Here is a 229861-nt window from a genome sequence, read left to right as displayed (position 1 = left end):
TATTGCCGCCGTTGCATCACGTGCAAGCAAGCACTATCCGCATCCCGACTCACCGCTTACCGACATACTCCCGCAGCGCCACCCGCAACCGCTTCAACCCCTCCGCCAACTCCTGATCCGTGATATTCAAAGAAGGCACGAACCGCAACACATCCGGCCCAGCCTGCAACGTCAGCAACCCCTGCGCGGCAGCGTGATCGAGAATCGCCCCGGCCTGCCCCGCATGCGCCTGGTTCAGCACCGCACCCAGCATCAAGCCCCGCCCGCGCACCTGCGAAAACAGCTTGAATTCCTCGTTGAGCGCGGCCAGCCCCTGCCGCAGCGCCGCCGCCTGCCGCGACACGTTCGCCGCGATCGGCGCCGAGGCCAGCTTGCGCAGCGCCACCCGCGCCACCGCCGCGGCCAGCGGATTGCCGCCGAAGGTACTGCCGTGCGCGCCGAACTGCATGGTCTCGGCGACCTTCGGCCCGGCCAGCAGCGCGCCGATCGGGAAGCCGCCGCCGAGCGCCTTGGCCAGGGTCACGATGTCCGGCGTCACGCCGTCCTGCCAGTGCGCGAACAGGGTGCCGGTGCGGCCCATGCCGCACTGGATCTCGTCCAGCAGCAGCAGCGCGCCGTGGTGGTCGCACAGCGCGCGCACCTGCGCCAGGAAGCCCGGCGCGGCCGGCATCACCCCGCCCTCGCCCTGCACCGGCTCGAGCATCACCGCGGCCACGTCGCCGGCGGCCATCGCCGTCTCCAACTGCACGATGTCGTTGAAATCCACGTAGCGGAAGCCGCCGGGCAGCGGCTCGTAGCCTTCCTGGTACTTCGGCTGCGCGGTGGCGGTGACCGCGGCCAGGGTGCGGCCGTGGAAGCTGCCGCGGAAGGTGACGATGACCCGCCGGTCCGGCGCGCGGCCCTGGCTGCCGGCCCACTTGCGTACCAGCTTGATCGCCGCCTCGTTGGCCTCGCTGCCAGAGTTGCACAGGAACACCTTGCGCGCGAAGCGCGAGGCGGCGACCAGTTCCTCGGCCAGGCGCAGCGGCGGCTCGCTGTAGAACACGTTGCTGGTGTGCCACAGCTTGCCGGCCTGCTCGAGCAGCGCCGCGGTCAGGTCCGGATCGTTGTGGCCGAGTCCGCACACCGCGATGCCGGCGGACAGGTCGATGTAGTCGCGGCCTTCGCTGTCCCACACCTTGGCGCCCTGGCCGCGCTCCAGCACCAGTTGGCGCGGGCGGTAGATCGGCAGGTAGTAGTGCTGGCCGAGGGCGATCAGGTCCGCGGCGGAGGAAGCGGTCATCGAAGGGATTCCTGGGGAAGACAGCGCACGAGTATAAGACCGCGGTGCGGCGCGCCGCGCGCGGCGCGGCAACCGCCGCGAACCGCCCACGCCTGCAGACGCGGCCACGACCCGTCGCCGCGGTGCGGCCAGGCAGCGCGGTACGGCGTGCACAGCGCCACGAAGGATTCGCGCGGCGCGCCGCCGGCGGCCGGCAGTGCCGCAGCGCGTGGCCATCCGGCGCAGGCATCGACCGCAGCCCACCCGGATGGCGCGGCAACCAGCGCCACCTGGCGCTCGCCCAGCGCCGCTCGCCACACGGCGGCTGGCGCTAGGCGCTAGCCCGGGTCGGCCGGCGCCTGCCCGGCGCGCAGCGGCGGTGCGGCCAGGAACACGAATCCGTCGGCCACCTGATGCCAGCCCAGCCCGCGGCGCCGCCAGCGCAGCACCGGCTGCAGCACGACCCGGTTCGGGGCCACCCCCGGCAGCCGCGCCAGGTCCTGCGCCAGTTGCAGCGCCGTGGTCGGGTTGAGGTCGTGCACGCCCCAGGCCAGCAGCGCGCAGCCGCCGCCCGCGGCCGCCTGTGCGCGCGTCGCCAGCCGCGCGGCGAGCCCGTCCGCGGCAGCGCGCCCGGCGAGTTCGTCGGGCGTGTAGGCGCGCAGGCGATGGGCGCGCAGGTAGTGGCCGAAGAAGTCCTGCTCGGCCAGCGTCCGGTACGGCGCGGTGGAAGGGCCGAACTTGTACGGCAGCACCACCGGCAGCTCGACCTCGCCGCAGCCGGGCAAGCGCTGCACGACCTGCGCCGACCCGCGCCAGGCCTCGTTGCGCTGCAGCGGCCGGCCGCGCAGCAGCCACAGCTGCGCGCCCACCAGCACGATCAGCAAGGCCGCGGCGGCGCGTCCGCCCGCGCTGCGCGCGCCCGGCCCCGCCGCGTCGTACAGGCGCGCCAGCAAGGCCCAGGCGAACGGCGCGGCGGTGAGCAGGTTGCGCGCGGAGAACGACGGCGCGATGGCCAGGCTCACCGCGATTCCGCTCAGCACCATGCCGACCAGCACGCAGCCGCACAGCGCCGCGACCCAGTCGGCCTGCGCCCGCGTGCGCGCCGGGTCGTGCGGGAACCCGCGCAGGCGCCGCCACAGCCAGGCGCCCAGCAGCGCGAGGACCGCCAGCACGGTGCCGCCGGACAACAGGTCGCGGCTGGCGCTGCGCAACTGGCTGTAGAAGAACCCGGCGTCGTTGCGGAACCACAGCTGGTGCACGTCCTGCTGAGTGGAGTGCAGCAACAGCAGCACGAAGGCGACGTTGACTGCCAGGATCGCCACTCCGGATGCGACCAGCGCCGCGCGCAAGCGCATGTCGCGCAACGTTGCGAGCAGGAACAGCAGCAGCATGCCCACGCACAGCAGCAGGTAGGAATGGGTGAGGCTGGCGCACAGCCCCAGCCCGCTGAGCGCGGCCCAGTGCGCGAACGGGAACGCGGCGCCGGCCTGCGCGCGCCGCCGCAACGCGACCGCGATGGCGAGCAGCCCGGCCGACAGCAGCAGGCACAGCGCGTAGCTGCGCGCGTTCTGGCTCTGCTCGAACCAGAACACCGACACCGCGCCGGCGGCCATGGCGAAGGCCAGCGCCGTCGGCGAGAACACCCGCCGCAGGCCGACCCCGAACACGCCCAGCGCCAGCACCGCGGCCACCGCGCTGGGCAGGCGCAACGCCGCCTCGCCGGTGCCGGCCAGTTGGCTCCACGCATACAGCAGCACGTAGTACAGCGGCGGGTGGGTGTCGGTGAGCGCGCGCCGCCACAGTTCGTCCAGGCCCTGGCCGTGGCCCATCACGTGCACGGTGTACAGCTCGTCGATCCAGTAGTCGCTGGCATCCAGGCCGACGAAGGCGAAGCCGCAGGCGCAGGCCGCGATCGCGGCGAAGGCCAGGGCCGGCCAGCGCGGTGCGGCCATGGCGGCGTCGCGCACCTCGCTCATTCCTTCATCGCCAGCGGCGCCGGCGCAGCGGTCTCGTGGCCCGCCGCGGCATCCGCCGCCGCGGGCTCGGGGCGCCACGCGGTCCGCTTGGCGGCGTGGTAGTTCCAACCGCCCGCGGCCAGCGCACCGGCGGCGCCGGCCAGCCACCATGGCAGTTGCAGCGCGTGCAGGCCGCTGCCGATCAGCTCGCTGAGGATCGCGCCGCCGAAACAGGCCGCATAGAACATCGCCATGCCGCGCAGCAGGCGCATGCCGCTCAGGCGCCGGTCGCGGAAGGTCAACAGGTTGTTGCACAGGAAATTCCAGCCCATCGCCGCGCAGATCGCCAGCAACTGCGCCAGCCAGAACGCCACGCCGGACAGCAGCAGCGCGCCCAGCGACAGCAGATGCACGGCCATGCCGCTGAAGCCGACCGCGAAGAACAGGCTCATCCGCGCCGGCAGCCAGCCGCGCGTGCGCTTCTCCAGCAGCAGCGCGGCCAGTTCGGCGACCACCCGCGCGTCGAGCTTGGAGGCGCCGCCGCGGCGGCTGCGCAACCGCGTCGGCACCTGCACCGTGTACGGGCGCCGCCGTGCCGAGGCCAGCACGTCGACCAGGATCTTGAAGCCGACGCCCGACAGCTGCGGCCGCACCTGCCGATACCAGGCACGCCGCATCAGGAAACAGCCGCTCATCGGATCGGCCACGCCCAGCCCCAGCAGCGTCTGGCTCAGGCGCACGCCGACGCGGCTCAGCGCATGCCGGCAGCGGCCCAGCCCGGAATCGCCTGCGTCCAGGTAGCGGCTGGCGACCACCACCTCGGCTTCGCTCTCCTGCATGCGCCGCAACATGCGCGCGATCAGCGCCGGATCGTGCTGGCCGTCGCCGTCCATGAGCGCCAGGCAGCGGCCGCGGGCGCTGTCCCAGCCGGCGATCGCCGCCGAGGCCAGGCCGCGGCCGCCGCGCCGGCGCAGCAGGCGCACCGCCGGATTGCCGGCCGCATACGCGTCCACCACCTCCGCGGTGCGCTCGTCGTCGGAGTCGTCGACCACGATCGCTTCGTAATCGATGTGTTGCAGGTGCGCAGCGAGTTCGCGCAGCACCGGGCCGATGGCCTCGTGTTCGTTCAAGGTGCAGATGACGACGGAGACGGTCGGCGCGGCCTGCAGCGCGGTGGGCGAAGACGAGGACATGGGCAGTTCCAGGGGCGCAAGAGGCGAGCGCCGAAGGGTCTGCAGCGAATGTGGCGGCGGCTTGCCGCGGCATGGCGGTGGTGTGCACGCAAACGCACACGCCGCAACGCCGCGTCATGCACGGGCGCGGGCGCTGTCGAATGCCCGGAAAAACGGCGCATCGCACATCGCCGACCGGCTTGATCGATGATGAACGCAGGCCGCTCGGCGCCGTGGCGAGGGCGGTATTGCGGCCGGTCTGCGCCATGCCGGCAGCGCAACTGCGCGAGCGGCGCAGGTCGGCGGCTTGCTTCTGTGAGAGGTCGCCGGCAACCATGCGATGCGCAAGCGAGCGCACGTCCGCTCCGCAATCCGGGCGCGGCCAAGGCGCGTGCCGCACGTGTGCGGCGCGCGCCGCCGGATTCAGCGGGAAACAGGCCGCCGCGCGCAGCGCATCCCGCGCGCGCGGCGGCGGCGGCTCACCACACGCCGGTGTTGGGCATCGATGCCCACGGCTCGGCCGGGGCCAGCGCCTCGCCCTTCTGCAGCAGTTCGACCGAGATCAGGTCCGGGCTGCGCACGAAGGCCATGCGCCCGTCGCGCGGCGGACGGTTGATGACCACGCCCTGCGCCTGCAGGTGCGCGCAGATCGCATAGATGTCGTCGACCTCGAACGCCAGGTGGCCGAAATTGCGCGCGCTGCCGTAGTCCTCGTCCGAGCCCCAGTTGTAGGTCAGCTCGACTTCGGCCTCCGGGTTCTGCGGCGCGCCGAAGTACACCAGGGTGAACTTGCCGGCTTCGTTCTCGATGCGCCGGGTCTCGCTCAGGCCCAGGCCCTCGGTGAAGAACTTGCTGGTCTTCTCCAGGTCGTGGACGCGGATCATGGTGTGCAGGTATTTCATCGCAACGGCTCCAGTGATGGGGGAAACGGGCAGGACCGCCACGCGCCGCCAGCGGTGGCGCCGCCGCGCGCGGCAGTTGGGTCCTGGCACAGGCGCATAGGGTAGCGCCCGTGGCGTGCAGGCGCGGGCAAGCCGCAGCCCCGCTCAGCGGAAGTAGCAGGCCTTCAACGGCAGCGTGGCCGCGCCGACCGCGCTGGCGTCGGCCATCGCCGCCGCCGGCAGCAGCACCGGCAGCGGCCGCGCCTGGCCGCGGCGCGGCTGGTTGTCGATGCGCAACTGCGGGATCAGCCGCAGCGCCAGGTCGCGCGGCAGGCGCCCGCCGAACACCACCGCCTGCGGGTCGAAGACCGCGGTGATCGCCGACACGATCAGCGACAGGCCCGGCACCGCGCGCGCGATCCAGCGCTCGATGGTCGGCCAGGCCGGATCGTAGGCGGCCACCAGCGCGCTGACGTCGGCCAGCATCACCCCGTCCTCGATCAGCATCTGCCGCAGCAGCTCCAGCGTGCCGCGCTCCAGGCCCTGCCCCGGCAGCATGCCGGCGAACTCGCCGGCATTGCCGTGCGCGCCGCGCAGGCAGGCGCCGTCGATCACCACGCCGCCGCCGAGGCCGTAGCTGAAATACAGATAGGCGAAATCGCGGTACTGGCGGCCGACCCCGAGCAGGCTTTCGCCGACCGCGGCCACGCTGCCGTCGTTGTCCACCCACACCGGCAGGCCCAGCGCCTCGGCCAGCCAGTCGCCGATCGACAGCTCGCCCAGCGCGCGCAGCGGATCGGGCGGATTCATGCGCTCGGCGCCATCGACGAAGAAACCGGTCATCGCCACGCCGGCGCCCAGCCGCGGCCCGAGCCCGCGTCCGGCCGCGGCCAGCAGCGCCGCATCGGCCTCGCGCAACTGCGCCAGCAAGGCCGCCGGCTCGGTCGAGCGCAGCGGATGCTCGGCGGTGGCGCGGACCTGGCCGCCGAAGTCCAGCAGCGCCAGCGACAGCGCGTCGGTGGCGATCGAGTAGCCGACGGTATGGCCGTGCGCGGGATTGAGCGCGATCGCCGCGCCCGGCTTGCCGCGGCCGCCGTGCGCCAGCGAGGCGCCGATCTGCACCAGCCCGCGTTCGGCCAGGCCATCGATCAGGCGCACCGCCGATTGCACGGTCAGGCCGGTGATGCGGCTGAGGTCGGCACGGGTGACGGTGCCGAACAGCCGCAGGCTGTCGAGCATGCGCCGCTCGTTGTCGCTGAGATCGGCATGCGTGGCGTGGACGGGGCGGGAAGCGCGCGGCAGCGAGACGGCGACGGGAGCGGGCATGAGCGAGAACTGGCGGAAGGTCGGACAAGCATACCGGGCAATGGTGAAATATTTAATTCACGTTGAGTTAGTAAATTGCCAGCCTCACGCACCCCAGGGGGATTTCCGTATGCACCGCACTTCCAACCGCCGCCGCAGCGGCAGGCCGCTCCGCCTCTCCATGCTGGCGCTTGCGCTGGCCGCCGCGACCGGCGCCCATGCCGCGACCGCTCCTGCAGCCGCTACAGCACCGTCCAGCGAGCCGACCCAACTGGACACCATCACCGTCAGCGGCCAGCAGCTGTCGATCCGCCAGGCGATCGGCGCCAAGCGCGAAGCGGAGGTGATCTCCGACGGCGTCTCCGCCGACGACGTCGGCTCGATCCCCGACTTCGGCCTGGGCGAAGCGCTGCAGCGCGTGCCCGGCGTGTCGATGGTGATCAACAACGGCCGCGGCGAAGCGCAGTTCATGAGCCTGCGCGGACTCAACCCCGACTACAACGCGGTGCTGATCGACGGCGTCGCCCTGCCCTCGACCGAGACCAGCCGCCGCATCCAGTCGCTGGACGTGATCCCGGCCTCGCTGGCGCAGCAGGTCGACATCGCCAAGTCGTTCCGCGCCGACATGGACGCCAACGCGATCGGCGGCGTGGCGTCGCTGCATACGCGCAGCGCCTTCGACACGCCCGGCCCGTTCGCCGCGGTGCGCGCCAACCTGGCCGACTGGGAAAACCAGCGCTACCTGCACGACTCCGGCCCGTCCGGGCAGGTGCAGGGCACGCTGAGCAACACCTTCGGCGCCGATGGCCACTTCGGCGTCGTGCTGTCGGCCGACTATTTCCGCCGCGACTCCTCGTCGCTGGACACCGCGATCGACAGCTACAGCTACTACCGCAACGGCGTGCGCCAGACCCTGACCCCGGCCCTGGACACCACCGGCATGGCGCTGGCGCCGGACCGCTTCCGTCCGCTGACCTACGACAACATCCGCCAGCGCCGCAGCGTGTTCGGCAAACTGCAGTACGACGACGCCGACGCGCTGTCGCTGAACCTCAGCGCCGGGCGCTTCGAGCACAGCAACGACGAGCAGCGCCGCGCGCAGTTCATCAACCGCAGCGGCAACGCGACCGTCACCTCGGCCGACACCGGCAGCTATGCGCAGGGCAACGCGCAAGTGGATGCCGACAGGTACGAGCAGACCCGCGAATTGCGCTATGCGCAGTTCGACGGCCGCTACATCAGCAACCCCACCGGGCACCTGGACTTCCTGGTCAACCGCGCGCGCGGCAGCTACCGCCAGGACACGCGCGAGGACGTGTTCACCAGCGCCGCCTCGTCGCAGCTGGGCTTCGGCTACACGGTCCGCGCCGAGGCGCGCCCGTTGCTGACGCTGAACAATCCCGCTTACTACGGCAACGCCGCCAACTACCTGCAATCGTATTTCTTCACCCGCGTGGAGAACAGCAGCACCGACACCACCACGCTGAAGCTGGACTACAGCCAGAACGCCGACGCCGGCTCGCTCGGCTGGGGCCTGCGCACCGGCCTGCAGTACCGCAACCTGGACCAGCGCTACAACCTGGACGAACTGCGCTACAACCCGATCGGCAGGGTCAGCCTGGCGGAAGTCGGCAGCGATGCCACGCGCGTGTGCCCGTATGCCGACTTCAGCTGCATGCTGCTGATCGACCCGGCCAAGGTCGCCGCCTATTTCGCCGCCAATCCGAACCGTTATGCGCTTGCCTCCAGCAACCTGCGCAACAGCACGCTCAGCGACTTCTCCATCGCCGAGCGCGGCGGCGCCGCCTACCTGATGGGCACCTGGCACGGCAGCGCCACCCAGGCCGCGTTCGGCCTGCGCAACGAGACCCTGCAGCGCTCGGTGGTCAGCCCCGTGCCGCAGCCGCTGAACAGCACCAGCAACTATGTCGGCCAGCAGACCGACAGCAGCGAGCACTACCTGCTGCCATCGGCGGACGTCGGCTGGGACATCGCGCCGACGCTGAAACTGCGCCTGGCCGGCAGCCGCACGCTCGGCCAGCCGACCTATGCCGACCTGGGCCAGAACAGCACGCCCACGGTCAGCACCACCGCGTTCACCATCTCGCGCAGCATCGGCAATCCGCAGCTGCGCCCGCGCCGCGCCGACAATCTCGACCTGTCGCTGGAGTGGTATCCGGACCGCGACGCGCAGCTGTCGCTGGGCCTGTTCCAGAAGCGCATCCGCGACGAGATCGTGCGCCTGACCGCGACCGACACCCAGACCGATCCGGGCGGACTGACCGGCACCTACCAGGTCACCACCACCGAGGCGGTCAACGCCAGCGACGCGCGCGTGCGCGGCGTGGAGTTCACCGCGATCGACACCCACTTCGACTTCCTGCCCCAGGCGCTGGCGCACTTCGGCGGCATGTTCAACGTCACCGTGCTCGACGCGCGCACCGGCGACCTGCAGATGGCCGACGGCAGCCTGCGCTCGCTGCCGGCGCTGATGGAATCGCCCAAGCGCACCGCCAACGCCTCGCTGCTGTACGACCTGGGACCGTTCAGCGCGCGCCTGAGCGGCAACTACACCGACAGGCAGCTGATCGCCTTCGCCACCGACAATCCGGTGAACGACCGCTACTACGACGCGATCACCACCTACGACCTGCAGTTGGCCTACCGCATCGGCGAGCACCTGCGCGTCACCGTGCAGGGCAAGAACCTCAGCGACGCCAAGCTCTCGCGCATGATCGGCGTGGACCAGGCGCTGTTGCGCGAGCAACTGGACAACGGCCGCGCCTATTACGTCGGGGTGGACTATGCGTTCTGAACTGCGCTGGCTGCTGGCCCTCGGCGGCGTACTGCTCGCCGCGTCCGCCTGCGCTGCTGGACCGGTGCCTGCAGCACCGGCCTTCGTGCCGATCGAAACCGTGCTCGGCGCCGATTGCTGGGGCGAATTCGGCGACGATGTGCTGCAGGCGGTGCGCGACTGCCGCGCGGCCGATGGCGGGCGCATCGCCCTGCAGGTCGCCGATGCCGAGACCGGGCCGGCGCGCGCCGGCTTCGATGCGCGCTGCGACGGCGCGCGCTGCGCGGACCTGGCGCAGGTGCTGCAGGCTGCCCCGCAACGGCGCCTGCTGCTGCGCACGCCGCCGCGGCGCCTCGATGCGGTCCTGGCCGCGGTGCAGGCCGCCGACGCCGGTACGCGCGTGGCGATCGAACCGCAGCTGCAGCGTCCGCAAGGCGACAGCGCCCCGATCGCGCTGGCCCGGGGCGTGCGCTACTGGCGCAGCGCGCGCAGCACGCCGGCGCCGGCCATGCTGCATATCGCGCAGATCGACCTGCGCACGCCCGGGCTGGAACTGGTCGCCACGCCCGGCGACCGCAGCGGCGGCAAGGAATTCCTCGCCACGCCGACCAGCGCCTTCGTGCGCGAGCACGCGCTGGCGTTGGCGATCAACGCCGACTACTTCCTGCCGTTCGACGGCGGCCACCTGCTCGACAAGGCCTTCGTGCCGCTGGCCGGCAGCGGCGTCACCGCCGAAGGCCTGGCGATCGGCGACGGCCGTCTTGCCTCGGACGGCGCGACCGCGGATGCGCGCGTGGACGGCGCCTTCTGCGCCGGCCCGCGCGGCGCGCAGATTCTCCGCGGCCGCGGCGGCTGTCCACGCGGCAGCCGCGTCGGCATCGGCGCCGGCCCGGTGCTGCTGCTCGACGGCAAGCGCCAGCCGCGCGAGACCAGCCGCGCCGCGTACTACGACGGACGCGAGCCGCGCACCGCACTCGGCCTGGACGCCAAGCGGCAGACCCTGTGGCTGGTGGTGGTGGACGGCCGCCAGCCGCACTACAGCGAAGGCATGACCCTGGACGAACTGAGCGCGGTGTTCGAAGCGCTCGGCGCCAGCAGCGCGATCAATCTCGACGGCGGCGGCTCCAGCACCATGGCCGCGCGCGTGGACGGCCAGGCGCGCGTGCTCAACAGCAGCATCCACACCGGCATCCCCGGCCGCGAACGCCCGGTCGCCAATCATCTGGGCATCCGCGTGCAGCCGTGAAACGAAGCGGCGAGATGTCAGACTTCGGATTGCGTCGATGACTGATGACCAAAGCCACCCGCAACCCTATCCCAGTGCACCATCACATCGATCGCAAGCCCCTGTAGGAGCGGCTTCAGCCGCGACGAATGAAGCGGGAAGCTTCCAGGCCGCGGACAGCATCTGTCGGGGCTGAAGCCCCTCCTACAGGGCACCCGGCACGCTGCACCCGGCACGCTGCACACAAGCCCTTGCAGCAGCGGCTTCAGCCGCGACGAACGCAGCGGCGGATGTGCCGCGACCGGACAGCGTCGGGACTGAAGTCCCTCCCGCAGCGCACCCAGCGCAAGGCCACGAGTCCTTTCCGGAAACCCCTTGTGGGAGCGGCTTCAGTCGCGACGAACGCAGCGGGAAGCTTCCAGGTTGCGGACAGCATCTGTCGGGGCTGAAGCCCCTCCTACAGGGCATGCGGCAAGCTGCACCCAGCGCCGCTGCACGCAGCGCCATCGCACGGCCTCCATCAAGCCCATGTCGCCGCTCCGATGCGCCAGCGTGTCCGCCAGCGCAGCGCCGCTCAATCCAGGAACAGATCCGGCAGCAACGGCTGCGCCGGGTCCAGCGCATAGCCGGACAGGTCGATCACCCCGGCCGCGGCCAGCACCTCGTCGTCGATCAGGAACTGCCCGTGGAACCCGGCCGCGCTGCGCGTCAGCACCGCGTGCGCCGCGTCGGCCATGATCTCCGGTCGCCGGCCGTTGCCGGCGCTGACGCCCGGGATCATGTTCAGCGCCTCGGTGGCGATCAGCGTGCGCGGCCACAGCGCGTTGACCGCCACGCCCTGTGGACCGAATTCGCCGGCCAGGCCCAGGGTCACGAAGCTCATGCCCATCTTCGCCAGCGTGTAGCCGGTATGCGGCGCCCACCATTTCGGATCCAGCGACGGCGGCGGCGCCAGGGTCAGGATGTGCGGATTGGGCGACTGCAGCAGATGCGGCAAACAGGCCTGCGCGCACAGGAAGCTGCCGCGCGCATTGACCTGCTGCATCAGGTCGAAGCGCTTCATCGGCGTGTCCAGCGCGCCGCGCAGCCAGATCGCGCTGGCGTTGTTGACCAGGATGTCGATGCCGCCGAACGCATCCACCGTCGCCGCGACCGCGGCACGCACCTGCTCCTCCTCGCGGATGTCGCACTTCAGCGCCAGGCCGCGGCCGCCGGCCGCCTCGACCGCCGCCGCCGCGCTGTGGATGGTGCCGGGCAGCTTCGGATTGGGCACCGCCGACTTGGCCGCGATCGCCACGTTGGCGCCATCGCGCGCCGCCCGCAATGCGATCGCCAGGCCGATCCCGCGCGAAGCGCCGGTGATGAACAGGGTTTTGCCTTGCAACGTCATGGGATTGGGGATTCGGGATTGGGGATTCGCTCCAGCTTAGCGCCTTTGTTGTCCTCGCCAGGACAGCTCGCGACGCAGCCATGCGCTTCTACCAATCCCCAATCCCCAATCCCGGCCCCTCAGGGCTTCGGCCCCTGCCCCTCGTTGTCTTCCCACTTCAGGATGCGCCGGGTCACCAAGCGGTAGACCGGCTTGCCGGTGGCGAACCACAGTTCGCGCACCCAGGAGTGGCGCTTGAGCAGGCGCAGTTCGACCGGGGTCAGCGCCTGCCGGCAGTACATGCGCTTGTGCTTGAGCAGGTGGCGCAGGTCCTCGCGCGCCAATAGCCGCATCCAGCGCGAACGCGGCGCGCCGCGCACCGCCAGCTGGAAATCGATCAGCGCCGGACTGCCGTCCTCCAGCACCAGCCAGTTGGCTTCCTTGGCCAGGTCGTTGTGCGCCACGCCGCGCCGGTGCACCTGCTGCAGCAGGCGCCGGGCGGCGCGGAAGTAGGCCAGGTCGCCGCGCGGCGGGCGCTGGTACATCGCGTCCCCGGCCAGGTAGCTGCGGTCCAGGAAGGTGCCGTCCCAGCCGCGCAGCTGCGGGGTCGCCGCCATGCCGGCCAGCTGCCGCAACGCCCGCGCCTCGCGCCGCGCCAGCCACCAGGCCGGCAGGCGCAGCCACCACGGCGCGGCGGTCAGGTCGCGACGCACGAACACGCGCTCGCCGTGGCCGTCGGCCTCGCGTACCAGCAGGATGCGGCCGAAGCTGTCGGACTTGAGGATCTGGGTGGAAGCGGCCGGCGCGCGGGTCATCGCACCAGTTTAAGCGGAACGCCATCCTCGCCCACTTATAATGCCCCCATGAATGCATCATGGATCGACGCCACGCTGGAGTGGGTCGCAGCGCATCCCATCCTGGCCGGCGCGGTCATCTTCGCGATCGCGTTCTGCGATGCGGTCATCGTGCTGGGCACCATCGTGCCGGCGCTGCCGCTGCTGTTCGCGATCGGCGTGCTGATCGGCCTGGGCCAGATCTCCGGGCCGTATGCGGTGGTCAGCGCCGCGCTCGGCGCGCTGGCCGGCGATGCGCTCAGCTACTGGGTCGGCCACCGCTGGGGCCACCAACTGCGCAACTACTGGCCGTTCCGGCGCTATCCGCAGCTGCTGGACCGCGGCGAGGCGATGTTCCGCCGCAACGCCTTCAAGAGCATCCTGGTGGCGCGCTACGTCGGCGCGATCCGCCCGTTCGTGCCGGCCGTGGCCGGGATGATGAAGATGCCGCTGCGCCGCTATTTCATCGCCAGCAGCGTGGCGGCGGTGAGCTGGGCGCTGCTGTTCCTGGGCCCGGGCTGGCTGCTCGGCCAGGCCTACGACGCGGTCGCCGCGGTCGCCGGGCGCCTGTTCCTGGTGCTGGGCCTGCTGGTGCTGGCGCTGGGCCTGGTCTGGGCGATCGTGCTGTACGGCTACCGCTGGTCGGCCGGGCACATGGACGCGCTGCTGGCGCGCGGCCTGGACTGGTCGCGCCGGCATCCGGTACTGGGCCGCTATTCGATCGCGGTGTTCGACCCGCAGCGGCGCGAGTCGGTGCCGCTGGCGATGCTGGCGGTGATGCTGCTGACGCTGGGCTGGTGCTGGTTCGCGCTGCTGATGGTGGTGGTGGGCCATGGCGAACCGCTGCGGCTGGACCTGGCGGTGCACGACCTGATGCTGGCGTTGCGCAACCCGCTGGCCGACTACCCGATGACCGCGCTGGCCTCGCTCGGCGACTGGCAGGTGCTGGTGCCGGCCACCACGCTCGGCCTGGGCTACCTGATCTGGCGCCGGCGCTGGATGGCCGCGGCGCACTGGCTGGCCGCGCTGGCCTTCGGCCTGGCCCTGACCAAGCTGCTCGGCACCACCGTGCACGTGGTGCGCCCGCCGGCCGCCAGCAGCGGCTTCGGCTTCCCGTCGGTGGCGGTGACCATGGCCACGATCAGCTTCGGCTTCTTCGCCGTGCTGATCGCGCGCGAACTGCCCGGGCGCTCGCGGGTGTGGCCATACCTGCTGTCCGGCGTGGTGGTGACCCTGATCGGCTTCGCCCGCCTGTACCTGGGCGCGCATTGGCTCAGCGACGTGGTCGGCGGCATGCTGTTCGGCATCTTCTGGCTGCTGGTGCTGGGCATCGCCTACCGCCGCCGCTTCAACCGCGCGTTCTGGATGAAACCGCTGGCCTGGCTGTTCTATGGCGGCTTCGCCGCCGCGGCGCTGTGGTACGCGCCGCGCAACCTGGAGCAGAAGCTGGCCAAGTTCGAACCGCCGCCGCCGGTGCTGATGGATCTGGCGGCCACCACGTGGTGGCAGGACGAATGGCGGCTGCTGCCGTCGCGGCGCAACGAGTTCGACGACGACCAGCGCTGGCCGCTGGACCTGCAGGTGGCCGGGCCGCTGGCGCCGCTGCAGCGCCAGCTCGAAGCCGCCGGCTGGCGCGTGCAGACGCAGGCCGGCTGGCAGCAGGCGCTGCAACTGCTCGACTACAAGGCGCAGGCCGAACAGGTGCCGGTGCTGCCGGCGACGCTGGACACGCAGGTGGAATCGCTGCTGATGCTGCGCCCCGGCCCGCGCCCCGGCGAACTGTACGCACTGCGCCTGTGGCCGGCGCCGGCGCGGCTGCAGCCGGGCAACGTCCCGCTATGGCTGGGCAGCGCGCAGAGCCTGCGCTACGAACGCCACTTCAACCTGATCGGCCTGTGGCGCCCGCTGCGCGGCGCCGATCCCGCGCTCAACGCGGTCACCGACGCCTTGCACGCGCTGCCCACGCGCAAGGACATGCATCGCCCGTCGGATGTGCCGGTGCTGCTGGTGCGCAGCGAGGGCGAGGCCGTCGCCGAGGCTCGGTAGCGCATCCGATTCAGCGGTCTACCACGGCAGAATTGTGTGGCGAAGCGATGTAGGAGCGGCTTCAGCCGCGACAGGCTTTATCGGTCAAGCCTGTCGCGGCTGAAGCCGCTTCTGCAGGCGATGGATCGTGCAGTGAGGCATCCGAAATAGCAGCGTTGTCACGGACGCGCGGCCGTTAGCGACGGCCCCTGCGAATCCCGATCCTCAGGGGATCCAGCCCAGCAACTGCTCCAGCCGCTCGTGCGGATCGTCTTCCTGCAGCAGCGACAGGCGCTGGCGTTCGTCCAGCGGCAGCAGTTCGGCCAGGCGCCAGCCGACCCAGGCGGCCTGGTCGAGCAGGCGCGGGCCGGCCACCGGATACACGTCGGCGGCCTGGTCGAGGATGCTGTCGAGCACGGTCGACAGCAGCGCGTGCTGCGGCAGCAGTTCGTCGTCCTCGTCCGGCTCGCGCCAGTGCACGTCGCCGACCACCAGGCCGTTGTCGCGGACGCGGCTGCGCAGCACGTGGAAACGGCGCTCGCCGCGCAGACTCAGCACCAGCACGCCGTCGGCGCCGACGTCGAAGTCGACGATGCGCGCCTCGGTGCCGTAGGCGGCCGGCACCGCCGGCGCACCGGTCTCGGTGCCGTCCAGGATCAGGCACACGCCGAAACCGCCGCCGCTGCGACCGCAGTCGCGCACCATGTCCAGGTAGCGGCGTTCGAACACACGCAGCTTGATCGAGGCGCCCGGCAGCAGCACCGCGTGCAGCGGGAACAGCGGCAGGGTGCTGTGCGCTTCGCTCATGCGCTCGCTCCGCGGCGCGGCATGGCGCTCACTGCAGCGCCGCCAGGAAGCGCCGCGGCGCGCCGTCGAAGCCGCCGTTGGACATGAACACCACATGGTCGCCGGCACGCGCCTGCGCCTGCAGCGCCGCCAGCAGCGCGTCCACGTCCGCAGCGGCACAGGCCTGGCCGCGCACTGCGTCGATCACCTTGGCGGCGTCCCAGGCCAGTTCCGGGCGTTGCAGGAACACCACCGCATCGGCCGCCTCCAGCGCCGGCGCCAGCGCATCGGCGTGCGCGCCCAGGCGCATCGAATTGCTGCGCGGCTCCATCGCCACCACGATGCGCGCCGCGCCGACCTTGGCGCGCAGGCCTTCCAGGGTGGTGCGGATCGCGGTGGGATGGTGCGCGAAATCGTCGTACACGGTGATGCCCTGCGCCTGCCCGAGCACTTCCAGGCGCCGCTTGACGCTGCGGAACTGCGCCAGCGCCGGCATCACCTGCGCCGGCGCCACGCCGACCGCGTGCGCCGCGGCCAGCGCCGCCAGCGCATTCATCACGTTGTGCCGGCCAAGCAGCGGCCAGCGCACTTCGCCCAGTTCCCGGCCGTGGTGCAGCACCGCGAAATGGCTGCCGTCGGCGGCGAGCGGGCGCGCGCTCCATTCGAACGCCGGATCGAAGCCGAAGCGCTCCACCGGGGTCCAGCAGCCCATCGCCAGCACCTCGCGCAGGTGCGCGTCCTCGCCATTGACGATCAGCCGCCCACGCCGCGGCACGGTGCGCACCAGGTGATGGAACTGGCGCTGGATCGCGGCCACGTCGGGAAAGATGTCGGCGTGGTCGTACTCGAGGTTGTTGAGGATCGCCACCAGCGGCCGGTAGTGCACGAACTTGCTGCGCTTGTCGAAGAACGCGGTGTCGTACTCGTCGGCCTCGACCACGAACAGCGGCCGCTCCGCCACGACGGCGGCTTCGCCGTCGACTGCAGCAGAGCCGGTGGCGGCTGCCGCATGCCCGCTCGCGGCGGCGGCATCCGGCGCCGGAGCGCGATGCGCGCCGCCGGCCGAAACCGCCTTGCCGCCCAGCCGCGCGGACACGCCGAAATCCTCGGCCACGCCGCCGATCAGGAAGCCCGGCTCGCGGCCGGCCGCCTGCAGCAGCCAGGTGAGGATGCTGGTGGTGGTGGTCTTGCCGTGGGTGCCGGCCACCGCCAGCGTGTCGCGCCCGGGCAGCACCTGCTCGCTCAGCCACTGCGCGCCGGAGGTGTAGGCACGCCCGGCATCCAGCACCGCCTCGACCGCGGCATTGCCGCGCGACAGCGCGTTGCCGACGATCACCTGCTCGCAGTCGCTGCCGATGTGCTCGGGCAGGTAGCCCTGCTTCAGCGCGATGCCAAGGTGCTCCAGTTGCGTGGACATCGGCGGGTAGATCGCCTGGTCGCTGCCTTCGACCGCATGGCCGAGTTCGCGCGCCAGCGCGGCGACACCGCCCATGAACGTACCGGCGATGCCGAGAATATGGATCTTGCTCATGGGCCGATTGTCGCCGATCCCCCGACGCGCGCAAACCGGCACGATGGCCGCCCGGCGCCGCCCCGCGGCGCCATCGGACGGCGCCGGCGGCTTCGCGCTTGCCCGAAACGGCGGCCGCGTCAAGTAGGGAATCCCCCACACCCCCTGAAGAAAGTTCCCGATAGGCAAGTCGGGAGCCAACGTCGAAAATGAACGGGCCAGCCTCGACACCCTACGGTCCTACTCCCCAAGAGGCCATCCCCAAGGGAGCTCATGTTGTGGGGCCCTGAGCAAGCCCGTTCGCTGGCACCTAACCGTTTCCGGCCTCCCGCCCGCCTCCGCGCGCGGCGGGAGGCAGGGTTTCGCCCGCCCTGTCGCCGCGCGGCGAAGACGGCGGGTTCATGGTAGTTCATGGTAAGAGCGGCGCTCGACGCGCCCGCCACACCGAACGCACGGCAGTTGGAGTCCTCCGCCAGCGCCACTGCGGAGGCCGATGACGCATGGCCACCCAGAGCTTCACCCACAGTGCACCATCCAGCGCAGCGCGCGGCTCTTGCGGCGCGGCGGTTTCAACCAGGACGAACGCAGCGGCGAGACTTCCGGCTGCGGAAACGGTCGGGGCCGAAGCCCCTCCTACAGTGCACCCAGCCAGAGCGAAACGCGCGGCTCTTGCAGGAGCGGTTTCAACCGCGACGGGCGCAGCGGCGAGACTTCCGGCTGCGGACATGGTCGGGGCCGAAGCCCCTCCCAGTGCGCCCAACCAAGTTGCCGCGAGCCTGCGCAGAAACCGCAGCGTCGAACGGCTCGGGCAATCAATCGCGCCGAGCGCCGCATCGCCGCGGCCGCTCGGCACAGGGCCGGCTCAGCGGCCGATCGCCGCCAGGATGCGGGCCAGCACGTCTTCCAGCGAACCGACGCCGTCCACGCGCGCCAGGGTGCCGCGCTTGTCGTAGAAGCCGATCACCGGCGCGGTCGAATCGTTGTACACCTGCAGGCGCTTGCGCACCGACTCGGGGTTGTCGTCTTCGCGGCCTTCGGCCTTGGCGCGGCCGGCGATGCGCTCGACCAGCAGCTCGGTGGCCACGTCCAGCTGCACCACCGCGTCCAGCGGCTGGCCGATCTTGGCCAGCAGTTCGTCCAGCGCCGAAGCCTGGGCCAGGTTGCGCGGATAGCCGTCGAGGATGAAGCCATTGGCGACGTCGTCGCGGCCGAGCCGCGATTCGAGCATGCCGAGCAGGATGTCGTCGGAAACCAGGTCGCCGCGCGCCATCACTTCCTTGGCCTGCACGCCCAGCGGAGTGCCGGCGGCGACTTCGGCGCGCAGCAGATCGCCGGTGGAAATGTGCGGGATCTGCAGCTTGTCCTTCAGGCGGGCCGCCTGCGTGCCCTTGCCCGATCCGGGCGGTCCCAACAGAACCAATCGCATCAACCTGACTCCTCGAGGAAATTACCGTGCGCGGCCGGCGGCGTTAGACTCGGGGGCCACGCCTGCGCTGTACCGCAAGGTCCCCAGCTTACCGCATCCGGGCAATGTCCCGGCAATGTCCCCACCCCAGGAGCGAGCCCCGACCATGGCCCAAGGCACCCTGCTCTACGCCCAATCCGGCGGCGTCACCGCCGTCATCAACGCCAGCGCCGCCGCCGTGATCGGCGAGGCGCGCGCGCGCAAGGTCAAGGTCCTGGCCGCACGCAACGGCATCCTCGGCGCGCTGCGCGAAGAGCTGATCGACACCTCCAAGGAATCGGCCGCGGCGATCCGCGCGCTGGCGCACACGCCCGGCGGCGCGTTCGGCTCGTGCCGCTACAAGCTCAAGTCGCTGGAGGCCGATCGCGCCAAGTACGAGCGCCTGCTGCAGGTGTTGCAGGCGCACGACGTGCGCTACTTCCTCTACAACGGCGGCAACGACTCGGCCGATACCGCCTGGAAGGTGTCGCAGCTGGCCGACGCGTTCGGCTACCCGCTGCACTGCATCGGCGTGCCCAAGACCATCGACAACGACCTGGCGGTCACCGACACCTGTCCCGGCTTCGGCTCGGCGGCCAAGTACACCGCGGTGTCGGTGCGCGAGGCGGCGCTGGACGTGGCGGCGATGGCCGAGACCTCGACCAAGGTATTTGTCTACGAGGCGATGGGCCGCCACGCCGGCTGGCTGGCCGCCGCGGCCGGGCTGGCCGCGCAGTCGCCGGACGACGCGCCGCAGATCATCCTGTTCCCCGAGCGCGCCTACGACGAAGCCGCGTTCCTGGCGCAGGTGCGCAAGGTGGTGGACAAGGTCGGCTGGTGCGTGGTGGTGGCCAGCGAAGGCATCCAGACCGCCGACGGGCGCTTCGTCGCCGATGCCGGCGGCGGCACCGACGCGTTCGGCCACAGCCAGCTCGGTGGCGTGGCGTCTTACCTGGCCGGCAAGGTCAAGGCCGAACTCGGCTACAAGGTGCACTGGACCCTGCCCGACTACCTGCAGCGCTCGGCCCGCCACATCGCCTCAAAGACCGACTGGGAACAGGCGCAGGCGGCCGGCAAGGCCGCGGTGCAGTTCGCGCTGAAGGGCATGAACGCGGTGATGCCGGTGATCGTGCGCAGCAGCGATGCGCCATACCGCTGGAAGATCGAGGCCGCACCGCTGAGCAGGATCGCCAACCACGAGAAGAAGATGCCGCCGGCGTTCCTGCGCAAGGACGGCTTCGGCATCACCGAGAAGGCGCGCCGCTACCTGCAGCCGCTGATCCGCGGCGAGGCCTACCCGCCCTACGACCGCAGCGACGGCCTGCCCAGGTACGTGGCGCTGAAGAACGTGGCGGTGAAGAAGAAACTGCCGGCCTGGGAAGGGTGAGGCATGGCGCTGGTGTCGGGACTCGGGCCCCGGCGTCCAGCGCGCTTCGGTCATGGCTGCCGGGACAGCGCCGCTTTCGTCGCAGCCTGGTCCCCGACGCCACACATCCTGCGCCCGACGCGCTGTGCCGGTGAGCGCCGGGCGGATCACCCTGGCGGGCGCAGAAGCTTCTTCAGCCCGCTCTGGACGATCTCCGCGAACACCTTCGGTTCGCCATAGGCGCGCGCGGTGAGCATCGCGCCGTACACGATCGACATGAACGCTTCCGCCTCAAGACGGGCGGAGCCTTGCAGCTGGAACCGGCCCAGTTGCGCGCCCTTGGTCAGTACGATTTCCAGCCAGTTCGACAGGTCGCGGAAGTGCGCGCGCACATGCTCGGCCAGATCGTCGGGCAAGGTGGGCAATTCGCTGGCAAGCATGCCGGCGACGCAAAAAGGGGCGGACGCGTCGGCGATGCACCGCTCCCAGTAGCCGGTATAGAAGCCGAGTTGCTGCTCGGGATCGAAGGCGCCGCTCTCCAGCATCCGTGTCTGCGCAACGATCAGGGCGCGGGATTCCTCCACGACCGCACGCGCCAGATCGGCCTTGGCAGGAAAGTGGTGGTGGATGCTCGCCTTGCGCACCTGTACCTGTTCGGCGACGTCGGCGTAGCTGAAGCCGTTGTAGCCCCGGGTCTGGATCAGGTAACGGGCCGAATCGATGAGTTTCTGCTGGGTCGTCATGACTGGATTCTACCACTCGGTAGGTAGTCACTCGACCCATCGAGTCCTGTATGGCCTTGGATCAAGCCACTTCAGGAACGCATTGACTATTTATCTACCAACTAGTAGGTTGACACAACTTCCAAGGATGTCCCCATGAACGCACTTCGCAATTTCTACTTCCTGCGTGCCGGCGCCGCCTTTGCCTGGGTTGCCGCGGTCCTTCTTTCCTCGCCCGGACCCGCGGCGCTCGCCGGAACACTCATGGTGCTCTACCCGGCCTGGGACGCGATCGCGAACGTTCTGGATGCGCGGCGCAGCGGCGGACTCCATGCCAACCCGGGGCAGACGTTCAACGCGCTGGTCAGTGCCGTCATCGCCGTCGCCATGGCCATCGCGTTCGCGATGCACGGCAACGCGGGCGGTGTCCTGGTGTTCGGCGCATGGGCGCTGCTCGCCGGACTGTTCCAGCTCGCCGTCGGCATCCGTCGCCGCAAGCTCGGCGGCCAGGTCTTCATGATGCTCAGTGGCGCCCAATCGGCGCTCGCCGGCGTGTTCTTTGTCGTCCAGTCGTTCGGCGCCGCGCCGACCCTCGCCCAGCTCGCGCCCTACGCTGGATTCGGCGGCCTCTACTTCCTGCTTTCCGCCCTGTGGCTGAGCTTCCGGAAGCCGCGTCCGGCGCCCTCGATTTCCTGAGGCGCCTGGCGAGAACACGCTCCCCGCCTTGGGGAATTCCTGTCCAGGCGCAAAGGTGCGGCGGATTCACGGCGAAGGATGCGGTTACGCTATCGCATGCCAACCGGCATCCGCCCTGCAAACCGGCGACAAGGAACCAGAATGGACGTCGATTGGCACAACGGTCCGATCACGCGCGCAACGCCGGTGGACGAGACCTACCGCAATACCCAGGCCGTGCGCCGGTTCCTGACCGGCGCGTGCGGGGCCGGGTTCAAGTTCGATCGCGCCTTCATGGCATGGATCAGGGACGGGGCGCCCAAGAACATGGGCGACGTTGCCGACGCCTGGCTGCGCCGGCGGCGGGCAGGACTGTCGCCAGCTCGATAGCTGCGTGGGTTCGCCTGGCCTATATGTTCGACTACGCGTGCGTGGCCTGTGCGTTCGATTAAGAACTGGCGACAAAGAACGCAGTGGCATCAGTTCTCCAACCTGCTGCCAAGTGCGGCTGCGCAGCGCAGCCTCGCGACTGCCCAGGACCTGGCGACGCGATTGGGCCAGGCTGTGCCGATCGCGTTGCAGGCCTTAGCGCGCGTCGCGTTCCTGCACGGCATAGCGAACCGGCAGCGACGGCAGCATCAACGCGGGAGCTGCGGTTCCCGGCGCGACCAGCACCTGGTCCAGCGCGATCGCGTCGTCGCCCTCGCGCGCGACGAAGGCCTGGACCAGGCGGGTGCCGGCGGTCGGCAACAGCGCCTGCGGGATCGGACTCGGCGTGCGGCCCATGCCCGCCAGCCATTGCGGACGTCCGGCGACGAGCGTCGTGCGCGGGTGCACGACCTGCAGATCCACCGAACCGGCGAGCAGGCCCACCGTCAGCGGCTTGCCGTGCCGCATCAGGACCACGGACCGGCCGTGCGTCTTGGGTTCGGCGATGGCGTACAGGTCGGCGTCGGGCCGATTCATCGGGATCGGCGACAGGCCCGCCTGGTCGATCGTCAGCGGATCGATGCCCGTGGCGCGCTTGAGCCGCTGCGCCATCATCTCGACCTTTCCGCCCTCTGCGGCGATCGGCCGTTCGGCGGCATGGTGTTCGCCGGCATAGATCAGGATCTTGCTGGCGGGAGCGTGCTCGAGCGCGCGCCGGATGAGGTTGTCGGCCTGGTCCTGCTCCCGCTGCGCCTGGGCCTCCCCGGGATCGGCGGCGTAGTCCGTACGCGTGGTTTCGTACGACACCAGACGGTAGCCCAGCGCGAGAGACTGGCGCAGGAAATCGGCGAAGACCGGATCGTGCAGGTAGTAGCCGCTCGTCTGCCGTGGGTAGCCGTCCTTCGAGAGCGCCGCCATCTTGTCGCGCGAGACCGCATCGTCGGCATCGCGCTTCAACGCCTCGGCCGCCAGCACGGTGTAGCCGAGCGGGCGCAAGGAGCGCGCGACCTCCAGCCCGAACGCGCGGCCGCGCGGATCGAGATGGTTCTCGTCGAGGATCACGATGCTGGTGCGGCGCGCGCGGCGCACGATCTCCGCAAGCGCGGAAACGCCGTGCGCGGCGCGCAGGTCGGCGATCTGTTCCTCGGGCACGTGGAAATCCGCCGCCTTCGCCGGATTGAACGTCGGCATGCCGGTCATGCACGACATCACCTGCGCCCATTGGTCGAACACGTCCGCATCCTGGATATCGCCCGCCGAGGCGACGCCGAGATGCGCCAGCAGGCCGAACGAAGCATCCAGATAGCGGCCATGCATGGCGTCCTGGACGGACTGGTCGTTGGCGGCCTGGACGCGCGCCGCCGCATCCGGCGCGGGCGCATCCGGCACGGCCGGCAAGGCCGTGGCGGAAGGCATCGCGGCCGTACTCGCAACCGTCGCCGCCATCAGCCACAACAAGCCGCCGACAATCGATTGAAACCGCATGGATGCTCGGACCTTTTAGCGGGTGCAGGAGTATTGCCAGGAGCGCGACGAAAGACAAGACCGCGACCGGCGCGCACGATCGGCAAGGAACGAGATGAGCTTCGACTGGCAAAACGGCCCGATCACGCGCGCGACGCCGGTCGACAGGACCTATCGGAATACGCAGGCAGTGCGCCGCTTCCTCAACGGCGCATGCGGCGCCGAGTTCAAGTTCGATCGCGGCTTCATGGCGTGGATCAAGGACGGCGTGCCCAGGAGCATGGGCGAGGTTGCCGACGAATGGTTGCGGCGGCGGCGACAAGGGCCGGAAGCGGCGCGCTAGGCCTGCACCGGCTTGAATGCGCCCACGCGCCGAACTGCACACCTGAAACAACGACAGTGCGCATCGGCGGCGGGGCGCGACAGTCCGAGATAGCCGCCAGCGGCGCTGGACGCGATGGAGCTTGCGAGCATGCGATCGCACCAGGCGAGGACGCGCCGCACCCGCCGATGTCCATGCATGGCATCGGCGGCGACGCTTAAGCAGGCACGCAGCGGGCGACGTCCCGCAAATCTCGCCGGAACCAATTGGGGATGCCGCGCGCGGCGAAATGCCGCTACGCGCCCCGGCTCAGCGGCAGGCCTTGCCTTCCAGCGTCATCTGCGCGGCGAACTGCGGCACCTGCGCGATCGCGCCGGCCGCCGCCTGCTTCTTCGCCTCTTCCAGGTAGATCCGCGACTGGCCCTGGCCGTCGAGATCCGCCTTGGTCGCCACCGGCTTGCGCCACACCCGCACCACCGCCTGCTGCGACGGACAGGCCGCGCTGGGCACGCGGATCACGTCGTTGAACTTCCAGCCGGTGGCCTCGCTGGGCTTGGCCTGGTCGAACTCCACCAGCTTGGCGCGCGGTTGGCAGGTGGGGCTGCTGCGCACCGCGGAAAACTTGTAGGGCTGCGCCGCATCGCCGGTGTAGACGCCTTCGAAGCGCACGCAGGCCTCGGGGATCTGCCGGATCGTGTGCACCACGCCCACCGCCTGCGCCGCGCCGGGCTGGCGCTGCAGTTCCGGCACCGGGTCGGCGGCCAGCGCCGCCAGCGGCAAGCAGGCGCACACGCCCAGGGCCAGGGTCGAAGCGAGTGCGCGCACCCGCGACGGGATCGTCGATTGCATCGGCTTGCTCCTTGAAAGCGATGCGCAACGCTGCCACGCGCACACTGAACGCCGCGCCAAGACAGGGCCGGCGCGCGCTGCTGGCGATGCACAGGGCCGGGGCGCATACTCGGCGCGTTCAGGCCAGGTCGCACATGGCGATACGCACCACCGGCGCAGTGCGGCCGTGGAGTCGTTGCATGCCTCAGGCTCCTTCGGTGTGGTCCCGCCGTACGTCCCCGACGCTTGGGCGACATCCACATCCTTGGGAGGGGTCATGCTGGAACGATATGCGGTCACCGTGGCACTGGCGTGCGCGGCCTTGGCAATTCTCTACGGCGTCGTGTCCACGCGCTGGATCCTGGCGCAACCCGCCGGCAACGAACGCATGCGGCAGATCGCCGATGCGATCCAGGAAGGCGCCCGCGCCTACCTCAACCGCCAATACCAGACCATCGCCATCGCCGGCGTGGCGCTGTTGCTGCTGGTCGGCTTCTTCCTGAGCTGGTACACCGCCGGCGGCTTCGCGATCGGCGCGGTGCTGTCGGGCGCGGCCGGCTACATCGGCATGAACCTGTCGGTGCGCGCCAACGTGCGTACCGCCGAGGCGGCGCGGCGCGGGCTGGGTCCGGCGATGGACGTGGCGTTCCGCGGCGGCGCGATCACCGGCATGCTGGTGGTCGGGCTCGGCCTGATCGGCGTGGCCGGCTACTACGGCGTGCTGCAATGGCTGGGGCGCAGCGTCGAGGAAAGCCTGCACGCGCTGGTCGGCCTGGCCTTCGGCAGTTCGCTGATCTCGATCTTCGCGCGGCTGGGCGGCGGCATCTTCACCAAGGGCGCCGACGTCGGCGCGGACCTGGTCGGCAAGGTCGAGGCCGGCATTCCCGAGGACGACCCGCGCAACCCGGCGGTGATCGCCGACAACGTCGGCGACAACGTCGGCGACTGCGCGGGCATGGCCGCGGACCTGTTCGAGACCTACGCGGTCACCGTCATCGCCACCATGCTGCTCGGCGGGCTGATGGCGGCCGAGGCCGGGCGCAACGCGGTGCTGTATCCGCTGGTGCTCGGCGGGGTGTCGATCGTCGCCTCGATCGTCGGCACCCTGTTCGTGCGGGTGCGGCCCGGCGGCTCGATCATGGGCGCGCTGTACAAGGGCGTGATCGTGTCCGCGCTGCTCGCCGCGGCGGCGTTCTGGCCGGTGACCCAGCAGCTGATGGGCGACACCGCCGCCGGCGCGACCAAGCTCTACGGCTGCGCGCTGATCGGCCTGGTGCTGACCGGCCTGATCGTGTGGATCACCGAGTACTACACCGGCACCCAGTACAAGCCGGTGCAGCACGTGGCGCAGGCCTCGACCACCGGGCACGGCACCAACATCATCGCCGGGCTCGGCATCTCGATGAAATCGACCGCACTGCCGGTGATCGCGGTGTGCGCGGCGATCTGGGGCGCGTTCGCGCTGTCGGGCCTGTACGGCATCGCCATCGCCGCCACCGCGATGCTGTCGATGGCCGGCATGATCGTCGCGCTCGACGCCTACGGGCCGATCACCGACAACGCGGGCGGCATCGCCGAGATGGCCGAGCTGCCGCCGGACGTGCGCGCGGTGACCGACCCGCTGGACGCGGTCGGCAACACCACCAAGGCGGTGACCAAGGGCTATGCGATCGGTTCGGCCGCGCTGGCGGCGCTGGTGCTGTTCGCCGACTACACGCACAACCTGCGCGCCGCGCATCCGGGCGAAACCTTCGCCTTCGACCTGTCCGACCACACGGTGATCATCGGCCTGCTGCTCGGCGGCCTGATCCCCTACCTGTTCGGGGCGATGGCGATGGAAGCGGTGGGCCGCGCCGCCGGCGCGGTGGTCGAGGAGGTGCGCCGCCAATTCCGCGAGATCCCCGGGATCATGCAAGGCACCGGCAAGCCGCAGTACGACCGCGCGGTGGACATGCTGACCCGCTCGGCGATCCGCGAAATGATCGTGCCATCGCTGCTGCCGGTGGCGGTGCCGGTGGTGGTCGGGCTGCTGCTCGGCCCGCGCGCGCTCGGCGGCCTGCTGATCGGCACCATCGTCACCGGGCTGTTCGTGGCGATCTCGATGACCACCGGCGGCGGCGCCTGGGACAACGCCAAGAAGTACATCGAGGACGGCCACTTCGGCGGCAAGGGCAGCGAGGCGCACAAGGCCGCGGTCACCGGCGACACGGTCGGCGATCCGTACAAGGACACCGCCGGCCCGGCGATCAATCCGCTGATCAAGATCATCAACATCGTCGCGCTGCTGATGGTGCCGCTGCTGTAGCCATGCGAGACCGGTACCGGCGCCGGCACTGCCCGGCGCCGGTCCGCAGTGGCCTAGAGGCAATCGATCAGGCCGTCGTTGACGCTGCGCTGGCTGTGCGGCAACGGCGCGAACAGCGGATGCTCTCCCGCCAGCGCCTGGTACAGCGCCACCAGCCGGGTCTGCGGCAGCAACGGCGTGGGGCATTGCCACAGCTTGGCATCGACCTGCACCTGGCCGGTGGCCGGATCGATGCTGGCCTCGCTGGCGCCGAAGGTCCATACGCACTGGCCGATCGCCCCGTCGCGCTGGCGCACCGAGCAGCGGTAGCGCAGCGGCTGGTAGTCGCTGTACTCGCCCTCGCAGAAGGTGTCGCCGCAGCTCTGGTCGAAGTCCTCGGCCAGCCGCCGCTCCAAATCGTCGAACGCCTCCCAGCCCGCGCCGGCGCTGGGATAGTCGACCGCATCCACGTACACCTGCTGCTCCTGCGCCTGCGCCCGCGGCGCGCCGAGGACCAGCAACGCGCTCGCCAACAGCGTACCGACCGAGAACGGGATTCCTTTCATCGCCTTGCTCCTTGGGGTGGACAGTGCGCACAGCGTCGCGCGCCGCCGCGCCGGGCACCATCGGAAGCCTTCCCATGCGCAGCGGTATGGAGTCCGAAAGCCTTGTAGGAATAGGCTTAGCCGCCCGCGCTGCATTGCAGCAGCCAACCGACTAGAATGCAGACCTCTTTGAAGCCACTCCACTGGAGCTAGCGCATGGGTCTGGAACTGGTCACCTCCGGCAAGAACCTGCCGGACGAAATCAACGTCGTCATCGAAATCCCCAAGGATTCGGAGCCGGTCAAGTACGAAGTGGACAAGGCCAGCGGCGCGATCTTCGTCGACCGCATCCTGTCCACGCCGATGCGCTATCCCTGCAACTACGGCTACGTGCCCAACACCCTGTGCGGCGACGGCGACCCGGCCGACGTGCTGGTGGTGCTGCCGTTGCCGCTGGTGCCCGGCTGCGTGGTGCGTTGCCGCCCGGTCGGCGTGCTGAAGATGAGCGACGAAGCCGGCAGCGACGAGAAGATCCTGGCGGTGCCGGTGGCCAAGGTGTTCGAAGGCTACGGCCACATCGAGGACATCGCCCAGGTCTCCGGCCACTGGATGGAGCGCATCGGCCACTTCTTCGAGCACTACAAGGACCTGGAGAAGGGCAAGTGGGTCAAGCTGGACGGCTGGGGCAACGCCGCCGAAGCCAAGCAGATCCTGCTGGACGCGGTCGAGCGCTACAAGGCCGGCGCCTGACGATCGGCGCCGCGGCGGGGGGGAGAGACCCGCCGCGGGCTGACTCGCTTCACGTTTCGCGCACGCGAACGCTGCCGCATTGCGGGGTTTGGGGTACATTGCTGAACGAATATCCGGACCGGTCGAGCATGAACCGGTCCCTCTTGGGGGGTAGTCTCTTGCGTATCCTGTTCGTCGGCGACGAAGCGAGCCTGCCGGCCGAAGTCACCGAATACATCCGCGAATTGGGCGAGGACTGGCAGGTCCAGACCGTGGCCGACGGCAATGCCGCCATCGCCGCCGCCGCGACCGTGCACCTGGATGCGGTGATCGCGGCGCCGGCACTGCCGGACCTGACCACGGCCACCCTGCTCGGCCAGATCCGCACGCTGAGCCCGGAAACCATCCGCATCGCGCTGATCGACGCCGAGCAGAGCAACCGCGCCCCGCCGGCGCGGATCATCGGCGTGGCGCACCGCTTCCTGCCGCTGCCGCTGTCGCCGGAAATGCTGCTCGAGGCGGTCACCAGCATCGAGGAACTGCAGGAGCTGCTCGGCGATCCCCGGCTGCGCACCAGCATCGGCCGCATCGAGAAGCTGCCGTCGCCGCCGCATCTGTACCTGAGCCTGATGCATGCGCTGGAGCAGGACGACGGCAGCAACGCCGCCGACCTGGCCAAGCTGGTCTCGGCCGATCCGGCCATCGCGGCCAAGGTGCTGCAGCTGTGCAACTCGGCCTACTTCTCCAACGGCCGCACGATTTCCGACCTGCGCACCGCGGTGACCCGGCTGGGCATCGCCACCTTGCGCGACCTGGTCCTGGCCAGCGAAGTGTTCTCGGTGCAGGCCTTGTCCAACGCCGAACGCAACGCGCTGCAGCAGCGCTCGCTGCTGGCCTCGAAGCTGGCCTCGAAGATGCTGCCGTCCTCCAGCGCCGAACTGGGCGCGACCGCGGCGCTGCTGGCCGACATCGGCCTGCTGCTGCCGGGCATCCGCAACGAACGCGAGCCGGCCGCCGAGGGCGACGAGGAGCGTCCCGGCCACGCCGAGGCGGGCGCCTACCTGCTCGGCCTGTGGGGCCTGCCGATGCCGATCATCGAGGCGGTGGCGTTCCACCGCCAGCCGCAGCGTTCCAGCACCCGCAGCTTCTGGGTCACCGGCGCGGTGCACGTGGCGATGGCGCTGGCCAGCGGCTCGGAGATCGACGAGGACTACCTGGCCAAGACCGGCGTGTTGAACAAGCTGCCGAGCTGGCGCGAACAGGCGGAAAACCTGATGGGGCTGACCTCGGCCTAGCCGGGGCTGCGCTGCCGCGGCAGCGCAGCGGCCTTTCCAGGGAAACGGGTTTGCTTGACGGGCATGCCCATCGCGATCGCATCGAAAGCATGGGCGGCGTCCTGCGCGGCGCTACCGATGGCGGCGTGCTGGCGATTCCAGCGATTCCGGCGATGCGCGTCGTGCGCCAGCGTCGAAAGCGCACCGAGCGCCCAAAAGCAGGAATAAGCGACTGGGTTTCGCTGTTGTCCCCGGCCATGCCGTGCGCGAGACCCTCGCCCGCTCACCCGCTCACCCTCTCGCCGCAGCGGCGTTCGCCGCGAGCCGCAAACAAAAAAAGACGGGCCTTGCGGCCCGTCTTCTTCTGGCTCAGACGCCGGTGGATCAGAAGCGCTGGGTGTACTTCATGTAGAGCATGCGGCCGATATCGAAGCTTCCGTTGTAGGAGAAGTTCGAGTTGGGCTGGCTGTACATGATCGGGCCCTGGTGGTTGAACACGTTGTTGGCGCCCAGCGACACGGTGGCATCCCACGGTGCGTTGTAGCGGATCTGCACGTCGTGGAAGGTGTTGGAACCGACCGTGCGCGACGGCTGCTCCAGCGTGTACGCGGAGGTGAAGCCCGGCTCGTTGCACTCCGAACCGCCGCCCAGGTCGTACGCACATGCCTCGCGCAGACCGGAGTAGTAACGCACGCCCCAGTTGACGCCGAAGTCGCCGTAGCTCCAATCCACGTTCAGGTTGGAACGCAGGCGGAAGTTGGAACCCCAGTCGCTGCTGCCCCAGCCGTTGCGCTGCTCGACCGGCGTTTCCGATTCGTTGTCGCGCTTGTATTCCTGGTAGTCCACGTAGGTGGTCTTCCAGTCGAACACGAAGTTGCCGAAGCCGGTGTCGTTCAGGCGATAACGCACGCCCAGATCGTAGCCGGCGGTTTCCTGGTAGCCGCCGTTGATCAGGGTCCGGGTCACGTCGATGACCTGGCCGCTGGTGGCGTCACGCACGAAACGGTCGCAGGCCGCGCCGATGTTCTGCACGTAGCACTGGTTGAGGATGGAGGTGACCGACTCGGCTGCGATGACGTCGTCGATGCGGATCTTCCACCAGTCCAGGCTGATGTCCAGGCCGTTCACGTAGCTCGGGCTGTAGACCAGGCCCAGCGTGTAGGTCTTGGAGGTTTCCGGCAGCAGCTCCGGGTTGGAGCCGGACAGGTACGCGTAGTTCGACTGCGACCCGGGGCCGCTGGCGTCCACGCCGCCGGAGGCTTCCTGGCGGAAGTTCGCCGGCACCGCGGCGCCGCAGCGCCCGGCCACGCCCGCGTTGCGGGTGGCGGCACCGAACAGGGTGTCGCACGGATCGGTGTAGGAGTCGAAGGTCTGCGAGGTGCCGCCGTACAGGTCGGACACGGTCGGCGCACGGAAGCCGGTGGCGTAGGTGCCGCGCACCAGCAGGTCGTCGATCGGCTTCCACTTCAGGCCGAACTTGCTGTTGGTGGTGTCGCCGAAGGTGTCGTAGTCGGAATAGCGGCCGGCCACGTCGAACGACAGTTCCTTGGCGAACGGCAGGTCGGCCAGCACCGGGATGTTGAACTCCAGGTACACCTCGTCCAGCGAATAGCCGCCCTTGGTCGGCGCGCCGGCCAGGTCGGTGCTCAGGCCCGACTGCAGCAGCGCGTCGGGATCGTAGCGCGCGTCTTCGCTGCGGTGCTCGATACCGGCGGCCATCGCCAGGTCGCCGGCCGGCAGCGCCATGATGGTGCCGCTGAGGTTGGCGCTGTAGACCTTGGTGGTGGTCTCGGAGGTGTCGTGCGACGGCAGGAACAGGTAGGCCTGCAGGGCCGGATCGGCCAGCGAGCCGGCACCGGCGGCGCCGTACGGCAGCAGCGGGTTCCACGGCGTGCAACCGGCGATCACGTTGCCGGCCGAGCCGCACTTGACCACGCCGTCGCTGTCCAGGAACGACGGGCCGACCGCGTTCTTGACGTTCGGGATGAACAGGTTGCCGGTGCCGGTCTTGGTGCCCTTGTTGCGGTTGTAGACGTAGCCGACGTCCCAATCCCAGTAGTTGTCGCCCAGCTGGAACGAACCTTCGAGCCCGCCGCTGAAGCGGAAGGTGTTGAGTTCGGAACGGGTCTGGCGCGGCACTTCCCAGGTACGGCGCATGAAGTCGACGTCCTGGCCCGGCAGCGGGTTGAAGTAGCTCTGGCCCGACAGCGGGGTGTCGTAGGCGACCGAACGGTACGGATAGCCGGCGATCTGCTGCAGCGTCTCGCGCTCGGTGTACAGCACGCTGGCGGTACCGCGGACGTTGTCGGTGAAGTCGAAGTTGCCGTTGGCGAACACCGAGCGGCGCTCGATCCCGGTCTGCAGGAACATCTGCTGGCTCGGGTTGGACAGGTCGGCGTTGCTGAAATCGTGGTAGTCGGCGAAGTTGCGCGGGTTGCCGCCCGGATTCAGCGAATACATGTTGCCGGCGCCGTCGATCAGCACGCCCTTCTCGCTGATCGCGCTCCAGCCGTTGGAGGCGTCGGCGGTCGGGACCGGGTGGAAGGAGCCGTTCGGCGAGGCGCTGTAATCGCGGTCCTTGGCGTAGACCGGATCTTCCTTGCTGTACTCGGCGCCCAGGGTCAGCGAACCGCGGTCGTTGCTGGTGCCGTAGACGAAGTTGTAGGTTTCCTTGTGGCCGTCGCCCTGGCCGTACTGGCCGACGTAGGCGCTGGCTTCCAGGCCGTCGAAGTTCTTGCGGGTGATCACGTTGATCACGCCGGCGATGGCGTCGGAGCCGTACAGCGCCGAGGCGCCGTCGGTCAGCACTTCCACGCGCTCGACCATCGAGGTCGGGATCGAGGCCAGGTCGGTGTAGCCGCCGGAGCTGACGCCCATGCGCTTGCCGTCCAGCAGCACCAGGGTGCGCTGCGGGCCCAGGTTGCGCAGATCGACGTACTGGCCGCCGACTTCTTCGCCCGAGGACAGCGCATCGGCGCGGCTGATCGCCGGCGAACCGGTCGCCGACAGGTTCTGCACGATATCGGCGACGCTGGTGTAGCCCTGCTTCTCGATATCGGCGCGCTGCAGCGCGATCACCGGCTGCGCGGTCTCGGAACTGGCCTGACGGATGCGCGAACCGGTGACCTCGATGCGGTCGAGGTTGGTCGGGTTGCCGTCGGTGGCGGTGGACTCTTGCGCGCCGGCAAGGGCCGGCGTCAACGCGATCGCGATGCTGGCGGGCAACAGGCCCAGCCGCACTGCGGAAGTGCGAAGGTTCATCAATCTCTCCAGGGTAACGTTAGGGGCGTGTTAAGCGCCCTGGGCACGTTACGTTCCGGTGAGCACCGGCGCTTTGCTGCGGCCGTTCGCAGACTTTGCCGAATCTGGCGGGACCATCGCCGCCTGCCGATATTGCGAAGCCGACACGCCGAAGCGCGCGCGGAAGGCGCGGGCGAAGCTGCAGCAATTGTCGAAGCCGCTGGCCGCGGCGACCTCGCCGATCATCATCGCCGTGTCGCGCAGCAGGTCCGCGGCGCGCTCCAGGCGCAGCCGCGCCGACAGCGCCTGCGGGCTCTCCTCGTACAGGCTCTGGAAGGTCTTGGACAGATACCAGCTGGAGAAGTTGGTCAGCTCGGCCAGTTCGCTGATCCGCACCACGCGGTCGCGGTGCCCTTCCAGGTACAGATGCGCGCGCTGCATGCGTCCGAACACCTGGCGCTTGCGCACCCGCGAACGCCCCGGGCAGCGCTGCACGCGGCGCGACAGTTCGCCCTGCATCGAGGCCAGGTGCAGCAGCACCGGCCGCATCGCCAGCACGTCGCCCGGGCGCGCCGCCGCCTGCCGCCACAGGCGCAATGCGATGCGCGCCTCGCGCGGCGGCAATGCGCCGCGGCCGGCGTACAGCGTGGCATCGGCCATGCGCCCCAGCGCCTTCAACGCATCGGCATCCAGGCTCAGGCCGATGCACAGGCCGTCGCGATCGGCCTGCACCAGCGGCCGCGAATCGCGCTCGAACGCCAGCCACTGGCCGCGCTGCAGTTCGAAGCGGCCTTCCTTGGCGTCGATCCAGGCGCTGCCGCGCAGCTGGATCCAGACCGTGAACGCGGCGGCCGAGGCCTGCAGGCTGCCCAGGCGCGCGGCGCCCAGGCAGGCCGAGCCGACCGGCGCCTCCTCGTTGTCCAGCATCCGTTGTTGCCCACGATCGGCCACGAAGACTTGTCGCATCCGCTGCACCCGCTTTGCTCGAACCGGCGCGCAGTCTTGCCGGATGTGGCGGCAGGGTCAGGACGATGTGGCGATATTTGTCCGAAATCGGCACGACGCCGTCACGAACAACTTACGAAGCTCATTTTCCCTTGTGCAGCAGCCACTTGGAGGTGATCACCGAGAACCAGCCGGCGCTCTCGGGCATGCGCATGAAGCCGATGTCGCTGCCGTCCTCCACCGCCAGCGACGCATACACGTCGCCGCTGCGCCGGTCGATGCTGAAGCCGTTGACCGAACTGAGCCGGTCGCGGTCCAGGCACACGCTGTCGCCGAGCCCGCCGCCGATCCGCGCCAGCCGGCTGGCGCACTCGCCGGTCGGGAACAGGTAGCGCACCTCCCCGCCCGCGCCGAGCGCCCAGGTGCGGTAGCGCCACAGCGACGGCACCGCGTTGTCGACCACCGCCACGCTGGCCGGGTCCAGCGTCGCGTCGGCGCGCCACAGGCCGCTGCGCGCCAGGCGGGTGAACAGCACCTGGCCGCTGTCCGGATCCACGCGCAACTGCGACACGTCGTCCAGCGACGCCAGCCGCCGCCACGGCAGGCTGCGCCGGTCGTACAACTGCAGGCGGGTGTGCCCGTCCTCGCCGAGCAGCACCAGCAGCTGCGCCGGATCGGCGGTGTACAGCGCCTGCAGCGGCTCGCCGGACGGCACCGGCAAGGGCACGACGCTGCCCGACTGCGGCCGCACCTCGTAGATCATCGAGCGTCCCTGCGCATCGCGGCCGCTGACCAGCAGCGACTGGCTGTCGGCCGACCAGGCCGGCGGCTGCCGGGTTTCCGGGCGCAGGCCCTCGATCTGGCGCAGCGACTGCGGCCGGGTCACATCGCCCCACCACAAGGCATAGCTGCCGGAACGGTCGGAGGTGAAGGCCAACTGCTGGCCGTCGGGCGCGATCACCGGCTGGTTGTCGCGCCCGGTGGAGGCGAACAGGCGCTGGCTCTCGCGCTTGCCCTGGCGGTCCGCGGCGGCGATGCGATACAGCGCGAACTGCGGGCGCCGGTGCACGAAGGCGAGCCGCTCGCCGTCGCGCGACAGGGTCGGCGACTGCGCATCGCCCAGGTCCAGGTCGCGCAGGCGCTGCGAGGCGGTGTCCAGCCGGTACAGCCGGGTCTCGCTGTCGACCCGGCGCCCGAACACCAGGCCGCGCCCGTCCTGGGTCCAGTCCCAGCCGCGGATCTCGGCGAACTCGCGGGTCAGCGGCTCGGCGCGGCCGCCCGCGGCCGGCATCCGCCACAGGCCGCCCATCTGCGGATTGCGCACGAACGCGATCCACTGCCCGTCGGGCGAATAGCGCGGCGCGTAGTCGAAGTCGCCCGCGGCGACCGTGTAGGACAGCGCGCGCCAGTGACCGCTGGCCAGGTCGAGCACGCGGATGCCGCGGCTGGGCTGGCGCCCGGTCATGCTGCCGAACAGCAGCCCGCGCCCGTCCGGGGTCCAGTCGAAACTGAGCAATTCGGTGCCGTCGCAGCGCGTGGCCTCGCGCGCGGCGCCGCGCCCGTCCGCGGCCACCACCATCACCTGGCAGCGCCCGTCCGGCCCGAGCCGGGCGAAGGCGATGCGGCGGCCGTCCGGCGACCAGGCCGGCAGGCGATCGGAATCGCCCTTGCCCGGCACGCCGAGCGGCCGCGGCGGCGCGCTGCCGGCGGCACGGCCGGTCGCCTGCACCAGCAGCTGCGTGCCCTCGCGGCCCTCGATCCCCGCGGCATACGCCACCTGCGCGCCATCCGGCGACAAGGCCGGCTCCAGTTCGAAGCCCGGCATCGTGGTGATCAGCCGGTACGGCCGCTCCGGGCTGCCGACCACCCGCTCCTGCTCGCTGCCGAGCGTGTCCTGGTCGCCGCGCGGCAGCCACCAGACCAGCACCGCCAGCATCATCAGGCCGGCGCCGGCCACCGCGGCCAGCAACGCCTGCCAGCGGCGCGGCGGCGGCGCAGCTACAGCGGCGGCGGCGGACGGCGGCACTGCCCCGGCCGCCGACGACACGGCCGCGGCGGCATCGGCCTGCCTCTCCTGGGCCTCGGCCACCGCCGCGACCGCCGGTGCGCTCGCCTCCGCGTCCACTTCCGCCAGCGCCTGCACCGGCGCGACCAGGCGGTAGCCGGTCTTGGCCAGGGTTTCGATATAGGCCGGCGCATCGCCCTTCGCACCGGCGGCGAAGGCCTTGCGCAATTGGGTGATGGCCTGGGTCACCACATCGTTGGTCGGCTGCGTGTCCGGCCACACCTGGGCCAGCAGCGTCTCGCGCTCCACCACCTGCCCCGGCTGCGCCAGCAGCACGCGCAGCACGCCCATCGCCTTGGGCGTGAGCCGCTGCGGCCGCCGCGCGCGCGGCGCATGCACTTCGCGCAACGACAGCAGCACCAGGCAATCGCCGACCTGCAACCGTTCCGGAAGCAGCGGGGTGGCAGGAGATGGCGAGGACATGCGCGACTAAGGCAACGACGATCTGCGTTTGGGTGGGAGCCACGTCACGGCGCAAGTGGCACCGTGTGGCGTCAACGGGCAGATTCGGCAAACCAATGCGACGAATGCAGCCAGGCGTGGCGACGCCGACAAATTCTACCCTAGTCGTTGCCGCCGCCAACCGCGGCGAAGCAATGACAGGCTCTCTCTCCGCCGACGCAATTCACATAAACGTTGCAAGATTACGCGCCACTTGGCGCGTTTTTTTTGGCCGCAGTTCAGGCTTTGGATTTGCGTGTGACGCTGAGCCCAATCAGCCGCGACACCACCAGGGCGATGTACATCACCCCGGCGAACTGCTCGAGCATCACCAGCGAACGCGCCAGCGGCAGCACCGGCAGCACGTCGCTGAGGCCGACCCCGGACAGCACGCTGAAACTCAGGTACAGCAGTTCCATCCAGGTGCGCGGCGATTGCGTCATCTGCGCGGCGGTGAAGCTGCCGGGCAGCCATTGCTGGCACACCGAGAACGCGAAGGCGAACGCCCACGCCAGCAAGGTGAAGGTCGCGCCGGCCGCATACAGTTCGTCGCGGGTGACCTCGTGGTCCTGCAGCATGTAGGCGATCAGGCTGGCCGCGGTATAGAAATACAGCAGGCTTTCCAGCAGTTGCGCGAACGCGCCGAGCCCGGGGCTGTGGCGCAGCGCCGCGGCGATCGACAGCACCACCGACGGCACCGCCAGGCACCAGGCGATCCACAGCACCGACGGGCTGCGGTTGACCACCCACAGCGCCAGGCCCAGCACCACGATGCCGAACGCGCCGAACAGCGCGCGCCCGGCCGCGGTGTCCTCCATCAGCGGATACAGCAGCAGGCCCAGCAACTGCACGCCCAGCAGCAACGCGGACGGGTGGCGGCGCAGGGCGAGCGCGTAGCGGAGCATGCGGGATTCCGGAAGTGGCGTGCGCGCATCATAGACAAGCGCACGCCACGGCGGCGGCATGGCCCGGCTATTGCGCCCGGTAGACCTCGGCGCCGGCGTCCAGGAACTGCGCCGACTTCTCGGCCATGCCGGCCTGCAGCGCCGCGCCGGCGTCCACGCCGTGCTCGGCGGCGTAGTCGCGCACGTCCTGGGTGATCTTCATGGAACAGAAGTGCGGCCCGCACATCGAGCAGAAGTGCGCCAGCTTGTGCGCGTCCTTGGGCAGGGTCTCGTCGTGGAAGTCCTTGGCCTTCTCCGGATCCAGGCCGAGATGGAACTGGTCGTCCCAGCGGAATTCGAAGCGCGCCTTGGACAGCGCGTTGTCGCGCACCTGCGCGCCGGGATGGCCCTTGGCCAGGTCGGCCGCATGCGCGGCGATCTTGTAGGCCATGATGCCGTCGCGCACGTCCTGCCGGTTGGGCAGGCCCAGGTGTTCCTTGGGCGTCACGTAGCACAGCATCGCGGTGCCGAACCAGCCGATCATCGCCGCGCCGATCGCCGAGGTGATGTGGTCGTAGCCGGGCGCGATGTCGGTGGTCAGCGGGCCCAGCGTGTAGAACGGCGCCTCGCCGCATTCGCGCAGCTGCTTGTCCATGTTCTCCTTGATCAGCTGCATCGGCACGTGGCCGGGGCCTTCGATCATGGTCTGCACGTCGTGCTTCCACGCGATCCTGGTCAGCTCGCCGAGCGTCTCCAGTTCGCCGAACTGCGCCGCGTCGTTGGCATCGGCGATGCAGCCCGGGCGCAGCCCGTCGCCCAGCGAGAAGGCGACGTCGTAGGCCTTCATGATCTCGCAGATGTCCTCGAAGTGGGTGTAGAGGAAGTTCTCGCGGTGGTGCGCCAGGCACCACTTGGCCAGGATCGAGCCGCCGCGCGAGACGATGCCGGTGACGCGCCTGGCGGTCAGCGGCACGTAGCGCAACAGCACCCCGGCGTGGATGGTGAAGTAGTCCACGCCCTGCTCGGCCTGCTCGATCAGCGTGTCGCGGAAGATCTCCCAGGTCAGTTCCTCGGCACGCCCGTCGACCTTCTCCAGCGCCTGGTAGATCGGCACCGTGCCGATCGGCACCGGCGAATTGCGGATGATCCACTCGCGGGTCTCGTGGATGTGCTTGCCGGTGGACAGGTCCATCACCGTGTCGCCGCCCCAGCGGATCGACCACACCAGCTTCTCCACTTCCTCGGCGATGCCCGAGCTGAGCGCGCTGTTGCCGATGTTGGCGTTGATCTTGGTCAGGAAGTTGCGGCCGATGATCATCGGCTCGCTTTCCGGATGGTTGATGTTGTTGGGCAGGATGGCGCGGCCGCGGGCGATCTCGTCGCGCACGAACTCCGGCGTGATCACGTGCTGGATGCTGGCGCCGAACGCCTCGCCGGGATGCTGCTTGCGCAGCATCGCATCGCGCACCGCCTCCAGCCGCTGGTTCTCGCGGATCGCGACGAACTCCATCTCCGGAGTGACGATGCCGCGGCGCGCATAGTGCATCTGGGTGACGTTGGCGCCGGCCAGCGCGCGCCGCGGCAGGTGCCGGGCCGGGAAGCGCACCGCATCCAGCCGCGCGTTGCGCTCGCGGCCGCGGCCGAACTCGGAACTGGGCTGGTCCAGCGCCGCGGTGTCGCCACGCTCCTCGATCCAGCGCGCGCGCAACGGCGCCAGGCCGGCGCGCAGGTCGATGGCCGCATCCGGGTCGGTGTACGGGCCGGAGGTGTCGTAGACGGTGACCGGCGGATTGTCTTCGCCGCCGAACAGGGTCGGGGTGCGGGTCAGCCCGATCTCGCGCATCGGCACGCGCAGGTCGGGACGCGAGCCTGGCACGAAGATCTTGCGCGAACCGGGAATCGGCCGGGTCACCGACTCGGACAGGGTATCGGCTTGCTGCAGCAACGGGCTGGGTACGGCATTCATCGGCATTCGTCCTGGTTCTGGAAGCCCACAACGGGTGCGGGCGGTTGCGAGCGAACTCGCAGCACGGACGAAGCGGCGGCGCGGGCACGGCCCCGGCGCGAAGGGCGCACGGACCGGGCTTGCGAAGCTTCCCTACGCCGGTATCAACCGGATCAGGTTCGAAGGGACTGTCTCAACCGCGGCCTGCGCCGGCGGTACCCCCGCTTCTGCGCCCATTAGACCCGTTTCTGCGGCGGCAGCCAACCGCGCGCAGCTGAATCGGCGCACAACCGGGGCCGCTTCTTGTCAGCGCCGCCACGCGCGCACGGCCTTGCGGCAAACCCCGGCCACATGCCGCGCCTAGCCTGGGTCCCACAAGAACGACGTCTCTCTCTCCCTGCCGCCGGCTCAACACCGGTGGCGTTTTTTTGTGCGGCGTTCGCCGCGGCGCTCATTCCAGCACGTAGGCCACGCGCAACCCGCCCCAGTGGCGGCCGCGCACATGCACCGGCACCGACAGGTCGAACAGGATCTGCCCGGTATCGCGCCGATACACCTGCAACAGATAGGGCTGGGTGTGGCGGCCGACGCTGCGCCCGACCCGATCGGTGAACATGCGCTTGGTGCGGTTGCCGACCAGGTCGCGGGCGCGGTCGCCGCTCAGCGGCTGGCTGAAGCGCAGGTTGTGGGTCGGCACGTAACCGTCCGGGTTGGCGCAGATCGCGAACACGATCCACGGATGCGCGGCCAGCAGCGGTTCCTGCAAGGGCGGCAGCAGTTCGTCGCACAGCGCATCGAAGGCGGTGCGGTACTTGGGCGGATCGATGCCGGCGATCGGCGTGTAGTCGGTGGAGAACAGCGCATCCTCGCCGATGCGCCCGCGCGCGATCGCATCGGCCAAGGCACGCCCGATCCTGGCCGCGGTCGCCGTCGCCAGTTCGCGGACGCGCGCGTGGCGCGGCTGCTGCATCGGATCGGCCGGCAAGCGGAACAGGCCCACGCAGTCGTGCAGGGTGGCGCTGCCGGCGGCCAGCGCCGCGCTGCGTTCCACCACCCGCTCGACATGCTCCAGGTTGCTGCGGCTGAGCCCCACCGCGTGCTCGACCGCGCGATCGATGCCGCCGATCTCCTCGCCCTGCGCGGCGACGCGGGTGGCCACGGTCTCCATCGCCGCGCTGGCGCGGCCGAGCAGTTGGCCGATGCCGCCGAGCACCTGCTCGGTGCGCTGCGCCGAGGCGGCGCTGTCGTTCAGGGCGCTGCCGGTCTCGCCGAGGATGCCGCGCACGTCGCGCGCGGCGGCAGCGGCGCGCTCGGCCAGGCGCCGGATCTCGCTGGCGACCACGGCGAAGCCGCGCCCGGCCGCGCCGGCATGCACCGCCTCGATGCTGGCGTTGATCGACAGGATGTTGGTCTGGAAGGCGACCGCGTCGATCACCTCGATGACCTCGGTGGCGCGCGCCGAGCGTCGCTCCACCTCGCGCATCGCCTGGCCCAGCGCGCGCGCCGCCTCCACGCCCTGGCGCGCGCTGTCGTCGGCGCTGGCCGCCACCGCGATCACCGCGCGCAATTCCTGGTCCATCGCCTGCAAGCCCTGCAGCAACCGCCGGGTGGTGGCCACCACCGTCTGCAGCGCGTCCATCTGGGCCTGCGATTGCTGCGCCAGTTCGTCGTTCTCGGCGACCACCTGCGGCACGTCGGCGGCGATCTGCAGCGACAGCGCCACCGCCTGGCGGATCGCCTCGGCCAGGTTGCCGAACCCGGCCGACAGGCGCCGCCCGGCCATCGCCTCGGTCTCCTGCGCGGACAGCGGCGTGCTCAGGCCCAGGTCCAGGTCGCAGCCGGTCAGGCGCTCGCCGACCCGTTCCAGCAGCGCCTGCGCCGCCGCGCCGGCCTGCAGCTGCTGCGCCAGCGCCTGCAGCGCCGGGCTGGTGGCGCCCTGCGCCTGTCCGGCGCCGAGCAGGGCGACGTCGCGCAGCAGCGCGGCGGTTTCCGGATGCGGCAGCGACAGCAGCCAGCCCTCGCCATCGCGATCGCGCTGGTAGCGCACGCGCCGCGCCGGATCGTCCGGCGATGCCTGCCAGCTGCCCTCGACGCCGGCCAGCGCCGCCAGCGGCAGGCCCCACACCGCCTCGCTGGGCTCGCCGAGCAAGGCCTCCGCTTGCACCCCGAGCAGATCCAGCGCGGCACGGTTGACGGCGCGGATCCGGCCCTGCGGATCCAGCCGCAGCAGCGCCACCGGCGCGTCCGGCAAGGCCGCGGCGGGTCCGGCGTCGGCATCCGGATTGCGTGTGAACAACGACATGGCCTTCCCCTCCAGGACTCCTTCCGCCATGGTATCGGCCGCCACCGTGCAACCTGAGCGAATACGCGCGCAACCGGGACCGGCGTCATGCCCGCTGCCTGGCGGATTCAGGTGCGGGCCGCCTGGCCATCCATGCCATCGGGGCCGGCCACCGCGTCCGCGGCGACCGCCACGTGCGGCGAAGGTGGACGCTGCCGTAGACGCAGCCTCGCAATGCAGCGGCGCGGGCCGCACGGGCCAATGGCATGGCCGCCTGCGCTGGCGCATCGCGAGGCGTGCACGCCGCAAGCACCGGAACGCGCCATAACGGCGCCATGACGATCCGCTCGCTATCCTCGCCCGCTTCGTTCGCGCGTTGCCCCGCGCTGCCGCCGCAGCGCGTGCAGACCGGCAACCGCTGCGTGCCGCTCGCCTGCGCATGCCGCAGGGCCGGCGCGCTCCCTCTCGATTCCCTGATCGGAGACGCTCCTTCCATGGTGTTCCGTATTTCCATCGCGCTGGTGGCCTTGCTGGTGCTGATCGCGGGCGTCGCGCCCGGCCCGTTCGACGACGTGGTGCAGGCGGCGCTGGCCCAGGTCGTCCGCGGCGCCGGCTGGATGTACCTGCTGGTGGTGTTCCTGACCCTGGCCTTCATGCTGTATCTGGCGTTCGGCCGCTTCGGCCATCTGCGCATCGGCGGCGAGGACGCCGAGCCGGACTTCTCGCGCGCCAGCTGGCTGTCGATGCTGTTCGCCGCCGGCATGGGCATCGGCCTGGTGTTCTGGGGCGCGGCCGAGCCGGTCTCGCACTTCCTCAAGCCGCCGGAAGGCCTGCCGCCCGAAAGCATGGACGCCGCGCGCGCGGCGATGCGCTACGCGTTCTTCCACTGGGGCCTGCATCCGTGGGCGATCTATGCGCTGATCGGCCTGGCGATGGCCTGGTTCCAGTACAACCGCAACGGCCGCGGGCTGGTCAGCGACATGCTGCAGCCGGTGATCGGCCGCCACCACCGCGGCTGGATCGGTCGGGCGGTGAACATCGCCGCGGTGGTGGCCACCGCGATCGGCGTGGCCACCACGCTGGGCTTCGGCACCATCCAGATCGCCGCCGGCCTGCAGCGCGTGTTCGGCGTGCAGGCGAGCGTTCCGGTGCAGATGGCCATCATCGCGGTGGCGTTCGTGCTGTACATGGCCTCCACCGCCAGCGGCGTGGAACGCGGCATCAAGTGGCTGTCCAACTTCAACCTGGCGCTGGCCGCGCTGCTGCTGGCCGCGGTGCTGGTACTGGGCCCGACCGGCTTCATCTTCGACACCTTCACCACCACGCTGGGCTCCTATCTCAACCAGCTGGTGACGATGAGCCTGCGCATGTCGCCGTTCTCCGGCAGCAAGTGGGTGGCGGAGTGGACCATCTTCTACTGGGCGTGGTGGATCGCCTGGGCGCCGTTCGTCGGCGCGTTCATCGCCCGCGTCTCGCGCGGACGCAGCATCCGCGAGTTCGTGGTGGGGGTGGTGCTGGCCCCCACCTTGCTCGGCTTCGTGTGGTTCTCGGTGTTCGGCGGTACCGCGCTATGGTCGCAGCTGTTCGGCCACGTCGACATGTTGCAGGCGCTGGGCAACGGCTACGAAACGGTGCTGTTCACCCTGTTCGACAGCCTGCCCGGCTCGCTGCTGCTGTCGAGCGTGGCCTTGCTGTTGCTGATGATCTTCTTCGTCAGCTCGGCCGACTCGGCGGTGCTGGTACTGGCCAGCATGTCCACCGACGAGGCCGGCGATCCGCCGCTGGCGCGCAAGCTGCTATGGGGCGTGGCGGTGGCGCTGATCGCGGCGGTGCTGTTGCTGGCCGGCGGCCTGGACGCGCTGCAGGGCATGATCACCATCGCCGCCCTGCCGTTCGCGCTGCTGATGGTGCTGGTGATCGTCTCGCTGTACCGCGTGCTCGACGCCGAGCACACCCGCGAACGCCGCCGCGCACAACGCGCCCGGCACATGATCGAGGCGTGGATCGCGCGCGAGCAGGCGGCGCAGCAGCAGGCGCGTGGCACGGCGGAGCGCGCGCCAGCGCAGGAGTGAGCGCGCGGGCGGCGCCGGCGCGCGCAGCGGCGGCGCCGGCTCAGTAGCCGGCGGCCTGGCCGTCCTTGCGGCTTTCCGAGGCGCCGTAGTACACGCCGCTGGCCGGGTCGCGGGCGATCGCCTGGTAGCCGCCGTAGGGCCCGTCGGCGAAGATCACCCGGTGGCCCTTGCGCATGAGGTCGCGGATCGCATCGTAGGAGAAACCGGTCTCCAGGTTCAGTTCGCCGCCGTCGCGCATCGCCGTGGCCTGCCCGGTCGGCTCGGTGGAGCCTTCGTGCTGGATCCGCGGCGCGTCGCCGGCCTCCTGCAGGTTCATGTGGAAATCGACCAGGTTCATCACGATCTGCACGTGGCCCTGCGGCTGCATCGCCCCGCCCATCACGCCGAAGCTCAGCCACGGCTTGCCGTCCTTGGTCACGAACGCGGGGATGATGGTCTGGAACGGACGCTTGCCCGGCGCGTAGCCGTTGGGGTGGTCCTTGTTCAGCACGAACATCTCGCCGCGGTCCTGCAGGATGAAACCCAGGCCCGGCGGCGCCATGCCGCTGCCCATGCCGCGGTAGTTGGACTGGATCAGCGACACCATCATGCCGTCGGCATCGGCCACGGTCAGGTAGATGGTGTCGCCTTCCTCCAACTGCTTCGGCGTGCCCGGCTGCACTTCCTTCAGCGCCTTGTCCATCGAGATCAGCGCGCGGCGCTGCGCGGCGTAGTCCTTGGAGATCAGCTTGGCCAGCGGCGCCGGCTGGAACGCCGGGTCGGCATAGAAGCGCGCGCGGTCGGCGAAGGCCAGTTTCTTGGCCTCGGCGAACAGATGGATGTGCTCGGCCGAGCCGAACGGGATCTTCGAGAAGTCGTAGCCCTCCAGGATGTTGAGCATCTGCAGCGCGGCGATGCCCTGGCTGTTGGGCGGCAGCTCCCACACGTCGTAGCCGCGGTAATTGGTGCTGACCGGCTCGACCCATTCGCCGTGGTGGCTGGCCAGGTCGTCGTAGCTGAGGAAGCCTCCGTTGGCCTTGAAATAGGCGTCGATGGTGCGCGCGATCGGCCCCTTGTAGAACGCGTCGCGGCCGCCGTCGGCGATCTGCTGCAGGGTGTTGGCCAGGTTCGGGTTCTTCCACAGTTCGCCCTTGCGCGGCGCATGGCCGTCGATGGTGAACTGCTCCTTGAAGCCGGGGTACTGCGACAGCCGCGGCACCGAGCGGTCCCAGTAGTAGGCGATCGTCTCGGCCACCGGGTGGCCCTCGCGCGCGTAGCGGATCGCCGGGGCCAGGTTCTGCGCCATCGTGGTGCGCCCGAAGCGCTCATGCAGCGCGAACCAGCCATCCACCGCGCCCGGCACCGACACCGGCAACGGCCCGGTCGGCGGAATGTCCTTGAGCCCGCGGCGCTGGAACTCGGCCAGGGTCAGCGATCTGGGCGAACGGCCCGAGCCGTTGTAGCCGTAGAGCTTGTGCGTCTTCGGATCCCACACGATCGCGAACAGGTCGCCGCCGACGCCGTTGCCGGTCGGCTCCATCAAGCCGAGCGCGGCGTTGGCGGCGATCGCCGCGTCCACCGCCGAACCGCCCGCCTTCATCGTGTCCAGCGCGATCTGCGTGGCCAGCGGTTGCGAGGTGGCGGCCATCGCGTGCGGCGCGATCACTTCCGAACGCGTGGCGAACGGCTGGCCGGTGACGCGGTCGGCGGCGCCGGCCAGCGACGGCAGACCCAGCGCAAGCGCCAGGCAGGCGACGGAAAACTTCGAAACGGACATGCGCATTCCCCATATCGGATACCGCGCCACCCTACCCGAGCGCGGCCGCTGGCGCAGCTGCGGCGGCACCGGCGAGGCCTGTGCACTCGCTGTGGAGTGCTTGCGATAAGGCCTGTGTCGGTGCTGCGTGCGCTGCGCACCCGCTCAACGCAGCGCCAGCGTCTGTTGACCGGCATCCAGCCGCCGCAGCAGTTCGGCCTGCGGCGCCAGTTGCGCGACCAGCACCGGCCGCGCCTGTTGCAGTTGCGCACGCGCCTCGTCGCGCCGCTCCACGGCGAGCAGGGCTTCGGCCAGCGACACCCGCGCCATCGCCGTCGGCACCGCCGCGCTGCCCAGTTCGGCCTGGTTCGCCTGCACCACCCGTTCCCAGCCGCGCAGCGCGGCGGCGCTGTCGCCGGCGCGCTGCGCCAGTTCCGCGGCCAGCATGTCGCGGCGCCGCTGCAGCTGCGTCGATGGCCAGCCCGGCGCGGGCCGGATCGCGTCCAGCTCGCGTTGCGCGCGCGCCAGTTCGCCGCGGCGCATGCGCAGCTCCACCTGGCTCAGGCGCTGCACCAGTTGCCGCGGATGGTCGAGCGGATACAGCCGCGCCATGCCGTCGTAGGCATGCCGCAGCAGCGGCTCGGCCTCGCCCAGCCGGCCCTGGCGCATCAGCATGCGGCCAAGGTTGCCTTCGGCGTTGAGCGTCATCGGATTGTCCGCCTCCAGCCGCTGGCGGCGGATCTGCCAGGATTGCCGGTACAGGTCTTCGGCGGCCTGCAGGTCGCCACGCGATTCCTCCAGCGTGGCCAGGTTGTTGAGATAGCGCGCATGGTCGACGCTTTGCGACAGCCCCAGCGCCGGCAGCATCGCCAGCGCCTGCAGATAGTGCGCGCGTGCCGCGGCGAAATCGCCGGCATCCTGGTACACCGACGCCAGTTCGTTTTCCGCATCGGCCAGCAACGGGCTCTGCGCGCCGTACAGCGCGCGCGCCAGCTCCAGGTTGCGCTGCATCAGCGCGCTCGCCTCGGGCAAGGCGCCACGCGCGGCCAGCGCCTTCGCCAGGCCTTCGGCGCTGTGCAAGTAGTCGACGCTGCGCACGCCGAATTCGCGTTCCTTCAGCGCCAGCGCGCGCCGGTACCACTGCTCGGCCTGCGCCTGGTCGCCCTTGGCCTTGAACACCTGGCCCAGGTTGTGCATTGCCGTCGACGGGCCGCCGTCGGTCTTCACCCCCGGCTGCATGCGCAGCGCCAGCGAACGCTGCAGCATCGCCACCGCCTCGTCGGCGCGGCCGACACGGCTCAAGGCCAGGCCCAACGCATTGGTCGCCTTGGCCAGGGGGTCGCGCGCTTCGCTGCGTTCGGCCAGGCGCAGCGCCTCGGTCGCCGCCGCCAGCGCCGCATCGCCATGATCCTGGTTGTACAGCAGCACCGCCAGGTCGCTGAGCGCCTGCGAGGCCGACGCCGGTTCGTCCACCTGCGCGCTCTGCAGCTCGCGCGCGGCCTGGCGCAGCATCGCCTCGGCGCGCGCTTCCTGGCCCAGGTTCAGATAGGCGCGGCCGAGCGTGGCCCGCAGCCGCGCGCGCACCGCCGGCGATTGCGCCAGGCCCTGGTCGAGCTGCGCGGCGGAACGGTCCAGCACCTGCTGCGCGCTGATCGTCGCGGTGCCCTGGGCGCCGCGGCTGCGCGGGTCGGCGGCATCGAACGCATCGGTCATGAACTGGCTCACCTGCTGCGCGATCGCCGCCTCGCGCTGCGCCTGCGCGCGGGTCTCCAGCAGGCGCCACATGAAGCCGGCGCTGAGCAGCAGCACCGCGGCGGCCACCGCGCTCTCGCGCCAGCGCCGGCGCAGCAGGCGGGCCAGCGCATAGCGGCGGCCGCCGCGGCGCGCCTGCACCGGGCGGTGGCCGAGATGGCGCTGCAGATCGGCGGCGAGGTCGGCGACGTTGGCATAGCGCTGCGCCGGATCCGCGGCGCAGGCCTTGGCCGCGATCGCGTCGAGGTCGCCGCGCAGGCGCCGGCGCAGCGCCGCGCTCGGCGCCAGCGCGCTGGGGAGCGGACAGGCCGCGCCGGCCCCGGCATGCGCCGGCAGGCGCTGCTCGGCCAGCACTTCGACCAGCATCACGCCCAGGCTGTAGACATCGCCGGCCACCCCCACCGGCTGCCCGGCCAGCAGCTCCGGGCTGGCGTAGGGCGGCGTGCAGAAGCGGCCGCGCTCGGCGCCCTCGGCCGCGTCCTGCAGCCGCGCGATGCCGAAGTCCAGCAGCACCGGCTCGCCGTCGGCGCGCACCAGCACGTTGCCCGGCTTCAGGTCGCAGTGCAGCACCAGGCGCTGGTGCGCCGCCTGCACCGCGCGGCAGATGCGCAGGAACAGCTGCAGCCGCGCCGGCAGGTCCGGCGCCTGCGCCTGCAGGTAGTGGTCCAGGGCCACGCCATCGACGTACTCCATCACCAGGTACGGCTGCCCGCCCGGGGTCGCGCCGCCGTCGTACAGGCGCGCGATGTTGGGATGCTGCAGGCTGGCCAGGATCTGCCGTTCGGCGGCCAGCCGCTGCGCGGTCAGCGCATCGGGCAGCCCGCGCAACAGTTTCACCGCCACCTGCTGCCGGTACTGCTCGTCCGCGCGCTCGGCGACGAACACGCTGCCCATGCCGCCGCTGGCCAGGTAGCGGGTCAGCCGCCACGGGCCGAGCCGGTCGCCCACGCCCAGTTCCGGCGCGGCCATGCGCCCGGCCAGCGCCCGCAACGGCTCGGCCAGCTGCTGCAGCTGCACGGTCTGCGCGGCCAGCAGGGCCAGCGCCTCCTGGACCAGCGCCGGATCGTGGCTGAGCCGCTCCAGGGTGGGCTGCCACTGCGCCGGCGGCAGGTCGCAGACCGATTCGAACAGCTGGCGGACCTGTTGCCAGCGTTCCTCGCTCATGGCCGGCCCGGATCGGCGCTGAGCTCGCGCTTGAGCCAGGCGCGGGCGATGCGCAGGTCGCGCTCGACGGTCGGCACCGACACCTCGAGCAGGCAGGCGATCTCCTCGTGGGTCATGCCGCCGAAATAGGCCAGCTCCACCGCATGCGCCGCGCGCGGGTCGACACCGGCGAAGCGCTGCAGCGACTGGTGCAGCGACAGCACCTGGTATTCCTCGCTGGGCGCGGCGCCGTCGCGGTCGGCGTGCGACAGGGTCATCATCATCGCCCCGCCGCCGCGCTTGGCGGCCAGGCTGGCGCGCGCGTAGTCGACCAGCACCGCGCGCATCTTCAGCGAGGCCAGGGCGAAGAAATGCACCCGGTCGCGGTACTCCACGTCGGCGTCGAGCATGCGCAGCAAGGCCTCGTGGACCAGCGCGGTCGGCTGCAGCAAGGCGTCGCCATGGCGCGCCAGCATGCGCGCGGCGGCCATCTCGCGCAGCGCGGCATAGACCAGTTCCAGCAATTGCGCCTCGGCCTGCGCGTCGCCGCCGCGCCAGCGGCGGAGCAGGTGGGTGACCTGCTCGCTCTCGGCCACGGCCGCGGCGGAGGCCTTGCGCGGAGCGGCAGCCACGGGAAGGGGTTCGGAATGCATGCGCCGGGATTCGTCGAACGGGAGTGGAGGTGGCCGGCCAACCAACGGCCGGGCCGTGGCAGCCGCGCCAGATTACCGCAGGATCGCAGCCGCCTGTTGACGCCATGTGGCAGCCGCGCGGAGCGGCGATTTTCCGCGCAATCGGCCGCGCGCGCGCCGTGCCGGCGCACCGTTTCAGGCGTAACGATGCTGTGTTGGTGCGGCTTTCGGCACATTCGCGGTGCCGCGCCGGGCGCAGGGTTGACAGCCCCGCAAAGGCCATGTTTATCTCGCCGCATGTTGCATCGCCACACCAGCCCGAAGCCGACCCGCCTGCCCGCCGCGCCGCGCGCGGACGTCGCCGCGTCGCTCCTCGTACTCGTGCTTATTACCTCGCCCACAAGTGCGGGACGAACCGGCGTGTAAGCGACAAGCAGCCTGGATTCGATCAGACCCCGCACCGGCAACGGCGCGGGGTTTTTCATTTTAGTAACCGCGAAACGCAAGCTTCCCTTCCTACCCACACCGTCCCGAGGAAATCCGCACCATGACCAGTTCCGCCCAGCCCACCACCAAGATCGCCATCGTCGGTTACGGCAGCCAGGGCCGCGCCCACGCGCTGAACCTGCGCGAGTCCGGCTTCGACGTCACCGTCGGCCTGCGCGCGGGCGGTCCGACCGAAGCCAAGGCGCAGGCCGACGGCTTCGTGGTGAAGAGCCCCGCCGAGGCGGTCAAGGACGCCGACCTGGTCGCGGTGCTGACCCCGGACATGGTGCAGAAGAAGCTGTACGACGAGGTGCTGGCGCCGAACATGAAGCAGGGCGCCTGCCTGCTGTTCGCGCACGGGCTGAACGTGCATTTCGACATGATCAAGCCGCGCGCCGACCTGGACGTGGTGCTGGTCGCGCCGAAGGGCCCGGGCGCGCTGGTGCGCCGCGAGTACGAGATCGGCCGCGGCGTGCCGTGCATCTGGGCGGTGTACCAGGACAAGAGCGGCAAGGCCGAGCAGTTCGCGCTCGAGTACGCCGCCGGCCTGGGCGGCGCGCGCGCCAACCTGATCAAGACCACCTTCAAGGAAGAGACCGAGACCGACCTGTTCGGCGAGCAGGCGGTGCTGTGCGGCGGCGCCTCGTCGCTGGTCCAGGCCGGCTTCGAGGTGCTGGTGGAAGCCGGTTACCAGCCGGAAATCGCCTACTACGAAGTGCTGCACGAACTGAAGCTGATCGTGGACCTGTTCTACGAAGGCGGCATCACCCGCATGCTCGAGTTCGTCTCCGAGACCGCGCAGTACGGCGACTACGTCAGCGGCCCGCGGGTGATCGACGCGGCCACCAAGGAGCGCATGCGCGACGTGCTGACCGACATCCAGAACGGCACCTTCACCAAGAACTGGGTAGCCGAGTACGAAGCCGGTCTGCCGAACTACAACGCGTTCAAGCAGGCCGACCTGGAGCACCCGATCGAAGTGGTCGGCAAGCAGCTGCGCGCCAAGATGGTCTGGCTGAACGGCGACGCCGCCGCCGCGCCGGCCGCAACCGGCCAGCAAGCCGCGTAACCCGCGGCTCCCCCACCCGCTTCCACCGAAAGGTCGCCACCGTATGAACTCCTCCGCTCACGGCACGCCCCGCAATGGCGCGCGCTGGCTGACGCAGGCCCTGGAAGCCGAAGGCGTGGACACGCTGTTCGGCTATCCGGGCGGCACCATCATGCCGTTCTACGACGCGCTGGTAGACAGCCAGCTCAAGCACATCCTGGTCCGCCACGAGCAGGGCGCGGCGCTGGCCGCCAACGGCTACGCCCGTGCCAGCGGGCGGGTCGGGGTCTGCGTCGCCACGTCCGGCCCGGGCGCCTCCAACCTGGTCACCGGCATCGCCGACGCGATGCTGGACTCGGTGCCGATGATCTGCCTGACCGGACAGGTCGCCACGCCGCTGCTGGGCACCGACGCGTTCCAGGAACTGGACGTGTTCGGGCTGACCCTGCCGATCGTCAAGCACAGCTTCCTGGTGCGCCGCGTGGAAGACCTGCCGCAGGTGGTGCGCGACGCGTTCCGCATCGCCCGCGAGGGGCGTCCGGGGCCGGTGCTGATCGACCTGCCCAAGGACGTGCAGCTGGCCGACGCCTCGCAGCTGCCGGAGCACGTGCCGGCCGCGGTGCCGGTGCCGCCGGCGCCGTCCGCCGCGGCCCTGGCCGAGGCGCTGGCGGCGATCGCCGGCGCCGACAAGCCGGTGATCTACGGCGGCGGCGGCATCGCCCTGGCCAACGCGGTGGACGCGTTCCGCCAGTTCGTCGACACCACCCGCATTCCCACCGTGCTGACCCTGCGCGGGCTGGGCGCGTTGCCGCACGGGCATCCGCACTACCTGGGCATGCTCGGCATGCACGGCACCCGCGCCGCCAACATGGCGGTGCAGGAATCGGACCTGCTGGTCGTGGTCGGCGCGCGCTTCGACGACCGCGCCACCGGCAAGCTGGCCGAGTTCGCCCCGTTCGCGCGGGTCATCCACCTGGATGCCGACGCCTGCGAGATCTCCAAGCTGCGCCATGCCGACATCGCCGTGCCCGGCGACGTGGCCGAGGCGCTGCGCGCGCTGAGCGCGGCCACCAGCACCTGCGAGGCCTGGCACGCGCGCTGCATCGGCCATCGCGAGAAGTTCGGCGCCCGCTACGACGCGCCGGGCGAGGACATCTACGCGCCCGGCCTGCTGAAGCGGCTGAGCGAGCTGGCCCCGGCCGACACGGTGATCGCCTGCGACGTCGGCCAGCACCAGATGTGGGTGGCCCAGCATTGCCGCTTCAACCACCCGCGCAACCACCTGACCAGCGGCGCGCTGGGCACCATGGGCTTCGGCCTGCCGGCGGCGATGGGCGCGCAGTTCGCCTGCCCCGAGCGCACCGTGGTGCTGGTCAGCGGCGACGGCAGCTTCATGATGAACGTGCAGGAGCTGGTCACCATCGCGCGCTGCAAGCTGCCGGTGAAGATCGTGCTGCTGGACAACAGTTCGCTGGGCATGGTGCGGCAGTGGCAGGAGCTGTTCTTCGCCGAGCGCTACAGCGAGATCGACCTGTCCGACAACCCGGACTTCGCCGCGCTGGCGCAGGTGTTCGGCATCCCGGCCAAGCGCATCACCGCGCGCGGCCAGGTCGAGGACGGGCTGGCCGAACTGCTGGCGCAGCCGGGCCCGGCGCTGCTGCACGTGGCCATCGACGCGCGCGCCAACGTGTGGCCGCTGGTGCCGCCGAACACCGCCAACAGCACCATGCTGGAGAGCAACCCCGCGACCCAGCGCCAGGAGATCCCCCATGCGATACCAGCTTGACCTGGTGCTGAAGCCGGCCGAAGGCGCCTTGCTGCGCGCGATCGGCATGGCCGAGCGGCGCGGCTTCGCGCCGCTGTCGATCACCGGCGCGCCGGTGGCCGACGACGCCGGCCGCTGGCACCTGCAGATGGTGGTCGACGGCAACCGCCCCGGCGAGAGCCTGCGCCTACAGATGGAAAAGGTGTACGACTGCGAGTCGGTGCGGGTCACCGCGTTGGACGTGGTGCCATGATGAGGCCGGCAATGGGGATTCGGGATTCGGGATTCGGAGGCTGCGCTGGCAGTTCCATGGTCTCGGGCTTCATGCCGGCTGCGCGGCAGGGCGGGGCGACGATGCGGAGGAGTCTTCTTCCAGGGAGGTCGCTTCTTCGGGCACAGGATTCGCATGTCGAATCCCTACTCCCCAATCCCCAATCCCGGCATCTCCATGCCTGACGCCGGCCGCCCCGCCCCGCAGGAACCGGACGTAGGCGACGTAGCGGTCAGCGTCGCCGACGTGCTGGCCGCGCAGGCGCGGCTGCGCCGCTACCTGCCGCCGACGCCGGTGCACTACGCCGAGCGCTTCGGCGTGTGGCTGAAACTGGAGAACCTGCAGCGCACCGGCTCCTACAAGGTGCGCGGCGCGCTGAATGCGCTGCTGGCCGGGCTGGAGCGCGGCGACGAGCGCACCGTCATCTGCGCCTCGGCCGGCAACCATGCGCAGGGCGTGGCCTGGGCCGCGCACCGGCTGGGCGTGCAGGCGATCACGGTGATGCCGCACGGCGCGCCGCAGACCAAGATCGCCGGCGTCGCCCACTGGGGCGCCACTGTGCGCCAGCACGGCACCAGTTACGACGAGGCCTACGGCTTCGCCCGCGAACTGGCCGAACAGAACGGCTACCGCTTCCTGTCCGCGTTCGACGACCCGGACGTGATCGCCGGCCAGGGCACGGTCGGCATCGAGCTGGCCGCGCACGCCCCGGACGTGGTGATCGTGCCGATCGGCGGCGGCGGCCTGGCCGCCGGGGTGGCCCTGGCGCTGCGCTCGCAGGGCGTGCGCATCGTCGGCGCGCAGGTCGAGGGCGTGGATTCGATGGCGCGGGCGATCCGCGGCGATATCCGCGCGATCGACCCGGTGCCCACCCTGGCCGACGGCGTCAAGGTTAAAATCCCCGGGTTCATCACCCGCCGGCTGTGCGCCAGCCTGCTCGACGACGTGGTGATCGTGCGCGAGGCGGAACTGCGCGAAACGCTGGTCCGCCTGGCGCTGGAGGAGCACGTCATCGCCGAGGGCGCCGGCGCGCTGGCCCTGGCGGCCGGCCGCCGCGTCGCCGGCAAGCGCAAGTGCGCGGTGGTGTCCGGTGGCAACATCGACGCCGGCGTGCTGGCGACGCTGCTGTCGGAGGTGCGCCCGCGCGCGCCGCGCAAGCCGCGCCGCCGCAGTGCCGAGCGACTTCGCAACCAACGTGCCGCCGCCCCGCCCGCTCCCGCTCGCCCCGCCTCCCCGCTCCCCCATCCGCCAGCCACCGCCGCCGTAGAGGAAACCATCTGGTGAACACTTCTGCTTCTTCCCAGACCCCCCGCATCCGCATCTTCGACACCACCCTGCGCGACGGCGAGCAATCCCCCGGCTGCAGCATGACCCCGCCGCAGAAGCTGGTCATGGCGCGCGCCCTGGCCGAGCTGGGCGTGGACGTCATCGAGACCGGCTTCCCGGCCAGCTCGCAGTCCGACCGCGAGGCGATGGCGCTGATCGGCCGCGAACTGCGCGAGCCGACCCTGGCGGTGCTGTCGCGCTGCCTGGCCGCGGACATCGAGACCTCGGCGCGCGCGCTGGAGGCGGCGGCCAAGCCGCGCCTGCACGTGTTCCTGTCGACCAGCCCGCTGCACCGCGAGCACAAGCTGCGGATGAGCCGCGAGCAGGTGCTGGAATCGGTGCGCAAGCACGTGTCGCTGGCGCGCCAGTACGTGGACGACGTGGAGTTCTCGGCCGAGGACGCCACCCGCACCGAAGAGGATTTCCTGGCCGAGGTGACCGCGGTGGCGATCGCCGCCGGCGCCACCACCATCAACCTGCCCGACACGGTCGGCTTCACCACCCCGGAAGAGATCCGCGGCATGTTCGCGCGGCTGATCGCCAGCGTGCCCGGCGCCGAGCGGGTGATCTTCAGCACCCACTGCCACAACGACCTGGGCCTGGCCGTGGCCAACTCGCTGGCGGCGGTGGAAGGCGGCGCGCGGCAGGTGGAATGCACCATCAACGGCATCGGCGAGCGCGCCGGCAACTGCGCGCTGGAAGAGATCGCGATGGCGCTGAAGGTGCGCAACGCGTTCTACGAGATCGACACCGCGATCAACACCCAGCGCATCGTCGCCAGCTCGCAGCTGCTGCAGCGGCTGGTCGGCATGCCGGTGCAGCGCAACAAGGCGATCGTCGGCGGCAACGCCTTCGCCCACGAGTCGGGCATCCACCAGCACGGCATGCTGCGCCACCGCGGCACCTACGAGATCATGCGCCCGGAAGACGTGGGCTGGGAGTCCTCGCAGATGGTGCTGGGCCGCCACAGCGGCCGCGCCGCGGTCGAGCAGCGCCTGCGCGCGCTGGGCTACGTGCTGGACGAGGCCGAACTGAACCTGGCGTTCGACGCGTTCAAGGCGCTGTGCGAGCAGCAGCGCGTGGTCAACGACGCCGACCTGCAGGCGATGATGCAGGACGCGCCGGAAAGCCAGGGCTACCGGCTGTCGTCGATGACCGTCAGCGACCGCGGCCAGCGCGCCAGCGCGCAGGTCGAGCTGTCCGATCCGGACGGCCAGCGGGTCAGCGAGCGCGCCGAGGGCGACGGCCCGGTGGATGCGCTGTTCGCCGCGCTGGCCGCGGCCACCGGCGTGCAGCTGACCCTGGACAGCTACCAGGTGCACAGCGTCGGCATCGGCGCCGACGCGCGCGGCGAGGCCAACCTCAGCGTGCGCCACGGCGACACCGAATACGACGGCAGCGGCACCAGCCGCGACATCATCGAGGCCAGCGCGCTGGCCTGGCTGGACGTGGCCAACCGCGTGCTGCGCCAGCGCCAGGGCGCGCCGGCCGGCGCCGCGACGGCGGCGGCCTGAACGGCCACGCCACCGTCATCGCCGCGATGCACGCTTCCCACCGCTTCCCCTCCTTGCCCAGCGTTCCTGCCAGGTAGTCCCGCAATGTCTTCGACCCCCCGCACCCTGTACGACAAACTGTGGGACGCGCACGTCGTCGTCCCCGAAAGCAGCACCGCCCCGGCGGTGCTGTACATCGACCTGCACCTGATCCACGAGGTGACCTCACCGCAGGCGTTCACCGAACTGAAGTCGCGCGGCCTGGCGCCGCGCCGGCCCGACCGCACCAAGGCGACGATGGACCATTCCACGCCGACCCTGCCGCGCGGCGCCGACGGCAAGCTGCCGTACTACACCAAGGCCTCCGAGGCGCAGGTGGACATGCTCGCGCGCAACTGCGCCGACTACGGCATCGAGCTGTTCGACATGGCCTCGGACAACCGCGGCATCGTGCATGTGATCGCGCCCGAGCAGGGCTTCACCCAGCCCGGCATGACCATCGTCTGCGGCGACAGCCACACCTCCACGCATGGCGCGTTCGGGGCATTGGCGTTCGGCATCGGCACCAGCGAGGTCGGCCACGTGCTGGCCACGCAGTGCCTGCTGCAGCGCAAGGCCAAGACCATGTCGATCACCGTCGACGGGCCGCTGGCGCCGGGCGTCGGCGCCAAGGACGTGATCCTGCACATCATCGGCGTGATCGGGGTCAACGGCGGTACCGGCCACGTGCTCGAGTACCGCGGCTCCACCATCGAAGCGATGGACATGGAGCAGCGCATGACCCTGTGCAACATGTCGATCGAGGCCGGCGCGCGCGCCGGCATGGTCGCGCCGGACCAGGTCACCTTCGACTGGATGGCGAACACCCCGCGCGGGCCCAAGGGCACCGACTTCGACGCCGCGGTGCAACGCTGGTCGCAGCTGCGCAGCGATGCCGGCGCGCGCTTCGACGTGGAGGTGCGCATCGACGCGCGCGACATCCGCCCGACCCTGACCTGGGGCACCCACCCGGGCACCGCGATCGCGGTGGACCTGCCGATTCCGGCGGCGCAGGACGCGGCCGCGCAGAAGGGCCTGGACTACATGCACTTCGAATCCGGCCACGCGCTGATCGGCACGCCGGTGGACGTGGTGTTCGTCGGTTCCTGCACCAACGGCCGGCTCAGCGACATGCGCGAAGTGGCGCAGGTGCTGCGCGGCCGCCGCGTCGCACCGAACGTGCGCATGCTGGTGGTGCCGGGGTCGGAGATCGTCAAGCGCCAGGCCGAGGCCGAAGGCATCCACGAGGTGGTGCGCGCCGCCGGCGCCGAATGGCGCGAATCCGGCTGCTCGATGTGCATCGCGATGAACGGCGACCTGGTCGCGCCGGGGCAGCTGGCGGTGAGCACCAGCAACCGCAACTTCGAAGGCCGCCAGGGCCCCGGCTCGCGCACCCTGCTGGCCTCGCCGATGACCGCGGCCTGGGCCGCGGTGAACGGCAAGGTCAGCGACCCGCGCACGCTGTTCGCGGAGGTCGCGTGATGGCGCCGCACATCGCCGCGTTCGCGGCCACGCTGACCTTCGTCGCCGCCACCACCCGCGCCTTCGCCCATCGCGGCAAGCCGCTGCTGCCGCCGCACGTGCCCACCCCGGCGCTGCCGCCGGCCACGCCGCCCGCCGCGGCCGCCGCCGACCCCGCCACCGTTTCCCAGGAGGCCTGCTGATGGCCGGATTCGCCGCCCTCACCTCGGCCAGCGTGGTGCTGCGCCAGACCAACATCGACACCGACCAGATCATCCCGGCGCGGTTCCTGTCCACCACCGAGCGCGCCGGCCTCGGCCGCAACGCGTTCAACGACTGGCGCTGGCAAGCCGACGGCACGCCGAACCCGGAGTTCGCGTTCAACCAGCCGCACAACGCCGGCCGCCAGATCCTGCTGGCCGGGCGCAACTTCGGCTGCGGCTCCTCGCGCGAGCACGCGCCGTGGGCGCTGACCGACCTGGGCCTGCGCGCCATCGTCAGCAGCGAGATCGCCGACATCTTCCGCAACAACAGCCTCAAGAACGGGCTGCTGCCGATCGTGCTGGCCGAGGCCGACGTGCAGACCCTGATGCAGCGCCCGGACGACGCGCTGACCGTGGACGTGGCCGCGCGCGAGCTGCGCACGCCCGACGGCCGCGTCTACGCCTTCCCGCTGGACGAGTTCTCGCAGACCTGCCTGCTGGAAGGCGTCGACGAGCTCGGCTACCTGCTGCTGCGCCAACCCGCCATCGAACAGTACGAGGCCACCCATGCACGCTGACATCGTCGTCCTGCCCGGCGACGGCATCGGCCCCGAGGTCACCGCCGCCGCGGTCTCGGTGCTGCGCACCATCGCCCGCCGCTACCAGCACAGCTTCGAGTTCCACGAACACGACATCGGCGGCATCGCCATCGACCGCCACGGCGAGCCGCTGCCGGCGGCGACGCTGGCCGCCTGCCAGCAGGCCGATGCGGTGCTGCTGGGCGCGGTCGGCGGGCCGAAATGGTCCGATCCCAACGCCAGGATCCGTCCCGAGCAGGGCCTGCTGGCGATCCGCCGCGGCCTGGGCCTGTTCGCCAACCTGCGCCCGGTCAAGCCGCATCCGGCGGCGCTGGACGCCTCGCCGATCAAGCCGCACCTGCTCACCGGGGTGGACATCGTGGTGGTGCGCGAGCTGACCGGCGGCATCTACTTCGGCGACAAGACCCGCAGCGCCACCGACGCCAGCGACCTGTGCCGCTACAGCGTGGAGGAGATCGAGCGGGTGCTGCGCAGCGCGTTCCGCCTGGCGCAGCAGCGCCGCAACCACGTCACCTCGGTGGACAAGGCCAACGTGCTGGAGACCTCGCGGCTGTGGCGCGACGTCGCCGCGCGCATCGGCCGCGACGAATTCCCGGACGTGCGCCTGGAGCACCAGTTGGTCGATTCGATGGCCATGCACCTGCTGGCCAAGCCGCGCGAGTACGACGTGATCGTCACCGAGAACATGTTCGGCGACATCCTCACCGACGAGGCCTCGATGCTGGCCGGCTCGCTGGGCCTGCTGCCGTCGGCGTCGCTGGGCGAAGGCCGGATCGGCCTGTACGAACCGATCCACGGCTCGGCCCCGGACATCGCCGGCAAGGGCATCGCCAACCCCTACGCCACCATCCTCAGCGCCGCGCTGCTGCTGCGCCATTCGCTGGGGCTCAGCGCCGAAGCCGAGGCGATCGAGCAGGCGGTGGACGCCGCGCTCAACGCGCAGGCCTTCACCGCCGACCTGGCCGCCCCCGGCCACGGCATCTCCACCAATGCGGCCGCGCGCGCAGTGGTGGAGCAACTGCAGGCGAACGGCGTGGTCGTGGAGGCCGGGATTAGGGATTGAAGCCGGGATTGGGGGATTAGGGATTAGGGATTAGGGATTAGGGATTGGCGGCGGCGGTGCGGGCGCGCCTCGTGCGCGGGACTGCGCGGCGATCCCGCTGTCGTCGCGGCGCCGGCAGATGTTCCGCCTGGGCCGTTCGCGGCTGAAGCCGCTCCCGCACGGACGCCCGGCTTCACTGTAGGAGGGGCTTCAGCCCCGACGCCTTACCGATAAAGCGTCGGGGCTGAAGCCCCTCCCACAAGGGCATCGGCGCAATCGGTGCAAATGGCTTGCGACCGTGGCCGAGGCAGCGTCCGCGGCAGCGCAGCGTGCCGCCGATCCTTGCGCCTCGAACGCCGCCACTCCCCTACCCGACCACCCGGTCGCGGCCCTCGTGCTTGGCCTGGTACAGCTGGCGGTCGGCCATGACCAGCAGTTCGCGCCGGGTGCGCAGCGCCGGGCCCAGGCAGGCGAAGCCGATGCTGGCCGTGCACCGCACCGCCTGGCCATCGACGTCGTGGACCACCACCGCGGCCACGCGGCGGCGCAGTTCCTCCAGCCGCGCCCGCGCCGGCTCCCGGTCCAGCCCCGGCAACACCAGCAGGAATTCCTCGCCGCCGTGACGCGCGGCGAACGCATGTTCGCCGAGCGTGGCGCGCAACACCTCGCCGACCCGGCGCAGCACCTCGTCGCCGATCTCGTGGCCGTAGGTGTCGTTGATCCGCTTGAAGTTGTCGATGTCCAGCAACGCCACGCACAGCGGCGCCTGGGTGGCCAGCGCGCGCTCCAGCGCCGCGGTCAGGTGCGGATCGGCGGTGCGCCGGTTGGCCAGGCCGGTCAGCGCGTCGTGGCCGGCCTGGTAGGCGAGCTTGCGCACCAGTTCCTCGCGCTCCAGATCGGCCAGCTTCAGCGCCAGGTTCTTCGCGCGCAGCTCGTGGGTGCGCTCGGCGATGATGCGGTTGAGCCGGCGCTGGCGGCGCAGGTAGCGATGGCTGCGGCCGCGGTACCACCACAGCAGCAGGCCGCTGAACGCCATCGCCGCCACCACCACGAACGGGCCGCGCTGCCAGAACGGCGGCACCACGTGCAGCCGCAGCGAGGCGCGCCCGACCAGGTCCTCGCGCGACCAGTCCATCGCGCTGGTGGTCGCCTGTACTTCCAGGCGGTAGTCGCCCGGCGGCAGGTTGGTATAGACCGCCTCCTCGCCGCTGCCGGCGTCGATCCACTGCCGGTCGAAGCCGTGCAGGCGATAGCGGTAGCGCACCTTGTCCGGCGAACGGAAGCTCAGCCCGGCGTAGTCGACGGTGAGCCGGTCGACGCTGCCGGGCAGGCGGTAGTCGCCGCGCAGCGGCTGCTCGTGGCCGTCGACCTGCAGCCGCTCGATCACCACCGCCGGCGCGCGCAGCGCGTGCCGACTGGGCAGCGCCGGGTCGATCAGGGCCAGGCCGGCGGAGGTCGGGATCAGCAGGTTGCCGTCGCGGCTCAGCCAGCCGGCCGGCGCGCTGCTGCCGTTGCCCTGGCTGCCGGGCATGCCGTCGCTGCGATCGACCACGTCCACCGCCAGCTGCGTGCGGCGCCCGGCGTCGAGCTGCGCGATGCTGTCGCGGGCGATCCGGAACACGCCCTGGTTGCTGGTCACCCACAGCTGGCCGCGGCCGTCGTCGATGACCCGGAACAGCTTGTCGCGCGGCAGCCCGACACGATGGTCGTAGACGCGGAAGCGGCCGTCGCGCAGCCGCAGCAGGCCGCGGTCGCTGGCGATCCACAGCGCGCCGTCGGCATCGGCCAGGAAGTCGAACGCGTTGTGCGCCGGGAACCCGGCGCCGGCCGGCCAGCGCCGCAGCGCGCCGTTGGCCGAAATCGCCGCGATGCCGTCGCTGGTGCCGATCCACAGCACGCCGGCACGATCGCGGTACAGCGCCTGCACCTGCAGCGCCGGCAGGCCGTCGGCCAGGGTGTACAGGCGGGTGCGGCCGCGGTTGCGGTAGGCCAGGCCGGCATTGCTGCCGATCCACAGCCCGCCGTCCGCATCCTGCAGCAGCGCGCGCACCATCGCCCGCGGCACGCCGGCCTCGCTACCGAGGCGTTGCCGGACCGTGCCGTCGGGCGCCAGCAGCAGCACGCCCTGGTCGTAGGTGCCGGCCCACATGCCGCCGTCGTTGGCCGCGGCCAGCGCCAGCACCGACGGATCGCGGCCGCTGGCGGCGATGCGCAGCGCGGCGACGCGGCCGTGCTGCCAGCGGTCGAGCCCGGCGGCATGGCCGATCCAGATCGCGCCGTCGGCGCTCTGCTGCACCACGCGCACGTAGTCGCCGCCGAGGCCGTCGTGCCGGGTCAGGCCGCCGGCATCGCCGGCGGCGACGCGGAACAGACCGTCGGTGCTGCCGGCCCAGATCAGGCCTTCGCGGTCCTCGATCAGCGCCGGACTGACCACCCCGGAGATCGACAGCATTTCCTCGCTGGCGCCGCTGGGCGAACGCCGCAGCAACTGGCCGCTGGACAGGCTCGTCCACAGCTGGCCCTGGCGGTCCTGCAGCGCCGCGTCGACCCGCTGGCCCTGGCGCAACCACTGCAATTGGCCGTCGGCATGCAGCCAGAACACGCCGGCGTCGCCGGCGACCAGCAGCCCGCCGTCGCGGTCGTGGCTCAGGCGCCGCACCGCGGCCGTGCGCATCGCCGCGGTGCGGCCCCAGTGCCGCGCGCGCGCGCCGGCGCGGTCGAGGCGGAACAGGCCCTGCGCGGTGCCCACCAGCACGCCGCCGTCGGCCTGCTGCAGCAGCGCCGCGACCCGCGCCTTCGGCAGGCCGGCGGCGGCGCCCGCCGCGCTCAGGCGGCCATCGGCCTCGATCCGGAACAGCCCGTCCTCGGTGCCGACCCACAGCGCGCCGTCGCGGTCGCGCAGCAGCGAGGCCACCTGCAGCCGCTGCGCACGCGCATCGCCCAGGTGCTCCCAGCGGCCGCCGGCATAGCGGAACACCCCGTCGTAGGCGGTGCCGATCAGCACCCCGCCATCGCGTTCGGGCACGATCGCGAACACCCCGGACACCTCCATGCCTGGGGTGTTCTGCCGGTCGAACACGGTGAACGCGCGGCCATCGAAGCGCGCCACGCCTTCCCAGGTGCCGACCCAGAGCAGGCCGTCGCGGTCCTGCGCCAGCGCGTGCACCAGGTTGTGCGGCAGGCCTTCGTCCATGGTCCAGCGCACCAGCGTCGGCCGATCGGTGAGGCCGTGCTCGGACAAGGGCGTCGGCGCCGGCGCGGCGACGGCGGCCCAGCAGGCGCTCAGCAGCGCCAGCAGCAGGCCCACGCGCACGCGCAGGCGTCGGCGCAGCACCGGCGCGCCGTGGGTGGTGATCTGACGCTGGTCCCCCTGCTTCATTGCGTTCCGAATCGCGCCCCCAGCAGTGCGCGGCATTCAAATGGCACAAGAACCCAATTTATCACTACATGTTCGCCGCCGATGTCAGGACGTTCCTCACATCGCCTGTCGTAGGCAATGGCCCGTGGCGGCGCTATGGCAGCGGCAGGCGCAGGCCGACGCGCAAGCCGTCCAGGGTCGGCGAAGCATCGGGCGCGACGGTGCCGGCATGCGCGTTCACCGGCTCGCGCACGATCGCCAGGCCCGGCCCTCTGCCTTCCACGCCGCTGCCGAGTTCCGGTGGAAACGCGCGAACACGCGCTCGCGCGCCGCCTCGGCGATGCCGGGACCGGCCATGAGGCGAACGCCAGGGGCATGCGAGCCGCGCATACGCGAATCGTTGCGCGGGCGCCGCGCGGCGGCGAACCCTGCGCAGGCTCAACCGCCCGGCCGGTCACCGGGTCGATGACGGAAGCCAGGCTGACACATTAAATAATGGACCTGACGGTATAGTATAAATATCGAACCGACTGGTCTAGTATTGCGATCATGGTCAGCAAACCCTCCGTCGTCGCCTCGCCCAAATCCTCTTCCCGCACCGCCGGGCCTGGCCGTCCCAAGGACATGGGCAAGCGCGCTGCGATCCTGGAAGCGGCCAAGCAGATGTTCACCGAACTGGGCTTCGGCGGGGTCAGCATGGACGGCATCGCCGCGCGCGCCGGGGTCTCCAAGCTCACCGTCTACAGCCACTACGGCGACAAGGAGACCCTGTTCGCCGAGGCGGTGCGCGCGCAATGCCAGGCGCTGCTGCCCGACGACCTGTTCGGGCATGCGCTGAAAGGGCCGCTGCGCGCGCAACTGGTCGAGATCGGGCTGGCGTTCTTCGCGATGATCAGCAGCGAGGCGGCCATGGCCACCCACCGCATGATGCTCGCCCCCGGCACCGGCGACGAGCACGTGCGCGAGATGTTCTGGAATGCAGGTCCCAAACGTACCCAGCAGGACCTGGCGCAGCTGCTGCAGGCGCATGTCGCCGCCGGCGAGCTGGAGATCGCCGACCTGAACCTGGCCGCCTCCCAGTTCTTCTGCCTGATCAAGGGTGAACTGCACTCGCTGATGATGTGCGGGCTGTGCCGCGACCCCAGCCGGGCGCAGATCCAGGCCCATGTCCAGGCCAGCGTGGACTTCTTCCTGCGCGCCTATGCCGCGCGCTGAGTCCGCGCCGGCCGGCCGGCCCGATGACTTCCGGCACTGCGCGCGGCGCCGCCGCTGCGGCGATGCTGCAGCATACGCACGGCCCCGGCGCCGGCTAAAATGCGCGACCCACCGCGTTGGACACCCCAGATGACGATCGACTACTCCCAAGCCCGCGAAAAGATGGTTGAACAGCAGGTGCGTCCCTGGGACGTGCTCGACCTGCGCGTGCTCGACGTGCTGGCGCGGCTGCCGCGCGAGACCTTCGTGCCGGAAGGCCACCGCGCGGTGGCCTATGCCGACCTGGAGATCCCGCTGGGCCACGGCCAATCCATGATGAAGCCGGTGATCGAGGGCCGCATGCTGCAGGCGCTGGACCTGCAACCGGGCGAGGACGTGCTGGAGATCGGCACCGGCAGCGGTTTCATCAGCGCCTGCCTGGGCGAGCTCGGCCGCGAGGTGGTCAGCCTGGAGATCGAACCGGCCCTGGCCGCCGCCGCGCGCGCCAACCTGGACGCCGCCGGGCTGGGCAGCAACGTGCGCATCGACACCGCCGACGCGTTCGGCTGGCACAGCGAGCGCCGCTTCGACGTGGTCTGCGTCACCGCGGCCGTCACCGAGATCCCGGCGCAGTTCCTGGCCTGGTTGCGTCCGGGCGGGCGCCTGTTCGCGATCCGCGGCCGCGCCCCGGTCATGGACGCGGTGCTGGTCCACGCCGAAGCCGGCGCGCCGCGCGTGGAATCGCTGTTCGAAACCGACCTGGCGTATTACCTGCGTGGCGCAGCGCCGGTCCCCCAGTTCACATTCTGATCCATCAAGGAAGCCGCAATGATCCGCCGATCCCTCGTCCTGGCCCTGGCCGCCGCGCTGTTTCCGTTGGCCGCCAACGCCGCGGACCTGCTGCAAGTCTACGAAATGGCCCGCAATAGCGACCCGCAGCTGGCCAGCGCGGAATCGAATCGGCTGTACGAAAAGGAAGGCGCGGTGCAGGCGCGCGCGGCACTGCTGCCGCAACTGAACGGCTCCGCCTCGCTGCAGCGCAGCCACAGCGAGATCGACCGCGCCAGCGGCGAGCTGGCCGGCACCAGCAAGAGCCGCAGCTACGCGATCCAGGGCTCGCAGACGCTGGTCAACTTCGCCCAGTTCTCCACCCTGCGCGCGCAGAAGGCGCGCAGCCTGGCCGCCGACTACACGCTGGAATCGGCCAACGACGACCTGATCGTGCGCACCTCGGCGGCCTACTTCAACGTGCTGGTCGCGATCGAGTCGCTGGTCGCCGCGGAAACCAACGAAGCCGCCGCCAAGAAGCAGTTCGACTACGCCGACAAGCGCCTGGAAGTGGGCCTGGCGCCGATCACCGACGTGCACGAAGCGCGCGCCGAGTACGACCAGGCGCGTGCCGACACGATCACCTCGCGCAACTCGCTGCAGGACCTGTACCAGGCGCTGACCGAGATCACCGGGCAGCCGGTGCACGACCTGCGCGGCCTGCCGGAGGACTTCCGTCCGCAACTGCCCGCCAACGGCGGCAACATCGACAGCCTGATCGCCTCGGCGCTGGACAAGAACCCGTCGCTGCGCTCGTACCAGTACCAGGTGCAGCAGGCCGAGGACAACGTCACCACCGCGCGCGCCGGCCACCTGCCGACGCTGAACCTGTCGGCCAGCGTCGGCCGCGATGCCAGCTGGGGCGACGGCGTCTCCGGCAGCAACTCGCCGCGCACCGACAGCAATGTCATCGGCCTGACCCTGAACGTGCCGATCTTCGCCGGCGGCGCGACCCAGTCGGCGGTGCGTCAGGCGCTGGCGCAGCGCGACATCGCCCAGGACACCTTCGAGCAGCAGAAGCGCGCGCTCGACCGCAATACCCGCAACGCGTACCAGACCGTCGTCGCCGGCATCAGCGAGATCGAGGCGCGGCGCCTGGCGGTGGTGTCGGCGCAGGCCGCGTACGACGCCTCGCAGGTCGGCCTGGAAGTGGGCACGCGCACCGTGCTGGACGTGGTGCAGAACCAGCGCACGCTGTACCAGGCGCAGCTGGACTATGCGCAGGCGCGCTACAACTTCCTGCAGAACCGCCTGCTGCTGAGCCAGGCGCTGGGTTCGCTGGACGTGGCCGAGGTGCAGTCGATCAACGCGCTGCTGACGCAGAGCGCCGAGTCCAAGCTCAACTCCGGCAGCAGCACCCAGTAACGCCGGCGCCGGTATCCATGCGACACCGCGAACGGCGGGCCTTCGGGTCCGCCGTTTTTGCGTGGGAGCGATGCATTTGCGGGAAGAATGCTGGTGGCACCAGATACTTCCGATCAAGAGGATGCCACTTGCAGGAGCGACTCCGGGTGGCCTTGGGCCATCAGTCGCGACAGGCCTTACTGGTAAGGCCATCGCGACCGATATTCGGAGTCGCTTGTGTCTTCTACGGGTCTATCGTTGAGGTGAGAGCGGAGTGCGGCAGGCCGCTAAGTCGCAGTGCGTCGCAAGCACGGGTAGGAGTCAGGGCCGCCGCACTCCGTTTCTCCTGCCCCACAAGCCCGAACAGTTGCCTGAGCCGCGAGCTCGAACCGACAAGCATGGGCATCGGCAGGAGATCTCTCGTCCCTGAGTCTACTGCGGAGAACGTCCATGTCGCTGCAACGCTTTGTCGGGATTGATGTCGCCAAGGCCGAACTGGCCATTCATGTCTTGCCAGACGGGCTGGACTGGACCCAGGCCAATACGCCCGAGGAGCAGGCCCGCCTGGCCCTGCGGCTGGCGTCGCTGGGATGCGAGCGGATCGTGCTGGAAGCCAGCGGCGGCTACGAACGGGCGGTCCTGCAAGTGCTGTCACAGGCTGGCCTGCCCGTGGTCCGGCTGTCTGCCCAGCGCCCCCGGGCGCTGGCGCACGCGTTGGGGCTCAAGGCCAAGACCGACGCCCTGGATGCGCGGTTGCTGGCCGTGGCGGCCCAATGCCTCCCCGGTCAGCCCACTGCCGTGCTGCCTGCGCCAGTGCAAGCGCTGCGCGAACTGCTTCACCTGCGCAGCACCCTGGTCGCCCAGCGCGATGCGCAGCGCCGGTGCATGGAGCACGTGACCTGCGAGGCGGTGCGTGACCAGTGGCTCGAGGTGATCGCGCTGCTGCAACAGCGCATCAAGGAGATCTCCCGGCAAATCGCCCAGGTCGGTGCGGCCTGTTCACGCTTGCCGACCGTGCCTGGGCTTGGCCCGATCCTGCGCGCCACCCTGGCGGCCCGGCTTCCCGAGCTGGGCAGCGTGCCACCGCGCAAGATCGCCGCCTTGGTCGGGCTGGCGCCGTTCAATCGAGACAGCGGCCGCTGGCACGGCCAACGCCGCATCCAGGGCGGACGCGCCGACGTGCGGCGGGTGCTGTACATGGCCACCTGGGCCGCGATCCGTGCAGGCTCGCCGCTGTCACACACCTACGCACGCCTGACCAGCGCGGGCAAACCCGCCAAGGTCGCCATCGTCGCGTGCATGCACAAGTACCTGCGATGGCTCAACGCCATCGCACGCGATCAGGCACCTTACAGCCCCCCTGCGATCGCTTCTGCATGACAGTTGACTCCTACAACGGGCCACCGGCTCTGCAAGTACCCGGATCGAAACCGCCCTACTCGTCCGCCGGCACCTCGTGCGCCACCGGCGGCAGATGCTCGGCGATCAGCTGCAGCGTGCGCTGCAGCGCGCCGCGGCCATTGGCGACCAGGGCGCAGCCGGCTTCGGCCATGCGCGCGCGCGCGGCCGCATCGTCCAGCAACTCGCGCAGCGCCGCGCACACCGCCGCGGCGTCCTCGCAGATCGCGACCGCTCCGGCCTCGCGCATGCGCCGCGAGATCTCGGCGAAATTGTGCAGGTGCGGCCCGCTCACCGACGGCGTGCCGACCGCAGCCGGCTCCAGCAGGTTGTGCCCGCCGATCGGCTGCAGGCTGCCGCCGACGAAGGCGACCTGGGCGCAGGCGTAGAACATCATCAATTCGCCCAGCGTATCGATCACGAACACGCTGTCCTCGGCGCCGGGCCACTGCTGCTGGCGCCGGGTGGCCACGCGCCAGCCCTGGTCGCGACTCAGCGCCTCGACCTTGGCGAAGCGTTCGGGATGGCGCGGCGCCCACAGCAGCAACAGGTCCGGCGATTGCCGGCGCAGTTGCCGGTGCATCTCGATCACCGCCGCCTCCTCGCCCTCGTGGGTGCTGGCGGCGATCCACACCGGGCGCGACGACGCCACCCGCGCGGCGAACGCGGCGACGAACGCCGGCAGCTGCGCGGGCACGTCGATATCGAACTTCAGGTTGCCCAGCGCGCGCACCTGCTGCGGCTGCGCGCCGAGCTCGACGAAGCGTTCGGCGTCGGCCTGCGACTGCGCGGCCACGCAGGTCACCGTGCGCAGCGCGCGTCCGATCAGCGGCCGCAGCAGGCGGTAGCCGCGCAGCGAGCGCGCCGACAGCCGCGCATTGAGCACGTAGACCGGGATGTTGCGGTCGCGGCAGCCGAACAGCATGTTCGGCCACAGCTCGGTTTCCAGGATCAGCGCCAGGCTCGGGCGAAAATGCTGCAGGAAGCGGCCGACGCTGCCGGGCACGTCGTACGGCAGGTAGACGTGGTCCAGCGCATCGCCCCACAGCGCGCGCACCCGCTCCGACCCGGTCGGGGTGATGGTGGTGATCACCCAGCGGATGTCCGGGCGCTGCGCGCGCAGCGCATTGACCACCGGCGCGGCGACGTTGACCTCGCCCACCGACACCGCGTGCAGCCACACCCGCGGCCGCCCGCGCGCCTGCGGATACGAGGCATAGCGCTCGTCCCAGCGCTGGAAGTACTGGCGCACGCGGAACCCGCGCCAGACCAGGTGATAGACGGTGACCGGCAGCAGCATGTACAGCACGGCCGAGTACAGGCCGCGCAGCAGCCGCTCGATGAAATCGTTGCGCATCGCGAAAGCATAGCGGGTTGCGCCGCGCAGGCGGCAGACGATCGCCGGCGCCGACGCCGCCGTGCCCGCGCCCGGCTAAACTTGGCGCATGTCCGACCCATCCCCCGCTCTTCCGTCCGCCGCCACCACGGCCGCGCCGCCGCCGCGCTCGCCGCGGCACTGGCCGACCTGGCTGCTGCTCGGCATCGCCGTGGCCGCCGCGCGGCTGCCCTGGCTGCTGCAACGCGCGCTCGGCCGCGGCGTCGGCTGGCTCGCGCTGCGCCTAGCCGGGACCCGCCGCCATGCCGCCGAAACCAACCTGAAGCTGTGCTTCCCCGAACAGAGCCAGGCCTGGCGCACGCGCCTGCTGCACGACAGTTTCGACGCGCTGGGCGTGGGCGTGTTCGAGTTCGCGCGCGCCTGGTGGGGCAGCCTCGGCCCGATCCGCCGCCGCACCCGCATCGAAGGCCTGGAGCACCTGCACGCATTGCAGGCGCAGGGCCGCGGCGTGCTGCTGGTGTCGGGCCACTTCATGACCCTGGAGATGTGCGGCCGCCTGCTGTGCCAGTACGTGCCGCTGGCCGGCATGTACCGCCGCCACCGCAACCCGGTGTTCGAATGGGCGGTCAAGCGCGGCCGCCTGCGCTACGCCATCGCCATGTTCGCCAACGAGGACCTGCGCGGCAGCGTGCGCCACCTCAAGCGCGGCGGTTTCCTGTGGTACGCGCCGGACCAGGACATGCGCGGCAAGGACACGGTGTTCGTGCCGTTCTTCGGCATGCCCGCCTCCACCATCACCGCCACCCACCAGCTGGCGCGGCTGACCGGCTGCGCGGTGGTGCCGTATTTCCACCGCCGCGAAGGCGCCGACTACGTGCTGCGCATCGCCCCGCCGCTGGAAGATTTTCCATCGCAGGACATGGTCGCCGACACCGCGCGGGTCAATGCCGCGATCGAGGCCATGGTGCGCGAGGCGCCGGCGCAATACCTGTGGATCCACCGCCGCTTCAAGCGCCAGCCAGAGGGGCGCAGCGCGTTCTACGAGCGCGACTGAGCGAGATGTGGACCCGGACGTGGCTTTGCGCGCTCAACTCCACGAGGCGCTTCGCGCCGGACCCTCACCCCAACCCCTCTCCCGGCGGGAGAGGGGCTAAGGCACACCACGGCTGTTCCTTCTCCCGTCGGGAGAAGGTGCCCCGCAGGACCAGATAAGGGTACGGGCGAAGCCTCGTGCACCCAATTCCACGAGACGCTTCGCGCCGGACCCTCACCCCAACCCCTCTCCCGGCGGGAGAGGGGCTAAGGCACACCACGGCTGTTCCTTCTCCCGTCGGGAGAAGGTGCCCCGCAGGGGCGGATGAGGGTACGGGCGAAGCCTCGTGCACCCAATTCCACGAGGCGCTTCGCGCCGGACCCTCACCCCAACCCCTCTCCCGGCGGGAGAGGGGCTTGGGTTGCTCCTTCTCCCACCGGGACCATGGCCTCCTTTTCGGGGAAGGTGGCCCGCAGGGCCGGATGAGGGTACGGGTGCACGCTGCACGGCCTGGGGGTCAAGCCGACGTGGGCAGCACAGTCCGTGCGTCGCCCTCGGCAGCGCGCTCCTCGGCCAGCAGCGCGCCGACATACAGCCCGACCAGCATCAGCGTCAGCGAGCCCCAGAACGACGAATAGAACGCCAGGTGGGTGTTGAACGGGAATACCGTCACCAGCAGCGCCAGCATCGCCGGCCGCGCCCGCTCGCGCGCCTGCGGCGAGGCGTAGCGCCACGCGCGCCACGCCTGCGCGGCGCCGGCCAGCCACAGCAGCAGGCCGATCAGCCCGGTCTCGCTGAGCACCTCGAGCACGATCTGGTGGGCGTGGAAGGCCGGCTCGCGGCCCCAGGCGCCCTCGTGCGCGGGATCCGGGTCGCAGGCCACATAGGCCTCGCGGAAGCCGCGCACGCCGACGCCGTTGAGCGGATGCTGGCGGATCATGCACCAGGCCGCATCCCAGATCTGGGTGCGCCCGGCCAGGGCCGCATTGAGATCGGCCGGGCGCCCGCTCAGCGCCAGCGTGGTGCGCGCGAAACGTTCGCGCACCTGCGGCGAGAGCGCGCCGAGCGCGCCGGCCACCAGCACCGCGGCCACGCCCAGGGCCAGCATCCGGCGCGTGCCGAGCAGGCGCCAGCCCGACAGCAGCAGCACCAGCGCATAGGTGATCCACGAGGCGCGCGAGCCGGCCAGCACCAGCACCACGCCCACCGCCGCCGCGGCGAGCAGCCAGCCCCAGGCGCCGCCGCGGCGCCCGGCGACGAACAGCAGGAACGGCGACAGGCTGGCCAGGACCTGGCCGAACTTGAGGTTGCACGGCCCGAACACGCCGCTGAGGCGGTCGGCCAGGGCGATCTCCTGCGGCGTGCACAGGCCGTGGTGGTTGATCGCCCACTTCAGCTGGTCCATCGACCAGAACAGCGGGCTGGTGCCGCACAGCGCCTGCGCCAGCGCATCCACGGTCCACAGCCCGGCGATCAGCGCCAGGCCGTTGAAGGTGGTGCGGCGCGCGCGCGGGGTCGCCACCGCCATCGCCACCAGCCACAGGAACGGCAGGAAGCGCAGGTCCACCGCCGATTCGCGCAGCGCCAGCGGCACGTCCACCGCATCCAGCGCCGACAGCGGCTGCGGCAGCCAATAGGTCAGGAACAGCAGCGTGGTCAGCGCCCACGCCGGGCCGCTGAGCAGGCTGGCGCCGCCGCGGAAGCGGCTGTGCAGCAACTGCAGCAGGGTCGCCAGCGCGCCCAGCGCGAGCACGCCCGCGGCCAGGCCCGGGGCCGGCCACAGCGCCACGAACGCCAGCACCCAGACCGGCGCCCAGCGTTCGCTGCGCGCCGGCGACAGCGGCGCAGGCAGGGAGGAATCAGGACCGGAGTTCGTCATACACCGCCAAGGTCGCGTGCTGCATCGCCTGCAGCGTATAGGGGATCTGCGCCGGCGCCGCCGGCGGCTGCGCCAGCAGCCGTGCCGCCGCCGCATGCAGGGCCTGCGCATCGAACGCGGGCACCGCGCCGGCCGGCTGCAGCTGCGCCAGCAGTTCGCCGGCGCCGCCGTGCGCCCAGCCCAGCACCGGCCGCCCCACCGCCAGCGCCTCGACCACGGTGCGGCCGAACGCCTCCGGCTTGCGCGACAGCTGCAGTACCAGGTCGCTGGCGGCGTAGGCTTCGGCGATGCGCGCGGTCGGCGCGGTGAACGCGACCGCCTCGGCGATGCCCAGCGCGGCGGCCTCGGCCTCCAGCTCCTGCACGTAGGCCTCGCGCCCGGCCGCGCGCGCGCCGGGCAGCCACAGCCGCGCGTCGCTGCCGTCGGCGCGCAGCGCGGCGAGCAGGCGCAGCGCGTCGGCGTGGCCCTTGAGGCGGGTGCCGCGCCCGGGCAGCAGCAGCAGCGGGCCGCGGCCGGCCGCGGCCGGCGCCTGGGTCGCGGCCCAGGCGCGCGCGGCGGGATCGGGCTGCGCACGGCGCGGGAACTGCGCCGGGTCGATGCCGCGCGGGATCACCCGCAAGCGCGCCGGGTCGGTCCGTGGGTAGTGGCGCAGCACGTAGTCGCGCACCGTGGCGGACACGCAGATCACGCGCTCGCCGCGGGTCATGACCGCGCTGTAGCGGCTCGGCGAATTGAGCCCGTGCACGGTGGTGACGAAGCGCGGCCGCTGCGCCGCCGGCATCCCGCGCAGCGCGTGCCAGCCGAGCCAGGCCGGCAGCCGCGAGCGCGCGTGCACGATGTCCGCCCGCTCGCGCAGCAGCAGCCGGCGCAGCGCCGGCACGTGACGCAGGGTCAGCAGCGATTTGCGGCCGATGTCCAGGGCGATGTGCTCGGCGCCGGTGTCCAGCAGCGCCGGCAGCAGGCGGCCGCCGGCCGACACCACCAGCGCGCGATGCCCGGCGGCGACCAGCGCCGCGGCGATTTCCAGGGTGGAGCGTTCCACGCCGCCGGACTCTAGCGCCGGCAGCAGCTGCACCACGGTGAGGCGGTGCATCGAAGCGGCGGTCAGTCGACCAGCACGAAGACCGCGCCGCAGTACGGGCACTTGGCCTCGTGGCTGGGTTCTTCTTCCACCGGCAGATAGACCCGCGGGTGCGAGTTCCACAGCGCCATTTCCGGGGTCGGGCAGCTCAGCGGCAGGTCGGCGCGGTGCACGCTGTAGCGCTTCTCTGCATTGGCGGGCGCGGTGGCGGTATGGCTCATGGCGGTGGGACACAACGGGAGGAGACGGCGAATTCTAGCAGCCCGCCCCGCGCGCGCGCCGGGCCGGCGCATGGCCCGCCGGCATTGACCCGGTTTGTCCCCCTTCTGTCGGCTTGATGCCAAGCAATGACATCCACTATGCTCGGGGGACGCGGCGCAAACCTGCCGCTCTGAGGTGTCCCGTGGATATAGGTGTGCGATTGATGCAGGCGCGGCGCAATGCCGGTTTCACGCTGCGCGAACTGGCGGCCTTGCTGGGCGTGGCGCATAGCACCCTGGGTCACTGGGAGAACAATCGTTCCGTCCCCAATGCCCGGCATTTGCTGAAGATTGCCGAACTTACCGGCGTCGATGCCTATGTGCTGCTGACCGGCAAGCCATCCAAGCTGAACCAGGGCGACCACGAAAGCCTGCCGCTGCCCGTGGGCAAGCGTCTGGCCTGAAGGTCATGCGGCGCCGCCGGTGCCGCATCCGATCCTGCCCAGCCGCGCGGCGCGCGCCTGGTTGGCGGCGCGTGCGTGGCGGCGAGCAGCGGGCTGGCCTGCTGCGAACTCTAAATCGTTCATGCGATGCGTGCCCGATGGCGTGTGCCGCCGATGCGCATGCGGCGTTCCATCGCCATGCGCCGATTGCCATGCCCCTGGGGCGTGACATCAAGTCCCGAGCAGACCGCGCCGCTGCTGCGCGCGGATGAAGCGAAGAAGATGGCGTCGCGCTGACGCGGCAGCATGCTCGCGCAACAGCGGCCTGCGGGCTGGGCCTGCCGACAGTTCGAAGGAATAGAGCTTCGACGCGTCGAGCCGCGATCTGCGCCGCGCGTTCGGACCGGGCAATCCATCATCGCGCAGACCGGCGCGACCACGCCGATGCTCACAGGCGTGGAAAGACCGGCAGGCCCGATGCGATGGCATCCGGGCGTGCGCCGCAAACGCAGGCCACGCGAAACCGCCGGCATGGACCGCCGGCACGAGAACGCGCGGCCCCACGGCGGCGCGTACTCGAGCCGAAGGCGCCGCAGCGCGGCTTACGGCGCGCTCTTCTCCGCTTCCAGCTGCTTGCGGATCTGCGCATCGACCGCGGCGATCGCGGTCATGTTCATCACCCGGCGCGAGGTGGCGCTGGTGGTGAGGATGTGCACCGGCTTGGAGATGCCCATCAGGATCGGGCCGATCGCCACGCCGTCGGTGAACACGCGCACCAGGTTGTAGGCGATGTTGGCCGCTTCCAGGTTCGGCAGCACGAACAGGTTGGCGCGGCCCTTCAGGGTGCTGTTGGGCATGATCTGCTTGCGCAGCGCCTCGTCCCAGGCGGTGTCGCCCTGCATCTCGCCATCGATGTTGAGCTTGGGGTTGCGCTTGAGCAGCGCCTCGCGCACCTGGCGCATCTTCAGCGCATCGCGCGAGTCGTGGCTGCCGAAGTTGGAATGCGACAGCAGCGCGATGTTCGGCTCGATGCCGAACAGCTTCAGCCGGTACGCGGCCTGCAGCGTGGCCTCGACGATCTGCTCCACGCTCGGGTCTTCCTGCACGTGCGTGTCCAGGAAGAAGAACGCGCCCTGCTGGTTGATCACCCCGGTCATCGCCGAGGTCGAGCTGACCCGCGGCTCCAGCGGGATCACGCTGCGCACGTAGCCGAGCTTCTTGTGGAAGCGGCCGACCACGCCGGTGAGCAGCGCATCGGCTTCGCCGCGCGCGACCATCACCGCGGCGATCAGCGTCGGCCGCGAGCGCATCAGTTCCTTGGCCGCGGTGACGGTGACGCCGCGACGCTCGGTCAGCGCGTGGTAGTACTGCCAGTAGTCGTTGAAGCGCGGATCGTCGTGGATGTTGGTGATCTCGAAATCCACGCCGGCGGTGATGCGCAGGCCCAGGCGCTGGATGCGCGCCTCGATCACGTCCGGGCGGCCGATCAGGATCGGGAACGCCAGGCCTTCGTCGATCACGCTCTGCACCGCGCGCAGCACCACTTCCTCTTCGCCCTCGGCGTAGACCACGCGCTGCTTGTCGGCGCGGGCGCGGTCGTAGACCGGCTTCATCATCAGGCTGGTGCGGTAGACGAACTGGCCGAGCTTGTCGCGGTAGGCCTCCATGTCGGCGATCGGGCGCGTGGCCACGCCCGAATCCATCGCCGCCTGCGCCACCGCCGAGGACAGTTCGACCAGCAGGCGCGGATCCAGCGGCCGCGGGATCAGGTAGTCGGGGCCGAAACTCGGGGTCTCGCCGCCGTAGGCCGCGCCCAGGTCGGAGGCCTCGCGCCGCGCCATCGCCGCGATCGCCTTGACGCAGGCGATCTTCATCGCCTCGTTGATGCCGGTGGCGCCGACGTCGAGCGCGCCGCGGAACAGGTACGGAAAGCACAGCACGTTGTTGATCTGGTTCGGGTAGTCCGAACGGCCGGTGCCGATGATCGCGTCCGGGCGCACCGTCTTGGCCGCCTCCGGGGTGATTTCCGGATTGGGATTGGCCAGCGCGAAGATCACCGGCTGCGCCGCCATCGTCGCCACCATCTCCGGCTTGAGGATGCCGGCGGCCGACAGGCCGAGGAAGATGTCCGCGCCCTCGACGATCTCGGCCAGGGTGCGCTTGTCGGTATCGCGCGCGTAGCGCTGCTTGTCCGGGTCCAGGTCGGTGCGGCCGGTGTGGATCACCCCGTCGCGGTCCAGCGCCAGGATGTTCTCCGGCTTCAGGCCCAGCGACACCAGCATGTTGACGCAGGAGATGCCCGCCGCGCCCATGCCGGTGGTGGCCAGCTTGACGTCCTCGATCTTCTTGCCGGTCACCACCAGCGCGTTGAGCACCGCGGCGCCGACGATGATCGCGGTGCCGTGCTGGTCGTCGTGGAACACCGGGATGTTCATCCGCTCGCGCAGCTTGCGCTCGACGATGAAGCATTCCGGCGCCTTGATGTCTTCCAGGTTGATGCCGCCGAAGGTCGGCTCCAGGCTGGCGATGATGTCGACCAGCTTGTCCGGGTCGTTCTCGTCGATCTCGATGTCGAACACGTCGATGCCGGCGAACTTCTGGAACAGCACGCCCTTGCCTTCCATCACCGGCTTGGACGCCAGCGGGCCGATGTTGCCCAGGCCCAGCACCGCGGTGCCGTTGCTGATCACCGCGACCAGGTTGCCGCGCGCGGTCAGCTCGCTGGCCTGCTGCGGATCGGCGACGATCGCCTCGCAGGCGAAGGCCACGCCCGGCGAATAGGCCAGCGACAGGTCGCGCTGGGTCAGCATCGGCTTGGTCGCGGACACCTTGATCTTGCCCGGCGGCTGCTGGCGGTGATAGTCGAGGGCGGCCTGTTTGAAATCTTCGTTTGACATCGAGGCTTCTGTAGTCGAGAGGCGCGAGGACCCAGGATTCTACTCCCTGGGCCATGGCCGAGCCTGTCTTGCGGCTGTCGCCGCGCAGGCCAGGGGCCGAAAAACGCGACGCGCCGGCAAGGCCGGCGCGCGCGAGGTCATGGAATTCAGCGGATCGCGGCAGGCTCGGCCGCGACCTCCGGCAGCGCGTCTTCGCCGCCGTCCAGGGCGATGCGCAGGCGGTCGCGGTCCAGCGCGTTCTCCCAGCGCGAGACCACCACGGTGGCCACCGCGTTGCCGATGAAGTTGGTCAGCGAGCGACATTCGCTCATGAACCGGTCCACGCCCAGGATCAGCGCCATGCCCGCCACCGGCACTTCCGGCACCACCGCCAGCGTCGCCGCCAGGGTGATGAAGCCGGCGCCGGTCACGCCCGCGGCGCCCTTGGAGCTGAGCATCGCCACCAGCAGCAGCGCGATCTGGTGGCCCAGGGTCAGTTCGGTGTTGGTCGCCTGGGCGATGAACAGCGCGGCCAGGGTCATGTAGATGTTGGTGCCGTCCAGGTTGAACGAATAGCCGGTGGGCACCACCAGCCCGACCACCGACTTCTCGCAGCCGGCCTTTTCCATCTTCTCCATCAGCGACGGCAGCGCCGATTCGGACGAGGACGTGCCCAGCACCAGCAGCAGTTCCGCCTTGAGGTAGCGGATCAGCTTGAAGATCGAGAAGCCGCACAGGCGCGCCACCGCGCCCAGGATCACCAGCACGAACAGCAACGCGGTCACGTAGAACGAGCCCACCAGCCAGGCCAGGTTGATCAGCGACTCCACCCCGTACTTGCCGATGGTGAAGGCGATCGCGCCGAACGCGCCGATCGGCGCCGCGCGCATCAGGATGTGCACCAGCTTGAACACCGGCGCGACCAGCCCCTCGAGCAGGTTCAGCACCGGCCTGCCGCGCTCGCCGACCATCGCCAGCGACACGCCGAACAGCACCGCCACGAACAGCACCTGCAGGATGTTGTCGCCGACGAACGGGCTGATCAGGGTCTTGGGGATGATGTCCATCAGGAAGCCGACCAGGGTCAGCTCGTGCGACTTCTCCACGTAGCTGTGGACCGCGCTCTGGTCCAGGTCGGCCGCATTGATGTTCATGCCGGCGCCCGGCTGCACCACGTGCGCGACGATCATGCCGACCACCAGCGCCAGGGTGGAGAAGAACAGGAAGTACACCATCGCCTTGACGAACACCCGGCCCACCGTCTTCAGGTGGGTCATGCCGGCGATGCCGGTGACGATGGTCAGGAAGATCACCGGCGCGATGATCATCTTCACCAGCTTGATGAAGGCATCGCCCAGCGGCTTGAGCTTCTCGGCGAAGGCCGGCTCGAAGTGGCCGAGCAGCGCGCCGAGCACGATGGCGACCACCACCTGGAAATACAGCTGTCGGTAGAACGGCACGTGCCGATGCACGACGCCGCCGGCCGGGGAAGTTGGGATATGCATGAGCGCGCTCCGGAAGACAGGTATGGACCGGCAACCCGACGCAGGTCGCGGAATGCTGCCTTTGTACGCGGCGCCGGCTTCTAAGCAGATAACCTATTGGTACTAGTCCCCTGTTCGCGGTGCCGCCGACGCAGTTACAGTGTCCCGGCACGCTCACGGGAGGGAGGTGCGACGCGCAACGCCGGCCAGGGGCAACCGCCCGCCGATGCTGCGTCGCGTACCGCCCTGCCGCCGCGCTGCCGGCGGCGCATGCGCATTCAGGGGGAATGCGCCGTCGCAGGATCGCAATATCGCTGTAAAGAACCGCCGGATTCGCCCGCTATTGCTTGCGGGTGGCTCGTTGTTCCGGCGATGCGCCCCGCACCGCGGCCGAGGGACGGTCGCGGCCGGCACCACGCTGCACCGCCCGCGCAAGCCTTGCCGTCCCGTCAGTCGAGTGCCGGCGCGCTTTTTTCCTCATCAAGAAGACATCACAACCATGCGCCATACCCTTCTCTTCGCTGCGCTGTGCCTGACCGCCGCCGCTCCCGCCGCTGCCGCCAGCGGATTCGACGATTGGCCGACCAAGGTCGCCTTCAACGACGGCACCGAACTGGCCGTGACCGGCAACTACGCCTACGACTCGAACAACTTCTCCGACGACGACGCGCGCCTGGAGGACGACAACGCGTTCCGGCGCAAGGAATTCGGCGCCACGCTGAAGAAGAAGGGCGTGTACGACGCGATGGTGTACTTCGACTTCCAGTCCAAGCTGTGGCTGGACGTGTTCTTCCGCTTCGAGACCAAGGCGCTGTTCGGCAGCGACTACGGCAAGGTGCGGCTGGGCTACATCAAGGTGCCGGTCGGCCTGGAAGGCGTGACCAGCGCGCGTGCCGACAGCTTCCTGGAGACGGCGCTGCCGATCCAGGCGATCTACCAGGGCCGCCGCACCGGCGTGGAGTGGACCTTCGAGCGCCAGCAGTACCTGCTGCAGGCCGGCGCGTACGGCGGCAAGGACCTGCAGGGCGACAACCCCGGCACCACCCAGGCGGTGCGCGGCGTGTGGACCCCGTTCAAGGCCGAGGGCGACGTGCTGCATCTGGGCCTGGCCTATTCGCAGGAAAACCCGCGCGGCTACCACAACGGCCTGGACGTGAGCTTCAGCCCGCGCGTGCGCCTGCGCGCGCGCCCGGAAGCCGGCCTGACCGACGTGCGCCTGGTCGACTCGGGCACCCTGGTCGATGCCGACCAGGTGCGCCGCACCGGCCTGGAAGCGATCTGGATCAAGGGCCCGTTCTCGATGCAGGGCGAGGCGCTGCGCGCCGAGGTCACCCGCGACAACGGCCGCCCCGACTACACCGCCGACGGCCAGTACGCGTTCGCCAGCTACGTGCTGACCGGCGAGTCGCGCCCGTACAGCGCCGGCAACGTGGCCAACATCAAGCCGGCCAACGCCTACGGCGCGGTCGAGCTGCTGCTGCGCTACAGCCGCGTGGACCTGGACGACGGCAGCGTGCTCGGCGGCCGCCAGCACGACTGGACCGTGGGCGCCAACTGGTACCTGACCAGCCACTTCAAGTTCCAGGCCAACTACGTGCGCGCCGATGCCGAGCGCGCCGGCGTGCACACCAAGCCGAACTCGATCGACCTGCGCGCGCAGGTGCAGTTCTGAGTCGCACGGCCTGAGCGGCGCCCCGATCGGCCTTGCCCGATCGGGGCGCGTTCGCAAGAAATGCCAGAGCGGCCACGCCGTCCGCATGGGCCGGCGTGGCCGCTTTGCATCCGTCATCCCGGCCACGACGGCCGCCGTGCGCCCGCATCGGCCGCCTAGAGACCGCCTGCGCGACACCGCGACAGCAGCGCGCCCGCCGCTGCCGCTAAGCTGGCGGGCATCGCCCCGACCGCGCCCCACTCCGCATGTATCCCGCCTCGCGCTATCGCCACATCGCCCTGCTCCTGCTCGCCGTGCTCGGCGGCATGGCGCTGGCGATGCTGTCGGCCGGGCATTTCGCCGAACAGCGCGCGCTGCGCGCCGAGAGCCGGCAGCTGCGCCAGCAACTGGAGCTGTACGCGCAGACCCTGCAGCAGCGCATCGACCGCTACCGCACCCTGCCGCAGGTGCTGGCGCTGGATCCGGAACTGCGCGACGCCTTGACCCAGCCGCTGGACCCGGCCGCGCACCAGCGGCTGAACCTGAAGCTGGAACGCGCCAACGACGTCACCCGCTCCTCGACGCTGACCCTGATCGACGCCGACGGCGTCGCCGTGGCCGCCAGCAACTGGCGCCTGGCCAGCAGCAACGTCGGCGCCGACTACAGCTTCCGTCCCTACGTGAAGCAGGCGCTGGCACAGGGCAGCGGCCGTTTCTACGGCATCGGCATGACCACCGGCGTGCCCGGCTATTTCCTGTCGCAGGCGATCCGCGACGCCGACGGGCGCACCCTCGGCGTGATCGTGATCAAGATCGAACTGGCCGCGCTGGAGCGCGAATGGCTGCGCGTGCCGGACGTGGTGCTGGTCAGCGACCGCCACGGGGTGGTGTTCCTGTCCAGCCGCGACGCCTGGCGCTACCGCCAGCTGCAGCCGCTCAGCGCCCGCGAACGCGAGGAACTGCTCGCCACCCGCCAGTACGCGCGGCAGACCCTGCTGCCGGCGCAGCGGCGCCGCCTGGCCACGCTGGACGACGGTGGCCAGGTGATGCGCATCGACACGCCGGCGCAGCGCGAACCGCTGCTGTGGCAGAGCATGCCGCTGCCGGAGAGCGGCTGGCGCCTGCACCTGCTGCACGACATCGGCGACAGCCGCGCCGCCGGCCGCGCCGCCGCGCTGGCCGCGGCCGGCATCTGGCTGGCGCTGGTGTTCCTGGGCCTGCTGTTCCAGCAGCGCCAGCGCCTGGCACGCCTGCGCCAGCGCAGCCGGCGCGAACTGGAATCGCTGCTGCAACAGCACGCGCAGGAGCTGCGCACCGCGCAGGACGGCGTGGTGCAGGCGGCGCAGCAGGCCGATACCGGCCTCAGCCGCAGCCTGGAGCATCTGCCGCAGGGCGTGGTGATCATCGATGCGCAGCTGCGCCTGGTGGCGTGGAATTCGCGCTACCTGGAAATCTTCCGCTTCCCGCCGGAGCTGATCCGCATCGGCCGCCCGATCGAGGACGTGTTCCGCCACAACGCGCGCCGCGGCCTGCTCGGCCCCGGTCCGGTGGAAGCGGCGATCCAGCGCCGCCTCGACCATCTGCGCAGCGGCCGCCCGCACATGCGCGAGAGCGAGAAGGACGACGGCACGGTGCTGGAGATCCGCGGCAACCCGCTGCCCGACGGCGGTTTCGTCACCAGCTATGCCGACATCACCAGCTACAAGAACGCCGCGCGCGAACTGCGCTCGCTGGCCGACGCGCTCGAGCACCGCGTCGCCGAGCGCACCCGCGACCTGGCCGATGCCAAGCGCGAGGCCGAGAACGCCAACCGCTACAAGACCCGCTTCGTCGCCTCGGCGGTGCACGACCTGCTGCAGCCGCTCAACGCCGCGCGCATGTTCGTCTCGGCGCTGCGCGGCAAGCTGCACGACGCCGACGCGCGGCAGATCGCCGACCACGTCGACAACGCGCTGGTCGCGCAGGACGCGATCCTCAACAGCCTGCTGGACATCTCGCGGCTGGAGGCGGGCACGCTGAAGACGCAGGTGCGCGACTTCGCGCTGGGCCCGCTGCTGCAGACCCTGGCGCACGAGTTCGGCATCGTCGCCGAGGACCGAGGCCTGCGCCTGGACTACGTGCCCACCGCCGCCGCGGTGCGCAGCGACGAGACCCTGCTGCGGCGCATCCTGCAGAACTTCCTGTCCAACGCGGTGCGCTACACCCCGCGCGGACGCGTGCTGCTGGGCTGCCGCCGCGACGGCGACAGCCTGCGCATCGAGGTCCACGACCAGGGCCCGGGCATCCCCGAGGCGCTGCAGCAGGAGATCTTCGAGGAGTTCCGCCGCCTCGGCGACGGCGTCGCCCACGACCGCGGCGCCGGGCTGGGCCTGGCGATCGTGGAGCGCATCGGCCGCCTGCTCGGGCACCGCATCGGCCTGCGCTCGCAGCTCGGCCGCGGCAGCGTGTTCGCGGTCACCGTGGCGCTGGGCGACCGCGCCGCCGCGGCGCAGGCGCAGCCGCCGACCGCGGTGGCCAGCGACAACGGCGACGACCCGATCCTGCACGGCTGCCGGGTGTGGTGCATCGACGACGACCCGCGCGTGTGCGAGGCCAGCCGCGCGCTGCTGGAACGCTGGGCATGCCGGGTGGAGCTGGCCGCCGGCCCCGAGGACGCGCTGGCCGCGGCGCAGCCGGCGCAGGCGCCGGAACTGGTGCTGCTGGACGTGCGCATGGGCGAGCGCGACGGCCCGGCCTTGTTCGCCCAGCTGTGCGCGCGCTGGAACGCCGAACCGCGGGTGGTCCTGGTCACCGCCGAACCGGATCCGGCGCTGCGCACACTGGCCCAGGAACGCGGCTGGGGCTTCCTGGCCAAGCCGGTGCGCGCGCCGGCACTGCGCGCGCTGATGACGCAGATGCTGCTGCGCCGCGGCCAAGCCCCGCTCCCGCCGGCGCACTAGCCCCTCTCCCGTCCGCACGTACATAGCCCCTCTCCCCCCGGGAGAGGGGTTGGGGTGAGGGTAAGGCGCGAAGCGTCTCGCGGGGTTGGGTGCACGAGGCTCCGCCCGTACCCTCATCCGCCCCTGCGGGGCACCTTCCCCCCAAAAGGAGGCCATGGTCCCGAGGGGAGGAGGAACAGCCGCGGCGTGCCTAGCCCCTCTCCCCTCGGGAGAGGGGTTGGGGTAAGGGTCCGGCGCGAAGGGCCTCGCGGAGGTTGGGTGCACGAGGCTGCGCCCGTACCCTCATCCGCCCCTGCGGGGCACCTTCTCCCGACGGGAGAAGGAAAAGCGCTAGCCCCTCTCCCCGTCGGGAGAGGGGTTGGGGTGAGGGTCCGGCGCGAAGCGCCTCGCGGAGGTTGGGTGCACGAGGCTGCGCCCGTACCCTCATCCGCCCCTGCGGGCCATCTTCCCCCCAAAAAAAGGGGGGGGGGGGCCATGGTCCCGGTGGGAGAAGGGAACAGCCGCGTGCATAGCCCCCACCGACGCCCGATCCACCACCGCCTCGCTCACCACTCGCGCGGCGCGATCAGCTCCTCGGCATCGGCGGCGTCGAAGCCGTAGGTCTTGGCGATGTACAGGAAATCCACGCCGATGTTGTCGCGCGCGGCGGTCTCGATCTCGCTGTCGTGCGCCTCGAACTCCAGCGCCAGCGCGTTGAATTCCTCGGTGGCGGCGTGGGTGAGCCGGTACAGCGCCGGCAGGTCGGCCGGGGCCTGCGCCTCGATCGCCTCGCACAGCCGCAACAGGATCTTCTGGCCCTTGCCGACCAGGAAGGAAGGAAAGTAGTCGTCGTCCAGCATTTCCTGCAGGAACGGGTAGTAGGCGATCTGCTCGTTGCGGATGGGCATGGTCCGGGGGTCCTTTCCGCCCGCAGGAAGCGCGGGCGCCAGTGCATAGCATCGCGTATCCGGGCGCGGCGGAAAACGCTCCCGGCGCAGCGCACGGCCGACGGCCGCGCCGCGGTTCAGGCCTCGCCTTCCGGTTCCAGCGCCTTGACCAGCACCGCGGCCTGGGTCCGGCTGTGGCATTCGAGCTTCTTCAGGATCGCGGTCACATGCACCTTCACCGTGTTCTCGGCCAGGCCCAGCTCGTAGGCGATCTGCTTGTTGAGCAGGCCGTCGGCCAGGCACAGCAGCACCCGGAACTGCTGCGGGGTCAGCTGCGCCAGGCGCGCGGCCAGTTGCGCGTCGGCCTCCGAGCGCGCGGCGGTCAGCGGCGGGAACCAGGTGCCGCCGTCGAGCACCGCCGCCACCGCGATGCCGATGGTCTCGGCCGGCGACGACTTGGGGATGAAGCCGGCCGCGCCGAACTGCTGCGCGCGGCGGATCACCCGCGGATGGTCGTTGGAGGAGATCACCACCACCGGCACGTCCGGGCGTTCGCCGCGCACGTGCAGCAGCGCCGAAAACCCGCGCGCGCCGGGCATCGCCAGGTCCAGCAGGACCAGGTCGGCGTCGGCCTGCGCGGCCAGCGCGGCGTCCAGGGTGGCGGCGCTGGCCGCCTCGGTCACCCGCGCGCGCGGCAAGGCCTGGCGCAGCGCGTGCAGCACCGCGGCGCGGAACAGGGGATGGTCGTCGGCGACCAGAATCGTGGGCGCATCCATGCCTACAGTCTGGCATGCGCGGCCGCCGGCGTGCCGGTCGCGCGGCCAGGAAACGCACCGCCCCGGCAGCGGCGGCATTCAAGCCCTCGCGCCGCCGGCCGATAGGGTGACGTGATCCGGACCCTTTCGATCCTGCTGCGAGGCGTGCGCCCGGCCGCGTGCCGCTGCGTGCTGCTGGCGGTGCTGCTGGCGCCGGGCGCGGCCGTGGCCGCAACGCCGGCCAGCGCCAGCGACGACGCCGATCTGCCGAGCAGCCTGGAGCATTTCGGCCTGGACGATGGCCTGTCGCAGCTGACCGTCAACGCGCTGCAGAGCGACGACCAGGGCTTCCTGTGGCTGGCCACGCAGGAAGGCCTCAACCGCTTCGACGGCCATCTGTTCCGGGTCTACCGGCACGAACTCAACGCCAGCGACCGGCAAAGCCTGCTCAGCAGCAGCATCGACAGCCTCGCCTTCGAGGCGCGCGGCACCCGGCTGTGGCTGGGCACCAACGACGCCGGCCTGGAAGTGATCGAACTGGCCACCTGGCGGCGGCACCGGCTGAGCATGGCGCAGGGCCTGTCGCACAACCGGGTCATGACCATCCTGGTCGATCCGCAGGGCGGCGCCTGGCTCGGCACCGAGCACGGCATCGACCGCATCGACGCGGCGGTGAGCCGGGTGCTGCCGCTGGGCGGCGATGCGCCGGTGGTCGGCCTGACCTGGATGCCCGACGGCAAGCGCGCGGTGGCGCTGGACCGGCGCTGCCGGCTATGGCTGCTCAGCGCGACCGCGCGCCAGGCGCTGCCCGCGCCGCCGGGCATCGACGAATGCGTGGGCCTGCAATCCGGACCGGAAGGCCTGTGGCTGGCCTCGGCCAGCGCCGGACTGTTCAAGCTCGACGCGCAAGGCGGCACGCTCGCGCACTGGAGCACGCAGCAACTGCTGACCCGGCACAGCGATCTCAGCGCACTGATCCGCCTGGCCGACGGACGCGTGCTGGTGGGTTCCAACAACGCCACGGTGACGCAGCTGGACAAGGACACGGCGACGCCGCGGCTGCTGCGCTTCGACGCGCCGCCGCAAAGCGCCATCACCCGGTTCTACCAGGACGGCAACGGCACCTGGTGGATCGGCACCTACACCGGCGGCCTGTACCGGGTGCGGCCGATGTCGGCGGTGATCCGCAACGACGAGGAGGAGCTCCACGACATCGGCACCTGGCCCAGCCCCAGCGTGCGCAGCATCCGGCGCGACGGCGAACGCATGCTGATCGGCACCGACCAGGGCCTGATGCTGCGCGACCGCAACGGCGCGCCCTGGCGGGTGCCGGCCGCGCTGGCCGCGCGCATGGTGCGCGCCATCGAGGGCGACGGCCAGCACTGGTGGCTGGGCACCCGCCACGGCCTGTGGCGGCTGGACCGCGACGGCACGCTGGCGCAGGTGGAAGGATTGGCCGATGCGCACGTGAACGACCTGCTGCGCGAGGGCGACACGCTGTGGGTGGCCACGCGCCGCGGGCTGACCCGGGTGGTCGGCGGCCGCGTGCAGGACGACCCGCGCTGGGCGCCGCTGGCCGGGCGCACGCTGACCCGGCTGTACCGCGACAGCCAGGGCACGCTGTGGATCGGCTGCAACGACTGCGGCCTGTGGCGGATGCGCGGCGATCGCGCGGCCGAACCCTATCGCCCCGGTGGCGCCGGCCTGTACCCGTCGGTGTGGTCGATGTACGAACGCGACGGCGTGCTGTGGCTGGGCACGTTTTCCGGCGGCCTGTACCAGGTGGACCTGAAGCACGACCTCGCCGTGCGCTACACCGACCGCGAAGGCCTGAGCAGCAACGTCATCTACACCATCCTGCCGGATGCGCAGGGACGGCTGTGGCTGAGCACCAACAACGGCCTGAGCGTGCTCGATCCGGCGACCCGCATCGTGCAGAACCTGGGCAGCCGCGACGGCCTGGAGAACCAGGAATACAACAGCGGCCGCGGCTATCGCGACAGCCGCGGCCTGCTGTACTTCGGCGGCACCCAGGGCGTCGACGTGATCGACCCGGGCAAGCTGCCGCTGCGCAGCGCGCCGGCACGCGCGGTGCTGACCGACCTGCACGTGCTCGACGCCAGCGAAGGCCGCGACGGCGGCGAGCGGCAAAGCGAGACCGACGTGGTGTATGCCCACGACATCGCGCTGGACTACCGCGACAACGTGTTCACCCTGGGCATGACCGCGATCGACTTCACCGCGCCGGGCACCGCGCGGCTGCGCTACCGGGTCGATGGCCTGCACAAGGGCTGGGTCTATCCGCAGACGGCGCACAGCGAGTTCTCGGTCAGCCACCTGCCACCGGACCGCTACACGCTGGAGGTGCAGGCGGCCGGGCGCGACGGCCAGTTCGGCGCGGCGCGCACGCTGCGGATCCAGGTGCGGCCGCCGCCATGGCGGCATCCCTTGGCCTATGCCGGCTACGCACTGCTGGGCCTGTTGCTGCTCGGCCTGGCCGCGCAGCGCGTGCGCCGCACGGTCAACCGCGAGCGCGACATGGTGGAACTGCTGAACCTCACCGTCGCCGAGCGCACGCGGCAGCTGGAGCGCGCCAACCAGCAGCTGCTGCAGAGCAATGCGCAGCTGGAGGCGGCCACCCGCCTGGATCCGCTGACCCGGGTCTCCAACCGCCGCGAACTGCAGGACTGGCTGGCCCGCGAATGCCCGGCGCTGCTCGCCCAGCTCGACGCCGGCAGCAGCGCCGATGCGCTGTATTTCTTCATGATCGACATCGACAACTTCAAGCGCATCAACGACGACTATGGCCACCAGGCTGGCGACACCGCGCTGGTGCACTGCGCCGACAGCCTGCGCGCGCTGTGCGGCGAACGCGACCTGCTGGTGCGCTGGGGCGGCGAGGAATTCCTGCTGGTCACCCGCCTGCAGCGCAACGGCGCCGCCGAGGCGCTGGCCGAGCGCCTGCGCGCGGCGGTGGCCGAGCGGCGCTTCGTCCTGGAACAGCGCGACCTTGCACTGACCTGTTCGATCGGCTTCGCGCCGTGGCCGCTGGTGGCGGCGTGGCCGGCGCTGGGCGACTGGGAGCAGAGCGTGGGCCTGGCCGACCGCTGCCTGTATGCGGCCAAGGGCGCCGGCAAGAACGCCTGGGTCGGGCTGGGCGCAGGCGCGGCGCCGGACCGGCCGCGGGTGCAGGCGCTGCTGGCCGGCGGCGCGCCCGAGCAGCTCGGCGACAGCGTGCGCATCCTGCACTCCACCGCGCAGGCGCCGCGCTTCGCGCGCTGAGCGCCCGCCGCCGGCGCCTCAGCGCGGCGGCTTGCGGCGCATGCTGCTGCGCCAGGCATCCAGGAACTGGCGGCGCTTGAGCGCGTCCAGGTACACCAGCAGGCCCGGCCCCAGCGCGATCGGGCGCAACGCCGGCGACGCCGCCGGCACGGCGCCACCGGCAGCGGGCAGCTGCAGGATCGGCTTGAGCCGCGCCTCGCGCGACAGCACCTGCTGGCCGCGCGGCGACAGCAGGTAGTCGAGGAAGCGGCGCGCCTCGGCCGCATGCGGCGTATCGCGCGGGATGACCGCGGTGCGCAGCGCGACCAGGGTGTAGTCCTCCGGCTGCACGATCGCCAGCGGCGCGCCGGCGTCGATGCGCGCCTGCGCATAGGACCCGAGCACGTTGTAGGCCAGCAGCAGTTCGCCGCGGCTGACCCGGTCCAGCAGCACGCCGGTGCGCTCCTCCAGCACCACCTGGTTGTCGCCCATCGCCGCCAGCAACGCGCCGGCCATGCTGCCGATCTGCCCGTCCTGGGTCGCGAACAGATAGCCGACGCCGCTGCGCTCCACGTCGTAGGTGCCGATCCGGCCGCGCAGCGGCAGGCCCGGCGCGCGCAGCAGTTCCAGCAGCTGGCGGCGCGTGCGCGGCACCTGCGCCGCCGGCAGCCGCGTCCTGTTGTAGACGATCGCCACCGGCTCGTAGCTGATCCCGAACGCCTCGTGCCGCCATTGCGCCCACGCCGGCAACGCCTCGGTCTGCGGCGAGCGGTGCGCGAGCGCGTGGCCATCGTTCACCAGCTTGGTCTGCAGGTCCATGCTGGCGCTGATCAACAGGTCGGCGCAGCGCGCCCCGGGCCGCGGATGCAGGTAGCGCTGGTACATGTCCCAGGCGATGACGTCCTGGTACACCACCTCGGTGCGCGGATGCAGCCGCTGGTAGTCGCCGATCACCGCGGCGAACACCTCGATGTCGGTCGAACCCTGGATGCACAGCTGCGCCGTGGCCGCGCCCTGCGCCGGGAAACGGCGGATGTCGCCGGGCGCGGCGGTGGCGTGGTGGAACAGCACGCAGCCCAGCAGCAGCAGCAGCGCGGCGCGAAGCGATCGAAACGCGGTCATGGATGCAGCCTGGGCAGGCGCAGGCTGGCGATCAGGCCGCCGCCGACGCGGTTGGACAGATCGATGCGCCCGCCGTGGCTGTCGACCACGCGCTTGACGATCGCCAGGCCGAGCCCGGCGCCGCCGGCGGCCGCGCCCTCGCCGCGCGCGAAGCGTTCGAACACGCGTTCGGCGTCGGCGGCGGCGATGCCGGGGCCGTGGTCGGCCACGGTCACCACGCAATCGCGCGCCTCGCAGGTCAGCGCCACCTGCAGCGCGCCGTCGCCGCCGTACTTGCAGGCGTTGTCGATCAGGTTCTTGATCGCCTCGCGCAGCAGCAGCGCATCGCCGCGCACCAGCGCCGCCTCGCTGGCGATGGCCAGCTGCACGCGCGGACGCGGCTGTGAGTGCGGCAGCGCCTCGTGCAGCGCCTGGTGCACCACCTCGGCCAGGTCGACGCTGGCATAGCGCTGCAGGTTGGCGCGGTGGATCACGCTGGCGTCGCTGAGCAGCTGGTTGAGCAGCCGGCTCATGTGCGTGGCGTTGCGCTCGATCGCCTCCAGGCTGCGGCGCATCTCGCGCGGATCGTCCTCGTCCAGCGCCAGTTGCGCCTGCGCGCGCAGCGCCGCCAGCGGCGTGCGCATCTGGTGCGCGGCCTCGGCCATGAACGCGCGCAGGGTCTCGTTGCTGCCGGCCAGGCGCGCCATGAAGCGGTTCAACGCCGCCACCATCTGGTGCATCTCCTGCGGCGCGGCCACCGCCAGCGGTTTCAGCTCCGACGGCTCGCGCCGCGACAGGTCGCGCTCGATCCGGTGCAGCGGGCGCAACGCGCGATACACGCCCAGCCACACCAGCGCCAGCGACAGCAGCGACAGCAGCGCGATGGCCACCAGCGCATGCAGCACCACGTCCTGCGCCAGCGCTTCGCGCGCGCGCCGGGTCTGCCCGACCTGCACCCACACCTCGTCCTGCGCCGCCGCCGACGACACCCGCCGCGCCACCACCGCGAAACGCACCCGCTCGCCGCTGTAGGGCGCGTCGAACAGCCGCGGCGGCGCGCTGGCGCGCGGCAACGATGGCGCCTTCGGCAGATCGCCGTAGCCGGTGATGGTGCGCCCGCGCGCATCGAACACGCGGTAGAACACCCGGTCTTCCGGCGCCATCGCCAACAGATCCAGCGCCGCGTACGGCAGGTCCACCTGCCATTGCCCGCCGGCCAGCGCCACCGAATCGACGATCGACAGCGCCGAGGACACCAGCAGGTGATCGTAGGAACGGTTGGCCGCGCGCTGGCCGTAATCGCGCGCGGCGAAGAACAGCGCCACCGCGCCGAGCAGCGACAGCACGCCCAGGTACAGCAGCAGCGTGCGCCGGATCGACGGCGCCGGCAGCGCGGCCTCAGCCATCGCCGCCGGCGTCCTGCGGTGGCGGCGACGCCTCGGCCTCGGCCGCCTCCAGCTTGTAGCCGACCCCGCGCACGGTGACGATGCGCAGCGGCGCGGCAGCCAGCTTCTTGCGCAGGCGCCCGACGTACAGCTCGATCGCATTCGGCCCGGCCTCGTCGTCGAAACCGAACAGGCCGTTGCCGATCTCGTCCTTGCCCACCACCTGGCCGAGCCGGCCGATCAGGATCTCCAGCAGGCGGTATTCGCGGTTGGGCAGCTCGATCGGCATACCGTCCAGGCTGACCCTGTGCGCGGCGTTGTCGAAGGCGAAGCCGCCCAGCTGCACCACTTCGCTGGCGTTGCCGCGGTTGCGCCGCAGCAGCACCCGGCAGCGCGCCTCGAACTCGCGGAAATCGAACGGCTTGCCCAGGTAGTCGTCGGCGCCCACGTCGAGCGCCTGCACGCGGTCCTCGATGCCGTCGCGCGCGGTCAGCATCAGCACCGGCGTGGTGTCGCCGCGCTCGCGCAAGCCGGCCAGCACGCGCAGGCCATCCAGTCCGGGCAGGCCGATGTCCAGCACCACCAGGTCGAAGCTCTGGTAGCGCAGCACGCTGGCCGCCCCCAGCCCGTCGCTCTGCCAATCCACCGCATGCCCGCTGCGGCGCATGCGCCGCACGATCGCATCGGCCAGATCGGCATTGTCCTCGACTAACAAGAGACGCATTGGGGATTCGGGATTGGGGATTGGAGAAGCGATCTCCGGCGAGCGGATGCTAACGCGCCTGCGCCAATGGAAACAGCGAAGCGCCGGGCTTTTGCCAATCCCGAATCCCCAATCCCCAATCCCGGCCCCACCGACAGGTCGATGACAGCTACGCCGCACTAGGCTGCAGCCACGCTGGCCTGCGGCTTCCGCTGCGGGCTACCGACTCATCGACGCGCTGCGCGCACCTGGGAGGGTACGTGGACCTGAAGAAATCGAGCCTGTGCGGCGCTTGCGCCTGCGCCTTGCTGTCCCTGCCCGCGCTGGCGCACGCCGCCGACGGCGACGACGACGGTCCGGTCACCGCCGAGATCGGCGGCCGCCTGCACTGGGATTTCGCCCAGTTCGACAACGACCACCGCGGCACGCCCAATCCCGACGACACCGAGATCCGCCGGCTGTGGATCGACGTGTCCGGCAAGTTCTTCGGCTTCGGCTACAAGGTCGAAGGCGATTTCGCCGGGTTGCAGGACGACTTCAACGGCAAGGGCATCGAGGCCAAGGACGTCTACCTGACCCGCACCTTCGACGCCGGCACGCTGAGCGTCGGCCAGTTCAAGCAGTACTTCTCGCTGGACGACCGCACCGGCTCCAACTTCGGCCAGTTCCTGGAGCGCAGCGGCGCGGCCAGCACGCTGGCGCCGCTGTACCGCAAGGCGGTGTCGTGGCAGGCCGCCGGCAAGGACTACACCTGGGCCGCCAGCGTCTACAGCCTGGAGAGCATCGACGTGTCCAACATCAAGGGCGATGCGTTCGGCGGCCGCGGCACCTGGGCGCCGGGCACGCGCGACGGCGACGTGCTGCACCTGGGTCTGTCGCTGGCGCACGAGCGCTACGACCATCCCGGCGCCAACGGCGCGCCGGCCTTGAGCATCCGCCCGCGTCCGGCCGGGCACCTGTCCGACGACAGCCGCATCACCCTGGCGCGCTTCGCCGACGGCCGCGATACCGACGTGGACAAGTGGTCGCTGGAATACGCGCAGGTGCGCGGCCCGCTGTCGTGGCAAGGCGAGTTCAGCGGCGGCCTGTTCGACGACGGCGCGCAGCGCGCGCAGGTGCTGTCCGCCTACGGCTTCGTCAGCTGGTTCGCGACCGGCGAATCGCGCCGCTACGACGGCAAGACCGGGCGCTTCACCCGCATCAAGCAGGTCAACAACCCGCGCGGCGCGTTCGAACTGGCGCTGCGCTACGACCGCATGTGGGGCACCCAGCACCTGGACGGCCAGGCGGACTTCCTCGACGCCTCCACCGCGTCGTGGACCCTGGCCGGCAACTGGTACCTGAAGCCGAACCTGCGCCTGATGCTGAACCTGATCGACAGCCGCAACCGCGACCATCTGGCCGGCACCACGCTGGACCATACACGGGCGATCACCGGGCGGTTTCAGTACGACTTCTGAAAGCCGGGATTGGGGAATGGGGATTCGGGAATCGCAACGGCGGGATTACGCGATTTGATGCGTTGTCGGCTTGCGGTCTGCGGCTGCCCTCTCCTGCTGCCGGGTTCGATTTTTTTCCACGCACCACCCTGAGGAACTCACATGCTGACCGCGCTCGGTTTCGGAATGGTCATCACCTTCATGTACCTGATCATGAGCAAGCGGCTGTCGCCGCTGGTCGCGCTCATCATCGTGCCGATCGTGTTCGCGCTGGCCGGCGGCTTCGGCACCGGCATCAACGAGATGATGCTGGAAGGGATCAAGAAGATCGCGCCGACCGGCGTCATGCTGATGTTCGCGATCCTGTACTTCGGGGTGATGATCGACGCCGGCCTGTTCGATCCGCTGGTGCGACGCATCCTGCGCCTGGTCAAGGGCGACCCGATGAAGATCGTGGTCGGCACCGCGGTGCTGGCGCTGCTGATCTCGCTCGACGGCGACGGCTCCACCACCTACATGATCACCGTGTCGGCGATGCTGCCGCTGTACCGGCGCATCGGCATGAACGCGCTGAACCTGACCTGCGTGACCATCCTCGCCGGCGGGGTGATGAACCTGACCCCGTGGGGCGGGCCGACCGCGCGCGCGGCCACCGCGCTGCACGTGGACCCGGCCGACGTGTTCGTGCCGCTGGTGCCGGCGATGGCGCTGGCGATCGCCGGCATCCTGCTGCTGGCCTGGTACCTGGGCATGCAGGAGCGGCGCCGGCTCGGCGTGGCCGCGCTGCCCGGCGACAGCTGGCTGGACAGCAGCGTGGCCGACGACGGCGATGCGCTGCCGACCGTGGAAGACGCCGAGGACATCAAGCGGCCGAAGCTGCTGTGGGTGAACCTGGCGCTGACCCTGGCGCTGATGGCGGCGCTGGTGGTCGGCGTGCTGCCGATGCCGGTGCTGTTCATGATCGGCTTCGCGCTGGCGCTGCTGATCAACTATCCGAACCTGGCCGAGCAGCGCCGGCGCCTGGTCAACCATGCCGGCAACGTGCTGTCGGTGGTGTCGCTGATCTTCGCCGCCGGCGTGTTCACCGGCATCCTCTCCAACACCGGCATGGTCGAGGCGATGTCGCGCAGCTTCCTGGCGGTGATCCCCGATGCCTGGGGTCCGTACCTGGCGGTGATCACCGCGCTGGCCAGCATGCCGTTCACCTTCTTCATGTCCAACGACGCGTTCTACTTCGGCGTGCTGCCGATCCTGTCCGAGGCCGCCAGCCACTACGGCATCACCCCGGTGGAAATGGCGCGCGCCTCGCTGGCCGGACAGCCGGTGCACCTGCTCAGCCCGCTGGTGCCCTCGACCTATCTGCTGGTCGGCCTGGCCAAGGTCGATTTCGCCGACCACCAGCGTTTCACCCTGAAGTGGGCGGTGCTGGTGTCGTTGTTGCTGATGGGCGGCGGATTGTTGTTCGGCCTCTTTCCGCTGGCACGTTGACCGCCGCCCGGGATTGGGAATTCGGGATTCGGGATTCGTAACAGCCCAGGCCCGCTCCGTTTGTCCAATCCCCAATCCCCAATCCCGAATCCCCACTCCCGAATCCCAACTCCGAAGGAGTTCTTGCATGACCCTACGCATCGCCTACGTCACCAGCGGCATGGGCAGCATCGGTACCGCGATCTGCCAGAAGCTGGCGCGCAACGGGCACACCGTGGTCGCCGGCTGCGGCCCCAATTCGCCGCGCAAGTCGGCGTGGCTGCGCGAGCAGCGCGAACTGGGCTTCGACTTCGTCGCCTCCGAAGGCAACGCCACCGACTGGGATTCCACCGTCGCCGCGTTCGCCAAGGTCAGGGCCGAGGTGGGCGAGATCGACGTGCTGGTCAACAACGCCGGCGGCAGCCGCGACACGCTGTTCCGGCAGATGAGCCGCGAGGACTGGCAGGCGGTGATCGCCAGCAACCTCAACTCGCTGTTCAACATCACCAAGCAGGTGGTGGACGGCATGACCACGCGCGGCTGGGGACGCATCGTCAACATCGGCGCGGTCAGCGCGCAGAAGGGCCAGATCGGGCAGATCAACTACGCCACCGCCAAGGCCGCGATGCAGGGCTTCAGCCGCGCGCTGGCGCAGGAAGTGGCCTCGCGCGGGGTCACCGTCAACACCGTCTCGCCCGGCTACATCGCCAGCGCGGCGATCAGCAGCTTCCCGCCGGACGTGCTCGACCGCCTGGCGACCTCGGTGCCGTTGCGCCGGCTCGGCAAGCCCGAGGAAGTGGCCGCGCTGTGCGGCTGGCTGACCTCCGACGAAGCCGCCTACGTCACCGGCGCCGATTACGCGGTCAACGGCGGCCTGCACATGGCCTAGCACCTGCCGCGCGCGCCGCCTGCGCGCGCAGGCGGTCGCGCCGCAGCGGGTGGCATACACTGCCGGTTCCGCTCCCTGCGCCACCCGCCGACACCGCATGCCCGACAAACCCGACCGCAGCGCGCCCAGCGCGCGCCTGCAGATGGCCGATATCGCGCGCATGGCCGGCGTGTCCGAGTCCACCGTCTCGCGCGCGCTGGCCGACAACCCGGTGGTCGCCGAGCGCACCCGCGCCTACATCAAGCAGCTGGCGCGGGAGGCCGGCTACAGCGTCGATCCGGTCGCGCGCAGCCTGCGCTCGCGGCGCTCCAACATCGTCTGCGTGGCGGTGCCGCTGATGCACGCGCACGAGCAACCGCTGTCGGACCCGTTCATGATGACCATGCTGGCGCTGCTCGCCGACGCCTTGACCGCGCGCGGCTACAGCATGCTGCTGTCCAAGCTGGACCGGCACCAGGACCACTGGGTCGAGGACCTGGCGCGCGGCAGCCGCGCCGACGGCGTGATCATGCTCGGGCAGAGTTCCGAACACGCCGCGCTGGATGCGGCCGCGCGCGGCGGCCTGCCGATGGTGGTGTGGGGCAGCCGCATCGACGGCCAGGCCTACGTCAGCGTCGGCAGCGACAACCTGCGCGGCGGCGAACTGGCCACCGCGCACCTGATCGAGATCGGCCGCCGCCGCATCGCCTTCCTCGGCGACGAGCAACTCCCGGAAGTGGCGCCGCGTTTCGCCGGCTACCGGCGCATGCTCGAGCGGCATGGCCTGGAATTCGATCCGCGGCTGCATGCGCGCAGCCACTTCCTCAGCGAAGACGCCTATCGCCTGACGCGGGCGATGCTGAAGAAGGCCGATCCGCCCGATGCGGTGTTCGCCGCCTCCGACGTGATCGCGCTGGGCGCGATCCGCGCGCTGACCGAAGCCGGCCACCGCGTCCCGCAGGACATCTCGCTGGTCGGCTTCGACGACATCCCGCTGGCCGCCTACAGCCAGCCGCCGCTGACCACGGTGCGCCAGGACCTGGCGCAGGCGGCGACGCTGCTGGTGGACGGCGTGCTGAGCCTGATCGCCGGCGAGCCGCTGCAGTCGGTGGAGCTGGCGGTGAGCCTGGTGGTGCGGGATTCGGCGTGAGGCCGGGATTGGGGATTCGGGATTGGGGATTCGCAAGAGCGGGACCTGCGAACTGAGGCCGCACTAGCCGACCTCGGCTTTTTTATCCCGGCTCGCACAACTTCAACGCGCAACGCTGCGCTTTTGCGAATCCCCAATCCCCACTCCCGACTCCCGGCCCTTCTTCACCAACAGCATCGCCAGCGCCGCCATCAGCATCAAGGCGCCGGCCAGGCGGATCACGTTGCGCGGGTCGCCATGCAGCACGGACTCGAAGTACAGCGGCAAGGTCACGATCTGGATCAGCATCGGCAGCACGATGAACAGGTTGAACAGGCCCATGTACACGCCGGTGCGCTCGGGCGGGATGCTGTCGGCCAGCATCAGGTAGGGATTGCCCATCATGCTCGCCCAGGCCAGGCCGATGCCGATCATCGGCAACAGCAGCAGCCAGCGGTCCTGGATCGCCGGCAGCAGGCACATGCCGATGCCGGCGGCGAGCAGGCAGGCCGCGTGCGTGGCCTTGGGGCCGACGCGCCGCGCCACCGGCACCATCGCGAACGCGGCGACGAAGGCGACGAAGTTGTAGAAGCCGCCGATCTGGCCGTTGACCAGCCCGGCTTCGCGGAAGCCGTGCGAATCGGGCTCGGTGGTGCCGAACAGGGTGGTCGACAGCGACAGCACGATGTATTGCCAGTAGCAGAACATCGCATACCACTGGAACAGCATCACCGGCGCCATCTGCTTCATCGTCGGCGGCATGTGCCGCACCGCATCGGCGATCTCGCGCAGCGTGGCCAACGGCCCGGCCGGCGCGCCGCGCAGGCGCTGCAGCTCCAGCGGCGGCAGCACCGGCTCGCGCACGCTGCGCGCGGTGAGCAGGATCGAGGCGGCGGAGAAGCCCGCGCCGATCGCGAACGCGGCGATGGTGACGTAGGGGATGCGGTGCGCATTGGCCGCGTCCTGGTTCATGCCGAACCACACCAGCAGCGGCGGGGTCACGTAGGCCAGGGTCTGGCCGAGGCCGGTGAAGGCGCTCTGGGTGAGGTAGCCCAGCGGGCGCTGGCGCGGCGCCAGCACGTCGCTGACCAGGGCGCGATACGGTTCCATCGCCACGTTGTTGGCCGCGTCCAGCATCCACAGCAGGCTCACCGCCATCCATAGCGCCACGCTGAAGGGCATCAGCAGCAGGCACAGGCTGCACACCAGCGCGCCGACCACCATGTACGGCATGCGCCGGCCCCAGCGGGTGACGGTGCGGTCGCTCAGCGCGCCGACCACCGGCTGCAGCACCAGGCCGGTGATCGGGCCGGCCAGCCACAGGTACGGCAGGCTGGCGTGATCGGCGCCCAGGTAGTTGTAGATCGGGCTCATGTTGCTCTGCTGCAGGCCGAAGCTGTACTGCACGCCGAAGAAGCCGGCGTTGAGCGCCAGCACGCGCGACAGCGGAAGCAAGGGGCGATCGGAGCGCATGGGCATCAGCCTGACAGGAAGCCAAGGACGCCGCGGGCGGCGCGCCGCGGCGGCGGAGCGGATGTTCGGAGCAATGCAATCGTTTGTAACGCTGCGTTGCACCATGACCGAATGGGCATTGCACAGGATCAGGTAGCCTTCATCGGCAGCTGCCCAGCTTTGCTGCAGCGCAAATTGCAATCGATTGCGGAAGGCCGTATCACTGCGCCACCCCACCGCCTGTCCGGCATGGGCGAGCGCCGGTCCCCGCCGTCGCGCGCCGCATGCAGGCCCTACCCGCGTCACCCTTCGCTTCGGGAGAGATAGCGATGCACCACCCTTCGATCCGCCTGCATACCCTGGCCTGGGCCGTCGCCGCGGCCCTGGCCGCCCCGGCCGCCTTCGCCCAGGACGCGGCCGCGCCGGCCGCCCAGCCCGCTCCCGCGCAAGGCGACGTGGTCAGCCTGGATTCGGTGTTCGTGACCGGCACCGCCACCGCCAAGAGCAAGCTCAAGTCCAGCGTGTCGGTCAGCACCGTCGGCGCCGAGGCGATCGAGCAATCCGCGCCGCGCTCGACCGCCGAGATCTTCCGCAACATCCCCGGCATCCGCTCCGAATCCAGCGGCGGCGAAGGCAACGCCAACATCGCGGTGCGCGGCCTGCCGGTGGCCTCCGGCGGCGCCAAGTTCCTGCAGTTGCAGGAAGACGGACTGCCGGTGCTGGAATTCGGCGACATCGCCTTCGGCAATGCCGACATCTTCCTGCGCGCCGACGACAGCCTGGAGCGCATCGAGGCGATCCGCGGCGGCTCGGCCTCGACCTTCGCCAGCAACTCGCCCGGCGGCATCATCAACTTCATCAGCAAGACCGGCGAGACCGCCGGCGGCAGCGTCGGCCTCAGCCGCGGCCTCGGCCGCTTCGACAACACACGCCTGGACTTCGACTACGGCGCGCCGTTCGCCGAGCACTGGCAGTTCAACGTCGGCGGCTTCTACCGCCGCGGCGACGGCGTGCGCGACGCCGGCTACGCCACCGACAAGGGCGGCCAGCTCAAGGCCAACCTGACCCGGCTGTTCGACAACGGCTACGTCCGCGTCTACGCCAAGTACCTCAACGACCGCGCCGCCGCCTACACCCCCGTGCCGACCCTGGTCAGCGGCAGCGACGGGTCGCCGCACTTCCACGACGTGGGCAGCTTCGACCCGGGCCGCGACACCCTGTACAGCCCGTATTTCCGCAGCAGCAACAGCCTGGACGGCAGCAACCGGCTCACCCGCGTCGCGCTCGGCGACGGCATGCACCCGGTGTCGCGCGCGATCGGCGCCGAGGCGCAGTTCGACATCGGCGGCGGCTGGACCCTGACCGACAAGTTCCGCATCGCCGACACCTCCGGCCGCTTCGTCTCGCCGTTCCCGGCCGAAGTGGCCGACGCCGCCAGCCTGGCGGCGCAGATCGGCGGCGCCGGCGCGACCCTGCGCGATGCCGACGGCCAAACCTACAGCGGCCAGGCGGTGCGCACCCACCTGTTCAACACCCGCATCAACGACCTCGGCAACGCGGTCAACGACCTGAGCCTGGCGCGCGACTTCGGCAACGGCGATGGCGGCAACGTCAACCTCAAGGCCGGCCTGTACAGCTCGCGCCAGGTCATCGACATGGACTGGACCTGGAATTCCTACGTGCAGTCGGTGTCCAGCCGTTCGCGCCTGCTCGACGTGGTCGCCGCCGACGGCAGCCTGCTCTCGCAGGACGGCCTGTACGCCTACGGCGTGCCCTACTGGGGCACCGACAACACCCGCCACTACGACGTGCGCTACACCATCAACGCGCCGTACGTGGCGCTGGGCTGGGACCAGGGCCCGCTGAGCGTGGACGCCAGCCTGCGCTACGACATGGGCAAGGCGCGCGGCGACACCGCCGACGGGCGGCTGGTCGACAATCTCGACGTCGATGGCGACGGCATCATCCAGGCGCCGGAGCGCCGCGTGGCGACGATCGACTACGCCAACCGCAAGCCGGTGGACTACGACTGGAACTACCTGTCGTACTCGGTCGGCGGCAACTACATGCTCAACGACGACCTGGCCGCCTTCGCCCGCTACAGCCGCGGCGCGCGCGCCAACGCCGACCGCCTGCTGTTCGGCGTGGTGCGCGACGACGGCTCGGTGTCCTCCGACGAAGCGGTGAACTTCGTCAAGCAGCTCGAGGGCGGCCTGAAGTGGCGCGCCGGCGGCCTGAGCGTGTTCGCCACCGTGTTCGCCGCACGCACCCAGGAACAGAACTACGAAGCCACCAGCCAGCGCTTCTTCAACCGCACCTACAAGGCGCACGGGCTGGAGCTGGAAGCGTCCTACCGCGCCGGCGGCTTCGGCCTCAACGGCGGCGCGACCTGGACCGATGCGACCATCGACAAGGACCAGATCACCCCGGCCAACGCCGGCAACACGCCGCGCCGCCAGGCCCGGTTCGTCTGGCAGCTGACCCCCAGCTATCGCGGCGAGCGCTACGAGGTGGGGGTCAATGCGATCGGCACCAGCTCGGCCTATACCCAGGACAACAACCAGTTGAAGATGCCCGGCTACACGCAGGTGAACCTGTTCGGCAATTACCGCGTCACCGATGCGCTGACCCTGTCGCTGAACGTCAACAACCTGTTCGACGCCTTCGGCCTGACCGAGGCCGAGGACGCGAGCATTCCGGACAATGCCATCATCCGCGCCCGCTCCATCCCCGGCCGTACCGCCAGCATCGGCGTGCGCTACGACTTCTGACCCCCAAGGAGCCCGCCGCGCCCGCCCCGGGCGCGGCCCATCATGAACGCTGTTGCCTCCCCCCTCCCCGATCACGCCGGCGTGCAGGCGGCCCTGGCCGCCCAGCCCGGCGCGCAGGCGCGCTACGGCGCCCATGGCCCCCGCCTGTTCGCCGCACTGCAGGCCCTGTACGGCGACCATCCGGACTACGCGCAGTGGCTGCCGCGCTGGCTCGATGCGGTCGCCGCCACCATCCGCGCGCGCCCGCCGGCATTGGCCGACCTGGATGCGGCGCGCGCGCCGGACTGGTTCGGCGACCCATCGATGCTCGGCTACAGCGCCTACGCCGACCGCTTCGCCGGCACCCTGGCCGGGGTCGGCGAACGCGTGCCCTACCTGCAGGAACTGGGCGTGCGCTACCTGCACCTGCTGCCGTTCCTGCGCATGCGCGAAGGCGACAACGACGGCGGCTTCGCGGTCAGCGACTACGGCCAGGTCGAGCCGCGGCTCGGCGACAACGCCGACCTGGTCGCCCTGACCACGCGCCTGCGCGGCGCCGGCATCAGCCTGTGCGCCGACTTCGTGCTCAACCACACCGCCGACGACCATCCCTGGGCGCTGGCCGCCAAACGGGGCGACGCGCGTTACCTGGACTACTACCACCACTTCGCCGACCGCCACCTGCCCGACCGCTACGAGCGCACCCTGAGCGAGGTGTTCCCGCACACCGCGCCGGGCAACTTCACCTGGGTCGAGGACGCCCAGGCCTGGCTGTGGACCACGTTCTATCCCTACCAGTGGGATCTGGACTGGAGCAATCCCGCGGTGTTCGGCGAGATGGCGCTGGCGCTGCTGCAGCTGGCCAACCTGGGCGTGGAAGTGTTCCGGCTGGATTCCACCGCCTACCTGTGGAAACGCGAAGGCAGCGACTGCATGAACCAGCCCGAGGCGCACACCATCCTGCAGGCGTTGCGCGCGCTCACCGACATCGCCGCGCCGGCGGTGCTGCTGAAGGCCGAGGCGATCGTGCCGATGGCGCAGCTGCCGCCCTACTTCGGCAACGGCCGCGCACGCGGCCACGAATGCCAGCTGGCCTACCACAGCACGCTGATGGCGGCCGGCTGGGTGGCGCTGGCCGCGCAGCGCGGCGACATCGTGCACGGCGTGATCGCGCAGACGCCGGCGTTGCCGCCGGCCTGCGCGTGGCTGAGCTACGTGCGCTGCCACGACGACATCGGCTGGAACGTGCTGCGCCACGAAGCGGCCGGCGGCGACGGCAGCGCGCCGTTCGACCTCGCCCAGGCCGCACGTTTCTTCGCCGGCGACGCGCCGGGCAGCTATGCGCGCGGCGCAGCGTTCCAGAGCAGCGGCGACGGCGTGCACGGCAGCAACGGCATGAGCGCCGCACTGGTCGGCATCGAAGCGGCGCTGGCCGACGGCGATGCCGACGCGCTGGAACTGGCAATCCGGCGCCTGCTGCTGCTGTATGCGCTGGCGCTGGCGATGCCCGGCATCCCGTTGCTGTACATGGGCGACGAACTGGCGCTGGGCAACGACGCGGGCTATCGCGACGACCCGCTGCGCCGCCACGAAGGCCGTTGGCTGCACCGTCCGGCGATGGACTGGGAGCGCGCGGCGCGGCGCGGCGACCGCGGCAGTCTTCCCGGCCAGGTGTACGCCCGTTTGCGGACCCTGATCGCCGCGCGCGCGGCCACTGCCGCCTTGGCCGCCGGGCAACCGCTGCGCGCGTTGCCGCTGGGCGATCCGGCCTTGCTCGGGATCGCCCGCGGCGTGGACTTCGTCGCGGCCTACAACTTCAGCGCGCAGCCGGTGGCGGTGGATCGCACCGCCTTGGGCGCTGGCCACTGGCAGGCCATCGCCGACGGCGGACTCGACGCGACCGCGCTGCAGGAATGGAATGGCATGTTGCCGGCCTATGGCATGCGCTGGTGGCGGCGCGGCTGAGCGCAGCGCGTAACATGCCGACGCGGCGGGCTGGAGAAAGGTCTGTAGAAATCCGCATGAGAGGGACTTTGCGAGCGCAGCGGGCTGGCGAAGATTCAGCCATGGCGCACAAGGCGCCGCCTGGATCCAGCTCCGCTGCAGTCAGGACTGAAGTCCCTCCCACAGAAAGCAGCAATACCTGCACGGCAAAGTCCCCTTGTGGGAGCGACTTCAGTCGCGACGAACGAAGTCCGGATGCCTGCGCGGCTCCGGACACAGTCGGGGCTGAAGCCCCTCCTACAGAAAGCGGGCACGGCCTGCATCACCAAGCACCCTGTAGGAGCGGCTTCAGCCGCGACGAACGAAGCCGCAGACTTCTGCGAGCCCGCACACAGTCGGGACTGAAATCCCTCCTACACAAGGCAGGCAGGCGCCTAGCCTCACCAGCCGCCTATAGAAGACCCTCGAGCCAGCATTGCGACGCGCGTCCAGCAATCCGCCGACAAACGCACGCCCCCAGCCGCTTACTTGCCCAACAACCCCAGCAAGGCCTTCGCCGCCTCCTCGGACGACGCCGGGTTCTGGCCGGTGACCAGGCGGCCGTCCACCACCACGTGCACGCCCCAGTCGGCGCCCTTCTCGTACAGGCCGCCCAGCCGCTGGAACTCGTCCTCGATCAGGAACGGCACCACGTCGGTCAAGCCGACCGCCGCTTCCTCACCGTTGGTGAAGCCGGTGACGCGGCGGCCCTTGACCAGCGGCGCGCCATCGGCGGCGGTGACCCGGCGCAACGCACCGGGCGCGTGGCAGACGAAGCCGATCGGCTTGCCGGCACGCTCGAACGCTTCGATCAGCGCGATCGAGGTCTGGTCTTCGGCAAGATCCCACAGCGGGCCGTGGCCGCCGGGATAGAACACGCTGTCGTAGTCGGCCATCCGCACCTCGGCCAGCGGCCGCGTGCTCGCCAGTTGCTGCTGCGCCGCCGGATCGGCCTTGAAGCGGTGCGTGGCGTCGGTCTGCGCATCGGCCGCGTCGCTCTTCGGGTCCAGCGGCGGCTGCCCGCCCTTGGGCGAGGCCAGGGTGACTTCGGCGCCGGCATCCTTGAACACGTAGTACGGTGCGGCGAATTCCTCCAGCCAGAAGCCGGTCTTGTGGCCGGTGTCGCCGAGGCGGTCGTGCGAGGTCAGCACCATCAGGATCTTCATGCGGATGTCCTTTTTTGCGTGGGGAACGGCGGCCATGCGCAGGCAGGCCGGGCGCGCAGTATCGGCACGCGGACATTCGCGACGGGTGAGCGCGGCGCGGCGGCGTTCAGGCGCCGCCGGCGCCGTCCAGCTGGTCCATGCGGATGCGGTTGGCGAACAGCGAGAACGCCAGCATGCCGGCCAGGCCGCTGGCGCGCGCCACCCAGGTCGGCAGCCAGCGCGGCGGCGCCAGCACCCCCGCCTCGAACAGCGGCGCGAACGCGGCCACGTCCTCCAGCGCCATCTTGCCGGCGAACAGCCAGCGGCACAGCGGCAGGCGATCGCGCTGCAGGGCCTGGCGGAAGAACGTGTGCACCGATACCAGCCCGCGCAGGTACACGGTGTCCTTGGTGAACGCGGCGCCGCCGCCGGTCGGCACGCCGCGGAACACGCGCTGCGCCGAGGAGAAGCTCTCCGCCGGCGACTGCCCGGCCGCGTCGAAATAGCGGAACACCTCGACGAAATCGGCGCCGCCGCGCGCCAGCGCGATCGCCTCGATGCGCAGGCTGATGCGCTTCATGCGCTCGATGTCGATGCTGCCGGTGATCTGTTCGGCGAAGGTCGCCAGCCCCTCCTGGGTCGCGGTGACCCGCGGCGAGGACAGCGCCAGGCTCGGCAGCTGCGCCTGCTCGCGGCCGTTGAGCGCGGTCAGCGAATGCACCAGCGCCTCGTGGTGGAACAGCTGCGCGCGGTCGTAGTCGCTGAACGAGGCGCCGGAACGCAGGCGGATGCGGTGCGCGCCGGCCGCGGCCTTGGCCAGCAGCTCCGGATCCAGTTCGACCGCGATCACCCGCGCGCCGAAGAAGTCGTCCAGGTCCTGCTGCAGCTGCAGGCGCAGCGCCGTCGCCGACACCGGCACCTGCTCCTCGGCCGACAGCAGTTCGCGGTCCAGCTCCTGCGCGATGTGGATGAAATGGCGCGCGGCGTCGCGGGTGGTCGGGCCATGCCCGGGCATCGGGTCCTCGGGCACGCCGAACAGCTGCGCCGAATACGTGCCGACCGCCGGCGTGCCCAGCGATTCGAGCAGGGCCGCGGCGAGGTCCCAGCTGTGCACCGAGGCCTGCAGATAGGCGCCGAGCGGATGCGCCGGATCGGCGGCCTGGGCGATCGCGGCCAGTTCGCGGCGCGTGTCGGCGAAATCCAGCCGCGGGTACTGCACCTGCGGCAACTGCGGCTGGCCGCGCGCCACGCTGTCCAGGAACGGCGCCTGCACCGCCGCCGGCCAGCTCGCCAGCGCCAGCAGGCGGATGCCGCGCACCGCCTTGACCAGGCGCGCGTCCAGCGCGGCGTGGTGGCGGATGTCGGCAGGCAGCGGGGTCATCGCGAGCGTGGCGGCGGCCGGTGGCCGGTCAGCGGCGCTGGTTGCGCGGCGGCGGGCGCTTGCCGCCCGGCTTGCCCGCGGCGGGCCGGCCGGACCTGCCGGCGGCCGCGTTCTGCGCCTGGCGCTGCGCCAGCTTGCCGGCGGCGCCGGCGACCTCGTCGCGCAGCTTCATGTAGTTGGCCAGCCGCGCCTCGTCGATCTCGCCGCGCTCGATCGCCGCCTGCACCGCGCAGCCAGGCTCGGCCTGGTGCGCGCAATCGTTGAAGCGGCACTGCGCCGCCAAGGCCTCGATGTCGGCGAAGCCGCCCTCGGCCAGGTCCTCCTCGCCGGTGGGCTTGAGCTCGCGCATGCCCGGCGTGTCGATCAGGCAGGCGCCGGACGGCAGCGGCAGCAGCGCGCGGTGGGTGGTGGTGTGGCGGCCGCGCGAGTCGTTCTCGCGCACCGCCGCGGTGCGCATCTTCTGCACCCCGAGCAAGGTGTTGGTGAGGGTGGACTTGCCGGCGCCGGACGAGCCGACCAGCACCGCGGTGCGCCCGGCCCCCAGCCACGGCCGCAGCGCCGCCACGCTGTCCACGTCCTTGGCGTTGACGGTCAGCAGGGGAATGTCCTGCGCGGCCAGTTCTTCCAGCACCGCCAGCGCGTCGGCCGCGTACTCGGTGAGGTCGGCCTTGGTCAGGATCACCACCGGCTCGGCCCCGCCGCCGCCGACCAGCAGCAGGTAGCGCTCGATGCGCCGCGGATTGAAGTCCGCATCCAGGCCGCAGACGATGAACACCGTATCGATGTTGGCCGCGATCACCTGCTGGTGGTAGTGCTCGCCGGCCGCGCCGCGCTTGATCGCGGTGCGCCGCGGCAGCAGCGCCACGATGCGCTTGTCGTCCTCCAGCAGCACCCAGTCGCCGACCGCGGCGCGCTCGTGGCTGGGGAAGCGCGGGCGCTGCCATTCCGGCAGCGACTCGACCTTGAACCCGGTGTCCACCGCATCGGCCACCACGTAGCCGGTGCGGTGCTGCTCGCTGACCCGTGCCGGCCGCGCCAGCGGGTGCGCGTCGAACAGCGCGCGCCAGGCCGGCTCCTCGGGCAGTCCGGGCCAGGGCCAGCCGATGGGGCGCAGCGCGTCGAAGTCGATCGGGGGGGAGCTCATGTGCGGATTCTAGACGGTGCGGGCCCCGGCCCGGCCGCCGTGTCACATTTCCGCTACCATGCCGGTTCCACGCCCCCACCGGCCAATGCGATGCCCACGCCCCCGATCAAGCCGCTCGCGATCCGCGAACGCCTGTCCGAAGTCCGCTACGAGATCCGGGGCGAACTGGCGCGGCGAGCCCGGGAGCTGGAGGCGCAGGGGCGCAAGCTGATCAAGCTCAACATCGGCAATCCCGGCGCGTTCGGGTTCCGTGCGCCGGAGCACCTGCAGCGCGCGATCGCCGACGACATGGGCCGCACCGACCCCTACACCCACCAGCAGGGCCTGCCGGAGGCGCGCGAGGCGATCGCCGCGGCCTATGCGCGGCGCCAGCACCCGGACGCGCATCCGGACCGGATCTTCGTCGGCAACGGCGTCAGCGAGTTGATCGACCTGTCGCTGCGCGCCCTGCTCAACCCCGGCGACGAAGTGCTGGTGCCCTCGCCCGACTATCCGTTGTGGTCGGCCGCCACCATCCTCAACGACGGCCGCCCGGTGTACTACCGCTGCGCGCCGGAGAACGGCTTCCAGCCCGACCCGGTGGAGATCGAGACGCTGGTGTCCTCGCGCACCCGCGCCATCGTGCTGATCAACCCGAACAATCCCAGCGGCGCCAGCTATTCGCGCGAGCTGCTGGAGAAGATCGTGGCGATCGCGGCCAAGCACAACCTGCTGCTGATGGTCGACGAGATCTACGACCAGGTGCTGTACGACGGCGCCGACTTCGTGCCGGTCGCGCCGCTGGCCGGCGACCACCCGTGCATCAGCTTCGGCGGCCTGAGCAAGGTGCACCGCGCCTGCGGCTGGCGGGTGGGCTGGGCGCTGCTGTCCGGCGCCGCCGAGCGCGTCACCGACTTCCGCAACGCCATGGACCTGCTCGGCGCGCTGCGCCTGTGCGCGAACGTCCCCGGCCAGTACGCGATCGACGCGGCGGTCAACGGCCCGGACACGATCTCGCCGCTGTGCGCGCCGGGCGGGCGCCTGTACGAGACCCGCCGCGCGGTGATCGAGGCCTGCGCGGCCAGCGAGCACCTGTCGCTGGTGCAGCCGGCCGGCGCGCTGTACGCGTTCCCGGCGGTGGTCGGCGCGGCCGCGCGCAACTTCGACGACCACGATTTCGCCCTGGAACTGATGAACGACGAGGGCGTGCTGGTGGTGCCCGGTTCCAGCTTCAACGTGCCCTACCGCCACCATTTCCGCGTGACCCTGTTGCCCGAAGCGGCGGTGATGCGCGAGGTGTTCGCGCGCATCGACCGGGTGCTGGCGCGCCGCGCCGAGGCGGCGACCAAGGTGGTGCCGCTGAAGCCGCGCAACGCGGTGGCCGGGGGGCGGTGAAGCGGGGATGGGGAATCGGGAATGGGCAAAGCGTGAACCGTTCCTGCGACTCCTGGTTCCGCTGATGGCGCCGCCGTCGGTGCTGCAAGGATGAGCCAGGCCAGCTTCGCCCCGCTCCAGCATGCTCCCCTGCGCTATCTGGCGCTGGGCGATTCCTACACCATCGGCGAGGGCGTGGCCGACCGCGGGCGCTGGCCGATGCAGCTGGCCGCGGCGCTGCGCCACGACGGCCTCGCCATCGCCGATCCGCAGATCGTGGCCACCACCGGCTGGACCACCGACGAACTCGACGCCGGCATCGATGCCGCCGCGCCGCAAGGGCCGTTCGCGCTGGTGACGCTGCTGATCGGGGTCAACAACCAGTACCGCGGGCGCGCGCTCGACGACTACCGCACGCAGTTCGCCGCGCTGCTGCAACGCGCGATCGGCTTTGCCGACGGCCAGCCGCGGCGGGTGCTGGCGGTGTCGATCCCGGACTGGGGCGTGACCGCGTTCGCGCGGCCGCCCGCGCACGATCCGGCGCGTATCGGCGCGCAGATCGATGCGTTCAATGCCGCCGCACAGGCCTGCTGCCAGGCGCAGGCGGTGCGCTTCGTCGACATCGCCGCGGCCAGCCGCGACGGCGGCGGCGATGCGGCGATGCTCGCCGCCGACGGCCTGCATCCGTCCGCGGCGATGTATGCGCGCTGGACCGCGTTGCTGTTACCTGCGGCGCGCGATGCGTTAGCCTAGCGGAGTACGACGCCCCGCTGCCAAGGACCGACATTGCGCGACGCCAGCACCATCCAGCCCATGAGCCGCCCGCAGGCATTGCGCATCGCCCGCGCCTTCCTGCCGGCGCATCCGCTCGGCAACCGCTACGACTACTACTACACCCGCACCAAGCTGCGTACCGATCCGCTCTACCCCGGCGTGCTCGCCGCGCTGCGCGGCACCGACGCGCCGGTGCTGGACCTGGGCTGCGGCCTGGGCCTGCTCGCGCATGCGCTGCGCGCCGACGGCCAGCGGCAGCGCTACCACGGCGTGGACATCGACGCGGCCAAGATCCGCCGCGCGATCCGCATCGCCGCGCGCAGCGACCTGCACGGCGCCCGCTTCGAGGTGGTCGACCTGGGCCAGGCCTGGCCCGAGCACAGCGGCAGCGTGGCGATCCTGGACGTGCTGCAGTACCTCGACGCCGCCATGCAGGCCAGCCTGATCCGCAGCGTGGCGAAGATGCTCACGCCCGGCGCCAAACTGGTGATCCGCAGCGGCCTGGGCGACGCCAGCGGCCGCGGCCGCACCAGCCGCATCACCGACGTGCTCGCGCACCTGGCCGGCTGGATGCAGGAAGTGCCCAAGTGCTATCCCACCCGCGACAGCCTGGAACGCCAGCTCGGCGACGCCGGGCTGCGCGCCACCTTCGCGCCGCTGTACGGCAACACCCCGCTCAACAACTGGCTGATCGTGGCCGAGCCGCGCTGACGCGGCCGGCCACGCGCCGCGCCCTTCAGAACTTCCAGGACAGGGTCAGTTCCACGTCGCGCGGATCGCCGTAGATCAGCTGGGTCTGGTAGACGATGTTGGCGTAGTAGGTGCGGTCGAACAGGTTGCGCACGTTGAGCTGCGCCGACCATGCCTGGTTGATGTCGTAGCGCGCCATCGCGTTGGCCAGCAGCACGCTGCCCTGGCGCAGGCGCAGCGCATTGCCCTGCGGGTCCACCGACTGGTCGTAGAACGCCGACTGCCAGCTCAGCCCGCCGCCGATGCGCCACGGCCCGCCCTGCCAGGTGGCGAACAGCGTGCCCTCGCGGCGCGGGCTGGTCGGGTTCACGTCCACGCCGCTGGCGTCGTTGGCGTCGAACTGGGCCCAGCCGGCGCTGATCCGCCACTGCTCGGACAGTTCGCCGTCGAGCTGGAACTCCACGCCCTGGCTGACCGTACCCTGGGCGGCACGGTAGGCCTGGTCGGTGGTGCCCGGCACCAGTTGCCCCACGTCGGCCACCGCGAGGTTGTCCTGCTCGATGCGGAACAGCGCCAGCGCGGCATTGAGCCGGCCGCCGAAGTATTCGCCCTTCGCGCCGACCTCGTAGCTGTTGCCTTCCAGCGGCGCCAGGTAGCGCCCGTTGCGGTCGCGGTTGTCCTGCGGCTTGAAGATGCCGGTGTAGCTGGCGTAGAGCGAGTGCGTGTCGCTCAGGTCGTAGATCAGTCCCGCGTAGGGCGTGGTGCGGCCGTGGCGCGCGTAGGAGTTGGACGGCGTCATCCGGTCGGTGTTCTTCCAGTCGCCCACGCGCGCGCCGACGATGGCGGTGAGGTCGTCGCCGAGGCGGAAGCGCCCGGCCGCATAGGCCGCCACCTGGCGCACCACGTTGTCGCTGCTCTTCGCCAGCGGCGTCCACTGCGGCTGCGCCAGATCGCCGGTCCAGGCGTAGACGCTCTCGGCGACCAGCGGCTGCAACGGGGAGTTGGCCCAGTTGCGCACGCTGCGGTCCATCCAGGTCGCGCCGGCGACCAGCTCGTGCTCGCGGCCCCACAGCGTCAGCGGCAGGTTGACGTAGGCGTCCAGGCTGTCCTGCGTGGTGAGCGCGGGATAGCGGCCGCCGTAGTTGCTGCTCAGGCCCAGCCCGGTGTCCTTGTCCGGATACTGGTAATAGCCGAACAGCACCGACTTCCAGTCGGTCTCGAAGCGCTGGTGCGAATACTCCACGTGCAGCTGCGCATCGTTGCCGAAACGGTGGGTGAGCCCGGCGAAGGCGTTGGTGGTGTCGGCCACGCCGCGCGCCCAGCGCGGGGTGAACGAAGCCGAGCGCGAGAAATCCGTGCGGCTGCCGTCGCTGAAGAAGGCCGGCACGCCGCCCCAGGTGGTGCCGCGGCCATCGTTGCGTTGCGTGTTGACGCCGACATAGCCATGCGTGGCGTTGCCGAAGTCCGCATCGACGATGCCGTACAGCAGCCCCGAGGTCTTGCTGTAGTAATCGCGGAAGGAATCCTTGTCCTCGTAGCTGGCGACCACGCGGCCGCGCACGCGGCCGTCGGCATTCAACGGCGACTGCACGTCGGCCGTGCCGCGGTAGCGGTCCCAGCGGCCGGCCGACAGGTCGACGCGACCTGTGAACGCGTCGCTGTCGGCGTGCTTGCGCACCAGGTCGATCGAGGCCGCCGGGCTGCCGGCGCCGGTGGTCAGGCCGTTGGCGCCGCGCACGATCTCGACCCGGTCGTAGATCGCCATGTTCTGCTGCACGTCGCCGCTGTAGTCGGTGGGGATGCCGTCGATGCGGTAGTAGTCCACCTCGAAGCCGCGCACCGTGATGTAGGTGCGCTCGGTGTCCCAGGTCGGCGAATTGAAGCCGGCGACGGTGTCGGTGACGTCCTGCAGCGACTGCAGGTTGCGGTCGGCGATCTGCTGGCGGGTCACCACCACCACCGACTGCGGGGTTTCCCGCAGCGACAGCTCCAGCTTGGCCGAACTGCGCGCCACGTCGGCGGTGTAGGAGTCGCTGCCTTCGGTGGCGCCGCCGCGGCGCGCCTGCACCTGCAGGCGGTCGAGGTCGACCGGATCGGCCGTGCCGGCGCTGGATTGCGCCGCGGCCAGCAGCGGCCAGGAACAGGCCAGCGCCAGCAGCGAGCGCGACAGACGGGAATCGGCACGCGCGAAGGCGCGCACGGCGATGGTGCGGTTGGACATGGGTGCAGCCTCGTGCAGCGGGGGAGGACGCCGTCGTCGACGGCCGATGAGGCTGGCGGCGGTCGTTCCCGCTGGAGGCGCACGGACCGGTGGCTTGCTAGGTCGCGCATGTTCGATCCGGCCCGGATCGCTGTCAATCCCTGCGCCGGCGCTGCAGGCCGGCGCCGGCATGGCCCGGCGCGGTCGCCGCTCCCTGCGGCCGCGGCCGCGAGGCCTGCACGGCGATGGCCGCTGTCCCTGCCGAATCGCGTTTGGGTTCAGGGCAGGGGGCAGCAGCGATGTTCGGAGGAGGGCGGCAGGGATGTTCAGGATATGGGTGTTTGGATCGGTCTCGATCGCCTACGGCGACGCGCGCGCGGTCGCGGTGCCTGGACGCTGCGGCAGCCTGCTCGCCTACCTGGCGCTGGGCCAGCGGCGCTATTTCAGCCGCAGCGAACTGCTCGCCAACCTGTGGCCCGAGCGCGATGCGAGCGCGTCCAGCGGCTCGTTCAACACCGCGTTGTGGCGCTTGCGGCGGATCGTGGAGACGCCGCCGCTGCGGCACGGCGACCTGATCGTCAGCGATCGCCGCGGCGCCATCGGCCTGGACGGGCCGATGCAGATCTGGCTGGACGTGGCCGAGTTCTCCAGCCTGATCGACCCGGCGCTGGGCAAGCCGCCGGAGCGGATGGGCGAGGCGGACGTCGAGGCGCTGCGCCGCGGCGTGGCCCTGTACCGCTCCGACATCCTGATGGACCTGGCCGACGACTGGGCGCTGCGCGAGCGCGAGCGGCATCGCCGCAGCTATCTCAACGCGCTGTGGCGGCTGATGCAGCTGGCGCGGCTGCGCCACGACTACGCCGACGGCATCCGCCACGCGCAGGCGATCCTCGACAGCGACACCCTGCGCGAGGACGTGCACCGGGAACTGATGCAGCTGTTCGAACTCAACGGGCAGCGCGCGCACGCGCTGCGCCAGTTCGAACGCTGCCGCGACCTGCTGCGCCGCGAGCTGGCGATCCAGCCGATGCGCGAAACCCTCAGCCTGTACCAGCGCATCGCCGACGGCGCGATCGGCGCGGCCGCCGAAGCGCACGCCGGCTCCCCCGCCTTCGCCGCGCCGGCGCCGATGCAGATGCCGGTGCAGCTGCCGGTCGCCGGCCTGCAGGCGCAGTTGCTGATCGAGGCCGCCCGCCGCGGCCTGGCCTCGGCCGATGCGCAGTTGCAGCTGAGCCTGCAATTCCTGGAGCACTGAGCGCGCCCGCCGCGTTCGCCCCGGCGGCGTGGGCCACTGCGGCCCGGCGCCGCGCTGCCGTGCCCGTTGCCACGCCTGCGCCCTCCCCTTTACCCATGCGCCCATGCGCCGCCACAGCGGCGAGCGCATGACCGCGCCCGTCCCGGCCCGAGCAGCGCTGCACGTGCGCGGCGCAAGCGCCGGCGCGCCCGCTGCGGCACGCCGCGCCGGCGCGCATCACCGCCGCATCACCGACCTTGCCGCTGCGGTGATCCCGCGGTGAGCCGCCGGTGACATCGCGGTGAGCGGCGCCGCCTAGGGTGGCTGCAACCCGATGGAAACGCGGCAATGGCATTGCTCGAGGACCGCACCGCCGTCTTCATCATCCGTATCTGGTGCGAGCGCGGCGATGCCGACAGCGCACTGGGCGAATGGCGCGGATCGGTGGAACACGTGCAGAGCGGCGAACGCCGCTTCTTCCGCCACCTCGACCATGCCCTCGCCTTCATGCAACCGCATCTGCAAGGCATCGGCATCGATGGGCGGCAACGGTTCTGGGAACGCATCGGCGCGGCGATCGACCCCGAACCGGGCGCCGGCGCCGCACTGGAATTGGCCGCCGTCCCCGTGACCGTCCCGCCGCCCCGTCCACGCAAACGCCGCTAGGAGTGCGTCATGGCCCTGATCCGCGCCACCCGCGATACCGTCAACGATCGCTTCAACGTGCTGAGCTTCAGCGTCCGCACCGAGAACCCGCTGTTCGAGATCGGCCTGGCGACCGATCCGCAGTTGCTCAAGCCGGAGAACCGCGCGCAGCGCACGGCGCGCAACTTCTTCTCCAGCCGCATCCAGTCGCGCAGCAGGGAACGCGAGGCGATGTACCTGGTGCCGCCGAGCGTGATGGCGCGCTTCGTCGGCCAGCCGCGGCTGTACTTCGGGCTGGTCACCTACAGCGACCGCAACCGCAGCCAGCCGATCGAAGTGAACCTGCCCGACCGCGGCAACATGTACGTCAGCCTGGCCGGACTCAGCGAACGCGGCCTGCGCCGCACCGCGCGGGCGAGCGACGGCAGCAGCTACGGCAGCGGCGGCGGCGACCTGGGCTGGGGCGGCGACGCGGCGGCGCCGGCCGCCGGCAACGGCGCACCTGCGGGCACGGCGCCTAGCACCGGGGGCAGCGGCGGCAGCGGCAGCGCACGCGGCGGCTACAGCGACGGCTATTCGGACGAGCTCTGGCAGCAGCACACCGCCGCGCAACCGGCCGCAGCGAACGGAGCCGGCACCGCGGCGGCACCAGCACCAACACCAGCAACAGCGCCTGCACCTACGCCTGCGCCCGCCGTTGCGCCCGCCGCGCCCGCCACACCCAGCCCCGCCGCGCCCGGCCCCGCCGCGCCGACCGCTTCGGCGCAGGCCTGGCGCGCCCACAGCCTGGCCCAGGACGCGGCGGCCGACCCCGATGCCGCCTACGGCATCGAGGGGCCGATTCCCGACGACACGCTCAGCGCCGGCAGCCTGGGCCTGCGCCGCCTGGCCTCGCCGCTGGACGCGCCCGCGCCGCAATATCCGCAGGCCAGCCGCTTCGTCGCCGCCGACGCCGGCAACTACCGCGCCTCGAGCGCGCCGCGCACGATCGACCGCATCGTCCTGCACATCACCGATGGCGGCGCCAGGATCGACGGCACCCTTGGCTGGTTCCAGAACCCGGCGGCCCGGGTCAGCGCGCACTACGTGATCGGCCAGGACGGCGAAGTGGTGCAGATGGTGCGCCACGAGGACGTCGCCTGGCATGCGCGCAGCGCCAACGCCGGCAGCATCGGCATCGAGCACGTGGCCAACACGCGCGGCCTGCGCCCCACCGACGCGCAGCTGTGCGCGTCGGCGGCGCTGGTGTTGTGGCTGTGCGAGCGCTACGGCATCGCCGCCGACCGCGCGCACATCCTCGGCCACGCCGAGGCCGATCCGCAGACCAGCCATCGCGGCTGCCCGGATGCGGTGTGGGACTGGCCCGCCTACATGCAGATGATCACCACGCGCAGCTGCCTGGCCGGGCCGGCGGCGGCCACCGCGCAAGCCCTGGCGTCGCGCAGCGCCGCACCGCGCAGGGCGGCCGCGCCGGCGCAGGCGCTGCGCGTGGTCGGGCCGTATTACCGGCCCAACGGCTGGCTGGAGGCGCTGCGCGCGCAACTGGAGTTCTTCGCCGGCAGCGCGCAGTGGCTGCTCGGCGTGGACGACACCACCTCGCCGCCGCACAGCGCGATCTGCCAGGCGCGGCGCGCGGACGGCAGCGACGCGGGCGCGGCGCACGGCAGCGCATTCTTCATCGGCCCGCGCCTGCTGCTCACCGCCGCGCACGTGGTCGACGGCCAGGACGAGCTGATCATCGTGCCGGGCAAGAACGGCGCCGGCAGCGACAGCGCCAGCGAACCGCGCGGGCGCTTCCGCGTCGGCGCCGCCGACATGCTGATGCACCCGGCCTACAGCGCCGGCAGCCGCGACTTCGACATGGCGCTGATCCGGGTGCCGGCCGGTGCCGCCGTGGCCGCGCCGCACTACTTCGACCTGGTCGAGGAACTGACCCAGTCGCGGCCCGAAGGCGTGGTGGTGTGCGGCTACTCGGCCTATTCGCCGGACAGCAGCGCGATCGGCGGGCTGGTCAACGCGGTCATCGACCCCGACAAGCAGCACCTGCACGGCGGCCATATCCGTTCGCTGCCCAGCGAAGAGACGTTCGACTACGACCTGCAGTCGCTCGGCGGCGCCAGCGGCTCGCCGGTGTACTACATCGAAGCCGGCGACGTGCCGCGCGCGCACATGGTCGGCGTGCACGTGGCGCCTGCCACCGCCACCACCAACCTGGGCTGCCGCATCACCGCCGGCAAGCTGGCCTGGATCCGCCAGCAGGCCGCGGCCTGGGGCCAGACCCTGGCGTTCTCGCTGGGCGCGCGCGCGCTGTCGCAGCAGGACGGCGCCGGCGAGGCCGAGACCGATCCGGACGCGTTCGGCATCCGCGAGGACGAACCCGCCGAATACCTCGGCGCGATGGCGCAGGCGCTGCGCGCGACCGCGCTGCAGGCGCCCGCGCCCGACTACCCCGGCGCCACCCGCTTCGCGCCGGCGCATGCGCGCAACTTCCGCCGCGGCCGCCGCGCCGGCACCGCCGTGGACCGCATCGTCATCCACATCACCGCCGGCGGGCCGCGCATCGACGGCACCATCGCCTGGTTCCAGAACGGCGAGCGGCCCAATGTCAGCAGCGCGCACTACATCGTCGGCCGCGACGGCGAAGTGGTGCAGATGGTGCGCGACGCCGACACCGCCTACCACGCCAGCGCCGCCAATTCGCGCAGCGTCGGCATCGAGCACTGCGCCAACAAGCCCAGCCGCGGCAACCCGCGCGACCTGCCGCCGACCGAGCCGCAATACCAGGCCTCGGCGCAGCTGGTGGCCTGGCTGTGCGCGCAATTCGGCATCCCCGCCGATCGCGAGCACATCGTCGGCCACCTCGAGATCTCCCCGCGCGACAACCACGACTGCCCGTCCTCGATCTGGGACTGGGAGCACTACATGGCCTGCGTGCAGCAGGCGCTGGCCGCACGCGGCGCGCCTGCGGCCACCGCGCAAGGCCTGGCGGCGACACGCGGCTATGCGCGCGCGCAGGAAATCATCACCCCGTTCTACGACCCGGCCGATCCGGCCACCGCGCTGACCTGCCAGGACGACGCCTTCAGCCAGGCGCGCGAGGAGTGGTTCGTCGGCGTCGAGGACACCCGCGCGTTCCCGCATTCGGCGATCTGCCAGCTGGTGTCGGACGACGGCACCGGCACCGGCTTCTACATCGGCCGCAACCGCATCCTCACCTGCGCGCACAACCTGCATGGCAGTTCGCAGGTCACCATCCTGCCCGGGCTCAACGGCGCCGGCAACGCGCCGTTCGGCAGCTGCACGGTGCCGGCGTCGTCGTGGCGGCTGGCGCCGGGCTATGCCTCGCCGCGCGACAGCGGGCGCGACCTGGCGGTGATCGAGAACGTGCCGATCGAGGCGCCCAACGGCCAGTGGTTCCGCTTCCTGCAGGCCACGCCGTCCGAGCACATGCCGCTGGTGGTGTGCGGCTACTCGCGGCGCTCGGACGCGGTGCCGGAACTGAGCGCGCTGATGAACGGCGACAAGCAGCACCTGCACGGCGGCTACGCGCGGGCGATGAGCAGCGCCGAGCTGATCGAGTACCCGATCCTGACCCTGCATCGCGCCAGCGGCGCGCCGGTGTACGCGCTGGACCGCAGCAGCGGCCAGCTCGAGGCGCGGGTCTGCGCGGTGCACATCTCCGGCGCGCCGGCCGCGCAGGGGCTGAACCGCGGGTGCTTCCTCACCCCCGCCAAGCTGGAATGGATCGAAGGCCGCAGCAGCGCGTTCGCGCTGCCGGGCACGGCGCGCACGCTGAGCGCCGAACCGCTGTACGACGTGGCGCTGATCCCGCAGCCGGACAAGAACGCGTGCTGGGCCGCGTCGATGGCGATGCTGCTGTCGTACCGGCGCCAGGCCTCGTTCGCGCCGGAGACGCTGGCCGCCGAAGTCGGGCAGTCGCTGAGCACGTCCTACGACTGGGCGCTGCTGGACGCGGTGAAGGCGCGCTACGGTTTCGTCGCCATCGAACAGCCGTCCAATGCCAGCCTGTACCACACGCCGCAGCAATGGGCCGACTGGCTCGGCGCGCACGGTCCGTTGTGGGTGGTGATCGTCGGCGCGCCGCACGCGGTGGTGCTGGCCGGGATCCGCGGCAACCTCGCCGATCCCGCGGACACGCAGGTGCTGCTGCTCAATCCCTGGGACACGCGGGTGGCCTTCGACAACGACCCGGTCGTGTTCAACCCGCCCAACGCCGGCTACGCCGACTGGCTGCCGTTCCAGGATTTCGCCTCGGACTTCGGCAACATGGCCGAGCCGGACTACGGCAATTGGCGCGTGCTGTACCTGCCCGAACGCACGGCCAGCGCCCAGGGCCTGGGCCTTGGCGCGATGCGCCTGGCCCCGCCGCCGGCACCGATCCGCGCGCTGGAAGCCGACCCCGCCGCAGGCCAGGGCGACGAGCCGCTGCAACCCAGCCGCATCGCCGGCACGCGCATGCGCCGCCTGCGCGGCAGCGCCGGCGCCTGCCGCTGGACGCTGGAGCAGGTGCAGGGCCGCAAGGCGCCGCTGTCGGGCAACAGCGGCCCCGGCAGCAGCGTGGGCGGCGACGTGCGCATCGCGCTGGACGACTGGCCGGCGATCGATGGCGCGGCCACGCCGCTGCCGCTGACGGTCCGCTTCTTCGCCGAGGCCGGCACGGTCGGCGAGGTGCGCATCGAGGCCGGCGTGCCGGCGCGGCTGGACTACGGCGTGGAGGTGAGCGCACGCATCGACGACGCCGAGGACGTGGGCAACGTCGCCGCGCTGAAGGTCAGCATCGAATACCGTTTCAGCGGCCTGGCCCAGGGCAATCCCGCCGCCAGCATCGAGCTGCGCCTGCTCGGCGACGGCCGCTACGAGCGCATCAACCGCTGGACCGCGCAACCGGCCGGCGCCGCGGTGGCGGCCTGAGGCCCGATGAACGCCAGCGCCCGCCCCGGCAGCCGCATCTTCCCGCCACGCGCCAGCGTGCCGGCGGCGCGTGCGCTGGCCGAGGCGGCGCCGGCGGCCGCGGCGCCGACGCAGGCACCGGCCCCGGCCACGGTCAAGCCGCAGGCCACCGAGAGCATCGCCCAGCGCACCGGTGCGATGGTCAACGAAGTGGATTTCCCCGGCTTCGTCGCGCAGCTGGTGCACGGCACCTTCGACGCCATCGTCGATGCCTCGATCCGGCAGATGGAAAGCTATTCGAGCATGGTCGCGGCGGTGGCCAAGACCGTGGACCAGTTCACCGAGGAGAACGTCACCCCGAACCAGGCCCGCGACTGGCTGGCCGCGCACTACCCCGGCGACGTGCAGCTGCTGCTGCCGGACGGCGGCGCGCGCACCCAGCCGCAGCTGCTGCCGCGCAGCGAGGGCCTGCGCCCGGCGTGGCTGGCGGCCTACGGCGTGGAGGACGAGGAGCTGACCGCCGAGCTGCTGGAGAACACCGTGCTGCCGCAGGTGCGGCTCAAGGTCGGCGGCGAGCGCCAGCAACTGTTGGCGACGATGGTGTTGCTGGGCATGAACCGGGTGGTGGTGCGCGACGGCAGCATCAGCAGCAAGGTGATGTTCCGCGCCGCCGCGCAGGACGCGGCCAAGGTCGGCTACGCGACCAGCAGCGATCCGGCGCAACTGGACAAATGGGGCGCGCGCGGCTCGGCCACGCAGACCGCGCAGGCCTCGACCATGGTCTCCACGGTGCAGGTCAACGCGCAGAACGAATCCAACGTGCGCGCCGACCTGTACGGCGAGGTCAAGCTCAATTTCGTCAGCGAGACCCTGCCGCTGGAGCGCCTGGCCGATGCCGCCAAGATCGCCCTGGTGCAGCGCCACTCGCCCACGCTCGGCCCGCCGGCCGCCGCCGCGGCCCCCGCCGCCCTGCCGCGTCCTGCCGCCGAAGGAGCACCGTGATGCTGCGCGAACTGTCGCAACTGCTGGGCGAACTGCACGACGGCCTGCTGGCGGTGGAAGCGCGCGCCGGGCTGCAGCTGACCCAGGTGGAGATGACCCTGCCGCTGGACCTTCGCCCGGTCCTGCGCGACGGCGGCTGCCGGTTGCTGGCCGACGTGGCGCGCAGCCGCACGGTCGACGCATGGCTGGCGGCGCCGTCGAAGCTGCGCCTGTGCTGGAGCATCGGAGACGCCGCATGAGCGCGCAACTGCCCCCACTGCTGCAGAACGCCGGCGTGCCGTTCGACCTGTTCATCCAGGCGCTGACCGAACAGCTGGACAAGGCGCAGGCGGCGATGACCATCAAGGCGCGGGTCGGCAAGCTGCCGCTGACCTTCGCGGTCAAGGACGTGGCCCTGGACATCCGCGCCTTCGTGCAGATGATCGACGACGACGTGTACCTGCGTCCGGCCGGCCCCGGCGAGAGCGAAGCCAGCACCATCCGCCTGTCGCTGACCACGATCACCAAGCCGATGATCGAGGAGAACGCGATGGATTTCCGCGCCGAGGATGCCGGCTTCGGGCTCAAGGCCGCGCTCGGCGACCAGATCTCCAGCGAGGAGCAACGCCAGCTCGAGCGCATCGGCGTGCGCACCATCACCCAGCTCAACGAACTGAAGGACAGCGCCGGCACCGACGTGATCGCGCGGCTGTCGCGGATGCCGATCAACCGCCTGCAGCAGGCGCTGCTGAAGGCGGCCGCGCCGCGCGTGACCCGCATCGACGACGGCGCCGCCGATGGCGAGACGCCGGCGCCGCGCGTGCACCTGAGCGCGCCGGGCCTGCGCGCGGCGCGGCTGCCGCGGGTGCATGCCGCGGGCCTGGCGGTGCCGGTGAGCGCCGCCGAGGACGGGCGCATGGTGCTGGCGCCGCTGGCCTCGCAACTGGGCTGCGAGGCCGAGCTCGACTTCGGCGACGGCGAGATCGCGCGGGTGCCGCTGCGCAGCGGCGAACTCGGGCAATGGGTGGCGCCATGAACGCAGCGCATCGGCCCCTGCTGGTGCCGCGCCGGCTGCTGCTGACGCTCAGGCTGGGCGAGATGCCCGAGCACCTGCCCGGGCTGCGCGCGGTGCGCGGCTACGGCGCGGCGATGGGCGAATACGTGGACCGCGGCGCCATCGACCGGCTGCTGCGCCACCACGGCGGCGCCTTCCGCGCCGCGCGCCTGCACAGCGCGCGCCTGCGCCGCAGCGACAGCCGCGCCAGCGGCGCGCGCCGCTTCGACGAGGCCGAGCAGCTCAGCGGCGTGGCGCGGGTGCTGCGCATCGACCTGCGCGACGGCGAGCGCCTGCCGGCGCTGCTGCGCGCGCTGGCGGAACTGCCGATGGTGGAACGGGTCGGCGCCGACCACCTGTGCGGCCTGCCGTTCGCTGCGCGCGAGGCCGGCGAGCGCGACGCCGCGCCCGCGCACGATGCCTGGGCGCGCGAGGCGATGCGGCTGCCGCAGGCGCTGCGCCTGGAACCGGGCGATCCGGCGGTGGTGATCGGCCTGGCCGACACCGGCGTCGCCCTGCAGCACCCGGAACTGGCCGGGCGCCTGCGCGCCGGCTTCGACAGCGTCGACCTGGATCCGGACAGCGTCGGCGGCCTGGCCCTGGTCGGCGACTTCCGCCGCAGCGGCGAGCGGCCGCAGGACGAGGTCGGCCACGGCAGCGGCTGCGCCGCGATCCTGGTCGCCAATGGCCGCCACCTGCCGGCCGGCAGCGCCGGCGCCTGCGGGCTGACCCCGGTGCGGGTGCTCGGCGCCGCGCTGGGCAGCGGCGACCGCCGCGTCGGCGTGGGCGCGCTGGACAACATCGATGCCGGCATGAAGCGGCTGATCGACCTGGGGGTCAAGGTCATCAACATGAGCTTCGGCACGCCGGAGTCGGCGTTGCTGGCCGACGCGCCCAGGCCGCACGAGGAAACCGTGCGCTACGCGCTGGCGCGCGGCGTGGTGCTGGTCGCGGCCAGCGGCAATTCCGGACTGAACGAACGCTTCTATCCGGCTGCGCACGACGGCGTGATCGCGGTGGGCGCGGTCGATCCCGGCCTGGTCCCGGCCGCGTTCAGCACCCGCGGCGCGCACGTGGCGCTGTGCGCGCCGGGCCGCGACATCCGCACCTGCGCGCTGGAAGGCTACCAGGTCGCCTCCGGCACCAGTTTCGCCGCGCCGTTCGTCGCCGCCGTGTGCGGCCTGATGGTGGCGCGCGCGCAACGCCGCGCCTGGCCGCTGGACAGCCACCTGGCGCGGCGCCTGCTGCACGCCAGCGCACGCCCGTTCGCCGCCGCCGGGGTCAGCGATTGCGGCAGCGGCGTGGTCGATGCGCAGGCCGCGCTGCATGCGCTCGACGCCAGCATCGATGCGCAGATGCGCGAGGCCGGCGAAGAGCTGGAACCCGAGATCGCTTCCCTTCCCTCCGCGCCTGTCGCGGCCTGATCCCCCAGACGCTGCCGAGGACACCCCGATGGCCACAGCACCCCGCAAGCCCGCCCCACGCAAACAGGCCGCCGCCGATGCGGCCGCCAAGGCCCTCGCCAGCAAGGCCCGAGCCGCCCAGCGGCGCGCCGCCAAACGCAACGCGCAGGCCGCCGCCGAACAGAAAGAGGCCGCGGCCTCGCAGCAAGACCCTCCTTCCGCAAACGGAGCAGCACCCATGAACCGAATCCTGCTGGTCGATCTTGGCGAACGCGAAACCAAGAAGCGCCAGGAACTGCGCGCCCGCCGCCAGGTCCTGGAAACCCTCGACAAGACCGCCGACACCAGCGGCGGCCTGAACGCGCGGCAGAGCGCCGAACTGGCGCAGATCAAGGCCAGCCTGGCCAGCGACGTGACCATCGACCCGTTCTACCGGCTGGTCGCCGCCACCCAGCAGCAAAAGCCCTGGGACGAGCTGGAAAAGAACCAAGAGAACGTGCACAAGTACGGCCTGGTCGGTTCGCAGCGCACGCCGGAGAAGCTGCGCGGGGCCCTGGGCGGCGACGAGCGCGAGATCCTCGGCATCTGCGGGCTGATGCAGCTGGACGGCTATACCGACGCCTCGCTGAAGGGCTTCGTGCAGCGGCTCAGCGTCGCCCAGGGCGAATACCGGCAGAACCGCGCGCTGTTCGATGCGGCCTACACGCTGCTGGCGCCGCTGTACAAGGTCACGCTGAAATCGCAGATCGCCGGCGGCGCGATCGATGCCGACATCGTCGGCTGCGAATGGCCCAACGACAACCCGGAAGACCGGCGCGACCGCTACAGCACCGACACCCAGTTCCGCCCGAGCGCCGACGACGAGGTCTGCGCGCTGAGCACGCGCAACCTCGCCGCCACCGTGCGGCGCCTGGCCAGCAACGGCATCGACGCCGACAACGCCTGGCTGGCCAGCCACCTGCACAACGGCTACGAGATGCAGACCGGGGTGGTCGCCGGCGCGCCGCCGTCGGCGATGGAGATCATCCTGCCGGACCTGGACGAAGCCACCGACGTGGAGATCGTGCGCGAGAACCTCAACGCGGTGCAGGCGATCTACTTCGCCTACATGCTCGAGGAGACGCGCATGCCGCAGGTGGTCGAGCGCATCGTCGAACTGTTCCGCAGCGGCCTGCTGCCGCTGGGCCGCGGCAAGGCCGGCGACTATTTGTTCCGCTACTACAAGACCGCCGCCGAGCGCATCACCGAAGGCGAGCGCCGCGACCTGTACATGCGCTGCTTCGGCGCGCCCGGCGGCGATCCCAACGGCAACGAGCCCAACCGCGAGTTCAACGAACTGTGGCTGCGCTTCATCTCGGCGGTGTCCGCGTTCGGGCGCCAGCTCAGCGTGGACCGCATGCTGCGCACCAACATCCCGGTCGCGGTGTCGCAGGAACAGGTGCGCAAGGCCGCGCGCGACCTCGGCGCCAGCATGTCGCGCAGCGGCTACGGCATCGCCTACTTCGCCGCCACCGAACTGCAGCAGATGATCCTGGAATACCGCGACCTGCTCAGCGACAGCGAAGTGCGCGGCTCGTTCGGCGCGCGCGACATGTGGCAGGTGATCGACCAGGTCAACGCCAACTACCTGGGCGGGGCGCGCAACACCAACCGCTTCCGCACCCAGGCCCGCGCCGGCGCGGTGATCATCCGCTGGATCGCCAACAACCACCAGCGCCTGGGCAGCCGCTACGGCGAGGTGATCTCGATCAACGCGCTGACCAATCCGCAGCTGCGCGGCAGCGACCAGCCCACCGTGGATCCCACCGACTGGGACCTGGTGCAGGCCTGCGAGCAGTGGCTGGCGGTCGGCGGGGTGCAGGACGCCAGCATCGAGCAGTACTCGCAGTCGGTGGAGTCGCCGGTGATCACCAGCCGCCCGATCGAGATCCCGCAGGCCGCGCGCGACCTGCTCAACCAGGCCGGCGTCAGCCTGCCGGGCATGTAGGAGCGCCGCCATGCCGATCCCCGACAACCGCCCGCAACCGGTCAAGAACCTGGTCAAGCATTCGCTGCGCGCCGCCGCCCACGCGCTGGGCACGCGCGATCCGATGCCCTACGTCGATGGCCTGATCGACCGCGCGTTCTACCTGCCCGACGACGACGTGTCGTACGCGCGCAACTCTCTGGCGCCGGGCGCGGTGCCGTACGAACCGTCGTTCTCCGAGACCGAGCCGAACACGCTGCGCTTCACCATCGAGCCGCTCGGCCCGGACGCGGCGCCGGTCGCGCGCCGCGACGAGGCCACCCGCGAGATGCGCCGGCTGGTCGCGCCGATCTTCGGCAACGACGCGCTGCGCTGGTTCGACGCGCGCAGCGAGGAATGGCGCGGCTTCGGCGGCATGAGCTGGATGAACTACGGCGCCTGGTTCGGCAGCGCCTTCGACCGCGACGGCCTGTACGCGACCAAGATCTACTACGAGCTGCTGCCCACCCAGATCGACGCGCTGGCGCCGGGGCTGGCGCGGCTGACCCGGCAGGTGGTCGCCGAGATGCCCGGACTGATGCCGATCTTCACCTCGATCGGCTGCAAGCGCGACACCGGCAGCCAGCGGGTGACCTTCCTGCACCGCGGCGCGCTGGCGGTGAACGCGCTGGGCCCGCTGATGAACCGGCTCGGCATCGGCCACCAGTTGCCGAGCCTGATGCGCATCGTCGGCGTGGCCCTGGGCGGGCGCTTCGAACTGCCGCCGGGGGCGGTGCTGGTCGGCATCCGCGACACCGGCGAGGGCGCGGAACTGAAACTGGAGATCCTGCTGGCGGCGATCCCCGACCTGCCCGCGCGCTTCCTCGACCTGCTCAAGCTCGGCCTGGCCGAACGGCCGCGGCAGCTGGCCGCGCTGTCGCGCTGGCTGGACGCGTTCGGCATGGACGACGCCGGCGAGCAAGGCCATTTCTCGGTGCTCAGCATCCGCGTCACCCCGGCCTCGCCGGCGCGCATCAGCCTGTACGTGCGCCCGATCGAATTCGAGATGCGCGAAGCCATCGAGGAGGCGCGCGCCCTGCAGTGACCGCCGCCCAGCCCACCCGCACAGCGGCAGCAGCGCCAGGCTGCCGCGCCCTGCACGCCCGCCCTTCCGACCCGAATCGCCTCGCCACCGGAGCGCTCCCATGTCCTCCATCTTTCCCCGATCCGTGCCCGCCGCCCGCGCCGCGGCCGCACCCGCCAGCCGCGAGACCCACGAGGCCGCGCGCCTGGCGGTGCGCGACCTGCTCGAGCGCAGCCAATCGTTCAACGAACTGCCGGCGGACAAGCGCGAGACCCTGGCCAAGGGGCTGGTGCAGATCGGCAGCTACCTGGCCGAGCCCGACGGCGTGCGCCTGAAGCGGCAGAGCCCGCAGGTGCGGGCGATGGCCGAAGGCGACGACACGCCGCTGGCGCAGGACAAGCAGCCCGAATTCGGCCAGGCGCTGCGCACCGGCGTGCAGCAGGCCGGCGCACTGATGGACGCGGTGAACTTCCCCACCTTCGTCAGCGGCCTGATCAACGGCGTGTTCCATTCGATCGTCACCTCCTCGATCGAGCAGATGGAGGCCTACGCCAAGCTGGTCGCCGACGTCTCCAAGAGCCTGAACCAGTTCCGCGACGACAACACCACGCAGAACCAGGGCCGCGACCATCTGGTGGAGCAGTTCCCGGACATCTTCCAGTTGCAGATGGGCGGCGACGGCTTCGGCGACATGGGCGGCTTCGGCGACGAAGGCGGCGGCGCGCAGCAGCCGCGGGTGGTGGTGCGCGACGACGTGGACGAACGCGCCGCGGTCAACCGCATCAACCAGTCGCTGCCGCTGGACAAGCCGATCACCTCGCTCAACGACGACCTGGTCGAAGCGCTGCTGGTGCCGGCCGCGCGCACCCAGATCGCCACCGGCCGCCAGCAGCTGCTGGCCACCCTGGTGATGCTGGGCATCAACCGCATCGTGGTCACCGACGGGCGCATCTCGGCCAAGGTGATGTACGACTTCCAGGCGCGCGACAACAGCCGCTACCGCTACAGCGCGACCAAGATGGACCACCAGAAGGACGCGGCCGGCAACGTGCAGAAAACCCGCGGCTACGAGGGCGAATACGACAACAAGAGCGAGGGCGGCAGCTACACCCGCGGCGCCGACGGCGCGGTCGACCGCCAGGACGGCAGCTACTACGCCAAGGGCAACTACAAGTATTCCGAGCAGCCGATCATCAAGATGATGAGCACCTCGCAACTGCAGAGCGATTCCTCGCTGCAAGCCAAGGCCAGCCTGGCCGGGCAGGTGGAGGTGAACTTCAAGAGCGACTACCTGCCGCTGGAGAAACTGGCCAACCCCGAATCGATCGCCGCCATCCAGATGAACGCGCAGCCGGGCATGGTCAAGTCGCTGGCGACCAACCGCCCCGCCGCCGCGGCGAGCGCGCCGGCGGCGCCGGCACCGGCGGCGACCCCGACGCCCGCCACCTGATCCGGAGCGCCGCCCATGTACGCCGCCACCTCCCGCACCTTCGCCGCGGCGCATGCGCCGGCCTGGCTCGACGACGACACCCTGGCCGCGGTGCGCCCGCAGGTGCGGCGCCTGCTCGAATCCTCGCCCGGCTTCCGCCAGCTGCCGATGGCCGAACAACAGGAACTGGCGCGCAACATGGTGCGCGTGGCCTCGTACATGTCCAATCCGGACGGCCTGGCCAGGCAGGAACTGGCGCCCGGCGGCGGCGTGCTGGCCAAGGCGCAGGACGCCACGCCGGCGCGCGCGCTGGCCGATCCGGTGCAGGACGCCAAGGCCAAGGCCTCGGAGAAGGTCGGCACCTTCGCCGGCAGCGACTTCAAGGCCGGCTCGGTGGAGCAAGGCGCCGACAACTTCAAGAAGTACGTCGGCTCGGTGGATTTTCCCGCCTTCGTCGGCGGCCTGATCCAGAACGTGTTCCAGGCCATCGTCGATGCCTCGATCCAGCAGATGAACGCCTACGGCGAACTGCTCAAGTCGGTGGCGCAGACGGTGGACCAGTTCGCCGCCGACAACATCAGCATGGACAGCGCGCGCGGCTGGCTGGCCGAGCGCTTTCCCGGCGACGTGGTGGTCAACAGCGGCGACGACGGCGCGCGCCTGGCGATCGGCAACGAGGACCGCGCCGACGCCGTGCTGGGCAGCATGAACCAGGAGATGCAGCTGGCCAAACCTGTCACCGACCTGTCCGACGAGGAACAGGAGACGCGGCTGGTGCAGGCCGCGCGGCTGCAGATGGCGCGCAGCCGGCAACAGCTGCTGTCGTCGATGGTGATGCTGGGCATCAACCGCATCGTGGTCACCGACGGCGCGATCAACGCCAAGGTGGTGTTCGACTTCCGCGCCAGCGACCAGGCCAGCCGCCAGGCCGGCGCCTCGCTGCGCGACAGCCAGTCCAGCTACAACCGCAACACCAGCGCCGCGGCGGTCGGCTTCGGCTGGGGCGCCGCCGGCACCGCCAACACCAACGTGCAGCGGCACATGACCACGGTGCAGTCCTCGGTCAACGAAGACTCCGAATCCAAGCAGGAAATGAAGGCCAAGCTGACCGGAGAGGTGCGGGTCAACTTCAAGTCCGACTACTTCCCGATGGAGAAACTGGCCTCGCCCGGCATGATCGCCAGCATCCAGGGCAATGCCCTGCCGTTCGATCCGAACACGCCGGCCACCGCGCGCGGCGGCACAGCCGGCGCCGCCGCGGCCGCACCCGCCGCGGCGGGCGGCTGAGCCGGCGGCCATGCGCCTGCATGCGCCACCGGCGGACCTGCGCCTGCCGCACTGCCACCCGCATGCGCCGCTGCTGCACGCGCTGGCCTTGGCGCGCGCGACCCTGGCGCAGCGCGAGCACGCCCTGGCGCAGGCGCTGGCCGAGCTGGGCGACATCGACCTGCCGCCCGGCGCGCCCAACGCGCTGGACCGCGCGCAGCTGCAGGCCGCCGCACCGCTGTATTTCGCCAGCGCGCTGGAAAGCGCCGGCGTGCTGCCCGCCGCCGAACAGATCGCCGGCCTGTTCGCCAGCGGCGCCGTCACCCAGCCGCTGGGGCCGGTCGCGCAGATGCTCAACGACTTCTGGCGCGGCCGCCGCGAACGCCTGCAGCGCGAGGAGCGCGAGGCCATCTTCCGGCGGGTATTCGAAGCGCCGCAGTTCGAGCGGCTGATGCGCAACTGCTGCACGGCGATCGTGGCCACCGCCGACGGCCGCGACCTGCGCGAAGACGTGGCGCTGGGCATCGGCGTGCAGGACCTGGGCGAATTCCTGGCGCTGCGCACCGACGCGATGGCCGCCATGGCCGCGCGCGAGATCGTCGACAACCTCAACGCCGCGCTCGGCTTCCTGCGCGACCGCCGCCTGCAGGCCGCGTTCGGCGTCGACGGCCTGTGGCCGCTGGTGGCCGCCGCCGCGCCGGCCGGCCGTGACGGCGGCCTGCAGGCGCAGGCCGAACGCGGCCGTGCCGGCCAGAGCGTGCTGCTGTGGCTGGCCGCGCAGCCGCCCGCGGCGCCGTTGCGGCTGGACCCGGCGCAAGCGCAGGACGTGGCGGTGATGACCGCCGCACAGCGCTGGCTGGCCGCTTCGCCGGCTGCCGACGCCAGCGGCGCTGCGCCGCCGGCGGTGTCGCTGCCGGCCGCGGCGTGAGCGATGAACGCCGTCGCCGCCCCGCCCGCGCCCACCGCCGGCTCCGCTGCCGCACCGCCGCCCTGGGTGCGCGCCGCGGTACGCGACGTGCTCGAACGCAGCCCGCACTACCAGGCGCTGGCGCCCAACGACCGGCAGGCGCTGGCGCGCTCGATGGTGAGCGTCTCGACACTGGCCGCCGACCTGATCCGCGAGGAGCACGAGGCCGAGCACCAGATCGCCGGCCGCGCCCCGGTGCTGGCGCACGCGCAGGCCGAGCCGTTCGGCGCCGCCGCCGACCGCATCGCCGGCACCACCCGCAACGTGCTCAACGCCGTCTCGTTCCCGCGCTTCGTCACCGACCTCATCAACGGCGTGTTCCGCGCCATGCTCGACTCCAACGCGCAGCAGATGCAGCAGTACGTCGAGCTGCTCGGCGCGGTCTCCGCGTCCGCGGCCGGCTTCGAGCGCACCCAGTTCGGCCTGCCGCAGGTGCGGCAATGGGTGGCCGACCACTTCCCCGAGGCGATCGAGTACGACACGCCCGACCCCGACGACGAGCCCGACCCGGACGAGGCCGCGGCGGTCCGCCTGCGCCTGCGCAGCGGCGCCGCCATGCCCAACGCAGAGGACGTGCGCGCCACCTTGGGCATGGCCCCGGAAGAACCGCTGGACGCTTCCTCGCCGGAGCAACTGGTGCCGCTGGCGCGGCGCTACCTGGCGCGGCAGCGCCAGCAGATGCTGGCGACGATGGTGGCCATGGGCATGCAGCGCATCGTCGTGGACAGCGGCCGCATCAACGCCGCGATGCGCTTCCACATCGATACCCACAGCGCCGCCAACGAAGACCGCGGCAGCCAGTTCAGCCTGCAGAACCGCATCCGCGCCTCCGGCAGCTTCGGCGCGGGCCCATGGGGCGCGAGCGCGGAGATCGAGAACAACATCGGCTACGTCTCCACCCAGCGCTCGCAGAGCAGCGAGGAAATGAACACCGACCTGGAACTCACCTCCTCGGTGGAACTGAACTTCCGCAGCGACTACTTGCCGCTCAACCAGATGGCCGCGCCCGCGCAGGCCGATCGCATCCGCAGCGCGACGCTCAATCCAAGCGCCGACATCCCCGATCCCGGCGCGGCCCGCGCCGCCCGCCTGCAGGCCCAACAGACCGCCGAACGCGAACGCCGCACCGCCCTGGACGCCAGCATCGCCAGCGCCGCGCGGCCGATCCCGCCTTCGCCGCCGCCGACGACGACCGCGCCCGCGCCCGCGCCCGCGTCCACGTCGGGCGCAGCCGCGCGCACGGCGCCAGCGGTCGCCACTGCGCCGAGCGCCAGTCCCGAGACGCATGCCAGCGGCACGGCCGCCACGCGCAGCTGATCCCTTTCGATCCAATTTCGTCGGCGGCCGTCGCATCGGATTCGGCTCCTGCCATGCACTGGCCGGTCGCGCCGCTGCGCGAACAATCACCGTCTCTGCGGCGCACAGCATGCGGATCGGCGCACCCTACGCCGTATACTGCCGCGCCCGCTCGTCGCACCAACGTTCGGACTCCATGGATGGAAACAGACCACGCCTGCATCGACAGCAGCCGTGCGCAGCGCGAGCGCGCGAACCTGCCTGGCATGATCCAAATGCCTGATCGCTGCCATGGCATCGCCTGCCGACGCGGCAGGCGCCGCGCCCACGAGCCGCACCCCGCTGTCCTGCACGCATCGGCGCCGGGACGATCCCGCCCCTCAACGGAACACCCATGACATCCCCAACGCTCCCACCCTATTCCGGCCTCGGCATCGCCTCGTTTGCGGTCAGCCTGATCGCCGCCGTGCTGACGCTCGCCCTGGTCGGCATCTCGGCGGCACTGGTCTATTCCCAGCCCGGCAGCCTGGACGACGACTCGCCGCTGGCGATGCTGGTCGGCATGGCGATGATGGTCGGCGTGTTCGCCGAATTGGCCGCTGCGGCGCTCGGCATCGGCAGCCTGTTCCAGCGCGACCGCAGGAAGCTGTACGGCGTGCTCGGCCTGATCTTCGCGATCGCGACCCTGGTCGGCATCGCCGCGCTGATCGTGTTCGGACTCATCCAGGGCGGCTGAGCCTGGCGCGGGCGCGAGCCGCCGGCCAGCGCCGACCGTCCACAGCTGCCGCGCCGCAGGCATCCCCGCGCGGTTGCCCAGCGCGGGCATTCCATCGCACCGGCTGCGCCGCTAGCCCGGCAATGCGCTGCCCAGGCCCCGTTCGCGCATCGCCTGCAACACTCCCTCCACGATCGCCGGGTTGTGCCCATGCGCCGCGCCTTCGTGCAGCAGCACGATCGCGCCGGGTTCCAGGTCGCGCGCGATGCGCTCCACGGTCGCGGCGGGATCGCAGTTCACGCCGTCGAAGCCGCGTGCGCTCCAGGCGACCCGGGTCAGGCCGTGGCGGCGCAGCGGCGCGGCGACGAAGGGGTTGGTCATGCCCACCACCGAGCGGTACCAGCGCGGCGCGGTGCCGGCGATGGCGGCCAGCGCCTGCTGCGCCTGGCCGATCTCGCGCGCCATGCGCCGCGGCCCCAGCGCCCAGAACCAGGCCTGCGGGTGGGTGTGGCTGTGGTTGCCGATGCCGTGGCCGCGGCGCAGGATCTCGCGCACCAGCTCCGGGCGCGCGGCGGCGCGTGCCCCGACCAGGAAGAAGGTGGCCTTGGCCTGGTGGCGGTCGAGCAGGTCCAGGATCGGCGCGGTGTCGCCGGAGGGGCCGTCGTCGATGGTCAGCCACACCTGCGGCGCGGTGCCGGGCAGGCGGCTGAGCACCGGCGCGTACAGCCAGGCCCGCGGCAGGAACACCGGCAACACCAGGGCCGCATGCGAGGCCAGCAGCGCCGGCAGCCCGATCCGCCAGCCCCAGGCCCACCAGACCGCCGCGACCAGCGCCTGCGAGGCCAGCGCCCAGGGCAGCCAGCGGTAGGGATGACGGGGGATGCGATGCAGCGTTTCCGGAACTGTCATGCCCCATGATGCCATGCGGCGTAGAATGACCGGTCCGACTCAGCGACCGAAATCACTGCCATGTCCCTCGATCCCGCCCTGCGTTCCCGCATCGAAACGCTGCTCAGCTCCAACCGCGTCGTGCTGTTCATGAAAGGCCAGCCGAGCATGCCGCAGTGCGGTTTCTCCGCCAAGGCGGTGGGCGCGCTGAACGAACTGGGCGTCGACTTCGCCCACGTCAACGTGCTCGCCGACCAGGACATCCGCGAAGGCATCAAGGCCTACGGCGACTGGCCGACGATCCCGCAGCTGTACGTGGACGGCGAACTGGTCGGCGGCAGCGACATCATCCTGCAGATGGCCGGCAGCGGCGAGCTGAGCGAACTGCTCGGGGTGGAAGCGCCGGACCGCACGCCGCCGTCGATCACCATCACCGATGCCGCCGCGGAGATGCTGCGCGGCGCGCTGGCCGATGCCCCGGGCGCGACCCTGGCGCTGGCGATCGACGCGCAGTTCCAGCCGAACTTCCAGCTGGCGCCGACCGACCCCAACGCCATCGCCGCCGAGTCCAACGGCCTGCGCGTGCAGTTCGACCTGGCCAGCGCGCGCCGCGCCGAAGGCATCACCATCGACTGGGTGGACGACCTGCGCGGCCGCGGCCTGGCGATCGACAATCCGAACGCGCCCAAGCCGGTGCAGGACCTGAGCCCGCGCGACGCCGACGACCAGGTGCGCGCCGGCGGCCTGATCCTGGTGGACGTGCGCCCGCCGGAAGAGCGCGCGATCGCCTCGGTGAACGTGCCGTTCCGCACCCTGGACGGCGACCAGCGCGCGCAGCTGGAAGCGTTGCCGAAGGACACCGCGCTGGCGTTCCTGTGCCACCACGGCGGGCGCAGCGCGCAGGCCGCCGAACAGTTCCGTGCGCTCGGCTTCACCCGCGTGCACAACGTGGTCGGCGGCATCGATGCCTGGGCCGACGACGTCGACAGCGGCGTGGCCAAGTACTGAGCCAGCGGCGTACGCCGCAGCGGCACCATGGCGGGCGATCCAGCGGGTCGCCCGCTTTTTTTGCGATAGGATTTTGCGCTTCCCGGGGGAAACGACGACATGGCACGCACGCTGCATTGCTGGGCCGCCGCACTCATCGGCCTCGCCGCCCTTCCTGCCGCGGCCGCGCCGGCCGCACTGCCGCCGGCGGTGATCTACGTCAGCCCGGTCTCGGACGAGGCGACGGTGATGAGCTACATTCCGGTGCGCAATGCGCCTTCCGACGAGACCGAGCTGGCGAAGTGGCGCGGGCTGAAGACGCCGCTGCGGGTGTTCGCCGATGGCGCGGAGCAAGGCGTGGCCACACCGCTGGCGTTCTCGGTCGACGACAACACCATGTGCGGCGGCGACCTGCGCGTGCGCCTGAAGACCGCGCACGGCCCCACCTTCGACCGCGACGCGCTGCTGGCCACGTTCGACCTCAATCCCGGCCAGCGCTTCGCCCGCCGCGACCCCGATGCCGCGCAGCGGCGCGCGCTGCTGCAGGTCGTCGGCGCCGATGCGGCGCTGCGCAAGCGCCTGCCGGCCGCGGCGCTGAAGCGGCTGCTGGCGCACCTGGCCGCCCCGCCCGCCGGCGAGGAACCGGCGCTGACCGTGATCGGCGATGCCAGGCGCCCGGGGCACGAGGTGGCGCTGGTGACCGCCAGCGTCTACGACCCGGCGCCGGCGACGAACGCGGACGGGGCCTCGCCCAAGCTGACCACCCTGCTGGCGGTGCTGGAACGCGGCGATGCCGGCTGGCGGCTGCGCAAGCAGATCGCCGACTACGGCTGCGACGACTGCGAAGGACGCAAGAACAGCTATGCGCTGCTGCAGTTCGCCGACATCGACGCCGACGGCACCGTCGATTTCCTGCTCCAGCACGGCGGCTACGAGACCTATGGGTTCTGGCTGCTGCGCCTGGTCGATGGCGAGTGGCGCACAGACGACCTGGTCGGCGGCTGCTGAGCGCCGCCGAATCTGTCGTCTGGCGACACATGGTGGGAGCGACTTCAGTCGCGACGGGCTTTCCCGGTAAAGCCTGTCGCGACTGAAGTCGCTCCCACAAGAGCGATCACGACCAACCCGCTGACGTTGACCCACCGGCGCGGGTCCGCGCGGGCCTTCACCCGGCGAAACCGCCCTCGTCCAGGAAGCGCTGTTCTTCCTGCGTGCTCTCCCGCCCCAGCGCCGCATTGCGATGCGGGAAGCGGCCGAAGCGCTGGATGATGTCCTCGTGCTGCGTGGCCCACTGCAGGCTGTCGGCATCGCCGAGCGCACTGAACAGCTCCACCGCCTCGCGCTGCAGGGCCGGATCCTCGGCGTGCTCGTACGGCAGATAGAAGAACATGCGCAGTTCCGGTTCCACCTGCTGGTCGTAGCCGGCCGCCAGCGCCCATTGCGCGTAGCGCCGGGCCAGGCCGTCGGTGGCGTAGGCATGCGCGCTGCCGCGGAAGGCGTTGCGCGGCACCTGGTCGAGCAACAGCAGCAGCGCCAGCGCGCCCTCGGCGCCGTCCATCCACGCCGCGTACTCGTCGCGCGCCGCGGCGTGGTGCGCGTCCAGGAAATGCTGGCGCACGTTCGCATCGAACGACTCGTTGGCGGCGAACCAGCGCTCGCGGCCGGCGCTGCGCCAGAACTCCACGACATCGCGCGGCAGGGTCTCGGTCATTGCAGTTCCATCGTTCGGCAATCGGCCTCTATACCCGATCCGGCGTCGGCATACGGTGTGCGGCGAACGACGAGCGGCCCGCGGGACTGTCGCCGCCTCGCGATCGGCCACGCCGACCGCGCCCGGGCCATCGCGCTGCCAATCCCCCCATGCCCAGCGCGGCGCATGCGGCGCGCGATCGCGTCGGCCGGATCGGTGCTGTCCTCCACCAACAACGGACGCATGGGGGATTGGGGATTGGGGATTGGGGATTGGGGATTGGGGATTGGGGATTGGGGATTGGGGATTGGCGAAAGCGTGACAGTTCGCTGTCACCTTGAGCCACGGGCGGGTGAGCATTCGCCTGCCGACGCGCTCTGCGAATCCCCAATCCCCAATCCCGCCCCACGCCACCCGCACTTGGCAAGCGCGCCGGCTCGGGCTAGCGTGCGCAGGCGGCGCCAACGCTGCAGCCAACATCCGGGGAAAATCTGATGCGTCATCTGTTGCTCGCCTGCCTGGGCGTGATGCTGTGCGGCCCTGCCGCGGCGGCCTCGCGCTTCGTCGAAGACCCCTACCCCAGCACCTACCGGGCGCTGGCGTCCACGCCGGTGCTGATCGAGCACGCCACCGTGCTCACCGGCACCGGCGAGCGCCTGGACGATGCCGACGTGCTGCTGCAGGACGGCCGCGTGCAGGCCGTGGGCCGCGCGCTCGCCGCCCCGGCCAACGTCACCCGCATCGACGGCCACGGCAAGTGGGTCACGCCCGGCATCATCGACGTGCACTCGCACCTGGGCGTGTACGCCAGCCCCGGCGTCAGCGCGCACAGCGACGGCAACGAGATGACCGCGCCGGTGACGCCCAACGTCTGGGCCGAACATTCGATCTGGCCGCAGGACCCGGGCTTCGGCACCGCCCTGGCCGGCGGCGTCACCGCGCTGCAGATCCTCCCCGGCTCGGCCAACCTGGTCGGCGGCCGCGGCGTGACCCTGAAGAACGTGCCGGCCACCACCTACCAGGCGATGAAGTTCCCCGGCGCGCCGTGGGGCCTGAAGATGGCCTGCGGCGAGAACCCCAAGCGCGTGTACGGCGAGAAGGGCGGCCCGGCCACGCGCATGGGCAACGTCGCCGGCTACCGCGCCGCGTTCATCGACGCCAGCGAATACCTGCGCAAGAACGCGCCGAAGAAGAAGGCGCCGGAAAAGCGCCATTGGTGGAGCCGCGGCGCCGGCGACAACGACAGTTCCGGCGACAGCGGCGGCAAGCGCGACCTGAAGCTGGACACCCTGGCCGGCGCGATCAACGGCGACATCCGCGTGCACATCCACTGCTACCGCGCCGACGAGATGACCACCATGCTCGACCTGGCCAAGGAATTCGGCTTCAAGATCGCCGCCTTCCACCACGGCGTGGAGGCCTACAAGATCGCCGACCGGCTGGCCCAGGAGAACGTCTGCGGCGCGCTGTGGGCGGACTGGTGGGGCTTCAAGATGGAAGCCTTCGACGGCATCCAGGAAAACATCGCGCTGGTCGACCGCCCCGCCAACGGCTGCGCGATCGTGCATTCGGATTCGGAGGAAGGCATCCAGCGGCTCAACCAGGAAGCGGCCAAGGCGATGGCCGCCGGCCGCCGCGCCGGCATCGCCATCGCGCCCGAGCGCGCGATCCGCTGGCTGACCAGCAACCCGGCCAAGGCGCTGGGCATCGACAAGCAGACCGGCACGCTGGAGCCGGGCAAGATGGCCGACGTGGTGCTGTGGAACGGCAGCCCGTTCAGTTCCTACGCGCTGGCCGAGAAGGTCTACATCGACGGCGCGCAGGTCTACGACCGCGCCGACCGCCGCCTGCAACCCACATCCGACTTCATGCTCGGCCAGGAGGCTGCCCCATGAGCCGCTCCGCTCCGCATCCGCGCCGCCGCCTGGCGCAACGCCTGGCCATCGCCGCCTGCCTGGCCCTGGGCAGCGCGCCCGGCTTCGCCCAGGACGTGCTGATCCGCGGCGCCACCGTGCATACCGCCAGCGCCCGCGGCACGCTGCCCAACGCCGACGTGCTGGTCCAGGGCGGCACCATCCGCGCGGTCGGCGCGGGCCTGGCGGCGCCGGCCGGCATCGCCGTGGTCGAGGCCAAGGGCCGCCCGCTGACCCCGGCGCTGTTCGGCGGCATCACCGAGATCGGCATCGAGGAAGTGTCCGGCGAGTCCTCCACCGTGGACAGCGCGCTGACCCTGCCGCACGACCAGCCGATGCGTCCGGAATTCGACGTGACCCTGGCCTACAACCCCGACTCGGTGCTGATCCCGGTCGCGCGCGTGGAGGGCATCGGCTTCACCGCGCTCGGCGCCAGCAGCGGCGGCGCCTTCATCGCCGGCCAGGGCGGGGTGATGCGCCTGGACGGCAGCGCCGACCCGATCGGCCCGCGCGCGCTGTACGTGCGCCTGGGCAGCGACGCGCTGGAACTGAGCGGCAAGTCGCGCGCCGCGCAGTGGATGCTGCTCGACCAGCTGGTGGCCGAAGCGCGCGGGCGCATGCCGGCGGACTCGCCGCACGCGCTGCTGACCCCGGCCGGCCGCGCCGTGCTGGCCCGGTACCTGGCCGGCCAGGGCCGCATCGTGGTGGCGGTGAACCGCGCCGCCGACATCCGCCAGCTACTGCGCTGGGCGCAGCGCGAGAAGGTGCGCATCGCCATCGCCGGCGGCGACGAGGCGTGGAAGCTGGCGCCGCTGCTGGCCGCGGTGAAGGTGCCGGTGTTCGTCAACGCACTGGACGACCTGCCCAGCAGCTTCGACCAGATCGGCGCGACCCTGGAGAACGCGGCGCGGCTGAACGCGGCCGGCGTCGCGGTGAGCTTCACCCAGGGCGGCGACGGCTCGCACAACGCGCGCAAGCAGCGCCAGCTGGCCGGCAACGCGGTCGCGCACGGCCTGCCCTGGGAAGACGGCCTGGCCGGCCTGACCCGGGTCCCGGCCGAGGCGCTGGGCGTGGACGACAAGCTGGGCAGCATCGCCCCAGGCAAGCTCGCCGACCTGGTGCTGTGGGAAGGCGATCCGCTGGACGTGGCGCACTACGCCGAGCAGGTCTGGCTGGGCGGCCGCCCGATCCCGATGCGCTCGCGCCAGACCGAACTGCGCGACCGCTACATGAAGCAGTCCGGCGCGCTGCCGCGGGCGTACACGCAGTAACCGCGCCCGCGCGCTGCGAGCGCTGCCGGTCGCGACACGCAGCGTCGCGACCGATAGCGTGGCCGGAGGCGGCCTTCCCGCAAGCGTCCGCGATCCGGTCGCGACCACGAGGCAGCGCGGCTGCCTAGCCGCCTGCCATGTCGGTGCCGGCCAATGCCGGCGCGCCGACACCGTTAGAGCGCCGGATCCCGCCATGGCGGCGACGGCCTGGCCTGGCCGTCGCTGCGGCGTGCAGCTCAATGCGCGTCGATGGTCGCGCTGACCTTGGCCCAGCCGTTGCCGCGCACCACCTCGAAGCCGGCCTCGACCACGTGCAGGTACAGCGCGTTGCTGTAGCGGCCGTCCTTGCTGCGGTTGGCCTGCAGCCAGTTCAGGAACGGCTTGACGTCGACGTTGAGGTTGCCGCTGGTGGGCAGGTTGGCCTGGCCGGCGGTGCCGTGCGGGATGAAGGTGTAGACGTAGTAGCCGGCGGCGCTGTTGTTGCCTTCCCACAGGTCGAAGGTATAGCCGCCGGCGCTGATCACGTTGCTGGCGGTGAGCGTGCCGATCGGCCAGGAATTGTGTCCGCCCCAGATCATCACTTCCAGCTGCGGCACGCCCTTGCTGGTATCGCGGCGGAAGAACAGGTCGTAGGCGAAATCGCCGCCCAGGTTGCTGCCGCCGGCGCTGTAGTTGAACTTGACCGGGATCGTGCTCAGCGACGACACCTGCCGCGGGAACAGGGTATCGCTGGTCGGGTTCCAGTCGTAGTGCCAGCCGCGCACGATCGCCGGATACCCGTACAGGCTGGAGTTGGGGAAATTGAAGGTGACCGTCAGCTCCGGCGTGCTGCCGGTGCCGAAGGTGCCCTGGATGACGTTGTTGGGATCGTTGAAGTTGTTGACCCACGCATAGTGGTTGCCGAAGATCTTGTAAGGCCCGGCCAGCGCCAGCGGCGCGGCGGCCAGGCACGACGCGGCGAACAACGCCTGCAGCAGGCGCCGGCGCAACGGCGCGCGATGCGCGGCTGCGCGCGCGGACGGCTTGGCGATCGGAGCGGTCTGGACATCGTGCATGGACTGTCTCTCCTGGAGGGTGCGGCGCACGGCAGCGGAAATGCTGCCGCGGCGGACGCTAGCAAAGCGCTTTCGCGGCGAGCTATGAAAAGAAGCGCGCGCGGCATGCGCTGGCGCAATAGCGCTACCCGATCGAGCGTGCGCACGTGCGCCGCTTCCCAGTTCCCGCGTGCGGGCGAGATCGGCGCGGCGGCATTGTCTACGCCGGCCGCCGCCGCAGCGCGCGAGCGATGCCTCCGCTTCGCACTGCAACATGCGGCAGCCGCGGCCGGCGCGGCGCGCGGCGCCGCGATAAGCTGGCGGCGTCCGCCCGGAGACGCACGATGATCCTGCGCTGGTATTTCGATTTCGTCTCGCCGTTTTCCTACCTGCACTGGCACAAGCTCAAGGCGCTGCCCGAGTTCGCGCGGATCGAGCCGGTGCCGATCGTGTTCGGTGCGGTGTTGCAGCATCTGCACACGCGCGGGCCGGCGGAGATCCCGCACAAGCGCAGCTTCACCTACCAGTTCGTGCAATGGCAGGCGCAGCACGAGGGCGTGCCGCTGCGCTTTCCGCCGGCGCATCCGTTCAACCCGCTGGCCGCGCTGCGGCTGTGCATCGCCGCCGGCAGCACGCCGCAGGCGATCGATGCGATCTTCGACTGGCTGTGGCGCGACGGCCGTGGCGGCGACGACGCGGCGGCGCTGGCACCGGTGGCGCAGGCCCTGGGCATCGCCGATGCGGCGGCCGCGGTGGGCGATCCGCAGGTCAAGGCGCAATTGCGCGGCAACACCGAGCAGGCCATCGCCGCCGGCGTGTTCGGCGTGCCGACGCTGCAGATCGGCGAGGCCCTGCTGTGGGGCAACGACGCGCACCCGCTGATGCAGGCGCTGCTGGCCGACCCGCAATTGCTGCAGCGCGGCGAGATGGCGCGGCTGGCGGCGCTGCCGATCGCCGTGCAGCGCGGCGCCTGACCCGGCCGCGCCATCGCCCGGCGTCTGCGCTAACCTAGCCGGTACTGACGAAGCGCAACGCCGGAGGGGGCCAGATGCGTATCGGGATCGTGGTGGATTCTGCCTGCGACTTGCCGCAGGACTACATCGCAGACCACAACATCGTGTTGCTGCCGATCAGCGTGCGCATCGGCGAGGCCGTGCTGGCCGACCATCGCGACGAGGAAGCCACGCTCAGCTTCCTGCATGCGCACGTGGCCGAGCACGGCGCCGAAGCGGAGACCATCCCGTTCAGCGTGGCGCAGATCCGCGAGCTGTTCCTGAGCCGGCTGGTGATCGACTACGACCACGTGTTCTGCATGACCATCACCAAGACCCGCAGCCCGATCCACCAGCATGCGCTGCAGGCCAGCTTCGCCATCCTCAACGACTACAAGCCGATCCGGCAGGCGGCCGGGCACACCTCGCCGTTCGCGCTGCGGGTGATCGACACGCAGAACCTGTTCGCCGCGCAGGCGGTGACCGCGGTGGAGGCGGTGCGGCTGCGCGCGGCCGGGGCCAGCGTGCAGGCGATCCGCGAACGGCTGGAGGAACTGGCCGGCAACGTGCACGGCTACATGATCACCCGCGACCTGTACTACATGCGCGCCCGCGCGCGCAGCAAGGGCGACCGCAGCGTCGGCCTGCTCAGCGCCGCGCTCGGCACCGCGCTGGACATCAAGCCGGTGCTGCACGGCTATCGCGGCGAAACCGCGCCGGTGGCCAAGATCAAGGGCTTCGACGCCGCGGTGCAGAAGCTGTTCGAGTTCGTCGGCAAGCGCGTCGCCGCGGGCCTGATGACGCCGACGCTGTGCCTGAGCTACGGCGGCGAACTGAGCGAACTGCGCGCCCTGCCCGGCTACGCGGCGCTGCGCGAGGCCTGCGAGACGCACGCGGTGCAAGTGCTGGAAAGCGTGATGAGCCTGACCGGCATGGTCAACGTCGGCAAGGGCGCGATCACCCTGGGCTTCGCCGACGCGCCGCACGCGTTCGCCTAGGCGTCGCGCGGCGCATTTGCGGATTGAGGCGGATGCCGCATCCCGCATTCCTGTAGGAGCGGCTTCAGCCGCGACCGTGCGTTACCGGTAACGCCCGGTTGCGGCTGAAGCCGCTCCTACACCATCGCCCGCGTAGACAGCCCACTCACGACGCCGCCTGCTAGGCTGCGCCGCACCGCTCCACACAGGAACCGCCATGGCCGTGACCTACTCGATCAGCCTGCCCGACCCCGCCCGCGCACGCGGCAGCGAACCCACGCTCAGCTTCAGCGCCAACGGCGCCGACGCCTTCGCCGAGCAGTTGCAGCAGGCCTTGAGCAGCCCCGCCTGGTTCGAGCGCTGGCGCGCGCTGCAGCCGGAGCCGGACGACGTGGATCCCTCGCTGGGCGTGGTCGATCCGGCCGCCAGCGTCAGCGGCAAGCAGGACGACCTGCGCATCGACCTGGTCGCCACCACCAGCATCCCCGGCGACATCCTCAAGCAGCGCATGCGCCTGCTCGCCGGCAGCGGCTGGGAACTGCGCAACGTGCGCTGAGCGCAGCGTCCGCGCAGCTGTTCCGGCGCCACGACGGCCGGAACAGCTGCGAATGCCTTCTGTAGGCGTTTCGCCGACCATGATGCGATGCGTGGACCGCGCACCTAGCGCGCCGCGCCGCCCGTCGCCACGCCCGGTGCGCGCCGCGGCCAGCGCCATTTCAGGTTCACCGCCAGCGTGCCGAGCACGATCAGGACCAGGCCCAGCCATTGCACCGCCACCAGCCGGTGGCCGTACAGCAGGTAATCCAGCAACAAGGTGACCAGCGGGTACACGAACGCCAGGATCGCGATCGTCGCCACGTGCAGATGCCGGTACGACGAATAGAACAGCACGTAGACGATGCCGCTGTGGATCACCCCCAGCCCCGCCAGCCACAGCCAGTGCATGCCCGGATGCAAGGCGCTGCCGCTGGAAAACCCGACCAGCAGCACGCTGCCCACCCAGCACTGCACCGTCACCACCGCCAGCGGCCGCTCGCGGCTGATGCGCCGCGACATCAGCAGCGATGCGCCGCACAGCAGCGCCGCCAGCAGGGTCAGCGCGATGCCGACCAGGTAGCCGCGATCGGCGGTGTGCCACAGCCGCGCCGGGTCGGCCGAACAGGCCACGCCGACGAAGGCCAGCAGGGTCCAGCCCAGGTCGCTGCGGCGCGTGCGCTCGCCTTGCAGCAGCGCCGCCAGGATCAGCATCACGAACGGGAACACGTGGTAGACCATCGTCGCCACGCCGATCGACGAGCGCGCCATGCCGGCGAACAGCGCCACCCAGTTGAGCACCAGCAACACGCCGCTGACCGCCGCGTCGCGCAGCAACCTGCGCTCGCGCCACAGCCCGCGCAGCTGGCCGCCGAGCAGGCCGCACACGGTGAGGAACAGCGCGCCGAACAGGCAGCGGTAGAACACCGCGGTCACCGGGTCCTGGCCGCTCTCGTGCACGAACACCCCGACCGAGCCGATCAGCACTTCGGCCAGCAGCAACTGCCACAGCGCGCGCCGCGCGGCGCCGGCGGGAACGGCGGCGGCCGCGCTCACGACGCGATCGTCCCGTGCAGGTACTGCACCGCGTTGCCGCGCACGTAGACATGCTGCGCCTCGACCCGGCAGCCGAGTTCGCCGCCGCGCGCCGAGGCCTGCCAGGCGGTCAGCCGCGGCTTGCCCAGCGCCTGCGCCCACAGCGGCGCCAGCGCGGCGTGGATGGAACCGGTGACCGGGTCCTCGGCGCCGCCGTTGGCCGGCCAGAAATAGCGTGACACGAAATCGTGCGTGCGGCCCGGCGCGGTGACCGCCACATCGCGCGGCGCCAGCGCCAGCATCCGCGCCAGGTCCGGCACCAGCTCGCGCACATGGCTTTCGTCCGCGTACACCGCGATATACGCCTGGGCGTTGACGTAGACCGCCTGCGGCGCGATCGACAAGGCGTCGTACAAGGCCTGCGGCACCGACGCCAGCGCTGCCGGCGCCTGGTTCGGGAAGCGCATCTCGAAGCTGCCGTCGGCGAGCCGCTCCACGCCGAGTTCGCCGACCGCGTCCGCGCGCAGGCGCAGCGGGAACGGCGCCAGCCGCTGGGTGGCGATCACGAACGCGCTGGCCAGCGTGGCGTGGCCGCAGAAGCCGACTTCCTTCAGCGGCGAGAACCAGCGGATGTCGAACACGCCGTCCGCGCCGCGCACGAAGAACGCGGTCTCCGACAGGTTGTTCTCGCTGGCGATGGCCTGCATCAGCGCATCCGGCAGCCAGGCCTGCAGCGGCACCACCGCGGCCGGATTGCCCTTGAAGCGGACCGTGGTGAAGGCATCGACGACGAACAGGGAGAGCGGCACGGCTGGCCTCGCGGCGGGAGGGGAACGCCGGCGCAACCGCCGGCACAGCAGCAGTGTGCGGCGCCGCGCACGACCGTTACAGATTCAGATACGCTGTAAATGCACCGATACAGATGAGGCGCCCGCATGCTCTTGTACGAATCGCTCGCCACCCAGCTGCGCCAGCAGATCGAGCGCGGCACGCTGCGCGCCGGCGAGCGCCTTCCCTCGATCCGGCAACTGGCCGCCAACCACGGCATCAGCACCGCCACCGCGGTGCAGGCCTGCCTGCAGCTGGAACGCGAAGGCCGGGTGCAGGCGCGGCCGCGCTCGGGCTACTTCGTGCGCGCCGCCACCGCGCCGCTGCCTGCGGCCGCTGCGCCGGCGCGGCGGCGCACCCCGGGCATGGTCGACAACCCGGCGCTGCAAGGCGTGCTCGACATGCTCGCGCGCTCGGACCTGGTACCGCTGCACACCGCCACCCCGGCCCCGTCGCTGCTGCCGGGCGCGCAACTGGCGGCCGCGCTGTCGCGGCAGTTGCGGCGCCAGCGCGGCGTCGCCCTCGACTACGCGCCGCCGCAAGGCCATGCCGCGCTGCGCCGGCAGATCGCGCAGCGCTACGCGCACTGCGCGACCACGGTGGCGGCCGACGAAGTGGTGGTGACCGCCGGCGCGATGGAGGCGATCAGCCTGGCGCTGCGCACGCTGACCGCGCCTGGCGACGTGGTGCTGGTGGAAACCCCGACCTACCACGGCATCCTGCAGGCGGTCGCGGCGCTGCGGCTGAAGGTGCTGGAAGTGCCCAACCGTGCCGGCCACGGCATCGACGCGGCGCGCCTGGACGCGCTGCTGCAGCGCACACCGGCGCGCGCGGCGGTGCTGATTCCCAACTTCAACAATCCGCTCGGCAGCCTCACCCCCGACAGCGCCAAGCGCGCCCTGCTCGACAGCTGCGCGCGCCACGGCACGGTGGTGATCGAGGACGACATCTACGGCGAGCTCGACTGGTCCGGGCAGCGCCCGCGCCCGCTGCGCCACTTCGACCGCCACGGCAACGTGATCACCTGCGGCTCGTTCTCCAAGGTGCTGGCGCCGGGCCTGCGCGTGGGCTGGCTGCTCGGCGGCGCGTGGACCGACGCGCTGGTCCGCGCCAAGTATTTTTCCACCGTCGGCGGCGCCAGCCTGCCGCAGCTGGCGCTGGCCGACTACCTGGCCCGGCACGACCTGGAACGGCATCTGCGCAAGTTGCGCCGCACCCTCGCCGACAACGGCCAACGCCTGCGCGAGGCGATCGTGCGGCACTGGCCGGCCGGCACCCGGGTCGGCGATCCCGCCGGCGGGCTGTCGCTGTGGCTGCAGCTGGCCGACGCCGGCAGCGGCCAGGCGCTGTTCGAGGCGGCGCTGGCCGAGGGCATCGGCACCTCGCCCGGGCACCTGTATTCCAGCCGCGGCGACTACGCCGACCACCTGCGCCTGACCTGCGGCCAGCTGTGGAGCGAGACCCTGGAACGGGCGATGCGGCGGCTGGGCACGCTCGCCGCGCGCTTGCCGCGCTGAGCGCGAGCGTCCACGCGCCACGTTTCCGCCGTGCGCGATGGCGCAGAACCCGGTCTGTCGCTCGCAGGACCTGCCTGTGCCGTCGCTGGTCCGTCGCCCAAGGACATGCCGCGTCCGCCTCCACGGCGGGACTGCTCGCAACGTCTACAGCGCGGCCCTGGCCTGCCATTGCCGCAGGTCGACGCCGCGGATCAACAGCCACAGGCAGAACGTCGTCTCGCCCACCAGTACCGGCAACAGGATGCCGGGGCTGAGCAGGTCGGCGAGCGCAGGCGCCAGCAGCGCCGCGAACGACGCCACCAGATAGCTGAGGCCGGCCAGCACCATCAAGGCGCCGACGAACCGCGGCAGGTAGCGCGAGCGCCAGATCAAGCTGCCGCTGACCAGGCAGGCGGCGCCGAAGAAGACCAGCGCGATGTTGAAACCGACCTCATGGCCCAGCAATGCCAGCGAGGCCAGCGCGACCGCCTGCTGCGGGTCCGCATCCGCCGCGCCAGCGGACGCCAACGGCAGCACCAGCAGCTGGAACAGCTTGCTGACCGCCTCCACCGCCAGCGACGCCATGTTCAACAGCACGAACAGCAGCGCCAGGCCCTTTCCGGCCGGCCGCAACAGCATGTATTCGATCCACAGCTGCACCACCGCGATCAGCGGCACCACCAGGTTCGCGGCCAGTCCCAGCTTCCACAGGTGCGCATGCTGCACGATGGCGTGGAGCGTGGCCGGGGCGTCGCCGGGCACGACCAGGGCGTTCGTCACATAGCCCTCGGCCAGGCCGCCCAGGACGATGACGGCAAGATAGAGCGCTCCCGCGAGCCGCGCGTAGAACTGCGGGCGGGTTTGGATGTCGTACGCCATGGGGTATCCAGCCGTTGTGGAGTTGCGGATGACGCGAGGCGGCCGCTAGCGCCAGCGGTCGCCGCCGGCGCGGAGGAAGGTCGCGGCGACGTAGCGCCACGGGATCACGATCGGGAACACCACGACCAGCAGGCAGGCCGAGAGCGTGGACCAGGTGCCTGCATCCATCTGTCCGTGCAGCAGGCGCGGCGCCGCGACGACGCCGAGCCACAGGAGCTTCCAGGCGATCTCGAACAGCAGCAGCGGCAGCATCTTGAGCGGGTAGCGCAGCCCGAGCACCGCCAGCAGCCCCATCGCCCCGAGCATGCACTGCACCACGCCCTCCATCAGTTCCCAGCCGTCGTGGCGCAGCACGATGCCCGGCCAGACCTGCGCGCCCAGGCCGATCACGAGCAGCAGATAGCCGGCGCGCAGCGCGTACAGCCGCCACAGCGGCACCGGGTCGCGCTCGCGCCCGGATGCGGCGCCAGCTGCGGCGCCGGCGGCAGCTGCATGGGCCGCCGTCATCCGACGTCCTTGAGGATCTTTTCGATGCCGTCGAGGCGGCCACGGATCTCGCTCAGCGCCGCTTGGTTCCTCTCGGCCAGCTCGCGATAGGCCTGGTTGTGATCGAGCTGCGCCTTGGCCTGCCGCACCGCGGCGAGATAGCGCATGCCGAAGATCAGCAGCACCGTGACCAGCGGCAGGCAGATCGTCAAAAGGTAAAGGTGCTCCGACAAGGCCGTCTCCTATTTTTCCGTCTTGTCGGTCAGCGACGCCGCTGCATCGGCAATGACCGAGGGTGAAAGTTCGAGAAGGAAGGCGCTGACCTCGAAGTAGTTGAGCGCCTTTCCGTCGTGCGACAGCTCCAGCTGGCTGGTCACCAGACCGGCCGCCTCGAGTTTGTTCAGATGCAAATGCAACAGCGGCCGGCTGATGCCGACGTCCCGCGCCAGGCGGCTGATGTAATTGCGGCCGCCGCTCTCCAGCGCCGCGATGATCCTCAGCCGGTGCGGGTTGTCGAGCGCCGACAGAATCGCCAGCAATCGATCTCCCGTCATCGCTCCCCTTTTCATGTGTAAGAAATATCTGACACGTGGCGGCATGTCAAGCCCTGCCGGAGGCGGCACGCGCGAGCACGATGCTCGGGCGGGAGTCCATGGAGGGCGGTTGCACACGCGCGCACTTGCCAGGCGAGGCAACGCAGCATGTCGGTGTCGATGCAGACGCGACGCTGCTGCGCTCGCGTTCCTGCCGCGTGCGCGCGCATGCCGCGACCCGCAGCGCGGAGTCGGCGCGCTCGCCGGCGCATCGGCGTCGCCGCTGGCCTTCCAGTCACGGCGGCGAACTCGGCCCGGCACGGCCACCAGCAGCGAACCGCGCAGCGCCCTCTCGTGGAAGCGACGCTGCGGCAGCGGGACGCCTGGCCGGCAGCGGCAGGTTGCATGGCATGGCCGTGCGCAGCTGGACCGAGTCGTCAGCGGCCATGCGGTAAAAACGCGTGTCGGACCTGCCTTCCAGGGTCGGCGAATCCAGGGCGACGTCGACCAGAAAGCCACTCCCATGCCCGCGACCCGAGCGGAATGGTGCGCAGGCATGCCCAAGGCTCCGGCCAGCGGCGGCCATCGCGCACGCCGTGCAGCGGCGCGGTCGCTGCAGCGTTGCACGACAGCGTGCGGACGCGGGCAGCGCCGTCCACCCGCGACCCGACCTAGGGCGTGACCGCCCCGATCGCCAGCGCCGCGCAGGCGCCGAAGAGGGTACAGGCGAGCATGGCCAGCGCGCTGAGCGGGCTGCGCCAGCGCTGCCGCGACAACGACGATGCGGGTTTGCGGCAAGCGAGCATGGCGCGACTCCAGTCCGGGAAGACACGATGGCGAAGGCCGAGGAATCTAGCGTCGCGCCGTCTCAGCCGACGCGACGGCAATCGCACAACCGCGCATTGGACGACGCACCGCGCATTTGTTTACGGGCGGCGCCGGTACGCGGGCGGTATCGGCATGCAACTGCCACTGCGCCGTCATCGTGCAGCGGCGACCGCGATGCCTCGGCGGCGGCGAGCGCCGGCCAGTGCCGCAATGCCAGCAGCACAGCAACACGGCGCCAGCGGGTTCTCTTTCTACAGACAACCTGGCATGCACCTCGCTATCGCCTCCAACGCGCAGTACGCGACACCGGTGCATGCAACCGCCGGCGCCCGACACGCCCGTTGCGCCGCCGCAGCGCTGCGGGGCTCAGCCCTGCAGCGCGCGCGCGTGGTGGGCGATGTGCTCGCCGATGAAGCTGCCGATGAAGTAGTAGCTGTGGTCGTAGCCGGGCTGCAGGCGCAGCGTCAGCGGATAGCCGGCGGCGTCGGCCGCGGCCTGCAGCAGCTGCGGCCGCAACTGCTTGTCGAGGAACTCGTCGCCGCCGCCCTGGTCGATCAGCAACGGCAGGCGCTCGCCCGCTTCGGCGATCAACGCGGTGGCGTCGTAGGCCAGCCAGCTGGCGCGATCCTCGCCCAGGTAGGCAGTGAATGCCTTCTCGCCCCACGGCACCTGCGACGGCGCCACGATCGGCGAGAACGCCGACACGCTGCGATAGCGGCCCGGATTCTTCAGCGCGATCACCAGCGCGCCGTGGCCGCCCATCGAATGGCCGCTGATCGCGCGCCGGCCGTTGTGCGGGAACTGCGCCTCGATCAGGCCGGGCAGCTCCTGCACCACGTAGTCGTACATGCGGTAGTGCTTCGCCCACGGCTCGCGGGTGGCGTTGACGTAGAAACCGGCGCCCTTGCCCAGGTCGTAGCCTTCGGCGTCGGCGACGTCGTCGCCGCGCGGGCTGGTGTCCGGCGCGACCAGGATCACCCCGTGCTCGGCGGCGTAGCGCTGCGCGCCGGCCTTGGTGATGAAGTTCTGCTCGGTGCAGGTGAGCCCGCTGAGCCAGTACAGCACCGGCAACGCGGTGTGCTCGGCCTGCGGCGGCAGGTACACGGCCACGTTCATCGTGCAGCCGAGCACGGCCGAGTCGTGGCGATAGACGTCCTGCCAGCCGCCGCAGCAGGCATGGTGTTCGATGCGTTCCATGGAAAGGATCCCGGATTAGGAAGATGCGGCCATGCAGAGGCCGGCCGCATCCGAAGACGCCGCCCGGCGCGCGCCGCCAGGCGACACGCGGCAGGCGGCGGGTTTCATTGCAGCACGCCGTTCTTGCGCGCGACGTGGGTGGAGAGCGCATCCATCAACGCCGGCGACAGGCAGTCGTAGGGCTCCAGCTTCAGCTCGCGCAACCGGCTGCGCACGCCGTCCATCGCTTCCGGGCGGGTGCCGCTCTCGATGATCGAGGACACGAACGCGGCGAAACCCGGCGCCGACCAGCCCTGCTGCGGCGACAGTTCGGTATGGACGAAGTCCAGCCCGTAGAACGCATGCTCGGTGTTCTCGATGCGGCCGTACAGGTGCACGCCGCAGCCGGTGCAGGCGTGGCGCCGGATCGTCGCGCTCTCGTCGACGACCTTGAGCTTCTCCTCGTGCGCGGTGACCTTGACCTTGTCGCGGCCCACCACCGCGATCACCGCGAACGTCGCGCCTTTCGGCTTCCAGCACTTGGTGCAGCCGCAGGCGTGGTTGTGCGCGGTCTGCGCTCCCACCTCCACGGTCACCTTGTCGCTGGCGCAGTGGCATTCCAGGGTGCCGCCCTGGAAATTCTCCGCGCCTGCGCGCACACCGCCGTCCACCGACGGATGAATCGTTACGGTACTCATCATGCCCCTCCCGGGTTCGTTGCGTACCTGCATGCGCGGAATCGGCCGCGCGCCGGACTGACCGTCAGGTCAGAAATGGATCACGGTGCGGATCGACTTGCCTTCGTGCATCAGGTGGAAGGCCTCGTTGATCTCTTCCAGCGGCAAGGTGTGGGTGATGAACGGATCCAGATCGATCTCGCCATGCATCGCCTGCTCCACCATGCCCGGCAATTGGGTGCGGCCCTTGACGCCGCCGAACGCGCTGCCGCGCCACACGCGGCCGGTGACCAGCTGGAACGGGCGCGTGCTGATCTCCTGGCCGGCGCCGGCCACGCCGATGATGACGCTCTCGCCCCAGCCCTTGTGGCAACACTCCAGCGCCGAGCGCATCACGTGCACGTTGCCGATGCACTCGAAACTGAAATCCACGCCGCCATCGGTCAGCTCGACGATGACTTCCTGGATCGGCTTGGCGTAGTCCTTCGGATTGATGCAATCGGTGGCGCCCATGCTGCGCGCCAGATCGAACTTGCCCGGGTTCGTGTCGATGGCCAGGATGCGCCCGGCCTTGGCCTGCACCGCGCCCTGGATCACCGCCAGGCCGATGCCGCCCAGGCCGAACACGGCCACCGAGTCGCCCGGCTTGACCTTGGCGGTGTTGTGCACCGCGCCGATGCCGGTGGTGACGCCGCAGCCGAGCAGGCACACCTTCTCCAGCGGCGCTTCCGGATTCACCACCGCCAGCGAGATCTCCGGCACCACGGTGTACTCGCTGAAGGTGCTGCAGCCCATGTAGTGGTAGATCGGCTGGCCGTTGTAGGAGAAGCGGCTGGTGCCGTCGGGCATCAGCCCCTTGCCCTGGGTGGCGCGCACGGCCTGGCACAGGTTGGTCTTGCCCGACAGGCAGAACTTGCACTTGCGGCATTCGGCCGTGTACAGCGGGATCACGTGGTCGCCGACCTTGACGCTGGTCACGCCCTCGCCGATCGCCTCGACGATGCCGCCGCCTTCATGGCCGAGCACGGCGGGAAAGATGCCTTCCGGATCGTCGCCGGACAGGGTGAACGCATCGGTGTGGCAGACGCCGGTGTGGGTGATCCGCACCAGCACCTCGCCCTGACGCGGCGGTTCGACGTCGATCTCCACGATCTGCAGCGGCTGGCCGGCTTCGAAAGCGACGGCGGCACGGGATTTCATGAGGTTTCTCCTGGAATGACGGGTTGGGTCGTGGGGTTCGGGATCACTTGAGATAGGAGCGGACCAGCATGCCCATCTCGCGCACGCGCGCGGCGCGCTGCGTGTCCGAGGCGGCGGCGTGGCCGAATTCTTCGCGGATATGCGCCTGCATCACTTCCGACATCAGGCCGTTGACCGCGCCGCGGATCGCGGCGATCTGCTGCAGCACCGCAGCGCAATCGGCACCGCCTTCCAGCGCGCGCTCCAGCGCCTCGGTCTGTCCGCGCACGCGGCGGATGCGGGCCAGGACGCGTTTCTTCTCGTGGGGCGTGTGCGGCATGCGGCGCGACCTTGGAACTATACTGGGGGACAGTATATTCCTCCGCCCGCAAAAGAAAACGCCCGCGCCATCCCGGATCGGGACGGCGCGGGCGGGCGGCAGCGGGCCGCAGGACTCAGCGCTGTGCGGGCGACGCTGCCGGGGCTGGCGCGCCGTCCTGCGGTGGACCGCGCCGCGGCGGCGGTGCGACGCCCTTGCCGCGCAGGCAGGCATCGAGCTTGGCGAAGTTGGCGCGCATCGCTGGATCCGGCTTGGCCGGGTCCGGCCTGGCGCCGGCCGGCCGCGCGCCACCATCGGCCGGGGCGCCCGCACCCGCATCGGCCGGCGGCGGACCCGGCGGCCGCCCATGCGGCGGCAGCGGCAGCCCCAACTCGCGCGCGCACTCCTGCACCGCGGCCTCGAAGGCCGGGTCGCGCGGCGGCGGCTGGTCGTGGTCCGGCCCCCTGCCCGCTCCCTGCCCGGGGCCGTGGTGCGGTCCACCCTCCGGCGGCGGCGGCGGCACGGCAGGGCCGCCGACACAGACGGTGACGCAGCCGCCGAGCGCGGCACTCAACACTAGGGCCAACGCCCCTTTGGCGAATCGATGCGATGTCATGTTAGGCATGCCTCCTCCTGATGGCGGGGTGGTGAAATGGGCAATGGACGCGGTGCGCCGACGGCGCCACGCCCGCTCCCCGCGATACGCTCGCCAATGCACCCACGGGCAGCATCGTTTCATACCGATCGCGCATGCCGTTGTCATCGCGCGACACGCACGGAAAACCGATCGCCGGACGCAGCGGCAACGACCGACCCGGTCACGCAGGCAGCACGCCGGCACCGCTGCTGCCGCGCCGCGGCAGCGACAGGCACGGCGACGCCGCCAGGCCGCTCACGGCGCGGGCGCCCCGATCGCCGCGATGCCGTCCACCGCGTCCGCCACCGCGGCCTGGAACCTGGCCGCGAAGGCCGCGTCGTTGTGGCAGAAATAGCGGCGCGCGGCGCGCGAGATCGAATCGCGCTGCAGCACCGACAGGGCCAGCGCGCGCTCCACGCCGGCTGCGATGCCGGCATGGTCGACATAGTGGTAAGAAGCCAGGCGCTGCATGCGCGAGCGCGCCGGCGCCAGCAGCAGCCCGCGTGCCGGCGTCACCAGTTCGTTCATCGGCTCGGCGTCGGTGGTCAGCGTCACCGCGCCGACGCTCATCGCCTCCATCAGCGAATGGCCGAAGCCTTCCACCTCGGACGGACACAGGTGGAACAGGTGCGCGTTCTGCAGCGTGCGCAGTTCGGCGTCGTCCAGGTAGGCGATGCGATGGTCGATGTTGCCGGCGCGGACCCGTTCGCCGGCGCTGCGCGGGTTCTGCACCACGGTCAGCTGCGGCCATTGCGGATGCCGCTGCCAGGTTTCCAGCAGCACCCGCGTGCCCTTGGCGGTGCTGCGCCCGGCCAGGTGGAAGAACGCGTAGCGGCGCGGGATCGCAGGATCGTAGCGGTCGCGGCTGGTGAAGCCGATGTAGCGGGTGCGGCAGCCGAGCCGGCGGAACGCCACCTCGGCATGCCGGGTCTTGCACAGCACCGCCTCGAAGCGCGGCAGCAGCGGCAACCACTGCGACAGGAACCATTCCGGATTGGGCACCAGCAGGTTGCGCTCGGCCAAGGCCAGGCAGCCGGGATAGATGCGCTCGGAAAACACCTGGGTATGCACGCGATGGCCGAATGCGGAGGCCAGCCGCGCGCCCACCTCCTGCACCTGCCGGGTGAGCTTGCCGCGGCTGAAACCCAGCTGCTGCACGCGCTGCCCGCCCAGCAGCAAGGCGTCGGCCATCAGCCCCAGATCCCGGCTCAGGCCGGTGCCGTTGTCGCAGCTGACGATGCGGAAAAGATCGGACGCCATGCGCGGGTACGTGGAGAAAGAACGCCAGCGTCGAGGCTGCAGATGTCGGCGTTTTGTCCGAACGTGGCAATGCGCGACACACTGCCCCGCTGGGACATCCGGTCTTCGCCGACGATGGGCGCCGCGCTGCCGGCGGTACCGACGCTCCGCACGCGCCGCGACGCCGATGACGGCAAGCGTGCGCAACACCCCGGACGCCAAGCCCCCGGCGGCTTGTCGGGTGCAGCGATATTTGCAACCATGCCTGGCGCATGCCGCGCCTGGAGCGACCCGCTCCCGGGGACCGCGCAGCAGCCGCGCACGATCAGGCAGACGGAGAGACGAATGCCCATGTCCAACGAGCGCGATGCGCGCTGTGCGCCCTTGGCGGCAATGCGCCTCTTCGCCATGGCCCCGCGGGTGCATGCGAACGCGAATGTCCCGAGCGTGCGCCACAGCTTGTTTCCAGTCCATTTCCTCAACGCGCCTGCATGACGCGTCCAGCCGCGGCCGGGCGCACCCAGCCGTCCCCGGCCGCCCAGGTCGCTGCGCGCTGCGGCGAACCCTTCCCAGGAACACGATCCGCATGAAGCACTCGATCGCCCGATTGGCCGGCCTTGCCCTGACGCTGACGTTCGGCGCCGTGCTCGCACTCATCGTTCCGCTGCACAGCGCGCACGCGCAAAGCGCCGACGGGCATCCGGACTGGCCGGGCAAGGGCCAGCTGTTCGTCGGCACCAACTATCAGCCGATCGACCGCTCGCCGGCGCAGATCCGGCAGGACATCGCGGTCATGAAGGCGGCCGGCTTCAGCATGGTGCGCATGGGCGACCTGTCGTGGGATGCGTTCGAACCGGAGGAAGGCCGTTTCACTTTCGACTGGTTCGACGACGTCGTCGCGCAGATGCATGCCGCCGGCATCAAGGTGGTGGTCGACATTCCCGGGCAGCCGGCGCCGATCTGGTTGCACAAGGCCTATCCCGGCGTCGACCTGGTCAACCAGGATGGCGTGCGCCTGCATGCGGCGACGCGCTACTGGGACAACATCGCCGACCCCGACTACCGGCGCCTGGCGCGGCGCCTGGCCGAGACCATGATGCAGCGCTACGCCCACAACCCGGCGGTGATCGCGCTCGGCTACGACAACGAGATCGGCAACGGCCAGCTGTCCTATTCCGAAGCGGACCGGCAACGCTTCATCGCCTGGCTGAAGCACAAGTACGGCTCGGTCGCCGCGCTCAACAAGGCCTGGGCCACGCAGCGCTGGTCGCGCCGGATCAACGACTGGGACCAGGTCGACCTGCCCTACGTCAGGGGACCCGGACCGAACGAGCGCTATCTCGACCTGCGCCGTTTCTGGTCCGACGACACCATCGCCGCGCTCGAGGACCTGGAAGCGGCGCGCAAGCGCTACGCGCCGAACCTGCCGGTCGCCTCCAACCTGTGGCCAACCGCGCCGACCAAGGGCTTCGATTACCTGCGCTCCTGGGATGCGATCTCCACCTACGGCGCGCAGGGCTTCTACCCCGGCGATCCGCTGACCGCCGCGCTCGACGTGATGATGACCCGCGCCGGACACCAAACGCCGATCTGGTTCAACGAGTTCACCGCCGGCGGCGGCGGCTACTACGGCACCCCGGGCCGCTCGCGGATGTGGGCCTACTTCGGCCTGCTGCATTACTCGCAGACCTTCCTCGCCTGGACCTTCAACTCGCATATCGGCGGCGAGGAGCAATCGCTGTTCGGCCTGCTCGACCACGACAGTCGCCCGTCCTGGAAGGTCGACGAATTCAAGCACATCGCCAGCGAGATGAAGACCCTGCGCGGCATGGGTTTCCCGCGCTATGGCAGGCCCGAAGTCGCCGTCCACTACTCCTTCGACACCAATTGGCTGACCACGCCGCCGCCCGGCCCCAACACCATGCAGGAGTACTTCAAGGGCAACTACGGCGAACAGGTCAAGGCCGCGTTCGCACCGCTGTTCGAGGACAACATCGACACCGCGGTGATCGACATCGGCCACGACGCGATCGACAGGTACAAGCTGGTGGTCCTGTCCAGCGCCTACCTCATGGACGAGCCAACCGCCGAGGCCGTGCGCAGCTACGTGGCCAAGGGCGGCACCGTGGTCATGACCGGCTATTCGGCGAAGGTGGACGAAACCGGCAAGTGGTTCGAAACCCCGCTGCCGGGCCGGCTGACCGACGTGTTCGGCTTGCGCACCAACGAATTCTACCGCTCGCAGAAACCGCTCGAGATCCGCTTCGACGGCGCCAAGCTGACCGGCACCGACGCCTACTACGAAGTGCTGGAACTGGGCACGGCCAGGCCGCTGGCCATGTTCGACAACACGCCGCAGAAGAGCCCGGCGATCGCGATCAACGACTACGGCAAGGGCCACGCGATCTATCTCGCCACCGCGGCGCAGGGCCCGTTCATCGCGCCATTGCTGCGCTCGCTGTATGCGTCCCTGGGCATCGCGCGCGGGCCGCAGACGCCGCCGGGCGTGGTGGCGCGGGTGGTCGACGGGCGCACCATGTACGTCAACACCAACGACGCCCCGGCGAGCGTGACCTTCCCCGGCAGCAAGACCGGGGTGCTCACACGCAAGACCTATTCCGGCCGGATCGATCTGGAGCCGTTCGGCGTGGAGATGGTGCAGTGATCCGCGACCGCCATGGCGCCACCCGGCGCCGTTCGCCCATCGCCGCGGCCGGCGCGTGCCTCGGCGCAGCGTGCGGGCGCGCCACGGCGATGAAGCGTCAGCGCTTTGTGTCAACGCGTGTCTGAATACGACACAAACCCGCCATGAGGCCACCGTCGCCGCTGCCTATCATGATCCCGCGATCACACGCCCGCCTTGCACCCAGCAGCGATGGCCTGCCCGCACCAGTTCCAGGCGGCAGCGGCTGCGTCTAGACTGGCTGAACCCCGTCGCGGCCGCCCTTCAAGATCATGGATATGCAATCCTTCATTCTGGTAGTCGACGACGACCCCGATCTGCGCCGGCTCATCAGCGAGTTCCTGCAAGAGCACGGCTACCAGGTGGAGGCCGCGGAGAACGTCGCCGACATGCGCCGGCTGATGGCCATCCGCCAACCCGACCTGGTGATCCTGGACGTGATGATGCCCGGCGAAGACGGCCTCAGCGCCGCCCGGCAACTGGCCAGCGAGCGCGGCGCGCCGGCGGTGATCATGCTCAGCGCGCTGGGCAGCGACACCGACCGCATCATCGGCCTGGAGGTGGGCGCCGACGACTATCTGGCCAAGCCGTGCAATCCGCGCGAGCTGCTGGCGCGGGTGCGCGCGCTGCTGCGCCGCAGCCAGGCGGCGACGCTGCCGCCGGAAGCGCGCGGCAATGTCTACGAGTTCGCCGGCTGGCGCCTGGACGTGATCCGCCGCGATCTGCGCGATCCCACCGGCATCTTCATCAACCTCTCCGACGGCGAGTTCGCCCTGCTGCGCACCTTCGTCGAACATCCGCAGCGGGTGCTCAGCCGCGACCAGCTGCTCGACTATGCGCGCGGCCGCGACACCGAGGTCTACGACCGCGCCATCGACAGCCAGATCAGCCGCCTGCGCCGCAAGATCAACGAACGCGTGCAGACCGAGCTGATCCGCACCGTGCGCAACGAAGGCTACATGCTGCTGCCGAGCGTCGCGCGCCTGTGAACGTGCAGCAGCGGGGGCGCCGCGGCATGTCGATCTTCGCCCGCACGTTCCTGCTGCTGCTGGCTGCGCTGCTGACCGCGCAGCTGATCGGCATCGCCCTGCTGGTGCTGCGCACGCCGGTGTACGAGATGCCGGTGCATCCGCCGGAAGTGATCGCGCTGCTGACCACCAAGATGCCGGCCGGCACACAGACGCTGAAGGTGCACGACACCGCGCAAGCACCGCTGCCTGCCGCCGGGCAGATCCGCGACCGTTTCGCGGAACGCATGATGACCATGTGGCTGGACGTCGCGCCGGACCGGGTGCGCTTCTATCGCAGCGGCAGCGAGAACATGCTCGCACCGGACTTCCCGCAGGACGAGCAGCGCCCGCCACCGCCGCCAGCCGGAGACGACCGCCCACCGGGAAGCGGACCACCGCCGTTCGCCGATCGCGGTCCGCCGCCGTTCGGCGACGCGGCGGCGCAGCGGCCGCCGCCGGAAGAGTCCGCCCCCGTCGCCAACGGCGCCGCAAGCACTACAATGCGCGCGATGCGATCGCACTGGCGCGAGCGCGGCTTCGCCCCCGAATCCCCGCTGCTGGGCGGCTTCACCGCCGCACTGCAGCAGCCCGACGGCCGCTGGCGCAGCGTGGTGTCGCCGCCGCGGCGCTTCTCCACCGCATTCAAGACCCAGGTCGCGCTGCTGTTCGTGGCCGGCCTGCTGGCGATGCTGCCGCTGGCCTGGTGGTTCTCGCGCGCCCTGGCCGCGCCGATCCGGCGCTTCGCCGAAGCCGCCGACCGGCTCGGCCGCAATCCCAATGCCGAGCCGTTGCAGCGCAGCGGCCCCAGCGAAATCGTGCAGGCGGCCGACTCGTTCAACGCCATGCAGGCGCGCCTGAACCGCCTGATCAACGAGCGCACGCACATGGTCGCGGCGATCGCCCACGACCTGCGCACCCCGCTGGCGCGCCTGGCGTTCCGCCTGGAAGGCCTGCAGCCGCCGCTGCGCGACAAGACCATCGCCGACATCGACGAGATGAAAGCGATGATCTCCGCGGCGCTGGACTTCATCCACAACGACAGCCGCCGCGGCACCCGCGCGCCGTTGGATTTCCGCCTGCTGGTGGAGAGCGTGGTCGACGACGCCAGCGACACCGGCGCCGACGTCAGCTTCGTCGCCGGCCAGGCCATCACCCTCGATGGCGACCCGCTGTCGCTGCGGCGGATGGTGATGAACCTGCTCGAGAACGCCCTGAAGTACGGCAAGCGCGCGCGCCTGCAACTGCAACGCGACGGCGCCGACTGCGTGCTGTGGATCGACGACGACGGCCCCGGCATCGATCCGGCCCAGCACGAACAGCTGTTCCTGCCGTTCTTCCGCGGCGAGAACTCGCGCAACCGCGACACCGGCGGCATCGGCCTGGGCCTGTCGGTCGCGCACAGCATCGTGCTCGCCCACGGCGGCGAGATCACCCTGACCAACCGCCCCGAAGGCGGCCTGCGGGTGTGCGTGGAGTTGCCGTGTCAGGCGGCTGTGGGCTGAGGGCGCGGCGGCGTCGCGCACGGAGCTGCAGTGATCGCAGAGAACTCGAACGCCGGGGCCGCAACGACATGCTGACGAAGCTCGGAGCGATCCAACGCCGAAGGAAATGGAATCAGCCCCCTAAGCCAGCCATCCAAACTGTGCGGAGCGGACCGAACAGGAAGTCGTAAAACCCTGATCCACCACGGTCTAGCCGTTCACCCAAGCGCGAGAGGGTTCAGCCCGACGAACTAGGCACCGTCCGGGTAATAACGGAAATGACCGGCAATCGGATAGGCGAAAAGGATATCGTCTTCGGCAGTACCAGCGCCGATGTTGTGGAGTATCAGCGGGCGATCGCTCCCTGGCGCATGGCGATCCGAGACGATGCCGATGTGGGGCAACCCGCCAGTCAGCCGCCACGTCACCAGATCTCCGGGGCGGTAGTCCACAGCACGATCGCCGATGGGCAGGGATGCGCCCTTGCGGGTCAGGAACGTCTCGATGTTGGGGACCCGCCGATGGTCGATGTTCCTGTCGGTTGATGCGTTCCCCCACAGTCGTGGATACGCAGAGAAATTCTGCCGCATGTCTTCATGAATCAGTTGCTGGAAATCGATCCCGAGATGCCTGTAGGCGCGAATGACGACGTCGGTGCAAACACCGCGATCGTTGGGAACATCGCCACCCGGATAGGCGATGGAGTAGTAGGTCGGGTCATAGGTCTCCCCCAGAGACGTTCGTGCGCGACTGGCCGCGATGACCGTACGGACGCTGGCAGGCAAATTGTCCCGAGCTGCAGGATGCGCAACCGCGTCATCGGAGTTGGATGACCGTGGAGCAGGGGTCGGCTCTTCCTGGTGCGGCTTGCATGAAGTGGCAGACAGCACAACACAGATGCCGATACCGAAAAGCACGCTAAATTTGGACATGGCATCCAATGCCTGAGTTAGACGATCCGCAAAGCCGGTTTGGCTTGCATGGATTGTATGACCCAAGGCGAGTAGAGGCGAACTAGTCGGAGCCAGCCCCATCGGCCGGTCGCAACGCGCGCCCGACCTTGAGCAGCCAAAGGCCCACCAACAACGCCAGACCACCTACAAGCAAAGGTACGAGCGGCTCGAACACGCCTTCTGGCGGATGAGCCATGGCCCAAAGAACACGACCCGTTTGGAACGCCCCCAGCAAAGCTGCGACAGTTCCCACCGCCAGGAGAAGAGCCGCCGCAAGCCTTCGAAGCGTTCCCATTGCGTTTGCGCCTGAACTAGGCCGAGCCGCGATGCGGCTCCGGCTGGAATGAGGGGTTGGGCGCGGTACTGAACCGCACGATGCACTTGCGTGTAACTGGAAGCACTACGGCTCCGACCGGAAGCTGGGATTGGGTGTGTAGCTCCCGGGAACGATTTGCCTCGGTCATCCACGCGCCAGGCGCCCTTGATTGCGTGAGGCGGAACAGCGCCATTGGGGTCGTACTGACTCAATATCTCGTACACCCATCCGCCCGGATTGGCTCTCGCTTCACGGAGCATGCCCTCCGGGAACTCGGGGCGCGGCGCCACTGTGCTTTTGGCGAATAAATTTCTGAAAATTTTTATGGAGGCAGGTATCCGAGCCATGCCGCGCCGCAAAGCGGCGCCGAATTGAGAATTGTCAGGCGCAACCATCGAATACCGGCTGGAGGGTTGCCTGTCGCCCGATTACGAGCTCGTCGGCACTAGGGACGTAGCTGGAGGGCCAAGGGCGATCCATCGCTGCCGGGTGGCAGAAAATGTGCGCTGGAGCACCGCTGGCCATGAGCGCCGCTTGAAACAGGCGTGCTCGGCGCAATGCAAGGTCCTGACATCCTGAACCAGTGCACTCTTTTCCATCCGCATAGCCAGCGACCTGATACTTGATATGCGGCACCCGTCGAATCAACTGGAGGTTGTGCGCTATTGCTTCCTTCAACAACGTCCGATCTTGAACAGCATCCGCAAGCGAATCGCTCAGCATCGGGCGACCGGGGGCGAATGCGATGCTGGAGAAGTCGATGCTCGTAGCGCCAAGTTGCTGAGGCAACGATAACGCGAGCAAGCAGATGCCGATACCGATACCGCGAATGTTCATGGTGCGTCCAATGCCTGAATTGATTCGACTCGTGGAGTGGCTCGGCTTGACGGGACTATTGGGCATCGGCGACGACAAGGCAACCGCTCCCCTCAAAGATGTCGGCAAGAGCCTCCAACAACGCCGAGTACTCGGAAGGCGTCAGCTCAAAGGAGATGCCGAGGAGCTCCAAGCCGCCCAGTGCACCCGCCCCGCCCGGAGCAAACGTGATCTCAGCGTGGTCGCGGAAAAGCAAGAACCGAGAGATGCCGCCGTAGCCCGAATTCTCTTGGCCGCACCACTCGACGTGATAGGTATCCATGCCAAGGGAAACTTCTTGCTCGTCGAATTCCAGGGCGCGCTGAAGCATGAAGTAGCATTCGACATCGGACTCGTGATTGGCGAATCCGACCAGATGGAACTCACCCTCGGGGTGGGCCACCGCGACGCTCTTTGCCTCAAGCGCGAATGACGTCATTCCGACACCTGAGGCCTGAGTTGAGTCGAACCGTGAACGGCGCCAGCTTGGGCGAACCGTTAGGCTCCATGCCTGGATTCTCGCTTTCCGAGCGCGTGAGCCGCGTCCCTCTCACCGGATTCCGAGGAATCATGCGTCTCGTACCACGTTTCAGAGTGCACATGCGCTTCGGCGAGATGCACCGCCTCGCGCACGAGCTCCAACGGGATCTGAACTGGCTGATCACCGACGTTAATCTCAACCCAAAGTGATTCATCCGCATCATCCGCAACGATCTTGGCCAGCGCGTGCGACATGTTGGAAAGGACTGTATTGAGCTCGAGTTGGCGCCCCTCGCTCACGGTAGAGAGGTGCAGAATCTCGATCCTGGGGCGAATCGCCGATTTTTTCATGGCACCCAACATATGAGTTGACGCTGGCTTGGACAAATGCCAGGGATCACTGCCGTGCGGCTTCATGCGCTGCGCTGGTGGCTTCCCCTAAAGCCTTGCGCATAGGCGCTCCTGCCGTGCGCAGACTCAGCCGCAACCTTCCGAACTTCGCTGAACCGCCAATTGCTTGTATCGCCTCGCGCCTCCAGTTGCCCAAGGGAAACCAACACTTGCACATGTTCAGCAACAAGCGATGCATCGTCATCGGCCTCTGGAAACTCAAAGTCCGAGTCTGCAAGTGCGCCAGCGATCACCATTGCGACCTTCTGCCAATGAAAGTCGACGGAAGCGAGGATGAATTTATCCAAGTCTCGGGTAGTCATAGGGCCGGCAAACTACTATCGATCGCCCCAAAGCGGTAGTGGAATGAGTATCCACCATCAGCTGAAGACTGGAAAGAGGCGAATTTTCAACGCTTTTCAGCGAATTTCCGGATCGCGGACTACAGCTCGCGAGGCCACTGCCAGTGTTATCCGATGTTTGCACCAACGTATGCGTTACATCCGTAACGATGAAGGCGTAACAACACATCATGCCCCGTCAGTGCGCGGAATGGCCAATGGCATGCGACCCATCGGATGCAATCGCGACCCGGCCTTGGCGATGGTTGTCGCTTCGCGTTGCGGCGCCGGAAACGAAGCCACTCTCTCGACCGAGGCTTCGCTCCGCATTACCGCCAGCCGCATCGAACACGGCCGGCGCATGCCGATCAGTAGGCGAACTCGGAAAACACCGGGTCGACGCTGCCCTGCCACGCACCGTGATACAGCGCCAGCTTGCGCTCGGCCGCGGTCTCGCCGGCGTGCAGTATCTCCACCAGCGGCTCCAGGAAGCGCGATTCGTCCTGGCCGTCGCCGTTCAGGCGCGCGCGGCGGCGCAGGCCGTCCAGGGCGATCTTCACCGACTCGGCGGCCAGATCCTGCACGGTGCCGTTGCGGAACGGCAGCTTCAGCGCCTGCTTCGGCACGCCGTCGCGCAGCGCATGGCGTTCGACCAGGCTGAAGTCCTTGACCAGGTCCCAGGCCGCGTCCAGCGCCGCATCGTCGTACAGCAGGCCGACCCAGTACGCCGACAGCGCGCACAGCCGGCCCCACGGGCCGGCGTCGGCGCCGCGCATCTCCAGGTATTTCTTCAGCCGCACTTCCGGGAACGCGGTGGTCATGTGGTCGGACCAGTCGCGCAGCGTCGGCAGCGCGCCCGGCAGCGCCGGCAGCTTGCCCTGCATGAAGTCGCGGAAGCTCTGCCCGCTGGCATCCACGTAGGTGCCGTCGCGGTAGGAGAAGTACATCGGCACGTCGAGCAGGTAGTCGACGTAGCGCTCGTAGCCGAAGCCGTCCTCGAACACGAAGTCGAGCATGCCGGTGCGGTCGCCGTCGGTATCGGTCCAGATGTGCGAGCGGTAGCTGAGGTAGCCGTTGGGCTTGCCCTCGGCGAACGGCGAGTCGGCGAACAGCGCGGTGGCGATCGGCTGCAGCGCCAGCGACACGCGGAACTTCTTGATCATGTCCGCTTCGCTGGCATAGTCCAGGTTGACCTGCACCGTGCAGGTGCGGGTCATCATGTCCAGGCCGAGCTTGCCGACCTTAGGCATGTAGTTCTTCATGATCTGGTAGCGGCCCTTGGGCATCCACGGCATCTCGTCGCGGCGCCACTTCGGCTGGAAGCCCATGCCGAGGAAACCCAGGCGCAGTTCGTCGGCGACCTGCTTGACCTCGTTGAGATGGCTGCCCACTTCCACGCAGGTGTCGTGGATGGTCTCCAGCGGCGCGCCCGACAGCTCCAGCTGACCGGCCGGCTCCAGGGTCACCGAGGCGCCGTCGCGCAGCAGCGCGATGGTGCGCCCGCCTTCGCGCACCGGCTCCCAGCCGAAGCGGGTCAGCCCGTTGAGCAAGGCCTCGATGCCTCGCTCGCCCTCGAAGGTCGGCGGGCGCAGGTCGTCCAGGCGGAAGCCGAACTTCTCGTGCTCGGTGCCGATGCGCCACTGCGCTTCGGGCTTTTCTCCGGAGGCCAACACCTCGACCAGTTCGGCACGGTCGGTGATCGGCGTCTCGGCAACGTGGCTGGGGCTCGACAAGGGCAGGCTCGCACGGAAGATGAGGCGATGTGGGGACGGCCCGCCGCCATCGCAAGGGCCGCACTATAGCGTGACCGGCGCGAAGCCCACATCGCTACCGGCGGTGCTGCAGCATTCCACAGATCCGCCCGGTTGGCACCGGCGAGAGTGAGACGCAGCACCGCCCGCCGTGCCGCGCTCGGCTAGGCTGCAGGCCTGTTCCCGCCATGCAGGCGTCCCATGCGCCCCACCCATTCCGAACTGCACCGTGCCGATCGCGCCGGTTGGCTGCGCGCCGCGGTGCTCGGCGCCAACGATGGCATCCTGTCGGTGGCCGGCCTGGTGGTCGGCGTGGCCAGCAGCGGCGCGCCGGCGCCGGTGGTGCTGGCGACCGGCATCGCCGGCCTGGTCGCCGGCGCGATGTCGATGGCGGCCGGCGAATACGTCTCGGTACAGTCGCAGGTGGACACCGAACGCGCCGACCTGGCGATCGAGCGCCGCGAGCTGCGCGAGGATCCGCAGAGCGAACTCGACGAACTCACCGCCATCTACCGGCAGCGCGGGCTGGATGCGGCGCTGGCGCGCCAGGTCGCCGAGCAGCTAACCGCGCACGATGCGCTGGGCGCGCATGCGCGCGACGAACTCGGCATCACCGAGACCCTGCGCGCGCGGCCGCTGCAGGCCGCGCTGGCGTCGGCGGCCGCGTTCTGCTGCGGCGCGGCACTGCCGATCCTGGCCGCGCTGCTGGCGCCGCCCGGCCGCCAGGTGTGGGTGACCGGCGCGGCGACGCTGCTCGGGCTGTCGCTGACCGGCGCATTGGCGGCGCGCGCCGGTGGCGCGTCCGGCGTGCGCGGCGCGGTGCGCGTGGTGTTCTGGGGCGCGGCGGCGATGCTGGCCACCGGCGCGGTCGGCCGCCTGTTCGGCGTGCAGGTCTGACGCGGCGCCGCGCAGCATGGGCGGCGCACCACAGTTTCCGCAGTCTTCAACCCCAACGAAAGCGACATCGGTCGCGACAGCTGCATCGAGCAATGCCCCGTCGCGACCGATGGCCCGAGACCACCCGCAGCCGCTCCCGCAGGCAATGGGAATGCTGCTGTAGCATCGCCACCGATGGCCGACACCCACGACCCCGAATTCCTGCTGCTGGCGCAACTGGCGACGCTGGCCGAGTGCGAACGCGCCGAAGGCTATGCCTGCATCACCGCACGCCGCGAGCACGGGGCGCGCTCGGTCGACATTCCGCGGCCGCAGCTGGCGATCCTGCTGCAGGGCCGCAAGCAGGTACGCACCGCGACGCAGGCGCTGGAGTTCGTGCCGGGCGATCTGTTCCTGGTGACCCGGCACTGCCGCATCGACGTCGTCAACATCCCCGACCCGCACGGCGGCCGCTACCTGAGCGCGGTGATCCCGCTGTGCGAGGAAGCGCTGACCGCCGCGCGCACGCTGTGGAACGAGCCGTTGCCGGCGGCCGGCGAGGAACTGGCGCAGCTGCGCGCGGTCGAGTTCGGCAGTGCCTTGCTGCAGTGGCGGCAGGCGCTGCAGGACGGCCACTACACCGAAGCCCGGCTGGCGCTGGCGGCGCTGGTGGTCGCGTTCTGCCGCCGCGGCCACGGCGGCTTGCTGCTGCCGCCGGCCCCCAGCATCGCCGCGCAGGTGCGCGAGCTGATCGCCGCGCAGCCGCAGCGCGCGTGGCGTTCGCGCGATCTCGAGGACAGCCTGGGACTGAGCGGCGCGACCTTGCGCCGGCATCTGGCCGGAGAAGGCACCACGCTGCGCGAGCTGCTCGTCGACGCGCGCCTGGCGCATGCGATGGAACTGCTCTACACCACGCGCTGGCCGCTGAAGACGGTGGCCGCGCGCGCCGGCTATCGCTCCACGCGCAGCTTCAGCCAGCGCTTCCAGCAGCGCTACGGCCTGGATCCGGCGAGTATCGGCAACTAGGACGCACCCGCGGCGCGTACGCAACGCACAAGCCGGCGAGCGCCGCACGCAGCCGAATGAGCGAATCGCGCAGCGCGCTCCGCGCAGCATGCAGGGACCGCGGCGACCGCCGCTTCCGCTGGAATCTCCCGATGCCCGTTTCCGTCTCGCGCCCGCTGGCCCTGCTGGCGCTGGCCACCGCCATGGCCTTGCCGCTGCCGCCCGCCGCCCATGCCGCCGCGCCGCTCACGCCCGTCCAGCAGGTCCCCGGCGTCTACCGCCAGGCGATCGGCACACTGCGCGTCACCGCGCTGTTCGACGGCACGGTGCCGTTGCCGCGCGCGCAGTTGTCCAATCTGGACAGCGACGCGATCGCGCGCCTGCTCGACCATCGCTACGTGCCGGAAACCGCGAAGGGCCTGCAGACCGCGGTCAACGCCTACCTGATCCAGGACGGCACGCACCTGACCCTGGTCGATACCGGCACCGCCACCTGCTTCGGCCCGGGGCTGGGCCAGGTGCTGGCGAACCTGCGCGCAGCCGGCTACGCGCCGGCGCAGGTCGACGACGTGCTGCTGACCCACGCCCACCCGGACCACATGTGCGGCCTGCTCGATGCGCAGGGACAGGCGGCCTATCCCAACGCCACGGTGTGGCTGAGCGCGGCCGATGCCGCGTACTGGCTGGATCCGGCCAGCGAGGCGAGCGCGCCGCAGATGCTGAAGTTCGCGTTCCCGCTGGCGCGCGCGGCGGCGGCGCCGTACCAGGCCAAGGACCGGCTGCGTCGCTTCCGCCCCGGCGATGCGCTGCCCGGCAGTGCGGTGGCGCTGGATACGCACGGACATACGCCCGGCCACGTGTCCTACCGCTTCGACGGCGGGGCTGGCCAGCAGTTGCTGGTGTGGGGCGACCTGGTGCACTACCACGCGGTGCAATTCGCGCAGCCGCAGGCCTCCTACGAGGCCGACAGCGACCGCACCGCGGCGATCGCCGCGCGCAAACGGACGATGGCACAGGCCGCCGACGGCGGCTGGTGGGTGGCCGGCGCGCACCTGCCGTTCCCGGGCCTGGGCCATGTGCGCCGCGACGGCGACGCGTTCGCCTGGGTGCCGGCCGAGTTCGCACCGTTGCCGGCCACGCCTTGAGTGCGGCGTTTTGAGTGCGGCGCTCTCCCGGTGGGAGAAGGAAACAGCCGCGGTGCGCCTTAGCCCCTCTCCCCTCGGGAGAGGGATTGGGGTGAGGGTCCGGCGCGAAGCGTCTCGCGGAGTTGGGGTGTACGAGACTGCGCCCGTACCCTCATCCGCCCCTGCGGGGCACCTTCTCCCGGCGGGAGAAGGAACAGCGCTAGCCCCTCTCCCACCGGGAGAGGGGTTGGGGTGAGGGTCCGGCGCGAAGCGTCTCGCGGAGTTGGGGTGTACGAGACTGCGCACGTACCCTCATCCGCCCCTGCGGGGCACCTTCTCCCGGTGGGAGAAGGAACAGCGCTAGCCCCTCTCCCACCGGGAGAGGGGTTGGGGTGAGGGTAAGGCGCGAAGCGTCTCGCGGAGTTGGGGTGCACGAGGCTGCGCACGTACCCTCATCCGCCCCTGCGGGGCACCTTCTCCCGGTGGGAGAAGGAACAGCGCTAGCCCCTCTCCCACCGGGAGAGGGGTTGGGGTGAGGGTCCGGCGCGAAGCGTCTCGCGGAGTTGGGGTGGACGCGCTACGCCCGTCGCCTCATCCACCCCTGCGGGCGCCCGGCATCGCGCATACGCAGCCCGAAGCAGACAGGACGGCCGCATCCGCCGCTAGCGATCGCTCGCAAGCAGCGTCGGCGCAGCGGATGCCGGAAATCCAGCGCCGCCACGCTCACTGCGCGGCAGCAGGCTCCGCGTCCAGGCCCAGCCAGCCGCCGACGATGGCCCGTGCCTCGTCCACCCCCTGGCGGGTCTCGCCGGAAAACAGCTGCACGCTGACCGTGTCGCCGAACGAGCTGGACAGTTCCTTGCGCACCTGCTGCAGCGCCTGCGCCTGCTGGCCGCGGCCGAGCTTGTCGGCCTTGGTCAGCAGCGCGTGCGCCGGCAAGCCGCGCTGCACGGCATAGCCGAGCATCTGCCGGTCGTAGTCCTTCAGCGGATGGCGGATGTCCATCACCACCACCAGCCCACGCAGGGCCTCGCGGGTGCGGAAATACTTGTCGATGAACGACTGCCAGTGCGCCTGCAGCTCCAGCGGCACCTTGGCGTAGCCGTAGCCGGGCAGGTCGACCAGATAGCGCTCGGGCTGGACCTGGAAGAACACCAGCTGCTGGGTGCGGCCGGGGGTCTTGGACACGCGGGCCAGCGCGTTCTGCCGGGTCAGCGCGTTCAGCGCGCTGGATTTGCCGGCGTTGGAGCGGCCGGCGAAGGCCACCTCCCAGCCCCCGTCCTCCGGCAGCTGCCGGGGATTGTGGGCGGAAAGCAGGTATTGGGCACGTTCGATGAGCAGCGACATGGCGCTAGGATCGCACGTCCGCCGGTCCGGGCGGGGTTCATTGACCGGCAGGGCGCGGCGCAGGGATAATCGCGCGAATGCGGTCGCCGGCCCGGCAACCGCGGGTTGGGTCATACGGAGCTTCAGCTAATGCGCCACGCTCGCGTTCTCGCCTTTGCCGGTCTCGCCATCTCCATCGCCGCCGCGGTCGCGTTCGCGCAGACCTCGGTGGTTCCGATTCCCGACAACGCGCCGGTCAGCACCGCGCCGCTGGAGGGCGACGTCGGCAAGGCCGCCTGGGGCGATCCCAAGGCCGGCCAGACCAAGGCCTCGGCCTGTGCCGCCTGCCACGGCGCCGACGGCAATCCGTCCCTGGCGATGTATCCGCGCATCGCCGGCCAGAGCGAACGCTACAGCGCGCGGCAGATGGCCTTGATCGCGCACGGCGAGCGCACCTCCGGCGCGGTCGCGGCGATGCTGCCGTTCGTGCAGCCGCTGAGCGCGCAGGACATGCGCGACATCGGCGCCTATTTCGCCACGCAGAAGGCCGGCGCCGGCATCGCCGACGACGCGGTGGTCAGCGACGGCCCGTACGCCGGCATGAAGTTCTACGAGGTCGGGCAGCAGCTGTACCGCGGCGGCGATGCGTCGCGCGGGATTCCGGCGTGCATGGCCTGCCACGGTCCCACCGGCGCCGGCAATCCCGGCCCGGCGTATCCGCACCTGGGCGGCCAGCACGCCGACTACGTGGCGCGGCGCCTGCAGGAATACCAGGCCGGCACCACCCAGGAACGCGACCCGACCCTGTTCAAGATCATGGCGCAGGTGGCCAAGCCCTTGACCGAGCAGGAGATGAAGGCGCTGGGCAGCTATCTGCAGGGCCTGCACGATCGCGCCGACGACGCGGCCGCGGCGCAGACCGCGCCGGCACAGGCGGCGCCACAACAGGCGGCGCCTGCGCAACAATCCTGAGCGTGCGCCGCCGCCGCGGCGCCCGACCGCTTCCCCCTCGCGCCGGTCGTCACGACCGGCGTTCGTTTTTTGCCATGGAGATCGCATGAACCGTCTGCCCCGCCTGCTGCTGTGCCTGCTCACCCTGTTGCCGTTGAGCGCCTGCGCGCAGCCCAAGACCGCCGCCCTGGTCGAAGGCCAGGACTACGCGCTGATCGCCAACCCGCAGCCGTTCGCGCCGCTGGCCGGCAAGATCGAGGTGGTGGAAGTGTTCGGCTACACCTGCCCGCACTGCGCGCACTTCGAGCCGATCCTGGAAGAGTGGACGCGCAAGCAGGGCAAGGACGTGCGGGTGACGCTGGTGCCGGCCGCGTTCGGCGGTTTCTGGGACAGCTTCGCCAGCGCCTTCTATGCCGCGCAGAAGCTGGGCGTGCAGACCCGCAGCCACCACGACCTGTTCGAGGCGATCCACGACAAGCACAGCGTGCCGGTGCAGAACGTGGCACCGGAAGAGCTGGCCGCGTTCTACGCCGCATACGGAGTCAAGCCGCAGGACTTCGTCGCCGCCTACAGCAGCCCGCAGGTGGCCGCGCAGGTCAAGGCCGCGCGCGACTTCGCCACGCGCAGCGATATCCCCGGCACCCCGGCACTGGTGATCAACGGCAAGTACCTGGTCAAGGGCAAGAATTTCCAGGACATGCTGCGCATCGCCGATGCGCTGGTCGCCCGCGAGCGCGCGGGCAAGTAGACCCGCAACACGGCGCTTCATCCGCGCCATGGCATCATGACGGGGTTGCCTGCCGCGCTTCTCGGCGCGGCCGGCGTTTGCCCCCTATCCTGCTGGAGATGCCGCCGATGAAGACCCGCTTCGCCCTGACCCTGATGGCCCTGCTGCCGATCCTGGTCGCATGCAAGGCCCAGGACGGCACCGCCGATACCGTCGCCCCGGCCGCCGACGCCCCCGCCGCGGCGCCGGCTGCGCCCGCCGCCAGCGACACCGCGCCCGCCGCCACTGCCGAAACCGCCTCCACTCCGGCGACCGATGCCGCTGCGCCGCCTGCCGCCGAGGCGCCCGCCGCGCCGGTCGCGGCGCGTACGCCGAGCGGCGCCGAACCGGTCGCCGGCACCGACTACAAGGAGATTCCGGGCGGCCAACCGTTCCAGCCGACCAATGGCAAGATCGAAGTGACCGAAGTGTTCGGCTACGTGTGCCCGGCCTGTGCCGCCTTCCAGCCGCTGATCGGCCCATGGAAGGCCGGCCTGCCGGCGGATGTGCATTTCGTGTACGTGCCGGCGATGTTCGGCGGCACCTGGGACGACTACGCGCGCGCGTTCTACGCCGCCGAGGCGCTGGGGGTGCAGGAGAAGACCCACGAGGCGCTGTACAAGGCGATCCACGTCGACCAGAGCCTCAAGGGCGAGCGCGGCCGCGATTCGGTGCAGGACATCGCCGGCTTCTACGCCAAGTACGGCGTGGATCCCAAGCAGTTCGCCGACACCATGGGCAGCTTCGCGGTCAGCAGCAAGACCAACCGCGCCAAGCAGTTCGCCATGCGCAGCGGCGTCGACGGCACGCCGTCGCTGATCGTCAACGGCAAGTATCTGATCAAGGGCAACAGCTACCCGGACAAATTGCGCATCGCCGATCACCTGATCGCGCGCGAGCGCGCGGCGCTGGCCAAGTAAGCTCCCGCTCCCACCAGGCCGCTCCGCAGTGACCGACCCCACCACCCGCACGCTGCGCGTGCTCACCGCCAATATCCAGGCCGGCTCGAGCACGCGCCGCTACAGCGATTACGTGACCCGCAGCTGGTCGCACGCGCTGCCGGCGGGAAGCAAGCGCAGCAGCCTGGACGCGATCGCGCAGCTGGCCCGCGGGCACGACATCGTCGGCCTGCAGGAAAGCGATCCGGGCAGCCTGCGCTCGGGCTTCACCAACCAGACCCATTACCTGGCCGAGCGCGCCGGCTTCAATTACTGGAGCCACCAGCCGAACCGGCGTATGGGCGGTGTGGCCTCCAGCGCCAACGGCCTGCTCAGCCGGCTGGAGCCGGTCGAGGTCCAGGACCATCCCCTGCCCGGCCGGCTCGGTGGGCGCGGCGTGCTGCTGGCCAAGTTCGGCGACGGCGCGGAAGGGCTGGCGATCGCGGTGGCGCACCTGTCGCTGGGCGCCAACTCGCGCGCATCGCAGCTGGCCTTCATCGCCGAACTGCTGTCCGACCATCCCAACGCGGTGCTGATGGGCGACTTCAACTGCGTCGCCGACCGGCCCGAGATGCAGGCCCTGTACAAGCGCACCCGGCTGCAACCGCCGGGCTGCGTGGTACCGACCTTCCCCAGCTGGCGCCCGCAGCGCGCGATCGACCACATCCTGGTCAGCGACGGCCTGCGCTGCAACGAACAACGCGCATTGCCCGCCGCGTTCTCCGACCACCTGGCGGTGGCGACCGAGATCGAAGTGCCGCAGGGGATGCTGCGCTAGGACTTGCGCGGCCCTGCCATTGGCTTTGCGCAATAGTGGCAAACCGCGTTACGACGTGCGGATGGGCTATAGCAACCAGCCTTTCGCTCAGCTCACGCCCCTCCATATGCCAACGGCCTCTCGTCGGCGATATCGAAATCTCATTCGCGCGAGTCGCCATGCGGCGAGAAATACCTTCGCACCGATGGCGAAACATACAAATACAGAAAAATAGAAATTGTCAGTGTAGAAATAAAAACAAACTCTGGGACTAGCATAGAGGCACCCATAACACCAGAAGGTTTCGCGACATAGAAACCAATACTCATGGCGATCCAGCCAGCAGCAAAAAGAAGCCTTCCAAGATTGAGTCTAAACATCATCAGTCCTGAGGATACACCCAGGATAAGAGCCGGCAAGACAAATGCGATCCAGTTACCAGCGTCCCGCCAGATTGGCGAATTGACAGCTCGCCCGGATGCATCAAGACCCAGAGATGGATATACGATCGCCATTGTCAGTGCCGCAAACCCTCCCAACGTCATCAGCAGCAGAAAGCGCGGCATCTCGTATAAATTCTTGAACACATCCAATCTCCCCAAGTAGCCTAATGGCCTATTACCTCAAGACCCATTGATCCACCAACACTAAGTCCATACTTCGGTGAAGGGTTCATTGTAGCCGCATCAGCAGCCTCTGGCCCCTCTTGATAGGTATCGCCTGATTCAATATCTACGCCCGCTGCACCTTGTATTGGATTCCACGACCATGGACCAAAAGTAATTCCAACACCTATGTATGTCCCCACAGTGGTCCCATGGCAAGGCGTCTTATCTCTCCCAGGACGCTTTCCGTAAGGATCAAAGCTTATACCATCTTCGACTCCAAACCCGAGTCGCCCCCCACCGAACCATTGGTCGGTCTCTGGATCCTGACCAAAAACAATAGCACCACCAAAACCATCGATAAGTGTGATCGTTACCGACCATAAACCAGATGGATCCCTGTATTTAGCCGGGTTAGCCCGTGCATACATGTAGGCATTAGGGCCTGCCCTCAGCTGGATCGGATCCTCACTAACAAATCGTCCCCACTCCGGTCGGTAGTACCTTGCCCTGTAGTAATACAACCCGCTCGCATCCCTCTCGCGCCCCGTGTACTGATACGGATTCATATAAGAAGTACTTGTCTGGGTAGTGTTGCCATACGGATCATAGTCATACCGCTGCACCGCGCTACCCGCCGCATTGGTCAGCAACCGCGTGCTACCTAGCAGATCGGTCAGGAAGTAGGTGCGCCCGCCATTGTCGTCGCGCGCGTAGCGCTGATCGATGCCAAGCCCGGTCAGGATCGGGTTGACCGTGCTGCCCTGCGTCTCCTGGTGATACCACGCTTAAAGCAGGAACAAAAAATTAATTTCACTGGCATTTATTTATAGAACCACCCACTCTAATACCAGCATTCTCGCCCCCAGAACAACCAATTTCATGCACCATTCTGTAACACACCCCTAACCCATGAGGCACCTTAATTTTACATAGACTTTTCAAGTCTAAATTTACAACATCCTCTCTACTTATCAACTCATCCTTCTTCATTGATGCGACAATCACAATAAGATGCAAGACGTCTTGCTCTAAGCCACGCTGCTTAATCATAGACTTTAGCGTGTAAATAAAATCCAACCCAGAATTTGCAAAACAATCATCCAGAGAATAATCACCATGATGCCTTCGCATGGTGAGAAAAAACAACGATGCCTTCTCTTCCGCTGGTAAATTTTCACAAATTTTCAATTTCCCCTGCTCATCCATGCTTCTTAATTTTTTATATAAATTACTATCTTCCAATCTATCATGGCCGCCACATGCAGAAACCAATAACATGATCAAGGTAATTAGCGCGCACATCCGCACGGCGCTCCCCCCATATTTTTCAATTTTTCTGCCACTAGTGCCTCCACATCCCTTGCATCAACTTCAAACGGATTATTTCTATATCCGTATTTGACATTATCATAGACATAGCCAAGCGCCATATCCAGCAAACCCAAATTAGCATACTGGGCGGAATGTCGCACCTCATGCGCAAGCAAAATTATAATTGATCGAGAGTTTGGCGCATCAGGCACGCCAAGATATACATTATTCATGAAAGTCCACGCATCTGCCCCACTAGCGCCAAAGGTTTGCGCCTCTACCGGAATGCCCTGAAGCACATTAATACCACTAAGATCCAAATTTGGAAAATATGGCGCCAAAATTTCCTTTTCGCAACCCGTAAGTAAGCGCGAAGGCCTAAGAACTGCACCTTTGCTACCCATAAGACCTAAAGGGTCTACAAAGACAATAGGACTCCCTCCTACATAGGCATAACCATTTAAGCCACCAGCCAATCCAATCGGATCCTCACTAACGAACCGTCCCCACTCTGGCCGATAGTATCTAGCTCTGTACTGATACAAGCCATTTGCATCCCTCTCCCGCCCCGTATATTGGTACGGGTTCGTGTAGCTGCTGCTGGTCTGGCTGGTATTGCCATACGGATCATAGTCATACCGCTGCACCGCACTACCGCTCGCATTGGTCAGCAACCGCGTGCTACCCAGCAGATCGGTCAGGAAGTACGTCCGCCCGCCATTGTCGTCGCGCGCGTAACGCTGATCGATGCCAAGCCCGGTCAGGATCGGGTTGACCGTGCTGCCCTGCGTTTCCTGCACCGCGTCCAGGCCGTCGTACAGGTATTGGGTGGTCGTGCCGTTCTCGGTCTTGGCCGTGCGCCGGCCCAAGGCGTCGTAGCTGAAGCTGGCGATCGCCGTGCCGCCCTGCTCGATCCGGATCAGCCGGTCGCGGTCGTCCCAGACGTAGCTGCGGCTGCCGTCGTTGAGCAGGTTGCCGTTGTCGTCGTAGCTCAGGGCGACGTTGTTGGCCTTGGTCTGCCGGTTGTTGTCGTCGAAGGCGTTGTTGCCGCTGGCTACCGGCAGAACCTGCGGCGCGTGCGTGCCGGTCTGCGCCACCAGTTGGCCGCTGCTGTCGTAGCCATAGCCCAGGCTGCCCAGCGCGGTCTGCCCCGCCTTGCCCCAGGCCAGGCCGGTCACCTGGTCGGCGTTGTTGTAGGTGTAGACCGTCTGCACCTGGTTGGGCAGGGTCTGGGTGGTGAGCCGGTTGGCATTGTCGTAGGCGAACCCCACCGACTCGCTGCCCTGGGTGATGCCGGTCAGCCGGTCGGCGTCGTCGTAGGCATAGGTCACCTCGGCCTGCGCCGCGGCCTGCATGCGGATGCGACGACCGACGGCATCGTAGCCGTAGGTGATCGTCCCCTGCGGGCCATTGGCTGCAGTGAGTTGGTCGAAGTTGTCGTAGCTCCAGCCCAGCGTCCCGGACAGGCTGTCGGCCAGCGCCACCATCCGGTTACCGGCGTCGTAGCTGGCCGTCAGCGTGCCGCCCATCCCCGGCAGCGTGGTCGTGGTCGGGCGGCCGAGCGCGTCGTAGGCGTAGGCGGTGACGCGGTTGCGCCGGTCGGTGTAGCTGGTGACCCGATCCATGGTGTCGTAGGCCCAGCGCTCCACCTGGCCCAGTGCGTCGGTGCGGGTCAGGCGCCGGTCGCGGCTGTCGTAGCTGTAGGTCACGCCATTGCCGTGCGGCAACAGCACCGCGGACACGTTGCCGTTGGCGTCGAAGCCGGTCTCCACCTTGTTGCCGAGCGGATCGATCGATTTCACCGCGCGGCCCAGCTTGTCGTACTCCACCCGCGATACGTTGCCTTGCGCATCCTCGGCCGCAATCATCCTGCCCAACACGTCGTAGCGGAACTTCACCTTGCGCCCCAGCGCATCGCTGACCTGGGTCAGGTCTTCCCCGCTCCAGGTGAAGGTGGTGGCGTGGCCAAGCGGGTCGGTCAGGGTCAGGCGCTGGCCCGCGGCATTGCAGGTCGCCTTGGTGACCTTGCCCAGCGGGTTGGTCACCGAGGTCAGGCAGCGCTCGGTGTAGCCGAAACTGGTCGTGCGGTTGAGCGGGTCGGTGATCGAGACCAGGTCGCCGTCGGCGGTGTAGGCCAGCTTGGTCGTGCGCGCTTGCGCGGTGCCGGCCAATGCCTTGATCTGGGTGGTGCGCCCGGCGCTGTCGTAGCTGTATTCGGTGCGACGGCCCAGGGCGTCGATGCGGGCCGTGGTCTGCCCGCCGGCGCTGCGCTCGTACGTGATCGTCTGCGCCAGCGAGGTGCCGTAGGCCAGGGTATCGCTCTTGGGATAGTGGCTGACCGGGTCGAACACCACCCGCCGCTTGCTTCCGTCGGGCTTGGTGACCAGCGTCCCCGTCGTGCTGCCGTCCACATGCGCATAGTCGATGCTCAGCACCCCGCCATCGGCTTGGGTCTGCTGGACTACCGGTACCCGCTGGTTCTAGCAATCGTAGATCGATTCCAGCAAGCCACCGGGAAGTCGCGTCTCCACGGACGTCCACGGTGGCCTTCGCGCTTGGCTAGAACTTCAGATCCGCACGCACATACAGGTAGCGGCCGCCCGGGATGTCGTAGGTGGACGCGTCGTAGCCGTTGAGCGAGCATGACAGGCAGATCGGCGGATCCTTGTCGAAGACGTTGTTGACGCCGCCGCTGACGGTCAGGCCCTTGAGCCAGTCGAAGCGGTAGCCCAGTTGCACGTCGTGGTAGGTGATCGCATCCAGCGTGTTGGTGCCGGCCGCCTGGTTGCTGCACACCGGGAACGCCACCGCGTCGCCGCACTGTTCGGTCAGTTCGGAAATGTGCCGCACCGTCCACGAGGCGTTCCAGCGGTTCAACGACCAGTCCAGGGTCAGGTTGCTGGTCCACTCCGGGATCGCGCTGTCCACCACTTCCACGCCCGGTTCCTGCGGCTGCACCTGGCCGGCGGCGCCGGTGGCGACGTAGCGGGTGACGAAGGTGTTCTGCCAGCCGATCTTGAAGCGCCCGGCCGCGGTCTCCGGCGAGGTCCAGAACAGATCCACGTCCCAGCCATCGGTCTTGATCGAGCCCAGGTTGGTCAGGCGGTTGTTGAAGCCGTTGATGCCGCCGGTGGAGGCGCGGGTGATGCCGTCGCAATAGGTCGCGTCCAGCGTGTCCACGCACAGGTCCAGCTGGGTCTGCGCGTTGATCGCCTGGATCGCGCCGTCGATGTCGTGGCGATAGAAGGTCACTTCGACATCGAAGCGGTCCGACCACGGCACGTTGCTGGCGAACCACGGGCTCCACACGAAGCCGGCGCTGAAGCTGCGCGCCTTCTCCGGTTCCAGCGCGCGGTTGCCGCCGGTGGTCACCGAGATCTGCGAGTTGGCCTGCTGGTAGCCGGCCGGCACGCCGAGCGTGGCGCAGTTGGCGGCGCTGCCGCGCGGCGCGGTGCCGCCGAGGCCGATCGAGCACGGATCGGACAGGGTCAGGTCGGCGCGCGCGGCCGAGCCGTACAGCTCGCCGATGGTCGGCGCGCGGAAGCCTTCGGCATAGCTGGTGCGCAGCACGAAGTCCGGCGACACCTGCCAGCGCAGGCCGTACTTGGGGGTGAACTCGCCGCCGAAGGTGGAGTAGTCGGAGTAGCGCCCGGCCAGGCTCAGGTCCAGTTTCTCGCCCAGCGGCGAGTCGGCGAAGATCGGCACGCTCAGTTCGAGGAAGGCCTCCTTGACGTTGTAGCTGCCTTCGGTCGGCAGCGACGGCACGCCGTTGTAGTGGCCGATCACGGTCAGCGGATCGGGTTGGTACCAGCCTTCGTACTTGCGGTACTCCACGCCGGTGGCGAAGGACACCGCGCCGGCCGGCAGGGTGAACAGGTCGCTGCTGAGGTTGGCGGTGAACTGGGTCAGCTCGTTCTGGCTGCGGTCGTGCACCACCGGCTGGATCCAGCGCAGCATCTCCGGGGTGATGCTGCCGGCGCCGCCGAAGATGTTCAGCGGCACGCAGCCGGCCACCGCGGCGCAGGCGGCCGGGTCGCCCAGCGCCAGGTTGATGTTGTAGATGTTGTAGCTGCCGTAGTTGGTCTGCTCGGCCTTGTTCTTGCTGTAGGCGCCGTTGACGTCCCAGAACCAGGTGCGGTCGGCGCTCTCGAAACTGCCGATGAAGCCGGTGCCGACGTACTGGGTGTCCACGCGCTGCTCGAACACGCGCGCGCCGCCTTCCACCGGCCGCCGCCCGATCATGATCAGGTTGCTGGACGAGTCCAGGTCGAAGCCGAACGGGTTGTACGGGTTGGCCGCGGAAATGACGATGTTGTCGGCCAGCGGATTGCCGGTGCCGGCATCGGGGCCGAGGAAGATCGGTTCCGGCGCGGCCTGGTTGGTCGACTCGCGGCGGTTGCCGAGCAGTTTCAGGTACCACTGCACGTCGTCGTTGAAGAAGTAGCGGAACTGGCCGAACACGCCCTTGCGCTCGGACGGGGTCAGCAGCAGGTTGGAGGCGGCGAAGTTGTAGCGGTCGGCAGTGCCGAAGCAGTGATAGTCGTCGCTGCGCGTGCAGCCGGCGCTGCCGTCGTAGCTCGGGGTGCTGGCGCCGCTGTTCGGGGTCAGGTCCTGCTCGGCGCCGGTGACCGGATCGACGAAGATGAAGCGGCCGTCCGGCGTGGCCGAGCTGCCGAAGCTGAGCCCGGTGCCGGGCACCGGATACAGCGACTGCTTGCGGTCGCGCGCGTAGATCGGATCCTGCTTGGTGTAGCTGGCGCCCAGGAACAGGCTGGTGCGCTCGGTGCTGTGGCCCCAGGCCAGGTCCACGCCCTTGCTGGCGCCGTCGCCCTTGTCGTACTGGCCGTAGTTCAGCGTGACCTGGCCGCCGTCGAACTTGCGCCGGGTGATGATGTTGACCACGCCGGCGATCGCGTCGGAGCCGTACAGCGAGGAGGCGCCGTCCTCCAGTACCTCGATGCGCTCGACGATGGCCAGCGGGATGGTGTTGAGGTCGGTGGCCGCGCCCACGCCGGACGCCGAGGACTCGTTGACCCAGCGCATGCCGTCGACCAGCACCAGCACGCGTTTGGCGCCGAGGTGGCGCAGGTCCACCTGCGCCGAGCCGGCGCCGACGCCGCTGCCGTCGGGCGGGAAGCCGAAGTTGCCGGAGGAGTTGAACTTGGTGTTCAACGCCGAACCGGACGCGGTCAGTTCCTGCAGCACGTCGCCGATCGAGGTCAGGCCGGTGCGTTCGATGTCGGCGCGGCTGAGCGTCTGCACCGGCACCTGGCCCTCCAGCTCGGCCTTGCGGATGCGCGTGCCGGTGACCTGGACGCTGTCCAGGGTGGTGGCGGACTCGGGGGCAGCGGGCGCGGCCTGCTGGGCGATGGCCAGCGCGGGCGAACCGGCCAGCAAGGACAACGAAACCGCGAAAACCAAAGGATGGCGGTGCAGGAAATTCATCCGTCTCTCTCTCCAGAAAGGATGTGGGTCGGCCGCTGCGACCCCCTGCACCGCGACGGCGTGGCCTACCTTGTAAACAAAACGTAAACCCTAAGCAAGCAATCGGACCGGGATTCGGACAGTCCCGGACCGACTGGACGATTTCGTAGACATAGTGGCAGTCCATCCGGACTCGCATCCCGGACAGCGCAGGACAGCGCGCGCCAGGCAGGCGATCGTCGGGACATGCGGAAGCCAGCGGCAGCGACACGCGACACGCGTGGTCCGGTTCGGCGACGTGCGGGAGACAGGGACGCGGCGCTCTCGTCGGCAAGGCCGTCGCCGGCGCCGGCGACACGCCGGCACCCAGCGCGGCAGTGCGCCGGGGCGCGCGCCGCAACACGTCCTCTCGCAATGTGTGGCGGGCACGGCTCGGTACAGCGCGCATCGGAGCGACACGCATGGCGTCGCTCCGATGCGCAGGCGACCGCCTGCAGCGCCGCGGCAAGCACGCTGGCGGCGGCCCTGCCGGGATCCAGCCAGCGCCCACAGCAGCGCCGACATCGCTGCGCGGAGCGCCGCGCGCCACTGCGCAAGCGCCCGCGCGGCGCTGCCTGCTGCGTTGCGCCGCAGCGCCCTTGCCGCGGCGATTCATCGGCGTTCGGTATAGTCCCGCGCATGAAATTGCGCACGTCCCTCCTGCTGCTCGCCGCCGCGCTGTGCGGCACCGCCCCTGCCCTCGCCCAGAATCTGGACGCCCAGCGTCCCGCGCTGCGGGCGGCGATCGACGCCGCCGAGCGCGGCCAGTTCGATCCCGCGCAGGCGGCCGCATTCAAGCAGCACCCGCTGTACGGCTGGCTCGAATACGCCAACCTGCGCCGCAACATCGACCGCGTCTCCGACGCGCAGGCGCAGGATTTCCTCAAGCGCTACGCCGGGCAACCGGTGGCCGAGAGCTTCCGCTCGCTGTGGCTGCCGGCGCTGGCGCGGCGCCAGGACTGGCCGGCGCTGCTGGCCAACTGGAAACCCACCGACAACACCGGCCTGCGCTGCGCCCAGCTCAACGCGCGCCAGGCCACCGGCCGTGCCGACGCGCAATGGATCGACGAGGCGCAGGCGCTGTGGCGCAGCAGCGGCAAGTCGCTGCCCGATGCCTGCGATGCAGTGTTCGCGGTGCTGCAGGCGCGCGGCGGCATGAACGACACGCTGCGCTGGACGCGGGTGGAAGCGGCGGCCGATGCGCAGCAACCGGCAGTGATGCGCAGTGCCGCGCGCGGCCTGCCCGCCGCCGAGCTGGCCCTGGCCAACGACTACGCGGCGTTCCTGGACGCGGTGCACACGCGGGCGCTGACCTGGCCGAAGACCGAGCGCAGCCGCAAGGTGGCGGTGGACGGCCTGGAGAAACTGGCCAAGACCGATCCGGACGCGGCCGAGCGGCAGCTGCCGCAGTTCGCGCAGGCGCTGCAGCTGAGCGAGGCGCAGCGCGGCGAGGTGCTGTACCAGATCGCGTTGTGGACGGTGGCCTCGTACGGGCCGGATTCGGCGCGGCGGCTCAACGCCGTGCCCGACAGCGCCTACGACGAACGCCTGCACGAATGGCGCACGCGCGAGGCGATGGCGCGCGGCGACTGGCCGGCGGCGCTGGCCGCGATCCGCAAGATGGCGCCGGCGCAGCGCAGCGACTCGCGCTGGCAGTATTTCGAGGCGCGGCTGGCGGAGAAGACCGGCAACGCCGGCGAGGCGCAGCGGCTGTACCGCGAGGCGGCCAAGTCCGCCACCTTCCACGGCTTCATGGCCGCCGACCGGCTCAAGCAGCCCTACGCGCTGTGCCCGTGGGAACCCAACGACAGCGCGCAGGCGCAGGCCGCGGTGGCGCGCGACCCGACGCTGGTGCGCGCGCTGGAACTGTTCAAGATCGACCGCGCGGCATGGGCGGTGGCCGAGTGGAACGACGCCCTGACCCGCTTCGACGACACCCAGCGGCGTATCGCGGTGGAAGTGGCGCGCGACAACGGCTGGTTCGACCGCGCGGTGTTCGCGCTGGGCAAGCTGCCCGACGAGCAGCGCCTGTATTCGCTGCGCTTCCCGCTGCACCACGACGCCACCATCCGCCGCGAGGCGGGCAAGAACGCGATCGACCCGGCCTGGGTCGCCGCCGAGATCCGCGCAGAGAGCATCTTCAATCCCAACGCGCGTTCGCCTGCCAATGCGATGGGCCTGATGCAGGTGCTGCCTGCCACCGGCGCCAGCGTGGCCAGGAACCTCGGCCTGGCCGGCTACGGCGGCGCCGCCAGCTTGTACGACCCGGACACCAACATCGCCATCGGCACCGCCTACCTGCGCCAGCTGTTGAACACCTACGGCCTGCCCTACCTGACCATCGCCGCCTACAACGCCGGCCCCGGCCCGGCGGCGCGCTGGCAGACCCAGCGCCCCGGCCACGACGCCGACTTCTGGATCGAGACGATCAGCTACAAGGAAACCCGCGAATACGTCGCGCGCATCCTCGCCTTCAGCGTGATCTACGACTGGCGCCTCAACGGCGACGCGCTGCCGGTCAGCGACCGCATGCTCGGCAAGCTGGACGCGCCGCGCAAGAAGTTTGTCTGTGGGGCGGGGATTCGGGATTAGGGATTTCGGGATTGGCAACAGCGCAGCGCGGCCGTATGCAGGTAGCATCGCCGGGATAGGCCAGGGCGGCATCCGTTTGCGCGACACCGCCCTTGCCAATCCCCATTCCCCATTCCCGAATCCCGGCCCATGAACACCTACCTCGTCGGCGGCGCCGTCCGCGACAGCCTGCTCGGGCAGCCGCCCGGCGACCGCGACTGGGTCGTGGTCGGCGCCACGCCGCAGCAGATGCTGGACCTGGGCTACAGGCAGGTCGGCCGCGATTTCCCGGTGTTCCTGCATCCGCACAGCGGCGAGGAATACGCGCTGGCGCGCACCGAGCGCAAGTCCGGTCGCGGCTATCACGGCTTCGTGGTCGATGCCGACTCGTCGGTGACCTTGGAAGAGGACCTGCAGCGGCGCGACTTCACCATCAACGCGATCGCCCGCGACGAGGACAGTGGCGCGCTGGTCGATCCCTACGGCGGCGTGCGCGACATCGAACGGCGCGTGCTGCGCCACATCGGCCCGGCCTTCGGCGAGGATCCGCTGCGCGTGCTGCGCGCGGCGCGCTTCATGGCGCGACTGGCGCCGCTGGGTTTCAGCGTCGCGCCGGAAACACTGGCGCTGATGCGCGAGATGGCGGCCAGCGGCGAACTGGACACGCTGGTGCCCGAACGCGTGTGGCAGGAGCTGCGCCGCAGCCTGGCCTCCGCACAGCCTTCGGCGTTCCTGCGCACCCTGCACGACGCCGACGCGCTGCGCAGCGTGCTGCCGGAACTGGAGGCGCTGTACGGCGTGCCGCAGCGCGCCGAATACCATCCCGAGATCGATACCGGCCGCCACCAGGAACTGGTCAGCGACATGGCAGCGCGGCTGGCGCCGGGCGATGCGCTGATCGGCTTCGCCGCGCTGACCCACGACCTGGGCAAGGCGCTGACGCCACCTGCGGAATGGCCGAAGCATGTGATGCACGAACAGCGCGGCGTCGCCCCGCTGCGTGCATTGTGCGAACGCCTGAAGTTGCCGCAGGAACACCGCCAGCTGGCCGAGATCGCCTGCCGCGAGCACCTGAACGTGCATCGCCTGGCCGAACTGCGCGACCGCACCGTGCACGAACTGCTGCAGCGCTGCGACGGCTTCCGCAAGCCCGAACGCATTGCGCAGCTGGCGCTGGTGTGCGAGGCCGACAAGCGCGGCCGCCTCGGCAGCGAAGACGCCGACTATCCGCAGGGCCGCGAGCTGCAGCGCCTGCACGCCGCGGCGCTGGCGGTCAACGCCCGCGACCTGGCCGCACAGGGCCTGAGCGGCCCGCAGATCGGCGAGGCCCTGGCGAAGGCGCGGATCCAGGCGATCGCCGCAGCGCGCAGCGTGTCTGCGGACTGACGCGGCCGCTTCCGCCGCGCCGCGCATCTCTCGCACGCTCCTCTTCCATCTGTTTCCGGGAAAACCCTGCAGGAGCGGCTTCAGCCGCGACGGGCTTTACCGCTAAAGCCCGTCGCGGCTGAAGCCGCTCCTACAACCCGCTGGCAACCGCAGATGCCGCGTCGACTACGCCAGCGGCACGCAGCCGATCGGCATCAATACCGTGCCAACACCGCACGCACCGCGTGCAGGTAGCCGCCGCCGAACAGGTTGAGGTGGTTGAGCAGGTGGTAGAGGTTGTACAGCGGCGCGCGTTCGCGCCAGTCGTTCGCCAGCGGCGCGTGCTCGGCATAGCTGCGCAGCAGGTGCGGGTCGGGTTCGCCGAACAGCGACAGCATCGCCAGTTCGGCCTCGGCCCAGCCGTAGTGCGCCGCGCCGGCATCGATCAGCGCCGGCAGGCCGTCGCCGGCGCAGTGCAGGTTGCCTTGCCACAGATCGCCGTGCAGCAGTACCGGCGGCTGTGCCGGGATCAGCTGCGGCAGGCGTGCGCACAACCGTTCCAGGCGCGCCATGTCGGCAGGAACCAGCGCGGCGGCGCGCAGCGCGCGCTCCGCCTGCGGCCGCAACCGTCGCTCGACGAAGAAGCGATGGCCATCGCGGTCGGTGCCGTTGTCCTGCGGGCTGTCGCCGATGTAGCCATCGTGGCCGAAACCGAAGCGCTCGCCGTGGGCGCGATGCTGGCGTGCCAGGCCTTCGCCGGCGAGCCGGGCGAAGCGGGGATGCGGCGGCGCCTCGCCCAGGTCTTCGAGCAGCAGCCAGTCCTCGCCTTGCGCATACACCTGCGGCACGCGCAGACCGCCGGCGGTGCGCAGCGCATCCAGGCCGCGCACTTCGGCGGCGAAGAAATCGGTGGGCATGGTCCGGCGGCGCTTGCAGATCGCGCGGCGGCCGTCGCGCAGCGTCAGCCGCTGCAGGCCATCGCGCGGCGGCAGGGCGAACAGGTCGGAACCGGCGGCATGCATCGGCTCAGGCTAGAGGGTTTTTCGTTCGGGTGCGACCGGCACTCTCGACCAGGCCGATCACGACGGATCGTCCACACCCACCACCGCCGCTCCCACGCGCGGCGACATCCGCATCAAAAAAAAGCTACCGCGACCTGCATGCAGGTCGCGCCGGCCTTACGCCAAGACGCTGACGACGCCGACCGATATGCCGGCGCGGGTGCGCACCTACGACCTGCTGGACTGGACGGCGTCGACACGCGCGTACAGCCGTTGACACCGCACCGCGCGCAATTGCATCGCCGCCTGCTGCAGGCGAATGCAGCAGGCCCCCGCGACAGGCGGGCGCGAGCCGCGTCGCGCGGCAATGCCGCCGGTTACTCCATCGCCCCGGCGATCCAGGTCCGCCGCACCTGCAGCGCGTCGTCGAGCAGCACCAGGTCGGCCTGGTAGCCCGGCGCGATGCGGCCGTAGCGCTCGTCCACGCCCAGGCATTGCGCCGGATACAGCGAGGCCATGCGCGCGGCTTCGTCCAGGCTCACGCCCAGCCACTGCACGCTGTTGCGCACCGCGCTGGCCATGTCCAGCGCCGAGCCGGCCAGCGCGCCGGCGGCATTGCGCACCACGCCGTCCACTTCGGTGATGGTTTCGCCGTACAGGTCGAAGCTGGGACTGTCGGCGCCGACCATCGGCATCGCGTCGGTGACCAGGAACAGCTTGCCGCGCGGCTTGGCCGCCAGCGCCACGCGCAGGCTGGCCGGGTGCACGTGCACGCCGTCGACGATCAGGCCGCACCACGCATCGCGGTCCTCCAGCGCGGCACCGACCGCGCCCGGATCGCGCCCCTGCAGCGGCGACATCGCGTTGTACAGATGGGTGAAACCGCACACGCCGGCATCCAGCCCGGCGCGGATCTCATCGTAGCTGCCGGCGGTGTGGCCGGCGAACACGCGCGCGCCGGCCGCGGCCAACGTGCGGATGCTCTCGGCCGGCAGCCGCTCCGGCGCCAGCGTGATCAGGGTGGCGCCGTTGTCCAGCGAAGTGGCCAGCGCCAGCTCGGCGGCATCGGGCACGCGGAACTTGTCCACGTTGTGGGTGCCCTTGCGCGCCGGCGCCAGGTACGGCCCTTCCAGGTGGATGCCGAGCACGCCCGGCACGCCGGCGGCGATGGCCTCGCGGGTCGCGGCGATCGCCGCGCGCATCACCTCGAGGTCGTCGCTGATCAGCGTCGGCAGGTAGCCGGTGGTGCCGTAGCGGCGGTGGGCCTGGCCGATGCGGCGCAGCGCGTCGATATCGGTGCGGTTGTTGAACAGCACGCCGCCGCCACCGTTGACCTGCAGGTCGATGAAGCCGGGCAGCAGCGTGCCGCCGCCCAGGTCCAGCTGCGCCGGCGCCGCGGCCAGGCGCGCGTCGCCGTCGTCGAGCACCGCGGCGATGCGCCCGCCTTCCAGCAGCACGCCCACGCCATCGAGGAATCCGTCCTCGCCGAGCACGCGCGCATTGCGCAGCGCCGTCGTCGTCATTACACCGTCTCCGTCACTTTGTTCAGATGCGGCGGCAGGTCCGGGTTGTAGCCGCGGCGCAGCGCCAGCGCGTTGATCGCGCGGTAGAAGCTCTGGATGGTCAGCAGCGGCGCGCACACCGGGTGCGGCGCGGCGACCAGCGGCAGGTCGCCGTCGGCGCTGGCCAGCCATACCTGCGCGCCGCGGCCGCGGAATTCCTCGGCCAGGCTGCGGGTGCCGGCGCCGGTCTCGTCCGGCTGGGCGAAGGCCAGCACCGGGAAGCCGGGGCCGACCAGCGCCATCGGCCCGTGCTTCACTTCCGCCGAGCTGTAGGCCTCGGCATGCAGGCCGCAGGTTTCCTTGAACTTCAGCGCCGCTTCCTGCGCGGCGGCCAGGCCCAGGCCGCGGCCGAGCACGAACAGGTTGTGCGCCTCGACCAGACCGTCGGTGAGCGGACGCCAGTCGGCCTGCCAGGCGGCGCGCAGCGCCTGCGGCAGCGCGTCCAGCGCGGCGAGCAACGCCGGGTCGTTCTTCCAGTGCGCGCCGAGCTGCAGGATCGCCGCCAGCGAGGCCAGGTAGCTCTTGGTCGCGGCCACGCTCTTCTCCGGGCCGGCGCCGAGCGCGATCACGGTGTCGGCCAGCTGCGCCAGCGGCGAATCCTCGACGTTGACCAGCGCCACCACGCGCGCGCCGGCGGCCTTGGCCGCCTCGGCGTTGCGCAGCAGGTCCGGGCTCTTGCCGGACTGGGAGATCACCACGTACAGCGCGCCGCGCAACTGCAGCGGCGATTCGTACACCGAGCCCACCGACGGCGAGGCCGAGGCGGTGACCACGCCGAGCTGGGTCTCGAACAGGTACTTGGCGTAGGTCGCGGCATGGTCGGAACTGCCGCGCGCGCAGGTGACCACGAACGGCGGCGGATCGGCGCGCAGCGCCGCGGCCAGCGCGCTCACCGCGGCCTGGTTGCGCGCGAACTGCGCGGCGACGACATCGGCGGTTTCCGCGGCTTCGCGGAACATCAGGGTTTCGGTTTCGGTGGGCAATGCCATGGGCAGGGTCATGTGGGATCGGGGGAGGGAGAACGGCGGGACTGCGGCTGCATCGGCGCGGTGGAGCCGCGCACCACCAGCTGCGGCACGAAGCCCTGGTTGTGCATCGGCGCCGGATGCTCTTCGTAGGCGTCGCTGCGCAGCTGGCTGATCAGCAGCCGCGCGGCATGCCGGGCGATGTCCTCGGTGGCCTGCTTGGCGGTGGTCAGCGCCGGCCACGACTGGCGCGAGAACGGGCTGTCCTCGAAGCCGGCGATGGACAGGTCGTAGGGCACGTTCATGCCCGCCGACTTGGCCGCGGCGAGCACGCCGGCGGCGATCTCGTCGTTGGAGCCGAAGATCGCGGTCGGCGGCTCGCGCAGCGCCAGCAGCCGCCGCGCGCCGCGGAAGCCGTCGTCGAAGGTGTAGTCGCCGGGCACCACCAGGTGCTTGTCCAGGGTGATGCCGTAGTCCTTCAGCGCCGCCTCGTAGCCGGCATAGCGCTCGCCGCTGGAGCGGTGCGAGGTGCCGCCCCACAGGAAGCCGATGCGCTGGTGGCCGAGCTGGATCAGGTGCTCGGTGACCTCGTAGGCGGCATCGCGGTCGTCGACGTAGACGCAGGGGCCGTCCTTGGGATCCTCGGTGGCGGCGATGATGCGCACGGTCTTGATCCCGCGCGCGGTCAGCGCCGCGACCAGTTCCGCGCGCTCGGACATCGGCGCGGTCAGCACCAGCCCGGCCAGGCGCGAGCGCTGGGTCCACTCGGCCAGTTCCTCGGCCAGCATCGGCGAGGTCGAATCGCAGGGATGGATCTGCAGGCCGAAGCCGGTCTCGCGGCACGCCGCCAGCACGCCGTTCTGCACGCCGATGATGTGGTACGGGTTGGGGTTGTCGTACACCAGCCCGATCACGAACGGGGTGCCGCTGCGCAGGTTGCGCGCCGACGGATCCGGTTCGTAGTCCAGCTCGGCGATGGCGTGCAGCACGCGCGCGCGCGTGGCCTGCATCACCGACGGTTCGTTGTTGATGACCCGCGACACGGTCTTCAGCGACACCCGCGCCCGCTCGGCGACATCTTTGATGGTGGGTCTACGCATGCTGCGGTCCTGCATGTCGGGAAGGACGCCCATGATGCGCGATCACGCGCGGGCCACGGCCTGGCCGGCGCGGTGGCCGACCAGGGAATAGAACAGGATGTACAGGTAGCAGGGCACCATCAGCAGCAGGAACACCAGCTGGAAATCGAAGTGCTGCTTCAGCACCGCGAACAGCTGCGGGATGATCGCGCCGCCGGCGATGCCCATCACCAGCAGGGCCGAGCCGATCTCGGTGTGGCGGCCCAGGCCCTTGATCGCCAGCGGGAAGATCGCCGGCCACATCATCGCGTTGGCGAAGCCCAGCGCGGCGACGAAACCCACCGACACGTAGCCATGGGTGAAGTAGGCGCCGGCCGAGAACAGCACGCCCAGCACCGCCGACACGCTCAGGTAGCGCGCCTGCGAGATCAGCGTCGGGATCAGCAACAGGCCGGCCACGTAGCCGGCCAGCATCGCCGCCAGGGTGTAGGAGGTGAACAGCTTGGTCTGGTCCAGCGGCAGGTGGAAGCCGTTGCCGTAGGTGCCGATCGCATCGCCGGCCATCACTTCCACGCCCACGTACACGAACAGGCACAGCACGCCCAGCCACAGGTGCGGGAACTGGAAGATGCTGGTCTTCTGCGCGGGGCTGCCGGCGCCGACCGGCGCGGCGTTGACTTCCGAGGCCTTCAGCTCCGGCAGCGGCGAGAACAGCACGCCGATCGCGACCAGCACCAGCACCCCGGCCATCACCAGGTACGGCACGTGGATCTTGGCGGCGAACGCGGTGAGCAGGGCTTCCTTGGCCACCGGATCGGCGGCCTGCACCTGCGTGGCCAGGTCGCCAACGCCGTGCAGCACCAGCGTGCCGATCAGGAACGGCGCCAGGATGCCGGCGATCTTGTTGCATATGCCCATCACCGCGATGCGCCGCGCCGCGCTCTCGATCGGGCCGAGGATGCTGATGTACGGGTTGATCGCGGTCTGCAGCAGGGCCAGGCCGCTGCCGATCACGAACAGGCCGGCCAGCGCGCCGGGATAGAAGCGCTGCGTGGCGAACTGGCCGAACGCCGCCGCGCCCGCCGCCATCACCACCAGGCTCAGCGCCAGGCCCTTCTTCATGCCGGTGCGCTTGAGGATCCACGACGACGGCAGCGCCAGGAAGAAGTACGACAGGTAGAACACCATCAGCACCAGGAACGCGTTGACCTCGTTGAGGTCGAACGCCAGCCGCACGAAGGTGATCAGCGGGCCGTTGATCCAGGTGAAGAAGCCGATGATGAAGAACAGCAACCCGACGATGGCGATCGAGGCGAAGGGACTGGCAGGCCGTGCGGTGGTCATGGGCGGGCGGGCTCCGGGAGGGCGCGTGGGTCGGACGATCAGCGTCGCAGCTCGGCGACGAAGTCGTAGTAGTCGTTGTGGCAATAGGTGTCGGTCAGCTCGATCGCGCTGCCGTCGCGGGTGTAGCCGACCCGCACCACGTGCAGGATCGCCTCGCCTTCCTTCATGCCCAGGTGCCCGGCCAGCCGCGCCGGCAGGTTGATCGCACGGAAGTACTGCAGCGCGCGCACCACCGGCGTGCCCTGCTCGTCCAGGTAGGCGTACAGCGAATCGCCGATGGCCAGCGGATCGGGCACGGTGCGCTGCGGCAGCACCGCCTTCTCGTAGGCCATGACCCGGCCGTCGGCGCTGCGCAGGCGGGTCAGCGACGCCACCACGGTGTCCGGCGACAGGCCCAGGCGCAGGATTTCCTCGCCGTGGGCCGGGCGCACGCGTCGCTCCAGCCAGCGTGTGCCCGGCTCCAGGCCCTTCATGCGCAGGGTTTCGCTGAAACTGGCCAGGCCGCTGAGCTGGTGCTGGATGTGCGAGGTGATGAAGGTGCCGGCGCCCTGCCGGCGCGAGACCAGGCCCTGTTCGACCAGCGCGTCCACCGCCTGGCGCAGGGTCACCCGCGACACCTGCAGTTGCTCGCACAGCTGGCGTTCGGCCGGCAAGGCCTCGCCCGGCTTCCACTGGCCGCCCTTGATCGCCTCCACCAGCTTGCTCGCCAGCTGCAGGTACAGCGGGGTCGGCGCGCTCGGGTCCACGGCCAGGCCCGCCAGTCTGGGATCGGCCTCCGGCTTGGGCTTGGTCATCGTGCTCCCTCCGGACCGTATGGATTCATTATGTCCAATATAGTACCAATTCGCGGTCCGTGCACGCCCAGGTCACAGCCGCAGGTATAGCCGCCGCCGGTCCATCCACCAGCCCACCGCCCAGCACAGCAGGGTGTAGGCCAGCGCGCAGGCCAGGCTGCCCCAGGGACCGGGCAACAACCGCTGGAACACGTCGATCCCCACCCACTGGTAGAGGTCCATGCCGCTGTCGCCGGCCGGGACCAGCCGCAGGCTGATCACGAACAGTTCGGAGAACAGGTAGATCGCCAGCGGATTGCGCCCGAGCACGGTGAAGAAGCCGCTGCCGGCCTGCCAGCGGCGCACCTCGATCGCCCACAGCAGCGCGCCCAGCAGCAACAGGTCCAGGCCCACCGTCAGCAGCACGAACGAGCCGGTCCACAGCTTCTTGGCCAGCGGGAACCACGGTTGCCAGGCCAGCGCCAGCAGCGCCAGCGCGACGCCGGCCAGCAGCAGCCAGCGCACCGTGCGCGCCTGCTTGCCGGCGCGGCGCACGTACAGCCCGGTCAGGTAGCCGGCGACGACATTGACCGTGGCCGGCAGCGTGCCGAGCAGGCCTTCCGGATCGAAACCGCCGTCCTTGCGGTACAGCTGCGCCGGATCCAGCAGCCACAGGTCCAGGCGCGTGCCGGCGTTACCGAGCTTGCTCAGCTCCGCGCCCGGCTGGCCCCACAGGTACAGCGCGCCCCAGTAGCCGAGCAGCAGCGCGACGCAGGCGGCGAGCAACGCGCGCGGCGGCAGCCAGCGGCACAGCAGCGCGGCCAGCGCGTAGCACAGCGCGATACGCTGCAGCACGCCCGGCACCCGGGTCTGGTCGATCGCGGTGAAGCTCCAGCCGCCGTCGGCGCCGTGGTGCACGAACGGAAACCAGTACATCAGGAAGCCGAGCAGGAAGATCAGCGCGCTGCGCTTGCCAACCCGGCGCAGGAACGCGCCCAGCGGCTGGCCGCGGTCCAGCGCGAAGCTCATCGCGTTGCCGACCGCGAACAGGAACGACGGGAACACCAGGTCGGCGGCGGTAAAGCCGAACCATGGCGCGTGCCGCAGCTGCACGAACGTGTCGGCGCCGGCGCCCGGCGTGTTGACCAGGATCATCAGGAAGATGGTCAGGCCGCGGAACACGTCCAGCGACAGGAAGCGTTCGCGCGCCGGCGCCGCGGCGGGAAGGCCGACGGACGCGGCGCTCATCGGGCATCCACCTGTTGCAGCAGCGTGCGCACCGCGGCGACCGGATCGGCCGGCGCCTGCCGCGCGTAGGCCGTGTCGCGCGCGACCCAGTCCCGCTCCCACGCGCGCAATCGCTGCTGCAGCGCCGCCTCGTCCACGCTGCCACCGGCGACGGCCGCCTCGCGCAACGCCTGCATCGCCAGCGCCCAGCGCGGCAGGTAGTAGTCGGCATACATGCCCTGCCAGGCCTTTGACGCGTAGTCGCCGAGATTGCCCTCGCCACCCCACACGCTGACCTGCGCCTTGGCATCGCGCCGGTAGTAGGCCGCATCCTGCGGCGTCTTCGCCTGGCCGGCGGCGGCGTCGAGCCAGCTCGACAGGGTTTCCTGCTGGCCGCCGACCAGGCGGTCGAGCTGCTGCACCGCCGCCTGCACGCGGGCGAAGGCGGCATCGCCGGCGGCGACGTCGCCGCGCCTGTACGCGGCCAGCGCCTGCTGCAGCTGCGCATCCACGCGGCCGGTGGCGTAGTGGCGCGCGAAGTCGACCAGGTCGTAGCGGTACAGCGGCGCGTCGGCGTACTCCGGCGCCAGCGCCAGCAACTGGTCCAGCGCGCGGCGCAGGCGCGGCGGATCGCCGGGCGCGCCTTCGAATTCGCCGATGTCCAGCGTCGGCCGCTTGAACAGCAGGTAGGCGCCGGCACGGCTGCGCCACCAGCGCGGCGTCCAGTAGCGGGTCGACAGCACCGAGGCCTGCAGATCGTCCCAGGCCGCGCGCAACGCCGGCGAGGTATGCCCGTAGCGGGCGCGGGTGTAGTCGCCCAGCCAGTCCTGCAGCGGGCGCTCCTGCGCGCCCCAGGCCAGCGCGTACATGTATTCGTAGACCACCGAATTGTTGTGCAGGCCTTCCGGAAATGCGCCGAAGCCGACCAGTTGCTGCCTGTCCTTGTCGGCGAGCAGCGCGCGCAGGTCGTCGCGGTAGAACGCCAGGTCGCCGTACACCGGATTGCTGCCGCCGTAGTTGTGCACGTAGCCGTAGATCCACTGCTTGCCGTCGAACGCGTCGGACAGTTTCCAGGTGCCCGGGTAGCGGTCGTTGCCGATGTCCAGCACCAGCAGCTTGTCGTTGGGCACGTCGCGCAGGAACGCGGCGATCGCCTGCGGCGTCCAGAAATGGCGGTCGGCGCCGAACAGCCAGCCCTGCATCACCCACACCGCGTCGGGATTGGCGCGATGGATCGATGCGTAGAGCGCGCGGCCGTAGTCGGCCAGGCGCTTGTCGCGCTGCGCCGGCGGCACCTCGGGCGGCGTGGTCTTGGCGGTGTTGGCGGTGCTGTCGCCGTAGCTGGCCAGGCGCGCGTCGCTGCCGTCGGCGGCGATCGGCGGCAGCATCTCGTTGAACGCATCGGCCAGGTAGTAGGTGCCCTTGCCGTAGGTGCGGTCGTAGAGCTGGATGAAGCGCTGCGCGATCTGCGCGAACAGCGGATCGGCCGGATCCAGCCAATAGGTTTCGTGGAAGCCCTCCCAGGCGCGCATGCGGTAGATGCGCGCTTGCGGATGCGCCTGCGCGAACGCCTTCGGCACATAGCCGGCGAAGGCCGGCAGCACCGGCTTCATGCCCAGCGCGCGCATGCGCTGCAGGATGCGCAGCTGCAGGGCATGCTTGGCGTCGATCCACTGCTGCGGCAGCGGCGCGTCGTAGCCTTCGATATTGCCCATGCGCTGCCACGGCGCGAACGCCGGGCCGGAGAAATACTGCGCCAGGTCCGCGTCGGCGACGCCGAACTCGCGCCACAGCGCCTGCCACACGTAGTCCTGGCCTTCCATCGCCAGCGGCATGTCGATGCCGTGCAGCGCCATCCAGTCGATCTCGCGCTCCCAGCGCGCCCAGTCCCACCACGGCGTGGTGTAGCCGTAGGTGCAGACGTTGAGGTAGGCGCGGTAGGCGAACGGAGTGACCACGCGTTGCCCGCGGAAGTCGGCATAGGCCGCAGGCAACGCCACGCGGCTGCCCTCCCAGCTCACCGAGGCAGCGCCGATCGATTGCAGATAGCTGTACGCGCCATGCGCCAGCGCCACTTCCGAGGAACCGGACACGCGCAGGGTGCCGGCGTCGGCGGCGACCTGGTACCAGTCGTTGCCGCTGCCGCGCGGTTGACGCTGCAGGGCCAGCGCGGCGGCGCGCGGGCCGAGCGTGCGCAGCAGCACGTCGCGTGCGGCGTCGCCCGGCGTATCCTGCGCCGCCGCGGCGAACGCGCCCGGCGCCAGCAGCGCACATGCCAGCAGCAGTGCGACCTGCACGCGCAGCGGCAACGCGCACATGCGGCGCAGCCAGGCATGGCCGTGCGGGACGGCATGGCGGAAAGCTCGTTTCATTCGGTCAATACTCCACTGTCGCGACATCGTCGAAGCCGAACGGCCGTCCGGCCGTCACCTGCATCACCACCGCCAGCACCCGTTCGCCGGACGCAGGCGGCAAGCGCAGCTGCGCATGCTGCCCCGCGGCCACGCTGGCGACCAGGTGCCGGTCCAGATACACCTGCGCGGCACCGGTGGCGCGGCCGAGCCGCAGCACGCCACCGCGCTGCTGGATCCCGGCCCAGGGCGTGAACGCGGTGCGGTACAGCACGTAGCCGTCGCGCTCGGCGCGCGTCTCCAGGTTGCCCGGCTGGCAGAAGCTCCAGCTGTTGTTGTCGTTGGGCGCACGCGGCAGCGCCGGATTCGGCGGCGCGGCGAACGGCAGGGTGCGCCGCCAGCCGGGCACCACCATCGCCGCGGCGGCCGGCGGCAGCGACAGCGGCGGTGCCGCCGCCTCCAGTTCGATGCTCGCCTGCGCGGCACGCAGGCCCGGCGCGCGCGCCTCGATGCGCAGCCGGCGGCGGCCGCTGCCGGCCTCGACGATGGCCTGCGCCAGGCCGTTGAACAACTGCACCTGCGGCACGTTGTCGGCCGCGTGCCGGTTCGGGTCGCCGTTGCCGACGCCGAGCAGGCGCCCGCCTTCGACCTGCAGCGCGATCTGCGCATCGGCGAACGGCACGTGGCGGCCCCGCGCATCCACCGCCTCCAGGGTGATCGGCTGCGCGTCGCGGCCGTCGCCGCGCATCCGCGCGCGGTCCGGGGTCAGCCGCAGCGCGACCGGCGCGCCGACCGTCTGCACCCGCTGCCGCGCCACCTCGCGCCCGTCGCGATACGCCACCGCCTCCAGCATGCCCGGCGCGTACGCCACCTGCCAGGCATTCATCTCGATCCGGTCCACCGCCTGCCGCCCTTGCGAGCGGCCGTTGAGCCACAGCTCCACCTGCTGCGCGTTGCAGAACGCCATCACCTTGATCGGCGTGCCCTCGCGGCCGGGCCAGTTCCAGTGCGGCAGCAGCTGCAGCACCGGCGCAGCGTCGATCCACTGCGCCTGGCGCAGCCAGTAGGCGCCTTTCGGGAAGCCGCACAGGTCCATGATGCCGAAGAACGAGGATACCGACGGCCATTCGAACGGGGTCGGCTCGCCGCGGTAGTCGAAGCCGGTCCAGACGAAACCGCCGGCCAGGTAGGGGCGCTCGTCGATCAGTTGCCAGGACCTGCGATGGGTGTTGCCCCATGGCGCGGCGACCGAGTCGTCCTCGGCGACGACGTGCGCGTCCATGTCGGTGAACCAGGCGCCGCGGGTCTGGAACGCGCTGGTGTCCTCGCTGGACAGCAGCGGCTTGTGCGGCATCGCCGCGCGCACCCGGTCGTAGTTGAACTGGCGGTAGTTGAAGCCGACCACGTCCACCGCGTCGGCCGCGTTGCGCTGGGTCAGCATGCCGTCGTTCATCGCCGCGGTCACCGGCCGGCTGTCGTCCAGCTCGCGCACCAGCGCCACCGCGCGGCGCACCATCTCGTAGCCGGCGGCGGTACCCTGCATCGGTTCCTCGTTGAACACCGACCACAGGAACACACAGGCGCGGTTGCGGTCGCGGCGCACCAGCCAGCGCAGCTGCGCGGCGTAGTCGGGCGCGGGATTGAACACGCGGTTCTCGGCCATCACCAGCATGCCCAGGCGGTCGCAGACATCGAGCAGTTCGCTGGCCACCGCATGGTGCAGACGGATCGCATTGCAGCCCAGCGCCTTGAGCCGGCGGATGCGGAACTCCAGCAGGCTGTCGGGCACCGCCACGCCGACCCCGGCATGGTCCTGGTGCAGGCAGGCGCCCTTGATCTTCAGCGGCCGTTCGTTGAGGAAGAAGCCCTGCTGCGCATCGAAGCGCAAGGTGCGAAAGCCGATCGCGCACTCGCGGCGGTCGCGCTCGCGGCCGGCGCTGCGCAGCACCGCCGCGACCCGGTACAGATGCGGCGCGGCCACGTCCCAGCGCTGCGGCCGCCGTACCTGCAGATCGACCTGCGCCAGCGCCTGCGCCAGCGCGCCGACGTGCAACGCGGTACTGCCCTGCGCGACCACCGTGCCGTGCGCGTCGTACAGCGCCACCTCCAACAGCGCCGCGTCGGCCTGCTCGCCGGCATTGGCGACGGTGACCGCAACCGGCAGCGTCCAACGTTCGCCGTCGCCGATCCGCGGCACCGCATGCACGCCATCGCCGACGATATGCAGCGCATCGCGCACCACCAGCCAGGTGTGCCGGTAGATGCCCGCGCCTTCGTACCACCAGCCGTCCATCGCCTCGGCATCCACGCGTACCGCGATGCTGTTGAGGTCCTGGCCGTAGCGCGCGATCGCGCTCACATCGATGGCGAACCCGTCGTAGCCGCTCCAGCTGCGCGCCATCGGCAGGCCGTTGACCCAGACCGTGGCGCGGCTGGAAATGCCGTCGAACCGCAGCTCCAGCGCCTTGCCGCGCTGCGCCTCGTCCAGCCGCAGGCTGCGCCGGTACCAGGCGATGCCGCGGCGGCGATAGCCCTGCGCCACGTTGGCGCTGGCCTCGATCGGCTGCTCGATGGCGAAATCGTGCGGCAGCCGCAGCTGCCGCCATTGGCTGTCGTCGAAATCGCCCGCGGCCGCGCCCCAGGCCTTGCCGGCCTTGGCGTTGTCGTAGCTGGCGTCCTGGCCGACGATCGGCGGAAACGGAATGTCGCCTGCGTGGAAACGCCAGCCTTCATCCAGGCAGAACAGGCCGGGATCGGCCGCCAGCGTCAGCGCTGGCACCGCCGGTGCACTGGCGCCGATCGCGGTGCCGGCCATGCCGGCCTCGGCGGCCGCGCCCGCCCAACTCCAGCGCGGCGCCGCCAACAGCAGGCCGGCGCCGGCGCTGCCGGCCAGAAATTCTCTTCGTTGCATGCGCTTGCCCTCATCGGATCGACCGCCCGGCGCCACCGCGGCGCCGGGCCTGATGCGGACTACCCCGCAAGCGCCTGCGCCGCCCTCACAGGATGTCCCACTGCATCGACACGTAGAAGCTGCGGCCAGTGACGCCGGTCATCTGCCAGCGGCTGCTGATGTCCTTGTACGCCTCTTCCTTCTTGTCGGTCAGGTTGAGCCCGCCGAGCTGGAAGCTGAGCGTGTCGGTGGCCTGGTAGCCGAGCACCGCGTCGAGCTGGGTGCGCGCCTTCATGGTGTGGCCTTCGCGGGCGAAGAAGCTGTCGCTGCTGTCCTGCTCGTACTCGCTGCGGTGGTTCAGCGACAGGCGCGCGGAGAACATCGCGTTCTCCCAGTAGCCGGTGGCGTTCCAGGTCTTCTCCGACAGGTTGCGGATCTTGAAGTCGGTGTCGCGCTGCGGGATCACCCGGGTGAAGTTGGCGGTCAGGCCGAAGCCCTGGATCGGCAGCCACGCATCGAACGACTGCGTCCAGCCCAGCTCGTAACCCTTGATCTTGACCTTGCTCGGATCGTTGCGGGTGGCGGTGATCTCGTAGATGTTGCCGCCGCCGTCCACGCAGTCGCCGGCGCCGTTGCTGGACAGCGCCGTGCCGTTGAACGTGGTCGGGCAGACGATGCTGTTGAAGGTGCCGTTCTTGACGTTCTTCCAGAAGCCGGCCAGGGTCAGGCCGCCGCCCTGGCCGTAGTACCACTCCAGGCTGAGGTCGGCCTGGTCGGCGGTCAGCGCCTTCAGGTCGGTCTGGCCCAGCGACACGTCGTAGGTGGTGGTGCCGCCGGTGTTGCTGCCGGAGGAAATGGTGGTGGCGATGGCGGTGTTGCTGTCCAGGATCGGCCGCACCAGCACCTTGCCGGCGGCGAAGCGCAGCAACAGGTCCTCGCGCATGTCCAGCACCAGGTTCAGGCTCGGCAGCCAGTTGTGGTAGTCGTACGGCGCGCGCTCGGTGCCGACCACGTCGTTTGCGTCCTCGCTGTACTGCGAGGCGGCGGTCAGGTAGGTGTCGGTGGTGCGCTTGGTGCTCTCGTAGCGCACGCCGACGTTGCCGCGCAGGCGCATGCTGCCGAGGTCGGTGTCGATCTTGGCCAGCGCGTAGGCGGAGAAGATGTCGTTGCGGATGTGGTAGCTGGCCTGCGGCGCGAACAGCACCGGCACGGTGATGCCGGAGGCGGCCAGCGCCTGCGCGTAGGCGTACACGTCCGGCGCCACCCAGTCGCTCTGCGAGGCCAGGTTGCCGTCGAGGAAGTTGCTGACGTTGGAACTGGCCGCCGACAGCTCCGGGAACATGGCGTAGCCGGACACCGCGCCGGAGTTGATCAGGTACAGGAAGTCGCGGCGCCAGACGTTGCGGTCGAAGGTCTCGCGGCGGAACTTGGTGCCGACCTTCACCGAATCGAGGAAGCCGGCGCCGACATAGCGTTCGGCATCGAACTGCAGCGACCATTCCTTGTTGCTGAGCTTGGTGATGGCGCCGTTGGGATATTCGTCGCGGACCAGGTTGGCCTGGTCCCAGGCGCTGGCGTCGGTGGCGTCAGCGTCGGTGGTCAGCGAGATCGCGCCGGGGTTGGACATGTCGAACAGCGTCGCCGACGGCAGGCGGCCGAGGATCACCGCGCGCTCGTCCTCGTCGGTCTTGCCTTCGGTGTAGTTGGCCACGCCGCTGAAGGTCCACGCATCGCCCTTCCACTTGGCGTCCCAGGTCAGCAGCTGCGAGGTCAGGTCGTGGCGCTCGAGCTGGCGGTTGTTCTCCAGCCAGTAGTTGGACGCCGACACCTTGGTCGCGGTCAGGCCTTCGGTCTCCAGCACGGTCAGGTAGTTGCGGTCCAAGGAATAGACCAACTGGTTCATGTCGTTGTCGGTCTTGTCCTGCGAATACAGCGCGGTCAGGTTCATCTCCAGCCGGTCGTTAGGCTTCCACTGCAGGCCGGCGGTGAGCATCTTGCGGTCGGTCTCGCGCTCGATCGAGCGGTAGCGCGGGCGGCGCGGGATGTACAGGGTGCCGTCGTCGGTGTCCTGGGTGTACCAGCGGTCGATCCACAGGTAGTCGGCGCGGTCCTTGAGCTTCTGGTAGCCGGCGTTGACGAACACGCCCAGTTCGCCGCCGTCGGCCAGATGGAACTGGTCGATGTAGGTGAGCACCGCCTTCGGCGTCGGCGCGCCGCCGGCGAATTCGGAATACTGCTCCTTCGCCGACAGGATCAGCTTGCGCTGCTTGTAGTCCAGCGGCTTGGTGGTCTCGATGTTGACCGTGCCCGACAACCCGCCGGCGTCCATGTCCGCCGACGGCGACTTGATCACCTCGATCGCCGCGGCCACTTCCGGCTGGATGATGTCGTAGCGGAAGCCGTCGGTGAAATCGGCGCTCTTGATGGTCTGGCCGTTGATCGTGGTGGCCGAATACTGCGGGCCCAGGCCGCGGATGCTGATGGTCGAACCGCGGCCGTTGATGGTGGAGATCTGCACGCCGGGAATGCGCTGGATCGCCTCGGCGATGTTCTCGGCCGGGAACTTGCCGATGTCCTCCGAGGAGATGCCGTCGGTCATGCGCGCGTCTTCGCGCTTGTTGTCCAGCGCGGTGATCAGGCTCTTCTGGTAGGAGCTGGTGACGGTCACCGTATCGAGCTGGGAAATCGAATCGGATGCGGGCGCTTCCTGCGCCTGCGCGCCGGCACTGAGCAGGCCGAACGCGATGGCGGTGGCGAGGACGGACGGGGAACAACAGTGCGGACGGGAGCGGGCGGCATGTGGCATTGGGCTATCCTGGTTGATGGCTGATCGGCACGACGACGTCTGACACCCAGCGGCAGCGATCGGCAGGCAGCACCCTCCATTGCGCCCGACGCGACGCGCAGGGCGGTGCCGTCCGTGCGGGCACGGAGTCGATGGAGCGTTCTGTCTGTTTCCTGCGCCCCGTGTTGCGGGAGGCGCGTCCCCGTCCCTACCCCGGAGCGGGCGATTGCATGCTGCTGCTGGACTGATCGATCCCGAATTGGCAAAGACCAATTCCAGGCGCTTCGATTCTTATGGTCTTAGAAAGATTGTGTCAACGCCGCAACACCCGGAATGTCCGAATGACGCCTGGACTTGCGCCTCGATCTCAAAAAAGCTCTTACCAATCAATGCAGTGTGCGCGAAAAATATTTTCATGGCGGCGTTCTTCACGCATCGTTGTCAAGATACCTATGTCGCACCAATTCTACGAATGAGACCAATTTTGTGCGCCGCGACATAACTGCGCCACGTTCTCATTTGCACGGCCTCGCCATCGCTCCGGCTATCGGCGCAACTCATTGATGCACAGGCATTTCGAAGCATCCCTAAGGCCAACTCCCGGCGCAGGCGCGGGTTTCGGATGGCAAAACCAGCACCAGACGAATTTCCCGGCAAAGACTTGACATCGTTGTCATAGGCTCGTAAGAATCGGCGCACACGGGGGTGGAGCCGCGCATGCGCGGCGCGAAAGCGGGCCATGGGAGGCATGTGATCGCAATGATCCGTACGCGCGCATCGCGTGCCGCACCCGGCACTTCGTGGCAGCGCCTGAAGCGGCGGCGCGCCCTGCCCGGCAGACGGCCGTCGGTGCTTGCCGCGCCAGGCTCCCTCTCCGCGCTCCGGCGGCATCCCGCCGCATCCGCGGCGTTTCCCGATCCACCGCTGCGTGCGGCGACGCCTGCACCAGCAAACGCCGCGCGGCGCATCGCCCTGCCTTCGCTCAACGAGCCAGTCGGGCGCGCGCGGTTGCGCGGCGCCGGCACAGCCCGCCGCCCTGCACAGCGCAGGACCTCATCCAGCACCCCCCATCACCCCAGCAGGCACCAGCACAGCAGGCAGTAAGGCAACAGGCAGATCCGGCGCGCGGCCGAATGCCCGCGCAATCGCGTTGATCCATTGAATGATGAGGAGAGACATCATGCAATATCGCCATTCCGTCTTGTCGGCCGCCATCCTCGCCACCCTGGCCTGCGGCGCGCAGGCGCAGCAGGCGCCCACCGCCGCCACCGACCTGGATGCGGTCCAGGTCGTGGGCATCCGCGCCAGCCTGGAGAAGTCGCTGGACACCAAGCGCAACAACGTGACCGTGTCCGAGGCGATCACCGCCGAGGACATCGGCAAGTTCCCCAGCACCAACGTCGCCGAAGCCTTCGCGCAGATCCCCGGCGTCACCATCGACCGCCGCTTCGGCCAGGGCGAACGGGTCAGCATCGACGGCACCGATCCCAGCCTCAACCTGTCGTTCCTGGACGGCCACCCGGTGGCGCAGGCGATCTGGCTGTACGGCGAACAGCCCAACCGCGGCTTCGACTACACCCTGCTGTCGCCGCAGATCCTGGGCCGCGCGGAGATCGTCAAGTCCTCCGAGGCGCGGCTGGTCGAGGGCAGCCTCGGCGGCACCGTGCTGATGCACAGCCGGCAACCGCTGGACCTGAAGGCCAACGAGATCGCCGGCTCGGTCGGCTACAGCTACAGCCAGCAGGCCAGCGAGGGCAAGCCGAACGCCTCGCTGCTGTACAGCTGGAAGAACCCGCAGGAGACCTTCGGCGTCGCGGTGTCCGCGCAGCACTACGAGGAGCGCGTCGACCGCCAGGGCATGGAGGTGTTCGGCTACGCCAAGGCCGCGACCTTCGCCAACGCCGGCGGCGTACCCGCCGATGCCGACGTGCCGAATTCGGTCAACGCGGCCTGGTTCCAGCAGGACCGCAAGCGCGACAGCGCGGTGCTCAACCTGCAGCTCAAGCCCAGCGACGCGCTGGAGTTCAACCTCAGCGGCCTGTACATCAAGGAGAACTTCGACAACTACAACCAGTCGATGTACAGCTTCCTGACCTGGAACCAGGGCACCATCGACGCGGTGGATGCGCTCGGCAGCGTGCGCAACGGCGTGGTCGGCAGCGGCCACTCCGGCGCCAACGCCAATGCCGGCGGCGGCACGGTGATCTACGACAACAACGTGCGCCAATCGGAAGTCACCACCAAGGGCATCGACCTGCGCGGCGCCTTTCGCGGCGAAGGCTGGGGCGTGAGCGGCCAGCTCGGCCAGAGCAAGTCGGAGAACAAGGACCTGTCGCAGTACTTCATCGAGCCGTTCTACAACGGCGGCTTCAGCTGGGACCTGCAGCGCGGCATCCGCTTCGACGATCCGGCCGGCGCGCGCGACCCGGCCAACTGGGGCTCGGCCGGCGGCTGGTTCGGCAACAACGGCGTCTTCGCCACGCAGAGCAAGGACCGCTACGGCCAGCTCGATTTCAATGTGCAGTTCGACAGCGTGTTCAACCAGCTGCTGTTCGGGCTGCGCCAGGGCAAGCACGACGAAGACTTCACCTTGAACGTGTACGGCGGCGTCACCCCCGGCACCCTGGCCGACGTCGGCACGATCGGCCTGACCGACATCCAGGGCTTCTATCCGGATCAAGGCCAACACGTGCAGGCCGGGCGCGGCAACGTGATCGACTGGATCCGCAACAGCCCGGTCGACTACGCCAATCCCGACCCGGCCAGCTACCTCAACAACAGCTGGGCGCTGCAGCAGACCAACAACGCCGCCTACGCGCAGCTGAACTTCTCCAACGCCGGCCTGCGCGGCAACCTCGGCGTGCGCTACGTGGATTCCAAGACCGAAGGCAGCGGCTTCGTCTACAGCGGCACGCCGACGCTCGACGACCTGGACGGCAAGTGGCAGACCCGCACCCGCAAGGAACACTTCCTGCTGCCGTCGCTGAACCTGGCCTACGACACCGACGCCGATTGGGTGTTCCGCTTCGCCGCCGGCAAGGTGATCGCCTGGGCGCCGTACAACCAGATGGTCAACAACACCTTCTTGAACGACACCACGCTCACCGGCAGCGGCGGCAACGCGGCGCTGTCGCCGTACGAATCGTGGAACTTCAACCTGTCGGCCGAGTACTACTTCGCGCAGCAGGCGGTGGTGGCCTGGTCGCTGTTCTACAAGAAGATCGACAACTACATCGACACCTCGGCCACGATCGAGCGCCAGTACAACTCGATCCGCGACACCTCGCCGCAGACCTGGGCGCAGATGCTGGGCAGCAACGGCTGTACCGCCGACGGCTACTGCGACTACAGCATCCAGCGCCCGCGCAACGCCGGCGACGGCAAGGTCAAGGGCTTCACCCTCGCCTACCAGCAACCGTTCGGCGCCAGCGGTTTCGGCCTCACCGCCAACTACACCTACGCCAACGGCGAGAACAACACCGGCGACCGGCTGCCCTACCAGTCGCGCAACAGCGTGGCCTTCAGCCCGTACTACGAGAAGGGGCCGTGGAACGCGCGCATCGGCCTGAACTGGCGCGACAGCTATCTGGCCGGCGGCTACGTCGCCGGCGCCGCGCCGGCCAGCGTCGACGACTACACCGACCTGGGCGCCAGCATCGGCTATGCGATCAACGAACAGTGGTCGCTGCAGGTGGACGCGCAGAACCTGCTGGACGAGGAGTACTTCCAGTACCTGGGAGACAAGGACCACCCGGCCGGACGCTACAAGAACGGCCGCCGCTACATGGCGACGCTGCACTTCAAGTTCTGAGCGCGATCCGGCGCCCGGCCGCAACGGGAACCACGCTTTGTGTAGGAGCGGCTTCAGCCGCGACCGGCAGCATGGGGCATGCGGATGCCCCGCGCTGTCGGGGCCAAAGCCCCTCCCACAGTACATTCAGCAGGCTATCCGGCGCCGTTCCGTCAGGCGCCGTTGCCCATCGACAGCCGCAAGGGTCGCTCCGGCGACGGCGCAACGCGATCACGCGCCGCGCCATCGCCGCTCACTTGGCGAACTGCACATGGCCCTCGACGAAGTACACGCCCTTGTCGCCCTGGCTCGGCAACGCCGCCAGCGTATCGGTCACGACCTGGCCGCGGATGTCGGTGAGGCGGATCTCCAGCAATTGCGCGCCCATCTGCTCGCCGACGAAATGGTTGTAGGGCATCTTCGGCAGGCTGACCCAGGCGCCGTCCTTCTTGTATTCGAACTTGACCACCGGATACAGGTGATTGCGCACCTGGATGGCGGCCCAGTACTGCGAACTGCCTTCCTTGATCCGGTACACCACGTTGCCGTCGATCGGCGCCGCGACCACCTTCCAGCTGATCGGGATATGGCCGGCACTCATGTCGCCGATGGCGGCGAAGGCGTTGGGCGACAGGTCCAGGCCGCAATCGCCGCCCTCCGGATACAGGTCGGTGACGTAGACCGTGGCGCTGCCGAGCGGACCCTGCACCTGCAGGTAGGCGCCGGCCAGCGCGGCGGGGACGCCGCCGTAGTTCATCTGCGTCGGGTTCAGCGCGGTGATCATCGCATCGGCCGGAATCGGATCCAGCAGCACGGCGCCGCCGGAATAGCCGGAACCGGTATAGGTCGCGGTGCCATTGCAGATCCCGTCCCAGGCGGCGACGGCAGGGGCGGCGATGGCGGCCAGGCACAGCCCGGTGCACAGGGCGATGCTGCGCAAGGCGCGGGGGGCGTTGCATGCAGGCATGCGGATTCTCCTCGAAGGCGGCGCCGGCCGCAGGCGTGCCGCCGCCGGCCATGGCGCAGGGCGCGCGGTGCGCCGCGCGGCGGCCCGGGCACTGCACGGGCCGGCGCACTCTATGCCAGGCGCGATGCCCGCACCGGCACCGCCACCGGGGAAACCGCATCTTGGCCGATGGCGTAGACCGCGGCGCCGCGCCGGCAACGCCGCGCGCGCCGCCACGCACCCACCGTCAGCGGCGGTCGCGGCGCCGCGCGCCGGTTTCCAGCCGCCACAGCAGATCGCGCAGCGGGGTCAGCGCGGTGGCCATGCCCGCCGCCACGCCCAGCGCATCGGCCAGCGCATCGAAGGGATCGGCCGAGCGCGTGGTGGTCCAGGCGCCCTGCGCGAACTCGATGCCGATGCCGAGCAGCACCAGGCCCAACGCCGCCCGACGCCAGGCGCGCGGCCCGGCGTAGACCTGCACCGCGCCGGCCATCAGCAACAGGTAGGCGAGGAAATGCTCGGCCTTGTCGCTGTCCGGCAGGTCCGACAGCTGCGGCGGCTGCGGCATCAGGCACACGTAGATCAGCACCAGCACGCCCAGCCACCACAGCCCCAGCCACAGCCAGGGCCGGCGGAACCCACGCACCGCGGCCATCACAGCCGCCAGGTCAGGTCGCCGGCCAGGAACGCCGGCGCCAGCGACACGTCGCGCTCGAAGCCCATCACCTGGAAGCGCTCGCCCATCTCGCTGGGCAGGGTCAGCCGCTTCACCTGCTCGCGCAGGCGCAGGCGGCCGCGTTCGTCGCTGCGCGCCTCGGCCTCGGCCAGCAGCGCGTCCAGGCCGTTGCCGAGCAGGAAGCTGGCCTGGGTGCAGTAGCCGCCAAGCGCGAAGCCGGCGCCGGTGCCGGCCTCGGCCAGCGCGGTGAAGTCCACCGACGCGGTCAGGTCCTGCAGGCCCGGCCACAGGTAGGGATCGGCATGGGTGCGGTGCCGGTAGAACGCGCGCAGGGTGCCGTCGTCGCGCTGCGGCAGGTAGAACTCGCCGCGCGGATAGCCGTAGTCGACGAACAGCAACGCGCCGCTGCGCAGGCCGCCGGCCACCGCCTGGATCCAGTACGGCAGCTGCGGCAGCAGCTCGGAGCGGTAGCCGTCGGCGAACGGCGCCTCCAGGTAACGTTCGATGTGCCGCACCGCCGCCGCCAGCAGCGGATCGGCCGGCTGTTCGCCGCGGCAGAAACGGCCTTCGCCGTCCAGGGTCACGGTTTCCTCGAACACCTCGCCCTCGCGCAGCACGAAGCGCGGCGTCGGCAGCGCATCGATCACCTCGTTGGCGAACAGCACCCCGTTCCAGTCGTCCTCGAACGGCCGCTCCAGCCACTCCACCAGCTCGAACACCGGCGGGATCAAGGCGCGCTGCAGGCGTTCGCGCTGGCGCGCGCGCAGGTCGGCGCTGGGTTCCAGGATCGCGTAGCGCTCGGGCAACGCGTCCAGCGCCAGCAGGCGCTTGAGCATCACCTCGGCGAACGCGCCGCTGCCGCCGCCCACCTCCAGCATCCGCGCCTGCGGCCCGAGCTGCTGCAGCACCGGCGCCAGCGCGTTGGAGACGGTGGCGGCGAACAGCGGCCCCAGTTCCGGCGCGGTGACGAAGTCGCCCTCCTCGCCGAACTTGCTGCTGCCGGCGCTGTAGTAGCCCAGGCCCGGCGCGTACAGCGCCAGCTCCATGAAGCGCGAGAACGGGATCGCACCGCCGCCGGCGGCGATCTCGGCGCGCAGGTGGGCGGCCAAGCGCGCGCTGTGGGCGAGCGCGTCGGCGTCGGGCGTGGGAAAGTCGATAGGCATGCGGCGCTGGATTGCGTGGACAATGCACAGCATAGCCGAGCGTGGAATGCACACATGACCGAAAGCAAAGTCGCCCTGATCACCGGCAGCGCGCGCCGCATCGGCGCCGGCATCGCGCGGCGCCTGCACGCGGCCGGCTATCGCGTGGCGCTGCACGCGCATACCTCGCAGGCCGAGCTGCAGGCGCTGGCGCAGGAACTGGAAGGGGCGCGCGCCGGCAGCACCTTGACCCTGCACGCCGACCTGCGCGACGCCGCGCAATTGCCGGCGCTGGTGGAGCAATGCGTGCAGCGCTTCGGCCGGCTCGACGCGCTGGTCAACAACGCCTCCAACTTCTACCCCACCCCGCTGGCCGAGGCGACCCCGGCGCAGTGGGACGACCTGTTCGCGGTCAACGCGCGCGCGCCGCTGTTCCTGGCCCAGGCCGCGGCCGCGCAGCTGCGCGAACGCCAGGGCGCGATCGTCAACATCACCGACCTGCACGCCGAGCAGCCGCTGCGCGCGCACCCGCTGTACAGCGCGGCGAAGGCGGCGCTGGCGATGCTGACCCGTTCGCTGGCGCTGGAACTGGCGCCGCAGGTGCGGGTGAACGCCATCGCCCCCGGCGCGATCCTGTGGCCGGAGTCGGGCAAGGACAGCGCCGCGCAGCAGGCGCTGCTGGCGCGCACCCCGCTGGCGCGGATCGGCCGGGTCGAGGAGATCGCCGAGGCGGTGCGCTGGCTGCTCGACGACGCCGGCTTCGTCACCGGGCAGACGCTGCGGGTGGATGGGGGGCGGGGGCTTGCTTGAGGGCTGGGATTCGGGATTCGGGATTCGGGATTCGGGATTCGGAGACGTTGCACGCTGTCGGGGGATTGCACGCACTGGCCAATCGTTGCGCAGCTCTCCTCCTTACCGCGCCATGACAGCCGGAGGCCCCTGCGCGGCCTCCGGCTTTACCGATTCCCCATTCCCGATTCCCCATTCCCGGCTTCATCCAGCTCCACCACCTCGAACGCCTCCCCGAACTGCGCATGCGCCTGCCACAGCGCGCCCAGGCTGCGGCCGCTGACCGGGTCGACGAAGTCGGCGGCGATGTCGGCCAGCGGCTTGAGCACGAAGGCGTGGCGCAGTTCCGGGCGCGGGATGCGCAGGTGGCCCGGGCCTTCGACGATGCGGTCGCCATAGAACACCACGTCGATGTCCAGGGTCCGGTCGCTGAAGCGCGGGCCGCTGCGGTCGCGTCCATGCGCGTCTTCCAGCGCATGCAGCCACGCATCCAGCGGTCCCAGCTCCCAGTCGGTCTGCAGCGACACGGCATTGTTCAGGAACGGCGGACCGTCGAATCCGACCGCCGCGGTGCGGTAGGCCGGGGACACCGCGATCGGGCCGAAACGCTGTCGCAGCGCGGCGATCGCCGCATGCAGGTGGTGTTGCGGGCGCAGATTGCTGCCCAGGCTGAGGAGCACGGTGGTCATGCGATATTCGCGCACGCCGCGGCGGCGAGCGTCAACGGGTAGCCAAGCCCGTCCCCCCCGCATAGAATCGAAACGCACTGATTTCCGGCAGCGACATGACTTATTGCGTAGGCATCGAAGTGGACGAAGGCCTGGTCTTCGCCGCAGACACGCGCACCAACGCTTCGCTGGACGACGTCCGCGTGCATCGCAAGCTGCATGTGTTCGAGTATCCGGGGCAGGCGGTGTTCGTGCTGATGTCGGCCGGCAACCTGGCCACCACCCAGCTGGCGATCTCCAAGCTGCAGCGCGACGCCGACGACCCGGACGCGCCGCGCAGCCTGCGCTCCTTCAAGCACCTGTTCGAGGTCGCCGAATACGTTGGCGAGGTGCTGGTCTCCAGCCAGGTCAAGCTGTCCGACCAGTCCCAGCACAGCGGCGTCAGCGTGCAGTCCACCCTGATCCTGGGCGGGCAGATCGCCGGCGAGCGGCCCGGGCTGTACATGATCTACCCGCTGGGCAACGCCATCGCCACCTCGCCGGAGACGCCGTACCTGCAGATCGGCGAGTCCAAGTACGGCAAGCCGATCCTGGACCGCATCATCCGCCCGGAGATGCAGCTGGAGGACGCCGCGCGCACCGCGCTGGTGTCGCTGGACTCCACCATCCGCTCCAACCTGTCGGTCGGCATGCCGATCGACCTGGCGCTGATCCGCCGCAACGACCTGCGCGTGACCGAGCGCCTGCGCCTGGAAGCGGACACGCCGCTGTACTCGGAAATCCACGACACCTGGTCGCGCAAGCTGGAGAACGCGGTGCGCACGCTGCCGCGCTTCCCGTGGGAACCGGCGATGGCCACCGAGAGCGAAACCGACAATCGCGGCAGCCTGCCGCCGCTGCCGCCGCGCCGCGTCCCGGCCCGGCGCGACCCGGAAGACCAGTCGTCCCAGCAGTGAGGCGGGGATTGGGGAGTCGGGATTGGGGATTCGCAAAAGCGGCATCCAGGCGCCCGATCGTCCGCGCTGAAGCGCTTCACCTTCCGTGCGACTGTGGTGCCCTGGTCGTCGCTGTTGCCTGAAACGAATCCCGAATTCCGGCTCCTCAGCCACTCTCCAGCAGTGAGGCGGGGATTCGGGATTGGGGATTCGCAAGAGCGGCATCCAGGCGTCCGATCGTCCGCGCTGAAGCGCTCTACCTTCCGTGCGACTGTGGCTCCCTTGCCGCCGCTGTTGCCTGAAACGAATCCCGAATTCCCAATCCCGAATCCCGGCTCTCAGCCAGCGAGTGAGGCGGAGATTCGGGATTCGGGATTCGCAAAAGCGGCATCCAGGCGTCCGATCGTCCGCGCTGAAGCGCTTCACCTCCTGTGCGACTGTGGCGCCCTTGCCGCCGCTGTTGCCTGAAACGAATCCCCAATTCCCAATCCCGAATCCCGGCTCCTCAGCCATCGAGCGAGGCGGAGATTCGGGATTGGGGATTCGTAGAGGCAACGGCAACGGCTGGCCCCAAAAGCTCAGCGGCAGCATTGCCTTTGGCGCATGCGCCGGGTATCGCGATTCGCTTCTGCGAATCCCCAATCCCGAATCCCGAATCCCAGCCCCTCAGCCACTCTCCAACGCATGCGCCACCGCGCGGAACACGCGCTGCATTTCCAGCGGCTTGCGCAGCACGTGCACGGCGATGTCGCGCGGGAAGTGGTCGCGCTGCAGCGCGGTGCCGGCATCCTCGAGCACGATCGCCGGGCCGCGGTAGTCCAGGTCCTGCAGCGCCAGCAGCAGGCTCACCGCCGACAGCAGGATGATGTCGCTGTCCACGATGACCAGGTCGGGCATGCCGCGTTCGCGCACGTCGCGCAGCGCGGCGGCGCCGTCGGAGGCCAGCTGCGGCTGGTAGCCCTGGCTGGACAAGGCGTTGCCGAGCAGCGACAGGCGCGTGGCCTCGCCGTCGACCAGCAGCACGCGCTGGCCCTTGCCCATCGGGATCGCCGGCTCCGGCTCGGCCGAGGGCGCGTGGCCGCGCAGCGGGATCAGCAGTTCGAAGCAGGTGCCCTCGCCCGGGGTGCTGTCCACGCCGATGCTGCCGCCGTAGCTTTCGACGATGCGCTTGCACGAGATCAGGCCCAGGCCGGTACCGTCGGGCTTGGTGGTGAAGAACGGGCTGAACAGGTGCGACTGGGTGTCCGCGTCCATGCCCACGCCGTTGTCGCGGACCAGGATCCGCACCTGCTCGCTGCCGTCGGCGCCGAGCGCCGGTGCCGCGGAGATGGCCAGGGTGCCGCCATTGGGCATCGCCTGGATCGCGTTCAGGCCCAGGTTGAGCAGGCACTGCTGCAGCTCGGTGTAGTTGGCCTCGATCGACAGCTCGGCGTCGACCACTTCCACCTGCAGCCCGACCCCCTCGGGCAGGCTGCTCTTGAGCAGCATCTGCACCGCCTGGAACAGGCCGGCGATGGACACCCGCTCGCTGGGCGTGCGCGAGCCGCGCACGAACGACAGCATCGACTCGGCCATCTCGTGGCCGCGCCGGCCGCATTCGGCGATGACCTCGGCCAGATGCCGCAGCTGCGGGTCGTCGCTGCGTCCGACCATCAGCTCCGGCACGATCAGCAGCGGCTGCAGGATGTTGCGCAGGTCGTGGCTGAGGCCGGCGGCGAGCATCGCCAGGCTCTCCAGCCGCTGCGCGCGCATCAGTTCGCCCTCGACCCGCTGCCGCTCGCGCTCGGTGCGCGCCTCGCGGATCGCGCGCGCCACCGCCGACGGCAGCCGGGTCGGGTTGTGCTTGATGATGTAGTCGTTGGCGCCGTCGCGCAGCGCCTGCACCGCGGTCTCCTCGCCGATGGTGCCGGAGACGAAGATGAAGGGCACCGCGTTGCCGTGCTCGCGCAACACGCGCAAGGCCTCATGCCCGGAGAACTCCGGCATGCTCAGGTCCGACAGCACGATGTCCGGCGCGAACTCGCGCAGCGCCTCGCGCAGCGCGGCCTCGCCTTCCACGCGGCGGAACGTCGCTTCCAGGCCGGCATCCAGCAGTTGGTCGGATAGCAGCTCGGCGTCTTCCGGCGAATCCTCGACCATCAGGATCCGGATCGGTCCGAGCTTGGTGCCGGTCATGGGCATGCGCGCTTACTCTTTGTCCGGCGCCTGGTTGATCAGCGCCCAGAACGTACCCAGGGTCTTCACCGCGGTGAAGAACTGGTCCACGTCCACCGGCTTGACCACGTAGGCGTTGACGCCCAGATCCCAGCTGCGCGCCAGGTCGCTTTCCTCGCGCGAGGACGACAGGATCACCACCGGCAGGCGCTTGAGCGACTCGTCGGTACGTACCAGCTTCAGCACTTCCAGCCCGTCCATGCGCGGCATCTTGATGTCCAGCAGCAGCACCGCCGGCAGGCCGTCCTCGCGGTCGGCGTAGGCGCCGCGGCGCAGCAGGTAGTCCATCGCCTCCACGCCGTCTTCGACGTGCACGATGGGGTTGGCGAGGCGCGCGTCGCGCAGCGCATCGACCGCCATTTCGGCATCGGCGGGGCTGTCTTCGGCAAGCAGGATGGTGCGGATGGCGGTCATGCGGTCAACTCGTTGGTAGGCGCTTCGAGCGCGGGTGGTAACACGAAATGGAAGGTCGCGCCCTGGTCCGGCGCCGCATCGGCCCAGATATGGCCGCCGTGGCGGGCCAGCACCCGGCGCACGCTGGCCAGGCCGATGCCGGTGCCAGTGTATTCGCTGGCCTTGTGCAGGCGCTGGAACACGCCGAACAGCTTGGCCGCATACGCCATGTCGAAACCGGCGCCGTTGTCGCGCACGCTGAAGTGGTGGCTGCCGTCGGCTTCCAGCTTGTAGCCGATCTCGATCACCGCGACCTCGCGCTTGGCGCTGTACTTGACCGCGTTGCCGAGCAGGTTCAGCCACAGCTGGCGCATCATGTTCTCGTCGGCGACCAGGATCGGCAGCGGCGTCACGTTCCATTCGATGCGATGGCCGCTGCCGGCGTGGTCGGACTGGTGGTTGGCATCCAGCACCGAACGCGTCTCCGCCACCAGCGACTGCATGTCCACCGCCTGCAGGCGCAGCGCGCTGCGGCCCAGGCGCGAATAGACCAGCAGGTCGTCGATCAGCGAGGCCATGCGCCGCGCCGAGGTGCCGATCACTTCCAGGTAGTGGCGGCTCTTCTCGTCGGCGTCGTCGCCGAGATGGCGGACCAGCTTGTCGGCGAAACCGGCGACATGGCGCAGCGGCGCGCGCAGGTCGTGCGAGACCGAATAGCTGAAGGCTTCCAGTTCGCGATTGACCTCCGAGACCTGCTCCACCTTGCCCTCCAGCTGCCGGTTCAGCACCTGGATGCGCTGCTGCGACGCCTTCTGCAGGCTGATGTCGCTGACCGTCATCAGCACCACTTCGTCCTCGCTGTCGGGCAGCGGCATGCGCCGCGCGTTCAGCAGCATGGTGCGGGCGACGCCGTCGGCGCCGACCTGCTCGTGTTCGAAGTCCCACAGCTCGCGGCCGCGCAGCAGCACGTCGGCCAGGCGCTGGCGGATGATGGGGTCCTGCCAGGCGCCGTCGCCGACGTCGGCCAGCGTCTTCGGCGCCTGCTCCGGGTCCAGCCCGTACAGCTCGCCGAAGGCGGCGTTGTACATCAGCATGCGCTGGTCGTTGTCGAGCAGCACGATCGGCTCGCGCACCGTCTGCAGCACCGCGGCGGCGCGCCCATTGGCGCGCAGCATGTGCCGTTCCGCGTCCAGGCGCCGGCCGATCTGCCGCTGCAGCAGCCAGATCACCAGGCCCAGCAGCAGCAACTGCACCGCCAGCGAGATCCAGCTGATCGCCGAGGCCAGCATGCGCCGCTCGCCGGCATCGGCGGTGCGCTCGGCCAGCAGTACGTCTTCGCGCTTCTGCAGTTCGGCGACCAGGCCGCGGATCGGATTGTCCGCGGTCATCTCCTGGATCAGCGCGCGGATCCGCTGCGGGTCGCGGTTCTGCGCGATGCGCCCGGCGAGCAGGCTGCGGCGTTCCAGGGTGCTCTGCAGGCGGCCGATGCGCACCTGCTGGTCGGGGTTGTCGCTGGTCAGCTCGACCAGGCGCGCGATGGTCGGCGCGATCGAGCTGCGCGACTCGTCGAAGCGTGCGCGCAGGATCGGCGAGTCGACGTCGTGCGACATCGCCAGCGCCGCCGACTCCATGTCGCGCATGTTCGCTTCCAACTTGCTCAACTCGGCGGTGACTTCCTGGCTGTGGCTGACCCAGTCGGCCGCACGCAACGTGCTGTCGCTCATCTGCCGCAGCAGCAACGAGGGCAGGATCACGATCAGGACCACGGCCAACACCAGCAACGGCAGGCGCCAGCGGTCCCAGGCGTCATGTTTGGCGGTGATCTGCATACCTGTTCATGGAAGATGGAAACGGCAGCGAGACCGAGGGGCGGGCATTGTCGCCGATCCCTCGCCATCGCCAATGAATTGTTCAGGGTTTGCGCAACTCCCCAGCGCTCCACCTGAATACGACTCTATCCTAATGATCGCGAACAAAGAAACGGGCGGCTGCATGCCGCCCGTGGCCTTGACCGATTCGACCGCGATCAGGGTCGGCGTGCCGGCGCCGCAGCCGCGCGGGTCGCTGCGCCCTGCGCCGCAGCGATCAGCGTCCACGACGACATCCCCGCCCGGACCAGCAGGAAATCGGCATGGCTGCGCAGGCGCGCGCGCTCGGCAGCCGCCAGGCCGTCGTCCAGGTCCTGCATCAGCCTGGCGAAGGCCGGCCAGAAACCGGCATCGTCGTGGAAGGTCGCCAGCAGCATGCCCAGCTGCGACTCGAGCCGGCGCATCGCCAGTGGCAGGGAGGACGGTTGCAGCGGCGCCTGCGCCGCGGACTTCGCATCCCCGGCGCCGACGGACGCAGGGTGCATGGACGCGTCGCTGGACGCGGCCTTGGGGTAAGCATCCAACATGGCGATTCGCTTGGCAGCCAACATCGCTTGATGATCGCTGAACGCGCGTCAATGCAATGCGAAGCGCTGCCCGACGATGCCGGCCCGCACCCGCAAGCGGATGCACGGCGCAAAAAAAACGCACTCCGGGGAGTGCGTTCGCTGGTGCAGGAGGCGGGGCGCGCCTCGTCTCGCGCCCCGCCTCCGCCGCCAATGGCGATGGCTCAGTGCTTGGCGGCGCCGGCCACTTTCAGGCCGGACGCGTCGACCTTCTTGACCCCGTCGATCTTCTTGGCGACCGCGATGGCCTTGTCGTGCTGCGCCTTGCTCTCGACCGCGCCGGACAGCGTGACCGTGCCGTTGAGCGTCTCGACCTTGATGTCGGTACCGGAGACGTCCTTGGTCGCGAGCAGGTCGGCCTTCACCTTGGTGGTGATCCAGGTGTCGGTGACCGGCTCCTTGGACTCGTGCTTCATGCCGTCGTTGTGGGCCATGCCGGCATGGTCCTTGTCGGCGGTGGTCGGCGGATCGACGGCCAGCGCCTGGCCGGCGGCCAGGGTCAGACCGAAGGCGAGTGCGGTACCGAGCAGCGTGCGTGACGTGAACTTTTTCATGATGTCCTCCTCCCTTGAAGGTGTGTGGCGCAGTCTCTGCGCGGCGGCGTACAAGCGACGTGACCGGCGAATCGCGGCAGCGTGAAATGCGTGCACGCCGCGTGAGCGCGCCTGCGCGGATACTGGCGCTCCCTTCCCCGCCCCACCGATTCCATGGACCAGCCCTTCAACCTCGCCCTGCTCGGCTACGGCTTCGTCGGCCGCGTGTTCCATGCGCCGCTGATCGCGCACACCCCGGGCCTGCGCCTGCACACCATCGTGTCCAGCCGCCACGACGAAGCCGCCGCGGCCTATCCGCAGGCGCGCATCGTCGCCGACGCGCAGCAGGCCTTCGCCGACCCGCAGATCGATGCGGTGGTGGTGGCCACGCCGAACCAGACCCATGCGCTGCTGGCGCTGGCGGCGCTGGCGCAGGGCAAGCACGTGCTGGTGGACAAGCCGTTCACCCTCGACGTGGACGAGGCGCAGCAGGTGCTCGCGCAGGCGCAACGCAGCGGGCGCATCGTCAGCGTGTTCCAGAACCGGCGTTGGGATGGCGACTTCCTGACCGTGCGGCAGCTGCTCGACGAGGACAGGCTGGGCGCGATCGCCGAATTCCATTCGCATTTCGACCGCCACCGCCCGCAGGTCGGCGACCGCTGGCGCGAGCACGCGCTGCCCGGCTCCGGATTGTGGTTCGACCTGGGCCCGCACCTGCTCGACCAGGCCCTGCAACTGTTCGGCGCGCCCGAGGCGATCCAGGTCGACCTGGCGCTGCAGCGTGCCGGCGCGCAGGCGACCGACTACTTCCATGCGGTGTTGCGCTACCCGCGATTGCGCGCGGTGCTGCATGCCGGTTCGCTGGTCGCGGCGAACGGGCTGCGCTTCGCCGTGCATGGCGAACGCGGCAGCTACGTCAAGCATGGCCTGGACACGCAGGAGGCGCAGTTGCGCGCCGGGCTCACCCCGGCCGCGCCGCAGTGGGGCGAGGACCCGGTCGCCGGCGAGCTGACCCTGCTCGGCGCCGAGGGCAGCGCCGCCACGCACGCGCTGCCGACGCAGCGCGGCGACTACCGCCACTGCTATGCCGGCTTTCGCGAGGCCATGGCCGCGCGCGCGCCGGCGCCGGTGGACGCGGCGCAAGCGCTGGCGGTGATGCGGCTGCTCGAACTCGGCCAGCGCAGCGCCGCCGAAGGCCGCACGCTGGCGCTGGACTGAGACCCTGAGGGCTTATCCGGCCGCGGTGCCGGACGGCGGCGCGGCCGGCGTTTCGTGCTTGATGGCGTGCCCGCCGAACTGGTTGCGCATCGCCGACAACAGTTTGTCGGTGAACGAATCGTCGTCGCGCGAGCGCAGCCGTTCCAGCAGCGACAAGGTGATCACCGGCGCGGGGACGTTCAGGTCGATCGCCTCGGCGACGGTCCAGCGGCCCTCGCCGGAGTCCTCGACGTAGGGCGCGATCCCGGCCAGGGTGGGATTGTCGCCCAGCGCATCCGAGCACAGGTCCAGCAGCCACGAGCGCACCACGCTGCCCTGGCGCCAGACCTCGGCGATCTGGTGCAGGTCGAGCTCGAATTCCTGCTTGCGCGCCATCAGCGCGAAGCCCTCGGCATAGGCCTGCATCATCCCGTACTCGATGCCGTTGTGGACCATCTTGGTGAAGTGGCCGGCGCCGCTGGGGCCGACCCGGCCCCAGCCGGCATCGGCCGCTGGCGCCAGGGTCGCGAACAGCGGGTCGAGCCGGCTTACCGCCGCGGCGTCGCCGCCGATCATCAGGCTGTAGCCTTCCTGCAGCCCCCACACGCCGCCGCTGGTGCCGCAATCGACGTAGGCGATGCCGTGCGCGGCCAGTTCGCCGGCGCGGCGCACCGAATCCTTGTAGTACGAATTGCCGCCGTCCACCACCACGTCGCCTGCGGCCAGCAGCGGCAGCAGCGCGGCCAGGGTGTCGTCGACGATCTTGCCGGACGGCACCATCAGCCACACCGCACGCGGCGCCGGCAGCGCCGCGACCAGCGCCGCCATCGTGTCCGCGGTCTCCACGCCGCGCTGCTGCGCCGCGCTGCGCGCCGCCTCGCCCAGGTCGAAACCGACCACGCGGTGGCCGCCACGCACCAGCCGCTCGGCCATGTTCGCGCCCATGCGGCCCAAGCCTACAAGTCCCAGTTCCATGCGTCTGTCCTAGCTCGAAGTGAGGGACGCTAGGGTCGCACGAAGCGCCGCGCCGCGGCTGACGCGCAGCTAAGGCGATCGCGCCTGCGCGGCTTGCGCGCAGGCCTGCAACTGGTGGTCGCGCCAGCGCCGGTACAGGGTGGTGTGCAGGTTGTGCAGGGTCAGGTCGATCGCGAACGGCGTGCGCGGATTGCGGTCCAGCAGGCGCGCCACGTGGTAGCCGATCGGCTTGCTGCCCTTGGGGTGCACGTACACCTCGAAGCCGCGGTAGAAGGGGTCGTCGAGCAGCGCATCGATCTGCGCCAGGACACTGCGTTGCGCCGGCGACAACGTCGCGCGCAGGGTGGGATCGCGCTCGAACAGCAGCTTCTCGAAGCGCTCGCGCCCGCGCCCGCGCAAGGCCTGCGCCAGTTCCCAGATGCGCCGGTTGCTGGCGTCGTAGTAGGCGAAGCCGCCATGCCGGCGCAGCGCCGCCGCCGCCTCGGCGCTGACCGCGACCACCACGAAGTTCTCCGCCTGGTTGTTGATGTCGTCCAGGTAGCGGCGTTCGAACACGTGGGCGATGAAGCCGGGCGCGCCGAGGAAGGCGGCGCCGCCCAGTTGAGAGGTCTTGGCCGCCTTGCCGTCGGCGAAGAACTCGCCGGCATGCGCGCCGAGCAGGATGCTGTCGGTATCGTGCAGGGTGAGGAAGGTGCCGATCGACAGTTCCGCGGCGCTGAACTCGCGATCGAAGCCGGCATCGCCGTACAGCTCGCGCTGCGTGGCGAGCTGCGCGATCTGCCGGCCGACGCCGCATTCGGAGCGCACGCGGCCGCTGTAGAAGGCCTCGATCGCGCGCGCATTGCCCTGCACCGGACGATAGCCGCGGCCGAAGCTGCGGAAGCGCTGCCAGCCCTGCTGGCGCGCGCCGCCCGGGCCGAATCCGATCCAGCCCAGTTGCAGCGCGCTGAAGCGGTAGCCGGGGTTGCCCTGCAACTGCGTCACCGCGCGCTGGGTGGCCGCGCCGAGCAGCAGGAAATAGCCGCACTGCGTGGCCGGTGCTTCCAGCAACGCGCGCAGTGCGTCGCGCCGTTGCGCATCGTTCCACTGCGCCGGCAACGCCGCCTGCAGGTCGCCATGCGCCTGTGCATCGGTCAGCGAGGCGCGTTCGCACGGCGTGCCCGGCAGCAGCCGCGGCTGCGCGGCGGGCGTGCTGTCGATGCGCCAGCCGAGCTGGCGCAGCAACGCGGCAAGGCACTCGGCGCTGGCCTGGTCGGCCGCTTGCGGCGGCGCCGCGAGCGCGCCGCCCGTGGCCAGCGCCAACGCCAGCAGCCAGCGGGCGACGCGACGGTGGCGCGGCGGTCGCTGGAACCCGGTCGGGTCGGTCATGGCGCGAGCATGGCGGATGCGCAAGAGCGGAGACGCAAGGATAAGGGCGGCGCGGCGGGACGCAGAGCATGCCGCGCGCATCGTGCACGGGCCGCGAAGCCGCCGGCCGCGCGCGCGTGGCGATCACGACCGGCGCATTCACCCGGCTGCAATGCAGGCCAACCCACACTGCCGCTCCCGCTTGCGGAACTTTCGCCATGCATGTGCTCGTCACCGGCGGCACCGGATTCATCGGCCGCGCCCTTTGCCCCGCCCTGCTCCAGGCCGGGCACCGGGTCAGCGTGCTGACCCGCGACGCGGCGCGCGCGACGCGTGCGCTGCCCGGCGTGGAAGCGCTGCAAGACCTGCAGGGCGCGGCGCCGGCGGACGCGGTGATCAATCTCGCCGGAGAACCGCTGAGCGAGGGCCGCTGGAACGAGACCCGCAAGCGCCGCTTCCGCACCTCGCGCATCGGCACCACCCGCGCGCTGCTCGACTGGATCGCGCAACTGGACGCGGCGCAGCGTCCCGCCTGCCTGCTCTCCGGCTCGGCGATCGGTTACTACGGCGATCGCGGCAACGACCTGCTCGACGAACGCAGCGCGGCCGGCAGCGATTTTGCCGCGCAGCTGTGCCGCGACTGGGAAGCCGAAGCGCTGCGCGCGCAGGCGCTGGGCGTGCGGACCAGCCTGGTGCGCACCGGAGTGGTGCTGGGCCGCGATGGCGGCGCGCTGGCGCGGATGCTGCCGCCGTTCCGGCTCGGCCTGGGCGGGCGCATGGGCGGCGGCCGGCAATGGATGAGCTGGATCCATCGCGACGATCATGTCGGCCTGCTGCTGTGGCTGCTGCAGCATGGCGGCGACGGCGCCTACAACGCCACCGCGCCGACGCCGGTGACCAATGCCGATTTCGCCCGGCAACTGGGCCAGGCGCTGCACCGGCCGGCGCTGCTGCCCGCGCCGGCGGCGGCGCTGCGCCTGGCCTTCGGCGAGATGGCCGATCTGCTGCTGGGCAGCCAGCGCGTGCTGCCGACGCGTGCGCAGCAGGAGGGTTACGTGTTCCGCTATCCGGAGCTGGGCGCTGCGCTGGGTGCGGTGATCAACTAGGCGCGACGGATGCGAATGTAGGAGCGGCTTCAGCCGCGACCGGGCATTACCGGTGATGCCCGGTCGCGGCTGAAGCCGCTCCTACAGGAAAGCGCGTGCCGCGGCCTGGCGCGCGCCTGCGCGCGGCGCGGCATCATCCCAGCGACCTGCATACGCGACCACAACGCAAAACGCCCCGGCGGATGCTGTCCGCCGGGGCGTTTGTTGTGCGACCACTGCGCCGCGATGGCCTGTCGCGGCGGCGACTCAGTAGCGCTTGCAGACGGTCTCGACCACGCGGTTGCCGTTGGCCTGCTGGCGCTGGCCCTGGATGTAGCGACCGGTGGCGCCGCCGGCGACCGCGCCGCCGACCGTGGCCAGCTTCTTGCCGTCGCCCTTGCCGATCTGGTTGCCGAGCAGGCCGCCGATCGCGGCGCCGGCCACGGTGCCGCCGATGCGGTCCGGGTCGGTATTGTTCTTCTGCACCGCGACCTTCTTGCAGTGCACGCGGGTGCCGTCGCTGAAGCGGCGCCCCGCATCCTCCGGCCCGTAGTGGCGCTGCGCCTGCGCCAGCGGCGCGGCAGCAGTGGCGACGGCGAGCACGGTGAGACACAACGCGGATTTGAGATTGTTCATGCTGATAGCTCCTGGGTGGCGGAGCCGATGCGTGCGGACGGGCATCGCGCTCTCGACGGGTGCCACCTTTGCACCGCGATTGCGAACGAATCGTGAAGCGAAACGCCCTCTATTCAGCTTCCGAAGCCGCGCCTGAACACGAAGTTCAATCCGGGGTGGTGCCATCGCTGGCAGCAGGCACGGCAGGCACCGGGGCGGGCTCCGCCGCGGATGCCGGCGTCTGCGGCGGTGCAGGTGCCGCTGCCGGAGCGGCGGCAGGCTCGGGCTTCGCGGCCGGCGGCGGCGGCTCGGCCGCGGCCGGCTTGGACTTCGGCAGGTACTGCGCCATGCGCTCGAAGAAGCGCTTGTAGAAATCGCCGTCCTGCACCGTGCTGCTGGCCACGCGCACCAGCGAGTCGTCGCTGCTGCCGACCGGCAGCGACACCGAGCCGAGCACGCCGACGCCGACGCTGGCCGAGGTCGCGTTCTTCTTCAGCGCATAGCGGTCCTGCAGCGCGCTGACGAACACCCAGGACTCGTCCTGGCCGTGCGCCACGCACGACACCCGCAGTTCCAACTGCTCGTGCGATTCCTGGTTGGGCTGGAAGTTCTTGGTGCCCTCGACCGCGTCGGCGGTGGCCTTGGAGACCACGTAGCCCTGGCTCAGCAGTGCGCGCCGCGCCGATTCGCAGGCCTGGCCCGGTTGCACCGGATAGCTGCGCGAATAGGTGTTGTCGGAGTTGAAGGTTTCCTTCACCAGGTTGTCCTGCTTGCGGTTGAAGCAGCCGCTCAGGCCGATCGCGACCAGCACGAGCGCAGGAAAGGCGAGGACGTTGGAGGAAGCGGACATGGCCATGGACCGGAAGGAAGGAACCGGCCAAGGATAGCCGCAAGCGTGTCGAGACGGCCTGATGCCGCCGCCGGCGCTCATCCCGCGGTTAGCGAGCCCGCTGCCGGCTGCAGCGACAGGTCCACCCGCAGTAGCCCGCCGCCGCGGTCGCGGCGTTCGGCGCGCAGGTAGTGATGGGCGTCGAGCAGGGCCAGCGTCGGCGGCGCGGCCAGCGGCTCGCCCCACAGGCTCAGCACGAAGCCGCGCGTGCGCAGCCAGTCCGCCAGCCGCTGCAGCTGGCCCGGATCGCGCGGCAGCAGCAGATCCACGTCGCCGGGCGCGCGCGTGGCGGCGTTCGGATCGGCGAGCCAGGCCGCATAGCTGCCGTACACGGCATGATCGAACCCGTCCGCACGCAACGCGGCGAGCAGCTGCGCACTGCCGGACAGGTCGATCGGCTCGCGCCGCTTCTGGAAGACCAGTGCGTATTCGTGGCTGCGGTCGCTGTGCGTGTCGCCGGGCGCCAATGCCTGCGCGCTGTCGCGCGGATAGCACAGCACGCGCTCGGTGCAGGGCACGAACAGGCTGCCGAGCACGCGCGCCAGATCCCAGGCCTGCGGCACGTACACGCCGTCGATCTCCACGTTCTCCACCATCGCGATGCAGAAGCCGTCGTCGCGCAGCACGCGGCGCACCGCGTGGAACACCGCGCGCAGGCCGCCCAGATAGGCCGCGTAATCGGCGCTGGCATAGAGCTGGCCCGGCGGCGTTGCGCCCGCCCAGTCGCAACCGAAATACGGCACGTTGGTCAGGCACAGGTCCACCGGCGCATCCAGCGCGAGCTGCGGCAGCGCGCCGACCCGCACCTCGGCGTTCAGCCCGAGCCGCTGCAGCCGCTCGCGTGCCAGCGCCGCGCGCGCCGCGTCGATCTCCAGCCCCAGCCCGCGCCGGCCTTCCAGCGCGGCGGCAAGCAGGGTGCTGCCGAAGCCGCAGAACGGATCCAGCACGCAGGCGTCCACCGCGCTGAACTGGCGCACGAACGGGCGCATCTGGCTGACCCAGCCGCAGTCGCGCGCCTGCAGCGGATCGCGCTGGCGCAGGTCCTCGGGCAGCCGGTGTTCGGGCGGATCCGGCGGCGGCGTCCACCAGCTGCGGCTATCCATGCCGGGCCTGCCACAGCAGGTCGCGGTCCGGCTGCCAGCCCGCGCACAGGCGGCCGTCGGCGAAGAACACCAGCTTGTAGATGTCGCCGCTGTCGTGGCGCGCCTGCATCGCGGCATAGTCGGAGGTCTCGAACACCACCTCCAGGCCGTCGGCGGTGGCCATGCGCAGGTTCCAGAAGTAATAGCCCTCGGTGATCTGCAGCGGCCGCAGGCTGCGCCACCACGGCGTGGCCATGCACGCGGCCAGCACCTGCTCCACGCCGACCCGCGCCTGCGCCAGGTAGCGTTGGGTGCCGCCGGCGCGGTAGCCGTCGCCGAGCCGCGAGAACTCGCGGAAGATCACCGTGCGCGCGCCGCACTCGCGCGCCCAGCGCAGATAGCCGGCGACACCGTCGGCATCGGCGATGCCGCCATGCTGCAGGATGCACACCAGGCGCAGCGGCAAGGCCGCGGCGATGCGCCGCGCGGTGGCGACGAACGCCTGCGCATCGGCGATCGCCTCGCCGTCGCGGAAGCGCATGATCGCGTCGTTGCCGGCCTGCTGCGGGTGGTGCCGCGACAGTTCCAGCCACGACAGCCCGAAGCGCTGCAAGGCGTCCAGCAGCGCGTCGCCGCGGCCGCGGGCGAAGCCGGCGCCGTTGCTGTACAGCACGCGCTGCTCGACCAGCAGGCCGTTGCGTTCGGCCTCGCCCAAGGTCTCCAGCAACTGCAGGAACCAGGCTTCGTCGTCGGTCATCTCCAGCCCCGACAGCGACTGCGACAACGGCAGCCCGGACAGCTGCGCCAGGCCCTGGCGCAGCATCGCGAAATAGTCCGGCGGCGGCCGCAGGCTGGCAGCGGCGGTGCCGCCAGCGTGTGGGCGCAGCGTCTCCGAACAGAAGCGGCAGCGCGCCGAACACGGCCGCACCGACGCATACGGGGTGAAGGTCACCGGCTGCGCGACGCGGTAATCGCGCCCGCCGATGCGCTGCACCCGCCAGCGCGCGGCGTCGCCGGCGGCCGGCACCCGCCATTCCAGGTGCGGCATGCCGGCGCGCAATGCGGCGAACAGCGGGGAAGCGCCGCTCAGCGGCGGGCGCGGCGGCGCGACTCTCGTGCTGGCGTCCATGCCGACACCTACAGGCGTGCGGCGTTCGCGCGCTCGCGCACCTGCGCCAGGCTCCAGTCGTGCAGCAGGCGGCCGTTCTCCCACACCGTGACCATCGCGTCGTCGTAGCCGGCGGGCCGCGCAAGTTCGTCCAGCGACGCCGCCGTGGCCGGCACCGGCTCGGTGCGGTAGCCGCCGTACTCGCGATGGCGCAGCAGGCTCATGCGGCCGCGCTTGCTGAGCTTGCCCTTGTCGGTGACCGGATCCTTGTAGACGTCGATCCAGTTGCCGTCCACGCGCGCGGCCGAGCACTTCAGCGCGAACTTCTGGGTGTCGCGGTCCAGCCGCTGCAGCAGCGCGCCGCCCATGCCGAAGGCGACGTTGTCGGTGGCGTAGCCGGCGCTGGTGACGCGCTCCAGGATGGCGCGGATGCTGGTCGGGTTGACCCCGTCGCCCTGGATCACGCGCACGTGGTTGAGCACCTTGTAGCCCTTGCCGTTGACGCTGTGGCCGAACGCCTCGTCGAGCAGTTCCAGGCACTGGTGCACCACCGCCACCGGGTCGCCGGAATCGGGACGGATCACCACCGTGGCGCCGGAGGCGATCACTTCCTCGTGCAGCGTGGTCCCCCAGTGTTCGCGGATCGCGTGGAAGATGTCGTAGCTGTCCGACACCACCGCGACGATGCCGCCGGGCTTGCCGAACTGCCGGAGCATGTTGCGGTACGCGTCCACTTCGCGCTCGCGGCCCCAGCTGGTGATGGTGCTGTGCTCGGCGGCGGGGATCGAGTAGCCGGCCATCGGCTCGTGGTAGTGCGCGCGCGCCAGCAGCAGCCCGGACACGGTGTCGGTGCCGAGGAAGTTGACCAGGTGCGCGGCGCCGCCGATCGCCGCCGACTCCAGGCTGGACACGCCGCGCGCGCCGAAGTCGTGCAGCTTGAACGGCAACTGCCCTTCCGGATCGTCGCTGGTGCGCTCCAGGAACTGGCGGATGGTCTGCTTGGCATGCCAGCTGACCGTGGCCACGGTGACCGGATACCAGATGCGCAGCAGCAGCGTTTCCAGGTACGACGGCACCCAGTAGGCCTGCGCGTCGGTGGACTCGATGGTCATCAGCGCGTTGTGGGTCGGCACCACGCTGCCCTCGGGCACGGCGCGGATGCGGATCGGCAGCTGCCCGCCGAGACGGTCGACGATGTCGCGCCAGCCGGACTCGTTGAACGGCTCGCCGTGCGCGGCGAACAGGTCGCGCGCCTCGTCGACGTCGGCATGGGTGATGGCGCGGCCCAGCGCCTCCTTGAGGATGGACTGCAGGCCGAAGAACACGGTGCGGTCGTAGACGCCGCCGCGCGATTCCACGTAGAAGAACGTGGCATCGGTGCCGGCCGGATATTGCAGCCAGTGGCTGGCCTTGTAGCTGTCGGTGTTGAGCAGCAGGTTGTTCAGGCATTGCATGACGGGAAGCTCCTTCGCGTCGGGGAAAGGCCAGCGGTCTGTCCGCCGGCCGGGAAAGCCGCGGTCAACCGCGGCCCAGGAAGAATTCGAGCAGGTGCAGGTGGTCTTCGAACAGTTTCGGGCCCATGCCCAGCACTTCGCTGACCGGGATCCAGCGCGCCTTGTCGGCGTCGTCGCCGCCGCGCACCTCGGGCAGTTCGCCGAAGGTGAACTCGAAGTGGAACGCATGGGTGATGGTGCGCCCGCGCAGGCTGCGCTCGGGATGGTCGAACACGTGGCGGTTCTTCAGCGAGCCCTTCAGCACCGGCACCGGGATCTTCAGCCGGGTTTCCTCGCGCAGCTCGCGCAGGCAGGCATCGAAGATGCTCTCGTGCTGGCCGACGAAACCGCCCGGCAGCGCCCACAGGCCCTTGCCCGGCGCCGCGCGCCGCCGCACCAGCAGCACGTGGCCCGAATGCACCACCACCGCATCGGCGGTGACGAAGGTCGGCGGATACGGCGCTTCCTTCCAGGCCGCGCGGTACTGCTCGATGAACTGGTATTCGGCGAGCAGCTCCGCATACGACGGCGAGTTCTTGCGGAACGCCTCGAGCATGTCGAACACCGGCGCCGGCACGTTGCCGCGCAGCATCAGCAGCGCGCCGTGGAAATCGATGCTGCCGGCCTCGAACAGGTAGCGGCGCAGTTCGGTGGCCGACAGCGTCTCGGTGTGCTGCACGTCGACCAGCGGCCACTGCGGGAATTCGCGCAGGTAGTAGCTGCTGGCGTCCTTGTCCATGCCGACCAGGCCGATCCGCGCCTCGGCGCCACCGCCGTCGGCACGTACCGCGTCGGCCACCGCGGACTGCACCGCGGCGATCCACTGGCTCTCGTTGTACAGGTGGTCGCGCAGCGGGCGCAGGATCAGGCGTTCGCCGGCGCCGTCGAGCGCGGCCTGGATCATCACGCTGCGCTCGGCCACGGTCCACGGATTGCGGATGGTGCGCGGGGTGTCGGCCGAGCCGATCAGGAAGATGAGTTTCTGCGCACGCGCCAGGGCGTGGCGGGCAACGGCGGCGTGGCCGTTGTGGAAGGGCTCGAAGCGCCCGATGAATACAAGATAGTCGAAATCCATGAGCATCCCTCACGGTGATTGGGGTCGCCGCGGGTCTGTCCCTTGGCGTGGCGCAAATGCTACGCCGATGCGCGAGGGCGTCAAGTGGCGCACGCGCCGGCACCGCTGTCGCCAGGCGTAGACACCTGCTGCGCCGCGGCGCGCGTTGCGCACGCGATCGCGCTAGCCTCCCGCTCGCCGCGGCCGGCGCCGCAGGCCGCGTTTTTCCGGCACTCCACCATTGCGAGGAACGTATGAACGGATCGAACAGGCGCATGTGCGCATGGCTGGCGCTGTTGCTGTTGGCCTGCCTGTGCGCACCGGCGGCGGCGCAGGGTTTCGCCAAGGGCGCGGACGTGAGCTGGATCGACCAGCAGGAGAACAGCGGCCGCGTGTTCCGCAATGCCGCGGGCGCGAACGCCGACTTCTTCGCGCTGCTGAAGGGCACCGGGGTCAACGCGATCCGCTTGCGGGTGTGGGTCAATCCCAAGGACGGCTGGTGCGACGGCGCCGACGTGCTGAACATGGCCAAGCGCGCCAAGGCGCAGGGCATGAGCATCATGATCGACTTCCACTACAGCGACAGCTGGGCCGACCCGGGTCAGCAGACCAAGCCCGCGGCGTGGAACGGCGATGCGTTCTCCAAGCTGGTCACCGACGTCTATGCGCACACCAGCGGCATCCTGTCGTACCTGAAGTCCAACGGCATCACCGTCAGCTGGGTGCAGGTCGGCAACGAGATCAACAGCGGCATGCTGTGGCCGGACGGCAAGACGCCCAACTTCGGCAATCTCGCCAAGCTGATCGGCAGCGGCTACGACGCCAGCAAGTCGGTCTATCCCAACGCCAAGGTGGTCGTGCATCTGGCCAACGGCTACGACAACGCGACCTTCCGCTGGTTCTTCGACGGGCTCAAGTCCGCCGGCGGCAAGTGGGACGCGATCGGCATGTCGCACTACCCCTCGAGCAGCGGCTGGCAGAGCGCCAATACCCAGATCGCCAGCAACATGCGCGACATGGTGTCGCGCTACGGCTCGGACGTGATCGTCAGCGAAGTGGGCATGGATTGGCAGCAGGACGCGGCGACCCGCTCGATGCTGGCCGACCTGATCAGCAAGACCCGCGCGGTCGGTGCGCACGGACTGGGCGTGTTCTATTGGGAACCCGATGCCTATCCGGGTTGGCAGGGATACACCAAGGGCGCGGTGAACAACAACGGACAGCTCACCCAGGCGCTGGCGGCGTTCCAGTAGCGCGCGCGACGCCTGTCGCGCCGATGCGCGGCGGGCGGGTTGCGCCGTATGCGGCGTGCGCCGATGCAGGCGTTGCGGCGTTGCCTGCGCGGCGCAGCCGGCGACTGGCTGGCGGTCATCTCGGCGTGCCACCATTGGCGCGATCCCTCGCCGCCAGACCTGTCGCCATGTCCAAATTTCCGTTGCTCCCGCGTTCGCTCGCGTTGTTGCTGTTGCTCGCACTGGGCGCGCTGTTCGCCCCGGCGCAGGCCCGCGCGCCAGCGCAGGACGCGCACGCCACGCTCAAGGTGATGAGCTTCAACGTGCGCGTGCCGGTCGATACCGACGGCGACAAGCGCTGGGAGATCCGCCGCAGCGCGATGGCGGCGCTGATCCGCGCGCAGCATCCGGACGTGTTCGGCACCCAGGAGCTGGTCAAGCTGCAGGCCGATTACCTGGCCGCGCAACTGCCCGACTACCGCTGGTTCGGGCGCAGCCGCGACGGCAGCGAGGACGGCGAGCGCATGGGCGTGTTCTACGACAGCCGCCGCCTGAAGCTGCTGGACTCCGGCGACTTCTGGCTGTCGGACACGCCGAGCGTGGTCGGCAGCATCAGCTGGGGCCACCCGCTGCCGCGGATGGTGAACTGGGGGCTGTTCGAACGCATCGCCGACGGCCGCCGCTTCTACCTGTTCGACACCCACCTGCCGTATCGCGACGAGGACGAGGCGGCGCGCGCCAAGGGCGCCGCGCTGATCCTCTCGCGCCTGCAGGCCTTGCCGGCCGACGTGCCGGTGGTGGTCACCGGCGACTTCAACACCGCGCCGGATTCGCCGACCTACCGCACCCTGGTCCCGGCATTGGCCGACGCGCGCGCGCAGGCGCCGCACGCGCAGGGGCCGGAAGCGACCTTCCACGATTTCACCGGCCATCCGGACCGGCGCATCGACTGGATCCTGTCGCGCGGGCTGCGCGCCACCCACTTCGCCACGCTCGATGCGCGGCCGCAGGGGCATTGGCCGTCGGACCACTTCCCGGTCGTGGCCGAGTTCGCCTGGCCGCAGTGAGCCGTGCAGGCGGCGCGCCAGACCTCATCCCGCGCCTGCCGCCGCTGCGCCGTCGGCGTGCGCGCACAGCCAGTCCAGCAACTGGCGCAGCGCCGGCGACGGCGCCGGCGACGGCCGCCACACGATCGACAGCTGGCGCGGCGCCCACGGTTCGTCCAGCGGCACCGCGACCAGGTGCTCGCGCACGCTGACCCGGGCCAGCGCGGCCTGCGGCAGGATCGCCACGCCGGCGCCGCGCGCCAGCATCCGGCACAGCGGTTCGATGCCGTGCACGTGGGCGCGGATGCGCAACTGGCCGCCGGCGCGCGCGGCCTGGGTGCGCAGGTGCCGCTGCAGCGCGCTGTCGTCGGCCAGGCCGAGGAATTCCGTCTGCCATAGCTGCGCCAGGCGCAACTGCGGCGCGCGCGCCAGCGGATGCGTGGCCGCCGCCACCAGCACCAGCCGGTCCTTGCGGAACGGCTGCGCGTGCAGCCCGGCCAGGTCGGCATGGCCGGCGATCACCGCTAGGTCGGCACGTTCCTCGCGCACCGCGTCGGCGGCCGCCATGCTGCCCTGCTCGCGCAAGGCCAGGTCGATGCGCGGATGCGCGACCAGGAACTCGGCCAGCAGCTCGGGCAACCACTCGTACAGCGCCGCGGTATTGGCCAGCAGCCGCACCGTGGCCTGACTGGCGCCGGCGTGTTCGCCCAGTTCGACGCGCATCGCCTCGGCCTGGCGCAGCAACTGCCGCGCGTGCCGCAACAGCGCGGCGCCGGCCGCGGTCAGGGTCACGCCGCGGCGGCCGCGCTCGAACAGCGCCGCCCCGGCCTGCAGTTCCAGCGCGCGGATGCGGGCGCTGGCCGCGGCCAGCGACAGCGCGGCGCGTTCGGCGCCGGCGGTGATGCTGCCGGCCTCGGCCACCGCCGCGAACAGCCGCAAGTCGATGAAATCCAGGTGCATCGCCGCTCCAGCCTTCGTCGTTGCCGAAGTCTGCCTGAAGCGATCGCGCATTGTCCGGTGCCGCGACACGGCCGATGCTGGAGGCATGCACTCGCTCATCCCGCATCTACTGCCGATCGCCGCGGTGTTCTGCCTGGCCGGCTTCGTCAAGGGCGTGGCCGGTACCGGCCTGCCGACCGTCGCAATGGGCTTGCTGGGGCTGTGGCTGGCGCCGCCCGAAGCGGCCGCGCTACTGGTGCTGCCGTCGCTGCTGACCAATCTGCAGCAGGCCTGGGGCGAAGGCGCGACGCCGCTGCTGCAACGGCTGTGGCCGCTGCTGGCGACGATCGCGATCGGCACCTGGCTCAGCGCCGGCATCCTGGTCGGCGCCGATCCGGCGCTGGCGCGCGGCGGACTCGGCGCCTTGCTGGCGCTGTACGCGCTGCTCGGCCTGAGCCGCTGGCAGGGCCGCTTGCCGCCGCGGCACGAGTCCTGGGCCGGTCCGGCGGCCGGGCTGGCGACCGGCCTGCTGACCGGCGCCACCGGCGTGTTCGTGTTGCCGTCGTTGCCCTACCTGGTCGCGCTGGACCTGCCGCGGGAGACGCTGATGCGCGCGCTGGGCTACTGCTTCTTCACCGCCACGCTGGCGCTGGCGGCGGCACTGGCCTGGCACGGCGCGTTCGCGCGCGGCGCGCTCGGGCCGTCGCTGCTGGCGCTGCTGCCGACCGCGATCGGCATGTGGCTGGGCGCGCGCCTGCGCCGGCGCATTTCCGCCGAGGCCTTCCGCCGCGTGTTCTTCCTGACCTTGCTGGCGTTGGGTGTGCATCAGCTGTGGCAAGCGCTGGGCTAGCGCCGCGTTCGATCCGACTGATATGCGCACTTGTAGGAGCGGCTTCAGCCGCGACCGGGCGTTACCGGTGAAGCGGTCGCGGCTGAAGCCGCTCCTACAGGGAGCCTGTCGGCCGCCTGTCGGGGCTGACACCCGAGCCCCTCCTGCAGTGCGAACCCCGGCACCGTACCCGCCGCACCGCCGTCGCACTCGACACCGGCAGCGCGGAGCGCAGGCGATGACGCGCCGCCACGCGAACGCCCAACGAAAAACGCGCCACCGCTGGGCGATGGCGCGTTCGGTTTCGCACGGCGGTGGCGAGCAGGCTCAGTCCGCCCAGCGCCCCGGGCCGGTGGACTGCGGCAGCACCTGCACCGACAGCGGGCGGTCCTTCTCCAGCAGGTTCAACGCGTCGGCCAGGATCGAGGCCGACTCGCGCAGCAGCGGGTCCGGGCGCTTGTCGACCAGCTTCTCGCGCGCGGCGTCCTTGACGATGTCGCGCTCGTTGCCGGTCAGGCCGTCGTCGCTGCTGTCGTCGGCGAGCGGGTCCAGCGGCAGGCCGAGCTGCTTGCGCGTCTCCTGGCGCTGCTTGCGCTGCACGTCCTGCTTCTCGCGCTCGGCGCGGCGCTCGGCCTCGTTGAGCACCACGTATTTCTTCGCCGCCTCGGTGCGGAACTGCTGCACGTCCTCTTCCCACCACTGGAATTCCTTGTCGCTGGCGATGCGGCCGGCATGCAGCGTCTCCAGCTTCGGCAGCAGCGGCGCGAAGTTGCCGTACTGGGTGTGCGGCACCGCGGCGATGCGGGTCCACGGCAACGCGTTGGGATAGGTGCTTTCGCCGAACTCGGTGGCATCGACGCTGGCCGGGAACGCGATGTCCGGCACCACGCCCTTGTGCTGGGTGCTGCTGCCGCTGACCCGGAAGAACTGGGCGATGGTCAGCTTGACCTGGCCGAAGCGGTCGGTCTCGTTGGCCGGCCAGCGGTCCAGGTCGACGATGTTCTGCACCGTGCCCTTGCCGAAGCTGGTCTCGCCGATGATCAGGCCGCGGCCGTAGTCCTGGATGGCGCCGGCGAAGATCTCCGAGGCCGAGGCCGAGCCGCGGTTGATCAGCACCGCCAGCGGGCCGTCCCAGGCCACGGCCGGGTTGTCGTCGCTGTTGACGGTGACGCGGCCGCCGGATTCGCGCACCTGCACCACCGGGCCCTGCTCGATGAACAGGCCGGTCAGTTCGATCGCCTCGTCCAGCGAGCCGCCGCCGTTGTTGCGCAGGTCCAGCACCACGCCGTCGACCTTGTCGGTCTTGAAGCCGGCCAGCAGCTTGGCCACGTCGCGGGTCGCCGAGGCGTAGTCGCTGGCGTTGCGGCGGCGGCCCTCGAAGTCCTGGTAGAACGCCGGCAGCTTGATCACGCCGACGCGCCGCGCCGGTTCGCCGTCCTTCGCCGGCAGGCTGATGGTCTCGCCCTTGGCGGCCTGCTCGGCCAGGCGCACCTTCTGCCGGGTCAGCAGCAACTGGCGGTGCTTGCCGTCCACGCCGGCCTCGGCCGGGATGTACTCCAGGCGCACCTGGGTGTCCTTGTCGCCGCGGATCTTGGCGACCACGTCGTCGATGCGCCAGCCGATCACGTCCTCGACCTGGCCGGACTTGCCCTGGCCGACGCCGACGATGCGGTCGCCCGGCTTCAGCGTGCCGTCCACCGCGGCCGGACCGCCGGGGATGACCTCGCGGATCACCACCATGTCGTCCTGCTTCTGCAGCTGCGCGCCGATGCCCTCCAGCGACAGCGACATCTGCTGGTTGAAGTTCTCGGCGGTGCGCGGGGTGAAGTAGTCGGTGTGCGGATCGACGGTGTTGGTGTAGGCGTTCATGAAGAACTGGAACACGTCCTCGCTCTTCAGTTCCTTCACCGAGTCGGCGAGGTTGGCGTAGCGCTTGTCCAGGGTCTTGCGGATGTCCTCGGGCTTCTTGCCGGCCAGCTTCAGCCGCAGCCAGTCGTTCATCACCGACTTGCGCCACAGATCGTCCAGCTCCTGGCTGTCCTTGGGCCACGGCACGTCCTTGCGGTCGTACTCGAACTTCTCCTGGCCGTCGAAGCTGAAATCCTGCTTCAGCAGCTTGCGCGCATAGCCGATGCGCTCGTCCACGCGCTGCCGGTACACGGCGAACACCTGGAACGCCGGCTCCAGCTGGCCGGAGGCGATATTGGCGCCGAGGTTGGCCTGGAACCCGGCGAACTTGTCGACGTCGGCCTGGGTGAAGAACTGCTTGCTGCCGTCCAGCGTCTCCAGGTACTTCTTGAAGACTTCCTTCGACGTCGCCTCGTCCAGCGCGCGCGGCCGGTAGGCATAGCGGCTGTCGGACAGCAGCCCGTACACCAGCTTGGCGGTGGTGGACTGGTCGGCGGTCGACGCGGCCGGCAGCGCGGGCGCGTCGGTGCGCGCGAACAGCGCCAGCGGCGCGGTCAGCGCGAACGCCAGCAGGAAGACGGAAGCTTTGAATTTCATCTACGTACTCTCGGCACCAGGCCGTCAGGGGGGCTGCAGAACGCGTGAGACAACACGACAGTGCCGCAAGTTGCAGGCCATGTCACCTGTTCCTGAACCAGACTAGCCGCGGCTCGGTAGCGAAATGTGAATGGTGCCGGTGCAGGCGCGGCGGGCGGGCGTGGCGGCCAGCACGGCGGGCGCCCCGGACCGACGCCAGGACGCCTCGATCGGATCCGGGATCAGCCCGGCACGGGCGCGCTCAGGCGGCGACGCCGGCGCCGGCGGCCTGGCGATCGGCGTGGTAGGACGAGCGCACCATCGGCCCGGAGGCGACATGGCTGAAGCCCAGCGCGTTGCCGTAGTCCTCCAGCGCCTTGTATTCCTCCGGCGTCCAGTAGCGCATCACCGGGTGGTGGTGCGCGGTCGGCTGCAGGTACTGGCCGATGGTGATCATGTCCACGTCGTGCGCGCGCAGGTCGCGCAGCGTGGCCTGCACCTGCTCCATGGTCTCGCCCAGGCCGAGCATGATCCCGGACTTGGTGGCGATGCGCGGATGCTGCGCCTTGAACTTCTGCAGCAGGGTCAGCGACCACTGGTAGTCGGCGCCGGGACGCACGTTCGGGTACAGGTCCGGCACCGTCTCGATGTTGTGGTTGAACACGTCCGGCGGATTGGTCGCCAGGATCTCCAGCGCGCGGTCCATGCGGCCCTTGCCGCGGAAGTCCGGGGTCAGGATCTCGATGCGGGTGGCCGGCGCGGCGGCGCGGATCGCGCCGATGCAGTCGGCGAAGTGCTGGGCGCCGCCGTCGCGCAGGTCGTCGCGGTCGACGCTGGTCACCACCACGTAGCGCAGGCCCATGTCGGCCACGGTCTGCGCCAGGCTGGCCGGCTCGCCGGCGTCAGGCGGCTTCGGCCGGCCGTGGGCGACGTCGCAGAACGAGCAGCGGCGGGTGCAGACCTCGCCCAGGATCATGAAGGTGGCGGTGCCGTGGCTGAAGCACTCGTGGATGTTCGGGCAGCTGGCTTCCTCGCAGACCGTGACCAGGCGGTTCTCGCGCAGCTTGGCCTTGAGGGTCTGCACCGCGTTGCCGGACGGGATCCGCACCCGGATCCACGACGGCTTGCGCAGCACCGGCGCGTCGGCGAACTGCACCGGCGAGCGGTTGATCTTGTCCCCGCCCAGCTGCTTGACGCCGGCCTGCAGCGGCGCGGGCGCGCTGTCGCCGGAAAGGACCTGCAAGGGAATGGTGCGTGCGCTGGGCTGGGTCATGGCGTCGTCGGCGGGCAGGCGGTCAGGCCGCGTGCGTGAGCGTGAGGTCGGGCAAGGCGTCGAGCGGCTGCAGGGTCAGCCCGAACTGGCGCGCCAGTTGGGCCAGCAGCACCGGTTTGACGGCCTGCATGCCGGAGGGACCGCCCAAGTCTAGCACCGAGGTCACCTGCAGGCCCTGGTAGCCGCAGGGGTTGATCCGGTGGAACGGCTCCAGGTCCATCGCCACATTGAACGACAGGCCGTGGAAGGTGCAGCCGCGGCGCACGCGGATGCCGAGCGCGGCGACCTTGGCCGCGCCGACGTAGACCCCGGGCGCGCCGTCACGGCGCTGGCCGAGGATGTTCCATTCGTCCAGCGTGTCGATGATCGCCTGCTCGATCCGGCATACGTAATCGCGCACGCCGATCCTGAGCCGGCGCAGGTCCAGCAGCGGGTACACCACCAGCTGGCCGGGGCCGTGGTAGGTGACCTGGCCGCCGCGGTCCACGTGCAGCACGGGGATGTCGCCCGGCGCCAGCACGTGCTCGGGCTTGCCGGCCTGGCCGAGGGTGAACACCGGTTCGTGCTCGACCACCCACAGCTCGTCGGCGCTGGCCTCGTCGCGCGCGTCGGTGAAGCGCTGCATCGCCCGCCACACCGGCGCGTAGGGCTGGCGGCCGAGATCGCGGACCCGGCACGCCGGCACTGCCGGCGCCGCTTGCGGCGGCAGTGCCGCGGCGTCGGCTACAGCGTCCACTTCACTTCCGGATGCTCGCGCAGCGCCAGGTGCGCGGCGTCGTACTGGCTGCGGTCGGCGGCGCGGAAGGCGATCCGCACCGACACGTACTTGCCGTTGGACGAATGCTTCCAGCTGATGCGCTCTTCCAGCACGTCCACGCCGGCCTGGGCGAGCAGGCGCGGCAGCTCGGTCTCCAGCCCGGTGTTGGCGGTGCCCATCGCGCTGAGCTCGAAGACGCCGGGGAACTGGAAGCCGTGTTCGGGGTTGTCCGAGGTGATATCCATGGCTGCATTATCGGGCCGGCGCCCGGCAAACCCAAGGCCGCGGCCCGCGCCGCGCAGGGGGCGGCCTGCGCCCGGGAGCGGCGCTTGCGCCGGGAACCCGCGCTGTCACCGGCCGAGCGGGGTTGGCAAGCGACGCCAATGGGACGAAGCGATACGGTCGCATGGCTTTCACCGTGCCGCGGTAGCGTCCTATGCTGGCCTTCGGCATCTCCTCGGCCGGCTTCACGGCGTGCGCGCAGCCGGCCCGTTAGCGTCGCTTCAGCTTCCCCTCCCCTACCCCGCACAGGGACGTCGCCCATGCCGTCATCGCGCCTGCCTCTCGCCTTCGCCGTCCTGCTCGCCCTCGCCGCATTGCCCGCCACCGCCGCCGAGCGCTGCACCGGCAGCACCTTGGACGAGACGCCGCCGACGGTGAATTTCCGCGTCGACAACGACCTGTTCGGCGGCGCCGGCCAGGACCAGGGCTATACCAACGGCTTCGGCATGACCCTGGTGTCGCCGAACCTGGTCGACTACACCGACGATCCCTGCCTGCCGCGGCTGGCGCGGGCGGTCAACCGCTACCTGGAACGCCTGCACCCGGGCGAGTTCGAACAGCAGAACATGGTCTTCAGCTTCGGCCAGGCCATCTTCACCCCGACCGACAAGACCCGCCGCGACCTGATCAAGGACGACCGTCCCTATGCCGGCATCCTGGCGGTGAACTTCGGCTACAACGCGCGCAACCACGACCGCCTGCGCACCACCCAGCTGACCCTGGGCATGGTCGGCCCGTCGGCGCAGGGCAAGCAGGTGCAGGACGCGGTGCACGATGCGCTCGGTGACGAGAAGTTCCTAGGCTGGGACAACCAGTTGCACGACGAACCGGTGTTCCGCCTGCTGCACGAGCGCATGCGCCGCTGGCCCGGC

At 70.2% G+C, this 229861-nt stretch carries 181 protein-coding genes, 5 pseudogenes and 1 riboswitch (1 of these 187 cut by a window edge); of the genes and pseudogenes, 84 read left to right on the top strand and 102 right to left on the bottom strand.

The annotated features are described in order from the left end of the window. Positions 1–49: 49 nt before the first annotated feature. The 5 genes from AB3X10_RS04830 to AB3X10_RS04810 form a co-directional block, all read right to left on the bottom strand. Positions 50–1282, bottom strand: a complete 1233-nt coding sequence (locus tag AB3X10_RS04830) for an acetylornithine transaminase (protein WP_369979535.1) — start codon at positions 1280–1282, stop codon at positions 50–52. 317 nt (positions 1283–1599) lie between these two features. Beyond that, entirely contained in the window at positions 1600–3237 is a 1638-nt protein-coding gene (locus AB3X10_RS04825; protein WP_369979533.1) for a hypothetical protein, read from the bottom strand. Further along, a complete protein-coding gene (locus tag AB3X10_RS04820) occupies positions 3234–4409 on the bottom strand; it encodes a glycosyltransferase (RefSeq protein ID WP_369979531.1) in 1176 nt (391 codons plus the stop codon). Before AB3X10_RS04820 ends, AB3X10_RS04825 begins: the two co-directional genes overlap by 4 nt. A 458-nt stretch (positions 4410–4867) precedes the next feature. Then, a complete protein-coding gene (locus tag AB3X10_RS04815; protein ID WP_369979529.1) occupies positions 4868–5290 on the bottom strand; it encodes a VOC family protein in 423 nt (140 codons plus the stop codon). 144 nt (positions 5291–5434) lie between these two features. After that, entirely contained in the window at positions 5435–6595 is a 1161-nt protein-coding gene (locus AB3X10_RS04810; RefSeq protein ID WP_369979527.1) for an ROK family transcriptional regulator, read from the bottom strand. Positions 6596–6704: 109 nt separating this feature from the next. On the opposite strand from AB3X10_RS04810, the gene AB3X10_RS04805 reads away from it, so the two are divergent. Both AB3X10_RS04805 and AB3X10_RS04800 read left to right on the top strand, forming a co-directional pair. After that, positions 6705–9389, top strand: a complete 2685-nt coding sequence (locus AB3X10_RS04805) for a TonB-dependent receptor (RefSeq protein WP_369979525.1) — start codon at positions 6705–6707, stop codon at positions 9387–9389. After that, positions 9379–10614 carry a phosphodiester glycosidase family protein gene (locus tag AB3X10_RS04800; protein ID WP_369979523.1) on the top strand — a complete coding sequence of 412 codons (1236 nt, stop codon included), beginning with the start codon at positions 9379–9381 and terminating at the stop codon, positions 10612–10614. Before AB3X10_RS04805 ends, AB3X10_RS04800 begins: the two co-directional genes overlap by 11 nt. A gap of 553 nt (positions 10615–11167) precedes the next feature. Here AB3X10_RS04800 and AB3X10_RS04795 read toward each other — a convergent pair. Together AB3X10_RS04795 and AB3X10_RS04790 are read right to left on the bottom strand one after the other, a co-directional pair. Continuing rightward, on the bottom strand, positions 11168–11983 hold the full coding sequence (locus tag AB3X10_RS04795; RefSeq protein ID WP_369979522.1) for an SDR family oxidoreductase: 816 nt from the start codon (positions 11981–11983) through the stop codon (positions 11168–11170). Between the two features lie 119 nt (positions 11984–12102). Continuing rightward, complete coding sequence (locus tag AB3X10_RS04790) at positions 12103–12777, bottom strand: serine/threonine-protein kinase (RefSeq protein ID WP_369979521.1); 675 nt, start codon at positions 12775–12777, stop codon at positions 12103–12105. Between the two features lie 48 nt (positions 12778–12825). On the opposite strand from AB3X10_RS04790, the gene AB3X10_RS04785 reads away from it, so the two are divergent. After that, positions 12826–14841, top strand: coding sequence for a bifunctional DedA family/phosphatase PAP2 family protein (locus AB3X10_RS04785; protein WP_369979520.1), 2016 nt, complete (start codon positions 12826–12828; stop codon positions 14839–14841). A gap of 204 nt (positions 14842–15045) precedes the next feature. On the opposite strand, the gene AB3X10_RS04780 is transcribed toward AB3X10_RS04785, so the two are convergent. The 3 genes from AB3X10_RS04780 to AB3X10_RS04770 all read right to left on the bottom strand — a co-directional run bounded on the left by AB3X10_RS04780 (position 15046) and on the right by AB3X10_RS04770 (position 18542). Continuing rightward, positions 15046–15627, bottom strand: coding sequence for an LON peptidase substrate-binding domain-containing protein (locus AB3X10_RS04780; protein WP_369979519.1), 582 nt, complete (start codon positions 15625–15627; stop codon positions 15046–15048). Positions 15628–15655: 28 nt separating this feature from the next. Beyond that, positions 15656–17137 carry a UDP-N-acetylmuramate:L-alanyl-gamma-D-glutamyl-meso-diaminopimelate ligase gene (gene mpl / locus AB3X10_RS04775; protein WP_369979518.1) on the bottom strand — a complete coding sequence of 494 codons (1482 nt, stop codon included), beginning with the start codon at positions 17135–17137 and terminating at the stop codon, positions 15656–15658. Positions 17138–17978: 841 nt separating this feature from the next. Beyond that, positions 17979–18542, bottom strand: coding sequence for an adenylate kinase (locus tag AB3X10_RS04770; protein WP_145702750.1), 564 nt, complete (start codon positions 18540–18542; stop codon positions 17979–17981). A 145-nt stretch (positions 18543–18687) separates the two neighbouring features. Here AB3X10_RS04770 and AB3X10_RS04765 point away from each other — a divergent pair, with 145 nt between their 5' ends. Then, positions 18688–19947, top strand: a complete 1260-nt coding sequence (locus AB3X10_RS04765; protein WP_369979517.1) for a 6-phosphofructokinase — start codon at positions 18688–18690, stop codon at positions 19945–19947. Positions 19948–20093: 146 nt separating this feature from the next. On the opposite strand, the gene AB3X10_RS04760 is transcribed toward AB3X10_RS04765, so the two are convergent. Then, entirely contained in the window at positions 20094–20669 is a 576-nt protein-coding gene (locus AB3X10_RS04760; RefSeq protein ID WP_185815344.1) for a TetR/AcrR family transcriptional regulator, read from the bottom strand. Positions 20670–20804: 135 nt separating this feature from the next. On the opposite strand from AB3X10_RS04760, the gene AB3X10_RS04755 reads away from it, so the two are divergent. Further along, positions 20805–21344, top strand: coding sequence for a hypothetical protein (locus AB3X10_RS04755; protein WP_369979516.1), 540 nt, complete (start codon positions 20805–20807; stop codon positions 21342–21344). Between the two features lie 141 nt (positions 21345–21485). Next, complete coding sequence (locus AB3X10_RS04750) at positions 21486–21713, top strand: DUF6434 domain-containing protein (protein ID WP_369979515.1); 228 nt, start codon at positions 21486–21488, stop codon at positions 21711–21713. A gap of 195 nt (positions 21714–21908) precedes the next feature. Here AB3X10_RS04750 and AB3X10_RS04745 read toward each other — a convergent pair whose 3' ends face one another. Beyond that, positions 21909–23237 carry a hypothetical protein gene (locus AB3X10_RS04745; RefSeq protein ID WP_369979514.1) on the bottom strand — a complete coding sequence of 443 codons (1329 nt, stop codon included), beginning with the start codon at positions 23235–23237 and terminating at the stop codon, positions 21909–21911. A gap of 94 nt (positions 23238–23331) precedes the next feature. Between AB3X10_RS04745 and AB3X10_RS04740 the strand changes: the two genes are divergently transcribed. Continuing rightward, positions 23332–23559 carry a DUF6434 domain-containing protein gene (locus AB3X10_RS04740; protein ID WP_369979512.1) on the top strand — a complete coding sequence of 76 codons (228 nt, stop codon included), beginning with the start codon at positions 23332–23334 and terminating at the stop codon, positions 23557–23559. Positions 23560–23847: 288 nt separating this feature from the next. Here the strand turns inward: AB3X10_RS04740 and AB3X10_RS04735 are convergent, their stop codons facing one another. After that, positions 23848–24387, bottom strand: a complete 540-nt coding sequence (locus tag AB3X10_RS04735) for a hypothetical protein (RefSeq protein ID WP_369979510.1) — start codon at positions 24385–24387, stop codon at positions 23848–23850. Between the two features lie 256 nt (positions 24388–24643). Between AB3X10_RS04735 and AB3X10_RS04730 the strand changes: the two genes are divergently transcribed. Continuing rightward, positions 24644–26671 (top strand): sodium-translocating pyrophosphatase, encoded by a 2028-nt coding sequence (locus tag AB3X10_RS04730; protein WP_369979508.1) that lies wholly within the window; start codon positions 24644–24646, stop codon positions 26669–26671. Positions 26672–26724: 53 nt separating this feature from the next. Here AB3X10_RS04730 and AB3X10_RS04725 read toward each other — a convergent pair whose 3' ends face one another. Next, entirely contained in the window at positions 26725–27216 is a 492-nt protein-coding gene (locus AB3X10_RS04725) for a hypothetical protein (RefSeq protein ID WP_369979506.1), read from the bottom strand. A gap of 195 nt (positions 27217–27411) precedes the next feature. On the opposite strand from AB3X10_RS04725, the gene ppa reads away from it, so the two are divergent. Together ppa and AB3X10_RS04715 are read left to right on the top strand one after the other, a co-directional pair. After that, entirely contained in the window at positions 27412–27945 is a 534-nt protein-coding gene (gene ppa, locus AB3X10_RS04720) for an inorganic diphosphatase (protein WP_369979504.1), read from the top strand. A gap of 128 nt (positions 27946–28073) precedes the next feature. Then, positions 28074–29219, top strand: a complete 1146-nt coding sequence (locus AB3X10_RS04715; RefSeq protein ID WP_369979502.1) for an HDOD domain-containing protein — start codon at positions 28074–28076, stop codon at positions 29217–29219. Between the two features lie 363 nt (positions 29220–29582). Here the strand turns inward: AB3X10_RS04715 and AB3X10_RS04710 are convergent, their stop codons facing one another. The 6 genes from AB3X10_RS04710 to AB3X10_RS04685 all read right to left on the bottom strand — a co-directional run bounded on the left by AB3X10_RS04710 (position 29583) and on the right by AB3X10_RS04685 (position 41020). Beyond that, entirely contained in the window at positions 29583–32459 is a 2877-nt protein-coding gene (locus AB3X10_RS04710; protein ID WP_369979500.1) for a TonB-dependent receptor plug domain-containing protein, read from the bottom strand. A gap of 48 nt (positions 32460–32507) precedes the next feature. Continuing rightward, positions 32508–33404 carry a helix-turn-helix transcriptional regulator gene (locus AB3X10_RS04705; RefSeq protein WP_369979498.1) on the bottom strand — a complete coding sequence of 299 codons (897 nt, stop codon included), beginning with the start codon at positions 33402–33404 and terminating at the stop codon, positions 32508–32510. Positions 33405–33525: 121 nt separating this feature from the next. Next, the gene (locus tag AB3X10_RS04700; RefSeq protein WP_369979496.1) at positions 33526–35871 is read right to left on the bottom strand and encodes a winged helix-turn-helix domain-containing protein; all 2346 of its coding nucleotides are present in this window, start codon (positions 35869–35871) and stop codon (positions 33526–33528) included. A gap of 257 nt (positions 35872–36128) precedes the next feature. Continuing rightward, positions 36129–36794 carry an ion channel gene (locus tag AB3X10_RS04695; RefSeq protein ID WP_369979494.1) on the bottom strand — a complete coding sequence of 222 codons (666 nt, stop codon included), beginning with the start codon at positions 36792–36794 and terminating at the stop codon, positions 36129–36131. Between the two features lie 67 nt (positions 36795–36861). Next, a complete protein-coding gene (gene thiC, locus AB3X10_RS04690; RefSeq protein ID WP_369979492.1) occupies positions 36862–38739 on the bottom strand; it encodes a phosphomethylpyrimidine synthase ThiC in 1878 nt (625 codons plus the stop codon). Positions 38740–38850: 111 nt separating this feature from the next. Continuing rightward, positions 38851–38951: riboswitch (TPP riboswitch) on the bottom strand. Positions 38952–39169: 218 nt separating this feature from the next. Next, entirely contained in the window at positions 39170–41020 is a 1851-nt protein-coding gene (locus AB3X10_RS04685) for a methyl-accepting chemotaxis protein (protein WP_369979490.1), read from the bottom strand. Positions 41021–41493: 473 nt separating this feature from the next. On the opposite strand from AB3X10_RS04685, the gene AB3X10_RS04680 reads away from it, so the two are divergent. Further along, complete coding sequence (locus AB3X10_RS04680) at positions 41494–43071, top strand: BCCT family transporter (RefSeq protein WP_369979488.1); 1578 nt, start codon at positions 41494–41496, stop codon at positions 43069–43071. A 40-nt stretch (positions 43072–43111) separates the two neighbouring features. On the opposite strand, the gene ggt is transcribed toward AB3X10_RS04680, so the two are convergent. The 3 genes from ggt to AB3X10_RS04665 all read right to left on the bottom strand — a co-directional run bounded on the left by ggt (position 43112) and on the right by AB3X10_RS04665 (position 48354). Further along, the gene (gene ggt / locus AB3X10_RS04675; RefSeq protein WP_369979486.1) at positions 43112–44827 is read right to left on the bottom strand and encodes a gamma-glutamyltransferase; all 1716 of its coding nucleotides are present in this window, start codon (positions 44825–44827) and stop codon (positions 43112–43114) included. A gap of 144 nt (positions 44828–44971) precedes the next feature. After that, entirely contained in the window at positions 44972–47722 is a 2751-nt protein-coding gene (locus AB3X10_RS04670) for a tetratricopeptide repeat protein (RefSeq protein ID WP_369979484.1), read from the bottom strand. Then, entirely contained in the window at positions 47719–48354 is a 636-nt protein-coding gene (locus tag AB3X10_RS04665) for an ECF-type sigma factor (protein ID WP_369979482.1), read from the bottom strand. The genes AB3X10_RS04670 and AB3X10_RS04665 overlap by 4 nt, the downstream gene beginning before the upstream one ends. Positions 48355–48880: 526 nt before the next feature. Here AB3X10_RS04665 and ilvC point away from each other — a divergent pair. The 9 genes from ilvC to leuB all read left to right on the top strand — a co-directional run bounded on the left by ilvC (position 48881) and on the right by leuB (position 58087). After that, complete coding sequence (gene ilvC, locus AB3X10_RS04660) at positions 48881–49888, top strand: ketol-acid reductoisomerase (RefSeq protein WP_369979480.1); 1008 nt, start codon at positions 48881–48883, stop codon at positions 49886–49888. Positions 49889–49931: 43 nt separating this feature from the next. Beyond that, positions 49932–51653 (top strand): acetolactate synthase 2 catalytic subunit, encoded by a 1722-nt coding sequence (gene ilvG / locus AB3X10_RS04655; protein WP_369979478.1) that lies wholly within the window; start codon positions 49932–49934, stop codon positions 51651–51653. Continuing rightward, the gene (locus tag AB3X10_RS04650) at positions 51637–51885 is read left to right on the top strand and encodes an ACT domain-containing protein (RefSeq protein ID WP_369979476.1); all 249 of its coding nucleotides are present in this window, start codon (positions 51637–51639) and stop codon (positions 51883–51885) included. The genes ilvG and AB3X10_RS04650 overlap by 17 nt, the downstream gene beginning before the upstream one ends. Positions 51886–52080: 195 nt before the next feature. Continuing rightward, positions 52081–53187: a threonine dehydratase gene (locus AB3X10_RS04645; RefSeq protein ID WP_369981649.1), complete on the top strand. Its 1107-nt coding sequence runs from the start codon at positions 52081–52083 to the stop codon at positions 53185–53187. Continuing rightward, complete coding sequence (locus tag AB3X10_RS04640) at positions 53184–54743, top strand: 2-isopropylmalate synthase (RefSeq protein ID WP_369979474.1); 1560 nt, start codon at positions 53184–53186, stop codon at positions 54741–54743. Before AB3X10_RS04645 ends, AB3X10_RS04640 begins: the two co-directional genes overlap by 4 nt. Before the next feature lie 84 nt (positions 54744–54827). Continuing rightward, on the top strand, positions 54828–56243 hold the full coding sequence (gene leuC, locus AB3X10_RS04635; protein WP_369979472.1) for a 3-isopropylmalate dehydratase large subunit: 1416 nt from the start codon (positions 54828–54830) through the stop codon (positions 56241–56243). Beyond that, positions 56243–56425, top strand: a complete 183-nt coding sequence (locus AB3X10_RS04630; RefSeq protein ID WP_369979471.1) for a hypothetical protein — start codon at positions 56243–56245, stop codon at positions 56423–56425. Before leuC ends, AB3X10_RS04630 begins: the two co-directional genes overlap by 1 nt. Further along, positions 56425–57003: a 3-isopropylmalate dehydratase small subunit gene (gene leuD, locus AB3X10_RS04625; RefSeq protein WP_369979470.1), complete on the top strand. Its 579-nt coding sequence runs from the start codon at positions 56425–56427 to the stop codon at positions 57001–57003. The genes AB3X10_RS04630 and leuD overlap by 1 nt, the downstream gene beginning before the upstream one ends. Further along, on the top strand, positions 56993–58087 hold the full coding sequence (gene leuB / locus AB3X10_RS04620; protein WP_369979468.1) for a 3-isopropylmalate dehydrogenase: 1095 nt from the start codon (positions 56993–56995) through the stop codon (positions 58085–58087). Before leuD ends, leuB begins: the two co-directional genes overlap by 11 nt. A 346-nt stretch (positions 58088–58433) precedes the next feature. On the opposite strand, the gene AB3X10_RS04615 is transcribed toward leuB, so the two are convergent. Further along, entirely contained in the window at positions 58434–61445 is a 3012-nt protein-coding gene (locus AB3X10_RS04615) for a diguanylate cyclase (RefSeq protein WP_369979466.1), read from the bottom strand. A gap of 133 nt (positions 61446–61578) precedes the next feature. Continuing rightward, positions 61579–61707 carry a hypothetical protein gene (locus AB3X10_RS04610; protein ID WP_369979465.1) on the bottom strand — a complete coding sequence of 43 codons (129 nt, stop codon included), beginning with the start codon at positions 61705–61707 and terminating at the stop codon, positions 61579–61581. A 266-nt stretch (positions 61708–61973) separates the two neighbouring features. Between AB3X10_RS04610 and AB3X10_RS04605 the strand changes: the two genes are divergently transcribed. The 4 genes from AB3X10_RS04605 (at position 61974) to AB3X10_RS04590 (ending at position 66170) form a co-directional block, all read left to right on the top strand. Then, on the top strand, positions 61974–62639 hold the full coding sequence (locus AB3X10_RS04605) for a TetR/AcrR family transcriptional regulator (RefSeq protein WP_369979464.1): 666 nt from the start codon (positions 61974–61976) through the stop codon (positions 62637–62639). Positions 62640–62768: 129 nt separating this feature from the next. Then, a complete protein-coding gene (locus tag AB3X10_RS04600; protein WP_369979463.1) occupies positions 62769–63428 on the top strand; it encodes a protein-L-isoaspartate O-methyltransferase family protein in 660 nt (219 codons plus the stop codon). Positions 63429–63446: 18 nt separating this feature from the next. Next, positions 63447–64811, top strand: coding sequence for a TolC family outer membrane protein (locus tag AB3X10_RS04595; protein ID WP_369979461.1), 1365 nt, complete (start codon positions 63447–63449; stop codon positions 64809–64811). A 429-nt stretch (positions 64812–65240) separates the two neighbouring features. Beyond that, positions 65241–66170 carry an IS110 family transposase gene (locus tag AB3X10_RS04590; RefSeq protein ID WP_369975348.1) on the top strand — a complete coding sequence of 310 codons (930 nt, stop codon included), beginning with the start codon at positions 65241–65243 and terminating at the stop codon, positions 66168–66170. Positions 66171–66225: 55 nt separating this feature from the next. Here the strand turns inward: AB3X10_RS04590 and waaA are convergent, their stop codons facing one another. Beyond that, positions 66226–67545 carry a lipid IV(A) 3-deoxy-D-manno-octulosonic acid transferase gene (gene waaA, locus AB3X10_RS04585; RefSeq protein WP_369979459.1) on the bottom strand — a complete coding sequence of 440 codons (1320 nt, stop codon included), beginning with the start codon at positions 67543–67545 and terminating at the stop codon, positions 66226–66228. Positions 67546–67633: 88 nt separating this feature from the next. On the opposite strand from waaA, the gene AB3X10_RS04580 reads away from it, so the two are divergent. Beyond that, a complete protein-coding gene (locus AB3X10_RS04580; protein ID WP_369979457.1) occupies positions 67634–68578 on the top strand; it encodes an LpxL/LpxP family Kdo(2)-lipid IV(A) lauroyl/palmitoleoyl acyltransferase in 945 nt (314 codons plus the stop codon). Between the two features lie 496 nt (positions 68579–69074). Here the strand turns inward: AB3X10_RS04580 and AB3X10_RS04575 are convergent, their stop codons facing one another. From AB3X10_RS04575 to AB3X10_RS04565, 3 genes are read right to left on the bottom strand one after another with little or no spacing between them, the layout of a single operon-like run. Next, positions 69075–70436 carry an O-antigen ligase family protein gene (locus AB3X10_RS04575; RefSeq protein ID WP_369979455.1) on the bottom strand — a complete coding sequence of 454 codons (1362 nt, stop codon included), beginning with the start codon at positions 70434–70436 and terminating at the stop codon, positions 69075–69077. Next, positions 70417–71529, bottom strand: coding sequence for a glycosyltransferase (locus tag AB3X10_RS04570; protein ID WP_369979453.1), 1113 nt, complete (start codon positions 71527–71529; stop codon positions 70417–70419). The genes AB3X10_RS04575 and AB3X10_RS04570 overlap by 20 nt, the downstream gene beginning before the upstream one ends. Positions 71530–71540: 11 nt before the next feature. After that, positions 71541–71738: a zinc-finger domain-containing protein gene (locus AB3X10_RS04565; protein WP_145702821.1), complete on the bottom strand. Its 198-nt coding sequence runs from the start codon at positions 71736–71738 to the stop codon at positions 71541–71543. 203 nt (positions 71739–71941) lie between these two features. Here AB3X10_RS04565 and AB3X10_RS04560 point away from each other — a divergent pair, with 203 nt between their 5' ends. Next, positions 71942–72181, top strand: coding sequence for a helix-turn-helix domain-containing protein (locus tag AB3X10_RS04560; protein ID WP_145703540.1), 240 nt, complete (start codon positions 71942–71944; stop codon positions 72179–72181). Positions 72182–72300: 119 nt separating this feature from the next. Here the strand turns inward: AB3X10_RS04560 and AB3X10_RS04555 are convergent, their stop codons facing one another. The 3 genes from AB3X10_RS04555 to AB3X10_RS04545 form a co-directional block, all read right to left on the bottom strand. Then, positions 72301–72468 (bottom strand): hypothetical protein, encoded by a 168-nt coding sequence (locus tag AB3X10_RS04555; RefSeq protein WP_369979450.1) that lies wholly within the window; start codon positions 72466–72468, stop codon positions 72301–72303. 294 nt (positions 72469–72762) lie between these two features. Then, entirely contained in the window at positions 72763–75057 is a 2295-nt protein-coding gene (locus AB3X10_RS04550; RefSeq protein ID WP_369979448.1) for an NADP-dependent malic enzyme, read from the bottom strand. A 146-nt stretch (positions 75058–75203) separates the two neighbouring features. Further along, positions 75204–76541: a dicarboxylate/amino acid:cation symporter gene (locus AB3X10_RS04545; RefSeq protein ID WP_369979446.1), complete on the bottom strand. Its 1338-nt coding sequence runs from the start codon at positions 76539–76541 to the stop codon at positions 75204–75206. 478 nt (positions 76542–77019) lie between these two features. On the opposite strand from AB3X10_RS04545, the gene AB3X10_RS04540 reads away from it, so the two are divergent. The 3 genes and pseudogenes from AB3X10_RS04540 to AB3X10_RS04530 form a co-directional block, all read left to right on the top strand. Continuing rightward, positions 77020–78192: an OprO/OprP family phosphate-selective porin gene (locus AB3X10_RS04540; protein ID WP_369979444.1), complete on the top strand. Its 1173-nt coding sequence runs from the start codon at positions 77020–77022 to the stop codon at positions 78190–78192. A gap of 245 nt (positions 78193–78437) precedes the next feature. Next, positions 78438–79185 (top strand): annotated as a pseudogene (locus AB3X10_RS04535) (cache domain-containing protein); the annotation flags it as partial. Between the two features lie 65 nt (positions 79186–79250). Then, positions 79251–81110: pseudogene (locus AB3X10_RS04530) on the top strand (PAS-domain containing protein); the annotation flags it as partial. Positions 81111–81655: 545 nt separating this feature from the next. Here AB3X10_RS04530 and AB3X10_RS04525 read toward each other — a convergent pair. After that, complete coding sequence (locus AB3X10_RS04525) at positions 81656–81997, bottom strand: DUF5713 family protein (protein WP_145702831.1); 342 nt, start codon at positions 81995–81997, stop codon at positions 81656–81658. Between the two features lie 116 nt (positions 81998–82113). After that, a complete protein-coding gene (locus tag AB3X10_RS04520) occupies positions 82114–82752 on the bottom strand; it encodes a LuxR C-terminal-related transcriptional regulator (protein WP_369979442.1) in 639 nt (212 codons plus the stop codon). Between the two features lie 111 nt (positions 82753–82863). Here AB3X10_RS04520 and AB3X10_RS04515 point away from each other — a divergent pair, with 111 nt between their 5' ends. After that, positions 82864–86013 (top strand): two-component regulator propeller domain-containing protein, encoded by a 3150-nt coding sequence (locus AB3X10_RS04515; RefSeq protein ID WP_369979440.1) that lies wholly within the window; start codon positions 82864–82866, stop codon positions 86011–86013. 18 nt (positions 86014–86031) lie between these two features. Here AB3X10_RS04515 and AB3X10_RS04510 read toward each other — a convergent pair whose 3' ends face one another. The 3 genes from AB3X10_RS04510 to AB3X10_RS04500 are packed head-to-tail and all read right to left on the bottom strand — an operon-like array spanning position 86032 to position 89202. Beyond that, positions 86032–87114: an ABC transporter substrate-binding protein gene (locus tag AB3X10_RS04510; RefSeq protein WP_369979438.1), complete on the bottom strand. Its 1083-nt coding sequence runs from the start codon at positions 87112–87114 to the stop codon at positions 86032–86034. After that, positions 87111–88499 carry a sensor histidine kinase N-terminal domain-containing protein gene (locus tag AB3X10_RS04505; RefSeq protein ID WP_369979437.1) on the bottom strand — a complete coding sequence of 463 codons (1389 nt, stop codon included), beginning with the start codon at positions 88497–88499 and terminating at the stop codon, positions 87111–87113. The genes AB3X10_RS04510 and AB3X10_RS04505 overlap by 4 nt, the downstream gene beginning before the upstream one ends. Beyond that, the gene (locus AB3X10_RS04500; RefSeq protein ID WP_369979435.1) at positions 88492–89202 is read right to left on the bottom strand and encodes a response regulator; all 711 of its coding nucleotides are present in this window, start codon (positions 89200–89202) and stop codon (positions 88492–88494) included. Before AB3X10_RS04500 ends, AB3X10_RS04505 begins: the two co-directional genes overlap by 8 nt. 239 nt (positions 89203–89441) lie before the next feature. On the opposite strand from AB3X10_RS04500, the gene AB3X10_RS04495 reads away from it, so the two are divergent. From AB3X10_RS04495 to AB3X10_RS04480, 4 genes are all read left to right on the top strand, one after another. Next, entirely contained in the window at positions 89442–90641 is a 1200-nt protein-coding gene (locus tag AB3X10_RS04495) for an OprO/OprP family phosphate-selective porin (RefSeq protein ID WP_369979433.1), read from the top strand. A 141-nt stretch (positions 90642–90782) separates the two neighbouring features. Continuing rightward, positions 90783–92108 carry a CitMHS family transporter gene (locus tag AB3X10_RS04490; RefSeq protein ID WP_369979431.1) on the top strand — a complete coding sequence of 442 codons (1326 nt, stop codon included), beginning with the start codon at positions 90783–90785 and terminating at the stop codon, positions 92106–92108. Positions 92109–92235: 127 nt separating this feature from the next. Then, entirely contained in the window at positions 92236–92976 is a 741-nt protein-coding gene (phbB, locus tag AB3X10_RS04485; protein WP_369979429.1) for an acetoacetyl-CoA reductase, read from the top strand. A 97-nt stretch (positions 92977–93073) separates the two neighbouring features. Continuing rightward, positions 93074–94105 carry a LacI family DNA-binding transcriptional regulator gene (locus AB3X10_RS04480; protein WP_369979427.1) on the top strand — a complete coding sequence of 344 codons (1032 nt, stop codon included), beginning with the start codon at positions 93074–93076 and terminating at the stop codon, positions 94103–94105. Positions 94106–94207: 102 nt separating this feature from the next. Here the strand turns inward: AB3X10_RS04480 and AB3X10_RS04475 are convergent, their stop codons facing one another. Then, positions 94208–95557 carry an MFS transporter gene (locus AB3X10_RS04475; RefSeq protein WP_369979426.1) on the bottom strand — a complete coding sequence of 450 codons (1350 nt, stop codon included), beginning with the start codon at positions 95555–95557 and terminating at the stop codon, positions 94208–94210. A 308-nt stretch (positions 95558–95865) separates the two neighbouring features. Between AB3X10_RS04475 and AB3X10_RS04470 the strand changes: the two genes are divergently transcribed. Together AB3X10_RS04470 and AB3X10_RS04465 are read left to right on the top strand one after the other, a co-directional pair. Next, positions 95866–98307 carry a TonB-dependent receptor domain-containing protein gene (locus AB3X10_RS04470; RefSeq protein WP_369979424.1) on the top strand — a complete coding sequence of 814 codons (2442 nt, stop codon included), beginning with the start codon at positions 95866–95868 and terminating at the stop codon, positions 98305–98307. A gap of 42 nt (positions 98308–98349) precedes the next feature. Next, positions 98350–100251: an alpha-amylase family glycosyl hydrolase gene (locus AB3X10_RS04465; RefSeq protein ID WP_369979423.1), complete on the top strand. Its 1902-nt coding sequence runs from the start codon at positions 98350–98352 to the stop codon at positions 100249–100251. A gap of 503 nt (positions 100252–100754) precedes the next feature. Here AB3X10_RS04465 and AB3X10_RS04460 read toward each other — a convergent pair. The 3 genes from AB3X10_RS04460 to rsgA all read right to left on the bottom strand — a co-directional run bounded on the left by AB3X10_RS04460 (position 100755) and on the right by rsgA (position 103939). Next, positions 100755–101435, bottom strand: a complete 681-nt coding sequence (locus tag AB3X10_RS04460; RefSeq protein WP_369979421.1) for a type 1 glutamine amidotransferase domain-containing protein — start codon at positions 101433–101435, stop codon at positions 100755–100757. A 106-nt stretch (positions 101436–101541) separates the two neighbouring features. Beyond that, positions 101542–102795 (bottom strand): flavohemoglobin expression-modulating QEGLA motif protein, encoded by a 1254-nt coding sequence (locus AB3X10_RS04455; protein WP_369979419.1) that lies wholly within the window; start codon positions 102793–102795, stop codon positions 101542–101544. 28 nt (positions 102796–102823) lie between these two features. After that, entirely contained in the window at positions 102824–103939 is a 1116-nt protein-coding gene (gene rsgA / locus AB3X10_RS04450) for a ribosome small subunit-dependent GTPase A (protein WP_369979417.1), read from the bottom strand. Positions 103940–104029: 90 nt separating this feature from the next. Here rsgA and AB3X10_RS04445 point away from each other — a divergent pair, with 90 nt between their 5' ends. From AB3X10_RS04445 to AB3X10_RS04435, 3 genes are all read left to right on the top strand, one after another. Next, the gene (locus AB3X10_RS04445) at positions 104030–105313 is read left to right on the top strand and encodes a pyridoxal phosphate-dependent aminotransferase (RefSeq protein WP_369979415.1); all 1284 of its coding nucleotides are present in this window, start codon (positions 104030–104032) and stop codon (positions 105311–105313) included. A gap of 90 nt (positions 105314–105403) precedes the next feature. Then, positions 105404–106045, top strand: coding sequence for an SGNH/GDSL hydrolase family protein (locus tag AB3X10_RS04440; protein WP_369979413.1), 642 nt, complete (start codon positions 105404–105406; stop codon positions 106043–106045). Positions 106046–106105: 60 nt separating this feature from the next. Next, positions 106106–106777 carry a methyltransferase domain-containing protein gene (locus tag AB3X10_RS04435; RefSeq protein WP_369979411.1) on the top strand — a complete coding sequence of 224 codons (672 nt, stop codon included), beginning with the start codon at positions 106106–106108 and terminating at the stop codon, positions 106775–106777. 25 nt (positions 106778–106802) lie between these two features. Here the strand turns inward: AB3X10_RS04435 and AB3X10_RS04430 are convergent, their stop codons facing one another. Then, positions 106803–108977 (bottom strand): TonB-dependent siderophore receptor, encoded by a 2175-nt coding sequence (locus tag AB3X10_RS04430; RefSeq protein ID WP_369979409.1) that lies wholly within the window; start codon positions 108975–108977, stop codon positions 106803–106805. Between the two features lie 301 nt (positions 108978–109278). On the opposite strand from AB3X10_RS04430, the gene AB3X10_RS04425 reads away from it, so the two are divergent. The 15 genes from AB3X10_RS04425 to AB3X10_RS04355 all read left to right on the top strand — a co-directional run bounded on the left by AB3X10_RS04425 (position 109279) and on the right by AB3X10_RS04355 (position 127907). Then, positions 109279–110211, top strand: a complete 933-nt coding sequence (locus AB3X10_RS04425; RefSeq protein WP_369979407.1) for an AfsR/SARP family transcriptional regulator — start codon at positions 109279–109281, stop codon at positions 110209–110211. A gap of 127 nt (positions 110212–110338) precedes the next feature. Then, on the top strand, positions 110339–110473 hold the full coding sequence (locus AB3X10_RS04420) for a hypothetical protein (RefSeq protein ID WP_369979405.1): 135 nt from the start codon (positions 110339–110341) through the stop codon (positions 110471–110473). Between the two features lie 65 nt (positions 110474–110538). After that, positions 110539–110856, top strand: a complete 318-nt coding sequence (locus tag AB3X10_RS04415; RefSeq protein ID WP_369979403.1) for a hypothetical protein — start codon at positions 110539–110541, stop codon at positions 110854–110856. Between the two features lie 9 nt (positions 110857–110865). Next, positions 110866–115767: an N-acetylmuramoyl-L-alanine amidase gene (locus AB3X10_RS04410; protein ID WP_369979401.1), complete on the top strand. Its 4902-nt coding sequence runs from the start codon at positions 110866–110868 to the stop codon at positions 115765–115767. A gap of 6 nt (positions 115768–115773) precedes the next feature. Next, positions 115774–116748 carry a hypothetical protein gene (locus tag AB3X10_RS04405; protein ID WP_369979399.1) on the top strand — a complete coding sequence of 325 codons (975 nt, stop codon included), beginning with the start codon at positions 115774–115776 and terminating at the stop codon, positions 116746–116748. Next, complete coding sequence (locus AB3X10_RS04400; protein ID WP_369979398.1) at positions 116748–116987, top strand: hypothetical protein; 240 nt, start codon at positions 116748–116750, stop codon at positions 116985–116987. The genes AB3X10_RS04405 and AB3X10_RS04400 overlap by 1 nt, the downstream gene beginning before the upstream one ends. After that, positions 116984–117763 carry a hypothetical protein gene (locus AB3X10_RS04395; protein WP_369979396.1) on the top strand — a complete coding sequence of 260 codons (780 nt, stop codon included), beginning with the start codon at positions 116984–116986 and terminating at the stop codon, positions 117761–117763. The genes AB3X10_RS04400 and AB3X10_RS04395 overlap by 4 nt, the downstream gene beginning before the upstream one ends. Then, positions 117760–119205, top strand: a complete 1446-nt coding sequence (locus tag AB3X10_RS04390) for a S8 family peptidase (protein WP_369979394.1) — start codon at positions 117760–117762, stop codon at positions 119203–119205. The genes AB3X10_RS04395 and AB3X10_RS04390 overlap by 4 nt, the downstream gene beginning before the upstream one ends. Before the next feature lie 217 nt (positions 119206–119422). Beyond that, positions 119423–121171: a hypothetical protein gene (locus tag AB3X10_RS04385; RefSeq protein WP_369979392.1), complete on the top strand. Its 1749-nt coding sequence runs from the start codon at positions 119423–119425 to the stop codon at positions 121169–121171. Positions 121172–121181: 10 nt separating this feature from the next. Beyond that, positions 121182–122234, top strand: coding sequence for a hypothetical protein (locus AB3X10_RS04380; RefSeq protein WP_369979390.1), 1053 nt, complete (start codon positions 121182–121184; stop codon positions 122232–122234). Positions 122235–122334: 100 nt separating this feature from the next. Continuing rightward, complete coding sequence (locus AB3X10_RS04375) at positions 122335–123663, top strand: hypothetical protein (RefSeq protein WP_369979388.1); 1329 nt, start codon at positions 122335–122337, stop codon at positions 123661–123663. A 15-nt stretch (positions 123664–123678) separates the two neighbouring features. Next, positions 123679–124929, top strand: coding sequence for a hypothetical protein (locus AB3X10_RS04370; protein ID WP_369979386.1), 1251 nt, complete (start codon positions 123679–123681; stop codon positions 124927–124929). 10 nt (positions 124930–124939) lie between these two features. After that, on the top strand, positions 124940–125836 hold the full coding sequence (locus AB3X10_RS04365) for a hypothetical protein (RefSeq protein WP_369979384.1): 897 nt from the start codon (positions 124940–124942) through the stop codon (positions 125834–125836). A 3-nt stretch (positions 125837–125839) separates the two neighbouring features. Then, complete coding sequence (locus tag AB3X10_RS04360; RefSeq protein ID WP_369979382.1) at positions 125840–127192, top strand: hypothetical protein; 1353 nt, start codon at positions 125840–125842, stop codon at positions 127190–127192. A 373-nt stretch (positions 127193–127565) separates the two neighbouring features. After that, a complete protein-coding gene (locus tag AB3X10_RS04355) occupies positions 127566–127907 on the top strand; it encodes a hypothetical protein (RefSeq protein WP_369979380.1) in 342 nt (113 codons plus the stop codon). Between the two features lie 111 nt (positions 127908–128018). Here the strand turns inward: AB3X10_RS04355 and AB3X10_RS04350 are convergent, their stop codons facing one another. Then, entirely contained in the window at positions 128019–128810 is a 792-nt protein-coding gene (locus AB3X10_RS04350) for a polysaccharide deacetylase family protein (RefSeq protein WP_369979378.1), read from the bottom strand. A gap of 45 nt (positions 128811–128855) precedes the next feature. Between AB3X10_RS04350 and grxD the strand changes: the two genes are divergently transcribed. Further along, positions 128856–129782: a Grx4 family monothiol glutaredoxin gene (gene grxD / locus AB3X10_RS04345; RefSeq protein ID WP_369979376.1), complete on the top strand. Its 927-nt coding sequence runs from the start codon at positions 128856–128858 to the stop codon at positions 129780–129782. Positions 129783–129881: 99 nt separating this feature from the next. Continuing rightward, positions 129882–130769 carry a hypothetical protein gene (locus tag AB3X10_RS04340; RefSeq protein ID WP_369979374.1) on the top strand — a complete coding sequence of 296 codons (888 nt, stop codon included), beginning with the start codon at positions 129882–129884 and terminating at the stop codon, positions 130767–130769. A gap of 157 nt (positions 130770–130926) precedes the next feature. Here the strand turns inward: AB3X10_RS04340 and AB3X10_RS04335 are convergent, their stop codons facing one another. Then, positions 130927–131472, bottom strand: coding sequence for a DUF924 family protein (locus AB3X10_RS04335; protein ID WP_369979372.1), 546 nt, complete (start codon positions 131470–131472; stop codon positions 130927–130929). Positions 131473–131945: 473 nt separating this feature from the next. Here AB3X10_RS04335 and AB3X10_RS04330 point away from each other — a divergent pair, with 473 nt between their 5' ends. Both AB3X10_RS04330 and AB3X10_RS04325 read left to right on the top strand, forming a co-directional pair. Beyond that, positions 131946–133346: an amidohydrolase gene (locus tag AB3X10_RS04330; protein ID WP_369979370.1), complete on the top strand. Its 1401-nt coding sequence runs from the start codon at positions 131946–131948 to the stop codon at positions 133344–133346. Further along, the gene (locus AB3X10_RS04325) at positions 133343–134635 is read left to right on the top strand and encodes an amidohydrolase family protein (RefSeq protein WP_369979369.1); all 1293 of its coding nucleotides are present in this window, start codon (positions 133343–133345) and stop codon (positions 134633–134635) included. Before AB3X10_RS04330 ends, AB3X10_RS04325 begins: the two co-directional genes overlap by 4 nt. 236 nt (positions 134636–134871) lie before the next feature. Here AB3X10_RS04325 and AB3X10_RS04320 read toward each other — a convergent pair whose 3' ends face one another. Further along, a complete protein-coding gene (locus tag AB3X10_RS04320) occupies positions 134872–135690 on the bottom strand; it encodes a GH12 family glycosyl hydrolase domain-containing protein (RefSeq protein ID WP_369979367.1) in 819 nt (272 codons plus the stop codon). Between the two features lie 323 nt (positions 135691–136013). Here AB3X10_RS04320 and AB3X10_RS04315 point away from each other — a divergent pair, with 323 nt between their 5' ends. From AB3X10_RS04315 to AB3X10_RS04305, 3 genes are all read left to right on the top strand, one after another. After that, positions 136014–136643: a 2-hydroxychromene-2-carboxylate isomerase gene (locus AB3X10_RS04315; RefSeq protein ID WP_369979365.1), complete on the top strand. Its 630-nt coding sequence runs from the start codon at positions 136014–136016 to the stop codon at positions 136641–136643. A 74-nt stretch (positions 136644–136717) separates the two neighbouring features. Beyond that, positions 136718–137659, top strand: coding sequence for a DegV family protein (locus AB3X10_RS04310; protein ID WP_369979363.1), 942 nt, complete (start codon positions 136718–136720; stop codon positions 137657–137659). Between the two features lie 196 nt (positions 137660–137855). Beyond that, positions 137856–138194, top strand: a complete 339-nt coding sequence (locus AB3X10_RS04305; protein ID WP_369979362.1) for a hypothetical protein — start codon at positions 137856–137858, stop codon at positions 138192–138194. 104 nt (positions 138195–138298) lie between these two features. Here the strand turns inward: AB3X10_RS04305 and AB3X10_RS04300 are convergent, their stop codons facing one another. Continuing rightward, the gene (locus AB3X10_RS04300) at positions 138299–139228 is read right to left on the bottom strand and encodes a DMT family transporter (RefSeq protein ID WP_369979360.1); all 930 of its coding nucleotides are present in this window, start codon (positions 139226–139228) and stop codon (positions 138299–138301) included. Further along, a complete protein-coding gene (locus tag AB3X10_RS04295) occupies positions 139225–140016 on the bottom strand; it encodes a PhzF family phenazine biosynthesis protein (protein WP_369979358.1) in 792 nt (263 codons plus the stop codon). Before AB3X10_RS04295 ends, AB3X10_RS04300 begins: the two co-directional genes overlap by 4 nt. Before the next feature lie 126 nt (positions 140017–140142). Here AB3X10_RS04295 and AB3X10_RS04290 point away from each other — a divergent pair, with 126 nt between their 5' ends. Next, a complete protein-coding gene (locus tag AB3X10_RS04290) occupies positions 140143–141552 on the top strand; it encodes a PLP-dependent aminotransferase family protein (protein WP_369979356.1) in 1410 nt (469 codons plus the stop codon). 144 nt (positions 141553–141696) lie between these two features. Here AB3X10_RS04290 and AB3X10_RS04285 read toward each other — a convergent pair whose 3' ends face one another. The 11 genes from AB3X10_RS04285 to AB3X10_RS04235 form a co-directional block, all read right to left on the bottom strand. Then, a complete protein-coding gene (locus AB3X10_RS04285; RefSeq protein ID WP_369979354.1) occupies positions 141697–142410 on the bottom strand; it encodes a DUF4386 domain-containing protein in 714 nt (237 codons plus the stop codon). Positions 142411–142455: 45 nt separating this feature from the next. Continuing rightward, entirely contained in the window at positions 142456–142917 is a 462-nt protein-coding gene (locus AB3X10_RS04280; RefSeq protein WP_369979352.1) for a hypothetical protein, read from the bottom strand. After that, a complete protein-coding gene (locus AB3X10_RS04275; RefSeq protein WP_369979351.1) occupies positions 142914–143129 on the bottom strand; it encodes a hypothetical protein in 216 nt (71 codons plus the stop codon). The genes AB3X10_RS04280 and AB3X10_RS04275 overlap by 4 nt, the downstream gene beginning before the upstream one ends. 9 nt (positions 143130–143138) lie before the next feature. Then, on the bottom strand, positions 143139–143435 hold the full coding sequence (locus AB3X10_RS04270; protein ID WP_369979350.1) for an ArsR/SmtB family transcription factor: 297 nt from the start codon (positions 143433–143435) through the stop codon (positions 143139–143141). A gap of 665 nt (positions 143436–144100) precedes the next feature. After that, a complete protein-coding gene (locus tag AB3X10_RS04265; protein ID WP_369979348.1) occupies positions 144101–144235 on the bottom strand; it encodes a hypothetical protein in 135 nt (44 codons plus the stop codon). A 388-nt stretch (positions 144236–144623) separates the two neighbouring features. Further along, positions 144624–145454, bottom strand: coding sequence for an S-formylglutathione hydrolase (fghA, locus tag AB3X10_RS04260; protein ID WP_369979346.1), 831 nt, complete (start codon positions 145452–145454; stop codon positions 144624–144626). 104 nt (positions 145455–145558) lie between these two features. Continuing rightward, positions 145559–146131 (bottom strand): S-(hydroxymethyl)glutathione synthase, encoded by a 573-nt coding sequence (gene gfa, locus AB3X10_RS04255; protein ID WP_369979344.1) that lies wholly within the window; start codon positions 146129–146131, stop codon positions 145559–145561. A gap of 69 nt (positions 146132–146200) precedes the next feature. Then, the gene (locus AB3X10_RS04250) at positions 146201–147310 is read right to left on the bottom strand and encodes an S-(hydroxymethyl)glutathione dehydrogenase/class III alcohol dehydrogenase (protein ID WP_369979342.1); all 1110 of its coding nucleotides are present in this window, start codon (positions 147308–147310) and stop codon (positions 146201–146203) included. A 43-nt stretch (positions 147311–147353) separates the two neighbouring features. Beyond that, positions 147354–147629 (bottom strand): metal/formaldehyde-sensitive transcriptional repressor, encoded by a 276-nt coding sequence (locus tag AB3X10_RS04245; RefSeq protein WP_145702911.1) that lies wholly within the window; start codon positions 147627–147629, stop codon positions 147354–147356. Positions 147630–147744: 115 nt separating this feature from the next. Continuing rightward, positions 147745–148194: a hypothetical protein gene (locus AB3X10_RS04240; RefSeq protein ID WP_369979340.1), complete on the bottom strand. Its 450-nt coding sequence runs from the start codon at positions 148192–148194 to the stop codon at positions 147745–147747. A gap of 306 nt (positions 148195–148500) precedes the next feature. After that, positions 148501–149505 carry a glycosyltransferase gene (locus AB3X10_RS04235; protein WP_369979338.1) on the bottom strand — a complete coding sequence of 335 codons (1005 nt, stop codon included), beginning with the start codon at positions 149503–149505 and terminating at the stop codon, positions 148501–148503. A 565-nt stretch (positions 149506–150070) separates the two neighbouring features. Between AB3X10_RS04235 and AB3X10_RS04230 the strand changes: the two genes are divergently transcribed. The 4 genes and pseudogenes from AB3X10_RS04230 to AB3X10_RS04215 form a co-directional block, all read left to right on the top strand. Next, positions 150071–152149, top strand: coding sequence for a beta-galactosidase (locus tag AB3X10_RS04230; protein WP_369979336.1), 2079 nt, complete (start codon positions 150071–150073; stop codon positions 152147–152149). A 290-nt stretch (positions 152150–152439) separates the two neighbouring features. Beyond that, positions 152440–153156: a response regulator gene (locus AB3X10_RS04225; protein WP_038237819.1), complete on the top strand. Its 717-nt coding sequence runs from the start codon at positions 152440–152442 to the stop codon at positions 153154–153156. A gap of 26 nt (positions 153157–153182) precedes the next feature. Further along, positions 153183–153477, top strand: a pseudogene (locus tag AB3X10_RS04220) (two-component sensor histidine kinase); the annotation flags it as partial. A 242-nt stretch (positions 153478–153719) separates the two neighbouring features. Continuing rightward, a pseudogene (locus tag AB3X10_RS04215) lies at positions 153720–154679 on the top strand (ATP-binding protein); the annotation flags it as partial. A gap of 230 nt (positions 154680–154909) precedes the next feature. On the opposite strand, the gene AB3X10_RS04210 reads toward AB3X10_RS04215, so the two are convergent. The 6 genes from AB3X10_RS04210 to AB3X10_RS04185 form a co-directional block, all read right to left on the bottom strand. Then, a complete protein-coding gene (locus tag AB3X10_RS04210; RefSeq protein WP_369979334.1) occupies positions 154910–155590 on the bottom strand; it encodes a DUF1287 domain-containing protein in 681 nt (226 codons plus the stop codon). A 718-nt stretch (positions 155591–156308) separates the two neighbouring features. Further along, positions 156309–156764, bottom strand: a complete 456-nt coding sequence (locus AB3X10_RS04205) for a hypothetical protein (RefSeq protein WP_369979332.1) — start codon at positions 156762–156764, stop codon at positions 156309–156311. Positions 156765–156819: 55 nt separating this feature from the next. Next, entirely contained in the window at positions 156820–157221 is a 402-nt protein-coding gene (locus AB3X10_RS04200) for an Imm10 family immunity protein (protein WP_369979331.1), read from the bottom strand. 59 nt (positions 157222–157280) lie between these two features. Further along, the gene (locus tag AB3X10_RS04195) at positions 157281–157679 is read right to left on the bottom strand and encodes a hypothetical protein (protein ID WP_369979329.1); all 399 of its coding nucleotides are present in this window, start codon (positions 157677–157679) and stop codon (positions 157281–157283) included. After that, positions 157676–157960 carry a hypothetical protein gene (locus AB3X10_RS04190; protein WP_369979327.1) on the bottom strand — a complete coding sequence of 95 codons (285 nt, stop codon included), beginning with the start codon at positions 157958–157960 and terminating at the stop codon, positions 157676–157678. The genes AB3X10_RS04195 and AB3X10_RS04190 overlap by 4 nt, the downstream gene beginning before the upstream one ends. A gap of 401 nt (positions 157961–158361) precedes the next feature. Then, complete coding sequence (locus AB3X10_RS04185) at positions 158362–159726, bottom strand: glutamate--cysteine ligase (protein ID WP_369979326.1); 1365 nt, start codon at positions 159724–159726, stop codon at positions 158362–158364. Between the two features lie 219 nt (positions 159727–159945). On the opposite strand from AB3X10_RS04185, the gene AB3X10_RS04180 reads away from it, so the two are divergent. The 3 genes from AB3X10_RS04180 to AB3X10_RS04170 all read left to right on the top strand — a co-directional run bounded on the left by AB3X10_RS04180 (position 159946) and on the right by AB3X10_RS04170 (position 162770). Further along, entirely contained in the window at positions 159946–160641 is a 696-nt protein-coding gene (locus AB3X10_RS04180; RefSeq protein WP_369979324.1) for a VIT1/CCC1 transporter family protein, read from the top strand. 174 nt (positions 160642–160815) lie between these two features. Next, positions 160816–161646, top strand: a complete 831-nt coding sequence (locus AB3X10_RS04175; protein ID WP_369979322.1) for a helix-turn-helix domain-containing protein — start codon at positions 160816–160818, stop codon at positions 161644–161646. Positions 161647–161777: 131 nt separating this feature from the next. Beyond that, positions 161778–162770 carry an MBL fold metallo-hydrolase gene (locus AB3X10_RS04170; RefSeq protein WP_369979320.1) on the top strand — a complete coding sequence of 331 codons (993 nt, stop codon included), beginning with the start codon at positions 161778–161780 and terminating at the stop codon, positions 162768–162770. Positions 162771–163472: 702 nt separating this feature from the next. Here the strand turns inward: AB3X10_RS04170 and yihA are convergent. Continuing rightward, positions 163473–164096 (bottom strand): ribosome biogenesis GTP-binding protein YihA/YsxC, encoded by a 624-nt coding sequence (yihA, locus tag AB3X10_RS04165; protein ID WP_369979318.1) that lies wholly within the window; start codon positions 164094–164096, stop codon positions 163473–163475. A gap of 129 nt (positions 164097–164225) precedes the next feature. On the opposite strand from yihA, the gene AB3X10_RS04160 reads away from it, so the two are divergent. The 4 genes from AB3X10_RS04160 (at position 164226) to AB3X10_RS04145 (ending at position 167508) form a co-directional block, all read left to right on the top strand. Then, entirely contained in the window at positions 164226–165047 is an 822-nt protein-coding gene (locus AB3X10_RS04160) for a c-type cytochrome (protein WP_369979316.1), read from the top strand. 85 nt (positions 165048–165132) lie between these two features. After that, positions 165133–165774: a thiol:disulfide interchange protein DsbA/DsbL gene (locus AB3X10_RS04155; RefSeq protein ID WP_369979314.1), complete on the top strand. Its 642-nt coding sequence runs from the start codon at positions 165133–165135 to the stop codon at positions 165772–165774. 107 nt (positions 165775–165881) lie between these two features. Further along, entirely contained in the window at positions 165882–166712 is an 831-nt protein-coding gene (locus AB3X10_RS04150; protein WP_369979312.1) for a thiol:disulfide interchange protein DsbA/DsbL, read from the top strand. Between the two features lie 28 nt (positions 166713–166740). Beyond that, positions 166741–167508, top strand: a complete 768-nt coding sequence (locus AB3X10_RS04145; RefSeq protein ID WP_369979310.1) for an endonuclease/exonuclease/phosphatase family protein — start codon at positions 166741–166743, stop codon at positions 167506–167508. A gap of 140 nt (positions 167509–167648) precedes the next feature. Here AB3X10_RS04145 and AB3X10_RS04140 read toward each other — a convergent pair whose 3' ends face one another. From AB3X10_RS04140 to AB3X10_RS04120, 5 genes are all read right to left on the bottom strand, one after another. Next, complete coding sequence (locus tag AB3X10_RS04140; RefSeq protein ID WP_369979308.1) at positions 167649–168053, bottom strand: hypothetical protein; 405 nt, start codon at positions 168051–168053, stop codon at positions 167649–167651. Positions 168054–168094: 41 nt separating this feature from the next. Next, entirely contained in the window at positions 168095–168718 is a 624-nt protein-coding gene (locus AB3X10_RS04135; protein ID WP_369981647.1) for an RHS repeat-associated core domain-containing protein, read from the bottom strand. 187 nt (positions 168719–168905) lie between these two features. Next, positions 168906–169373, bottom strand: a complete 468-nt coding sequence (locus AB3X10_RS04130) for a hypothetical protein (protein WP_369979307.1) — start codon at positions 169371–169373, stop codon at positions 168906–168908. A gap of 11 nt (positions 169374–169384) precedes the next feature. Then, positions 169385–171841: an RHS repeat-associated core domain-containing protein gene (locus AB3X10_RS04125; protein WP_369979305.1), complete on the bottom strand. Its 2457-nt coding sequence runs from the start codon at positions 171839–171841 to the stop codon at positions 169385–169387. A 124-nt stretch (positions 171842–171965) separates the two neighbouring features. Next, positions 171966–174851, bottom strand: a complete 2886-nt coding sequence (locus AB3X10_RS04120) for a TonB-dependent receptor (protein ID WP_369979303.1) — start codon at positions 174849–174851, stop codon at positions 171966–171968. Between the two features lie 657 nt (positions 174852–175508). Here AB3X10_RS04120 and AB3X10_RS04115 point away from each other — a divergent pair. Together AB3X10_RS04115 and AB3X10_RS04110 are read left to right on the top strand one after the other, a co-directional pair. After that, positions 175509–177461, top strand: coding sequence for a transglycosylase SLT domain-containing protein (locus AB3X10_RS04115; protein WP_369979301.1), 1953 nt, complete (start codon positions 175509–175511; stop codon positions 177459–177461). A gap of 129 nt (positions 177462–177590) precedes the next feature. Next, the gene (locus AB3X10_RS04110) at positions 177591–178826 is read left to right on the top strand and encodes a multifunctional CCA addition/repair protein (protein ID WP_369979299.1); all 1236 of its coding nucleotides are present in this window, start codon (positions 177591–177593) and stop codon (positions 178824–178826) included. Between the two features lie 194 nt (positions 178827–179020). Here the strand turns inward: AB3X10_RS04110 and AB3X10_RS04105 are convergent, their stop codons facing one another. The 10 genes from AB3X10_RS04105 to AB3X10_RS04060 all read right to left on the bottom strand — a co-directional run bounded on the left by AB3X10_RS04105 (position 179021) and on the right by AB3X10_RS04060 (position 194803). Beyond that, a complete protein-coding gene (locus AB3X10_RS04105) occupies positions 179021–179827 on the bottom strand; it encodes a fructosamine kinase family protein (protein ID WP_369979297.1) in 807 nt (268 codons plus the stop codon). A gap of 356 nt (positions 179828–180183) precedes the next feature. Continuing rightward, entirely contained in the window at positions 180184–181329 is a 1146-nt protein-coding gene (nagA, locus tag AB3X10_RS04100; RefSeq protein WP_369979295.1) for an N-acetylglucosamine-6-phosphate deacetylase, read from the bottom strand. Then, positions 181329–182357, bottom strand: coding sequence for an SIS domain-containing protein (locus AB3X10_RS04095; protein ID WP_369981645.1), 1029 nt, complete (start codon positions 182355–182357; stop codon positions 181329–181331). Before AB3X10_RS04095 ends, nagA begins: the two co-directional genes overlap by 1 nt. 8 nt (positions 182358–182365) lie before the next feature. Continuing rightward, positions 182366–183433 carry a LacI family DNA-binding transcriptional regulator gene (locus tag AB3X10_RS04090; RefSeq protein ID WP_369979293.1) on the bottom strand — a complete coding sequence of 356 codons (1068 nt, stop codon included), beginning with the start codon at positions 183431–183433 and terminating at the stop codon, positions 182366–182368. A 42-nt stretch (positions 183434–183475) separates the two neighbouring features. Further along, on the bottom strand, positions 183476–184756 hold the full coding sequence (locus AB3X10_RS04085) for a sugar MFS transporter (protein WP_369979291.1): 1281 nt from the start codon (positions 184754–184756) through the stop codon (positions 183476–183478). A 38-nt stretch (positions 184757–184794) separates the two neighbouring features. Then, the gene (locus AB3X10_RS04080) at positions 184795–185517 is read right to left on the bottom strand and encodes a GntR family transcriptional regulator (RefSeq protein ID WP_186451494.1); all 723 of its coding nucleotides are present in this window, start codon (positions 185515–185517) and stop codon (positions 184795–184797) included. A 105-nt stretch (positions 185518–185622) separates the two neighbouring features. After that, the gene (locus AB3X10_RS04075) at positions 185623–186777 is read right to left on the bottom strand and encodes an acyltransferase family protein (protein WP_369979289.1); all 1155 of its coding nucleotides are present in this window, start codon (positions 186775–186777) and stop codon (positions 185623–185625) included. Further along, positions 186774–189074 (bottom strand): alpha-N-acetylglucosaminidase, encoded by a 2301-nt coding sequence (locus tag AB3X10_RS04070; RefSeq protein ID WP_369981643.1) that lies wholly within the window; start codon positions 189072–189074, stop codon positions 186774–186776. The genes AB3X10_RS04075 and AB3X10_RS04070 overlap by 4 nt, the downstream gene beginning before the upstream one ends. A 58-nt stretch (positions 189075–189132) precedes the next feature. Further along, positions 189133–192018 carry a beta-galactosidase GalA gene (gene galA, locus AB3X10_RS04065; RefSeq protein WP_369979287.1) on the bottom strand — a complete coding sequence of 962 codons (2886 nt, stop codon included), beginning with the start codon at positions 192016–192018 and terminating at the stop codon, positions 189133–189135. An 85-nt stretch (positions 192019–192103) separates the two neighbouring features. Then, on the bottom strand, positions 192104–194803 hold the full coding sequence (locus tag AB3X10_RS04060) for a TonB-dependent receptor (protein ID WP_369979286.1): 2700 nt from the start codon (positions 194801–194803) through the stop codon (positions 192104–192106). A gap of 1159 nt (positions 194804–195962) precedes the next feature. On the opposite strand from AB3X10_RS04060, the gene AB3X10_RS04055 reads away from it, so the two are divergent. Next, the gene (locus AB3X10_RS04055) at positions 195963–198593 is read left to right on the top strand and encodes a TonB-dependent receptor (protein ID WP_369979285.1); all 2631 of its coding nucleotides are present in this window, start codon (positions 195963–195965) and stop codon (positions 198591–198593) included. A gap of 232 nt (positions 198594–198825) precedes the next feature. Here AB3X10_RS04055 and AB3X10_RS04050 read toward each other — a convergent pair. The 3 genes and pseudogenes from AB3X10_RS04050 to AB3X10_RS04040 form a co-directional block, all read right to left on the bottom strand. Then, a pseudogene (locus AB3X10_RS04050) lies at positions 198826–199428 on the bottom strand (expansin EXLX1 family cellulose-binding protein); the annotation flags it as partial. 337 nt (positions 199429–199765) lie between these two features. Then, on the bottom strand, positions 199766–200185 hold the full coding sequence (locus AB3X10_RS04045) for a VanZ family protein (RefSeq protein ID WP_369981641.1): 420 nt from the start codon (positions 200183–200185) through the stop codon (positions 199766–199768). Continuing rightward, on the bottom strand, positions 200173–201357 hold the full coding sequence (locus AB3X10_RS04040; RefSeq protein ID WP_369979283.1) for a class I SAM-dependent methyltransferase: 1185 nt from the start codon (positions 201355–201357) through the stop codon (positions 200173–200175). The genes AB3X10_RS04045 and AB3X10_RS04040 overlap by 13 nt, the downstream gene beginning before the upstream one ends. 54 nt (positions 201358–201411) lie before the next feature. Here AB3X10_RS04040 and AB3X10_RS04035 point away from each other — a divergent pair, with 54 nt between their 5' ends. Next, on the top strand, positions 201412–202146 hold the full coding sequence (locus tag AB3X10_RS04035; protein ID WP_369979281.1) for a pteridine reductase: 735 nt from the start codon (positions 201412–201414) through the stop codon (positions 202144–202146). A gap of 146 nt (positions 202147–202292) precedes the next feature. Here AB3X10_RS04035 and folK read toward each other — a convergent pair whose 3' ends face one another. Continuing rightward, on the bottom strand, positions 202293–202814 hold the full coding sequence (gene folK, locus AB3X10_RS04030; RefSeq protein ID WP_369979279.1) for a 2-amino-4-hydroxy-6-hydroxymethyldihydropteridine diphosphokinase: 522 nt from the start codon (positions 202812–202814) through the stop codon (positions 202293–202295). A gap of 95 nt (positions 202815–202909) precedes the next feature. Here folK and AB3X10_RS04025 point away from each other — a divergent pair, with 95 nt between their 5' ends. Then, a complete protein-coding gene (locus AB3X10_RS04025; protein ID WP_369979277.1) occupies positions 202910–203749 on the top strand; it encodes a 20S proteasome subunit A/B in 840 nt (279 codons plus the stop codon). 645 nt (positions 203750–204394) lie between these two features. Here the strand turns inward: AB3X10_RS04025 and AB3X10_RS04020 are convergent. From AB3X10_RS04020 to AB3X10_RS04000, 5 genes are all read right to left on the bottom strand, one after another. Continuing rightward, positions 204395–205909, bottom strand: a complete 1515-nt coding sequence (locus AB3X10_RS04020) for a response regulator (RefSeq protein WP_369979275.1) — start codon at positions 205907–205909, stop codon at positions 204395–204397. A 6-nt stretch (positions 205910–205915) separates the two neighbouring features. Continuing rightward, entirely contained in the window at positions 205916–206356 is a 441-nt protein-coding gene (locus tag AB3X10_RS04015; RefSeq protein ID WP_039006037.1) for a response regulator, read from the bottom strand. After that, entirely contained in the window at positions 206353–208164 is a 1812-nt protein-coding gene (locus AB3X10_RS04010; RefSeq protein WP_369979273.1) for a sensor histidine kinase, read from the bottom strand. The genes AB3X10_RS04015 and AB3X10_RS04010 overlap by 4 nt, the downstream gene beginning before the upstream one ends. 197 nt (positions 208165–208361) lie before the next feature. Then, positions 208362–208688, bottom strand: a complete 327-nt coding sequence (locus AB3X10_RS04005) for a hypothetical protein (protein WP_369979271.1) — start codon at positions 208686–208688, stop codon at positions 208362–208364. 245 nt (positions 208689–208933) lie between these two features. Further along, entirely contained in the window at positions 208934–209326 is a 393-nt protein-coding gene (locus tag AB3X10_RS04000) for a BON domain-containing protein (RefSeq protein WP_369981640.1), read from the bottom strand. A gap of 150 nt (positions 209327–209476) precedes the next feature. Between AB3X10_RS04000 and AB3X10_RS03995 the strand changes: the two genes are divergently transcribed. Beyond that, positions 209477–210520: an oxidoreductase gene (locus AB3X10_RS03995; RefSeq protein WP_369979269.1), complete on the top strand. Its 1044-nt coding sequence runs from the start codon at positions 209477–209479 to the stop codon at positions 210518–210520. A 12-nt stretch (positions 210521–210532) separates the two neighbouring features. Here AB3X10_RS03995 and gnd read toward each other — a convergent pair whose 3' ends face one another. Together gnd and AB3X10_RS03985 are read right to left on the bottom strand one after the other, a co-directional pair. Further along, positions 210533–211474, bottom strand: a complete 942-nt coding sequence (gene gnd, locus AB3X10_RS03990; protein ID WP_369979267.1) for a phosphogluconate dehydrogenase (NAD(+)-dependent, decarboxylating) — start codon at positions 211472–211474, stop codon at positions 210533–210535. 69 nt (positions 211475–211543) lie between these two features. After that, a complete protein-coding gene (locus tag AB3X10_RS03985; RefSeq protein ID WP_369979265.1) occupies positions 211544–212842 on the bottom strand; it encodes a hypothetical protein in 1299 nt (432 codons plus the stop codon). A 197-nt stretch (positions 212843–213039) separates the two neighbouring features. On the opposite strand from AB3X10_RS03985, the gene AB3X10_RS03980 reads away from it, so the two are divergent. After that, the gene (locus AB3X10_RS03980) at positions 213040–213927 is read left to right on the top strand and encodes a TIGR01777 family oxidoreductase (RefSeq protein WP_369979263.1); all 888 of its coding nucleotides are present in this window, start codon (positions 213040–213042) and stop codon (positions 213925–213927) included. Positions 213928–214173: 246 nt separating this feature from the next. Here AB3X10_RS03980 and AB3X10_RS03975 read toward each other — a convergent pair whose 3' ends face one another. The 6 genes from AB3X10_RS03975 to AB3X10_RS03950 form a co-directional block, all read right to left on the bottom strand. Next, complete coding sequence (locus AB3X10_RS03975; protein ID WP_369979262.1) at positions 214174–214542, bottom strand: glycine zipper 2TM domain-containing protein; 369 nt, start codon at positions 214540–214542, stop codon at positions 214174–214176. A 145-nt stretch (positions 214543–214687) separates the two neighbouring features. Next, the gene (locus tag AB3X10_RS03970; RefSeq protein WP_369979261.1) at positions 214688–215371 is read right to left on the bottom strand and encodes a DUF2242 domain-containing protein; all 684 of its coding nucleotides are present in this window, start codon (positions 215369–215371) and stop codon (positions 214688–214690) included. Positions 215372–215448: 77 nt separating this feature from the next. Continuing rightward, positions 215449–216513 carry a DNA methyltransferase gene (locus AB3X10_RS03965; RefSeq protein WP_369979260.1) on the bottom strand — a complete coding sequence of 355 codons (1065 nt, stop codon included), beginning with the start codon at positions 216511–216513 and terminating at the stop codon, positions 215449–215451. Continuing rightward, positions 216506–217582: a hypothetical protein gene (locus AB3X10_RS03960; RefSeq protein WP_369981638.1), complete on the bottom strand. Its 1077-nt coding sequence runs from the start codon at positions 217580–217582 to the stop codon at positions 216506–216508. The genes AB3X10_RS03965 and AB3X10_RS03960 overlap by 8 nt, the downstream gene beginning before the upstream one ends. Positions 217583–217629: 47 nt before the next feature. Continuing rightward, positions 217630–219054 carry a nicotinate phosphoribosyltransferase gene (locus AB3X10_RS03955; RefSeq protein ID WP_369979258.1) on the bottom strand — a complete coding sequence of 475 codons (1425 nt, stop codon included), beginning with the start codon at positions 219052–219054 and terminating at the stop codon, positions 217630–217632. Positions 219055–219118: 64 nt separating this feature from the next. Next, positions 219119–220174, bottom strand: coding sequence for a bifunctional nicotinamide-nucleotide adenylyltransferase/Nudix hydroxylase (locus tag AB3X10_RS03950; protein WP_145703011.1), 1056 nt, complete (start codon positions 220172–220174; stop codon positions 219119–219121). 227 nt (positions 220175–220401) lie between these two features. Between AB3X10_RS03950 and AB3X10_RS03945 the strand changes: the two genes are divergently transcribed. Next, a complete protein-coding gene (locus AB3X10_RS03945; protein ID WP_369979256.1) occupies positions 220402–221400 on the top strand; it encodes a glycosyl hydrolase 53 family protein in 999 nt (332 codons plus the stop codon). A gap of 167 nt (positions 221401–221567) precedes the next feature. Then, positions 221568–222446 carry an endonuclease/exonuclease/phosphatase family protein gene (locus tag AB3X10_RS03940; protein ID WP_369979254.1) on the top strand — a complete coding sequence of 293 codons (879 nt, stop codon included), beginning with the start codon at positions 221568–221570 and terminating at the stop codon, positions 222444–222446. Positions 222447–222470: 24 nt separating this feature from the next. On the opposite strand, the gene AB3X10_RS03935 is transcribed toward AB3X10_RS03940, so the two are convergent. After that, positions 222471–223385 carry a LysR family transcriptional regulator gene (locus AB3X10_RS03935; protein WP_369979253.1) on the bottom strand — a complete coding sequence of 305 codons (915 nt, stop codon included), beginning with the start codon at positions 223383–223385 and terminating at the stop codon, positions 222471–222473. A gap of 85 nt (positions 223386–223470) precedes the next feature. Here AB3X10_RS03935 and AB3X10_RS03930 point away from each other — a divergent pair, with 85 nt between their 5' ends. Next, positions 223471–224214, top strand: a complete 744-nt coding sequence (locus AB3X10_RS03930; RefSeq protein ID WP_369979251.1) for a sulfite exporter TauE/SafE family protein — start codon at positions 223471–223473, stop codon at positions 224212–224214. A gap of 306 nt (positions 224215–224520) precedes the next feature. On the opposite strand, the gene AB3X10_RS03925 is transcribed toward AB3X10_RS03930, so the two are convergent. From AB3X10_RS03925 to AB3X10_RS03910, 4 genes are all read right to left on the bottom strand, one after another. Then, positions 224521–226698: a carboxy terminal-processing peptidase gene (locus AB3X10_RS03925; RefSeq protein ID WP_369979249.1), complete on the bottom strand. Its 2178-nt coding sequence runs from the start codon at positions 226696–226698 to the stop codon at positions 224521–224523. Between the two features lie 241 nt (positions 226699–226939). After that, positions 226940–227950 carry a lipoyl synthase gene (gene lipA / locus AB3X10_RS03920; protein ID WP_369979247.1) on the bottom strand — a complete coding sequence of 337 codons (1011 nt, stop codon included), beginning with the start codon at positions 227948–227950 and terminating at the stop codon, positions 226940–226942. A 22-nt stretch (positions 227951–227972) separates the two neighbouring features. After that, a complete protein-coding gene (gene lipB, locus AB3X10_RS03915; RefSeq protein ID WP_369981636.1) occupies positions 227973–228575 on the bottom strand; it encodes a lipoyl(octanoyl) transferase LipB in 603 nt (200 codons plus the stop codon). Between the two features lie 98 nt (positions 228576–228673). Next, complete coding sequence (locus AB3X10_RS03910) at positions 228674–228952, bottom strand: DUF493 family protein (RefSeq protein ID WP_369979245.1); 279 nt, start codon at positions 228950–228952, stop codon at positions 228674–228676. Positions 228953–229249: 297 nt separating this feature from the next. On the opposite strand from AB3X10_RS03910, the gene AB3X10_RS03905 reads away from it, so the two are divergent. After that, a protein-coding gene (locus AB3X10_RS03905) for a lipid A deacylase LpxR family protein (protein WP_369979243.1) crosses the window boundary here: on the top strand, positions 229250–229861 show its 5' portion. The gene runs 447 nt beyond the window's last position; 612 of the gene's 1059 nt are visible here — the first part of the coding sequence; the start codon lies at positions 229250–229252; its stop codon lies off the right edge, out of view.

It is taken from the genome of Xanthomonas sp. DAR 80977, assembly GCF_041240605.1.
GTDB classification, from domain to species: Bacteria; Pseudomonadota; Gammaproteobacteria; order Xanthomonadales; family Xanthomonadaceae; genus Xanthomonas_A; species Xanthomonas_A bundabergensis.
The sequence above is the reverse complement of the archived record's forward strand: the minus strand, read 5'-3'. Positions and strand labels throughout refer to the sequence as shown.

What these genes read in the sequence shown, in the direction of transcription:
- AB3X10_RS04830 (WP_369979535.1), bottom strand. Translation starts at nt 1,282, where the DNA reads ATGACCGCTTCCTCCGCCGCGGACCTGATCGCCCTCGGCCAGCACTAC.
- AB3X10_RS04825 (WP_369979533.1), bottom strand. Translation starts at nt 3,237, where the DNA reads ATGAGCGAGGTGCGCGACGCCGCCATGGCCGCACCGCGCTGGCCGGCC.
- AB3X10_RS04820 (WP_369979531.1), bottom strand. Translation starts at nt 4,409, where the DNA reads ATGTCCTCGTCTTCGCCCACCGCGCTGCAGGCCGCGCCGACCGTCTCC.
- AB3X10_RS04815 (WP_369979529.1), bottom strand. Translation starts at nt 5,290, where the DNA reads ATGAAATACCTGCACACCATGATCCGCGTCCACGACCTGGAGAAGACC.
- AB3X10_RS04810 (WP_369979527.1), bottom strand. Translation starts at nt 6,595, where the DNA reads ATGCCCGCTCCCGTCGCCGTCTCGCTGCCGCGCGCTTCCCGCCCCGTC.
- AB3X10_RS04805 (WP_369979525.1), top strand. Translation starts at nt 6,705, where the DNA reads ATGCACCGCACTTCCAACCGCCGCCGCAGCGGCAGGCCGCTCCGCCTC.
- AB3X10_RS04800 (WP_369979523.1), top strand. Translation starts at nt 9,379, where the DNA reads ATGCGTTCTGAACTGCGCTGGCTGCTGGCCCTCGGCGGCGTACTGCTC.
- AB3X10_RS04795 (WP_369979522.1), bottom strand. Translation starts at nt 11,983, where the DNA reads ATGACGTTGCAAGGCAAAACCCTGTTCATCACCGGCGCTTCGCGCGGG.
- AB3X10_RS04790 (WP_369979521.1), bottom strand. Translation starts at nt 12,777, where the DNA reads ATGACCCGCGCGCCGGCCGCTTCCACCCAGATCCTCAAGTCCGACAGC.
- AB3X10_RS04785 (WP_369979520.1), top strand. Translation starts at nt 12,826, where the DNA reads ATGAATGCATCATGGATCGACGCCACGCTGGAGTGGGTCGCAGCGCAT.
- AB3X10_RS04780 (WP_369979519.1), bottom strand. Translation starts at nt 15,627, where the DNA reads ATGAGCGAAGCGCACAGCACCCTGCCGCTGTTCCCGCTGCACGCGGTG.
- mpl (WP_369979518.1), bottom strand. Translation starts at nt 17,137, where the DNA reads ATGAGCAAGATCCATATTCTCGGCATCGCCGGTACGTTCATGGGCGGT.
- AB3X10_RS04770 (WP_145702750.1), bottom strand. Translation starts at nt 18,542, where the DNA reads ATGCGATTGGTTCTGTTGGGACCGCCCGGATCGGGCAAGGGCACGCAG.
- AB3X10_RS04765 (WP_369979517.1), top strand. Translation starts at nt 18,688, where the DNA reads ATGGCCCAAGGCACCCTGCTCTACGCCCAATCCGGCGGCGTCACCGCC.
- AB3X10_RS04760 (WP_185815344.1), bottom strand. Translation starts at nt 20,669, where the DNA reads ATGACGACCCAGCAGAAACTCATCGATTCGGCCCGTTACCTGATCCAG.
- AB3X10_RS04755 (WP_369979516.1), top strand. Translation starts at nt 20,805, where the DNA reads ATGAACGCACTTCGCAATTTCTACTTCCTGCGTGCCGGCGCCGCCTTT.
- AB3X10_RS04750 (WP_369979515.1), top strand. Translation starts at nt 21,486, where the DNA reads ATGGACGTCGATTGGCACAACGGTCCGATCACGCGCGCAACGCCGGTG.
- AB3X10_RS04745 (WP_369979514.1), bottom strand. Translation starts at nt 23,237, where the DNA reads ATGCGGTTTCAATCGATTGTCGGCGGCTTGTTGTGGCTGATGGCGGCG.
- AB3X10_RS04740 (WP_369979512.1), top strand. Translation starts at nt 23,332, where the DNA reads ATGAGCTTCGACTGGCAAAACGGCCCGATCACGCGCGCGACGCCGGTC.
- AB3X10_RS04735 (WP_369979510.1), bottom strand. Translation starts at nt 24,387, where the DNA reads ATGCAATCGACGATCCCGTCGCGGGTGCGCGCACTCGCTTCGACCCTG.
- AB3X10_RS04730 (WP_369979508.1), top strand. Translation starts at nt 24,644, where the DNA reads ATGCTGGAACGATATGCGGTCACCGTGGCACTGGCGTGCGCGGCCTTG.
- AB3X10_RS04725 (WP_369979506.1), bottom strand. Translation starts at nt 27,216, where the DNA reads ATGAAAGGAATCCCGTTCTCGGTCGGTACGCTGTTGGCGAGCGCGTTG.
- ppa (WP_369979504.1), top strand. Translation starts at nt 27,412, where the DNA reads ATGGGTCTGGAACTGGTCACCTCCGGCAAGAACCTGCCGGACGAAATC.
- AB3X10_RS04715 (WP_369979502.1), top strand. Translation starts at nt 28,074, where the DNA reads ATGAACCGGTCCCTCTTGGGGGGTAGTCTCTTGCGTATCCTGTTCGTC.
- AB3X10_RS04710 (WP_369979500.1), bottom strand. Translation starts at nt 32,459, where the DNA reads ATGAACCTTCGCACTTCCGCAGTGCGGCTGGGCCTGTTGCCCGCCAGC.
- AB3X10_RS04705 (WP_369979498.1), bottom strand. Translation starts at nt 33,404, where the DNA reads ATGCGACAAGTCTTCGTGGCCGATCGTGGGCAACAACGGATGCTGGAC.
- AB3X10_RS04700 (WP_369979496.1), bottom strand. Translation starts at nt 35,871, where the DNA reads ATGTCCTCGCCATCTCCTGCCACCCCGCTGCTTCCGGAACGGTTGCAG.
- AB3X10_RS04695 (WP_369979494.1), bottom strand. Translation starts at nt 36,794, where the DNA reads ATGCTCCGCTACGCGCTCGCCCTGCGCCGCCACCCGTCCGCGTTGCTG.
- thiC (WP_369979492.1), bottom strand. Translation starts at nt 38,739, where the DNA reads ATGAATGCCGTACCCAGCCCGTTGCTGCAGCAAGCCGATACCCTGTCC.
- AB3X10_RS04685 (WP_369979490.1), bottom strand. Translation starts at nt 41,020, where the DNA reads ATGTCGTTGTTCACACGCAATCCGGATGCCGACGCCGGACCCGCCGCG.
- AB3X10_RS04680 (WP_369979488.1), top strand. Translation starts at nt 41,494, where the DNA reads ATGGTGTTCCGTATTTCCATCGCGCTGGTGGCCTTGCTGGTGCTGATC.
- ggt (WP_369979486.1), bottom strand. Translation starts at nt 44,827, where the DNA reads ATGTCCGTTTCGAAGTTTTCCGTCGCCTGCCTGGCGCTTGCGCTGGGT.
- AB3X10_RS04670 (WP_369979484.1), bottom strand. Translation starts at nt 47,722, where the DNA reads ATGAGCGAGGAACGCTGGCAACAGGTCCGCCAGCTGTTCGAATCGGTC.
- AB3X10_RS04665 (WP_369979482.1), bottom strand. Translation starts at nt 48,354, where the DNA reads ATGCATTCCGAACCCCTTCCCGTGGCTGCCGCTCCGCGCAAGGCCTCC.
- ilvC (WP_369979480.1), top strand. Translation starts at nt 48,881, where the DNA reads ATGACCAGTTCCGCCCAGCCCACCACCAAGATCGCCATCGTCGGTTAC.
- ilvG (WP_369979478.1), top strand. Translation starts at nt 49,932, where the DNA reads ATGAACTCCTCCGCTCACGGCACGCCCCGCAATGGCGCGCGCTGGCTG.
- AB3X10_RS04650 (WP_369979476.1), top strand. Translation starts at nt 51,637, where the DNA reads ATGCGATACCAGCTTGACCTGGTGCTGAAGCCGGCCGAAGGCGCCTTG.
- AB3X10_RS04645 (WP_369981649.1), top strand. Translation starts at nt 52,081, where the DNA reads ATGCCTGACGCCGGCCGCCCCGCCCCGCAGGAACCGGACGTAGGCGAC.
- leuC (WP_369979472.1), top strand. Translation starts at nt 54,828, where the DNA reads ATGTCTTCGACCCCCCGCACCCTGTACGACAAACTGTGGGACGCGCAC.
- AB3X10_RS04630 (WP_369979471.1), top strand. Translation starts at nt 56,243, where the DNA reads ATGGCGCCGCACATCGCCGCGTTCGCGGCCACGCTGACCTTCGTCGCC.
- leuD (WP_369979470.1), top strand. Translation starts at nt 56,425, where the DNA reads ATGGCCGGATTCGCCGCCCTCACCTCGGCCAGCGTGGTGCTGCGCCAG.
- leuB (WP_369979468.1), top strand. Translation starts at nt 56,993, where the DNA reads ATGCACGCTGACATCGTCGTCCTGCCCGGCGACGGCATCGGCCCCGAG.
- AB3X10_RS04615 (WP_369979466.1), bottom strand. Translation starts at nt 61,445, where the DNA reads ATGAAGCAGGGGGACCAGCGTCAGATCACCACCCACGGCGCGCCGGTG.
- AB3X10_RS04605 (WP_369979464.1), top strand. Translation starts at nt 61,974, where the DNA reads ATGGTCAGCAAACCCTCCGTCGTCGCCTCGCCCAAATCCTCTTCCCGC.
- AB3X10_RS04600 (WP_369979463.1), top strand. Translation starts at nt 62,769, where the DNA reads ATGACGATCGACTACTCCCAAGCCCGCGAAAAGATGGTTGAACAGCAG.
- AB3X10_RS04595 (WP_369979461.1), top strand. Translation starts at nt 63,447, where the DNA reads ATGATCCGCCGATCCCTCGTCCTGGCCCTGGCCGCCGCGCTGTTTCCG.
- AB3X10_RS04590 (WP_369975348.1), top strand. Translation starts at nt 65,241, where the DNA reads ATGTCGCTGCAACGCTTTGTCGGGATTGATGTCGCCAAGGCCGAACTG.
- waaA (WP_369979459.1), bottom strand. Translation starts at nt 67,545, where the DNA reads ATGCGCAACGATTTCATCGAGCGGCTGCTGCGCGGCCTGTACTCGGCC.
- AB3X10_RS04580 (WP_369979457.1), top strand. Translation starts at nt 67,634, where the DNA reads ATGTCCGACCCATCCCCCGCTCTTCCGTCCGCCGCCACCACGGCCGCG.
- AB3X10_RS04575 (WP_369979455.1), bottom strand. Translation starts at nt 70,436, where the DNA reads ATGACGAACTCCGGTCCTGATTCCTCCCTGCCTGCGCCGCTGTCGCCG.
- AB3X10_RS04570 (WP_369979453.1), bottom strand. Translation starts at nt 71,529, where the DNA reads ATGCACCGCCTCACCGTGGTGCAGCTGCTGCCGGCGCTAGAGTCCGGC.
- AB3X10_RS04565 (WP_145702821.1), bottom strand. Translation starts at nt 71,738, where the DNA reads ATGAGCCATACCGCCACCGCGCCCGCCAATGCAGAGAAGCGCTACAGC.
- AB3X10_RS04560 (WP_145703540.1), top strand. Translation starts at nt 71,942, where the DNA reads ATGCAGGCGCGGCGCAATGCCGGTTTCACGCTGCGCGAACTGGCGGCC.
- AB3X10_RS04555 (WP_369979450.1), bottom strand. Translation starts at nt 72,468, where the DNA reads ATGCTGCCGCGTCAGCGCGACGCCATCTTCTTCGCTTCATCCGCGCGC.
- AB3X10_RS04550 (WP_369979448.1), bottom strand. Translation starts at nt 75,057, where the DNA reads ATGTCAAACGAAGATTTCAAACAGGCCGCCCTCGACTATCACCGCCAG.
- AB3X10_RS04545 (WP_369979446.1), bottom strand. Translation starts at nt 76,541, where the DNA reads ATGCATATCCCAACTTCCCCGGCCGGCGGCGTCGTGCATCGGCACGTG.
- AB3X10_RS04540 (WP_369979444.1), top strand. Translation starts at nt 77,020, where the DNA reads ATGCGCCATACCCTTCTCTTCGCTGCGCTGTGCCTGACCGCCGCCGCT.
- AB3X10_RS04525 (WP_145702831.1), bottom strand. Translation starts at nt 81,997, where the DNA reads ATGCCCATCCGCAACGAGCAGATCGCCTACTACCCGTTCCTGCAGGAA.
- AB3X10_RS04520 (WP_369979442.1), bottom strand. Translation starts at nt 82,752, where the DNA reads ATGGATGCGCCCACGATTCTGGTCGCCGACGACCATCCCCTGTTCCGC.
- AB3X10_RS04510 (WP_369979438.1), bottom strand. Translation starts at nt 87,114, where the DNA reads ATGACCGCGTTTCGATCGCTTCGCGCCGCGCTGCTGCTGCTGCTGGGC.
- AB3X10_RS04505 (WP_369979437.1), bottom strand. Translation starts at nt 88,499, where the DNA reads ATGGCTGAGGCCGCGCTGCCGGCGCCGTCGATCCGGCGCACGCTGCTG.
- AB3X10_RS04500 (WP_369979435.1), bottom strand. Translation starts at nt 89,202, where the DNA reads ATGCGTCTCTTGTTAGTCGAGGACAATGCCGATCTGGCCGATGCGATC.
- AB3X10_RS04490 (WP_369979431.1), top strand. Translation starts at nt 90,783, where the DNA reads ATGCTGACCGCGCTCGGTTTCGGAATGGTCATCACCTTCATGTACCTG.
- phbB (WP_369979429.1), top strand. Translation starts at nt 92,236, where the DNA reads ATGACCCTACGCATCGCCTACGTCACCAGCGGCATGGGCAGCATCGGT.
- AB3X10_RS04480 (WP_369979427.1), top strand. Translation starts at nt 93,074, where the DNA reads ATGCCCGACAAACCCGACCGCAGCGCGCCCAGCGCGCGCCTGCAGATG.
- AB3X10_RS04475 (WP_369979426.1), bottom strand. Translation starts at nt 95,557, where the DNA reads ATGCGCTCCGATCGCCCCTTGCTTCCGCTGTCGCGCGTGCTGGCGCTC.
- AB3X10_RS04470 (WP_369979424.1), top strand. Translation starts at nt 95,866, where the DNA reads ATGCACCACCCTTCGATCCGCCTGCATACCCTGGCCTGGGCCGTCGCC.
- AB3X10_RS04465 (WP_369979423.1), top strand. Translation starts at nt 98,350, where the DNA reads ATGAACGCTGTTGCCTCCCCCCTCCCCGATCACGCCGGCGTGCAGGCG.
- AB3X10_RS04460 (WP_369979421.1), bottom strand. Translation starts at nt 101,435, where the DNA reads ATGAAGATCCTGATGGTGCTGACCTCGCACGACCGCCTCGGCGACACC.
- AB3X10_RS04455 (WP_369979419.1), bottom strand. Translation starts at nt 102,795, where the DNA reads ATGACCCCGCTGCCTGCCGACATCCGCCACCACGCCGCGCTGGACGCG.
- rsgA (WP_369979417.1), bottom strand. Translation starts at nt 103,939, where the DNA reads ATGAGCTCCCCCCCGATCGACTTCGACGCGCTGCGCCCCATCGGCTGG.
- AB3X10_RS04445 (WP_369979415.1), top strand. Translation starts at nt 104,030, where the DNA reads ATGCCCACGCCCCCGATCAAGCCGCTCGCGATCCGCGAACGCCTGTCC.
- AB3X10_RS04440 (WP_369979413.1), top strand. Translation starts at nt 105,404, where the DNA reads ATGAGCCAGGCCAGCTTCGCCCCGCTCCAGCATGCTCCCCTGCGCTAT.
- AB3X10_RS04435 (WP_369979411.1), top strand. Translation starts at nt 106,106, where the DNA reads ATGAGCCGCCCGCAGGCATTGCGCATCGCCCGCGCCTTCCTGCCGGCG.
- AB3X10_RS04430 (WP_369979409.1), bottom strand. Translation starts at nt 108,977, where the DNA reads ATGTCCAACCGCACCATCGCCGTGCGCGCCTTCGCGCGTGCCGATTCC.
- AB3X10_RS04425 (WP_369979407.1), top strand. Translation starts at nt 109,279, where the DNA reads ATGTTCAGGATATGGGTGTTTGGATCGGTCTCGATCGCCTACGGCGAC.
- AB3X10_RS04420 (WP_369979405.1), top strand. Translation starts at nt 110,339, where the DNA reads ATGACCGCGCCCGTCCCGGCCCGAGCAGCGCTGCACGTGCGCGGCGCA.
- AB3X10_RS04415 (WP_369979403.1), top strand. Translation starts at nt 110,539, where the DNA reads ATGGCATTGCTCGAGGACCGCACCGCCGTCTTCATCATCCGTATCTGG.
- AB3X10_RS04410 (WP_369979401.1), top strand. Translation starts at nt 110,866, where the DNA reads ATGGCCCTGATCCGCGCCACCCGCGATACCGTCAACGATCGCTTCAAC.
- AB3X10_RS04405 (WP_369979399.1), top strand. Translation starts at nt 115,774, where the DNA reads ATGAACGCCAGCGCCCGCCCCGGCAGCCGCATCTTCCCGCCACGCGCC.
- AB3X10_RS04400 (WP_369979398.1), top strand. Translation starts at nt 116,748, where the DNA reads ATGCTGCGCGAACTGTCGCAACTGCTGGGCGAACTGCACGACGGCCTG.
- AB3X10_RS04395 (WP_369979396.1), top strand. Translation starts at nt 116,984, where the DNA reads ATGAGCGCGCAACTGCCCCCACTGCTGCAGAACGCCGGCGTGCCGTTC.
- AB3X10_RS04390 (WP_369979394.1), top strand. Translation starts at nt 117,760, where the DNA reads ATGAACGCAGCGCATCGGCCCCTGCTGGTGCCGCGCCGGCTGCTGCTG.
- AB3X10_RS04385 (WP_369979392.1), top strand. Translation starts at nt 119,423, where the DNA reads ATGAACCGAATCCTGCTGGTCGATCTTGGCGAACGCGAAACCAAGAAG.
- AB3X10_RS04380 (WP_369979390.1), top strand. Translation starts at nt 121,182, where the DNA reads ATGCCGATCCCCGACAACCGCCCGCAACCGGTCAAGAACCTGGTCAAG.
- AB3X10_RS04375 (WP_369979388.1), top strand. Translation starts at nt 122,335, where the DNA reads ATGTCCTCCATCTTTCCCCGATCCGTGCCCGCCGCCCGCGCCGCGGCC.
- AB3X10_RS04370 (WP_369979386.1), top strand. Translation starts at nt 123,679, where the DNA reads ATGTACGCCGCCACCTCCCGCACCTTCGCCGCGGCGCATGCGCCGGCC.
- AB3X10_RS04365 (WP_369979384.1), top strand. Translation starts at nt 124,940, where the DNA reads ATGCGCCTGCATGCGCCACCGGCGGACCTGCGCCTGCCGCACTGCCAC.
- AB3X10_RS04360 (WP_369979382.1), top strand. Translation starts at nt 125,840, where the DNA reads ATGAACGCCGTCGCCGCCCCGCCCGCGCCCACCGCCGGCTCCGCTGCC.
- AB3X10_RS04355 (WP_369979380.1), top strand. Translation starts at nt 127,566, where the DNA reads ATGACATCCCCAACGCTCCCACCCTATTCCGGCCTCGGCATCGCCTCG.
- AB3X10_RS04350 (WP_369979378.1), bottom strand. Translation starts at nt 128,810, where the DNA reads ATGGCATCATGGGGCATGACAGTTCCGGAAACGCTGCATCGCATCCCC.
- grxD (WP_369979376.1), top strand. Translation starts at nt 128,856, where the DNA reads ATGTCCCTCGATCCCGCCCTGCGTTCCCGCATCGAAACGCTGCTCAGC.
- AB3X10_RS04340 (WP_369979374.1), top strand. Translation starts at nt 129,882, where the DNA reads ATGGCACGCACGCTGCATTGCTGGGCCGCCGCACTCATCGGCCTCGCC.
- AB3X10_RS04335 (WP_369979372.1), bottom strand. Translation starts at nt 131,472, where the DNA reads ATGACCGAGACCCTGCCGCGCGATGTCGTGGAGTTCTGGCGCAGCGCC.
- AB3X10_RS04330 (WP_369979370.1), top strand. Translation starts at nt 131,946, where the DNA reads ATGCGTCATCTGTTGCTCGCCTGCCTGGGCGTGATGCTGTGCGGCCCT.
- AB3X10_RS04325 (WP_369979369.1), top strand. Translation starts at nt 133,343, where the DNA reads ATGAGCCGCTCCGCTCCGCATCCGCGCCGCCGCCTGGCGCAACGCCTG.
- AB3X10_RS04320 (WP_369979367.1), bottom strand. Translation starts at nt 135,690, where the DNA reads ATGCACGATGTCCAGACCGCTCCGATCGCCAAGCCGTCCGCGCGCGCA.
- AB3X10_RS04315 (WP_369979365.1), top strand. Translation starts at nt 136,014, where the DNA reads ATGATCCTGCGCTGGTATTTCGATTTCGTCTCGCCGTTTTCCTACCTG.
- AB3X10_RS04310 (WP_369979363.1), top strand. Translation starts at nt 136,718, where the DNA reads ATGCGTATCGGGATCGTGGTGGATTCTGCCTGCGACTTGCCGCAGGAC.
- AB3X10_RS04305 (WP_369979362.1), top strand. Translation starts at nt 137,856, where the DNA reads ATGGCCGTGACCTACTCGATCAGCCTGCCCGACCCCGCCCGCGCACGC.
- AB3X10_RS04290 (WP_369979356.1), top strand. Translation starts at nt 140,143, where the DNA reads ATGCTCTTGTACGAATCGCTCGCCACCCAGCTGCGCCAGCAGATCGAG.
- AB3X10_RS04285 (WP_369979354.1), bottom strand. Translation starts at nt 142,410, where the DNA reads ATGGCGTACGACATCCAAACCCGCCCGCAGTTCTACGCGCGGCTCGCG.
- AB3X10_RS04280 (WP_369979352.1), bottom strand. Translation starts at nt 142,917, where the DNA reads ATGACGGCGGCCCATGCAGCTGCCGCCGGCGCCGCAGCTGGCGCCGCA.
- AB3X10_RS04265 (WP_369979348.1), bottom strand. Translation starts at nt 144,235, where the DNA reads ATGCTCGCTTGCCGCAAACCCGCATCGTCGTTGTCGCGGCAGCGCTGG.
- fghA (WP_369979346.1), bottom strand. Translation starts at nt 145,454, where the DNA reads ATGGAACGCATCGAACACCATGCCTGCTGCGGCGGCTGGCAGGACGTC.
- gfa (WP_369979344.1), bottom strand. Translation starts at nt 146,131, where the DNA reads ATGAGTACCGTAACGATTCATCCGTCGGTGGACGGCGGTGTGCGCGCA.
- AB3X10_RS04250 (WP_369979342.1), bottom strand. Translation starts at nt 147,310, where the DNA reads ATGAAATCCCGTGCCGCCGTCGCTTTCGAAGCCGGCCAGCCGCTGCAG.
- AB3X10_RS04245 (WP_145702911.1), bottom strand. Translation starts at nt 147,629, where the DNA reads ATGCCGCACACGCCCCACGAGAAGAAACGCGTCCTGGCCCGCATCCGC.
- AB3X10_RS04235 (WP_369979338.1), bottom strand. Translation starts at nt 149,505, where the DNA reads ATGGCGTCCGATCTTTTCCGCATCGTCAGCTGCGACAACGGCACCGGC.
- AB3X10_RS04230 (WP_369979336.1), top strand. Translation starts at nt 150,071, where the DNA reads ATGAAGCACTCGATCGCCCGATTGGCCGGCCTTGCCCTGACGCTGACG.
- AB3X10_RS04225 (WP_038237819.1), top strand. Translation starts at nt 152,440, where the DNA reads ATGGATATGCAATCCTTCATTCTGGTAGTCGACGACGACCCCGATCTG.
- AB3X10_RS04210 (WP_369979334.1), bottom strand. Translation starts at nt 155,590, where the DNA reads ATGTCCAAATTTAGCGTGCTTTTCGGTATCGGCATCTGTGTTGTGCTG.
- AB3X10_RS04205 (WP_369979332.1), bottom strand. Translation starts at nt 156,764, where the DNA reads ATGAACATTCGCGGTATCGGTATCGGCATCTGCTTGCTCGCGTTATCG.
- AB3X10_RS04200 (WP_369979331.1), bottom strand. Translation starts at nt 157,221, where the DNA reads ATGACGTCATTCGCGCTTGAGGCAAAGAGCGTCGCGGTGGCCCACCCC.
- AB3X10_RS04195 (WP_369979329.1), bottom strand. Translation starts at nt 157,679, where the DNA reads ATGAAGCCGCACGGCAGTGATCCCTGGCATTTGTCCAAGCCAGCGTCA.
- AB3X10_RS04180 (WP_369979324.1), top strand. Translation starts at nt 159,946, where the DNA reads ATGCGCCCCACCCATTCCGAACTGCACCGTGCCGATCGCGCCGGTTGG.
- AB3X10_RS04175 (WP_369979322.1), top strand. Translation starts at nt 160,816, where the DNA reads ATGGCCGACACCCACGACCCCGAATTCCTGCTGCTGGCGCAACTGGCG.
- AB3X10_RS04170 (WP_369979320.1), top strand. Translation starts at nt 161,778, where the DNA reads ATGCCCGTTTCCGTCTCGCGCCCGCTGGCCCTGCTGGCGCTGGCCACC.
- yihA (WP_369979318.1), bottom strand. Translation starts at nt 164,096, where the DNA reads ATGTCGCTGCTCATCGAACGTGCCCAATACCTGCTTTCCGCCCACAAT.
- AB3X10_RS04160 (WP_369979316.1), top strand. Translation starts at nt 164,226, where the DNA reads ATGCGCCACGCTCGCGTTCTCGCCTTTGCCGGTCTCGCCATCTCCATC.
- AB3X10_RS04155 (WP_369979314.1), top strand. Translation starts at nt 165,133, where the DNA reads ATGAACCGTCTGCCCCGCCTGCTGCTGTGCCTGCTCACCCTGTTGCCG.
- AB3X10_RS04150 (WP_369979312.1), top strand. Translation starts at nt 165,882, where the DNA reads ATGAAGACCCGCTTCGCCCTGACCCTGATGGCCCTGCTGCCGATCCTG.
- AB3X10_RS04140 (WP_369979308.1), bottom strand. Translation starts at nt 168,053, where the DNA reads ATGCCGCGCTTTCTGCTGCTGATGACGTTGGGAGGGTTTGCGGCACTG.
- AB3X10_RS04130 (WP_369979307.1), bottom strand. Translation starts at nt 169,373, where the DNA reads ATGTTATTGGTTTCTGCATGTGGCGGCCATGATAGATTGGAAGATAGT.
- AB3X10_RS04120 (WP_369979303.1), bottom strand. Translation starts at nt 174,851, where the DNA reads ATGAATTTCCTGCACCGCCATCCTTTGGTTTTCGCGGTTTCGTTGTCC.
- AB3X10_RS04115 (WP_369979301.1), top strand. Translation starts at nt 175,509, where the DNA reads ATGAAATTGCGCACGTCCCTCCTGCTGCTCGCCGCCGCGCTGTGCGGC.
- AB3X10_RS04110 (WP_369979299.1), top strand. Translation starts at nt 177,591, where the DNA reads ATGAACACCTACCTCGTCGGCGGCGCCGTCCGCGACAGCCTGCTCGGG.
- AB3X10_RS04105 (WP_369979297.1), bottom strand. Translation starts at nt 179,827, where the DNA reads ATGCATGCCGCCGGTTCCGACCTGTTCGCCCTGCCGCCGCGCGATGGC.
- nagA (WP_369979295.1), bottom strand. Translation starts at nt 181,329, where the DNA reads ATGACGACGACGGCGCTGCGCAATGCGCGCGTGCTCGGCGAGGACGGA.
- AB3X10_RS04095 (WP_369981645.1), bottom strand. Translation starts at nt 182,357, where the DNA reads ATGGCATTGCCCACCGAAACCGAAACCCTGATGTTCCGCGAAGCCGCG.
- AB3X10_RS04090 (WP_369979293.1), bottom strand. Translation starts at nt 183,433, where the DNA reads ATGCGTAGACCCACCATCAAAGATGTCGCCGAGCGGGCGCGGGTGTCG.
- AB3X10_RS04085 (WP_369979291.1), bottom strand. Translation starts at nt 184,756, where the DNA reads ATGACCACCGCACGGCCTGCCAGTCCCTTCGCCTCGATCGCCATCGTC.
- AB3X10_RS04075 (WP_369979289.1), bottom strand. Translation starts at nt 186,777, where the DNA reads ATGAGCGCCGCGTCCGTCGGCCTTCCCGCCGCGGCGCCGGCGCGCGAA.
- AB3X10_RS04070 (WP_369981643.1), bottom strand. Translation starts at nt 189,074, where the DNA reads ATGTGCGCGTTGCCGCTGCGCGTGCAGGTCGCACTGCTGCTGGCATGT.
- galA (WP_369979287.1), bottom strand. Translation starts at nt 192,018, where the DNA reads ATGCAACGAAGAGAATTTCTGGCCGGCAGCGCCGGCGCCGGCCTGCTG.
- AB3X10_RS04060 (WP_369979286.1), bottom strand. Translation starts at nt 194,803, where the DNA reads ATGCCACATGCCGCCCGCTCCCGTCCGCACTGTTGTTCCCCGTCCGTC.
- AB3X10_RS04055 (WP_369979285.1), top strand. Translation starts at nt 195,963, where the DNA reads ATGCAATATCGCCATTCCGTCTTGTCGGCCGCCATCCTCGCCACCCTG.
- AB3X10_RS04040 (WP_369979283.1), bottom strand. Translation starts at nt 201,357, where the DNA reads ATGCCTATCGACTTTCCCACGCCCGACGCCGACGCGCTCGCCCACAGC.
- AB3X10_RS04035 (WP_369979281.1), top strand. Translation starts at nt 201,412, where the DNA reads ATGACCGAAAGCAAAGTCGCCCTGATCACCGGCAGCGCGCGCCGCATC.
- folK (WP_369979279.1), bottom strand. Translation starts at nt 202,814, where the DNA reads ATGACCACCGTGCTCCTCAGCCTGGGCAGCAATCTGCGCCCGCAACAC.
- AB3X10_RS04025 (WP_369979277.1), top strand. Translation starts at nt 202,910, where the DNA reads ATGACTTATTGCGTAGGCATCGAAGTGGACGAAGGCCTGGTCTTCGCC.
- AB3X10_RS04020 (WP_369979275.1), bottom strand. Translation starts at nt 205,909, where the DNA reads ATGCCCATGACCGGCACCAAGCTCGGACCGATCCGGATCCTGATGGTC.
- AB3X10_RS04015 (WP_039006037.1), bottom strand. Translation starts at nt 206,356, where the DNA reads ATGACCGCCATCCGCACCATCCTGCTTGCCGAAGACAGCCCCGCCGAT.
- AB3X10_RS04010 (WP_369979273.1), bottom strand. Translation starts at nt 208,164, where the DNA reads ATGCAGATCACCGCCAAACATGACGCCTGGGACCGCTGGCGCCTGCCG.
- AB3X10_RS04005 (WP_369979271.1), bottom strand. Translation starts at nt 208,688, where the DNA reads ATGCACCCTGCGTCCGTCGGCGCCGGGGATGCGAAGTCCGCGGCGCAG.
- AB3X10_RS03995 (WP_369979269.1), top strand. Translation starts at nt 209,477, where the DNA reads ATGGACCAGCCCTTCAACCTCGCCCTGCTCGGCTACGGCTTCGTCGGC.
- gnd (WP_369979267.1), bottom strand. Translation starts at nt 211,474, where the DNA reads ATGGAACTGGGACTTGTAGGCTTGGGCCGCATGGGCGCGAACATGGCC.
- AB3X10_RS03985 (WP_369979265.1), bottom strand. Translation starts at nt 212,842, where the DNA reads ATGACCGACCCGACCGGGTTCCAGCGACCGCCGCGCCACCGTCGCGTC.
- AB3X10_RS03980 (WP_369979263.1), top strand. Translation starts at nt 213,040, where the DNA reads ATGCATGTGCTCGTCACCGGCGGCACCGGATTCATCGGCCGCGCCCTT.
- AB3X10_RS03975 (WP_369979262.1), bottom strand. Translation starts at nt 214,542, where the DNA reads ATGAACAATCTCAAATCCGCGTTGTGTCTCACCGTGCTCGCCGTCGCC.
- AB3X10_RS03970 (WP_369979261.1), bottom strand. Translation starts at nt 215,371, where the DNA reads ATGTCCGCTTCCTCCAACGTCCTCGCCTTTCCTGCGCTCGTGCTGGTC.
- AB3X10_RS03965 (WP_369979260.1), bottom strand. Translation starts at nt 216,513, where the DNA reads ATGGATAGCCGCAGCTGGTGGACGCCGCCGCCGGATCCGCCCGAACAC.
- AB3X10_RS03955 (WP_369979258.1), bottom strand. Translation starts at nt 219,054, where the DNA reads ATGCAATGCCTGAACAACCTGCTGCTCAACACCGACAGCTACAAGGCC.
- AB3X10_RS03950 (WP_145703011.1), bottom strand. Translation starts at nt 220,174, where the DNA reads ATGCTCATGGATTTCGACTATCTTGTATTCATCGGGCGCTTCGAGCCC.
- AB3X10_RS03945 (WP_369979256.1), top strand. Translation starts at nt 220,402, where the DNA reads ATGAACGGATCGAACAGGCGCATGTGCGCATGGCTGGCGCTGTTGCTG.
- AB3X10_RS03940 (WP_369979254.1), top strand. Translation starts at nt 221,568, where the DNA reads ATGTCCAAATTTCCGTTGCTCCCGCGTTCGCTCGCGTTGTTGCTGTTG.
- AB3X10_RS03935 (WP_369979253.1), bottom strand. Translation starts at nt 223,385, where the DNA reads ATGCACCTGGATTTCATCGACTTGCGGCTGTTCGCGGCGGTGGCCGAG.
- AB3X10_RS03930 (WP_369979251.1), top strand. Translation starts at nt 223,471, where the DNA reads ATGCACTCGCTCATCCCGCATCTACTGCCGATCGCCGCGGTGTTCTGC.
- AB3X10_RS03925 (WP_369979249.1), bottom strand. Translation starts at nt 226,698, where the DNA reads ATGAAATTCAAAGCTTCCGTCTTCCTGCTGGCGTTCGCGCTGACCGCG.
- lipA (WP_369979247.1), bottom strand. Translation starts at nt 227,950, where the DNA reads ATGACCCAGCCCAGCGCACGCACCATTCCCTTGCAGGTCCTTTCCGGC.
- lipB (WP_369981636.1), bottom strand. Translation starts at nt 228,575, where the DNA reads ATGCAGCGCTTCACCGACGCGCGCGACGAGGCCAGCGCCGACGAGCTG.
- AB3X10_RS03910 (WP_369979245.1), bottom strand. Translation starts at nt 228,952, where the DNA reads ATGGATATCACCTCGGACAACCCCGAACACGGCTTCCAGTTCCCCGGC.